Consider the following 223,943-nt stretch of genomic DNA (forward strand, 5'->3'; position numbering starts at 1 on the left):
GAGCCGCCGCTGGCGCGGTTACGCGAACCTTCGGTGCGATAAAAGCGCTCAAATAATCTGCCTAACTGCAGATCGCTGACTCCGGGCGCGCTATCGGCAAAATCGAGGGTAAGCATACTGCCCTCCGACATTGCGGAGATGTGCATGCCGCCGCCGCTATCGGTGTAGCGCAGACTGTTTTCCAGCAGATTATTGAACAGTTGCATCAGACGATCCGGGTCGCCAAAAACCACGGCGTGCTCCGGTAGCGTCATGTCGATAGTTAGATTGCGGCTGGCGTAACGTTCACGAAACGCTCCGGCTGCCACCTCCAGTAATGAAATGACATCCACCGGCCTTTTCTGGTAAGCCAGCGCGCCTTCATCTGACATGGACAACTGATGCAAATCGTCCACCAGCTTGGTTAAGGTGGCGACTTCCGCCTGTAAAGATGTCACCGACTCCGGTGTAAATTGCCGTACCCCATCCTGAATGGCCTCCAGTTCGCCGCGCAGTACCGCCAGTGGTGTACGCAACTCGTGGGAGATATCCGCCATAAAATCACGGCGCATCTGCTGATTTTTCTCCAGCGTACTGGCGAGCTGATTAAAGTCCTGCGCCAGCTTGCCCAACTCATCCTGACTGCCAGGGTTAACGCGGGTAGAGAAATCCCCGGCGGCCAGCTTATGCGTACCGTCAACCAACCGTTTGACCGGCGCGAGCAGGCCGCGGGCCAGTGGAAAAGTGGCCAGCGCGGCCAGCAGAGTCGAGAGTGCGACAATCATCCAGCTTGTGCGCCGCTGCTGACGGTCAAAGTTAATATCGGTATTGCGCGTCAGGCGCTCCACCGGCGAGGCGATTACCCAGCCGACAGGCTGACCATTAACCGTAATGGCTCGCCGTGTCCCGTCTGGCGGTACCGGGCTACGTGGTCCAACAAGCACTTCCGCTGATGCGTCAGTCACCCAAAATTGTGTCCGCCAGCCGTGTGGAGGCATACCATTGCCGGGTTCAGGCGGAGGGCCTGGCGGCGGCTCATGCTCATGATTATCACCATGTTCCGGCCCAGGCCCCCCAGGGCCCCCTTCACGCTCATTGTCACGCTCGAATGAACGCAGGATCTGGAAGATAAAGCGGTCGTTGTTGCGTAAAAAGCCCCAGTCTCCATGCTGGGCGTATTGCTCACTCAGGGCATCGCTGAGCAACTGCAGACGCTGTTCGTTGCCGCGTTTAATGTAGTCGATAAAACCCCGTTCGAAGCTGATGCGCACGGCCCAGTGCATACTGATAAGCAGCACGATACAGGTGGCGAAAATGGCCAGAAAGAGCTTAGCGGTGATACCGGGTCGCCAGATTTTCATGATTGACTCCTGTTGCGCCGGGAAATGACCACGTTCTGACTGACATCATTCGGGACTCGGGCAAAGATAAAGGCGGGCAGGGCGATAATGAACGCCATGCACAAGTAGGTATAAAGAAAGACGTGATGGGCAACGCCGCTGTCGGCGGACAGATTGTGCTGGCCGAACAGCCCCAGTAACAGCCCGGCGACGGTGACGCCGATACTCATCGAAAGCTGCATGATCATCGATAACAGGCTGTTGCCGCCGCTTGCCAGTTCATCGGGCAGGTCTTTCAGTGTCAGGGTGTTCATGGATGAAAAACGCATGGAGTTGATCATGCCCTGAGCGAACAGTACAAAGGGCAGCAGAGCGTACCAGCCCATCAGCGCCGTTCCCATAAACAGCAGACTGACGGCCGCCAGACCCAGCGTTGAACACACCAGCGCGCGACGGTAGCCAAAGCGGTTGACTAACTGAACGACAATCCGTTTCATTCCCATACTGCCGATGACCATCGGTATCATCATTAGCCCGGCATGAAACGGCGAAAAACCCAGACCAATCTGCAAAAAGACCGGCGTCATAAAGGGCAGCATGCCGCTGCCTATACGCCCGGCGAAACTGCCGCACAGGCCAAGGGAGAATGACGGCGTACGAAACAGGCGCAGATTAAACAGCGCTCCCGCATTGCCTTTGGCATGCAGCAGATAGATAACAATCGCCAGCACGCCGCCCGCCACCAGAAGGCCGAGTAGCAGCGGTGAAATTCCGAGCCCCTTTTGCCCGTCGAGGGCCAGCGTCAGCGTTGCCATCCCCGACGCCAACAGCAAAAAGCCAAAGAGATCAAAACGACGGGTTTGTAAGGTGTAGTTGGGCATTAACCACAGGGTGGCGATCGCCCCTACCACGCCAACGGGCAGGTTAATCAGGAAGATCCAGTGCCAGGAGGCATATTCCACCAGAATGCCACCTAACGCCGGGCCGAGCAGTGGCCCTACCTGACCGGGCAGGGTAACGAAGGTCATTGCCGCCATGTATTGATCGCGCGGGACAATTTTCATCACCGTCAGCCTGCCGACGGGCACCATCATCGCGCCGCCAACGCCCTGTAATATACGGGCCATCACCAGTTCATTAAGCGTGTTGGCCTGTGCGCAAAACAGCGAACCCAGGGTAAAGAGAACGATGGCGGTAAAGAAGATATTACGCACCCCGACGCGATCTGCCAGCCAGCCACTGGCAGGCAGCATGATGGCAACGGTCAGCACGTAGGAGACCACCACCATATGCATATGCAGCGGGCTTTCTCCCAGACTTCGCGCCATGGAGGGCAGGGCGGTGTTGACAATCGTGGTGTCCAGCGACTGCATAAAGAAGCCAAACGCCACAATCCACAATTGCCAACGCACATTTTTGGGTAGTTCTGTCACTCTGTTACAGGCTCTCTGCGTTTACGGGCAAATCGGCGTTGCAGGCGGTCAAAGAACAGGTACACCACCGGAGTGGTGTACAGTGTCAGCAATTGACTCATTACCAGACCGCCAACAATGGTTATCCCCAGCGGCTGGCGCAGTTCGGAACCGTCGCCACCCGAAATCACCAGCGGAAGCGCGCCAAACAGCGCCGCCAGTGTGGTCATCATTATGGGTCTGAAACGCAGCAGACAGGCCTGGAAAATCGCCTCTTCCGCGTTCAGATTTCCCTTCCGTTGGGCTTCAAGCGCAAAATCCACCATCATGATGGCATTCTTTTTCACTATACCAATCAATAGCATAATGCCTATTAACGCAATCAGACTGAATGGCGCGCCAAACAGCTCCAGCGCCAGTAGCGCCCCGACACCTGCTGAGGGCAGGGTCGAGAGGATCGTCAACGGATGTACGTAACTCTCATAGAGAATACCCAGCACGATATAGACCGTCGCGATCGCGGCGATAATCAGGATCACCTGCGAATTCATAGTTTGCTGAAAGACTTGCGCAGTTCCGGCGAAACTGCCGCGCACCGTCGAAGGCACCCCCAGTTGGGTCATGGCGCGGTCAATTGCGTCACTCGCTTCGGATAGCGACATCCCAGTGGGCAGGTTGAACGAAATCGTGGACGCCGCCGATAGCCCCTGATGGTTGACCGACAGTGGGGCGTTCGCCGGTTGCCAGCGGGCAAAATAGGAGAGCGGAATAGGTTTTCCTTCGCTATTAATGACAAACATCTTATCCAGCGCGCTAATGTCCTGGGTATAGCGTCGATCGACTTCCATCACCACTTTGTACTGGTTAAGCGGCTGGTAGATGGTGGAAATTTGCCGCTGGCCGAAGGCGTTGTTCAGCAGGCTGTTGGCCTCTTGTACGTTGATCCCCAGGCGCGACATGCTTTCGCGATCATAAGTCAGGTTCATCTCCGCGCCGTTATCCTGTTGGTCGGAGTTCACGTCCGCCAGCTCCGGCAGCGAGGCGAGCGCTTTGCGGATTTTCGGCTCCCACTCACGCAGAGCGCTAAGATCGTCGGAGAGCAGCGTGTACTGATAACTGGCATTGGATTGTCGTCCACCCACGCGGATATCCTGAACCGCCACCAAAAACAGACTGGCCCCCGGCTCTTTGGCGAGCTTTCCTCGCAGACGGTCGATAACCTGTTGGGCAGTTTCATTGCGTACACTGCTTGCCTTAAGGGTAATAAACATCATGCCGCTGTTGACCCGCGAGCCGCCGGTAAAGCCCGTCACGTTATCCACGGCGGGATCGTCGCGGATGATTTTCATAAAGTCCTGCAACTTAATGCGCATCGCCTGGAACGAAATACTCTGATCCGCCTGAATACCGCCCATCAGGATGCCGGTGTCCTGCTCCGGGAAGAAGGTTTTTGGAATGCTGATATACATCCAGATATTCAGCGCGATGGTGCCAATCAGAACCAGCCCCACCAGCCGCGCGTGGTTCAACACCCATTTGAGTGATTTTGCATAGGCACGCTGTAGACCGAGAAGCAGGCGACCAATGCCCTTGTTGCGCGTGGCGGTCGGGGATTTGCGGCTACGCAGCAACCAACCGCACATCATCGGCGTCAGAGTGAGCGAGATAGCCAGTGAAATGCCGATGGCCACCGAAAGGGTGACGGCAAACTCCCGCAGCAGGCGCCCCGGCAGCCCTTCCATCAGCAAGAGCGGCAAGAACACCGCGACCAGCGAGATACTCATCGAGAGCACCGTAAAGCCGACTTCCCGCGTTCCCTGCAGTGCCGCCTGCAACGGTTTCATGCCCGCTTCCAGGTGACGGGAAATATTCTCCAGAACCACGATGGCGTCATCGACCACGAAACCGGTGGCGATGGTCAGTGCCATCAGCGAGAGGTTATTAAGGCTAAAACCGCACAGGTACATGGCGGCGAAAGTACCGATCAGCGACACCGGGACTGCCACTGCGGGGATCAGCGTCGCCCGTCCGGAACGCAGAAACAGGAAGACCACCAGGATAACCAGCGCGACCGAGATCACCAGCGACTGCTCCACTTCCGCGAGGGAGGCACGGATAGTCGGCGAGCGGTCCTGGGCAATCTGCAGGTCAATCGCCGCCGGAATGGTCTTTTGCAATTCCGGCAGGCGAGCGCGGATGCTGTCCACCGTCTGAATGATGTTGGCTTCCGGCAGTTTGCGGATCATCAGCAAAATGGCGGGTTTAGCGTTGGTCATCCCGGCGTTACGGATATCCTGAACCGAGTCGGTCACCGACGCGACATCACTCAGACGGACGGCTGCGCCATTTTTGTAATGGATGATCAGCGGCTGGTAAGCGGCGGCGGTTTTCAGCGCGTCATTGGTCTGCACCTGCCAGCGGTGGGTTGCGTCTTCAATCGCCCCTTGGGGGCGACGAACGTTGGCCTGGGTTATGGCGGTACGCACCGCATCCAGCGAGACACCCTGGTTAAACAGCGCCTGCGGGTTTAAGCCAACGCGCACGGCGGGCAGCGAACTACCACCGATATCGACATCTCCGACGCCGTCGATCTGCGAGATGGTTTGCGCCAGTTGCGTAGAGGCGAAATCATATAGCTCACCCTGCGAATAGGTATCAGAGGTGAGCGTCAGGATCATAATCGGTGCGGCAGACGGGTTGGCTTTGCGATAGGTCGGACGGCTCGGCATGCCGCTCGGCAACAGGTTTTGCGCCGCGTTCAGCGCTGCCTGGACATCACGCGCCGCGCCGTTGATATCGCGGTTAAAGTTAAACTCCAGAATGATACGCGTGCTGCCAAGCGAACTGGACGAAGTCATTTCGTTGACCCCGGCGATACGCCCGAGCGAACGCTCCAGCGGGGTCGCAACCGACGAGGCCATGGTTTCCGGCGAGGCTCCCGGCAGGGAGGCGCTGACCATGATGACCGGGAAATCCACCTGCGGCAGCGGGGCCACCGGCAACAGCCGGAAACCCAGAACCCCGCAGAGCGTAATGGCAACGGAGATCAGTATCGTCGCCACCGGGCGGTAAATGAAGAGGGCGAAAAACTTCATTTACGCCTCCTCTTCACGGCGCGGGAAGCGGCGACGCAGAGAGAGCGCGAGTCGGTCAAAGAGCAGATAGATAACCGGGGTGGTGAACAGCGTCAGCACCTGGCTCACCATCAAACCGCCCACCATGCCAATCCCCAACGGACGGCGCAGTTCCGCCCCAACACCGGTACTCAGCATCAGCGGCAAGGCGCCCAGCAACGCTGCCAGGGTGGTCATCAGGATCGGACGAAAACGCAACAGACAAGCCTGGAAGATGGCATCGCGTGGCGACATCCCCTCTTCACGTTCGGCGGCGAGGGCGAAGTCAATCATCATGATGGCGTTTTTCTTGACGATACCAATCAGCAAAATGATGCCGATGATGGCGATAACGTCCAGCTCGCTCCCGGCAATCATCAGCGCCAGCAGAGCGCCGACCCCTGCGGTTGGCAGGGTAGACAAAATGGTGACCGGGTGAATAAAGCTCTCATACAACACGCCCAGCACGATATACATCGCCACCACGGCGGCAACTACCAGCCAGACGGTGCTGCCGAGCGCGGCCTGGAACGCCAGAGTACTGCCCTGGAACTGGGTGGTGATGTCGGTCGGCAGGTTGAGCGTCTTCTCACTATCGATAATTGATTGCACTGCTTCGCCCAGGGAGTGACCTTCCGCCACGTTAAAGGAGATGGTGGTGGAGGGGAACTGATCCAGGTGGTTAATCGACAGCGGTGCGAAACGCTGCTCTATTTTGGCTATCGAGCTCAGTGGCACGGTACCGCCGCTGCTACTGGCAAGGCGGATATTATCCAGCGCCGCCAGCCCCGGCGTTTGCGCGGTGTTGTGTTCCAGCACCACGCGATACTGATTCGCCTGGGTATAGATCGTGGAAATAAGACGCTGACCGAAGGCGTTGTACAGGGCATTGTCCACATCGGACATGCTGATACCAAGGCGGCTGGCGCTGTCGCGATCCACATTGACATACGCCACCAGCCCCTGATCCTGCCAGTCACTGCTGACATCAGCGAGCTGTGGCAAAGCCTGCAATTTGTCCATCAACTGTGGCACCCATTCGCTCAGGGCCGTCAGGGAGTTTGCCTGCAGGGTAAACTGATATTGCGTGCGGCTGACCGTGGTATCGATGGTCAAATCCTGCGTTGGTTGCAGATAGAGCGCTGCGCCGGGGATTTTCGCCACCGACTGCTGTAAACGTTCAATCACCACCGGCACGCGATCATCACGTTCGCTGAGCGGTTTAAGGTTGATCTGTAGACGCGCGCTGTTGAGCGCCGGATTGGTGCCGTCCACACCGACAAAGGTGGTCAGGCTTTGCACTGCCGGATCCTTGAGCACGATATCCGAGACCTCGCGCTGGCGCTTCGCCATGCTGGCAAACGACGCCGACTGCGGTGCCTGTAACGTCCCCTGGATGATGCCGTTATCCTGCACCGGGAAGAAACCTTTCGGGATCACTATCCATAGCAAAACGGACAGTAGCAGGGTTGTTATAGCGACACTCAGCGTCAGCCACGGATGGTTGAGCACTTTGGCGAGCAGCCGACCGTAAGCGGCAATCACCCGTTCGAAAAAACGCTCCGACGCGCGGGAAAAACGGTTCTGTTTACGCAACGATTCCGCGCTCAACATGCGTGCGCACATCATCGGTGTCAGGGTTAACGAGACAATGGCCGAGATTAAAATCGCCACCGCCAGGGTAACGGCAAATTCGCGGAACAGTCGCCCGACGATATCGCCCATAAACAGCAGTGGGATCAGTACGGCAATCAGCGAGAAGGTCAGCGAGATGATGGTAAAGCCGATCTCGCCAGCCCCTTTAAGAGCGGCAGCCAGCGGCTTCTCGCCTTTTTCGATATAGCGCGAGATGTTCTCAATGACCACGATGGCGTCATCCACCACAAAACCGGTGGCGATGGTGAGCGCCATCAGCGTCAGGTTATTGATGGAGAAATCCAGGAATACCATGACCGCGAAGGTGCCTATCAGCGAGAGCGGCACGGCGACGCCCGGAATGATCGTGGCCGGGACATTACGCAGGAACAGATAGATGATCATGACCACCAGCGCGATAGCCAGCATCAGTTCGTACTGGGTATCGGAGACCGAGGCACGGATATTGGTGGTGCGGTCTGACAGTACTTTCACCTCAACCGATTTCGGCAGGCTGCTGGTCAGTTGCGGCAGCATGGCGCGGATACTGTCGGCGGTGTTGATGATGTTTGCGCCCGGCTGGCGCTGAACGTTCATGACAATCGCCTGCTGTTTGTTGGCCCACGCCCCAAGCCAGCTATTTTCCGCCCCCTGTTCAACGGTTGCGATATCGCCTAAGCGGATGGGGGCGCCATTCTGATACGTCACAATCAGTCGCCGGTACTCCTCGGCGGATTGCATCTGGTCATTCGCGGACAGGGTGACGGCGCGGGCCGGGCCGTCGAGGCTCCCTTTAGCGGAATTCACGTTCGCATTGCTGATCGCGGTGCGGACCGTTTCGCTGGTCAACCCAAGGGCCGCCACCGCCTGCGCATTGAGTTTGACACGCACGGCAGGGCGCTGCCCCCCGGCAAGCGTGACCAGGCCGACGCCTGAGACCTGCGAGATTTTCTGCGCCACGCGGGTTTCCACCATATCTTCAACCTGCGTCATCGGCATGGCGGAGGAGGTGACGGCCAGGGTCATGATCGGCGGATCCGCAGGGTTTACCTTGCTGTACACCGGTGGGTTTGGCAGGTCAGAGGGCAGCAGGCTGTTGGCGGCGTTCATTGCCGCCTGCACTTCCTGCTCGGCGACATCAAGCGGCAGCGTTAACTGGAACTGTAGCGTAATCACCGATGCGCCGCCGGAGCTTTGCGATGACATCTGCTTGAGGCCCGACATCTGACCAAACTGACGTTCCAGCGGGGCGGTAATCGCGGAGGTGACCACATCCGGGCTCGCACCGGGGTAGAGCGTCACAACCTGAATGGTGGGGTAGTCCACTTCCGGCAACGCGGAGACAGGCAGGAAGCGGTAGCCGATGATCCCGGCGAGCAAAATCGCCACCATTAAAAGGGTGGTGGCGACAGGGCGCATAATGAACAGGCGCGACGGGCCGCCGGTTCTGCCTGGCGGAAGCAACTGCATCAGGACTGCGCTCCTTTCGACGGACGTTCGCGTTTGGCGGGCATCTGATCAGCACTTTTGGCGTCGACCACTTCCACTGTCGCCCCTTCGGTCAGGCGATCGATCCCGTCCGTCACCACGCGATCACCGGCGGAAAGCCCGGCGGCGATCACCACTTTTTGACTGTCCTGAATACCCGGCGTCACCGTGTGTTTGCTGACCTGGTTTTTATCGTTGAGCACCCAGACGAAATTCCCTTCGTTACCCATCTGCAGGGCGGCAGTCGGGATGACAACCGCGTTCTCCTGGGTAGAGACGAGCATGCGCGCATTCACAAACTGGTTCGGGAAGAGGGTGTCATCCTGGTTATCAAAGCGGGCTTTCAGCTTGATAGTCCCTGTGGTGGCATCAATCTGGTTATCGAGGCTTAATAGCGTGCCGGTGGTAAGTTTCTGTTTGTTCGTACGGTCCCAGGCTTCGACACGTAGCGTTTGCCCGGCTTTTTGCGCCTTGATAACGGTGGCGATGTCGTTTTCCGGCAGGGTGAACACCAGATCAATGGGGTGCGTCTGGGTCAACACCACAATGCCGGTGGTATCGCTGCTGGAGATCTGGTTGCCGATATCCACCTGTTTGAGGCCGACGCGTCCGTCGATAGGGGCGACAATGCGGCTCCAGTCGAGCTGGAGTTGGGCGCTGGCGACAGACGCTTCATCGGCTTTGATGGTGCCCTGGGTTTCGCTGACTAACGCCTGCTGGGTATCCAGATCCTGACGAGAGACCAGATTGGTTTTAACCAGTTGTTGATAGCGGGCGAGATCGCGCTGGGCGTTGGCAAGGGTGGCTTTATCTTTGGCTAACTGACCCTGCGCCTGTGCCAGTGCGACTTTAAATGCGCTCGGGTCGATTTCCGCGAGGAGGTCGCCAGCTTTCACCTGCTGGCCTTCTTGAAAATGAATGGCCTGCAACTGCCCGGACACGCGGCTGCGGACTGTCACCGTGTTGGCGGCCGTTACCGTCCCAAGACCCGTAAGATATTGCGGTACTGCTTGTTGTGTTGCCGTTGCTGCCTGTACCGGCGGCAGCGCGCCGCCACGCATACCATGACGGCCACCGCCCGCTCCCGGACGCTGCGTCTGCCCGTTTGTTGCCCCTGCCGCAGGCGTTGTTTCCTTGTGGCTGAACCCATACCAAATAGCGGCAATGCCTGCAATGACCACCACTGCTGCTATCACCAGGCGGGAAGACTTTCTGCCTTTCATCTTTATTCGTATCTCATCCAGAAACATTGCCTGAAATAATACTAGTTTAGTGAGAGCAGGCGTCAGAAAAATGGAGAGAATATGAAGTACTGTCTGGAAACGTCTTCCTGAGAGTTTAATTTGCGTTAGGGCGTTTTTCCGATGAAAAAAACGGGGAAATAGTGCACCTGGCGTACATGTCGCCAGGTCGCCGATTATTGATAAGTGATGGTATATTCGAGTCTGCCGTTGGCGACACCGCCTTGTACCTTATTTTTGGTCTGAATGTAGCGGGCATAGAGCGGGATAGCGATCGTAGAAGAACCATCCTGTGGTAGCGGATAGATGATGGGGTTGTTGAGATCCACTTTGCCGCTTGTACTACGTGTGGTGGAAAGCTGAATGCCAACCCCTGTCGCTTTTTGTGGATGTTCGTCAATTTTCATAATGCCATTTGCCGCGTCTTCGATTCCGCTCAGAACCTTAAGCATCAACTCCGCTCTGTTTGGCGCAATAGAGTAGGTGGTGCTGGCCCCATTAAAAGTGGCGCCGCTGTCGCCTGCGCTGCTATTACCGTAAAACTGTGTACAGTTAATCAGAACAATGCTGGCGTCTTTCCATTCTGTTCCCGTACCGACCCCGGCAAAATTGCCTTTATAGTGCTTGCCCATTTGCACCGTCATATGTTGGCTTGCAAGTGAGATATCACAGGTAGGAACAGAAATATGGATATTCCCGGCGATCGTGAACTGATAGATATTGAGCAGGTTTCCCTCTTGTCCAAAGTTATAGCTGACGGTCGGCAGATTGTTTCCGGTGATGACGCCCGCGGCGATATTGTCGGCGATTTTAACCAAAGAAAATGAGGATATGGCATTCCAGCCATAACGATATCTGCATAAGTCCGTATTGCTACAATCCGTATTGTTCTGCGTTGAGGGAAAGTCCTGGCCGGATGCCGAAAATTTTATCCCAATTCCTGGAACACCCGTTTCGTAAATTTTACTGCTCAAAGTCGAGGCGGGTTTCGGGGTTGCCAGATAATCATAATCAAACAAAAATTGTCCACTGGTATCACACTTAATCATTAATTCCCTGATGTTTTGCAGGTTAATATTTTGCTGATAAATAGTTTGCCCGTTTTGAATGCCGGGGGGTACCGAGAGCGCCAGCGAGACGGGAACGGTGAATTTCTGCGTTCCGGACATCGTGCCGACGCCATAAAAATAACACGCCGCTATTGTATTTGAAGAAAAAAGAAACAGACTGACCACCATCATAAAAAAACACGGCCGTATTATCATTTCTTCTCCTTAAACGATGATATTTATGGTGATTAAATTCAGACATAACAGGCATGGTACTATTTTAAATATGAATATATGACCGGGTGAAATATGCACACGAATGGAAAGCTTATGGGATTATGCGCTACTATGGGGTCTCGGATAGATATTGTATCGGCAGAAAACGTGCCTTTGGTTGTAACAATCTCAGGAGCAGGTTGCAATCCGGAAAATGCGACAATGTGATATACTGTGTGAAAAGAGCAATAAAAACAATGCGGGACGTTTTTTTGCAATTTTATTTGTAGTGCCGGTAGCGATTCATGTACCCCTTTGGCGTGTGTTATTTCCCCACCTGTGCGGTTTTTATGAAAAAAAAGACCAGATTAGCCTCTTTAGAAAATAATTATTGGCGAGGGATGGGAAGAGAATGAAAAAAGATGAAATAAGGTGAAGGCAATAATTGTTTTTATGGAAATAATAAACAATTTTGGGGGATTGAAACGTAATATATCACCAATGGGAAAAGTTATTTAAATTCCGACACGGCGCGGGAAAATACGGGATACCGCGCCAGCATAATACTTATCTGCGTTACGCAAAAAGTTATGCTGCTGGCAGCGGTGCTACAACCCTTAACGAAATACCACCTGTGCCCAACGGGCCAGACCGGCAGTTACCGAGCCAAAATCATCGCCACCGGCAATCGGGATCCCCGGCAGCGCCTGTGACAGTGCGCGTTTGATAATCGGTGAGCGCGCGCTGCCCCCGGTGAGATAAATCACCTCCGGCGTCGTGTCGCTGTTGTCCAGCGCCAGTTGCACCTGCTCCAGAATACGCTGCAATGGTTGATTCAGAGCGGCTTCCAGTCCCGCCTGATCAATAGCGGTCGCCAGTTCGTTGCTGATAAACGGCAACTGCGCCAGGGTTTGCACCTGCCCGGAGAGGGCGATTTTGCTCTCTTCGGCACTGCGCACCAGGCGGTAACTTAAGCGCTGCTTCCACACCTTTTGCAGCAGGGCGACTTTGTCCGCCTCGCGGGCGTCGCGTACCAGGTCGTTGAGCAGGCGTCCGTTTGCCGCGCTGTAGAAATCGGTTTGCGCCGGAACGTCGTTAATTGCGACAGCGTTCCACCAGGGCAGGATCGGCAACGCGATGCCTTTTTCTGTCTGGCCGCCCATGCCAAGCAGCGGCATCAGGTTTTTAAACGCCAGCGCGATGTCCAGGTCGTTACCGCCGACACGGCAGCCACTATGCCCCAGCAGGCTGGTCTCACGATCCTGACGATTGTGCCACTGTGGCCCCATCAGCAATAACGAACAGTCGGTTGTCCCGCCGCCGATATCCACCACCAGCACGCGCTTTTCTTCGCGCAAAGTGGCTTCAAAATCCAGCCCGGCAGCCACCGGTTCGTACTGGAACACGACATCGCGAAAACCGGCGCGTTTTGCCGCACGTTCAAGGATGCCCTGAGCCTGCGCGTTGGCGTCATCACCCCCCAGCCCCTGGAAGTTAATCGGCCGGCCAATCACCGCCTGGTCAATCGTCTGCGGAAGCTGTGATTCTGCCTGCTGGCGAATGTGCAGCATCATGGCGCAGACCAAATCTTCAAACAGTGCGATTTGCTGCGGTTTTAGCCCGCTTGCGCCGAGGAACGATTTCGGTGATTTAACGAAGTAAACCTCTTGCGGATCTTCCACATAGTGACGCAGCGAGTTCAGGCCGAACTGGACGCTTGACGCCTGGACGTCGATATCTTCTTCGCGGTTATAGCTCACGGCACGGCGCAGCAGCGCCTGCGTTTCGCTCCCCGTTGCCGGGACATTGTGGTGACGATAGAGCCACTCACTCACCGCTTCGCGCGTGGGCGCGCAGAGCATCGACGGCAGCAGGGTGCTGTCGTTTTCCATTTTTAAGAGTTGTGGAGTGTCTTCCTGCATAACGGCGACCGAGCAGTTGGCGGTGCCGTAATCAAAACCTACAAACACGTGTTTATCCCCATGCCAGTGAAGAAGGGGGGCGACTTTAGCCGAATGCGCGCGGCAGGACAACTGGAATATCAAAGCAAAGCGCAAAATCATGAATGCGTATATGCTCTTAGCCACTAATGACAGGAGATGGTATGTACACACTGCGCTGGCAGCCGCCCTATGACTGGGCATGGATACTGGAATTTTTACGCTTGCGTACGGTTTCTGGCGTCGAAGTGATTACTCAGACGACGTACACCCGCTCGTTCGCTCTTGGCGAGCATCGCGGCGTGATAAGCGCCGAGCCGGATGAGGCCACTTCAACCCTTAAAGTTACGCTGAGCGATGGCCTGTTGCCGGTGGCAGATGTCTGTTTGCAGCGGCTGAGTCAGCTTTTTGATCTCGACTGTACGCCACAGATCATTACCGATGCGCTCGGGGATGTGGGGGCCGCGCGGCCAGGCCTGCGCCTTCCTGGCTGCATTGACCCGTTTGAACAGGCCGTCCGCGCAATTCTGGGCCAACTGGTGAGCGTGGCGATGGCGGCAAAGCTGACTTCCCGCGTGGCCGCCCTCTACGGCGACAGGCTGAATGAACACTTCGTTCTGTTCCCGCAACCCGCGCAACTGGCGCAGGCGGATCCGCTGGCGCTCAAAGCACTAGGCATGCCGGTAAAGCGCGCGGAATCGCTGATCTTTCTCGCGCAATCGGTGCTGGACGGGACGTTTCCCCTGACGATGCCGGATGACGTAGAACGCGGGATGAAAACGCTACAAACCTTTCCGGGAATTGGCCGCTGGACGGCGAACTATTTCGCCCTGCGCGGCTGGCAGGCAAAAGATGTTTTCCTGGCGGATGATTATCTGATTAAGCAGCGTTTTGCCGGAATGACGCCCGCACAGATTCGCCGCTATGCCGAGCGCTGGCAGCCGTGGCGTTCTTACGCGTTGCTGCACATCTGGTATACCGAGGGCTGGCAGCCACATCTCACCGTTAGTTAATGGCGAAGTAGCTGGTGTTGAGCATCATATCCAGCGGCTGAGGCTGTGAAATGGTGTCGCCGAAGATCAAATCAATGCCAATACCGGAAAGCGTATCCATCATCAGCGGCTGGTTTGTTGGCCCGGCAATGCTCTTCAGGCCCAGACGCTGGGCATGGCCCTGAACAATCGTGACCATCATTTCATCCATCAGGTTGCCATGAACATTTGTCACCAGCTCCTGGTCGAGCAAAAGGTAATCGGCGGTGTGCGGCGTAAGATGGTTGAAAATTTCCAGGTCCTGGCCAATGTGGCTCAGGATGATACGGCAGCCCGCATGGCGCAGCTTTTTCAGGTTATCGATAATCTCTTTGCCCTGACGCATAAGGGCGTCGGCGTTGATCATCAGATGCAGAAGGCGACCCGGCATCGGTCCATGTTCGAGCAGGTCCAGTATTTCATCTACCAGTTTGCTGTTGGAAAGCCCGGCAGCCGAGAGCGGTAAAGCGACACCCAGCCCTTTCGCTGCAACGGCGGTGGCGTGGTTACGGAAAAACTCATGGAATACGCGGCGGTCAAGGGCGCGGATCAGCTCCGGCTCATTTAACCCTGCGCGGAAGGCTCGCTCTTCCATGACTTCGCCTTCGCTGGTCCACAGGCGCAGAGAGAGCAACCAGAAGTTGCAGGTTTCCGGTACGCGTGGTGAGGCGACGCTGCGGGCAATCATCATCAGGTGATTGTCTTTGATCATCCGCCATTGTTCCTCCAGCGACATCATGCTGCGTTCCTGGAGCATCTGACCTTGCAGCGCTTCATAGACGGTCACCAGTCCGCGGCCATTATTTTTCGACGCATAGCAGGCAATGTCGGCCTGCGACATGACTTCCGAGGCCTGATGGTTGGTTTCATCAATAATGGTGATCCCCGCGCTGGCGCCTATACGGTGCATACGTCCTTCCCACATGAAGTGGTAGTCGTTAATCGACTGAATAATGCGCCCGGAAATATACCGCGCGCTTTCGACGTTGCAGTCCGGCAACAGCAGGCCAAACTCATCGCCACCCAGACGGGCCAGAATATCGGTGGAGCGCAGCATGCTCAGCATCAGTGAAGAGAGCTCACGCAACAGGGCGTCGCCAGCGGCATGCCCGGCGGTATCGTTCACTGCTTTAAAGCGATCGAGATCGATAAATACCAGCGCATGACGCTGATGTAACTCCTGCACGCTTTTCAACAGGCGCTTAAGATGCGTTTCGAAATTAACGCGGTTCGCCAGATGGGTCAGGGCGTCGTGAGAGGCGCTGTAGCTGAGCTGGCGTAACATCTTACGCGACTCGGTGACGTCCTGAATAACCAGGACGAAGCCGATATTTTGCCCGTCCAGGGTGCTCAGTGGCGTCACGCTGTAATGGATATCGTAAGTGCCCCCGGTACGGCAGTGAAGCACCACATCCTGTTCGATAGCAGAGCGCGACATATCGCCGCTATGGATGTTTTCCATCGACGGGCCGGTTTCACCAAAGGTGATTCGCAGCACGTTCAGCAACGGCTGCGACATCGCCTGCTCCTGCGACCAACCGCTCATTTTTTCGGCGACCGGGTTCATAAACGTGACGTTCATATCGACGTCAGTACAGAGCACGGCTTCACCGATGGAGTCCAGGGTAATATGCAGACGCTCTTTTTCCTGGAATAGCGCTTCGTTGAGTTGCTTCACCTCGGTCATGTCCATATTGACGCCGAGCAGACGTTCCACTTCGCCATTGCGGTTTAGCACCCGGTTGGCGAGAGTGCGGATATGGCGAATACCGTCTTTTACGGCAATACGAAACTCCAGTTTAAAGGCGATCCGCGACATCAAAGAGTCGCGGATAATGCGTTCGGTCTCTTCCCGGTCCTCAGGCAAAATACGTTCATACCAAAGCTGCCAGGTCGGTTTAATGTGCGACGGCACTTCATACAGTTCGAACATACGCTTGTCCCAACTGATGATATCCGGCTCCAGCTCCCACTCCCAGATACCTATCCCCCCGGCTTCGTTCGCCAGGGTGATACGTTCCATCAACCGTTTATTGACCCACTCAGTCTGTTTCAGATCGTTTATGTCTTCGACCTGGGCGATGAAATAACGCGGAGAGCCGTCCGCGTGACGCACCACCGACACCGCCAGCAGCGCCCAGACCAAATCGCCGCTGCGGGTGTAGTAGCGCTTTTCCAGCGAGTAGGTATTAATTTCACCGCGAACTAACAGATCCAACTGCTCCAGGTCTTTATTCAGGTCTTCCGGCCAGGTGAGTTGCTGAAATGTCATCAGTCGCAATTCTTCCTGGGTGTAGCCCAGAAAATTGCACAGGGCTTTGTTGGCCTGTAGCCACTGCCCCTGGAGGCCGACCAGCGCCATGCCGATGGCGGAGTATTCCATCGCATTACGGAAGCGCTCTTCGCTTTCACTTATATGTTTGCGTTCGGCCCGGAAGGCATACATCACCATTGTCATGACGTTAGCGGGCAGAAGAATCATTAAAAACGGCAGCCAGGGCGCGTTCAGCACTGCGCCGGATTTGGGTGGGAGAATGCCCACCAGCGGATGAGTTGCCATAATCAGCGACACCATCATCACGGTAATCAGGTAGATAAGAAACGCTTCCATACGCGGCAGGCGGATGGCGCTCCACATCAACAGCACGATCACGGCAGTAAACGGCCAGGGTAGCCAGGTCATTGCCAGCCAGCTCAGGCCGAGCGTAACGGCCAGGGTTGCCAGCGTTTCAAGAAGCAACTGCGGCTTGCGGTGGCGCAGCAGGTAGTGCGGTTTAAAGAGAACACCAATCGGCACCAGCGCCAGAGCGCCAATGGCCTCTGAGAGCACCCAGAGCATGAAAGTGCGCACGAGGTTGTCAGTGGGCACCAACAGACAAACTAAAATCCCCCCCAGCAGGGGAGGGATGAGCGCGCTACCGATAGCCAGCCGTATCCAGTCGCTTAGATTCTGTAGCGGGTTATACCAGGGCAGAAATTTGCGTAGTAGCATGGCCCCGGTCACCGCTTCGATAACGTTGATGACCGTATACCAGAGATTGACTGAACTTACCGAAAATAGCTGAATGGTGGCCGCCACACTGCCCAACGAACAGACGACGGCGATGCCCGGCCACATTTTTCCGGCGTGGCGATAAAACGCCACCATCATCAGGGCTGTGGGAAACCACAGCGGTGAGAGGTGAGTGCCGAAGCGGGTCAGTTGCAGCGAGAATAACGAAAAGATGAACGACAATAACCCCAAACTGAACAGACGCAGTATAAGGTTAGGGGTGGCCATCAAGACTCGCTGATTTTGTTTCATCATTACCGCTTAATCCGCAAACCCTATGTTGTCAGGAACGGCGTCCGGACGAGTTAAATATGAGTTCGGATTATGCTAGTACAAACAATTTACAATTCCTATGCCGTCTGCTCAGAATTTGACATCATAATGTTATTAATTACTTAGTTTCGGGAAAAAAGCCGACAAGCGCTGTTAATTTGAACGTTCTGATTTGCGAAAAGTCGCATTTTGCAAAATAAGCAGCGCGCTTTTTTCCCGAACGGCGTACAGGACGTATTCGACTGGTATCATGGACGCGAAATCCCTATAATTGCCGCGTTTGACGCTCAGGCGTCGTCCTTCCTTTACATCCAGGTTAATCAGGTCGCTAAATTTATGACTGATAAGTCACATCAGTGCGTCATTATCGGCATCGCCGGCGCATCGGCTTCAGGTAAAAGTCTTATTGCCAGCACGCTTTATCGTGAACTGCGTGAGCAGGTGGGTGATGAGCATATCGGCGTTATTCCGGAAGACAGTTACTATAAAGATCAAGGTCATCTGTCGATGGAAGAGCGTGTCAAAACCAACTATGACCATCCAAGCTCCATGGATCATAGTCTGCTGTTCCAGCATCTGCAGATGCTCAAAAGCGGCCAGGCCATTGAATTACCGGTCTATAGTTATGTAGAACATACCCGTACACCAGAAACTATTCACATCGAACCGAAAAAAGTCATCATTCTTGAAGGCATTCTGCTGCTGACCGACGCGCGCCTGCGTGATGAGATGAACTTTTCTATCTTCGTTGATACCCCGCTGGATATCTGCCTGATGCGCCGTATCAAGCGTGATGTGAACGAGCGTGGCCGTTCAATGGACTCGGTGATGGCACAATATCAGAAGACGGTTCGCCCGATGTTCCTGCAGTTTATTGAGCCTTCCAAGCAGTATGCCGATATCATCGTGCCGCGCGGAGGTAAAAACCGCATCGCGATTGATATTCTGAAAGCCAAAATCAGCCAGTTTTTTGAATAATACATGATAGGCTGTACCCTTTAGTTTACTTTGCTTTGCCCCTGAATTGTCAGGGGCGTCATGCACGAAAGGAGAAAGTGCCATGCGTCTTTGCGACCGAGATATTGAAGCCTGGCTGGATCAGGGGCGTCTGTCGATTACCCCGCGTCCCCCCGTTGAGCGCATTAATGGCGCGACTGTCGATGTCCGCCTGGGCAACAAATTTCGTACCTTCCGTGGGCACACTGCTGCGTTCATCGATTTGAGCGGGCCGAAAGACGAAGTGAGTGCGGCGCTCGATCGTGTAATGAGCGATGAAATCGTTCTCCCCGACGGGGAAGCCTTTTTCCTGCATCCTGGCGAACTGGCGCTGGCGGTGACCTTTGAATCGGTGACATTGCCGGCCGACCTGGTGGGCTGGCTGGATGGACGCTCTTCACTGGCGCGTCTGGGGCTGATGGTCCACGTCACCGCACACCGCATCGATCCCGGCTGGTCAGGCAGTATCGTGCTGGAGTTCTATAATTCTGGCAAACTGCCGCTGGCATTGCGCCCCGGTATGCTGATTGGTGCGCTGAGCTTTGAACCGCTCTCCGGCCCGGCCGACCGTCCGTATAACCGCCGCCAGGACGCGAAGTATCGCGACCAGCAGGGCGCGGTTGCCAGCCGCATCGACAAGGACTGAGTGATTTGTACCCACTGAGGCTGCCATGAGAAGAGTGTTAACCACGCTAATGATATTACTGGTCGTGCTGGTAGCCGGCCTTTCGGCGTTGGTCGTCATGGTCAACCCAAACGATTTTCGTGACTACATGGTGCGTCAGGTTGAAGCCCGTAGCGGCTACCAGTTGCAACTTGACGGCCCGCTGCGCTGGCATGTCTGGCCGCAACTGAGCATTCTCTCCGGGCGCGTTACCCTGACCGCCCCGGGAGCGGAAGCCCCTGTAGTGAAAGCGGACAATATGCGCCTGGATGTTGGGCTGCTGCCGCTGCTCTCTCATCAGCTTCAGGTGAAGCAGGTCATGCTCAAAGGGGCTGTCATTCAACTGACGCCGCAGACCTATGCGGCACCAGAACATGATGCGCCGGTTGCTCCTAAAGAGAACACGCTGCCGCAGGCTGCCGAAGATCGTGGCTGGTCGTGGGATATTGCCCGACTACAGGTTGCCGACAGCGTGCTGGTTTTCCAGCATGAAAATGACGAACAGATTACCGTGCGCGATATTCGCCTGCAGATGGAACAGGATGCTACGCACCAGGCGACGCTGGACTTTTCGGGGCGCGTGAATCGCGATCAGCGCGATCTCTCGTTATCCCTGAAAGCGCAAGTGGATGCCAGCGACTATCCGACCCACCTCACGGCGGCCATTAGCGATCTGAAATGGCAATTGCAGGGGGGCGATGTCCCGGCACAGGGTATTACGGGCGAGGGGAGCCTCTCCGCGCAGTGGCAGGGCGATCGTCAGCAAATTTCCATTAGCAATCTCCATCTTAGCGCCAACGACAGCGCATTTAGCGGCAAGGGCAGCGTCATTCTTTCTGCAAAACCGCAATGGCTGCTGGATTTACAGTTCGACACGCTGAATCTCGATAATCTGCTTGCGCCGAAAGAGACGGCTTCCACGGATGCTTCGACTGAACAACAGGGGCAGCAAGCGCAGGGGCGTATGCCGCGGCCGGTGATTGCCAATAGCGTACAGCAGGAATATACCAGCCTGCGTGATTTCACCGCGCAGGTATCGCTTACCGCCAATAATATTCGCTGGCGCGGAATGCGCTTTGATAACGTCACCGGTCAGTTCTCTAATAATGCCGGTTTGCTCAGCATCTCTACGCTGCAGGGCAAAATGGGCGATGGGGATATTTCTCTGCCCGGTATGCTGGATGTGCGCCGTGATAAGTCACGTGCCGTCTTCCAGCCGCGGCTGGATAACATCGAAATTGGCAATATCCTTAAAGCGTTCAATTACCCGATTGCCCTCACGGGTAAACTCTCTCTGGCGGGAGATTTTTCGGGGAGCCGGATTGATGCTGATGATTTCCGGCGTCACTGGCAGGGCGATGCCCATGTCGAGATAAAAGACAGCCAGATGGAAGGGCTGAACTTCCAACAACTGGTCCAGCAGGCAGTTGCCCGTAGCAGTGATGTACAGGCACAGGAAAATTACGATAACGTGACGCGTCTCGACACCTTCAGCACTGAGCTGTCGCTGGACTCGGGCGTCATGACGCTGGCGGATATGCAGGGGCGTTCACCGTTGCTGAGCCTGTCCGGCCAGGGTGAAATGGACCTGGTGAAGGAGCAGTGTGACACCCACTTTAACATTCGTGTACTCGACGGCTGGAAAGGCGACAGTAAACTGATTGATTACCTGAAATCTACCGACATTCCGCTGAACGTGTATGGTAAATGGCAGTCACTGAATTATAGCCTACAGGTCGATCAGATTTTACGTAAGCATTTGCAGGATGAAGCGAAACGCCGACTGAATGAGTGGGCGGATCGCAACAAAGACAGTCAGAACGGTAAAGACCTGAAAAAACTGCTCAATAAACTGTAACGCCGGGAGCCCCGGCGTCAGTCAGACCTGATAATCCAGTTCGTCGCCCGTATTCAGGGCGATGATCTGGACCTTCTGCACGCGGTGGCTTTCCACCTCCAGCGTTTTTACGACATAGTCGCCTACCTGAACTTCTTCTCCTGGCGTCGGGATCCGTTGCAGATACTCCATCAATAGCCCGGCGATCGTGTGATATTCCCGCTTTTCATCCAGCGGCAGCGGGACATATTGCACCAAATCTTCCAGCGGCATATGGCCATTCGCGGTCCAGCTACCGTCACTGTTTTTCTGAATGTCGTGGCGGGCATCGATCTCCTCTACTTCATTCGGTAGATTGCCGGCAATGGTCTCCATCACGTCGCTCAGGGTGACCACACCTTCAACCGAACCGAACTCATCGACCACAAACGCAAAATGGGTGCGGGCACTACGAAACTGCTCCAGCGCCTGCAGCAGTGGCAGGGTTTCCGGGAATACCAGCGGTTGGCGGATCAATACGCGCAGATCCAGCGGCTCACCGCGCAGGGACTGTTGCAGTAAATCAATAACATGCACCACGCCCAGCAAATCACTCTCTTCATTGCCACCGGTCACCACTATGCGCGTATGCTGGTTTTTCTCCAGCAGATCGCGAATCTCCGCTTCCGGGGCGTTCAAATCGATATGTTCAATATCATGACGGGAGGTCATGATGCTGCTAACGGTACGCTGATTGAGGTTAAGCACCCGACCAATCATCCGCCGCTCTTGCGGGTTAAAAAGCTGACTACTGTCATGGTCGACCAGCAGGGAAGAGGTTTCAGCATCAAGCTCCGCATCCTCTTTTTTGCCGCTCAGCAGACGCAGGACGGCTTCTGTCGTGCGCTGGCGTAAGGTCTGGTTGGCTGAGAGAAAACGGCGACGGTTGAAGATAGCAAGCTGATTAAGCGCTTCAATCATGACCGAGAAGCCTATCGCGGCATACAGATAGCCTTTCGGGATATGGAAACCAAAGCCTTCGGCGACAAGGCTAAAGCCAATCATCAGCAGGAAACTCAGACAAAGAATGACAATCGTCGGATGGCTGTTCACAAAACGCGTCAGCGCTTTGCTGGCAAGCAGCATCAGCGAGATGGCGACAATCACGGCGGCCATCATGACAGCCAGATGATCAACCATCCCGACTGCGGTAATCACCGAGTCGAGAGAGAAAACGGCATCCAGGACGACGATTTGCGCTACCACGGCCCAAAACTTCGCTCCGCGTCGTTGCGTGGGGTTATCGCTGTCTTTACCTTCCAGACGTTCGTTAAGTTCCACGGTGGCCTTAAAGAGCAGAAACAGGCCGCCGAACAGCATAATGAGATCGCGCGCGCTGAAACTGAGGTCGCGGAAGGAAAAAAGAGGATTGGTGAGCGTAACCAGCCAGGAGATAGACGCAAGCAGTAGCAGGCGCATGACCATCGCCAGTAGCAGCCCTGTAACACGGGCACGGTCGCGTTGCGCCGGTGGGAGTTTTTCCGCAAGTATCGCGATAAAAACCAGGTTATCAATGCCGAGCACGAGTTCGATCACAATCAGCGTAATCAGACCGGCCCAGATTGATGGATCGGCAATCCATTCCATCGTATGTGTAACACCTTATCAATTCTAACAATTGTCGTTATCTGATCATGGATAAAGCCAATCTAAATTGCAATGCTGGTATGCGATTTATCTTATTTCTGACCACGCTGGGAGAATATATTAAAAATCTATTTCCTTATTAGTAATGGGATTATTTACGCCAGTTGGTGAAAAGACCTTTTAGGATATTTCGCATGCGTAAATGCAGGTAAGGATTTTGTCAATATCAATAAAATCCTAAAAACCCAAATATTTGCTCTTAATATTATTCTTAAAAATATGTTTAGGGCGGGATGTTGCCTTGCCTGTAATTCGCTTAGCTGCAACAATTCCTCCAGCATGTTTCAAATATACCTGTGAAGTTATTTTTAATGCAGCTAAACAGCGTAAATCCTTATGACTGCCGTATTTAAGGCATCCAGGAATATTCTCTATCAGGTTCGGGGTACAAAAGGGTGTTTTCAATAACTTACTGTTTAATCAGTGGATTGGTAGCTGAAAGCCAAGGGCGGTAGCCTGCCTGACAGCATGTCAAAAAGTCTGGATTATTCTGTCAATAGCATGTGGTTGAATAAGCGATTTTTAGGACTGATACCAGTTATATTAAGTTTCGATTAACTGCATTCTGATTCCGTTATGACCAGTCGCTTATTTAAATACACAGGATAATTACTCTGCAAAAGTGATAATTAATCAATGATGAAATCCAAAACGAAATTGATACCATTATTGGTGTCCATGAGCTTGATGAGTGGCTGCACAGTTTTTCCCGGTAGCAATATGTCAACGTCGGGAAAAGATGTGATTAAACAACAAGACGCCGATTTTGATTTAGACCGCATGGTGAATGTCTATCCATTGACGCCACGTCTGGTTGAGCAATTACGTCCGCGACCGAATGTCGCCCAGCCGAATATGTCGCTGGATCAGGAAATCTCAAACTATCAATATCGTGTTGGCCCAGGGGATGTGCTTAGCGTTACCGTCTGGGACCACCCTGAACTGACCACGCCGGCAGGCCAGTACCGCAGTTCAAGCGACACCGGTAACTGGGTACAGCCCGATGGCACCATGTTCTATCCCTATATTGGCAAAGTTCATGTTGTGGGGAAAACCCTTGGCGAAATCCGCAGTGATATTACCGGCCGCTTAGCGACGTACATCGCTGACCCGCAGGTGGACGTTAATATCGCCGCTTTCCGTTCGCAGAAAGCCTATGTCTCCGGGCAGGTCAACAAATCAGGCCAGCAGGCCATCACCAACGTTCCGCTGACGGTTCTGGATGCGATTAACGCCGCGGGCGGACTGACCGATGCCGCCGACTGGCGCAATGTGGTGCTGACACATAACGGCAAAGAACAACGTATCTCCCTGCAGGCGCTGATGCAGAACGGCGATTTGAGCCAAAACCGTCTGCTCTATCCGGGCGACATCCTCTTCGTACCGCGTAATGACGATCTGAAAGTCTTCGTAATGGGTGAAGTTAAAAAACAGAGCACCCTCAAAATGGACTTCAGCGGTATGACGCTGACCGAAGCGCTGGGTCAGGCCGAAGGCATCGATCTGACAACTTCCAACGCCAGCGGCATCTTCGTTATTCGTCCGCTGAAAGGCGAGAACGGTCGCGGCGGCAAGATTGCCAACATCTATCAGCTTGATATGTCCGATGCGACATCGCTGGTGATGGCGACTGAATTCCGCCTCCAGCCGTATGACGTGGTGTATGTGACGACCGCACCGGTTGCTCGCTGGAACCGTCTCATCAATCAGTTGCTGCCAACCATCAGTGGCGTTCGCTACATGACGGATACGGCGCGCGACATTCACACCTGGTGATAGGCGATGTTTAACAAAATTCTGGTGGTGTGTGTGGGGAACATTTGCCGTTCCCCCACGGCGGAGCGGCTGTTGAAAAAGTATCAGCCCGCATTAACGGTGGAGTCAGCCGGTCTCGGGGCGCTGGTAGGTAAAAGCGCGGATGCGGAAGCAACGCGCGTGGCAGAGAAAAACAATCTGTCCCTTGAAGGGCATTGCGCCCGGCAGATTTCCGGAAAAATGTGCCGTGATTTCGACCTGATTCTGGTCATGGAAAAACGGCATATCGCCGCACTGTGCGAAATCGCCCCGGAAATGCGCGGCAAAGTGATGCTGTTTGGTCACTGGGACGATGAACGTGAAATTCCCGATCCGTATCGCAAAAGCCGCGACGCCTTTGAGGCTGTTTACACCTTACTTGACCAGTCTGCCCGCCAGTGGGCGCAGGCACTGAACGCTCAGCAGGGATAACAATGACAGAGAAAACACACCATTCCGCCGCGCCGTCGGTGGGAAATGATGAAATCGATGTAGGGCGATTAATCGGTACAGTCGTCGAGGCACGCTGGTGGGTGCTGGGGATCACCGGCTTATTTGCCGCGGCTGCTATCGTTTACTGCCTGTTTGCCACGCCCATCTACAGTGCGGATGCGCTGGTACAGATTGAGCAGAATGCCGGCAATTCGCTGGTGCAGGATATCGGTTCGGCGCTGACGAACAAGCCGCCCGCGTCAGAAGCGGAAATTCAGTTGATTCAATCCAGGTTGGTGCTGGGTAAAACCGTCGATGATTTAAACCTGGATATCGCCGTAACCAAAAACACCTTTCCGGTTTTTGGCGCGGGCTGGGACAGACTGATGGGTCGGCAAAATGACACGGTCAAAGTGACGACATTCACGCTCCCCAAAGGCATGAATGATCAGGTCTTTACCCTCAAGGTGCTGGGGCCGAAACAGTACTCCCTGACCAGCGACGGTGGTTTCAGCGCCCGTGGTGAAGTAGGGCAACCGTTAAGTAAGGACGGTGTGACCATGCTGGTAAGCGCCATTCAGGCGGCGAACGACAGCGAATTCACCGTAACCAAATTCTCGACACTCGGGATGATCAATAATCTGCAAAACAACCTGAGCGTGACCGAGAACGGCAAAGATACCGGGGTGCTCAGTCTTACCTACATCGGAGAAGATCGCGATCAGATCCGCGATATTCTGAACAGTATTACCCGCAACTACCTGCAACAGAACGTTGAGCGTAAATCCGAAGAGGCGGCGAAAAGCCTGGAGTTCCTCAATAAACAACTGCCGGAAGTGCGCGCCAAACTGGACGTGGCCGAAAACAAACTCAACACCTATCGTCAGCAGCAAGATTCTGTGGACCTGCCGCTGGAAGCGAAATCGGTGCTTGACTCGATGGTTAACATCGATGCGCAGCTTAATGAACTGACCTTTAAAGAGGCGGAGATTTCCAAGCTGTACACCAAAGCGCACCCGGCTTACCGCACATTGCTGGAAAAGCGCAAAGCGCTGGAAGATGAAAAGGCCAAACTCAACACCCGCGTGACGGCAATGCCAAAAACGCAGCAGGAGATTGTCCGTCTGACGCGTGATGTGGAATCCGGCCAGCAGGTGTATATGCAGTTGCTGAATAAACAGCAAGAGCTGCGTATTACCGAGGCCAGTACTGTGGGGGATGTGCGCATTGTCGATGCCGCCATTACTCAGCCGGGCGTACTGAAACCGAAAAAAGCGCTGATCATTCTTGGCAGTATCATCCTTGGGTTGATTCTCTCCGTTGTGGTGGTTCTGCTGCGTTCACTCTTTAATCGTGGTATCGAAAGCCCGCAGGCGCTGGAAGAGCAGGGGATCAGTGTTTACGCCAGCATCCCACTGTCGGAGTGGCAAAAAGCGCGCGATACGGTCAAAACCGTCAAGGGCAACAAGCGTTACAAACAGCGCCAGTTGCTGGCGGTGGGTAACCCGGCGGATCTGGCGATTGAAGCGGTACGCAGCCTGCGCACCAGCCTCCATTTCGCCATGATGCAGGCGCCCAATAACGTCCTGATGATGACCGGGGTCAGCCCGTCGATTGGTAAAACGTTTGTCTGCGCCAACCTGGCGGCGGTCATTAGCCAGACCAACAAACGTGTGCTGATGATCGACTGTGATATGCGTAAAGGCTATACCCATGAACTGCTCGGTACCGATAACGTTAACGGTCTGTCGGACATTCTGGTAGGCAAGGGCAATATTGAAAGCTGCGCCAAAAAGACCTCCATCGCCAACTTTGACCTGGTGCCGCGTGGGCAGATCCCGCCAAACCCGTCCGAACTCTTAATGAGCGAACGTTTCACGCAGTTGCTCGACTGGGCGAGTAAACATTATGACCTGGTGCTGATTGATACACCGCCAATCCTTGCGGTGACCGATGCTGCGATTGTGGGTCGCCATGCGGGCACCACGCTGATGGTCGCGCGTTACGCGGTGAACACGGTGAAAGAGGTCCAGACCAGCCTGAGCCGCTTTGAGCAAAACGGTATTCAGGTCAAAGGCGTCATCCTGAACTCCATTTTCCGCCGCGCTACTGGCTATCAGGATTACGGCTATTACGAATACGAATACAAATCTGATAGCAAATAATATTTTCCCCTCACCCTAACCCTCTCCCTCAAGGGAGAGGGCGGGGGCGATGGGAATATTGATCAATCGGGGAAGAAAATGACCACAGAACGTCCGTTAATCTCGATTTATATGCCAACGTGGAACCGCCAACAATTGGCGATCCGCGCCATCAAATCGGTGCTGCGTCAGGATTACACCCACTGGGAAATGATCATTGTTGACGACTGCTCGACGGCCTTTGAGCAACTCCAGAGTTATGTGGCCGAACTGAATGATCCACGCGTGACCTATACCCGTAACGCTTTTAATTCCGGCGCCTGTGCGGTACGCAACCAGGCGATCATGCAGGCGACAGGTCAGTTTATTACTGGCATTGATGATGATGATGAATGGACGCCGGACCGCCTGTCGGTCTTTCTGGAACATAAACACCATCTGGCAACGCGAGCTTTTCTCTATGCCAATGACTATGTCTGCCAGGGCGAAGTCTATTCACAACCGACCAGTTTACCGCTTTACCCAAAATCGCCGTTTTCCCGCAAGCTGTTCTACAAGCGCAACATTGTGGGCAACCAGGTGTTTAGCTGGTCATGGCGCTTCAAAGAGTGTCTGTTCGATACAAAACTGAAAGCGGCACAGGACTACGACATCTTTTTACGCATGGTGGAGCAGTACGGCGAACCGTGGAAAATCGAAAGAGCGACGCAAATTCTGCATATCAATCACGGTGAAATGCAGATTACTTCGTCGCCGAAAAAATTCTCCGGCTACTTCCATTTCTACCGGAAACACAAAGCCAAGTTTGACCGCGCCAGCAAGAAATATCAGCTCTTCACGCTGTACCAGATCCGCAACAAGCGTATGAACTGGCGCACGCTGCTGACCCTTTTCTCCGTGCGTAATGGCAAGCGTCTGGCTGATGGTCTGCGAGGGAAATAATGCGACTGGAAGATTTTCGCGCTAATCAATGGAGTTTGCGCCCATGCTGCATGGTCGCGGCCTATCGCGTCGCCCATTTTTGCTCGGTATGGCGTAAGAAAAATGTGATCAACAACCTGTGGGCTGCCCCCGTGCTGTTGATTTACCGCTTTATGACGGAGTGCCTGTTTGGCTATGAGATCCAGGCGGCTGCGACGATTGGCCGTCGTTTCACTATTCACCATGGTTATGCCGTCGTGATCAATAAGCACGTGGTCGCGGGTGATGATTTCACCATTCGCCATGGCGTGACCATCGGCAATCGTGGCGCAGACAATCTGGCCTGTCCGGTCATCGGCAACAACGTTGAACTCGGGGCCAATGTCGTCCTGCTGGGTGATATCACCATTGGCAATAACGTCGTGGTTGGCGCAGGCAGCGTCGTGCTTGACAGCGTGCCGGATAATGCGCTGGTGGTCGGTGAAAAAGCGCGGGTGAAGACAATAAAATGAATATATTACAATTTAACGTTCGCCTCGCCGAAGGCGGCGCGGCGGGTGTCGCGCTGGATTTACACCAGCGGGCATTGCAGCAAGGCATGCAATCGCGGTTCGTCTATGGTTACGGTAAAGGCGGCAAGAAAAGTGTCAGCCATGACCAGTATCCCAACGTGTTTAAACAGACTCCACGTCTGACATCGATAGCAAACCTGGCGCTGTTTCGCCTGTTTAACCGCGATATATTTGGCAAACTTAACAATCTCTATCGCAGCGTCAGCCGCACCAAAGGCCCTGTGGTGCTGCACTTTCACGTGATGCACAGCTACTGGCTGAACCTGAACGAAGTGGTGGCATTCTGCCAGAAACTGAAAGCGCATAAGCCTGACGTGACCTTTATATGGACGCTGCACGATCACTGGAGTGTCACCGGGCGCTGTGCGTTCACCGATGGCTGTGAAGGCTGGAAACAGGGATGCAAAAAATGCCCGACACTGGCGAACTATCCACCGGTAAAAGTGGATCGCGCGCATCAACTGGTGGGTGAGAAGCGCCGTTTATTTAACGAGATGATGGCACTCGGCTGCCAGTTTATATCCCCCAGCCAGCACGTGGCGGAGGCCTTCAACAGTCTGTACGGTGCGGGGCGTTGCCGCATTATCAATAATGGTATTGATGTGGCGACCGAAGCCATTCTGGCGGAGTTGTCTCCGGTTACCGTCACCCAGGGGCGCCCGAAAATCGCCGTGGTGGCGCACGACCTGCGCTATGACGGCAAGACCAATCAACAACTTGTCCGTGACGTGATGGCGCTGGGTGAACAGGTTGAGCTGCATACCTTTGGCAAGTTTTCTCCCTTTGAGGGACCGAACGTGGTGAACCACGGCTTTCTGACAGATAAACGTCAGTTAATGAGCGAACTCAACCAGATGGATGCGCTGCTCTTTACCTCGCGTGTGGATAACTACCCGCTCATTTTGTGTGAAGCGCTCTCCATTGGTGTGCCGGTGATTGCCACGCACAGCGATGCAGCGCGTGAGGTTCTGGAGAAGTCCGGCGGCAAGACCTTTAGCGACGCGGAGGTCGTGCCGCTGGTGCAGCGTCACAAAGCCGACATCGCGCAGGCCGTATTCGGCACATCGCTGGACGCGTTTCGGGCGCGTAGTCGCCGTGCATACAGTGGGCAACAGATGCTGGAGGAATATGTCTCATTCTATCAGGGTCTGTAGTTATCTCCTGCTGCCGCTGATTTACCTGCTGGTTAACGTGAAAATTTTCCAGCTTGGCGAAAGCTTTCCGATAACCATTGTGACGTTCTTACCGCTGTTACTGCTGCTCTATGTGGATAAACTCAACCTGAAAAAGTTGATGATTGCCCTGGGCACCGGTGCGGGATTAACGCTGTTTAACTACATTTTTGGCCAGTCGCTTAACGCCAGTAAGTATGTCACCTCAACGATGCTGTTTGTTTATATCGTGATCATCATCGGCATGGTGTGGAGCATTCGGTTCAAAACTGTTTCGCCGCATAACTACCGCAAAATACTCCGCTTCTTCTACGTGGTGGTTGCGTTGGTCGTGATGCTGGCAGCGGCGGAAATGGCGCAAATTATTCTCTCCGGCGGCAGCAGCCTGATGGAGATAATTTCGAAATATCTGATTTACAGTAACAGCTACGTACTGAATTTTATCAAATTTGGCGGTAAGCGAACCACGGCGCTCTATTTCGAACCGGCATTCTTCGCTCTGGCATTAATCTCAATTTGGCTCAGCATCAAACAGTTTGGTATCAAAACGCCGAAGACAGATGCTATGATTCTGACAGGGATAGTTCTTTCGGGATCGTTTTCAGGGGTAATGACATTTATCCTTTTTTATCTACTGGAATGGGCATTTCAGTATTTAAACAAGGAAGCGATACGCAAGAAATTACCGCTGGCCATTATTTCACTGGCGGTATTTGTTGTCGGGGTGGTGTTCGCCTTTCCTTATATTGCGGAACGTCTCGGTGATTTAGGAACAGAAGGCTCCTCCTCTTATTATCGCATTATCGGACCGCTGGCGATGGTGGGATATTCCCTGGCCAACATTGATGGTGTGGTAAGATTCGGCTCACTTTACGAATATGTCGCATCATTCGGAATCTTTAACGGTGCAGATGTCGGTAAAACCATAGACAATGGCTTGTATCTGTTAATTATCTATTTTTCATGGTTTGCCGTATTACTGACCGGTTGGTATTTGTTCAAAGTAGCAAGAATGACTGTCAATGCGTTTGGTAATAATCAGAATTTTCGTGTTCAGCTTTATCTGTTCGCTCCGATATCGTGGTTTTTTACGGGGTCGATTTTTAGTCCTGAATACGCATTTTTAATTGTTTGCCCGTTTATTTTCCGCAAGGCGTTAAATATTTCGAGCATATGACGAGGTGGGTCACATGTTACTAAGCGTTATTACCGTTGCGTTTCGTAATTATGAAGGCGTGATGAAAACCTGGGAATCGCTGGCCCATCTGGCACAGGCGCAGGATATCGCATTTGAGTGGATCGTTGTTGATGGCGGCTCTGCCGACGGTACCGCAGAGTTTCTGAAAAATCTTAACGGCCAGTACCACTTACGTTACGTCAGCGAGAAAGATAATGGCATCTATGATGCGATGAATAAAGGCATCAGCATGGCCAATGGCCGCTTCGCGCTGTTCCTCAACTCAGGTGATATTCTGCATCCGGAAAGCGTCGATGTTATTCGCCAGTTGGCAGAAAAACGTGACAATGCCATGTACATTGGTGATGCATTATTAGATTTCGGCGATGGTACAAAAATACGCCGTAGCGCGAAACGCGGTTGGTATATTTACCATAGTCTGCCCGCCAGCCATCAGGCCATATTCTTCCCGATGAGTGGCCTGAAAACCTACCCCTACGATTTACAATATAAAGTCTCTTCCGATTACGCGCTGGCAGCCAGAATGTTTAAGGCAGGCTTTCGCTTTAAACGCCTGCACGGTCTGGTATCCGAATTTTCAATGGGTGGCGTCTCTACGTCGAATAACCTTGAATTATGTCGGGATGCTCGCAACGTCCAACGAAAAATATTACACGTGCCGGGTTTCTGGGCGGAATTGTCGTACCTGTTACGTCTGCGTACGACTGGCAAAGCGAAAGCCTTATATAACAAAGCATAATGTGAATGCCCTGAATAATTTGAATCGCGGGAAGACGGGAAGTCAGAAAATTCCGATGAGCTTACATGTGTAAGTGATTCGGATGAACGCTGCAGTTAACGCACCGGCGGTTTGAAGAATAACGGGTACACGTATAAGGAAACACGATGCAAGACTTACAAGGATTCTCCGTGCCGAAAGGCTTCCGGGGCGGGAATGCTATTAAGGTTCAATTGTGGTGGGCGGTGCAGTCAACATTATTTGCCTGGTCGCCACAAATTATGTATCGCTGGCGTGCCTTTCTGTTGCGTTTATTCGGTGCAAAAATCGGAAAAAACGTAGTGATTCGTCCGTCGGTGAAAATAACGTATCCATGGAAATTAACGCTGGGTGATTATAGCTGGGTTGGCGATGACGCTGTGTTATATACCCTGGGCGATATCTCAATTGGCGCTAATTCTGTGATTTCGCAGAAATGTTATTTGTGTACCGGCAGTCACGATTTTATGAGCGCGCATTTTGATATTACCGCGTCGCCCATCGTGATTGGCGATAAATGCTGGCTGGCAACGGATGTCTTTGTTGCTCCCGGCGTGCGTATTGGTGACGGAACGGTTGTCGGTGCGCGCAGCAGTGTTTTTAAGACGCTTCCGGCAAACGCAGTTTGCCGTGGCAACCCCGCAGTGGTAACGCGCGAACGCGTAAAAACTGAATAACTTCTGATAAGTAATAGAGGAATAAAATATGTCTAAAGTCGCTCTCATCACCGGCGTTACCGGGCAAGATGGCTCTTATCTGGCAGAACTGCTTCTGGAAAAGGGTTATGAAGTTCATGGCATTAAGCGTCGTGCCTCTTCATTCAACACTGAGCGTGTGGACCATATTTATCAGGATCCGCACACCAGTAACCCGAAATTCCACCTTCACTACGGTGATCTGACGGATACCTCTAACCTGACCCGTATTCTGCAGGAAGTGCAGCCGGATGAGGTTTATAACCTTGGGGCGATGAGCCACGTAGCGGTCTCCTTTGAATCGCCGGAATATACCGCAGATGTGGATGCGATGGGGACATTGCGTCTGCTGGAAGCCATTCGCTTCCTGGGCCTTGAAAAGAAAACGCGCTTCTACCAGGCCTCTACCTCTGAGCTGTATGGCCTGGTCCAGGAGATCCCGCAGAAAGAGACCACGCCGTTCTACCCACGCTCTCCGTATGCGGTGGCAAAACTGTACGCCTACTGGATCACCGTTAACTACCGTGAATCCTATGGCATGTACGCCTGCAACGGCATTCTGTTTAACCACGAGTCTCCGCGCCGTGGTGAGACCTTCGTCACCCGCAAAATTACCCGTGCCATTGCCAACATCGCCCAGGGCCTCGAATCTTGCCTGTACCTTGGCAACATGGACTCCCTGCGTGACTGGGGTCATGCGAAAGATTACGTGAAAATGCAGTGGATGATGCTGCAACAGGACCATCCGGAAGACTTCGTTATCGCTACCGGCGTGCAGTATTCCGTGCGTCAGTTTGTGGAAATGGCGGCGGCGCAACTGGGTATCAAACTGCGCTTCGAAGGCAAAGGCGTGGAAGAGAAGGGGATTGTGGTTTCCGTCACCGGCCATGACGCGCCAGGCGTGAAACCGGGTGATGTGATTGTTGCCGTTGACCCGCGTTACTTCCGTCCGGCGGAAGTGGAAACCCTGCTCGGCGACCCGACCAAAGCACACGAAAAACTGGGCTGGAAACCGGAAACCACGCTGCAGGAGATGGTCTCTGAGATGGTAGCCAAAGATCTTGAAGCGGCGAAAAAACATTCGCTGTTAAAAGCTCACGGTTACGAGGTTGCCATCGCGCTGGAGTCCTGAGAATGACGAAACAACGTATCTTTGTCGCGGGTCACCGCGGCATGGTCGGATCGGCCATTGTAAGACTGCTGTCGCAGCGCGAAGACGTGGAGCTGGTGCTGCGTAGTCGTGACGAACTGAACCTGCTGGATTCCGCACAGGTGCAGGCGTTCTTTGCCAGCGAACGTATCGACCAGGTCTATCTGGCAGCGGCGAAAGTGGGTGGTATTGTCGCCAATAACACCTACCCGGCAGATTTTATCTACGAGAACATGATGATGGAGTGCAACATCATTCACGCGGCGCATGCGCATGACGTGAACAAGCTGTTGTTCCTCGGTTCATCCTGTATTTACCCGAAGCTTGCGCACCAGCCGATGGCTGAAAGTGAACTGTTGCAGGGGACGCTGGAGGCGACGAACGAACCGTATGCGATTGCCAAAATTGCCGGTATCAAACTGTGCGAGTCCTATAACCGCCAGTACAACCGCGATTATCGCTCGGTAATGCCGACCAACCTGTACGGGCCGAATGACAACTTCCACCCAAGCAACTCCCACGTGATCCCGGCGTTGCTCCGTCGCTTCCATGAAGCCACGCTCAGCAACGCGCCTGACGTGGTGGTATGGGGCAGCGGCACGCCGATGCGTGAGTTCCTCCATGTGGACGACATGGCGGCGGCCAGCATTCATGTGATGGAGCTGGACCGGGAAGTGTGGCAGGAGAATACCGAACCGATGCTGTCGCACATTAATGTCGGCACCGGTATGGACTGCACGATCCGTGAGCTGGCGCAAACGCTCGCCCAGGTCGTGGGCTACAAAGGCCGGGTGGTCTTTGATGCCACCAAGCCGGATGGTACGCCACGCAAACTGCTGGATGTGTCCCGCCTGCACGCGCTTGGCTGGTATCACGAGATCTCGCTGGAGCAGGGGCTGGCAAGCACCTACCAGTGGTTCCTCGAAAATCAGCAACGGTTCAGGGGGTAAGCATGTTTTTACGTCCGGAAGATTTTGCCACGGTCGTGCGTTCGACTCCGCTTATCTCCATCGATCTTATCGTGGAGAACGAAAGCGGCGAGTTTTTGCTCGGCAAGCGTACGAATCGTCCGGCGCAGGGTTACTGGTTTGTGCCGGGTGGACGGGTGCAAAAAGATGAACCTCTGGCGAGCGCGTTTGAACGTTTGACGCTGGCTGAACTGGGCGTACTCCTGCCGATGTCGGCAGGAGAGTTTTATGGCGTCTGGCAGCACTTCTATGACGATAACTTCTCCGGCAGCGATTTTTCTACCCACTACATCGTGCTCGGCTTTCGCTTACGGGTCGATGCCTCCACGCTGGCCCTGCCGACAGAACAGCACGATGACTATCGCTGGCTGACGCCCGATGTGCTGATAGCTGACCCGCTGGTACATGACAATAGCCGCGCCTACTTCAAAGAAGCGCGGGGAGTACCGGGCTTATGAAAATTCTTGTTTACGGCATCAACTATGCGCCGGAGTTAACCGGTATCGGTAAATACACCGGCGAGATGGTGGAATGGATGGCCCGGCAGGGGCATGACGTGCGTGTCATTACCGCACCGCCTTACTACCCGGAATGGCAGGTGGGTAGGGCGTATTCCGCCTGGCGTTATCGCCGGGAAAGCGGTGCCGCGACCGTCTGGCGCTGTCCTCTGTATGTGCCGAAACAGCCTTCGACATTGAAACGCCTGATTCACCTGACCAGCTTCGCCGTGAGCAGCTTTTTCCCGCTGATGGCACAGCGTCGCTGGAAGCCGGATCGCATCATCGGCGTGGTACCGACACTGTTTTGCACACCGGGTATGCGCCTGCTGGCAAAACTCACCGGCGCGCGCACGCTGCTGCACATTCAGGATTATGAAGTTGACGCCATGCTTGGCTTAGGGATGGCCGGGAAAGGCAAAACCGGCAAAGTGGCGAAACTGGCCGCCGCGTTTGAGCGCAGCGGTCTGCATAATGTCGACAATGTGTCCACCATCTCCCGCTCAATGATGAACAAAGCACGGGAAAAAGGGGTGGAGCCAGGGCGGATAATCTTCTTCCCGAACTGGTCAGAAGTGGCCCGCTTTCGCGACGTTGACGCGCAGGACGTTGCCCAACTGAGACAAGCGCTGGGATTGCCGGAAGATAAAAAAATCATTCTTTACTCCGGCAACATAGGTGAAAAGCAGGGGCTGGAAAATGTGATTGCGGCCGCGGCTAACCTTCGCGAGCAACCGTGGTTGTTTGTGATTGTGGGTCAGGGTGGCGGCAAAGTCAGACTGGAAAAACAGGCTCTGCAACAGGGGCTGGATAACGTGAAATTCTTTCCGTTGCAGTCTTACGAGGCGTTGCCTGCGCTGCTCAAGATGGCCGATTGCCATCTGGTGATTCAAAAACGTGGCGCGGCGGATGCCGTGCTGCCATCGAAACTGACCAATATCCTCGCCGTGGGCGGCAATGCCGTTATCACCGCCGAGGCGTCCACCGAATTGGGCCAACTGTGTCTGGCATCGCCGGGCATTGCCGTGTGCGTAGAGCCTGAATCCGTACCGGCGTTGACGGCGGGCATCGAACAGGCACTCTTGATGCCCAAAACCAACGCGGTGGCACGTGAATATGCCGAACGCACGCTCGAGAAAGAGAGCGTGTTAACCCAGTTTATGACTGATATCTCCCGACGCGATCCGGCGGTCAGTGCAGGGCAGGCCGCCCACGCGCAAGACGAACGTCTGAATTACGAAGGGAATGGGGATAAATCATGAGTCAAACACAACTGTATCCGGTAGTGATGGCCGGAGGCTCCGGCAGCCGCCTGTGGCCACTGTCCCGTGTCCTGTATCCAAAACAATTCCTCTGCCTGAAAGGCGATTTGACCATGCTGCAGACCACCGTTTGCCGTCTGGACGGGGTGGAGTGTGAAAGTCCGGTTGTTATCTGTAATGAACAACACCGCTTTATCGTTGCCGAGCAGTTGCGCCAGCTCAACAAGCTGACGGAAAACATCATCCTTGAACCGGCGGGGCGTAACACCGCACCGGCGATCGCGCTGGCCGCAATGGCGATCAAACGCCATAACCCGACCTCTGACCCGCTGATGCTGGTGCTGGCGGCGGATCATGTGATTCAGGATGAAGAAGCGTTCCGCACGTCGGTGCGCCAGGCGCTGGCCTATGCCGAAAGCGGCAAACTGGTGACCTTTGGCATCGTACCGGACCTGCCGGAAACCGGTTATGGCTACATTCGTCGTGGGGAAGTGACCCCAGGTAAAGGTGAAGGTCTGGCCTTCGACGTGGCGCAGTTTGTGGAAAAACCGAACCTCGATACGGCGCAGGGTTATGTGGCGAGCGGTGAATATTACTGGAACAGCGGCATGTTCCTGTTCAGCGCCGGGCGCTATCTGGAAGAGCTGAAAAAATATCGTCCCGATATTTACGAGGCCTGCGAACGCGCAATGAATGTAACGGACCCGGACCTGGACTTTATCCGTGTTGATGAAGCCGCGTTCCTGGCCTGCCCGGAAGAGTCTATCGACTACGCGGTAATGGAAAAAACCGCCGATGCGGTGGTGGTACCGATGGATGCCGGCTGGAGTGATGTGGGTTCCTGGTCCTCGTTATGGGAAATCAGTGCCCATACGCCCGAGGGAAACGTCCATCACGGCGACGTCATCAGTCATGATACGGAGAATAGCTTCGTCTATGCGGAGTCCGGTCTGGTCACCACCGTCGGCGTGAAAGATCTGGTGGTGGTGCAGACCAAGGATGCCGTGCTGATTGCGGACCGTAACCATGTGCAGGATGTGAAGAAAGTGGTCGAGCAGATCAAAGCGGATGGCCGCCATGAGCACCACATCCACCGCGAAGTCTACCGTCCCTGGGGGAAATATGACTCCATTGATGCGGGCGATCGCTATCAGGTGAAGCGCATCACCGTGAAACCTGGCGAAGGGCTTTCGGTCCAGATGCATCATCATCGGGCTGAACACTGGGTCGTGGTGGCTGGTACGGCGAAAGTCACCATTAATGACGAGATCAAACTGCTGGGTGAGAACGAGTCGGTCTATATTCCGCTCGGTGCACGTCACTGTCTTGAGAACCCAGGGAAAATACCGCTCGATTTAATTGAAGTACGGTCCGGTTCATATCTTGAAGAGGACGATATTGTGCGGTTTGAAGATCGCTACGGGCGCATCTGACACTGTCCGACACCTTTCGCGCAGCCGCTGATTTGCCGCAACGCGACGTCGGATAGCTATAACGATTGAATTCTTTTTGATTATTTCTCCACACCGGAGAGGGCTAACTGTTGCCTGAAAACGAGGTAATGATGGAAAAATTAACCTGTTTTAAAGCCTACGATATTCGCGGCAAGCTGGGTGAAGAGCTGAATGAAGACATTGCCTGGCGGATTGGCCGGGCCTATGGCGAGTATTTAAAACCGCAAACCATCGTGCTGGGCGGTGATGTCCGTTTAACGAGCGAAACATTAAAGCTGGCGCTGGCCAAAGGGCTACAAGACGCGGGTGTGGATGTTCTGGATATCGGCCTTTCGGGCACCGAAGAGATCTATTTTGCCACCTTCCATCTGGGCGTAGATGGCGGTATTGAAGTGACGGCCAGCCATAACCCGATGGACTACAACGGCATGAAGCTGGTCCGTAAAGGTGCCCGTCCAATCAGCGGTGATACGGGGCTGCGCGATGTTCAGCGCCTGGCAGAAGCGAATGACTTCCCGCCGGTGAATGCGCAAAAACGCGGCAGCTATCGGCAAATCAACCTGCGTGACGCCTATATTGATCACCTGCTCAGCTATGTCGACCTGGCGAATTTTAAACCGTTAAAGCTGGTGATCAATTCCGGTAACGGGGCGGCAGGGCCGGTCATTGATGCCCTCGAACAGCGCTTTAAGGCGAACAATGTTCCCGTGACCTTTATCAAGGTGCACAACACCCCTGATGGCAACTTCCCGAACGGTATCCCGAATCCACTGCTGCCGGAGTGCCGTGACGATACCCGCAACGCGGTTATTGAACATCATGCGGATTTAGGTATCGCGTTTGACGGCGATTTTGACCGCTGCTTCTTCTTTGACGGTAACGGCCAGTTCATCGAGGGCTATTACATCGTCGGTCTGCTGGCGCAGGCATTCCTGGAGAAAAATCCCGGCGCGAAGATTATCCACGACCCTCGCCTTTCCTGGAACACGGTGGACGTTGTCACGGCGGCAGGCGGTAAGCCGGTGATGTCGAAAACCGGACATGCGTTTATTAAAGAGCGGATGCGTGAAGAGGATGCGATCTACGGCGGTGAGATGAGCGCGCATCACTATTTCCGTGATTTTGCCTATTGCGATAGCGGCATGATCCCATGGCTTTTGGTGACGGAGCTGCTGTGTCTCAAGGGCAAAACGCTGGAAGCGCTGGTACGCGATCGCATGGCGGCTTTCCCGGCCAGCGGCGAGATCAACTTAAAGCTGGACCAGGCCGCGCCGGCAATCGCCCGCGTCGAAGCGCATTTCAGCGGTTCTGCGCTTAGCGTTGACCGTACCGATGGCATCAGCATGTCCTTCCCGGACTGGCGCTTTAATTTGCGCTCGTCCAATACCGAGCCGGTTGTGCGTCTGAACGTGGAATCGCGCAGCGACACCGCGCTGATGGAGGCGCGAACACAGGACATTCTGGCGTTGTTGAAACAGTAATCCCTGTTTTCCCCTCACTCTAACCCTTTTCTGCGAGAGGAGAGGGCTGGGGTGGGGGGAAACAAATGAATAGGTACAACGATGACAAATCTAAAAAAGCGCGACCGGGCCAAAACGAATGCATCGTTAATCTCAATCGTGCAGCGATTCTCAGACATCACCATCATGTTCGGTGGGCTGTACATTGTCTGTAGGTTCAATACGTTGCCATTCTTTTATCAGCACCTGCTGATGGCCCTCATTACCCTCGTGGTGTTCCAGATGATTGGCGGCATGACCGATTTTTATCGTTCATGGCGTGGTGTGCGTTTTATGACCGAGCTGGTTTTATTGTTGCAAAACTGGACCCTCAGTTTTGTCTTTAGCGCCGGTCTGGTGGCTTTTCGCAGCGAACTTAACAATACCTTTGCCCTCTATTTTGCCTGGTATTTGCTCAGCAGTTCAGGGCTGATTATCTGCCGTGGCATTATCCGTTTTGCCGCCGGTTGGCTGCGTAATCATGGCTATAACACCCGTCGCGTTGCGGTGGCGGGCGACCTTCCCGCCGGGCAGGAACTGCTGGAGAGTTTTCGTAATGAACCCTGGCTGGGTTTTGAAGTGATCGGTGTCTATCACGACGCGAAACCGGGTGGCGTGAGCAGTGACTGGGTGGGCAATTATGACCAACTGCTTGACGACGCTCGCGCCGGGAAAATCCACAACGTCTACATCGCCATGTCAATGAACGACGCTCAGTGCATCAAACATCTGGTGCGGCAACTGGCAGACACCACCTGCTCGGTGATCCTGATACCCGATGTTTTCACCTTCAACATTCTGCATTCGCGGATTGAAGAGGTGAATGGCGTGCCGGTGGTGCCGCTGTATGACACGCCGCTTTCGGGCGTCAACCGCATTCTCAAACGCCTCGAAGACATTGTACTGGCGTCGCTCATCCTGATGCTGATCTCACCGGTTCTGTTGGGGATCTCGCTGGCGGTGAAATTGACCTCCCCGGGCCCGGTTATCTTCCGTCAGACCCGTTATGGCATGGACGGTAAAGCCATCAAGGTGTGGAAATTCCGTTCCATGAAAGTCATGGAGAACGACAAGGTCGTAACCCAGGCCACGCAAAACGATCCGCGCGTGACCAGAGTTGGCAGCTTCCTGCGCCGGACGTCACTGGATGAGCTGCCGCAGTTTATCAATGTACTGACAGGCGGGATGTCTATCGTCGGACCACGCCCTCATGCGGTGGCGCATAACGAGCAGTACCGTCAGCTCATTGAAGGCTACATGCTGCGTCATAAAGTGAAACCGGGTATTACCGGCTGGGCGCAGATCAATGGCTGGCGCGGCGAGACGGATACGCTGGAAAAAATGGAAAAACGCGTTGAGTTCGACCTCGAGTACATCCGTGAATGGAGTCTTTGGTTCGATATCAAAATCGTTTTTCTGACCATCTTTAAAGGGTTTGTGAATAAAGCGGCGTATTAGGAACTTGTCCCATAAGGCTATTTTGCTGGCCATTTTGAACCAGGGCAGTGCTCAAAATCCTCACGTACTTCGTGTACGTTCCGGTTTTTCCGCGCTGTCCGTGTTCAAACTGCCTGCGCCAATAACGCCTTATGGGCCATGTTCAAAGGAAAAAAATCATGAGCTTACGTGAAAAAACCATCAGCGGGGCGAAATGGTCGGCCATGGCAACATTGACCATTATCGGGCTTGGGCTGGTACAGATGACCGTACTGGCGCGCATTATCGATAACCACCAGTTTGGCCTGCTCACTGTCTCGCTGGTGATTATCGCGCTCGCCGATACGCTATCGGATTTTGGTATTGCCAACTCCATCATCCAGCGTAAGGAGATAAGTCATCTCGAACTCACCACCCTGTACTGGCTGAATGTCGGGCTGGGGCTGGTGGTCTGTGTGGCTATCTTTTTACTCAGCGATCTGATTGCCGGGTTGCTGCATAACCCGGATCTGGCGCCGCTGATAAAAACCCTGTCGCTGGCCTTTGTGCTGATTCCGCATGGTCAGCAGTTCCGGGCGCTGATGCAAAAGGAGCTGGAGTTTAACAAGATCGGCAGCATAGAAACCGTCTCGGTGCTGGCTGGTTTTACCTTTACGGTGGTCAGCGCCTTTTTCTGGCCACTGGCAATGACCGCCATCCTCGGTTATCTGGTTAACAGCGCCGTGCGTACGCTGCTCTTCGGTTGGTTTGGCCGCAAGATTTACCGTCCGGGTCTGCATTTTTCGCTGCGTTCGGTCAGTTCCAACCTCAAGTTTGGCGCGTGGCTTACGGCGGACAGTGTTATTAACTACCTGAACACCAACCTCTCTACGCTGGTACTGGCGCGCATCCTTGGGGCCAGTGTCGCGGGCGGTTACAACCTGGCCTATAACGTGGCTGTCGTTCCACCAATGAAACTCAACCCCATCATTACGCGCGTCCTGTTCCCGGCTTTCGCCAAAATTCAGGATGACACGGAAAAGCTGCGGCTTAATTTTTACAAGCTGTTGTCGGTGGTGGGGATCATTAACTTTCCGATCCTGCTTGGGCTGCTGGTGGTGTCGAATAATTTCGTGCCGCTGGTGTTCGGCGAGAAGTGGAGCAGCATCATTCCTGTCCTGCAATTGTTATGCATTGTGGGGCTGCTGCGTGCGGTCGGCAATCCGATTGGTTCATTGTTAATGGCTAAAGCCCGCGTGGATATCAGCTTTAAATTCAATGTCTTCAAAACCTTTTTGTTTATTCCCGCCATCATTATCGGCGGTCACCTGGCAGGCGCCATTGGCGTCACGCTGGGCTTTCTGCTGGTGCAGATTATCAACACCGTCCTGAGCTATTTCGTGATGATCAAACCTGTTCTGGGATCCAGCTATCGCCAGTACATCCTGAGTCTGTGGCTGCCGTTCTACCTGTCGCTGCCGACGCTGGTGGTGAGTTATGGGCTGGGGCTGTCACTCGCCGGGCGTCTGCCGGTGTCGGCATTGCTTGCCGTTCAGGTGATGGCGGGCGCGCTGGCATTCGCGGCGATGATTGTGCTGTCACGCAATGCGCTGGTGGTGGAGATGAAGCGCCAGTTTTGCCGCAACGAAAAGATGAAAACGCTATTGCGTGCCGGTTGATATTCATTTTCCTCCTCACCCCGGTTCTCTTCCCGAACGGAGAGGGTTGGGGGGAGGGGAATTTTTTAAGAGGTCATTATGAAATTATTAATTCTTGGCAATCACACCTGCGGCAACCGTGGCGACAGCGCCATTTTGCGCGGGTTGCTGGATGCGATTGCACGCATCGAACCACAAGCGGAAGTGGACGTAATGAGCCGCTACCCGGTGAGTTCTTCCTGGCTGTTGAACCGTCCGGTCATGGGTGATCCACTCTACAGCCAGATGAAAGCACACAATACTGCCGCCGGGTTAATGGGGCGGGTGAAAAAGGTCCTGCGCCGTCGCTACCAGCACCAGGTACTGCTTTCTCGGGTGACCGATAGCGGCAAGTTGCGCAACATTGCTATTGCCCAGGGATTTACCGATTTCGTCCGCCTGCTTGCAGGTTATGACGCGATTATCCAGGTGGGTGGATCCTTTTTTGTCGATCTTTACGGCGTTCCGCAGTTCGAACATGCCCTCTGTACGTTTATGGCTAAAAAGCCGCTGTATATGATTGGCCACAGCGTCGGGCCCTTCCAGGATCCGCAGTTTAATCAACTGGCAAATTATGTCTTTGGTCATTGCGATGCGTTGATCCTGCGTGAGAGCGTCAGTCTGAATTTAATGAAGCAGAGTGAAATCACGACCGAGAAAGTGGAGCAGGGCGTTGATACCGCCTGGCTGGTGGAAGATGATGCGGCGTTTATCCCCAGCTATGCCGTCCGTCACTGGCTGGATGTGGCTGCAAAACAAAAAACTGTCGCTATTACGCTACGTGAACTCGCGCCGTTTGATAAGCGACTGGGTACGACCCAGCAAGCCTATGAAAAGGCCTTTGCCGACGTGGTGAACCGCATTCTGGATGCAGGCTGGCAGGTGATCGCGCTCTCGACCTGTACCGGTATCGACAGTTACAACAAAGATGACCGGATGGTGGCGCTCAATCTGCGTCAGCATATTAGCGACCCGTCCCGCTACCACGTGGTCATGGATGAACTTAACGACCTCGAAATGGGTAAAATCCTCGCCGCCTGTGACCTGACGGTGGGTACACGCCTGCACTCCGCCATTATTTCGATGAACTTCGGTACGCCGGCTATTGCCATTAATTACGAACACAAATCAGCCGGGATTATGCAACAGCTCGGTATGCCGGAGATGGCGGTGGATATTCGTCACTTGCTGGATGGCTCGCTGGCGGCGATGGCGGCGGACACTCTGGGGCAACTGCCTGCGCTCAATCAACGTCTGGCCACCGCCGTGGCGGCCGAACGAGAGAAAGGCGCGTTGATGGTGAAATCGGTGCTGGATCGCATTCGGGAGGTGAAATGAAAGTCAGCTTCTTCTTGCTGAAATTCCCGCTCGCCTCAGAAACCTTTGTTCTGAATCAGATTGTGGCGTTTATCAACATGGGTTATGAGGTGGAGATCGTCGCGCTGCATAAGGGCGATCTGCAAAATACCCATAGCGCCTGGGCGGAGTACCGTCTGGCGGAAAAAACCCACTGGTTACTGGACGAGCCGGAGGGCAAGCTGGCGAAACTGCGCTATCGTGGACAGGCGATATTACGCGGCGCAGGACGCGCGACCACCTGGAAAGCGCTCAATACGTCGCGCTACGGTGATGAAGCGCGAAATCTGATTCTGGCAGCCATCTGCGGTCTGACACCGCAGGTTTTTCGCGCCGATGTCTTTATTGCTCATTTTGGCCCGGCAGGGGTTACGGCGGCGAAACTGCGCGAATTGGGTCTGTTACAAGGCAAGATTGCCACTGTTTTCCATGGCATTGATATTTCGCATCGTGATGTGCTCAGCCACTATACGCCGGAATATCAGCAGCTCTTTCGCCGTGGCGACCTGATGTTACCTATTAGTGAACTGTGGGCGGACAGGTTACGCAGTATGGGCTGCCCGGAAGAAAAAATTGCCATCTCGCGCATGGGGGTAGATATCGCCCGTTTTACCCTGCGCCCGGTGAAAGCCCCCGGAACGCCGCTGCAGATGATCTCTGTTGCGCGGTTGACTGAGAAAAAAGGGCTGCATGTGGGTATTGAAGCCTGCCGTTTACTCAAAGAGCGTGGCGTGGCCTTTACCTGGACTATTTTGGGCATTGGCCCGTGGGAGCGGCGCTTGCGCACCCTGATTGAGCAATACCAACTGGATGATGTGATCCACATGCCGGGCTTTAAGCCCAGCCATGAGGTCAAAGCGATGCTGGATGAAGCCGATCTCTTTTTATTGCCGTCTGTAACCGGTGTGGATGGTGATATGGAAGGGATTCCCGTGGCCCTCATGGAGGCAATGGCCGTAGGCATTCCGGTGGTGTCAACGGTGCACAGTGGCATTCCTGAACTGATCAACGCTGGGGAGTCTGGCTGGCTGGTGCCGGAAAATGACGCCCGCACGCTGGCGGACAAGCTCGCCGAGTTCAGTGCAATGCAGCGTCAGGATCTGACGCCGGTGATTGCCCGTGCCCGCCAAAAAATCGAAACCGACTTCAACCAGCAACGTATCAATCAGCAACTTGCCACGCTGCTACAGGCGCTCTGAATCGAGGTCCTATGTCTGAGTTCGAAAAAAAGAATCGCTTTGCGTTTAACCGACGCAGTTTCCTGACTGCTGGCGCCGCTCTTGCGGCGCTGCCTTTTTTACCGGTTGCCACAGCGCGCGCCGAAACGGTGGATATCCGTCGCTATCAGACAACCGACTGGCCTGCGGCGTTGAAACAGGCCTTTAGTGAAGCGCAAACGGTTGAAATCCCGGAAGGTCTGGTGTGCGAAAACCTCAATACCGGGATCTTTATTCCGCCGGGGAAAACGCTGTTGGTGCGGGGGAGCATTAAAAGTAATGGCCGTGGGCGTCTGGTATTGCAGGATGGCTGTAAGGTCATCGGTGAGAAGGGGGGGAGTCTGTACAATCTGACGCTTGATGTTCGCGGTTCAGATTGTGTTATTCAAGGTTTGAATATGAGCGGCTATGGCCCGGTGGCGCAAATCTACATCGGTGGAAAAGAGCCGCAGGTGATGCGCAATCTGACCATCGACAATATTACGGTCACCAAAGCCAACTACGCCATCCTGCGTCAGGGCTTCCATAATCAGATTATTGGCGCCCGGATCACCAATAGCCGCTTTAGCTACTTGCAAGGTGACGCCATAGAGTGGAACGTCGCCATTAACGATCGCGATATCCTGATCTCTGACCATGTCATTGACCATATTGATTGCACAAACGGCAAAATCAACTGGGGCATCGGTATTGGGCTGGCGGGCAGTACCTACGATAACACCTACCCGGAAGACCAGGCGGTAAAGAATTTTGTTGTTGCCAACATCACTGGCAGCAATTGCCGACAACTGGTCCACGTTGAAAACGGCAAACACTTTATTATTCGTAACATTAAGGCAGAAAATATTACCCCGGACTTCAGCAAAAAAGCCGGGATAGATAACGCGACGGTGGCGATATATGGCTGTGACAATTTTGTCATTGATAACGTCTCGATGGTCAACAGTGCCGGGATGCTCATCGGCTACGGGGTCATCAAAGGCGATTATTTGTCCATTCCGCAAAATTTCAAACTGAACGATATTCACCTGGAGAATGCACAGAGTCAGTACAAGCTGCGTGGTATCCAGATTTCGTCCGGTAATGCCACCTCATTCGTGGCCATTACCAACCTCAACTTACAGCGGGCAACGCTGGAGTTCCATAACAAACCACAACACCTTTTCCTGCGAAATATCAATGTAATGCAAGATTCCTCTGTGGGGCCGGCACTCAAGCTTAACTTCGATTTACGTAAGGATGTGCGCGGGCGCTTTATGGCGCGGCAGGATACCTTGCTGTCACTGGCAAATATTAAAGCTGTGAATGAGAAAGGGCAGAGCTCCGTCGATATCGATCGCATCGATCATCAGGTTGTGAATGTACAAAATCTCAACTTCCGTTTGCCGGCGAAGCCGTAGCGGTAAGGAGATTGTCATACTTTGCGATGAATCCTGGAGACTTTATTTCACTGCCAGGATTACATCTACAGCAATTATACGACAATCGGCGTAACATATTTCGCGGCAACTCGTCCCGTGAACGCTGGCGAAAAGAAGTTGAAGGTCTATAATTTATCAATCATTTACAGGTGGAAGGCATAATGATTAATTTGAAAGCAGTTATTCCGGTAGCAGGTTTGGGGATGCATATGCTACCCGCCACCAAAGCTATTCCTAAAGAGATGCTACCTATCGTCGATAAGCCAATGATTCAATACATCGTCGACGAAGTTGTTGCTGCAGGGATCAAAGAAATCGTCCTGGTAACTCACTCTTCCAAAAACGCGGTCGAAAACCACTTCGATACCTCCTATGAGCTGGAAGCGTTACTTGAACAGCGCGTAAAACGTCAGCTTCTGGCTGAGGTGCAGTCTATTTGCCCTCCAGGTGTGACAATCATGAACGTCCGTCAGGCGCAACCGCTGGGCCTGGGGCACTCCATTCTCTGTGCGCGCCCAATCGTTGGCGACAATCCGTTCGTGGTGGTCCTGCCGGATATCATTCTGGACTCCGCTTCTGCCGACCCGCTGCGTTACAACCTGGCGGCAATGGTTGCCCGTTTCAATGAAACCGGCCGTAGCCAGGTGCTGGCAAAACGCATGAAGGGCGACTTGTCTGAATACTCTGTGATTCAGACCAAAGAACCGCTGGATAGCGAAGGTAAGGTGAGCCGTATCGTTGAGTTCATCGAAAAACCGGATCAGCCGCAAACGCTGGATTCAGACCTGATGGCTGTAGGCCGCTATGTGCTTTCCTCTGAAATCTGGGCAGAACTGGAGCGTACTGAGCCTGGCGCCTGGGGACGTATTCAGTTAACAGATGCTATCGCGGAACTGGCGAAGAAGCAGTCAGTGGATGCCATGCTGATGACCGGCGAGAGTTACGACTGTGGTAAAAAAATGGGCTACATGCAGGCGTTCGTCAACTACGGCCTGCGTAACCTCAAAGAAGGTCAAAAATTCCGCGAAAGTATTAAGAAACTTTTGACGCAATAACCAGTTAGAAAAAAATAGATAAGCATATACTTACACAAAGGGCAGATGAGAGTGGTTACCGAAGCTTTTGGCTTCGTCCAGTCTCACTGCTTTTTTTATACATATTCTATGAAATCAACGGATAATAAATCTCCACCTTGGTTAGATTTTACTTATCAGATTCAGATTTGCCTTGTTTCCATTGGCGTTTAAGCAGAAAATGGTTGTTTAACATTTTGTGCAGGTAACGGCATTCATTGCGCTACCCGATACACTTTTATGTTTATGGAAATTGTTGACAGTTATACACAGTACGCTGGTAGCTATTGAGCCAGGGGCGGTAGCGTGTCTAAACTAATGTGCCCGCCATGGTCTGCTCCTTGTATATCAATGTCATAGTTAAACTAGCAAAGTAAACGGAATATTCTCGTGAAAATATTGGTCACTGGTGGAGCAGGTTTTATCGGGTCTGCTGTCGTTCGTAATATCATTAATAATACTCAAGATTCTGTGGTTAATGTCGATAAATTAACCTACGCGGGCAACCTGGAATCTCTGACTGAGGTTGAAAACAGCGATCGCTATGCCTTCGAGCACGCCGATATCTGTGATGCCGAAGCGATGCAACGGATTTTTGCAGAACATCAACCGGATGCGGTTATGCACCTGGCCGCAGAAAGCCATGTTGACCGTTCTATTACCGGTCCCGCTGCGTTTATTGAGACGAACATTGTAGGAACCTACATTCTTCTTGAAGCTGCGCGCAAATACTGGGCGCAACTGGATGAACCCCGCAAAACCACGTTCCGCTTCCATCATATCTCAACGGACGAAGTCTACGGCGATTTGCCGCATCCTGACGAAGTTCCTGCTGGAACACTGCTGCCGCTGTTTACCGAGAAAACGCCTTATTCTCCTAGCAGCCCGTATTCCTCATCAAAAGCATCCAGCGATCACTTAGTTCGCGCCTGGCGCCGTACTTACGGTTTGCCGACCCTGGTGACGAATTGCTCAAATAACTATGGTCCGTACCATTTCCCTGAAAAACTTATTCCGCTGATCATTCTTAATGCTTTGGCTGGTAAGCCGCTGCCTGTTTATGGCAATGGTGAACAAATTCGCGATTGGTTATTTGTCGAAGATCATGCCCGCGCTTTATATAAAGTCGTGACAGAAGGCGTTGCTGGTGAGACTTACAATATCGGTGGTCACAATGAGCGTAAGAATATTGAAGTTGTGAACACCATCTGCACTATTCTGGACGAAATTATAACTGCCAAACCTAATAATATTGGTAGCTTTGCAGAATTAATCACTTATGTTACCGACCGTCCGGGGCACGACCTGCGTTACGCTATTGATGCGAGCAAAATTAAAGATGAACTGGGCTGGGTACCGCAGGAAACTTTTGAATCTGGCATCCGCAAAACGGTTGAATGGTATTTGACTAACAAGGATTGGTGGCAGCGTGTGATGGATGGGTCATATGCTGGTGAACGCCTGGGGCTTGCAGAATAAAATTATAAGGACGGAATGATGAAAGGTATTGTATTAGCTGGCGGTTCCGGAACTCGCCTTTATCCAATTACTCAGGGTGTGTCAAAACAGTTGTTGCCAGTGTATGACAAGCCGATGATTTTTTACCCAATCTCTGTACTGATGCTGGCTGGTATTCGTGACATTCTGATTATCACGACGCCGGAGGATATGGCATCGTTCCAGCGTTTATTAGGTGATGGTTCGCAGTTTGGTATCCGTCTTTCCTATGAAGTACAGCCATCGCCGGACGGCCTGGCGCAGGCGTTTATTATCGGCGAAGAATTTATTAATAACGAGCCATGTGCGCTGGTGCTGGGCGATAACATCTATTTTGGCCAAAGTTTCGGCAAGAAACTGGAAAGCGCAGCACAGTTGACCTCTGGGGCGATGGTATTCGGTTATCAGGTTCAGGATCCGGAACGTTTTGGTGTCGTTGAGTTTGATGAAAATTCTACTGCGTTATCCATTGAGGAAAAACCGCTTAAACCAAAATCTAACTGGGCAGTGACCGGCCTCTATTTTTACGACAAAAATGTCGTAGAAATGGCAAAACAGGTGAAACCTTCAGCACGCGGTGAGCTGGAGATTACTACACTGAACCAGATGTATCTGGATCGTGGTGAATTGCAGGTTGAATTGCTGGGGCGTGGGTTCGCCTGGCTTGATACCGGTACCCATGACAGCCTGGTTGAAGCATCGCAATTCATCCATACCATTGAGAAACGCCAGGGCATGAAAGTCGCTTGTCTTGAAGAAATTGCCTTCCGTAAAGGCTGGTTGAATAAAGAACAAGTTGCGGAACAGATTAAGAAGCTGTCAAAGACGGATTATGGCCGTTATTTGCAATTGTTGATTAGCGAAAAATAGTCGCTGAGCTGCGCGGACGAGAAGATCATGAAGATTTTATTAATTGGAAAAAATGGCCAGGTTGGCTGGGAACTGCAGCGTTCTTTGTCGACATTGGGTGAACTTGTCGCAGTTGATTTTTTTGATACTGAGTTATGTGGCGATCTGACGAAACCGGAAGGTATCGCACAAACTATCCGCGCAGTGCAGCCTGATGTTGTGGTGAATGCGGCGGCTCATACCGCAGTTGATAAGGCCGAAAGTGAAAAAGAGCTGGCTCAGCAGCTTAATGCATCAAGTGTTGAAGTCATCGCTAAAGAAACAGCGGCGTTGGGTGCGTTGTTGATACATTACTCCACTGATTATGTTTTTAATGGGCAAGGCGAGCACTATCGCTCCGAGGAAGAGCAACCGGAACCATTAAATGTTTATGGTGAGAGCAAACTGGCAGGTGAAATAGCGATTGCTACCCATAACTCCCGGCACCTTATTTTTCGCACGAGCTGGGTTTATGCGACTCGCGGTGCCAACTTTGCCAAAACGATGCTGCGTCTGGCAAAAGAGAAAGAACAACTCTCTATCATTAATGATCAGCACGGCGCACCAACAGGTGCTGAATTGTTAGCTGATTGTACAGCCATAGCTATCCGTGCTGCGATTCAGGATACTACCTTACATGGGACTTATCATCTTGTTGCCAGTGGTGAAACAACCTGGTACGAGTATGCCCAGCATGTTTTTGCATTAGCCCGCCAGAAAGGTGAGTCATTAATCATTAAAGATGTCAGTGGAGTGCCCACATCTTCTTACCCAACTCCTGCGAAACGTCCGTTAAATTCGCGTCTGTCAAATGAGAAATTTCAACGGGCATTTAATGTCGTTTTGCCAGACTGGAAGGTTGGAGTAGAGCGTGTCGTAACTGAGATTTTACAAAAATAATCAGGCGTTAAAAATGAATATTGTAAAAACAGATATACCAGAAGTAATTATATTTGAGCCAAAGGTATTTGGTGATTCTCGTGGTTTTTTCCTCGAAAGCTATAATAAAAAAATATTTGATGAAGCTGTAGGTCGTAGTGTTGAATTTGTTCAGGACAACCATTCTGAATCCCAGCGTGGGGTATTAAGAGGCTTACATTATCAGCTTGATCCCTGTGCTCAAGGAAAGCTTGTGCGTTGTGTTGCTGGTGAAGTTTTTGATGTTGCAGTAGATCTTCGCAAATCTTCCCCCACTTTTGGTAAATGGACTGGTGTCATTTTAAGCGCTGAAAATAAGCGACAACTCTGGATCCCAGAAGGTTTTGCCCATGGTTTTGTAACCTTAAGTGAAAGAGCCCAATTTGTTTATAAAGCGACTAATTATTATGCGCCACAGACTGAATGTTCCATTATATGGAATGATCCTACGCTTAATATTGAATGGCCAGAAGTGAAAGACATTCAATTGTCGCAGAAAGATTTAGCCGGTAAGTCATTTTCAGAAGCTTTTTATTATATTTAATAATTACAATTCATATAATATATAAAGTAAATTATTTAAATTTACCAATTAATACTTTGTCAGCCTTGATATTTTGACTTGATGTTTTTACGAGATAACGTTTAATGACATTTGCAAATGATGATGCTGCCATACTGATGGCTACCTACCAAGGTGAGCGATATATTAATGAGCAACTCATATCATTTGAAAAACAATCATATAAAAACTGGAAGTTGATTGTTTCTGATGATGGTTCGACTGATAATACGCTTTCTATTATTGATGAGTTTGCGACCAGAAATGTATCAAAAGTTACTGTTGTTGCTGGCCCCCAAAAAGGATTTGTCAGCAATTTTTTATCATTATTGCTAAGAGAAGATATTAAAGCTGACTATTATTCATTTTCTGACCAGGATGATATTTGGTATAAGGATAAACTTGAACGAGCTATTAAATGGCTAAAAAGTATCCCTTCTGATATTCCCGCATTGTATTGTTCGCGAACTCAACTTGTAGACGATACTGGTGAAAACTTAGGCCTTTCACCTCTTTTTACACGCCCACCTTCATTCCGCAATGCGCTGGTACAGAATATTGGTGGCGGGAATACGATGGTAATCAATCAAGCGGCAAGAGAAATTATTAGTCGTGCAGGGGTTGCGGATGTCGTCAGTCATGACTGGTGGATGTACATTTTAATATCAGGCGTTGGCGGTAAGATTTTTTACGATCCTGAACCCAGCTTGGGTTACAGGCAGCACGGGAAGAATCTTATCGGCTCGAACCTCGGATTTCGGGCTCGCCTATGTAGATTTAAAAAAATCATGCAGGGCCAATATCGCACATGGAATGCCGCACATATCCGTGAACTCGAAAAATGCGATTTCCTGTTGTCAGAGGAAAATCAGAAAAGAATAGCCTGGTTTAAAATTATTCATTCTGGGAATATGTTTCTGCGTGTTTTTTATTTTTTACGGCTTGGCGTGTATCGGCAAAGCGCAATAGATACGTTTGCCATCTTTATTTCAGCATTGCTGAAAAAGATTTAATCGCTGAGTCGAAGAGATTTACTCATGGTTTTGGAGTTATTATTAATAGGGTGTTTTAATGCAATCTTTCCCAATAAGCCCGCTTGAAATGCTGGCAACTATTTGGCGTAATAGATATTTAATCAAGACGACTACGATACGCGAAATTCAGGGGCGTTATCGGGGTTCTTCAATCGGAATCATTTGGTCGTTGATTAATCCTTTATTTATGCTGGCAGTTTATACATTTGTTTTTAGCCAGATATTTAATGCTCGATGGCATGGCGGTGGTACATCAAAAGGCGAGTTCGCATTGGTGCTATTTGCTGGTCTAATTGTGTTTAATTTGTTCTCTGAGTGCTTAAATAAAGCACCGCAACTGATACTATCAAACGTTAATTATGTCAAAAAAGTCGTATATCCACTTGAGATATTACCGGTAGTATCACTCGGTTCTGCGCTGTTTCATACAATGATCAGCCTTGCAGTATGGTTAGTCGCTTATTTCGTTTTCTTTGATGTTCCGCACCTGACTGTATTGTATTTTCCGCTTATTCTTTTACCGCTAATGATAATTACACTTGGTCTAAGTTGGATTCTTGCATCATTAGGGGTTTATTTACGAGATATTAATCAGTTTATTACCCTGTTTACGACTGCTTTAATGTTTTTAAGTCCTGTTTTCTATTCGGCTGAAATACTGCCGCCTGAGTTTCGTCAGTTGATGTATTTTAATCCCTTAACAACAGTGATTGAACAGACAAGAAATGTTTTATATTGGGGGAAACAACCCGATTTTGACATTCTTGCCGTCTACTGGATTGCTGCATTTATTATTGCCTGGATTGGTTTCGCCTGGTTCCAGAAAACGCGTAAGGGGTTTGCTGATGTGCTCTGATTTTGCTATTCAGGTAAAAAACCTGAGTAAATGCTATCAAATCTATGATCGTCCTTCTGATCGACTCAAGCAATCTATTTATACAGGATTGCGCCGGCTTGTGGGACAAAATGCTAAACCCTTATTCCGGGAGTTTTGGGCTCTTCGCGATATTACTTTTGATATTGTCAAAGGTGAATCCGTTGGTATCATCGGGCAAAACGGGTCTGGTAAGTCTACGTTACTACAATTAATTTGCGGTACGTTGAACGCGACCTCTGGCACTGTAAAGACAAATGGTCGCGTTGCTGCGCTACTGGAGCTTGGCTCTGGTTTTAATCCCGAATTTACTGGCCGTGAAAACGTCTATATGAATGGCGCGGTATTGGGTTTGTCAGAAGCAGAAATCAATGACCGATTTGATGAGATTCTGACATTTGCTGATATCGGTGAGTTCATTGACCAGCCTACCAAGACATATTCAAGTGGTATGCTTGTGCGTTTAGCATTTGCGGTTCAGGTATGCATTGAACCGGATATCCTCATTGTCGATGAAGCACTCGCTGTAGGTGATGCTTTATTTCAGAAGCGTTGCTTTGAGCGTATGGACAGGCTTCGCACGAATGGGACGACGTTGCTTTTTGTTTCGCATGACCAGGAGTCAGTGCGGACCATGACGAATAAAGCGATTTTCCTTGAGCACGGTGTCGTGAAATTTTCAGGCACCTCCGCAGATGCGTTGTTGGAATATCGTAAATCACTGCATGAGGTTGAATCAAAACGACTGAGTCAGGTGGCAGAACATCTCAAGGAAAAAGCACGGCAGGCACGGGTTGCTTCGCAAGAAAAAATTCAGCAGGCTGCGGAAGAAGAAAAGCTTGAGCCTGGCATTATACAAGACAATACAGCTGTTGCAGCTACCGCAGATGCAACCTCGCCCGCGTTTTCAGAGCGACTGAAAGCATATTCGTTTGGCGATCTGGATGCAGAAGTTCTTGATGTATCTCTCTTTAATGCTGATGGTGAACCGGCTTCCAATTTTGACCCTCGAGATAAAGTTACAGTTATTGTGCGCTGTAAAACACATTCGGCGCTTAATCATCTGAATGTAGGTTTACGCATCCGCAATAAAGAAGGCGTGAAAATGTATTCCTGGGGAACTTTAAATCAGGATATGGCTATACTTAGCGGTGCTGCAGAGGCTGGGGATATTTTTTGGCAACGAGAATTTGCTCAGGGTAGCGAGTTCAGTGTTAAATTCGAATTTATCTGTGGCATGGGACCTAATCTCTATGAAATCCAGGTATCTATCACGGAAGAGGGTAAGCCTTATTATGCAGAACAAAGGATGATTCATTGGATTGACGAAGCGGCCTTCTTTACTGTCAATACGCAACCTCAGTCATACCATTTTGGTGGTGTGGCGGATCTGCGTATGGTGAGCGGCTTGCTGTAACCAATAATCAAATATTTACAATAAGCTCTTTGATAAAACCAAAACCTGGAAATACAGGCTAACTAAATGAAGAATATTGAAAACGCTGACGTTATTGTACGCGAAATTTTGAACTCATGTGGTGGACAGAAGTTTCTTCATATTGGCGCAGGGAATGGCCAATTAGTACAGGAGCTGCTTTCCTCTGGGATGGATGCATATGGTATTGATGATTCGAGCGAAGCGGTAGCGTATGGCAATAGTTTCATGCCAGAACGTTTTACTCTTGGCGTTGCGTCGAAATTGCCTTATGCAGATCAGGCATTTGATACAACTATCGCGCTTTATAGTCTTGAATACATCAGCGCAGATGAGCTGATTCAGGCCGTTCGTGAAATTAAGCGCGTTACAAAACGTTCGGTTTATCTTCGCGTCACCACAGGCAATCAACAGGAAAATGATCCTCGCGCTACCGTGATTGGGCGTAATGAATGGGAGCGTATTTTCTTTGCCGAGGGGCTTCGTAAGCATCCTTCTTACTATCTGATCAATGATTATGAAGCATTAGGACGCGAAAGCGGAGAAGCAATTATCCTGCTGGAATGTATTTCAGAGACGGCTCTTGAGCGCTATCCGTTGGAAGCGTTAAAAGAAGAGCGCGACTTGCATATGGATATGACGCGCGAAGCTGGTGAACGCTCAGATGCTCATATCGCACGTTATCAGTGGGCTGCAACCTTCGTGCGTCCGGGTGATACCGTCCTTGATGCCGCATGTGGGCTGGGTTATGGCAGTTATCTATTGCAGTGTGGGACTATGGCTGGAAAAACCATCGGCATCGATGGCAGCAACTATGCAATAGATTATGCCAACCTTAATTTCGTGCCCAATGTCAGCAATCTCAGCTTTTCTGCGGGGATGCTTCCAGAAGCGCTTTATGATTTTGCCGATCATTCAGTCGATGTTGTGGTCTCGTTTGAAACCCTTGAACACATCTCAGATCCTGAAACCGTGCTCAAAGAGTTCCAGCGTATTCTGACGCCTGGTGGACGTATCATTGTTAGCGTGCCAAATGACTGGAGTGACGAAACCGGTGAAGATCCGAATCCATTCCACTTGCATGTGTATACGTTAGATAAATTGCGCGATCAGATAAAAGCGCAATTCCAGTTGGAAAATATCACTGTTCAGTCCGCTACACATTATAAAGAAAAAGCGGGAAGTAAGAATTGGGTTGCCGCGAAACGCGAGCTTTATAGTATTCCGACAGATGCCGATGAATCCACTGCACCTGCATCAGAATGGTGGCTGGCTGTTGGGATGAAATCGCCACTCAATGGTGAAGAGGTCGTTTATCACGACAAGCAGCATAAAACGTTTACTGACCCTGACTGGAATGTTACAGCTTTCTCGCGTGATTATAAAAATCCCTGGTTGATCCGTGCCATGGTTGATATCGGCTGGAGGCAAAGAAATAATGATGCACTCAAAGAGCTTGCCGAAGTTGTCTATGACAACAATCATGACAACAGCGCTGATACTGGTGCCGCCCTTTGCGTCAGGGCATACCAATTATTAAATGGCATTACCCCCTCGTCTATTGATGAACTCAAACAAATTTCTGAGCGCATTGATGAATACGTGCTTCTTAAACCGGTAACTCCACACGCGATCCGCTGGATGATTTCGCTTCACTTCGTGATGGCAAGATTGTGGTTAAAAGCCGGTCTGCATTCCCATGCGCGTACATCATTTGAGAAATGTGTCGCAATCGATCCGCTTGCATTTAGCCCCTTGTTAGCAAACAGGGTGGTTGAAGCTCATTTGTACCTTGGCGTCATTAAACTTAATTCTAACGATGAATCAGGTGCGCGCGAAGAATGGGCGGCAGGTATTGAACTTGCATATCGAGCGCTGAATGCAGACTGGAATCAGAGCCTGGGTGATTTACGGGACCCGGTAGAGTTTGGTTTACCTGAGTTATCGTCGATTCTCGATTATGCAAGTAATTGCGCTTATGCCCTGGTTAATCTGGATAGTTTTAAAGATAAACCCTGGTGGTGGTTGCAGTTGCGCAGAAGCCCGCATGCTCAGGCGGCGTCAGTGAGAGCGCTTAACGTCGCGCTTAGAGCGCAGATTGCTTCCTTGAATAAATATGCTGCATTACTGGAAGGTAATAATAAATCTGTAACATCTTTGCAGGAAGAAAATAGTCAGCTTCTGAATTCCCTTGAGGGAAATAACAAATCTCTTGAGGTTTTACAGCAAGAGAATCAGCGTTTATTGAATTCCCTTGAGGGGAATAACCAGGCACTGGTTTCCCTCCAGAGTGAAAATATCCGTTTACTCCGCTCACTGGAAGATAATAGTGCTGCTGTATCAGAACTGCAGGCTAAGAACGCCAGGCTTAACGAAACGCTTGAAGATAAAGATTTAGCCCACACGGTTTTAGAAAGCGAGAATAAAGTTCTTGCTAGCTCTCTTGAAGAGAATAGTCAGGCGCTGGATGCCCTCAAAGGCGAAAACAATTACTTATTGACATCGCTGGATGAGAATAGCCAGGCACTTGATGCATTGCGTGAAGAAAATAAAAAACTGATCGCTTCTCTTGATGAAAATAGTCAAGAGCTGGCTGCTTTACAGGATAGAAACTCCCAGCTTTGGAATTTTCTTGCCATTATTTCTGGGTGTGAGGTAACGGATTACCCTGCGATGGATAAGAAAATTGAGATTATCAAATCACTGTACCAACTCTTTAATAGTGATCATTTAACCGAACAGGCTGAAACTGCTGCCGATCTCAATTGTCTGCTGACACAAAATAACGTACTGATGCGCGAGCGTATTCTTGAATTCAGCAAAATGCCTGCTGAAAATGAAGAACTTAAGAAAGCTATTTCAGTGAAAGATACGACGATTCTGGCGCAAAATGCACTGATTACTAAGCAACAAGAAACAATGGCAGGGCTTGAGCACACAATACAACTTAAGGATCAAGCCATAGCGGAACAGTCAGCTAATATCAGTCAGCTAAATGCGATCATGCATACCCGTATTATGCGCCTGCGCAATGTAATGCTTTACCAGCCCTGGGGTACGCGTAAGGTTATGCATATGACTTACCTTGCTACATCCTTAATGACCCCGCTGGTATTGCGCCGCAAGGTATCTCCGCTAACGGGATGGCTGCGAAACCGTTTCTCACGTAGGCCTCAGCCGGTGGTGGCACCTGTTGAAGCCGCTGACGAGGGTAGTGCAACTCCAGTTATTGAAAGCACTGGCTATCTGGTCAAAATGCCTGTGACGAAGCCTGGAGCTCCGAAGATTGCCCATGTGATTGCCAACTTTATGACAGGTGGTTCCTCGCGGTTGGTTGTCGACCTTGTTGAATATTTGGGAAATGATTATGAGCAATTTGTTCTGACCAGCTATGCGCCAAACCCGCCAGCTTACGTCGGATTGCAGATTGACGAGCAGCGCGATTGCAACGATATCACCCCGTTTATTAACTACTTTAAATGGAAGCAACCTGATTTCGTTCACGTCCATTATTGGGGCGATGTTGATGAACCCTGGTATGCGCAGGCTATTGAAGCGGCTCGAGTGCTCAATATCCCGGTCATTGAGAACATTAATACTCCTATTGCACCTCATTTTTCTGAAGCGGTTAAACGTTATGTGTATGTAAGTGATTATGTACGCCATGTATTTGGGCGTCCGGATGATTCTCATGTGACGGTATATCCTGGTTCTGATTTCTCACATTTCATGCGCAGTGATGATGATCCTGTCCCAGCAGACTGTGTTGGAATGGTGTATCGTCTTGAGCGCGATAAATTGAATGAAGATGCGATTAAACCTTTTATTGCGATCGCACTAAAACGGCCGCAGACGAAAATTCTTATTGTCGGTGGTGGCAGTTTGTTGGCGCCGTTCCAGGAAGCAGTACAAGAAGCGGGCGTGGAAGCACAATTTGAGTTTACCGGCTATGTCGAGTATGACACTTTGCCTGATTACTATCGCCGTATGTCGCTCTTTATTGCTCCTGTGTGGAAAGAGAGTTTTGGACAAGTCAGTCCTTTTGCAATGAATATGCGCGTACCCGTCATTGGCTATGATGTTGGTGCAATAAGTGAAATAGTAAATTCTAAAGCAATGCTGGCCCCGGCGGGCGATGCTGAGAAATTAGCTGATATAGCCATTGAGTTACTTAATAATGATGAGCTACGTTCGAAGTTAGGTCGTGAACATCAAGAACGAGCGACAGGTCATTTCTCCGTGCAGGCGATGATTAGCGCTTATGCTGGTTTGTATGCTGAGATAACGGAAAAATAATACGGCGCAATATGAAAATTGTATTTTTTGTACATTGTTTTTTCCCCGACCATTTCTATGGTACTGAAACCTATACGTTAGGTTTAGCGAAACATTATCGTGATTGGGGTCATGATGTGGCTGTTGTTTCTGCTGTGTTTCAGGGTGAACCTAAACAACCTGAGTTAATTAATCGCTATACATGGGATGACATTCCGGTAATAGCAATTGATAAAAATGCCATCCCGCATTCACGTATTAAGGAAACATACTACCAGCCAGAAATGCAGGATGTACTGACTGAAGTTTTGCAAGAACTTAAACCTGATGTCGTTCATATCACGCATTTAATCAACCATACAGCCGTGTTGTTGGAAGTCACAGGCAAATTGCAAATTCCGACATATACAACATTTACTGATTTCTTTGGCTTTTGTTTCAATAACAAGCTAGAGGCAGCAAATGGAGATTTATGCGCCGGGCCATCTGCCTCACGTGCTAACTGTGTTGCATGCTACCTTAAAGAATCCGCGCAAAATGGCTATGCCAGTGGGTGGATGAAAAAAGCGGCAATGCCAACTGCTGCGACTATTATCGCAAAAGGGCTTGTAGGTACTCACAAAGCGGGTCTGTTGAAAAATGGTTATTTGCAGGGGCTGGCTGAAGATCTTATCCGCCGCCCGGAAACATTGTCCTACTTGTACAATACCTACTATAAGGGCGCTGTTGCCCCGACAGCTTTCCTGAAAAAAGCATACGAAAGTAATGGAATTTCGGTTCCTATGACTAAAATCTGGTTTGGCATTGATATTGACCGTTTGCCGAAGCCAGAGCGTAGCAGTGAGCATATTCCAGTTATCGGTTATATCGGACAAATTGCACCTCACAAAGGTACCGATTTACTTATTGAGGCGTTTAAACAGCTTCCTAAAGGAAGTGCTCAACTTAAAATATATGGCCCAACGAATCAGTCTCTGAGCTATATGGAAGAGTTACGAAAAATAAGTGAGGGTGTTGACGGTATCACTTTCATGGGGACTTTCGAACAATCGCGCACCGCGGAAATATTTCGTGATATCGATCTGTTTGTTATTCCATCACGCTGGTATGAAAACAGTCCGCTGGTACTTTTAAATTCATTGGCGACACATACTCCCGTTGTTGTTTCTGATGTTGAAGGTATGACCGAGTTTCTAACCGAAGGGGAAAATGGTTTCAGCTTTAAACGTGGTGATGCAGATGATCTGGCGAAAAAACTATCTTATATCATTCAGACCCCTGGGCTCTTAAGAAAGTTGTCTATGACGACAGAATATCTGCGTACAACAAAGGTTATGGCGGAAGAAACATTTAGCCTTTATCAGTAAACTAATTTCAAGCACCGGATAATTCATTGTCCGGTGATGTTTGATTAGACAAAATTATTGCGACTCGGAGGGAAAATGAAACTTGTGGTTTTTGGCGGTGGTGGCTTCATTGGTTCAGCGATTTGTGAGCGTTTATTAGCAGATGGCCATCAATTAAGAATTTTTGAGCGCCCACGGGTTCCACCTTATCGTCATTTTGCGGAAAATGAGCACGTTGAGTGGACCACTGGTGATTTTAGTAGTACACATGATTTACGTGATGCTATAGAAGGCATGGATGGTGTTGTGCATCTTGTTTCCACGACATTGCCCAAAAGTTCTAATGAAGATCCTGTTTATGATGTTGAAACAAACATCGTACCAAGTTTGCATTTGCTTAATGCTATGGTTGAGCACAAAGTAAAACGGATAGTTTTCATTTCATCTGGCGGAACGGTTTATGGTAACCCGCAATATATTCCTATTGATGAAAAGCATCCGACAGAACCCGTCGTTTCATATGGCATTACGAAACTGGCAATTGAAAAATATTTACACATGTTTAGCAAATTGCACGGCATCAAAGCTGTAACACTGCGCGTGGCAAATCCCTATGGAGAACGGCAACGCGTTGAAACAGCACAGGGCGCTATTGGTATTTTTATGCATAATATCTTAAAAGACAAACCAATCGAAATTTGGGGTGATGGTAGTGTCCAGCGCGATTATATTCATGTGAGCGATGTAGCTGATGCCTTTGCCAAAGCCATTACTTATGATGGTGATAAGGAATGTTTCAATATAAGCTCAGGTAAAGGTATTAGCCTGAATGAGTTGGTCGAAATGATGAAAAGTATTATCGAACAACCTGTTCAGGTTAATTATAAACCTGGTCGTTCGTTTGATATTGATATTAGTGTGTTGTGTAACCAACTTGCCCAAAAGGAATTGAACTGGCAACCTCAAGTGACAATGCAAGAAGGCCTGACGCGTACTGCTGCATGGATGAAAGAGACGTTGCAAAAATAAATTGCATGTCAGTGATTGAGTGAAACTCTATGCGAATACTGCTTACGGTCCATCAGTTCTTCCCTGATTTCAAAGCTGGAACTGAGGTTTTGACACTTTCAGTGGCGAAAGAGCTGATTGCTATAGGGCATGAAGTACATATTTTTACAGGGCATCCAGGGGCTGCAGATCTTTGCGATGCTGAACGTTTTGAGCAATATAAATACGAAGGAATAACGGTCTCTCGTTTTCATCATGCATATGTACCTATGCATGGACAAACGTCAATGATTGAAGTCGGGTATTGCAACCTATTAGCACAGCATTATTTTAATGAAGTTGTTACGGCCTTCCATCCGGATTGTGTGCATCACTTTCATTTGAATCGACTGGGAATTGGTCTAATCGATTCTCTTTATAAGAAGGGAATACCTCAATTTTATACACCCACCGATTTTTGGATGATTTGTCCAACAGCCCAACTAATGTTGGGTGAAGGGCGTTATTGTGACGGACCAGATGCGGATGCTGGTAATTGTATTAAGCATTTCACCCGTGACAGATTAAAAGGACTTGCGGGTGAATTAATTGATAAAGTTCCAGACGCTGTTTTTGCTAAAGTTGCAAGTGTGACGAAGAATTGCCAGCTCATCGAGTATCCGATGAGTAATGAAGTTCGTTCCCTGAATAAAAGATTAAGTAATACAGTAGGAGCATTAAATAAACTTAATGGCATTATTTCACCTAATCATTTTATGACGAATTTATTTGTCAAATATGGTGTGAACAGTAAGCTTATTTCTAATTGTCAATTTGGTGTTGATGTTGCAACAGTCGATTCTATCCAGCGACCAACTGTGAAAAACCATAAGTTGCAACTTGGTTTTATTGGAACATTGGCACCTCATAAAGGATGTCATGTTCTTATTAAGGCATTGCAGGATTTATCGCCAGCATCTGTCAATTTAAAAATTTATGGCAGTAATATAGATTTTCCTGATTATTTTGAAGAATTGAAACAGCTTGCGCAGGGAAATTCCCATATTGAGTTTTGTGGTACTTTCCCTAACGCCGATATTGGCAAGGTTATTACCCAGTTCGATGCATTAGTGGTGCCTTCAATTTGGTATGAAAACACACCGTTAGTCATATATTCTGCACATGCATGCCGCTGTCCAGTAATTGCATCTAACCTGCCCGGTATATCGGAAGTAATTAGAAACGAAGAAAATGGCCTTCTTTTCGAAGCAGGCAGTAGTAGAGAGTTAAATGCAATACTCAGAGGGCTTTTGGACCATCCCGAAAAGTTATACCGACTTGGGGAAAAATGTAAATCACCACTGAGTGTCGCAAAATATACATCAAAACTCATTTCTATTTGGTCAGAAAATTAAGCATGATTTTAGTTTCATGTTCTTATTATATTGAAATAGGTGAATAATGTCTTCTATGGAAACAGTTCAGCACAAACCACGTATCGATGGACCTGATATTTTACGTGGGATTTCTGCATTATCTGTTATTGTTGTACATCTGATTGGTAATTCAGGATTGAAGTTTCCTCATTATATTGAAAAAATTGGTGGGCATTTTACTGCGTGCGTGACTTTTTTCTTTGCCATAAGTGCATTCTCGATTGCATATTCATATGGAGATAATATTTTTTCGAGAGAGAAATTTCTTTCTATCTGAAACGTATATTTAGATTGGCCCCGCTATTTTATTTGGCCTTTTTTATTGAGGCGTTAATTGTATATATATTGTATGATCATTCTCCTAACCCATTTGCTGCATTTTTGTCCATGAGTTTTTTGTTTAGTCTGGTACCAACAATGCAAGATAGTCTTGTTTGGGCTGGATGGTCATTAGGTATTGAATGGTTATTCTACTTAATTTACCCATTATTAATTTGTTTTATTCGGACTAAATCTATTGCTATCCTGGCGTGGGTGTTGCTTGTTATGTTTCAGTTGAAATGTTGAAAATTGACGCGCCATATACCAGTTTATATATGAATATTCTTAATCATATGCCATTTTTTATTAGTGGCATTCTTGCCTATTTACTCATGCCGGAAATGAATAAGATTCGACAGAGGCTGGGTAATAATACTAATTTAGTATCACTGCTTGTTCTTGGCGGTGTCAGTGTCTATCTACTTCATTATTTTTATTCTGATAACAATAATATAAATCTGTATATAACCTATTCATTAGCTTGGCTGATTTTGATTTCTATCTCTGTTGTCGGCTTTCCGCATTTTTTAAATAACGTATTTACCCGTTTCTTGGGTAAGGCAAGCTATAGTATTTATCTTAACCATTCAATCGTTATTTTGTTTTTAAAACTGTCAGGTTTCTTTGGTTTTATTTCTGCAGAGTTCAAGTCTGGCGAAGCTTCTTTTTGCGTTGCTATGCTATCGGTGAGTGTACTAACATTAATTATGTCTTATTTCACTTATCATTATATTGAAATCCCTGGGATGGCTTTAGGTAAAAAAATTCTTACGTATAAATCAGTCAGGTTAAAACAACCCACTTGATTTGTGTTGATCCGGTTATCAAGTAACTATTATTAAGAGATTTGCAAATAAGAGCTCAAAAAGTAATTTTCGGAGTATTATTCTTTTGCTAATCTTACGTGAGTTCACACCTGACAGGAGTAAGTAATGTCTAAGCAACAAATCGGCGTTGTTGGTATGGCCGTGATGGGGCGCAATCTGGCGCTTAACATCGAAAGCCGTGGCTATACCGTTTCCGTTTTCAACCGCTCCCGCGATAAGACCGAAGAAGTGATTGCCGAGAATCCCGGCAAGAAACTGGTTCCTTATTACACCGTTAAAGAGTTTGTTGAATCCTTAGAAACTCCCCGTCGCATCCTGTTGATGGTGAAAGCGGGCGCTGGCACAGATGCTGCTATCGACTCCCTGAAACCGTACCTGGAAAAAGGCGATATCATCATTGATGGCGGTAATACCTTCTTCCAGGACACCATTCGTCGTAACCGCGAACTCTCTGCTGAGGGCTTTAACTTTATCGGTACGGGTGTTTCCGGTGGTGAAGAGGGCGCGCTGAAAGGCCCATCCATCATGCCTGGCGGTCAAAAAGATGCTTACGAACTGGTCGCGCCGATCCTGACCAAAATTGCAGCCGTTGCTGAAGATGGCGAGCCTTGTGTGACCTATATTGGAGCTGATGGTGCGGGCCATTACGTTAAAATGGTTCACAACGGTATCGAATATGGCGACATGCAATTGATTGCAGAAGCCTATTCATTACTGAAAGGCGGGCTGAATCTGTCTAACGAAGAGCTGGCTACTACTTTCAGCGAGTGGAATAAAGGTGAGCTGAGCAGCTACCTGATCGACATCACCAAGGACATCTTCACCAAGAAAGATGAAGACGGTAACTATCTGGTCGATGTGATCCTGGACGAGGCGGCCAACAAAGGTACCGGTAAATGGACCAGCCAGAGTTCTCTGGATCTCGGCGAACCGCTTTCCCTGATCACTGAATCTGTATTCGCACGTTATATCTCTTCGCTGAAAGAGCAGCGCGTTGCCGCGTCTAAAGTTCTGAGCGGCCCACAGGCACAGCCCGCTGGCGACAAAGTACAGTTTATCGAGAAAGTCCGTCGCGCATTGTACCTCGGTAAAATTGTCTCTTATGCACAGGGCTTCTCTCAGTTGCGCGCCGCGTCTGATGAATATAACTGGGATTTGAACTACGGCGAAATCGCGAAAATTTTCCGCGCAGGCTGCATCATCCGTGCTCAGTTCCTGCAGAAAATTACCGATGCATACGCAGAAACGCCGGCAATTGCTAACCTGTTGCTGGCTCCGTACTTTAAGAAAATCGCTGATGAGTATCAGCAGGCGCTCCGAGATGTTGTAGCCTACGCGGTGCAAAATGGTATTCCGGTCCCGACCTTTGCCGCTGCGGTTGCCTATTACGATAGTTACCGTGCTGCGGTACTGCCAGCCAACCTGATTCAGGCTCAACGTGATTATTTTGGCGCGCATACTTATAAACGTACTGATAAAGAGGGCGTGTTCCATACGGAATGGCTTGATTAATTAGTCTGCCTTTATAATACCTATATATAAAAGGCCATCCAAACGGATGGCCTTACTTTGAAATAAATTTTACTTTAAAGTTATTTCTGCTTTTTTGAGTGTAAAAGGAATAACATAAATCTCACTTGATTAAAGGCATTAATGCAATCATGCGCAAAGATATAATAATTGTCGGCGGTGGTTTTTTTGGAATGTATCTTGCCGAGCAATTTTCTCTGCTAGGACACAGAGTCAAACTCTTTGAAAAAGAGAATAACTACATGTCCCGCGCGTCTTATAATAATCAGGCACGTGTGCATAATGGTTACCATTATCCCCGAAGTATATTAACCGCTTTACGCTCTCGCATCTCTTTTCCCCGCTTTGTTGAAGAATTTAGAGACTGCGTAGACTCGGATTTTGATAAATATTATTTAATTAGTGAAATGCTGGGCAAAGTGTCAGCGGGCCAGTTTCGTATGTTCTGTAAGCGTATAGGTGCCGATTGCGATGTGGCGCCTGCCAAAATACAGAATATGGTCAATCCACAATTGATCGATGCCTGTTTTACGGTCAAAGAATTTGCATTCGATGCATTCAAGCTGCGCGATATGATGTTGCAACGGCTGGAAAGCTCTACGGCTGAGTATCGCTGTGGTTACTCGGTTGATAAAGTCGAAAGCATTAATAACAGCATTACAGCATATGTACGAAACATAACCAATGGGGAAGTTGAAACCCATCATGCTGATCATGTCTTTAATTGCACCTATTCACATTTAAATTATTTACTTGATAACTCCGGAATTGAATTGATTCCGCTTAAGCATGAAATGACGGAAATGTGCCTGGTTGATGTACCCGACGAATTAAAAAAAACCGGGTTTACGATTATGTGCGGCCCATTTTTCTCCGTGATGCCTTTCCCTTCTGTCGGTCTGCATTCTTTCAGTCATGTACGCTATACACCGCATTACGAATGGCATGATAATCCGGGTGAGAAATACCGCGACTCGCATGTGAAATTCGATGAGGATAAGAAAAATAGCGCATGGCAGTATATGGTTAAGGATGCCTCCCGGTATATGCCTATTCTCAATGATTGCCGTTACGAACGCTCGCTCTGGGAAGTGAAAACGTTATTGCCACGCAGTGAAACGGATGACTCTCGTCCAATTCTTTTTCGACCTCATCATGGCATGAATGGATTTCACTGTATTATGGGTGGCAAGATAGATAACGTATATGATGCCGTTGAAGCTATTAAGAATATGAACGTTATTTAAGAATAAAAAGAGACTACACAAGTGAAAAGCGAATCTTTTGTTTCTGTTGTTTTAAAGACTCATGATCTCTCGGGTGAATTAACATCAAAGCTACGACAAATCCAGCAACTACTGGATGTAAATTATAGTGATTATGAAATCTTAATTGTCTCTAAAGGGCCCTATCGTGACGTACCGAGAAAGTCCGCAGTGGATCAAATTTTAGAAACTATTCCCAGTGTGCGCTTTATGCAGCTCTCCGGCGCAGCACATGATGATGTGGTTTGGGCTGCCGGGCTCGAAAATGCGATCGGCGATTTTGTTGTTCTTTATGATCACCTGACCGATCCCGTCGACGTTATTCATCGCGCCGTTGAGGAATGTAAGTCTGGTTATGATGTTGTCGTCGGTGTCTCTAATCAACCTCTGCCATGCGTCTATCGCTTTTTACGCAATACCGCATCCCACATTCTGAGTGCGATTGATTACCATATCCCTAAGAACTCTACCGGGCTGCGTTGCTTAAGTCGTCGTGCGGTAAATGCGGTGACGGATACTGGCCGTTTTCATCATCAGTTTTACCTCCGCATTCAAAAGACCGGCTACCCGATAAGCGAATTGGTTTATGAACCGATTAGCGAAAACCACGTTAAAAAATCGATTGTGTATGGTTTTCGTAATTTAGTGCGGCTGATGGTATTTAACTCTTCACGGCCACTGCGCTGGATGTCAGTTGTTGGGACCATCGGAAGTACAAGTGCATTGTTGTTTGCTATTTACAGTATTGTGGTCAATCTCATTAATGGCCACGTTGTTGAAGGGTGGACGACAACCATTCTTTTTATGTCGGTGCTCTTTATGCTCCAGTTCATCATGCTGGCGTTTTTCGGTGAATACCTCAGCCGATTGCTGGATGATCGGAGTGAGCAAGCGGCTTATTCCGTCGTATTTGAGAAAAATAGCGCGGTGATGGTGAATCAGGATCGCGTAAACGTTTTAAATGATGCCACTGCTGAAGAGTCTAATCTTGTGCAGACCGGACGCGACCGATAATTACAGGAGAGAACATGGCGAAGGCGTTAATTGGGTATACCGGGTTTGTTGGCACCACTTTGATGAAGCAAACCCAATTTGACGATTTTTATCGTTCGACGAATATTAATGATATTAAAGGTAAAAAATTCGATCTTGTTGTCTGTGCTGGCGCCCCCGCGCAGAAATGGATTGCCAATGCCGATCCACAAGGAGACCGTGAGAAAATTGACTCCCTGATCGCCTGCCTCGACAGTATTGAATGCGATAACTTTGTCTTAATCAGTACGGTTGACGTTTTTAAAACACCCGTGGGTGTTGATGAAAATACACCGATTGATGTGCAGGATCTGCACGCTTATGGTCTGAATCGCTATCGCCTTGAGCAGTTTGTCGCACAAAAATTTACGCGTCATGTGATCGTGAGATTACCTGGTCTGGTTGGTCCTGGATTGCGCAAGAATATCATTTTCGATTTTCTTAATGATAATAATGTCGCCAAAATCGAAAGCCGTAGCGTTTTCCAGTTTTACCCGATGGTTAATCTCTGGTTTGATATCAACAAAGCACTCGAGAACAATATCAATCTCGTTCACTTGACGGCTGAGCCTGTTTCTGTTGCAAAAATTGCGGGTGAAGGTTTTGGTTTTGACTTTAGCCGTCAACAGGCCGCATCGCCCGTTTCTTATGATATGCGCAGTGTATATGGCGCATTATTTGGCGGCACTGCGCATTACCAGTACTCCGCGAAGGAAACGCTACAAGCGGTCAGACATTACGCGCAGTCGGAACCTAAAAAAGCTCAGGAAGATAAGCAATGAGAATCTCCATCTCAAACCTTGCCTGGGATATTAGCGAAGATCTCGACGTATTGTCTCTGCTTAAAGAGTTTCAAGTTGATGCTATCGATATTGCTCCCGGTAAATATTTTCCAGAGCCAGCCAAAGCAACAACCGCAGATATCATGGCGGTAAAAAACTGGTGGAAAGAGCAGGGGGTTGACATCATCGGCATGCAGTCACTCTTGTTTGGTACTACAGGTTTAAATGTATTTGGTTCGCAAGCGGTCCAGGAAAAACTACTGGCGCATTTAGCTGATATTTGTCGTATCGGTTCTGTTCTGGGGGCTACTCGTCTGGTGTTTGGCTCGCCAAAAAATCGTGATTGCTCCGGTCTTAGTGCAACGGAAACCGAGCGTGTTGCCCAAACGTTTTTCCGTAAACTTGGTGATATTGCTGCCGATCAGGGTGTGATTGTCTGTCTGGAGCCAAATCCGGCGGTTTATGGCGCCAATTTTATGACAACAAGCAATGAGACCTGTGATGTTGTCACGGCCATTGCTCACCCGAACATTAAAATGCAGCTCGATACTGGGGCAGTCATTATTAACCAGGAAAATATCGAGACTGTATTGGCTCAGGCGAAGAATGTTATCGGGCATGTGCATATCAGTGAGGCGCAACTTGCGACGGTTGGCGATACGTTCAATGGACATGCCGCGCTGGCCGAAGTATTAAAAACGCAATTGGCAACTTTCCCGGCCACGATTGAAATGCTTGCAACGAAAGAGGAATCACATCTCGTTTCTATCCGTCGCGCTCTTTCTCATGTCACTTCCTTATATCGTTAAACAGGTACAACGACCTTGAAATGGTTAATACTTATTTTAGGCATCGCATGTAATGCCTCAGCCAGTGTCTTAATTAAAATGGCGATGATGCCACCGCGTAAATTTCCTTCCCTGGCAGACCCCCTTGCGTCGTTGACAAACTGGCCGTTCTGGTTAGGGTTGGCGCTCTATGGTGGCGCATTTGTCCTGTATGCCGCATCGCTTGCAGTGTTGCCTCTAAATATCGCACACCCAGTGCTCACTACCGGTGCGGTTGCTGCGGTAGCAATACTGTCGGTCGTTGTTTTTAACGAAACATTTCACTGGACGACTATTGTAGGTGTTGCCTTTGTTATCGTCGGTGTTGCATTGATCACTTCGAAAGCGGCTTAACAAGAATGGATTTTGCTATGAATAACAAAAAAAAATGGGAAGTTCCTGCATACAACGTCACATTATGGACGGAAAAAAAGCATGATGCTTGCGTAGTGATCCCGGTCATTAATGAAGGAAAGCGTATCGTCAGCCTGCTCACTAAGATGAATAATCTGAATATTAGCGGCATTGCAGATATCATTATTGTGGATGGCGGTAGTACAGATGGTTCGCTGGAAACAGAAAACTTATTAAAGTTAAACGTCAGCGGCCTGTTACTTAAAACCGGGCCAGGAAAGTTAAGTGCGCAATTGCGTTGTGGTTATGCGTTTGTTCTGGAAAAAGGCTATAAAAATATCATTACCATTGATGGTAATGACAAGGATGATCCTGCGCCTATTCCGGAGTTTATCGCCGCCTTAGAGCAGGGATATGATTTTGTACAGGCCTCGCGTTTTGTAAATGGTGGTGTAGCGGTTAATACGCCTAAATCACGCGACTTTGCGATAAAATTCATCCACGCGCCCGTATTGAGCATCGCATCTGGGTTCCATTGGACTGATACAACGCAAGGATTCCGCGCATACAGCAGCAAAATGTTGTTGGACGAGCGTGTTGCGCCATTCCGTGATGTATTTATGACGTATGAGTTATTGGCTTACCTGTCATATATTGCGCCGAAACTGGGTTTCCGTTGCATCGAACTGCCGACCTCACGTATCTACCCGGAAGGGGAAGTGCCGACAAAAATCAGCAGCTTTAAGGGTAATTTAGCTGTATTAAAAATTTTATTTAAATCCTGCCTGGGACATTATAATAAACGCTGAGAAGAACCGTTATGAACTCGTTTTTTTATAAGTTAAAAATCACATTACATAAACATCAAAGAGAACTGTTTATATTTTTCTCCTTGTTTATTTTAATATTTTCATCTGTCAGGTTGTATCCTGCTAGTTCCATAGGTAACGTGGAGCAATGGATAAATCTGACAAATTCAATGTTTGCGCGTAATCAGGATTTTTTGTTCAGTTATGGTCCCTTATATTGGCTCGTTGGTGGGGTTACAACGCCCTTTAACCAAATTACATATTGGGCTGCGGTTTTATTCTTAACAACTAATTTCGCCTTCTTTTGGACCATACTTGTTCTTATATGTATCGATTCTAAAAGATATTTTTCATTTGCAGCGGCATTCCTTATTTTTATCCTAACATTACAAGTTAATTGTGCGTTATTCCTTTGGCCATTGATGGTTTTAGCATACATTGAGTTTTACAGGAAACGTCAAATTACTTTGTCCTGGAAGATTTGCATTGCGCTTGGGGTTGTTGTTGGTATTGAATTTTATGTTCGCTTCTTTTTTGGTTTGATCAGTGCAGCTATTTTTACAACATACTTAATTAGCCATTTGCCATCCCGAAAAGCGCTCAACACACTGATTGCATTCTGTATTACTGTCCCTATAACATATGTTGTGATTGGATTTGCCATTTTTCATGATTCTGTTAGCATAGTAAGTTATTTAAAAATCAACATGCAACTTAATTTTGGTAATGCAGTTGATATGACGTTGGATGTTGAAAATACTTTTGCGACTTATGTCTGTGCATTTATTATTCTGGCGTGTTTCATCATTCAGTGCTTAACAGTTCGTCGATATCTTTTACTGACGTACATTGCGTTATGGGTCATTCTTTTTAAATTGGGATTTGGTCGAGCTGATCATTACAACACTTATTTTGTCGTTCCAATGATTATTTTGTCACTTGTGCTTGTTTGTGAGAAATTTCCGATTGGACGTCTTGTATATGGTATTTGTTTTGTATCATTGTTATTTATGGCAACACATGAAACGTTTCCTGGAGCTGCCACGATAAAGCCATTCTATACAGTTTTTAATTTTGACCAAGACTATAATGATAGAATGGCAAACACATATACTGAATACAAATTAGACGGACAGGTAACGAATCTTGTTAAGGATTCTACAATAGATGTTTATCCTTACAATAATGAGTATATGATTGCTAATAAATTTAATTATATTACTCGTCCGCTATTTCAGAATTACATGACACTTACGCCAGAGTTAGACGAAATGAATAAAACTTTCTTTGAGTCTAATAACAGGCCGGAGTTTGTATTATGGACTGGTGGGCTAACTTGTTATTCAAAAGATTGTAATATATTTGAAGGGTTTGACTATAAGTACTCTCTAAACGAAGATCCTCTTACTAGCACAAGTATTTTGAACAATTATGATATCGCTGCCATTAGCCATGGACGCGGGAATGTTCCGGTTGTGTTGATGAAGCAAAAAGCTGAGATTAATAAAGAGGAATATACATCTTTATCACAGCAAGAAATGCAATTTGGGACTTGGTACAAGGTACCGCAAGTAGATAATGCTATTGTCAAAGTGCAGCCGGGTTTTGAGTTTACCCTTTTAGGGCGGCTCAAAAATCTTCTCTTTAGAGGCGGTATCGTTAAGGTAAAATATAAGCTCGAAAGCGGCGATATAAAAGAGTTTCGACTGAATATACTTAATTCTGCTAGTGGAGTTTTGGCATCACCTTTTCTAACTGGTATTTCAGTAGAAGGTGTGCAAGGAGAATCAGTTAAAGCGATAATGTTTGAAACGGATGCGAAATTCTATCTCCATGAAAATTTCATAGCGAAGTTTATTCAGCTTAAAAATAATCAAATACATATTATACCGCGCGTAGTCAATTACAATAAGGCAGAGACGTTAGTTAATAATATTACCGTTAATCCGATCTTCTGTGATGGCAGTATAGATGTGATAAACAATAAAAAAGCTGAGAGCCAGACGCTGGATGATGCGTCGAGTCTTCAGGTTCAGGGCTGGCTTGCCGCGTCAAGCACGAAAGGTGAATTGTATGATAAAAGCTTGGTAATGCTGAAGCCTAAAGAAGGTAAGACATTATACTTTACGACCGATGTAAGCAATAGGCCTGATGTTGCAGATGCTTTCCATCATCCAGACCTTACTTCTGCGGGACTCTCGGCTCTTGTAGATATTAAAAAACTAAGCGGCAATTACTCAGTTAGCCTTGCAGGTATTCGCGGAAACAATTTGTATATGTGTAGTAATATTAACTTTGACGTGAACTTTCACAAATAGAAAATTACGGTCTGTTTTGACTAATCATCCGCAGATCTCTTCTGTGGTGGTAGTCAATAACAGACCGCCTCTGCAATAATGCTACTCATGGAAAATCCGAAAATGTTGCACATCCAGGCAGATAAAGATTTACCAGGAGTTGCTTTCATAAAACATCTTATACGCCCTTGTTTTACCAATTTTATTTAAATATCAATCATTGGATTTCTTTAAAAATACTGGCCCTGAAGGTTAAAAACTTAATCTTCTGCTCAGTCACAATGTTTCATTTTATTCTGTGCGCATTCTCTTTCCATTTCCTGTCTTGCCTCATTGATTTTACTCCTTTATCATTTAATATATGATGCCTTTTTTGAATATAATTTTTTCTTGTTATTAATTCCCGTGCTGGCGTTTCATATGACATGGAAAATACATATTCATTTTATTGTTTTGTCATTGAGATTTTTCTCGGGTTTATTTTTTTTTTTTTGCTAAAAATCGCAAGCAACTACTCTTATGTTTGAAAGGTTCAACCTTTTGATAACACAAATTGGTTACGTAAGCTTATCTGGACGATTAATCTGAATTTTTCTAATGTATTACAAATTGTTATGTGAGGATTTTCCTATTTTGTAGAGATTCTAAGTTAACTATTGTCCTGTAACTTAATGTTTTGTCTACTAAGCGTACAGTAATTAAATGTTCAATCACAAGCAGCAACAAGTTCTTGCTCTTGCTTGACGGCATTGATATTGCGACGGCAGAATTAACAGGTAAGGTTGGTTTTACTACCAACTCATATACTCAAACTACAAAAGATGCTTATCGAATGAAAATAACAATCTCCGGAACAGGTTACGTTGGCTTATCGAACGGTATTCTGATTGCGCAGCATCATGAAGTGGTCGCACTCGATATCGTGCAGGCTAAAGTCGATATGCTGAATCAGAAAAAATCGCCGATCGTTGATAAAGAAATTGAAGAGTATCTGGCGACAAAAAATCTGAATTTTCGCGCCACCACGGATAAGCAAGATGCCTATCGGGGCGCCGATTATGTCATTATTGCCACCCCGACTGATTACGATCCGAAAACCAACTACTTCAATACTTCCAGTGTTGAGTCGGTCATCCGCGATGTGCACGAAATCAACCCCGATGCGGTGATGATTATCAAGTCTACCATCCCTGTGGGGTTCACCCAGTCCATCAAAGATGAGCTCGGTATCGACAATGTCATCTTCTCGCCGGAGTTCTTGCGCGAAGGTAAGGCGCTTTACGACAACCTGCATCCGTCACGTATTGTCATTGGCGAACGTTCCGCACGCGCAGAGCGTTTTGCGGGGCTGCTGCAGGAAGGGGCTATCAAGAAAGATATCCCAACGCTGTTCACCGACTCCACCGAAGCCGAAGCCATCAAGCTGTTCGCCAATACCTATCTGGCAATGCGTGTGGCCTATTTCAACGAGCTGGACAGCTATGCCGAAGCGCTGGGGCTGAATACGCGCCAGATCATTGAAGGGGTTTGCCTTGACCCGCGTATTGGCAATCACTACAACAATCCGTCATTTGGCTATGGCGGTTACTGCCTGCCAAAAGATACCAAGCAATTGCTGGCGAACTACCAGTCGGTGCCGAATAACATTATTGCGGCTATCGTGGATGCGAACCGCACGCGCAAAGACTTCATTGCTGACTCCATTCTTTCCCGTAAACCGAAGGTGGTGGGTGTCTACCGTCTTATTATGAAGAGCGGTTCGGATAACTTCCGCGCATCCTCTATTCAGGGGATTATGAAACGTATCAAGGCGAAGGGTGTACAGGTCATCATTTATGAACCGGTAATGCAGGAAGACGAGTTCTTCCACTCTCGCGTTGTCCGCGACCTGGAAGCTTTCAAGAAAGAATCGGATGTGATTATTTCAAACCGTATGGCGCCGGAGCTGGCGGATGTTGAAGCCAAAGTCTATACCCGCGATCTGTTCGGTAACGACTAAGCACCGAAATGAAAACGGCCCGTCAGGGCCGTTTTTTTACGCCTTGTAATACGACTTGTACCACTCGACAAATTTCTTCACGCCTTCTTTAACCGATGTCTGCGGTTTAAAACCGATGGTGTCATACAACGGCTGCGTATCGGCGCTGGTTTCCAGCACATCGCCCGCCTGAATCGGCATCATATTCTTTTGCGCTTCAATACCCAGTGCTTCTTCAAGCGCTGTGATGTAATCCATCAACTCGACCGGCGAGCTATTGCCGATGTTGTAGATATGGTAGGGCGCTGAACTGGTGGCCGGGGAGCCACTTTCAACGGTCCAGGTCGGGTCAGCCTGCGGAATCACATCCTGCATGCGGATAATGGCTTCAACAATATCATCCACATAGGTAAAGTCGCGTTTCATCTTGCCGTAGTTATAGACATCGATGCTTTTGCCTTCGAGCATGGCTTTCGTGAATTTAAACAACGCCATGTCCGGGCGTCCCCACGGGCCATAAACCGTAAAGAAGCGCAGTCCCGTGGTCGGCAAACCATAAAGATGTGAATAGGTGTGCGACATCAGCTCATTGGCTTTTTTGGTTGCGGCGTAAAGCGATACTGGGTGATCAACGGAATCTTCCGTAGAGAAAGGCATCTTGCGGTTCAGACCGTAAACAGAACTGGAGGAGGCATACAGCAAATGCTGAACCTTATTGTGGCGGCAGCCTTCCAGCACGTTCAGATGACCAATCAGGTTAGCTTCGGCGTAAACATGTGGGTTTTCCAGTGAATAACGTACGCCCGCCTGAGCGGCAAGATGGATAACGCGGTCAAACTTCTCTTCGGCAAATAATTGTGCCATCCCTTCACGGTCAGCCAGGTCCAGTTTCACAAAGCGAAAGTTTTCGTTTGCCAGTAAGTTCAGGCGTGCTTCTTTCAGGCTGACTTCATAATAATCATTAAGGTTATCTATCCCTGTGACCTGATGGCCCGCCTGTAACAGACGTTCGCTGACGTGAAAGCCGATAAAGCCGGCTGCGCCGGTGACCAAAAATTTCATCTTCAACCTCAATGTCTGGTGATGCAAAACATGCAGCGCGGCAGGAGCAGCGCTGAACCATGAGGCGGATCATACCTGTTGAGAAGCAGAATGATAACTGTTAATTCAGTGGGGAAGAGGGGGAGTGCAGGCACTCCCCATAGCAATTACTGGTGACGCTTACGCAGATTTTCGATAACAGCGGTCAGATCCAGGTTCTGATCCTGCAACAAGACCAGCAGGTGATACATCAAGTCTGACGCTTCATTGGTCAGTTCTTCACGATCGTGAACGGTGGCCGCCAGTGCAGTCTCCACGCCTTCTTCACCCACCTTTTGTGCGATACGCTTGGTGCCGCTGGCATACAGCTTTGCGGTATATGAGCTGGCCGGGTCTGCCGTTTTGCGTTCGGCGAGCAGTTGTTCCAGTTGGTAGAGGAACAGCCACTGATGGGCATTGTCGCCAAAGCAACTGGACGTTCCCGTGTGGCAGGTTGGACCAATGGGATTCACCAGTACCAGCAGGGTATCGTTATCACAGTCCGGCGCAATGTTCACCACATTCAGAAAATGGCCAGAACTTTCGCCTTTGGTCCACAAACGTCCTTTGGTCCGCGAGAAGAAGGTGACTTTGCCACTTTCCAGCGTTTTCGCCAGCGCGTCCTTGTTCATATACCCCAGCATCAATACTTCGCCGGAGACCGCGTGTTGCACCACGGCGGGCAGCAGTCCGTCGGTTTTTTCCCAGTCCAGTTGGGCCAGTTGCAGCTCTGTTAACATACCCTTATCTCCACGCCCTGGCCTGCCAGGAACGTTTTTAACTCACCAATATTGATAATTTGCTTATGGAACACCGATGCCGCCAGCGCGCCGTCGACGTTGGCGTCGCGGAAGGCCTCAAGGAAGTGTTCCATTGTACCCGCGCCACCGGAAGCGATAAGCGGGACGTGGCAAACCTCGCGCACTTTTTTCAGTTGCTCAAGGTCATAACCGTTACGCACGCCGTCCTGGTTCATCATGTTAAGCACGATCTCGCCAGCTCCGCGTTTCTGCACTTCCTGCACCCAGTCCAGCGTCTCCCAGGTGGTCACGCGGGTGCGGCTTTCATCACCGGTATACTGATTGACGTGGTACTTACCGGTCGACGCATCAAACCAGGTATCGATACCCACCACAATACACTGCACGCCAAAACGATCGGCGAGGCGGGTGATAAGCTCCGGATCCGCCAGCGCCGGGGAGTTGATGGAAATCTTATCCGCGCCGAAAGAGAGAATTTTGTGCGCATCGTCAGCAGACTTGATCCCGCCCGCCACACAGAACGGAATGTCAATCACTTCCGCGACGCGAGAGACCCAGCTTTTATCGACCACGCGCCCGTCACTGGAGGCGGTGATATCGTAAAAAACCAGTTCGTCTGCGCCTTCTTCGGCGTAGCGTTTCGCCAGAGGCACGATGTCACCGATGATTTCGTGATTACGAAACTGGATACCTTTCACCACCTGACCATCGCGTACGTCGAGACAAGGAATTATCCGTTTTGCCAGCATTGGATGGCCTCCGTTACAGTAAATTTACCTTCCAGCAGCGCGCGACCCACGATCACGCCTTTCACGCCTGTTCCACGCAGCGCCGCAATATCATTGATATCGCCGATACCACCGGAAGACTGAAACGCAACCTGCGGATATCGCGCGCACACTTCTTCATACAGCGACACGTTCGAACCTGCCAGCGTACCATCGCGGGAGATATCGGTGCACAGCACATGCCTGAGGCCAACCGGGAGATAGATTTCTACCAGTTCTTCCAGCGAGACGCCGGAATCTTCCTGCCAGCCGCTTACCGCCACCTGTTTATTGCCTGCGGCATCAATGCGTACATCCAGCGCCAGGACCAGCGCATCGGCGCCAAAACGCTCGAACCACCCTTTAACGACCTCGGGTGATTTCACGGCTGTTGAACCAACGACCACCCGGGCGACACCAGCATCAAGCAGCGCGGCGACATCCTCTTCGGTACGTACACCGCCGCCGACCTGTACCGGCACATTCACCCCGGCAACCAGTGTTTTCAGCAATGGGATCTGGCGACGCGCCGGATCTTTCGCACCGGTTAAATCCACCAGATGCAGTACTTGCGCACCCTGGGCGGCGTAATCCTGCAGGCGCGGCAACGGGTCGGCGCCGTAGTCGCGCTGCTGACCATAATCCCCCTGGTGCAGGCGCACTACCGTTCCATCAATTAAATCTAAAGCCGGAATAATCATCACATCTCCAGAAAGTTTTTCAGCAGTTGTGCACCCGCGCGCCCTGAACGTTCCGGATGGAATTGCACGCCATAGAAATTGTCTTTTTGCACCGCAGCAGTAAACGGCGTGCCGTACTGACACTGGGCGATGGTATAAGGGTTAACCGGCATGGCGTAGCTATGAACAAAATAGAAGTACGCGCCGTCATCTATCCCCTGAAACAGGCGATTGCCTGCTTTCGGATAGACTTGGTTCCAGCCCATGTGCGGCAGTGGTAAACCAACATCTTCCATTTTCGGCACGTCCTGGTCGATGATACCCAGTAAATCCACGCCACTGTTCTCTTCGCTGAAACGTCCCAGTAACTGCATACCCAGGCAGATGCCCAGCACCGGCTGGGTGCAGGCTTTTACCAGTTCAATCAGGTCGCGTTCGCGCAATTGATCCATGGCGGCCTGCGCCGTGCCTACGCCGGGCAGAAACAGTTTGTCGGCGCGCAGCACCACGTCCGGATCGCGGCTCACCAGCGGCTCGTAGCCGTGACGCGAAATGGCCGATTTCACAGAGTTGAGGTTAGCGCAGCCGGTATCCAGGATAACGACATTCATCACAACACTCCTTTCGAGGAGGGAAGGGTATCGCCTTCGACGCGAATGGCCTGGCGCAGCGTACGACCAAAGACTTTGAACAGGCTCTCCACGCGGTGGTGATCGTTTTTCCCTTTGGTTTTCAAATGCAGCGTCACACCCATGGTGTAAGAAAGAGAACTAAAGAAGTGCTCAACCATCTCGGTGCTCAAATCGCCCACGCGCTGATAGGTAAACTCAGCTTTATATTCCAGGTGCGGACGCCCGGAAATATCCAGCGCGCAGCGTGCCAGACATTCGTCCATCGGCAGCACAAAACCGAAACGGTTGATACCACGCTTGTCGCCCAGCGCCAGTTTCAACGCTTCGCCTAACGCCAGGCCGGTATCTTCAACCGTATGGTGATCGTCAATGTAGAGATCGCCTTTGACGTCGATTTCCATGCGAAAGCCGCCGTGGGTGGCAATTTGATCGAGCATATGATCAAAGAAGCCCACGCCGGTGCGGATTTTGCTACCGCCTTCGCGATCCAGCCACACTTTGACGTCAATCTGCGTCTCTTTGGTTTTGCGCTCAACGTGGGCGTAACGATCGCGTTTGGTCAACTGCTCGCCAATAGCCGCCCAGTTCAGGGTTTCGCGGTTGTAACGCAGCCCGGCAATGCCCATATTGGCCGCCAGTTCAATATCCGTTGCGCGATCGCCAATGACGTAGCTGTTCGCTTTATCCAGCGCTTGCTCAACCAGCCAGCGCTCAACCATTTTTACTTTCGGTTTGCGGCAATCACACTCATCGCCCGGGAAGTGCGGGCAAATCAGCACCTCTTCAAACACCACACCCTGCGAGGTGAAAATTTGCATCATCAGGTTATGCGGGCCGTCAAAATCGGCCTGCGGGAAGCTGCTAGTGCCCAGACCGTCCTGATTGGTGATCATCACCAGTTTAAAACCGGCTTTTTGTAGTGCGAGCAGAACCGGAATCGCGTCCGGTTCAAAGGCCAGCTTGTCAAAACGATCGACCTGATAATCAGATGGCGGTTCGGAAATCAGGGTTCCATCACGGTCAATAAAAAGGTACTTCTGGCTCATACAGACTCCGCACGTAAAGCGTCGATGACGCGCTGGCTCTCTTCGCGGGTGCCGATAGTGATACGCAGGCAGCCGCTCAAGGTCGGTTGTTTATTTTGGTCACGCAGGATAATGCCCTGATCCCACAGTGATTTAAAGACAGCGCTGGAGGCTTTGAAGCGTACCAGAATGTAGTTGGTCTCTGAATCAAACACCGTCTCCACGCAGGGAATGTCACGAAGTGATGTTGACAGATATTCGCGCTCGGCCACGATCTGTGCGACACGCTCGCGCATCGCCACAATCCCTTCCGGGCTCAGAGCCTGGGCCGCGATATCGGCCACCGGTGTAGAGAGTGGATAGGGAGCGATCACTTTCATCAGCAGGTTGATCACCTCTTCATTTGCCAGGGTGAAGCCGCAACGCAGGCCTGCCAGCGCAAAGGCTTTGGACAGTGTGCGCAGTATCACCAGGTGCGGATACTCTTCAAGCCAGCCCGCCAGCGTCGCCTGAGGACAAAATTCAATATACGCTTCGTCGGCCACTACGAGCGCTTTGCCGCGCGTCATCTCCAGCACGGCGCGAATGTCCTGCGGATTGATGATTTGACCAGTGGGGTTGTTCGGGCTGCAGACATACAGCAGTTTGACGTTCTCAAGCTGGTCGGCAATGTTTTGCAGATCCAGTTGCCAGCCGTCCAGTGTCAGGGCCGTGCGGTACTCAACGCCAAAGGTTTCTGCGCTGACGCTGTACATACCGTAGGTCGGCGGGCAGAACAGAATGGCGTCTTTACCCGGTTCGCAGAATGCGCGGATTAGGAGTTCAATACCTTCATCAGCGCCGCGACTCACCAGCACTTGTTCCGGCTTAAGCCCGGCGTACTGCGCATACCCTTCAATAACTGCTTTTGGCTGACATTCCGGGTAGCGGTTCAGCGTTTGCTGAGTGAAATTAAATTCCACTGCCGTCGGAAATTCGTTGGCGTTCAACCAGACATCGCCCTTACCGCCAAGACGACGGGCAGACTGATACGGGGTCAGGGCACGTACGTTGGCGCGAGCCAGTTCCTCAATACTCATGCTTGCTCCTTAAGGGCGTTAACACGCAGGGTGACGGCATTTTTGTGGGCGGTGAGCAGTTCAGCGGCCGCCAGCGTTTCAATAGTAGAAGCGAGAGACGCGAAGCCTTCGCGCGATAATTCCTGGACGGTCATCCGTTTCTGGAAATCGGCCAGCCCCAGGCTGGAGCAGGTTGCGGTATAACCGTATGTTGGCAGGACATGGTTAGTGCCGGAGGCATAATCACCGGCGGACTCGGGTGACCAGTCGCCCAAAAAGACCGAGCCGGCGCTGGTGATATCATCCACCAGATCACGCGCGCTACGGGTCTGAATAATCAAATGCTCCGGACCATACTGGTTAGAGATTTGCACGCATTGTGCCAGGTCTTTGGCCACAATCAGGCGACTGGCGGAGAGCGCTTTACGCGCCGTTTCCGCGCGAGGCAGGTCGGCTAACTGACGTTCAACGGCGTCGGCAACGGCGCGGGCCATGTCGGCATCCGGCGTCAGCAGGATCACCTGCGAGTCCGGGCCGTGCTCCGCCTGCGACAACAGATCGGAGGCGACAAAATCAGGCGTGGCGCCGCTGTCGGCAATCACCAGCACTTCTGATGGGCCCGCTGGCATATCGATAGCAGCACCATCCAGACGCTGGCTTACCTGACGCTTGGCCTCGGTCACGAAGGCGTTGCCGGGTCCAAAGATTTTGTCGACTTTTGGCACTGATTCCGTGCCAAATGCCAGAGCCGCAATCGCTTGCGCGCCCCCCACTTTAAAGACTTCCTGTACACCGCAGAGTTGCGCCGCATAGAGAATTTCATCCGCAATAGGGGGAGGGGAGCAGAGCACCACTTTTTTGCAGCCTGCAATGCGTGCCGGAGTGGCCAGCATCAGTACGGTGGAAAACAGCGGCGCGGAACCGCCTGGGATATACAACCCGACGGAGGAGATAGGGCGGGTGACCTGCTGGCAACGCACGCCAGGCAGCGTTTCGACGTCCACCGTTTGCAGTTTCTGTGCGATGTGGAACGTGTCGATATTTTTAACCGCCACGGCCATCGCCTGTTTGATGTCGTCACCGAGACGGGCGCTGGCATCGGCAATTTCCTGCGCGGTCACTTTCAGCGTGGTAACGTCGGTTTTATCAAATTTCGCGCTGTAATCGCGCAGGGCGTTATCGCCATTACTTTTCACGTTGTCGAGGATCTCCACAACGGTACGGGTGATACTTTCTGAGGCAGAGATCGCCGGGCGCATCAGCAGCTCGCGTTGCTGTTCAGGGCTACAACTGTTCCAGTTGTTGATAGTGTTAAAGCTCATAATCATTTTCCTTTATAGGCAGGGTGACGCTTTCGCTTATCCGGCCTGGATGTCCAGGCCCGGCAGACATAGCGCCACCGGGCGAATCGTAAGGTGGATTACTCCATCATCTTCTCGATTGGCAGCACCAGAATAGAACTGGCGCCCAGCGCTTTCAGTTTTTCCATCGTTTCCCAGAACAGGGTTTCGCTGCTCACCATATGCATGGCGACACGTTGCTGATCGCCTGCCAGCGGCAGAATGGTCGGACGTTCGGCGCCCGGCAGCAGAGAAATTACTTCATCCAGACGCTCGGTTGGTGCGTGCATCATGATGTATTTGGATTCACGCGCCTGAATCACGCCCTGAATACGGGTCAGCAATTTATCGACCAGCTCTTGTTTGCCATCCAGCAGGTCGCCGTCACGTTGAATGAGGCAGGCTTTGGAGCGGTAAATCACTTCCACTTCGCGCAGACCATTCGCTTCCAGGGTGGCACCGGTGGAGACCAGATCACAGATGGCATCCGCCAGACCGGCACGTGGGGCCACTTCAACAGAACCGTTCAGCAGGCAGGACTTGAAGGCGACGCCTTTCTGGTCGAGATAGCGTTTGAGCAGGTGCGGATAAGAGGTGGCAATACGTTTGCCGTCGAGTGACGCCGGGCCTTTCCACTCTTCGTCGGCGTTGGTCGCCAGTGACAGGCGGCAACTCCCGAAATCAAGGCGGCGCAGGGTGAAATAACGCGGGTCTTCCCCCTGTGCGCGGCGGGTCAGCAGCTCTTCTTCCAGGACGTTTTCGCCCACAATACCCAGGTCGACCACGCCGTCCATGACCAGTCCCGGAATGTCGTCATCACGCACGCGCAGAATATCAATCGGCATATTTTCGGCCAGGGCAATCAGACGCTGTGTGTGCAGGTTGATTTTAATGCCGCAACGGGCCAGTAATTCGCGTGAGTCATCGCTCAGACGGCCTGATTTCTGAATAGCTATGCGTAAACGGGTATTGTCTAACATTCTGTTTTCCTCATTATCCTGCTGAATTTGGTCCAAAAAAAAGCCCCCGGAAGATAATCTTCCGGGGGCTTTCTCTTGCGTTCATGCACCACTGGAAGATCCAAACGTCTTCCAGCACACATCGCCTGAAAGACTAGTCAGGATGATGGTGATGATGGTGAAGTTTAAATTGAACGCCTGTCATAAAATTCTCGATGAATGTTTATTCATTTGATGTCGTTTAACCTAAACCACTTTCACCACCAAAGGCAAGGGCTTTTTTTAATCATTAAATCATTTCATATTGGCTCTATGAATTGTCAGTTTCGTCGGGCTGGCGTAGCCTTAAAATGGAATCTGCGAAATGTCGGGAGAGACACATGAAAAAGGTCGCTATTGTCGGATTAGGATGGTTGGGCATGCCGCTGGCGCTGTCATTAACGGCGCGCGGCTGGCAGGTCACCGGCAGCAAAACCACTCAGGATGGCGTGGAGGCGGCTCGTATGTGTGGCATTGAAAGCTACGTGCTGAAACTCGAACCGGAGCTGTTCTGCGAGCCAGACGATCTGGATGCATTAATGAATGTCGACGCGCTGGTTATCACTTTGCCCGCCAGACGCAGTGGTCCTGGCGAGGCTTTCTACCTGCAGGCGATGCAGGAGATTGTTGATAGCGCGCTGGCCTATCATATCCCGCGCATCATTTTTACCAGCTCCACCTCGGTGTACGGCGACACCAGCGGCACAGTAAAAGAAAACTCACCGCGTAATCCATCAACAGCGAGCGGACGAGTCCTGAAAGAGCTTGAGGACTGGCTGCATAATTTGCCGGGGACATCGGTGGATATTCTGCGTCTGGCAGGGCTGGTAGGGCCGGCTCGCCATCCGGGGCGTTTTTTTGCCGGGAAGACGGCGCCAGACGGGCAACAGGGGGTCAACCTGGTCCATCTGGAGGATGTTATTTCCGCCATCACGTTGCTGCTTCAGGCGCCGAAGGGCGGCCATATCTATAATTTATGTGCACCTGAGCACCCGGCGCGAGCGCAGTTTTACCCGGCCATGGCACGCAAGCTTGGCCTGCCTGAGCCACAATTCCTCGACTCTGCGCCCGGCGAAAAAGGGAAAGTGGTTGACGGTAACCGCATTTGCCACGAACTGGGATTTGAGTATGAATATCCGAATCCGATGACCATGCCACTGGACTGATTTTAAACAGTTTAATGCCATAAACGCGGGGGAAATCTGTCATTTCCCTGAAACAGTGCAGAAACATTTTAGCAAAAAGTGCTATTAATTTGCTCTGGTTCAAAGTGAATTATTTAAATTCAGTAAGTTAGGTGTTACCGTTTTGTGAGCGCCATCGCACAGGCTTGTCAAAACGCCTCACTTTGGTGCAAAATATGTCGCTGCAAAAAATTGAAACTAACCGACGTTAATAAGACGTCGGTTATTTTTTTGCACTTTAGAAACGTCATTCAATCCAAGAGGCCGGGCTTCGTACCGGATAGATATTTACTAAAAACCGACAGTCGTTGTCGCTGAGGAATATAAAGAAATGGGGCAATCTTTTGCTTACGCGCTGGCGTTCACCGTAAAAGGGGATAACTATGTCGCATAACGCTACTCCAAAGACCTCTCGCGTGGAATTACGTAAAACGCTTACGTTGATTCCGGTTGTTATGATGGGCCTTGCCTATATGCAGCCTATGACGCTGTTCGATACGTTTGGTATCGTCTCTGGCTTGACCGACGGCCATGTTGCAACGGCGTATGCCTTTGCGCTGGTGGCCATTCTCTTTACGGCGCTGAGCTACGGTAAACTGGTTCGCCGTTTCCCGTCTGCGGGCTCCGCATACACCTACGCCCAGAAATCCATTAGCCCGGCGGTTGGCTTTATGGTGGGTTGGTCTTCGCTGCTGGACTACCTGTTCATGCCGATGATCAACATTCTGCTGGCGAAAATCTATTTTGAAGCGCTGGTGCCTTCTATTCCATCGTGGATCTTTGTTGTCGCGCTGGTGGCCTTTATGACCATCTCTAATCTGCGCAGCATCAAGACCGTGGCCAACTTCAATACCCTGATTGTGATTCTGCAGATGGGCATTGTGGCCGTTATCGTTGGTCTGATCATTTACGGCGTCTCTCACGGTGAAGGCGCAGGTACGTTGACCAGCACGCGTCCGTTCTGGTCCGAAGGCGCACACGTGGTGCCAATGATTACCGGTGCGACTATCCTGTGCTTCTCGTTCCTCGGCTTCGACGGTATCTCTTCTCTGTCAGAAGAGACCAAAGATGCAGAGCGCGTGATTCCGAAGGCTATCTTCCTGACGGCGTTGATTGGCGGCCTGGTATTTATCGTTGCCTCTTACTTCCTGCAACTGTACTTCCCGGATATCTCTCGCTTTAAAGATCCGGATGCGTCTCAGCCGGAAATCATGCTGTATGTGGCGGGTAAAACCTTCCAGTGGGGCGTGCTGATTTTCTCCAGCGTGACCGTTCTGGCATCTGGTATGGCGGCACATGCGGGCGTTTCGCGTTTGATGTACGTGATGGGCCGTGATGGCGTCTTCCCGACCCGTTTCTTTGGTTATGTACACCCGAAATGGCGTACTCCGGCGTGGAACGTCCTGCTGGTTGGCGCGATTGCACTGCTGGCGATTAAATTCGACCTGGTGACGGCGACTGCGTTGATTAACTTCGGCGCACTGGTGGCGTTTACCTTCGTTAACCTGTCAGTGATTTCGCAGTTCTGGATCCGTGAAAAGCGTAACAAGACGCTGAAAGATCACTTCAACTATCTGGTACTGCCGGTCTGTGGCGCGCTGACCGTAGGCGCACTGTGGATTAACCTGGAGCAGAGCTCAATGATTCTGGGCCTGATCTGGGGGGGTATCGGCCTGGTTTATCTGGCCTGCGTGACGAAAAGTTTCCGCAACCCGGTGCCACAGTACGAAGATATCGCGCAGTAATGAATGACTGAATAAAAAAACCGGAGGCCATGGCCTCCGGTTTTTTTGCCTGCACTCTGGCGGCTACACAATCTCCTGGGCGTACTGCCAGAGCGATTTCAGCAGTGTCAGCTTCGCTTTATCGTCGGCGTACTGCTGGGATAGCATCTGTAGCTCATCGGCGTAGGCCTGCAAAAACTCAGGCGTAAACACCTGACGGCGATGCTCCAGCCAGCGCTGTTGTTCGTCATAATCGAGCGTTCCGGGGAAGTTACGCGCCCGGTAGTTAAACAGCAGTTTCTCGATTCGCTTATCGACAAAGGTGATATCCAGCGCCGGGAGGTTACGTGGCTCGGTCTCCAACAGAATGTTCATTGCCGCACGGTCTGCGTCGCTGAAAAAACCGTTATAAAGTTGTGTATCCACATTTTCTGAGGGCACAAACGGCTCGGCTTCGGCAAAGATAGCCAGTACTTTTTCGCGTACCTGCGGGTTATTGCGCAGAACGTTCAGGTTATCCAGGCACTGTTTGCGATCAATCCCCAGCCGTTCAGCATCCTCAGGACGCAGCGTTTTCGCCTGTGCCAGGATAGGGCATTTATTCAGATGTACCAGCTTTACCGGCACGGCAGCATTGTCACCTAACTCGGCTTTTGCGGTATACAAGCGCTCGCGCAACGCGTCAGCATCCAGTTCCAGCAACGACGACATATCGCCCGCGAGGTCCACCATGATCACGGCATTGCGGTTTTCCGGGTGCCAGGCCAGCGGAGCCACCCAACTGGTATTGCCGCGCCAGGCGCCAAACATGCCGGAAACATGGACCAGCGGCGTCATTTGCGGGACATCAATCAGGGCCGCCAGTTTATGCTTATTACGGTGGCTCAGCAGATAATCAAACAGCCTCGGCTGGTGGGTTTTCACCAGTTGCGCCATGGCGATAGTCGCGTAAACGTCGGCCATTGCATCGTGGGCATTGCTGTGTTCAATACCGTTCGCTTTTGTCAGATGCTCAAGGCGGAAACTCGGCAGCCCATCGTCATTCTCCGGCCAGTTGATGCCGTCCGGGCGCAGGGCATAGCAGGCACGCATCACATCCAACAAATCCCAGCGCGAGTTGTTGTTTTGCCAGCTCCAGGCATAGGGATCGTAAAAGTTGCGATAGAAGATATTCCGCGTCACTTCGTCATCGAAGCGGACATTGTTATAGCCGAGGACGCAGGTTTTGGGGACGGTGAACAGATCATGGATGCGGCGGGCAAAGTCAGCTTCATTAACGCCATTCGCTCTGGCGTGCTGTGGCGTAATGCCGGTAATCAGCACTGCCTCTGGCTGAGGCAAATAGTCATCTGCCGGTTTACAGTAAAAGACTTCCGGCTCGCCAATGATGTTGAAATCGGCGTCGGTACGAATCGCAGCAAACTGTGCGGGGCGATCCAGCGAGGGGCTGGTACCGAACGTTTCGTAGTCATGGAAAAGAAATGTGGGCGTTGCCGTTGAATCAGACACCTGAGCTCATCCTGTTGATCAATAACCTGCCTATGGTAAACCATTGCGTCGCATCTTCCGAAGGAAAACGCATTGCGGAGTGTCATTCGGAGCAAGATCCGGGACGTAAAAAAATGACTTTCGTCACATTTGTTTGCAATTTGTCCCAGTATCGACATATTAAGTTGCGTAAAAAGAACGGCTAATTTCACGTAAATGAGGATATTTCTTTGAAATGCCGTTTGTTTTTTGCCTTCTCCCTTTTGTCCGCGACAATCCATTGCGCGTTGGCAGATGATATGCCGATTTCTCCCCAACCGCCGGAAATTCAGGCGGGCTCATGGGTCTTAATGGATTACACCACCGGGCAGATCCTCACTGCAGGCAATGAACATCAGCAGCGTAATCCAGCCAGCCTGACCAAGCTGATGACTGGCTATGTTGTGGATCGCGCCATCGACAGCCACCGTATCAGCGCCAGCGATGTGGTGACGGTAGGTAAAGATGCCTGGGCGCGAGGAAATCCGGTCTTTGACGGCTCTTCATTAATGTTCCTGAAAGCCGGGGATCGCGTAACGGTGCGCGACCTGAGCCGCGGGCTGATTGTCGATTCCGGCAACGATGCCTGCGTCGCGCTGGCCGATTATGTAGCGGGAAGCCAGCCGCAGTTTGTCAGCATGATGAACGACTATGTGCAAAAGCTAAATTTGCGTGATACCCATTTTGAAACGGTACATGGCCTGGATGCGCCCGGCCAGCACAGTTCGGCATATGATCTGGCGGTGCTTTCCCGCGCCATTATCAGCGGTGAGCCGGATTTTTATCATATGTACAGTGAGAAAAGCCTGACCTGGAACGGTATCACCCAGCAGAACCGTAATGGGCTACTGTGGGATTCATCATTGAATGTTGATGGCCTGAAAACCGGGCATACCTCGGGCGCTGGTTTTAACCTGATAGCATCAAGCGTTGATGGGCAGCGTCGCCTGATTGCGGTTGTGATGGGGGCGGAAAGCCCGAAAGGTCGTGAAGACCAGGCGCGGAAGTTGCTGCACTGGGGCCAGCAAAATTTTGATACCGTGCAGATTCTGCAAAAAGATAAAAAAGTCGGCAGCGAGCGTATCTGGTATGGCGATAAGGAACAGATGACGGTCGGTACCGACCAGGACCTTTGGCTGGCGCTACCGAAAGCGGAACTCCCGAATATCAAAGCACGCTATGTTATAGACGCTAAAGATCTCGAAGCCCCGCTTGCCGCTCATCAGCGCGTGGGCGAAATCCAGCTTTACGACCGTGACAAAGTGGTGGCGCACTTGCCGCTGGTAACGCTTGACAATGTCGGTAAAGGTGGCTTGTTCTCGCGGTTGAGCGACTATCTGCACCACAAAGCCTGATGATGATGCGGACTGGCTGTGACGCGAGTCTGCTCACATAATTGAACTGTTGTGAGTGCCCGGTTTCGATGATTTCACTATACTGTACAAATACACAGTGAAAGGAGGGTAACATGGCATACACCGTAAGACAGGTTGATAAGCGCACTATCGCCGGGTTTCATCTGGTTGGCCCCTGGGATGTCACCGTCAAGAAAGGGTTCGAGCAGTTAGCGATGTGGGTTAACGGTAAACAAATTCAGACTCAGGAATGGATCACGGTTTACTATGACAATCCCGATGAAGTTCCCGCGGAAAAGTTGCGTGCTGATGTGGTTGTTTCGGTTCCGGCTGATTTCGTCATTCCTGAAAACAGTGAAGGGGTGATGCGTACTGAGATTCCGGCAGGCCTGAACGCAGTGGCACGTGCTCGCGTCTATAACGAAGAGTTTGAACAAGCGTGGGATGCTTTTTTTGATGAATTGATGGCAGACGAGCAGTATCAGATTGCTTTACGCCCCTGTTTTGAAGTCTATCTGAATTCAGCGCAGGAGGATGGCTACTGGGAAATCGATATGTACATTCCCGTAGAACCAAAATTGCTCTGATCGTAAACGTTTAAAGGGTTCACTGTTCAATCTGTACACGCGGATTTTAAGCAGTGACCCCTTTTTTTGTTCTAAACAGTGACCTTTGCCGCAGAAAGATCGCTACAATTGCGCCTTCGTTGTTTTTTGACTGGAGAGCGGGTGTGCGTCCCGACAAATCACTCAGTCCTTTTGAGATCCGTCTTTACCGACATTATCGCGTGGTTCACGGCGTACGTATTGCGCTGGCTTTTATCCTGACCTTTTTGTTGGTTCGTCTGCTCAATGTACCCGAGGGTACCTGGCCACTCATCACCCTGGTGGTGATCATGGGGCCGATTTCGTTCTGGGGAAATGTGGTTCCCAGAGCATTTGAGCGCATTGGTGGCACAATCTGTGGCTCTGCGTTGGGGCTTGTCGCACTTAAGCTTGAGCTGATCTCCCTTCCGCTGATGGTGATGTGGTGTGCGGGAGCCATGTTCCTCTGTGGCTGGCTGGCGCTGGGTAAAAAGCCCTATCAGGCATTGCTTATCGGTATCACGCTGTCGGTGGTGGTTGGCGCGCCGGCCGGGGATATGAATACGGCGTTGTGGCGAAGTGGCGACGTCATTTTTGGCTCGTTACTGGCAATGCTCTTCACCGGTATCTGGCCACAGCGAGCCTTCCTGCACTGGCGTATCCAAATGGCGAACTACGTTACCGCCTTTAACCGGGTCTATCAGGCCGGTTTTTCGCGTAACCTCGTTGAGCGCCCGCGGCTGGAAAGGCATCTGCAAAAAATACTCAATGATGTGGTGAAAATGCGCGGCCTGATTACACCCGCCAGTAAAGAGACGCATATCCAGAAGGCCATTTTTGAAGCGATTCAAACCGTAAGCCGCAATATGGTGTGTGTGCTGGAACTGCAAATGAACGCGCACTGGGCTTCCCGCGCCAGCCACTTCGTTATGCTCAATGCCAGTACGTTGCGTGAAACGCAGCAAATGACGCAGCAGACGCTGTTGACCATCGCCCATGCGCTCTATGAAGGAAATCCGCAACCGATTCTGGCCAATACGGAAAAACTTACTGACATTGTGACGGAATTGCGCGACCTGCTCCGCGATCATCAGGGCGATGCATTGGCGGAGAATTCGATTCACGGCTATGTGTGGCTGAGCATGGAACTGGCGCGGCAACTGGAGTTGATGTCACATTTAATGTGTCGGGCGCTGCGCAAATAAGCTTCACACAATTCGGAAAAACAGTCAGGCTGTTTCGATTCAGCCCAATTTGGGGTTATGATAGAGAAAAGGATAAAATCATTGTCATCAGCAACGGCTAAAAGTAAGGTCTTAGGCGGTTGCTTTAACGAATCCGAATCTCACATTAGCAGGGGTATCAAAATGGAAACAAGTAAGCCTTCATTCCAGGACGTTCTGGAGTTTGTTCGTCTGTTCCGCCGTAAGAATAAACTGCAGCGCGAAATCCAGGATGTTGAGAAAAAGATCCGTGATAACCAGAAACGTGTACTGCTGCTGGACAACCTGAGCGACTATATCAAGCCGGGTATGAGCGTTGAAGCTATCCAGGGCATTATCGCCAGCATGAAAAGCGATTACGAAGACCGCGTTGATGATTACATCATCAAAAACGCCGAGATTTCCAAAGAACGCCGTGAGATCTCCAAGAAACTGAAAACAATGGGTGAGCAGAAACCCGTTGAGCCAAAAGAAGAGTAATCACTCTTACGGTGAGAGGGCCTCTCTCACCGTTCTCTTACCCCGCCTTCCACCATGCACAACAGATGTTGTTGCGGCCAGTGCTGTTGCAATGCAGGTTTACTCAGTAACGCGCGCACTTTCGCCAGATCATGACGTTGTCTGTCCAGAAATAAGCCCACAACACTACCACTATGGGCGACATTCAGCCCGTACAAATCGCACTGTTCCACTATCCTCATCAGTGAATTAAAACCCGGTTTAGGTAGCAGCGTCTGGCTTGCCATGGCACTTTGCGATGCCGCCTCGCCCAGTAGTGCCGGATCGTTTGTCAGGCAGGCGCGCTGCACTTTACGCCAGGCACTGTCGAGAGCATCGGCGTTGGCCATCAGCGCGGCCCGTCGGGGCAGGCGATGATAATCTTCTGTGCGAAGCGTTAACGGGCTTTCCAGTAATAAGACATCAAGGGTGGGAACACGCTCACAGGAGATCCGTGTTTGTGCGCTGTTGTGATCAAATAACGTCAACGAGCGAAAAACGGTGCTGTCGGTGGGTTCCAGCGCGACGCAAAGCTGAGAGAGGGTGACGTCATCAAGCGTAAACCCAAGATGACGTGATGTGGCAACCGCTGTGGCTGCGATGTCCGCGGTACTACTCGCCATCCCTTTGGCGACGGGAATGGTTGAGCGGCAGTCAATGCGGATTTCATCACTTAATGCAGCAGGTAGCTGCCAGTGCGCCAGCACCTGTTTTACCATCGCTCGTACCAGGGGGCGTTCAGCAGGCACAGGCGTACCGGCTGTGACTTCAACCTCGCTATACCAGTTGACCGGGCAGGAAACCAGCTTTTCACTGCCCAGGATCCATCCCTGAATGATTTCGCCGCAGGATGCGGGACACTGTGCCAGCGCCAAGTTCAACCTCTCATTGTGGTGCGTAACGTCAGGATAGTGTCATGCCGATCCGCTGAAGGCCAGAATTTCGCGTAACGACACCACGCCGCCAATCACGATCAGCGCGGGGGCGTGAAACCCGGCGGCTTCGCTCTCTTGTGCCAGCGCAGACAGCGGTGCGCAGAGAACTTTCTGTTCCGGTGTGCTAGCACGCATCACCACGGCTGCAGGTGTATCGGCTGGTTTACCTGCACTCATCAAAGCGGCACAGATGATCTGTATCTGCGACATCCCCATCAGGATCACCAGCGTCCCCGGCAGGACCGCAAGTTTACCCCAGTCCTGGGGTTCTTTACCGTCCTGTAAATGGCCGGTCACAACATGAAAACTGGAGGCAAAATCGCGGTGCGTGACCGGGATACCCGCTGCTGCAAGCCCGCCAATCGCGGAGGTGATACCTGGTACCACCTCGCACTCGATACCACACTCCCGTAGTGCTTGCATCTCTTCGCTTCCGCGACCAAAAACAAAGGGATCACCGCCTTTTAAGCGCACAACCCTGAGGCCTCTGCTGGCGCAATCAATCAGGATTTGGTTGATTTGTGGCTGCGGGATAGGGTGGCGATTCGCCTCTTTGCCCACATCATGCAACTCACAACCCGCCGGGGCTTCCTGTAACAGGAGCGGATTTACCAGCCTGTCGAAAACAACGGCCTCGGCTTCACGCAGGCAGTTTAATCCTTTTACGGTCAGCAGACCCGGGTCGCCCGGGCCTGCGCCCACCAGCCAGACTTTACCTGTCATGCTTCTACCTCCGCATATTCCGGCAGCCCGATGCGCATTACGTCACGGGCAATCATCAGTTCTTCATTGGTATTGATCACGGCGACTTTCACCACAGAATGGTCAGTCTGGATAAACGTGGCATTGCGGTCGTTTTTCCCAGCATCAATGTCCAGCCCCAGGAAATGCAGGTTGCGACAGATGGCCGCTCTGGCTCGCGCGGAGTTTTCACCAATCCCGCCAGTAAATAACAGAACATCCAGCCCACCCAATTGCATTACATAGCTGCCGATAGTGGCGCGAATACGTTCGGCAAAAAGAGTGAGCGCCAGTGTTGCGCGCGTGTTGCCAGCATTCGATGCTTGTTCGACATCGCGAAAATCGTTCGATACGCCAGAGACCCCGAGCAGCCCCGATTCGTTATTTAGCAGAGCGTTAAGCTGTTGCGGCGACTTGTCTTCTTTTAACGCAACCCAGGGCAAAATAGAGGGGTCGATATCCCCGCTGCGGGTACCCATCATTACCCCCGACTGCGGTGTGAACCCCATAGAGGTGTTGACGGAGAGCCCACCTTTAATAGCACACAGGCTGCTGCCATTGCCTAAATGGCAGGAGATAACCCGCAATGCGCTTAATGGAACGCCCAGTTTTTCGGCTAATTGCTGGCTGACAAATTTATGGCTGGTGCCATGGAACCCGTAACGGCGAATCCCAAGTTCCGCGTAATAGCGCCAGGGCAGAGGGTAGATGAAAGCGCTTTGTTCCAGCGTCTGATGAAATGAAGTATCAAACACGGCAACCGCCGGGGCATGTGGCAGCGCCTGGCGAAAAATGCGAATGCCCGCTGCGTTGACCGGATTGTGTAATGGTGCCAGTTCCGCAAGGCGTTCGATTTCTGCCAGTGCGTCATGGGTAATCAACGCCGAGTCTTTAAAAGTTTCTCCACCGTGTGCGACACGATGCCCCACGCCGTCTATTGCCGATAAGGAGGAGATAATGTTATGTGAAAGCAATTTTTCCAGCAGTAATTCCGCCGCCTCTTTGTGGTCGGCAATGGCACGTGTCTCCTGCCATTTTTGTTCCCCCTGCTTGAGGGTGAAAATGGCATCGGAAAGCCCGATACGTTCGATCAGACCCTGACAGAGAAGCGTGCCTGCAGGCATAATAAGAAGCTGAAATTTAAGCGAAGAACTACCGGCGTTGATTGCCATTATTGTTCGGGACATGCGTGCTCCTGGGGTTGAAGAAAAGCGATGACCTCAGCGACACCCTGACCGGTTTGCGCGCTGGTGATAAAAAGGTGCGCTGCACCTGACTGCCGTAACCACTCGCCGATTTGCGTGATCTTGTGTTCTGCGACAAGGTCGGCTTTGGTGATGATGCCAATCGTCTGGCGATTCATCGGCAAGGTAAATCCGGGTGAAAATGGGCACCATTCGGCGTCGGCATTCAGTACCAGCGCCACCACATCGGCTTCGCAGGCACTGGTGAGTAAGGCGCTGTAGAGACATCGATTTTCGAGGTACTCCCCCGGCGTATCGATGGCCTCAGGTGACCAGACAATGGCCTGCGTTTTTTGATAGCGCATTGCCTCACCGCGCAAGCGTTGTGTTAGCGATGTCTTACCGCACTGGCTTGGGCCAATTAACATCATTCGTTTCATTGCATCAGGTCCTTGTGACCTGGCAGGTCGTAAAGTGCAGCATTTCGCCGAGTGAACGCGTCACCTGACGTAGTGCATACTCCACTGAGGAAACATCCCCCGTGAGGACCACGGCACCTGTGAAACGATCGATAAAACCGATCTCTACCGCCCCGGATTTGGTCGCGATATCGCAGGCGATGATTGAGGCTTCGCTGGGGGTAATCGTCAGAATGCCAATGGCAGAAGCCGTCTCGCTTAAGCCCAGCTTTTTGTAGAGATCTTTGCCTGGATTGGCGATCAAATGGGCCAGGGTGACCTGTTTACCGGGCACATACTCCTGAATCATGCGTTCAGTACTGCGTTGTGTCTCCATTAGCCCTCCACAATCTGTCGCCACATGGCTTCATGGGGACGCGGGATCACCGAGCGGTACACCAGCAGACCTTTTTCGCCAGCACTTTCACTGGCAACGGCGACGGCATTTTCCACATCCGAAATATCACCGGTCACGACCATGTAGCATTTGCCACCAATGCCGAACGCCATATGAACGCGTACCAGGGTGACATTCGACGCCTTCACTGCACGGTCGGCCGCGCTCACGCAGGCGGCTACACTCCAGGTTTCAACGATACCCACTGCCTGACGTTGCTCAACGGCATTGAGACCGCTAATCGCAGGCAGCACGCTGGCATGAATATTGGGAAGGACCAGGCTGTCGACCAGCATCTCCCCGGCCTGGCTGTCGCCCGTGGCAATAGCCTGCTGGACTGCGCCGACATCGCCTCCCACCATGACCAAAAATTTACCGGGGCAAAGCGTCTTACTGACCAGAAGCGTCACATTGGCGCTTTTGAGCATGGTATCACCCAGTTCCATGCCTTTGGCGATGCTGGTTAATTCAAGTATTCCAATAGCCTGTGACATGCTTATCCTCGTACAACCGTAATGGTTTTATCTGTGACCGACGCAATAACGCCATCGATACTGGCATGAAGGGGAACACCCAGCGCACCTTCGGGGATATTGGCAATGCGCTGCCCCCGGATGACGACGTCGCCTTCTTTTACGCAAGGAATCGCTGGCGCACCAATATGCTGGCGCAGCGGCAATTCGACCTGTGAAGGGGTAATGGCGTGCTCTTCCAGCGGCGCATCCTGATACCAGTCGCGCAGGCCAAGCCTGGCCACCAGGCGCTTGACAGGGATCAGGCGATAGCGCGCCATCTCATCAGCCTCGCGAAGCGGCCCCTCATAGCGTGCGCCGCTGGCGCGTAATTGAACTTTAAGGAGACGGTTTACCCGCATCGGTGAGATGCCTACCGGGCAGGCGACGCTTTCACAGACGTTGCATTCAGAACAGGTCAGGGCACTGAGCAGCGTTTGCGGCGTAGCGACGTCCTGATAATTGACGGCCCGCACCAGAAGGTGAGGCGAGAGTTCGTGGCCAATTAAATGCCGGGGGCAGAGATCTGTGCATAACCGACACTGCTCGCAGACGGTACGGGCGATGGTCAGCACGGTGCGGTCATCCTGCAGACGGCGCTGAATTAGCGAGTGTGATTTCGGAAGTACCAGCAGGCCACCCGTGGTTTTTGTCACCGGCACATCCAGTGATGGCAGCAGGCCGCCCATCATCGGGCCACCGTTAATAAAACCGGGGTCGTCTACCGTGGCGCCACCCGCCATTTCCAGCACTTTCCGTAACGACATACCCAGCGGGACCGTTACGGTCAGGGGATGACGTACCGCGCCGTTTACCGTCAGTGTTCTGCGGGTCACGGGATATTGCTGTTCCACCGCGCGTGCAATATTGAGAACGGTCTGCACGTTATTGACGACAACCCCCACGCTGACCGGCAGCGCGGCAGGCGGCACACGACGCCCTGTCGCCATCCAGATAGTGATAACTTCGTCTCCGGCGGGGTAGACGTCAGGTAGAATATGCAGACGAATCTGCGCAGGTAGAAGTGGGGTAAGTGCGGCAATAGCGGCGCGATATTTTTCTTTGAGCGCAATAATGCCCTCTGTCGCACCCGTTGCCGTCATGCCATAAAGCACGCCACGTACCAGTCGTGCCGCCTGTTGCGCCATCAACTGCTGATCGACTTTCAACATCGGTTCGCATTCGGCGGCATTAACCAGAAAAATCTCGACCTGTGCCTGCAGTTTTACATGGGTTGGAAACCCGGCGCCGCCAGCGCCAACGACGCCTGCTTCGCGTACGCGCTGGCGAATGGTCTCTGCCGTTGCCTGAGTCAATTCGCCCCAGGGGGACGGGAGAAGGGCCGCTTCACTCACAGCAATTCCTCCAGAATATGTCGAATGTCATTGCCATCGGCAGGGCGAGGCGTGGTTTTCAGCGTGACATCCGCCAGTGCAGCCTGAACCATGGCGGGGATCCGCTCACGGAATTTATCTTTGTCTGCTTTTAGCGCGACCGAGAGCGTCGGCATCTCACACTGCTGACGAAGCTGCTCAATCTGGCGAATCAGTGAATGAATGGCGACCAACTCATTCGCGCCTGTCGGGCAAAAATGGCAGGCTTTAGCCAGCCGGGCATAACGCTTCGCCGCACGTTTATCACTGGCATTAAAGCGAATGACCGCCCCCAGCAGCAGTGCATTAGCTAACCCATGCGGCAGGTGAAATTGCCCGCCCAACTGATGGGCAATGGCGTGATTAATACCTAACCCCGCCTGGCTGAACGCCATCCCAGCGAGGGTCGCAGCGTTGTGCATTTTGCCACGCGTCGCCAGGCAGTCGCCTTTACGTACCGCCGTTGGCAGGTACTGGAACACTAACTGTGCTGCTTTCTCTGCCAGCGCATCAGTAAAATCGCTGGCCCGAGGCGACACATAGGCTTCAAGGGCGTGGGTCAGCACATCCATGCCGGTATTCGCCGTAATAGCAGGCGGGACGCTAACGACAAGCGTCGGGTCCAGGATCGCGATATCGGGATAGAGCGCATTATCGAACAGCGGATATTTGATGCCTTTTTCGGGATCGCTTATCACGCAGGCGCTGGTCACCTCTGAGCCAGTGCCGCTGGTGGTCGGAATCGCGACACAGGTTTCGATATTGACGCCCTGTTGTTTGCTGAACCAGACGATCGCTTTCGCCGCATCCAGCGCGGAGCCGCCACCGAAACCAATAACCACCTGCGGCTGGAGTGAATGCATCTGTGTAATGCCTTCCACAACCGTGGCGATGGTCGGATCAGGTGTAATGTCGCTAAAGACGCTGATGCGGTTATCTGCCGGGATTGCCTTGCGCAGCAGTTCTATAAGCGGCGAGCTGGCAAGAAAACCGTCGCAGACAACCCATATGTGCTTGTTACGAAAGCGTTTAAGCACCTCAAGGCTTCCCGCTCCGCTGTAGAGTCGCGTTTGTAGCGAAAATCTCTTCATATCGGCCTCAATTAGCGAATGGAGAAACCGTTGGTCAGTACGCAACGACGCGAACGTGCAAAGGTTTTTGCTGATGTCGTGCCTTCGCCGGTAGGTGTGGCTATTGTGAATGTGGTAAAGCCTTCACCGCCCACGCCAATCCCCGCATAAGACGGTCCATTTTTCACAAAAATAGAGGTCTGCAGGCTGCGCGCGGCCAGGTTCAGGCGGGAGACATTTTGTGAATGCATCACCGCCGTGTGGTGCAAACCCTCCTCAACAACGAGGGCAAGGGCGAGGGCGGCATCAAAGTCGTTAACCCGAACGACAGGCAGTACGGGCATTAATTGCTCTGCGGTAACCAACGGATCGTTGCCTTGAACTTCGGCGATCAACAGGCGAGGCGCTTTAGGCGGCACACCCAGACCGGCCGCTTGCAGAATGTGTGAAGGGCTTTTACCGACCAGTTTTTTATTGGCCACCCCATCCTGGATACAGACGGCACGCAATTTATCGATATCCGCACCGGTAATGCGCAGCGCGCCAAATGCCTGCATCTGTTGCATCAGGCGGTCGGCAACACAGTCGACAACAATCAGACTCTTTTCTGCAATGCAGGGCAGGTTGTAATCGAAGGATGCGCCGTTGATGATGTCTTCCGCTGCTTTCACCAGATCGGCAGTTTCGTCGACGATACAGGGTGGGTTTCCGGCACCTGCGCCGATCACTTTCTTGCCACTTTTTAGGCCCATCAGCACAATGCCTGGGCCACCGGTAATCGCCAGCAGGGCGATTTTGGGATGCGCCATCATCTGCTGGGTGGCTTCGAATGTAGGTTCGGCAACGGTTACTACCAGGTTGCGAATACCCGTATGACGAAATGCAATATCTTCAATCATGCGGATCAGCTTGAGCGAAACCTTTTTCGCACCCGGATGCGGGCTGAAATAGATGGTATTGCCTGCCGCCAGCATGCTGATACTGTTGTTAATAATGGTTTCGGTCGGGTTCGTGCTCGGCGCAACGGAACCAATAACGCCAAACGGGGAATATTCGAATAACACCATGCCGCCGTCGCCGGTCAGCGCGGTGGTGGTGAGATCTTCTATACCCGGGGTGTTTTCCAACGCGGCTTTGTTTTTGAGAAACTTGTCTTCTTTGTTGCCCATACCGGTTTCTGTGGCGCTCTCTTCGGCCAGTTCGGCCAGACAGGGAGCCAGCTCATCGCGAATACCGCCAATAATGGCGCTGCGGGTTTTTAAGGGACACTGTTGATAGCGCAGGAAGGCCTGGTGTGCTGCGTCGATAGCTTCTGCTGGCGTGGCGAATACCCCTTTGGTGCAGCTCTCTTTTTTCTCTTGTGTCGGTGTGAGTTGTTCGCTCAGGATGGTGCGAATAAGGGTTTCAAGTTCGGTCGTATTCATTATTTTTTTCCCATGTTAATCGCCGCAAGTGCGGTCTGAGCAATGTCCATGTCTTGTTCAACGGAACCGCCGCTGATGCCAAGACCACCAATAATGTTGCCGTCACGCCAGATGGGGAAACCGCCTCCAAAAGTGACAACTTTGCCTTCCATGTGCGCCTCTAACCCATACAGCGCGCGTCCTGGTTGCACGGCGTCTGAAAGTTCGTGTGTGGCCGATCTCATCGCGACCGCCGTCCAGGCTTTTTTCGGTGCCAGGTCGCTACTGACTAGCAGCGCGTCTGGCATGCGCCAGGTCAGCACGCCGATGCCATGGGCGTCCACGACGCTTATCACCACCGGCACGTTAAGCTCGCCAGCGCGTGTCATCGCGGCTTTGGCCAGTTGATGAAGGTCATGAAATGAAAGTGACATAGAGGTGCCTTTCGCCGGTATGGCTTGTGCCGCAGCGCGATAACGCGCCGCGACTTCGTGAATGACTTTTTCCTGGTGCGCCAGATGGTCTTCAAGGCGGGCCAGCGCATACAAGCAGTCGGAAAGGCGGTTGATATAGCGCATCAGCACCTGACGGACGTTTACCTGTTCACTTAACTCCACCAGGCGACGCTCGGCTTTGCGGGCCAGTGTCCGGGCAACATGCAAACGGGCTGCTGCTTCGCAGCGGCCTGGCAGCACAAAGCTGTGGACGTTGTCGACCTGGGACATCGCGTTGTCTATTGCTTGCTCCAGCGCAGCAATATCTTCGGTACTGACATAGCGCTGTTTTGGCGAGGGTGTTTCGCTTTCACTCGCCAGTTCTGAGCTAAACCAGAAAATCTGCAGTTGCACCGCTTCCAGGAATGGCTTGCTGACGGAGGCTTGCACGGCGCAAGCACAGAGACTCAACTGAGAGTTGAGTTCATCCAGCGTGCCGTATGCTTCGACGCGCGGATGGGTTTTGCTGACGCGCTGGCCGCTAAAAAGAGCCGTCGTGCCAGCGTCGCCAGTGCGGGTATAAATGGCCATTATTCCTCCTTAGCGCGACAGGGTGTCGACAATGCCCACCACCGCCAAATCAATGGCTTCGTTCGGGCCGGAAAAAACATGTCTCGCACTGGAGCCACTGCTGAGCAGAACCAGTTCGCCGACACCTGCGCCAACGGAATCAACGGCTACTTCATCACCCTGTAATGGGTTGGCGGGAAGTTCGCCGTCTGCCGTAACCCGCCGGACCAGCAGCAGTTTTTTGCCCACCAGAGAAGCGGATTTTTGTGTCGAGACCACCGAGCCAGTTACCCTTGCGAGATGCATGCTTTACTCCTGCTTCACGAGTCGTATGTGTTGCGAAATCACTGCGTCACGGGCCAGTGCCGTGATAACCGTTTTACGTGAGATGGCAAGCCAGCACACATTGAGACCAGCGACATCGCAGTAGCTCAATACTTTTGCCTGATGGACTACCACCTTGACGCCTTGCTCATCCATGAAGGTCACAGGCAGTTTTGCCAGTGTTTTCAGGGGCAAGCAGGACAGCAGCCTGCTGTTAAACGTAATGCTCACGGACATGCCCAATGCCAGGGCTTCAAACAGGTGTGCAACGGCGGTGTTGTCCTGATCGCCGTCTGCCAGCGCCCCCAGAAAACAGAGATCGGTTTGTTGCACGCAGAGCGCGTCATGGTTCAGAAAAAGCTTCATCACAGAAGCATGACGCAGCTCTTCCTGACTGAGTCTGAGGGTGTTGCCCTGCCTGGCCTGCAGGCGGGCAACGATCAGCCCGACGATGTGCGCTAACTGTTCGCTGTTCATGCGCGTGGTACCAGGCGAGCGCGAGCGCCAGGTTCGTCTGCGCCACAGGCATTCGCTTCATCGGTATCGATATGCATTTCGAGAAGCAAACCCGGCGCCACGCGGATGGCGACATCATCAAAAATCACCCGGCGCCCGGTGCCTTCAATTGCAACGCAGACGTTGTCGCCATGGGAAACGCGCAGAACCAGGGCGTCCAGCGGCGACATATGAATGTGCCGTTGTGCGACGATGACGCCGTTGGGTAAGTCGATTTCCGCATACGGACTCACCAGCCTGATCCCTGGTGTACCCGCCAGATTGCCGGACATGCGCAGCGGGGCGGCGATACCCAACGTACGGGCATCCGTACGTGAAATCTCGACCTGGCTGGCGCCGCGTAGTGGGCCAAGCAGGCGCACATTTTTCAGTTGCCCCTTTGGTCCTGCCAGCGTGACAGTTTGCTCCGCCGCAAAATAACCGGGTTGCAGCAACGCTTTTTTAATCGTCACTGTCTGACCGGGGAATAACCGCTCGAAATCCTCAGGTGAAAGATGGATATGTCGGTTCGATATACCCAGAGGGATGGGACGCGCACGCATCTCATCCAGAACCTGAGTGACCACATTTTCGACTAACTGTTTATCCATGTTTATTCCCCTCGCTGACCGCTATGAATACACAGCGAGCGTGGTTCCCCTTTCTGGCGTGGACACGCCGGGTCAAGGCAAAGATTGCAGGTCACCAGTTGAATCGCCGCCGGTTCGGAAGTGGCGGATTTTTCTTCACGCGATGCCTGCATGTGCTCAATGCTCTGAACCGGTATTTCCGTCGTTGTTATCGACACAGGGGGCGTTTCAGGGATGGCAGTACGCGTTGGCGCAGAGGCCAGAATCCCCTCAGCAGGCCTTGCAATGACCTTTTGTGCCACCAGCCCGTTACGCGTTTGCGCAAAGTTGGCGCCAGTGATGATGGCCGACTGAACAGAGGCCACATCACCAGCGACTTTGATTACCGTCCAGCCAGAGCCATTGGTTTTTTCCATACCCAGCAGCGTGATGGAAGCGGCTTTCGCCATAACATCCGCGCAACTGATAGCCAGCGCCAGACCGCTAACTTCAAGTAATCCGAGTGATTGCTTCACGCTGTGCTCCTTTATCTGCCAGTCAGGCTGATTTCGGTAAAATGGCTTCGACGTCGCTGTGCGGACGCGGGATCACGTGACAAGATTTCACTTCACCCACCGCGCTGGCTGCCGCAGCGCCTGCGTCAACGGCGGCTTTCACTGCACCCACGTCACCGCGCACCATGACGGTGACCAGACCCGAACCAATTTTTTCGTAACCTACCAGTTGCACGTTGGCGGATTTCACCATGGCATCGGCGGCTTCGATTGCACCCACCAGACCTTTTGTTTCAACCAGTCCCAATGCGTTGTTCATACTGCGTTTCTCCTGTTTATGGATAAAAGTGGTTACCGGAACGGTATCCCCTTCACCAGTCTGGCGGCGTTATTACCTGCCTTGCGCCGGGACTGGAGGTCTTCATGAAGCATCAGCGTAAAAAGCGGCGCTGATGCGGGTAAATTTCGGTAATGGATAACCAGTTGCTGGTTATCGCAGGCGATGCCAACCAGCAGTGCTGACTGGTTAGCCGCCTGCCAGGCATGGGCGACGACATCAAGCCCGGAGGCCTGTTGCCAGCGCCAGGGAATACCTTCCTCTTCAATTCCCCACAGCACTTCCTGCCACTGCGGCTGGCACTCTGTGAGCGCGGTGATAACGATGACCGGACTGTCCTGCTTAACGTCCATTGGCATACTCCTTCTGCCAGGAGAGGATCAGACCCGTTGCCACCGCGTTGCGTGGACCTTCAACGCCCCGGATATTTCCCCGTCCGGCCACCAGTCGGTAGTGGGCAAGGGCATCGGTGACGAGTTGCGGTATCTCGAAGTCGAGTGAGGAGCCGCCAACCAGCACTACGAATGGAATATCGCGGATGTTTCCGGTTGGGCTTACCTGGCGCAGCGCGCGCAGGGCATTGGTGACAAACACGCGTTCTTTGGCGCTGCGGCGAATAATGCGTACTTTTTCCAGCACCATGTCTCCCGGCAGCGGTACCAGCCCATCGGGTTTCACAACACACACGCGGGCAAACACCGCAGGTGGAAGAGGTGTCGGGAAAAACTGCACGCTGCCGTCTTCATGGCGCAGGTGAAAAAGGCTTTCGACTTTCGCCAGCGGGTACTTTTTGATTTCCTCCGCAAGGTAGCGATCCTCGAGCCCCAGTTCGCGAGCGATGATCATCGTCACCATGTCTCCGGCTCCGGCCAGATGGGTGGCGGTAATTTGCCCCTGCGGCGTAATAATGGAGGCGTCGGTAGAACCGGCGCCAAGGTCAAGAATGGCCAGCGGCCTCGATGTGCCCGGCGTGGTGAGCGCACCAAAGATAGCGGCTTCTGCTTCTGCACCGCCCACCTGCACATCAACGTGTAGCTTTTGCTCAATTTCGCGGGCAATCATGGCCATCTGTAGGCGGTCTGACTTGACCATCGAGGCGATGCCAACGGCTTGTTCGAGCGAGAACTCACCCGCCAGCCCCCCGGTCACGTTGACCGGTACAGCGGTATCGACAGCGAGGAGATCCTGAATAAATACATCGCTGCTGGGTTTGTTGGTGAGCTCAGCCATGGTCTGGCGGACATGTTCCAGCATGCCGCCGATATTGGTGCCAGCCTCGCCGGTGACGTTATCCAGTGTTGGACATTCATTCACCGCTTTCATGATGGCATCGGCCCCGGCGGCAACGTCGACCTTGAGCGTTCTGCCTTTGGCGACTAACTCAATATTTCCTGCGGGGATTGAGCGGGCTTTGACATCACCGGACGGTGTTTTCACGACGACGGCGGAACGGTTTCCAATCAGCGCCCTGGCCACGGGCACGATGTTGCGTGTCTCATCGGCGCTCAGGGAAAAGACAGTAGCGATGCCGTAAGGGTTAGAGAGACTTTCGATAACCTTGCCCGGCATCGCCACCTCAACAGCGGCGAGCATCCCCATCGGAATGCGCTCGATATACAGCACTTCGTCAACGATGGGGACAGGGCGCTCGAGGCGGTTATTGACCAGTACGCCATCGTCGCGCTGTAAAATGATGCCGTTGATGTGATAGCCGACTTGCGTTGAGGCGTTAACCATGCGCGCAACATCGGAAAAATCGAATGCAGCGGAAACGACCAGAATATAAGGTTGATCCGCTGGACGCGTCAGAAGCTCTTCCGGTGTGATAGTGATACCAACTCCCAACCCGATACCGCCGGGTGTTTTCGGGTTATGGCCTATCATTGTTGATTCGGTAATGATGGTTTCCGTAATGGTTTCCATCGCTACATCACCGATCACCGGTGTCGCTTCGTTAATACGAATAAGCGAAATATCGCTGACAGAGATACCCACATTGGCGACAACTTTGTTCAGCGCTTCCTGAATGCCGAATACATTGCGCAGTGTGCCTTTAATACCCGTCGTTTCCGCAAGCGAACTGCTCACAATGTTCAGCGCGCCAGTCTCATCCATGGTGGCCAGTGCCACCTCGGTTGACGAGTTACCTATATCAATGCCAGCTATATAACGCATAAGTCATCCCTGTGATTAATCGTCGCCTTTAAGTTTCTTGCGTTCGACGTAAAGCACTGCCGCTTCACGTACAAATGCTGCGCAGATTTTTGCCTTGTAGTGGCTTTCCAGATCTTCTGCGATATCCAGCAACTCTTGCCTGGTTGAACGGTAGGGACGCAGCGCGTTGTAAATCTCCAGGATACGGTCATCCGGTACGGCGGTCAGTTCCGCCGCGCGCTCGAAATTCATAGCCAGCCGGTCGCGCCCTGCATCTTTGGCGATAGACGCCTGGATACGCAGGGTTTCCGGGGTGATACGCATATCCTGTGCGGTGATTTTCCCGTCCAGCACACTCTCCAGCGTTAACTCATCCAGGGTTTTATTGGTGGAAGTTTTCACCCACTCCGGATGTTTATTCGCCAGCGGGTAATCGCTAACTTTGGCCTGGTGCGTGGTGCCGCCTGATGGCGCGGTTGGCGCCGTTACCGGGGCTGCCCCCTGCAGGCTATTCATACGGCTCAGCACATCACGAACCATTGATTCAATTGCGTCAGAATTCATGGTGTTGTCCTTTTAAAGCGCAACGCGCAGCTCTTGCGGGTTTTTCCCGGTCACGACGTATTTGGTCTCTTTGATATGCAGAATGGCGGACTTGGCCTGATATTTCGGACGCGCCATCTGATCGTTCAGCGTCGGCACAGGCTGCGGCGATTCGCGTTTCGCGTATTGCGCGGCGTTTTTGCCAATCTGACGATAGGTTTCAAGCGTCAGCAAAGGTGCCTGCGGGAAAAGTTCCAGGTTAGAAAGCGGCGGTAACCCTTGTTGGTGAATGACCGTTGTGCCTTTTGACTGAATACCCACAGAGATGCCCGAGCCGCTAAGACGGTTACCTTCCACGGCGACGAACGCCACGTCAGACGATTTGAAACAGCGAATCACGCGTGCTTTCACGCCTTCTTCTTCAATACCGGCAATCACCTCGCGCAGGATGCTCTTGTGCGGTAAACCGACGATATTCACAGTTTGCGAAAGACCGAAAGCAGGACCAACGGCGATGATCACTTCATCCTGTTGGGTACCGGGTTTCGCTTCGCCAATTTCCGTCAGAAAGCCGCTCTCAGCCGTTGCAGCAGGTTTTGCGGTACCGCCAGGTTGGGCGCTAAACGAGACTTTTTTATCGCTGGTTTGCATCTCTGCCAGCACATCTTCGATGATCTGGCGCAGCAATTTTTCGTTGATTTCCATCATTCACCCCTTAGCCCAATTCGTTCGGATCGAGTGCGCCCGGGATATTTTTGATCTCTTCCCAGCGTTCACCTTGCAGGCGATAACCTGTTGCCGGACCGGCATAATCGTTTACATCGTTTACCGCTGAGAGCACCAGCCCGTCGCCGACGATGATGGCTGAGGTATGCAGGTAGTCACCGGTCAGTTTGGCTTTTTGAATGTTCAGCATGTCTTGCGCGACATCTTTAAAGCCGCCCTGGGCCAGGGCTTTCACCACTTCGAGACCGTTACGGTTCTTATTGATGATCTCCTGGGCAAATTTGATGTCTTCGACGATATTGCGCTCTGGCATATCTTTTGAGCCGTGGGCGTAGGTTGCCGCTTCCACTTCTTCATCAGTGATAGGGGGTAATCCCATTCCTGCGAAGACGGCCTGCAAAGCACGAGCCGCTTTGTTGCGAATGGCGATGACATCTTCTTCACGCACCGGACGTAAACCGCCGTCAACTTTCAGGTCACGCTGGATAACGTTGTAATCGTCAAAGTCTTCCGCATCTTCGTTGGAGCCTGCGAACATGTTGTCGTAGTTCGGCACAGCGGAATAACCGGAGGAGATAAAGTCCGTACCCGGTAAGAACTGCATTAGCAGGCGGGCGGTACGGCGCATATCCGAGTGGGTAAATGTCTGGTCATTACTGGATGCGCACTCCAGATCCAGGGCGGCACAAATCAGGTTTTCGGCAAGAATGGCGCGAATACCTGACGGCACGGCAGAAGGCACACCCACACAGCTTACCGAGCCGTTTTGCAGACCCTGAACACCGGCGGCTTTGGTGATGTAAATGCAGCGTGCTTCCAGATACAGCATGGATTTACCTTCGGCATAACCCATCTGAACTTCTGAGCCAGAGCCGGAGGTGAAGCGCATTTTCAGGCCACGCGAGGCATAGGAAGATGCCAGGAAACCTTTTGACCACGGAGTATCATCGCCGTCGGTAAACACAGGCTCAGTACCATAAACGGAGATGGTTTCCGCATAGCAGGTGTGGCCGAGCATCCCCAGTTTCAGTTCGGTTGCTTCTTCCAGTGAGCATTGGGTTAATACGCCAGGGCGACCAACCTGCGAACCGACCAACAGTGCGATGGCATTGAAGGGGGCATAACGAGCGACCGCGACGGTGGTTTCCTGTTCGTCGAATCCACGGAACGCACCTTCGGCGGCATCGGCGGCAATTTGCACCGGGTTGTCTTTAACGTTAGTGACGTGTGCCTGCTGTGATGGGGTACGACGTGCGCGCATTTTCTGCATCGACATCATCATTTCCACCACGTTCATGTGCGACACCACTTCGACGATTTTTGCCGGCGTCATTGCGGTAGTGAGCGGCACAATGTCGCTGCGCTTAACGTTAGGATCGCAGAGCATGTTGGCGAGCTTGACAGAGTCCATCGCCATCACTTCTTCAGCGCGATCCAGGTTGATACCGTAGCGGGCAATAAAGTGGTCAATCAGGTCAAATTTACTGGCGGGTTTACCGTCCAGTTCAGTAACCACGCCGTCGACAATGCGAATAGAGGGTTTGGGATCGTTCGGGCTTTCCATTGCGATAAAGCCTTCTTCAATCCACTCCTTCACAAAGCCGTCCTGGTTAACAGGGCGTTTCGCCAGCGCTTCAAATCGTTTCGATCTCATGAAACAGCCTCTCTGTTATCAGATATAGGACGGGCGGTCGTTTTTCGGCTCAGAGCCCATTGTGCCCAGTACGGTTTTACCGATTTCACGGGCAGAAATGACGGCCTGACGTACAGCGCCGGAGTCGCCGGAGATGACCAATATGGCTTCGTTGCTGTAGCTGGTGCCTTTTGCCGGGGAGCTATACGCCACCACTTCCACATTGGCAGATTTCAGTGCCGTATCGGCCATTAACACGCCGACGGAGGCTGGAGCGCCAACAATCACGCCGCAGGCACGGCCAACCGGCGCACCGAACGCTTTTTCCAGCGCGTAACTGGCGCGAGCGGTGTATTGCATTTCGATGTGGCCAGCTTCGTTGGCATAAACGTCACCGAAGGTACGGTCGAGTTCTTTCAGCGCAACCTCGATGGCGCGTTTGACGTCGGAGACATCATTACCGCCGAACAGGATCAGTGAGCCGTGGCCCGCACCGCCTTTGGTATCACGCGGTAATTCGATGCTGATCACTTCGGTGTTGGTTGCTTTGACGGCTTCATCTGCCGCCATGATGTGAGGACCTGCGCCAGTACGTGCGCCTAGTATGCCGATTGAGCGGTAGCGCTTTTCCAGCTTCATTGCATCAAGCAATGCGCTATCGACGTTCGCGATCACCAGACCAACGGTGTCGCCAATCGCCGTACCAACAAATTCCGTTAAACTGCAGCTTTTTTCTGCCATAGCCGTCTCTCGTTTGGGATGGGTTACAGTGGGGGAGGTCGCGGGTGTCGGTGAAGACACTTTGGCGATCACCTGAGCCATGATCTGTTCCACCAGGTCATTGCTACTCATTGGCTAATTCCCTTAGGTAAGATTTTTTCAACATCAGTGTGCGGACGCGGGATGACGTGTACGGCTTTCACTTCACCCACCTGAGCGGCTGCGGCAGCACCTGCATCCGTTGCTGCTTTCACGGCGCCAACATCGCCGCGAACAATGACTGTCACCAGGCCAGAACCTATTTTCTCGTAGCCCACTAACATGACATTGGCGGATTTCACCATTGCATCTGCGGCTTCAATTGCGGCCGTTAAGCCTTTGGTTTCCACCATTCCTAATGCTTCTTGTTGCATAAAGACCTCGATAAGGTTGTCCCGATTTTTGGACTATACAAATAAGCGAGGAAAAAGAATGGCTGTCTTTAAATTACATTCAGAACTTCCTGGTTAAATTAAGTGAAATAATTGCCTTGATAATTATTATATGTATGATTTTTAATAAAATTTTATTGGCGTTGGCATGGCAAAATATTGCTATGTCAATTTCACATTTACATTTTTGATAATGACTTTATAAAAGCGATGTGATATTTGCGCGGGCGAAATCATTCTGTGAGCAATGCTGTAAAACGACACACGGAAAATAACAATAATTTGTTATTTCAATAAGACGAATAATTGTGAGTGAAATAGGGCTCAGCCCCATATTCATTTAGTCTGAATGGCAAAATATTGTTATTGAGAGGCGATTTTTTTGGCGTTTTTACCCTGAGGTTGCCAACACTTTTCAATATCGCATTCCTATAGTGAGCGGCGTTGTACTCTGCTGCCAGCTTCAGGCGTGCTGGTGAGATCGTGACTCTACCTGGAAGGTGACACAAATGAATGATTCACTTAAGGCACAATGCATTGCCGAGTTTTTAGGCACAGGGCTGTTCTTGTTCTTCGGAATCGGCTGTCTGTGCGCCATGAAAGTTGCCGGGGCTACGCTGGGGCTATGGGAGATTTGCATTATCTGGGGGCTGGGCATTTCACTGGCCGTGTATCTGACCGCCGCAGTGTCCGGTGCGCACCTGAACCCAGCGATTACCATCGCCTTGTGGCTGTTTGCCTGCTTCCCTGCACGTAAGGTGGTGCCATACATTGTGGCGCAAGTTGCGGGGGCATTCGGTGGGGCCGCGGTCGCCTATTTGCTCTATCACAGCGTGTTCATTGAATATGAAACCGCTCATCATATCGTTAAAGGCAGTGTGGAAAGCCTGCAACTGGCATCGTTATTCAGCACTTATCCGGCTGCCGCGCTGAGTATCTGGGAAGCGGCCCTGGTTGAAATTATCATTACCTCAATCTTGATGTGTATGATTATGGCGCTGACCGATGACGGCAATGGTGTGCCACGTGGTCCTTTAGCACCGCTGTTGATTGGTGTGCTTGTGGCGGTGATTGGTGCGGCTACCGGGCCATTAACAGGATTTGCGATGAACCCGGCGCGTGATTTTGGCCCGAAATTGTTCACTTTCTTCGCGGGGTGGGGAAACATTGCGTTTACGGGGGGCCGCGATATTCCGTATTTCCTCGTACCGATTATTGCCCCCATTATTGGGGCTTGCGGAGGGGCAGCCTGCTACCGTTATTTGATTGGTAAAAACCTCCCTTGCAATGCCTGTAAGCTGGAAGAGAGCAAAAGCTGACGCCTCCTCGAAATAGCGTCTTGAAATTACTGTCCGGCAATTATTTATTTCGTGATCTGCTTTCACGAACGCACGAAATCGTCTCCCAGGGATGGGAGACTTTTGTTATCTTGAATTCAGCCTATGGTCATTCAGTGTTATTGGTTGCCATTTAATATGAATGATGTGTAAACAATATAGGTTTTTTTATAACAATAAATTAAAATTAACTGAGAGGTTTTATCATGATTTCTGCGAGTGCACTAAACTCCGAACTCATTAATAAAATCGCCCAGGATTTTGCACAAGCCACCGGTCTGGCCGTTGTTGTCGTTAATATCCACGGCGAAGAAATTTCCGAGCTTTTCAACTTCACCCAATTTTGTCAGCTGATGCGTCAGAACCCGCAACACAGCGCGCGGTGTCGTATGAGCGATCGTTGTGGCGGCTTCGAAGCCTCTAAATCCAACCAGCCCTGCATCTACCGTTGCCATGCCGGACTTACCGACTTTTCTATTCCTTTGGTCATTGCCGGGCACCTGGTCGGGTTTGTACTGTGCGGGCAGGTACGTTTGCGCGAAGGCGATAGTGTTGAACTCATTAATATCCTTAATATTGACGATCGCTGGCAGGCGGATCAGAAACTGATGGATGAGTTTCTGAACGTGCCAGAGATGGATTACTCGCGGGTCATTGCATCAGCCGACCTGCTTAAGCTGATAGTCGAAAATTGCCTTAAAAAACAGCTCAATTTCGTTGTCATCAAAGATCAGCAACAGGCTCAGGAGGCGGGGCGAACGAGTCGAAATCAAGGGCCGCATGACAGTAAGATGAAGAAGGCGTTGCGCTATATTGATGCCCATCTCTCTGATGAGTTGCGCCTGGAAGACGTGGCGGCGCATGTTTATCTTAGCCCGTACTATTTCAGTAAGCTGTTCAAAAAATATCAGGGAATTGGCTTTAATGCCTGGGTCAATCGCCAGCGTATGGCCAGTGCAAAAGAAATGTTGTGTCACAGTGACTGGAGTATCGCCAGCATCGCGCGCAATTTAGGATTTTCTCAAACAAGTTATTTTTGCAAAGTATTTCGCCAGACATATCAGGTGACGCCACAAGTTTTCCGCCTGCAGAATAATGCAAACTATGACGGTGATTAAATTTCCGATAACAATTTTTTGTTATTCCTAAAACCAATAAAATTGCCTGAAAGACCGTCAAAATAAGCGATTAGAGAAAAGGCCGGACAATAAATTGTTATAGCGCAACAAATTATTGCCGATGCAGGGATAAACTGAACCAGTTTTTATTTCCCTGATGCGATAGATTGCAGTCAGGAGCAAAATCACTTTTTCAGCAATATGCTGTATGAGTGAAACGAACAATGAAGCCAACAGGTTTGCCGCAAATTATCGCGGCTGGGAAGGGGGTGAGAATCCCCCGCAGCCCCCGCTGCTGTGATGCTGACGACCCCGTAATCACCACTGATCGCAAGATTGGGAAGGACGGGCGAGGACGACGCTAAGCCAGAAGACCGGCCTGATGGTTACTCTCAACAACTTCGGTGGGAAGTCGGTTGCTCAGACGCGTACAGTCATTGACTGGGACTACGCACAGCCTGACACAGCCTTTCCACCCTGAACGGGGCTTTAAGGTATGTCTGACGGGCGTCGCGCCTTTATCCTTGCCGGTACCGGAAGTGGCTGTGGTAAAACCACCGTCACCCTCGGCCTGCTGCGCGTTTTACAGCAGCGCGGTATGCGGGTACAGCCATTTAAAGTCGGCCCGGACTATCTCGATACCGCCTGGCATACCGCCGTAACGGGCGTGGAATCCCGCAATCTTGACAGCTTTATGTTGCCAGCCCCGACGCTGAACGCTTTGTTTAACCAGCAAATACAAGTCGCCGATATCGCCGTGATTGAAGGCGTCATGGGCCTTTATGATGGCTATGGCACTGACCCTGATTATTGCAGCAGCGCCGCACTGGCAAAACAGCTTGGCGTACCGGTCATCTTACTGGTCGACGGAAAAGCGGTATCGACCTCTATCGCCGCCACGGTGATGGGTTTTCAACATTTCGACCCGGCGCTCACTATTGCGGGTGTTATTGTTAACCGCGTCAACAGCGACAGCCATTACCAGTTACTCAAACACGCTATCGAGCACTATTGCGGCATTCCTGCGCTGGGCTATGTGCCTGTGACGGCCGGAGTGGCATTGCCGGAGCGGCATCTGGGGCTGGTCACCGCACGTGAATCTGTCATTGATTCCCAATCCTGGCGTGATTTTGCCGGGCGCATCGCGCAAACGCTGGATATCGATAAGCTGCTTTCCCTGAGCACGCTCCCGTCATTACCCGAGGGGCAATGGCCCGCTTTACCGGCGCGTGACGAAGGGGAGGGGATAACGCTCGCGCTGGCCGATGACGAGGCATTCAACTTTTATTACCCCGATAACATAGAACTGCTTCGCAATGCGGGTGTGAAGATTGTGCGCTTTAGCCCGCTGCACGACGCGACATTGCCCGAATGCCAGATGCTCTGGCTCGGCGGCGGATACCCGGAACTCTACGCCCGCGCCCTTTCTGCTAACAGGTCCATGCTTGACGCTATCCGTTCGGCGCACCGGCGTGGTGTGGCGATTTACGCCGAGTGCGGCGGCCTGATGTATCTCGGCTCTACGCTTCGCGATGCCGCAGGTGACATTCATTCTATGGTGGGGGTGATACCCGGTCACAGCGAGATGGGAAAACGCCTGACCCGCTTTGGCTATTGTGAAGCCACCGCCAGCCAGCCCATGCTGCTTGCCGATGCTGGCGAGACGCTGCGCGGCCATGAATTCCACTACTCCGATTTTACCCCTGAGCAGGATGCGGTCATGCAGTGCCGGAAAACCCGCGATGGCAGGATGTTGTCCCAGTGGCAGGGCGGCTGGCAGGTGGGCAACACCTACGCCAGCTATCTGCACATCCATTTTGCTCAACGCCCGACCATGTTGAGCCGTTGGATCGCCGCCGCAAGGAGCGCGTTATGACGATCCTTGCCTGGTTTGTCGCATGGCTTCTTGACCGCTGGCTGGGTGACCCTCCGCACTGGCCGCATCCGGTCCGCTGGATCGGCGCACTGATTACGCTGACACAGCGTGCCGTTCGCCGGGTCTGCCATTCCGATACCGCCTTGCGTATTGGTGGCGGGGTGATGTGGCTGGTGGTCGTGGGTGTGACCTGGAGTGTGGCATACGGCGTGATGGCCTGCGCGCAAGCCATCCATCCATGGCTCGGTTGGTGTGTGGAGGTGTGGATGATCTACACACTGCTGGCGGCGCGTTGCCTGGCAGATGCGGCACGGGAAGTAGAACACGCCTTGCGCCACGGCACTCTTGCCCAAAGCCGGGAGAAACTCTCCTGGATAGTCGGGCGCGACACCTCGCAGCTACAGCCACCGCAGATCACCCGCGCGGTCGTGGAAACCGTGGCAGAAAATACGGTGGATGGCGTTATTGCCCCGCTGTTCTTTTTATTGCTGGGCGGCGCGCCGCTGGCGATGGCCTACAAAGCGGTAAATACCCTCGATTCGATGGTGGGCTACAAACACGAAAAATATCGTGCTATTGGCATGGTGAGCGCGCGTCTGGATGACGTGGCTAACTTTATTCCGGCCCGCCTGAGCTGGCTACTGCTGAGCGTTGCCGCCTGGTTTTGCCGCCTGAATGCGGCACGGGCATTGCGTATCGGCTGGCGCGATCGCCGCAATCACAGCAGCCCCAACTGCGCCTGGCCGGAAGGCACCGTTGCGGGGGCGCTTGGCGTGCAGCTTGGCGGCCCAAATGACTACTTCGGCCAGCGCGTCGAAAAACCCTGGATTGGCGATGAGACTCGCGCCATCACCATTGACGATATTACGCAAACCATACGCCTGATGTGGGTAGCCTCCACCCTGGCACTGGCCGTATTTGCGCTTACGCATGTTACGCTCGCAGGAGCAGCAATCTGATGAAAACAATGGATTATTTGCAGCAACCCCAGGCCATTGAAGACAAAAGTTTTGTCATTATTGGCGATATCATTCGCGAAACGCGGCCTGATTACCGTTTTGCCAGCCCTCTGCACGAAGCCATCATCAAACGAGTGATCCACACCACCGCCGATTTCGACTGGCTCGACATTCTGTGGTTTTCCCCGGATGCCCTTGAAAGCCTCGGCAGCGCGATTCGCAGCGGCTGTACGCTTTATACCGACACCACCATGGCCCTTTCCGGGATAAACAAAACTTTGCTGGCAAAATTTGGCGGCGAGGTGAAGTGCTACATCAGCGACCCGCGCGTGGTGCGTAAAGCAAAAGAGGCGGGGATCACCCGCTCGATGGCGGCGGTGGATCTGGCGCTCAGCGAAGAGGGAGAAAAAATCTTCGTCTTCGGTAATGCCCCCACCGCGCTGTTCCGCTTACTGGAGCAAAACGCTCAGGTGCGTGGCGTGGTTGGCGTCCCGGTCGGGTTTGTCGGTGCGGCAGAATCGAAAGATGCGCTGGTGGAAAGCGGGCTGCCGGGCATTGCCGCGCTGGGGCGTAAAGGCGGCAGCAATGTGGCGGCGGCGATCGTTAACGCCTTTTTATATTTCATGCGGGAGGCGTAATGAGCGAAGAGACATTCGACGCCCCGGTGTGGCACAACGGCAAAGCGCTACGCAAAGGCTATACCACCGGTTCCTGCGCAACGGCGGCGGCAAAAGTCGCTGCGCTGATGGTCCTGCGCCAGCACATTATCCATCAGGTGTCGATTGTCACGCCCTCTGGCGTCACGCTGCGTCTTAACGTTGAATCGCCGCATATTGAAGGCCATCAAGGGATTGCCGCTATCCGTAAAGACGGCGGCGATGATGTAGATGCCACCCACGGCATGCTGATTTTTGCGCGTGTCACGCTGAATGATGGCGGCGAGATTGTGCTGTCCGGCGGCGAAGGCGTAGGCACCGTGACCCGCAAAGGGATTGGCCTGCCGGTTGGCAGCGCCGCCATTAACCGCACACCGCGCCAGACCATCGAAGCCGCTGTACGCGAAGTGATCGGTCCTTCGCGTGGCGCCGAAGTGGAAATTTTCGCGCCCGAAGGGGAAGAGCGGGCGCAAAAAACCTACAACAGCCGGCTGGGCATCCTTGGCGGTATCTCGATTATTGGCACCACGGGTATCGTCACGCCGATGTCCGAAGAGAGCTGGAAACGCTCGCTTTCTCTGGAGCTGGAAATCAAACGCGAAGCGGGGCTGGAGCGGGTTGTACTGGTGCCAGGCAATCACGGGGAGCGCTTTGTCCGCGAGCAAATGGGGCTTTCCAGCGACATCGTGGTCACCATGAGCAACTTCGTGGGTTACATGATTGAAGAGGCCGTTCGCCTCGGTTACCGGCAAATTGTGTTGATTGGCCATCCGGGCAAGCTGGTAAAAATTGCCGCCGGGATTTTCCACACCCACAGCCATATCGCCGATGCGCGCATGGAAACGCTGGTGGCGCATCTGGCGCTGCTTAGCGCACCCCATGAGTTGCTGCAAAAAGTCAGCGAGTGTGACACCACCGAAGCGGCGATGGAGTACATCGACGCGGCGGGATTCGGCCATCTGTACAACCATCTGGCGCAGCGTATCTGCCAGCGCGTCATGCAGAACCTGCGCTTTACTAAAAATCCCCCCCAGTGCGACGCCATTATGTTTTCGTTTGATAACCACATCCTCGGCACGAACCGCCCGTTCCAGGACATTGTGGAGGATTTGCAATGTTGACCGTCGCAGGCATGGGGCCTGCCTCACAGGCCTTAATGACCCCCATGGCGCTGGATGCCGTCGCGCAGGCGGATGTCCTGGTCGGCGGTAAACGCCATCTTGAGCAGTTCCCTGATTTTGCCGGCGAACGCCGTGCGCTGGATGCCGACATCCCCGGATTAATACGCTGGATTGCGCAGCGGATGCATCAGCGCGTCGTGGTGCTGGCATCCGGTGATCCGCTTTTTTACGGCATTGGCAAACGTCTGGTGGCCGAGTTCGGCATTGAACAGGTGCGCATTATTCCGGGCATCAGCGCTGTGCAGTATCTGTGCGCGAAGACCGGCATCGATATGAATGATATCTGGCTGACCAGCTCCCACGGGCGCGATGTGGATTTTGACGCCCTGGCCCGTTCCCCTAAAACCGCGATGGTGACCGATGCCCGCTGTGGCCCGCGGGAAATTGCCTCCGCCCTGGTGGCGCGCGGTGCGGGAGAGCGCTGGCTGGTGATTGGCGAAAATCTGGCGATGGACAACGAACGCATTCACTGGCTGCCCGCCCGTGATGTCCAGGCGCAGTATGAGATGAATGTCGTGGTGATCCTCAATGAAAGATGAACTGTTTTTGCGCGGTGAAAGTGTCCCGATGACCAAAGAAGTGGTCCGCGCGCTGGCGCTTTCGCGGCTGAACTTATCCGCTGCCCGCCATTTTATTGATATCGGCGCAGGCACAGGCAGCGTCTCGATTGAGGCTGCCGTCTGCCACCCGCAGTTGCAGGTGACCGCCATTGAGCGCAATCCTTCGGCGCTGGGGCTGCTGGAAGAGAACTGCCAGCACTTTGGCTGTCGCAATATCACCATTGTCCCGGGCGTGGCGCCGTTATTTGTCGAACAGCCCGCTGACGCGGTCTTTATGGGCGGCAGCGGTGGCAACCTGACCCAACTGATTGACTGGTCTTTGGCCCAATTGCTCCCCGGTGGCCGCCTGGTGATGACCTTTATTTTGCAGGAGAACCTTAGCAGCGCGCTGAGCCACCTCGCTACCTGCCAGGTCGCCGCGCTGGACTGCCAGCAAATTCAGGTTTCGCTTCTTCATGCGCTGGGCAGCGGCCACTACTTCAAACCGAATAATCCTGTTTTTATGATTTCCTGCGAGAAGGAAGAGTCTCATGGCTGAACAATTTGATACGCAAACCGTCTGGTTTGTCGGTGCTGGCCCCGGTGACCGCGAGCTTATCACCCTGAAAGGATACCGCCTGTTGCAGCAGGCACAGGTCGTTATTTACGCGGGCTCGCTCATTAATACCGAACTGCTCGAATACTGCCCGCCGGGCGCCGAGTGCCACGACAGCGCCGAACTGCACCTGGAGCAGATCATCGACCTGATGGAAGCCGGTGTGAAAGCGGGCAAAGTGGTGGTGCGCCTGCAAACCGGTGATGTCTCCCTTTATGGCTCCGTGCGTGAACAAGGAGAAGTGCTGACTGAGCGTGGTATTCAGTGGAAGGTCGTTCCCGGCGTGAGTGCTTTCCTCGGGGCGGCGGCAGAGCTGGGGGTGGAATACACCGTGCCAGAAGTGTCGCAGAGTTTGATCATCACTCGCCTCGAAGGACGTACCCCGGTCCCGCCACTGGAACAACTGGAATCCTTTGCCAGCCACCAGACCTCAATGGCGATTTATCTCTCCGTACAACGCATCAATCGCGTTGCTGAGCGTCTGATTGAAGGTGGCTATCCGGCAACCACGCCCGTGGCAGTCATTTATAAAGCCACCTGGCCGGAAAGCCAGACGGTGCGCGGGACCCTTGCGGACATTGCTGACAAGGTGCGCGATGCCGGTATTCGTAAAACCGCACTGATCCTCGTTGGCGCATTTCTTGGCGAGGAGTACCACTACTCACGTCTTTATGCGGCGGACTTTAGCCATGAATACCGTAAAGCCTGAATCCATTGCGCTGTTCTGCCTGACGCCGGGTGGTGTTGCCCTGGCGAACCGGCTGAAACTGGCGCTGCCCATGACCTGCTACACCAGTGAGAAATTGCTGGAAGAGGGGTTTGTACCTTTCGACGGCGGCTTTGCCCCGGCGTTGCGTGATGCTTTCACCCAACACTCGGCTCTGGTGTTTATCGGCGCGACGGGGATTGCCGTACGCGTGCTGGCCCCGTTGGTGAATGACAAATTCAGCGACCCGGCGGTGATTGTTATCGATGAGCGCGGACAGCACGTCATCAGCCTGCTTTCTGGCCATTTTGGTGGGGCAAATGCGCTGGCCCGCTATCTTGCGGGCGTGCTGGGCGCAGACCCGGTGATCACCACGGCAACGGATGTTAACGAACTGGCAGCGCTCGATACGCTGGCCTGTCAACTGGATGCGCGCATGGAGGATCTGCGTGCAGCAGTAAAGACAATCAACCACTGGCTGGTCAGCGGCGAACGTATTGGCCTGTGGTGTGAAGACGCCTTGCGCGAAGAAGTCGAACGCTGCGACACGCGCGGGTTTATTCCGGTGACATCTCTTGATGATCTGCCCGGGCTGACGGCGCTGATCTGTGTGACCGTGCACGCTGCACTGCCCGAACTCCCGGTGCCGGTCTACAAACTGGTTCCCCGCCGTGTGGTGGCAGGCATTGGTTGTCGTCGCGATACCCCGTTTGCGGTGGTGTCAGGGCTGCTTAAGCAACAGTTGCAGGTAAACGCTTTCGACCCGCTGGCACTGCGCGCGATAGGAAGCATCACATTGAAAGAGCATGAGAAAGCGCTCACGCAACTGGCAGAAAGCCTGCGTGTGCCGTTTGAAATTTTTACCGCTGATGCCCTGCGTCAGCATGAACATCGTTTCCCTGCCTCTGACTTTGTGCGTCAGACCACTGGCGTGGGAAGCGTATCCGGACCCGCAGCCTGGCTGATGAGTCGTGGGCAACTGGTTGGCGAGACTCTGCGTGAGCAGGGCGTCACTATTACTTTGGGAGTTTCACACTGATGTTAACCGTTATCGGGATTGGCCCTGGCTCACAGGCAATGATGACCATGGAGGCGATCGAAGCCTTGCAGGCTGCGGAAATCGTGGTGGGGTACAAGACCTACACCCATCTGGTGAAAGCGTTCACGGGCGACAAGCAGGTGATCAAAACCGGCATGTGCAAAGAGATTGAGCGTTGCCAGGCGGCGATTGAACTGGCGCAGGCCGGGCATAACGTGGCGCTTATCAGCAGCGGTGATGCCGGGATTTACGGCATGGCGGGGCTGGTTCTTGAGCTGGTCAGTAAACAGAAACTGGACGTGGAAGTGCGTCTGATCCCCGGAATGACCGCCAGTATTGCCGCGGCGGCGTTACTCGGCGCACCGCTGATGCATGACTTCTGCCATATCAGCCTGAGCGACTTACTGACCCCGTGGCCGGTCATTGAAAAACGGATTGTCGCCGCCGGGGAAGCTGACTTTGTTATCTGCTTCTACAACCCACGTAGCCGAGGCCGCGAAGGGCATCTTGCGCGCGCATTTGAACTGCTGGCGGCCAGCAAAAGCCCGCAAACCCCGGTGGGGATTGTGAAATCCGCCGGACGTAAAAAAGAAGAGAAGTGGCTAACCACCCTCGGCGAGATGGACTTTGAACCGGTCGACATGACCAGCCTGGTGATTGTCGGCAACAAGGCCACCTACGTAGCGGATGGCTTGATGATTACACCGCGAGGCTACGAGCTGTGAGGCCAGGCGACGTACTGGTGATCGGCGGGACCAGCGATGCGCGGGCCATTTGCCAGCAGCTCGACGCCGCCGGGGTGCGCTACACCCTGTCGGTGGCAACCCCCACCGGACAGCATCTGGCGGGCGATATTCGTGGCGAGGTGCGCAGTGGGCGGATGGATCCTGACGCCATGCTGCGCTGGCTTACCGATAACCAGACCCGCTGGGTGGTGGATGCGTCACACCCTTATGCCGAGGTGGTCAGCCAGAACATTGCCGGGGCCTGTCGGCAGGCACAAGTGCTGTTAAGCCGTTACCAGCGCCCGGAACAACTGCCGGAGCTGGAACATCCCCTGTTGTACAAGGTCGCCTCGATTGATGAAGCCTGTAAAGTCGCGCGCGGACTCGGGCAGCGCGTGTTGTTGACCACTGGCAGTAAAGACCTGGCGCTCTGGCGTGCGGGGCTTGGGGAGAAGACCCTGCTGGCACGGGTGCTGCCGGTTGCCGATGTGATGGCGCAGTGCGCCGAGAACGGTTTTGGTGTTGGCGAGATCTACGCCATGTGCGGGCCGTTTAGCGCAGAGTTCAACGCCGCCTTCTACCGACAATGCCGCGCTGACGTGATGATCACCAAAGCCTCCGGTGCGGAAGGCGGCTATCAGGAAAAAGTTCAGCCGTGTCTGGACGCGGGGATCCCCTGCATTGTTATTACACGCCCGCAGCCTGCGGTTTCGGGTGAGGAGCTACTGGAAAGCCTGGATGCGTTTTCGCAGCGACTGCTGCGCTGGCTTGCTACTCAGTGAGGAAAAGAACATGAAAAAAGCGCTTCTGGTGGTGAGTTTCGGCACCAGTTATCACGACACCTGTGAAAAGAACATTGTGGCCTGTGAACGGGAACTGGCCGCCAGTTGCCCCGATCGCACGCTGTTTCGGGCATTTACCTCAGGAATGATCATTCGCAAGCTCAAACGCCGCGACAACCTGCACATCGACACCCCCTTGCAGGCACTGCAAAAACTGGCCGACCTGGGCTATCAGGATGTGGCGATCCAGTCTTTGCACATCATTAACGGTGACGAATACGAAAAAATTGTCCGTGAGGTACAAACCCTGCGGCATCTGTTCAAACGCATGGTGATCGGCGCACCGCTGCTCAGCAGCCACGACGACTACATGCATCTGATGCAGGCGCTGGCCCGCCAGATGCCGGTACTGGCAGACGGTGAAAAAGTGGTGTTTATGGGCCACGGTGCCAGCCATCACGCCTTCGCCGCTTACGCCTGTCTTGATCATATGATGGCGGCACACCGTTTCCCGGCGCGTGTCGGTGCGGTGGAAAGTTACCCGGAGGTAGATGTGTTGATCGACAGTCTGCGCCGCGAAGGGATCAGCGCGGTACACCTGATGCCGCTAATGCTGGTAGCAGGCGATCATGCCATCAACGATATGGCCTCTGATGAAGAAGACTCGTGGAAAACGCAGTTTGAGCGGGTCGGGATTGCCGCAACACCGTGGTTGCAGGGGCTGGGCGAAAACCCGGCTATCCGCGCGATGTTTGTCGCGCACCTGCATCAGGCGCTAAGCCAGTCTCTGGAGGTGGCGGCATGAGCGGCAGACTCTATGCATTAGGGATTGGCCCCGGCGCCAGCGACCTTCTCACCGTTCGTGCTGCGCGCATTCTCGGCAAACTTGATGTGCTCTATGCCCCGGCAGGGCGCAAAGGAGGCGACAGTCTGGCGCTCTCCATTGTGCGGGAATATCTGGGCGAGCAGACGGAAATCCGCTGTACCCATTTCCCGATGAGCGCCGACAGTGCGGAAAAAGAGGCTGTCTGGGATGACGTGGCCGCCGCGCTTAGCGCAGAAACTCTGGCCGGAAAACAGGTGGGATTCATCACCCTGGGTGACGCCATGCTGTTCAGCACCTGGGTCTTCTTGTTGCAGCGTCTGGGGCGTCCTGACTGGCTGGAAATCGTGCCTGGGGTGACCTCTTTTGCCGCCATTGCCGCGCGCACGCAAACGCCGCTTGCCATGGAGCAGCAGTCGCTGGCGGTGGTCTCCTGTACCGCGCCGGAGGCGGAGATTAAACAGGCGCTGGCGAACCACGACAGCCTGGTGCTGATGAAAGTCTACGGCCGCTTCGCACGCGTCAAAGCGTTGCTGGCCGATGCCGGATTGCTTGACTGCGCAGTGATGATGGCCGAAGCAACCCTGCCGGGAGAGCAGTGCTGGCGGCAGCTCGCTGAGGTGAGCGACGAACAGCCACTGCCGTATTTTTCGACCATTCTGGTTAATAAACAGTGGGAGAGGCGATGAAACGGGAACAACAGCTTAAACGCCTGTCGTTAAGCGGGCTGGCAGCAGGTCTGTTACTGCTTGTCGTACCGGAGCAGGCATTTGCCATGCATATCATGGAGGGCTTTTTACCGCCGTTATGGGCGCTGGCCTGGTGGATGTTGTTTTTACCCTGCCTGTGGTACGGGCTGGTGCGTCTGCGCCGTATCGTGGCGGAAGACAGTAATCAGAAGGTGCTGCTGGCGCTTTGCGGCGCGTTTATCTTCGTGCTCTCGGCGCTGAAAATTCCATCCGTGACGGGCAGTTGCTCACACCCGACAGGGGTGGGCCTGGCGGTTATCCTCTTCGGGCCGGGCGTGGTGGCTGTCCTCGGCGCGATTGTGCTGCTGTTTCAGGCGCTGCTGCTGGCGCACGGCGGCCTGACAACGCTTGGGGCAAACGGCATGTCGATGGCGGTGATCGGGCCTGTCGTCGGTTATCTGGTCTGGCAGATGGCCTGTCGCGCGGGTATTCGCCGTGATGTTGGGGTCTTCTTATGTGCCATGCTCGCTGACCTGGTGACCTACTTTGTCACCTCTGTGCAGCTTGGCGTGGCCTTCCCGGATCCGCAGGCCGGAGCGAGCGGTTCCATCATCAAGTTTATGGGTATCTTCTGCCTGACGCAGATCCCTATCGCGATTGCCGAAGGGCTACTTACGGTAATGATCTACGACCAGCTCACTAAACGTCAGTTGATCACCGCACAAGGACATTAAGATGAAAAAAACACTGATTTTGCTTGCGATGGTTATCGCGCTGGTGATTCTGCCGTTCTTTATCAATCACGGCGGCGAGTACGGTGGCTCTGACGGCGAAGCGGAAAGCCAGATTCAGGCCGTTGCGCCACACTATAAACCCTGGTTCCAGCCGCTGTATGAACCCGCCAGCGGGGAAATTGAAAGCCTGCTCTTTACCCTGCAAGGATCGCTGGGCGCGGCGGTTATTTTCTACATTCTGGGTTACATGAAAGGCAGACAGCGTGCTGACGAACGGGCTTGACCGGCTGAGCTACCAGAGTCGCTGGTTTACTGTTGCCCCGGAACGCAAATTCTTTCTCTGGCTGGCGATGATGGTCCTGGCATTTTCGCTGCCACCGGTCGGGCAGGGAGCCTTGCTGGTTGTGCTGGCGGCGTTTACCTGCTGGCTACTGCGTATTTCGTTCTGGCGCTGGTTACGCTGGATGGCGATCCCCATCGGTTTTCTGCTGGTGGGGGTGGTGACAATATTGTTTAGCATCACCCAGCAGCCGCAGCACTTGTTGGTGGGCATTCCACTGGGAAGCTACTGGCTGGGCGTTTTGCCGGAAGGGCTGACGATGGCCAATACGACCTTCTGGCGCAGCCTGGCGGCACTTGCGGCCACCTTCTGGCTGGTGCTGAACCTGCCGTTTCCGCAGCTCATTGTGTTACTCAGAAAGGGGCGAGTGCCGCGTCTGCTGACCGAGCAAATCCTGCTGACCTGGCGGTTTATCTTTATCCTGCTGGAAGAGGCCGCGGCCATTCACCGGGCGCAAACCCTGCGCTTTGGTTACCGAACCTTGCCGCTGGGCTACCGCTCGCTGGCGATGCTGGTTGGGCTTTTATTTACCCGCGTGTTGCTGCGCTACAAAGAGATGGCAACCACGCTGGATATCAAACTCTATCAGGGTGATTTTCACCTGTAAGGAATGGCATGCTGGCGACCGAGGGGCTGTGGTTCAGTTATCAGGAAGAGCCCATTCTGAAAGGGTTAACGCTCGATTTTTCGCGCCAGCCGGTTACCGGGCTGGTGGGGGCGAACGGCTGCGGGAAATCGACGCTGTTTATGAACCTGAGCGGTATTTTACGTCCGCAACAAGGCGCAGTGTTGTGGCAGGGAAAACCGCTGGATTACAGCAAGCGCGGGCTGCTTGCGCTGCGCCAGCAGGTCGCTACTGTGTTTCAGGATCCCGATCAGCAGATTTTCTATACCGATATCGACAGCGACATCGCCTTTGCCCTGCGCAACATTGGCGTGGCGGAAGCGGAGATTGCCCGGCGCACCGATGATGCGCTGACGCTGGTGGATGCGCAATCTTTTCGCCATCAGCCGATTCAGTGCCTGAGCCACGGGCAGAAAAAGCGCGTCGCCATTGCCGGGGCGCTGGTCTTGCAGGCGAAGTATCTGCTGCTGGATGAACCCACCGCCGGGCTGGACCCCTCGGGGCGTACCCAGATGATCGCGATTATTCAGCGGATTGTGGCGCAGGGGAATCATGTGGTGATCTCCAGCCATGATATTGATTTGATTTATGAGATTTGCGATGCGGTGTATGTTCTACGCCGCGGCGAAAGGCTGGCGTACGGCACGCCGGGTGAGGTTTTTGCCCAAAAAGCACAGATCGAACAGGCGGGGTTAACGCAGCCCTGGCTGGTAAAACTGCATAGCGAACTGGGAATGCCGCTGTGTAAAAGTGAAGCCGAATTCTTTACCCGCATGCGGGAAACGTACATTAAGGAGGCGTCATGACGCTGGCGATTATGCTCCAGGGCACGGCATCAGACGTGGGTAAAAGCGTGCTGGTGGCGGGGCTGTGCCGCATCCTGTATCAGGACGGATTAAAGACCGCCCCCTTTAAATCGCAGAATATGGCGCTTAATTCGGGTATCACCCCGGACGGGCAAGAGATGGGGCGTGCGCAAATTTTCCAGGCGGAAGCGGCGGGGATCATCCCGGATGTGCGCATGAACCCGGTTCTGCTCAAACCCACCAGCGACCGTAAAGCGCAGGTGGTGCTGATGGGCAAAGTGGCGAGCGATATGGACGCCGTCAGCTATCACGACTACAAACCGCGTCTGCGCGAGCAGATTATCAGCGTCTACCAGAGCCTGAGTCGTGAATACGACGCCATTGTACTGGAAGGGGCGGGCAGCCCGGCCGAGATTAACCTGCGCGATCGCGATATCGTCAACATGGGCATGGCGGAGATGGCCGGTTGCCCGGTGGTGCTGGTAGCAGATATCGACAGGGGCGGCGTTTTCGCTGCGATTTATGGCACCCTTGCGCTGTTGCAGGAACATGAACGCTGGCGCGTAAAAGGGGTCATCATTAATAAATTCCGCGGCGACGTGGCCCTGCTCACCCCCGGCATTAAGCAGATTGAAGCCCTGACCGGGGTGCCGGTGCTGGGGGTGATGCCGTGGCTGGAGGTAGATTTAGAAGACGAAGACGGCGTGGCGCTGCAGCGTGGCAAATACCTGCGCACCGGCGAGCGGGCCATCGATATTGCCGTGGTGCAACTGCCGCACATCTCTAACTTCACCGATTTTAACGCCCTCGCCGCGCAACCGGACGTGCGTGTGCACTATGTTCGCTCGCCACAAGAGCTGCACAACACCGATTTGATTGTCCTCCCCGGCAGCAAAAACACGCTGGGGGATCTTGCCTGGCTACAGGAGAGCGGGCTGGCGCAGGCGGTTTTACAACAGCATCGCCAGGGCGTGCCCGTACTGGGGGTCTGTGGTGGTTACCAGATGCTCGGTGAAACCATTGTCGATGAGGTGGAATCTGGCCTGGGTACGCTGCCGGGGTTGGGGCTGCTCAATACCGTCACTCATTTTGCACAGAACAAAACCACAACTCTGGTGGCGGCCTCCGTGCAGGGCGAACTTCCCGGACTGCTGGCTGGCTGCGGGCATCTTCCCCTGCACGGCTATGAAATCCATGTGGGTGAAACCACGCTGCATGAGGGGTGTCGTCCGATGTTGTGGCTGGAAAAAGAGGGGCAACGCATCGCCGATGGTGCGGTCAGTGAAGACGGGCTGGTATTTGGCACCTATCTGCACGGGCTTTTTGACAGCAATGATTTTACCCGCGCGTTGATTAACGCGTTGCGGGCGCGCAAAGGCTTGCCGCCGCTGGATAGTACGGTGGATTATGCCCACTACAAAGCGCAGCAGTTTGACCTGCTGGCAGATGCCATGCGCGAGAATATCGACATCGACAGGATCTATCAGATTATGCATCAACATCAGGAACGCGCATGTTAACGCTGGTTACGGGTGGGGCGCGCAGCGGCAAAAGCCGCCACGCCGAATCGCTGGTCGCAAATGCGAAGGGGGTTCTCTACATCGCCACTTCGCAAATCTTTGATGAGGAGATGGCGTCCCGCATTCAGCACCATCGGGATAGTCGCCCGACGCACTGGCGCACCGAAGAGCGCTGGAAGGGGCTGGCCGATATCATTACCGCGGATAACTCCCCGGACGAGGCCATTTTACTGGAGTGCATCACCACCATGGTGACCAATCTGTTGTTCGCGCAGGGTGGCGACAGCGACCCGGACGGCTGGGACTATGCACTGCTTGAAGCACAGGTGCAGGAAGAGATCGAGCGGTTAATCGCCGCCTGTGAACGTTGCCCGGCGCAGGTGGTGCTGGTGACCAACGAAGTGGGAATGGGCATTGTGCCGGAAAACCGTCTGGCGAGGCATTTTCGCGATATCGCCGGGCGGGTGAATCAACGTCTGGCGCAGGCGGCGGATAACGTCTGGCTGGTGGTGTCGGGGATCGGAGTCAAAATCAAATGATCAGGTTGTTTTTTGCCACGCTGTCGTTTATCAGCCGTTTGCCGGTGCCAACCCGCCTGGTTCAGGGGCTGGAGGTGCAGGACTACGTGCGTGGTATCGTCACCTTTCCGTTTGTTGGCGTGGTACTTGGCGGTATCAGCGGTGGTGTGTTTATGCTGCTCCAGCCCTGGTGCGGCGCACCGCTGGCGGCCCTCTTTGCGGTTCTGGCGCTGGCGTTGCTGACCGGTGGCTTTCATCTCGATGGTTTAGCGGATACCTGCGATGGCGTTTTTTCAGCCCGCACGCGCGAGCGCATGCTGGAGATCATGCGCGACAGCCGTCTGGGTACCCACGGTGGGCTGGCGCTGGTGTTTGTGCTGGTGGCGAAAATCCTTGTTATCAGCGAACTCTCTTTGCGTGGGCTTGCTGTTCCGGCGGCGTTGGCCGCGGCCTGTGCCGCCGGGCGCGGTTGCGCGGTGGTGATGATGTATGGTCATCGCTACGCCCGCGAGGAGGGGCTGGGTAATTTGTTTATCGGCAAGGTCACTTTCACGCAGACCGTTATCACGCTGGCGCTTGCGCTGCTGGTGGCGGTGGGGCTGGAAGGGGCACACGGCCTGACGGCTGTGCTGATAACCGTGCTGGCGATTTTTCTGCTCGGCCTGATGCTTAAACGCACGCTGGGCGGGCAAACGGGCGACACCCTGGGTGCCGCCATTGAACTGGGTGAACTGGTCTTCCTTCTGGCGCTGCTTTGAGCGGCGCCTTACCACTACTGAGAATTCCTATGCAAACACTGACTTCGTTACTGGCAGCAATTCCCGCGCTCGATCAGGGTGCGATGGCGCAGGCGCAACAGCATATTGATGGGCTACTCAAGCCGCCCGGAAGTCTGGGGCGTCTGGAGTCGCTGGCGGTGCAGCTTGCCGGGATGCCGGGGTTAGGCGGCAAACCACAGTCCGGAAAGAAGGCCATTATCGTGATGTGCGCCGACCACGGCGTCTGGCACGAAGGGGTGGCGATTTCACCGCAAATTGTGACGGCTATTCAGGCGGCGAATATGACGCAGGGCACCACGGGCGTTTGCGTGCTGGCAGCGCAGGCCGGGGCGAAAGTGCATGTGCTGGATGTCGGTATCGACAGCGATCCGATTCCCGGCGTTATCAATATGAAAGTCGCGCGTGGCAGTAACAACATCGCCCAGGGGCCGGCAATGAGTACCGCACAAGCGCAGGAACTGCTGCTGGAAACCATTCGCTATACCCGCGAACAGGCGGTCGATGGCGTGCAGCTTTTTGGCGTGGGCGAGCTGGGTATGGCGAACACCACACCGGCAGCGGCGATTGTCAGCGTGCTGACCGGGGAAGCGCCGGAGTCGGTTGTGGGCATTGGCGCGAATTTGCCTGAGTCGCAGCTTGGACATAAAGCGCAGGTGGTGCGTCGCGCCATTGAGGTTAACCAGCCTGAGGCAAACAATGGGTTGGATGTGCTGGCGAAGGTCGGCGGCTTTGACCTGCTGGGGATGACGGGCGTGATGATCGGTGCCGCATCATGCGGCCTGCCGGTGGTGCTGGATGGGTTCTTATCCTATGCCTCGGCGCTGGCGGCGTGCCGTATCGAGCCGAAAGTGAAGGATTATCTGATCCCGTCGCATCTTTCGGCGGAGAAAGGCGCGCGTATCGCCCTGCAAAACCTCGGTCTGGAGCCGTATCTCAATATGGGGATGCGTCTGGGAGAGGGCAGCGGCGCGGCATTAGCCATGCAACTGGTGGATGCTGCCTGCGCCATGCACAATAAGATGGGAACGCTGGCTAACAGCAATATTGTGTTGCCCGAAACGAAGTAACAAACCGCTCGAACGATCCCCTCCCCTTAGGGGAGAGGGGATTTACCTTCCCGCCTGCATCACCTGCAACAACGTATCCAGCAGCCCAGGAAAACGGGCGTCCAGGTCTTCCCTGCGTAACGAAATCATATTCTCCCGCCCCTGCGGACGCTGCCAGACCACGCCGCTGTCGCGCAGCACGCGCCAGTGATGGGTCATGGTGGACTTTGCCACATCCTCCGGGCGCAATGCATTGCAACTCAACTCACTGCCATCGGCGAGCCGCTTGATCATCGCCAGACGCAAAGGGTTACCAAGGGCGAAAAGGACGTTTTCCAGCAATATTTGTTCGGTATCGGGGTGGTTCGCAATCATAGTTTTCCTGAGTCGGCGGTTGCTCTGCTCAGCATGAGCAGCAGCCCGTATCGGCGGCTGGCCGGTAATATACCCGATGCGTACAGGCACGGCTATGCGCCATGCATCAGGACCAACAATCTCAATGATAGCGCAAAATTTAAAGATAGTACTAGAATACTCGTACAATTGGACTATTATAGTTTGCGAAACCTAACCGGCCATATCGGCCATTTATTGTCAAACTGACTAAGGACGCATCATGCCCCGACCCATCCCCCTCGAACGTTATCGCAACATCGGTATCTCCGCGCACATCGATGCCGGTAAAACGACAACCACAGAACGCATCCTGTTTTACACCGGGATGAGCCACAAACTGGGTGAAGTACACGATGGCGCGGCAACAACCGACTGGATGGAACAGGAGCAAGAGCGCGGGATTACCATTACGTCCGCGGCGGTAAGCTGCTTCTGGCCAGGTATGGACAGAGGTTATGAGCCGCATCGCATCAATATCATCGACACCCCAGGGCACGTGGATTTCACCATTGAAGTGGAACGATCCATGCGTGTACTGGATGGCGCAGTGATGGTTTATGACTCCGTTGGCGGCGTACAACCGCAGTCGGAAACCGTCTGGCGGCAGGCCAACAAATACCATGTGCCGCGCCTGGCGTTCGTCAACAAAATGGACCGCCCCGGCGCGGATTTCTTCCGCGTGGTGCAGATGATGATTGACCGCCTGAAAGCGAACCCGGTGCCGATTGTTATCCCTATCGGTGCGGAAGAGCATTTCACCGGCGTGGTGGACCTTATTAAAATGCGCGCCATTGTCTGGGACGACGCCACACAAGGGATGACCTTTAGCTATGCGCCTGTGCCGGATGATTTACTGGCCACCGCTCAGGAATGGCGTGAAAAAATGGTCTCTGCGGCGGCCGAAGCCAGCGATGAGCTGATGGACAAATATCTGGAAACGGGCGATCTGGACGAAGCGGAAATCATCGCCGGGCTGCGTAAACGCACCGTGGCCGGGGAAATCCAGCCGATGCTGTGCGGTAGCGCCTTTAAAAACAAAGGTGTGCAGCGCATGCTCGACGCGGTGATTGAGCTGATGCCATCGCCGCTGGATATTCCGGCGATTCAGGGCGTGGACGAAAAAGGCCAGCCTGCGGAACGTCATCCGAATGATGATGAGCCGTTCTCGGCTCTGGCATTCAAACTGATGACCGACCCGTACGTGGGTCAACTGACCTTTATCCGTGTCTATTCCGGCGTGCTGAAAAAAGGCGACGCGGTATGGAACCCGGTGAAAGGTAAAAAAGAGCGTATTGGTCGTATCGTGCAGATGCATGCCAACGATCGCCATGAAGTCGACGAGCTGCGGGCGGGCGATATTGCCGCCTGTGTGGGGCTAAAAGATGTGACCACCGGCGACACCCTGAGCGATCCGGATGCGGTGATAACCCTGGAGCGCATGGAGTTTCCGGAGCCGGTGATTTCGCTGGCGATTGAGCCGAAAACCAAAGCGGACCAGGAAAAAATGGGTATCGCCTTACAGCGCCTGGCGTCTGAAGATCCGTCGTTCCGTCTGCATACTGACGAAGAGTCCGGGCAGACCATTATTTCCGGGATGGGTGAGTTACACCTGGAAATTATCGTCGACCGTATGAAACGTGAGTTTGGCGTGGAAGCGAATATCGGGCGTCCGCAGGTGACTTACCGCGAGACCCTGCGTAAAGCGGTGAAAGAGATTGAAGGGAAATTTGTGCGCCAGTCCGGCGGTAAAGGGCAGTACGGACATGTTGTGCTGAGCCTTGAACCGCTGGAGCCGGGCAGTGGCTTCGTGTTTGAAGATGCTACCAAAGGCGGCGTGGTGCCGCGCGAGTACATTCCGTCTGTGGAAAAAGGGCTGCGCGAAGCCATGAACAACGGCGTGCTGGCGGGTTATCCGGTGGTGGACGTAAAAGCGACCCTGACGTTTGGTTCGTATCACGACGTCGACTCCTCGGAAATGGCCTTCCGTATGGCGGCGATCTTCGGTTTTAAAGATGGCGCGCGCAAAGCGGACCCGGCGATCCTTGAGCCGATTATGCATGTGGAAGTGGAAACGCCGGAAGAGTACGCCGGGAATATCATGGGCGATCTCTCTTCCCGTCGCGGGATGGTGCAGGGCATGGAAGAGCGTTTCGGTAGCCAGATTATCCGCGCCGACGTGCCGCTGGCGGAGATGTTTGGTTACTCCACCACGCTGCGTTCAATGTCCCAGGGCCGGGCGACCTACAGCATGGAGTTCCACCATTACGCGGAAGCCCCGCGCAACGTGGCGGACGATATCATTGCCAGTCGCGCCAAAGCGTAACCTGTTGGCTGTAACTCAAAACCCCGCTCCGGCGGGGTTTTTTACGGGCGTTGTCCTCCTCACTCTGACCCCGGAGGTATCCCCGAATAGCGAAGCCATCCGGGATATCTGCGATTCACAACCTCCCCGAACTACACCCCACTTGCCACATACCCAACCCGGTAATTCTCGCAATCCGCCTGCGGTGCAGCACCAGGATCCGCCTGCAACCATTGCCAGCGGCTCACATCCCACGCGCAAAGTCGCCCCTCCAGCGCCAGGGCCGCCAGGTCACTGTGTGCAGCAATGGGCCGCTTTCTTATCGACAGCCAGGCGGTGTTGCGCACCTCATCAATATCGGGCAGACGCAGCGCCAGCCAGGTATCAATCTGCGGCCAGCCAAAATCCTCTGTCAGCTTCTTAAAGCCGGAGCTCTGTAAAAAACGCGCCATCGCTTCGGGATTTCTCCAGACATACAGCGGCGCATAGCGATTCTCAGCGCAATGCGCGTCCTCGCGCCGGGAAAAGAGATACGCCTTAACCAGCAGGCCAGGGAAGCCGTCCAGCTTCGCGCCGTTTTCCCGGATGCGTGTCTCAATCACCGCCATGTCGTAGTCGGCAGGCAGAGTAAAGCGGTATTGCATCACAATCATTACGCCTCCTCCGACAACAAACGACCCTGGCTGAAACTCCACTCATCGGCGGTATTAAACTGGATCATCACCATCACATCATTCGGGTGAATATTTAGCGCATTTTGTAGCCGTTGGCAGAGTACGCGGCAGAGATTTTGCTTCTGCTCAGGCGTGCGGGGTTTCCCCGCGAGAATATGAAACTGAATGAAATTATCGCTGCGCCCGCCGCTTTTATAGTGGCGGTCAAACACGCGCTGGTTGACCGGTAGCGCTTCAAAAACCTGAAAACGGTCACCGGACGGAACGGAAAATTCGTCCTCCAGCGTCTGTTGCAGGATGTCGGAAATCTGCGTTATCTGCGCGTCGCTATACCCCTGGCGCAAAGTGATGCGGGTGAAGGGCATACGCTTACTCCTCTTCCAGACAGCCGAGGGCAGATACTGCCGCAGGCCAGCCCGCGTAGAACGCCAGATGGGTAAAGGCTTCGGCTAACTCTTCGCGGCTCAGGCCATTTTGCTGTGCGAAATTGATATGCCAGGGAAGCTGCTGCACGCGGCCCAGCGCCGTCAGCGCACCCAGTGTGACCAGGCTGCGCTCGCGTGGAGAAAGCGCCTCCCGTTGCCAGATATCGTTGAACAGCACGTCCTGACTCAGTTCGGCCAGCTTCGGCGCAACGCGGGCCAGGGTTTCACGATCGAGGGACTTAGCCATGATTTTCTCTCTGTATTGACAGTAAAGCGATTCTGGCGCCATAGTTTCATCCTGAAAATCAAATTATCTGCAATCTACCATCCCGTATTTCAGGACGATAATGGACAAACTTCCCTTAACGCTCGACCTCGACGCGTTGCGCAGTTTTGTAACCGGCATTGAGTGCGGCAGCTTTGCGCTGGCGGCAAGCCGCCTGTGCCGCTCGACCTCGGCGGTAAGCGCACAGCTAAAAAAGCTGGAACAGCAGTGCGATGCCGAACTGGTGGTGAAGCAGGGCCGCCACCTGGCATTAACCCGCAACGGCGAGATCCTGATGGGCTACGCCCGTCGTCTGCTGGCGCTCAATGACGAGGCGCAGCGAGCATTGAAAGGCGAGCTGCTTCAGGGGGAGATCCGTATTGGTATGCAGGAAGATTTTGGCGAATCGCTGATGCCCGGCATTCTGGGCGAGTTCAGGCGCCACCATCCGGGGCTGCGGATCATCGCCCGGGTGGATCGCAATCAGGCGCTGCTCTCGGCGCTGGATGACAACGCACTGGATATGGCACTTCTGTGGCAATCGGAAAACAGCCCGCGCGAGGGGAAACTTCTCGGCCAGTGTCAGCTTGAGTGGATACAGCATCCGGAAACGGATATTAGCGCGTTGCTGGCACAGGGCGAGCCGTTGCCGCTGGTGATGTTTGAAAACCCGTGCCTGATGCGCTCCCGCGCCATCGCCTGCCTGGATCGGGCGGGTATTCCCTGGCGCGTGGTGTTTGTCAGCCACAGTCTGAGCGGTATCTGGGCGGCGGTGCAGGCGGGGCTCGGCGTCACGCTACGCACGCGTGTCGGGATGCCAGCTCATCTTCGCGTAGCGGGAAGTACGCTGCCATCGCCGGGCAATCTGGGGATTATGCTGGCGCACGGGCACGGGAATGTGGCAGATACCGGTGCGCGAGCGAAGCTGGGGGAACTGATGGAAGCGGCGTTGTTGAATGTGAAATAAGCGTTTTTTCCCGCAGGTTAGTCAATTAATTTGATGCATTATGTTAAACAAACGATATTTATTCTCATCGGGTAATGCGTAGAGTAGTGAGCATCAAAGGTAGTGAGGTTATTTGCTGCCGACATATCCCTGAGAATAAGGACCCACGTCATGAAGAAGATTGGATTTTTGTCATTTGGTCACTGGACACCGTCGCCGCAGTCGGGAACCCGTTCGGCCGCTGACGCGCTGCTGCAATCCATCGATCTGGCGGTTGCCGCCGAAGAACTCGGAGCCGATGGCGCTTATTTCAGGGTGCACCATTTTGCGCGTCAGTTAAGCTCGCCGTTCCCGCTGCTGGCGGCGATTGGGGCGAAAACCAGCAACATTGAAATTGGTACGGGCGTTATCGACATGCGCTACGAGAACCCGCTCTATATGGCAGAAGACGCGGGTGCGGCCGATTTGATCTCCGGTGGGCGTTTGCAACTGGGCATCAGCCGTGGCTCCCCGGAGCAGGTTATTGATGGCTGGCGCTACTTTGGCTACGTCCCGTCTGAGGGGGAAAACGAGTCAGATATGGCGCGTCGCCACACTGAAGTGCTGCTGGATGTGCTGCGCGGTGAAGGTTTCGCGAAACCCAATCCGCAGCCGATGTTCCCGAACCCGCCGGGCCTGCTGCGTCCTGAGCCTTTTTCCGACGGGCTGCGCGAGCGTATCTGGTGGGGCGCAGGCTCTAACGCCACCGCAGTATGGGCGGCGAAGCTGGGGATGAACCTGCAAAGCTCGACGTTGAAAGATGATGAAACCGGCGAACCATTCCACATTCAGCAGGCAAAACAGATCCGCGCCTATCGAGAAGCCTGGGCGGAAGCGGGGCACACCCGTACGCCACGCGTTTCGGTCAGCCGCAGTATTTTTGCTCTGATGAACGATCAGGACCGGATGTATTTCGGCTCAGGCCGTGATGACAGCGATAAAGTCGGTTTCCTCGACGAGAAAACCCGCGCGATTTTCGGGCGCAGCTTTGCCGCCGAGCCGGACAAGCTTGTTGAGCAGTTGAAACAGGATGAGGCGATTGCCGAAGCGGACACCTTATTGCTGACGGTGCCGAATCAACTGGGCGTGGAATACAACGTGCATGTGATTGAGTCCATTCTGAAACATGTTGCTCCGGCGATGGGCTGGCGCGATTAAAAAGCAATAACGCCTCGCACTGTTCAAACAGGCGAGGCGTTACATTCACATCGCTTACGGCTGCGTTTGCGGTTGTAGCTGATAAATCCATGCGCTGAGCTGCTCGCCATTTGTTGTGGTGACGTCAACCTCAACGCGATCGTAGCCATCTTCAAATTCATCCAGCATTGGCCAGTGCGCCTCAAGATTATCCGAGGTAAACAGGTAACCCTGAACCTGCGGCCCGTTTTTGTGTAACACAATCCCCGGAAAATCCGCTGCTGCACCCCAGCCGCGTTCATAAAACGTGCCCGTCACATAACCCGGCAGCCATTCACCACCAATGTTTTCCAGAATATAAGCATTAGAGTGACCCGGACGTAGTGTCCCGTAGACAAACAAGCGTTCCATTTTCCCTCGTTAGCTGACGCAATATTGCCCCTCAATGGGGGAAGAAATGTCTTCAAAATAAGAGGTTATCACGTGCGTCGCAACCCGTTCTTCATCGCGTTTTATTATTACTGTGCGGCGCGACGTATCACCAGAACTGCCACCACGGGTTATATTCAACAAAATACTGTTCGAGATGTTCAGTGATATGGCTTTGTTCTTCCGGGATAGCCTGTAATCTCACCTGCACGACCTTTCCTTTGATTTTGAAAAACAGCGACAGCCCACTTTCATACGCCAAAAAACTGGAACCAACAAACTTCCAGACTTCACCTTCAAAACGGGTGACTCCGTCGTAATCGACGAAGGTTTTCGCCACCTTATAATATTTACCGGCAACGAGGTGTGCGTAGGCTTGTTTGAACTGGCGGGTGTCCATGTGGTGGGTTCCTTTGCTTGACGTTGGCAATAATAGGCGAGAAGAGAGGAATGATCATTGGCGAGGTCGAATAATAGGTTGTATGCGCAAAATGTCTGGATGTTAGCTGGGAGCGAAGAATTGAGCAGAGCGTGCACCTCTGCCCCTTATTTATCGCCACCTTGCGCGGTGTCGGCGTGCAGATGCCAGGGACGGATATTGAAATATTTCAACCCTTGCCAAACTGCCTGACAATATCACCGCTCCGGGCAGCCATTTTATAACACGCCCAGTTGTTTCATCAGGGTCAGGTTATCTTCAAGATGCCAGTTCGCAATAATTTTATTGTTCCTGACCTGATAGATATCCGTCGCGATAAAATCAACCTGCTGGCCTTTACCTTTCAATTTGCCGAAGGTTCCCGTGAAATGCCCGCGAAAATGAAGGTGCGATACCACGCGATCGCCTGTAATGATCATCTGCTCAACCTCGCAACTCAGATCCGGGACGGCGGTACGGAAGGCACGTGAGGCCAGAAGCGCGCCTTCTGGTCCCTGTTTGCGCCCCTCGGGCGGTGTCTTATCGACAAAATTATCGGCCAATGCCTCACGGGCCAGGGCTTCATCGCCCGTATTCCAGAATGTTGCATAACGTCTCGCGACAGTTTCAAGCATCGCCACATGTGCGGAAGATAACTGGTTTTCCGCAATTACTTCATGGGGTTTTACCAGTTCAAGCGGTGCAGAAAACACAGCGCTGGCCACGGGAAGAAGCATAAGTGCCGTCAGTCGTGGAGGATAAAGCGTCAACTTTTTCATAAAAAGGTCCTTTTTGTTGCCTCAGAGAAACAGGTGACTCGGGCGCATTTCAGCCGCCTGTGGGTGTAACGTCAGGATGAGTTAATCAGTGCGCCGCCTTCGGTATCCGGTAGGGTTCCGGTGACAAACGGATTGTCCATAACAAACAGGTAGCCTTTTGCGATGTCCCTGGCCTGCATCCGCTTTCCGCTGTCCCGTCCTGCAAGGATTAGGCGCTCTCCCTGTTCAGCGAGAGCGCCAGCCACGGCAAAGCCAATGCCAGAAGCTCCGCCGATGATTACTGTTTTTTCACCATCCTGTTACGTCTCGTCAGTTTTATAAAATGGGTAATCGGTATAGCCTGCGCTGTTTCCACCAAAAAGCGTGGCGGGATCGCTTACGGTCGCTAATGGAAGGTTATTCCTGAGCCGATACGGCAGGTCAGGGTTGGCAATGAACGGACGGCCAAAGGCAAACAGGTCGGCCAGACCCGCCTTAAGGAGTTTGTCCACTTTGTTCTGGGTATAATTTCCAGCGACAATAAGGGTACCGCTAAAGGTGGCGCGTAAAGTTTCACGAAAATCAGCAGGTACTTGTGGGGCATCGTCCCAGTCAGCCTCTGCGAGGTGGATATAGGCGATACCTTTCTTTTCACACCATGCAGCCAGCGCGAGGATCGCTTCAGTCACCTGCGGGTCGTTCATTCCGCGCTGGGTGATGAATGGGGAAAGGCGTATGCCCGTGCGCGTATTGCCGATGGCGTCGCTGATGGCATCCAGCACCTCCTGCGCAAAACGGATCCGATTAGCCAGGCTGCCGCCGTACTCATCGGTACGTTTGTTCGATGTCCGGCGAAGAAACTGATCGATCAGGTAACCATTACCGCCATGTACCTCAACACCATCAAATCCGGCGTTAATGGCGTTTAATGCGGCCTGCCGATAATCAGCAATAATTTGCTGAATATCGGTATGCTCAAGTGCCCGCGGTTGCGGGCAGTCAACCATATGTCCTTTCCCCTGCGCATCAACAACCCATACCTGAGCATCGGGCGCGAGCGCAGACGGCGCGACAGGTTTGCCATACTCATGGAAACCCGCATATGACATGCGCCCAACGTGCCAGAGCTGGGAAAAGATAATCCCTCCGGCACGGTGAACGGCTTCTGTGCTCAATCGCCATCCTTCAACTTGTTCAGCGGAGTGCAGACCTGGTGTCCAGGAGTATCCCTGGCCCTGAGGTGAAATCTGCGTGGCTTCTGTAATGATCAAACCCGCGCTGGCGCGCTGCTGGTAATACGCCGCCATTAATGCGGAAGGAACATTTCCTGGCTGTAACGCCCGCGCCCGCGTCATTGGTGCCATTACGATCCGGTTCTTCAGGCTCAGAGCCTTTAAGTGGTAGCTGTCAAAAAGTGTCCGATTTTGCATTTTCCGTCCCCCGTAATGAATCTGTGAAAATACTTTACGTGGCGAGAGATATTTTGATAATGGCATTAAAATATGATTATCTTTTCAGGATTTCTGAATAATGGGAAAGCTCGAAGATATGGCACTGCTGGTTGCAGTGGTGGAGGCTGGCGGGCTTTCAGCCGCTGGTCGCCGTATGGGGCTCTCAGCGGCCACCATGACCGCCAGACTAAAGGCGATTGAAGAGCGTTATCAGACCCGGCTATTCCACCGTTCCACCCGCGCCATTACGATGACGCGTGCCGGTGAGGAGTTCTATCACGCTGCACTACGTGTGCTGGAGGAAATGAACCACGCGGAGTCGCTGCTTACCCAAAAAGAAGGGGTGCTCAGCGGTAATATCCGCATTTCGGCCCCCTCTGATTTTGGCCGACAGTACCTCAGCCCGGCGCTGCTCGATTTTTCCCGCCAGCATCCAGCAGTGAAATGCTCGGTGTACCTGGGCGAAAATGTCGAAGATCTGGTCGCCAACCGTCTGGATATGAGCATTCGCTTCGGAAACCTGCCAGACAGTAGCCTGGTCGTCAGAAATATCCGCCCGAATCATAGGGTACTGGTCGCCTCAGCCAATTATCTCCGGGCGGCAGGCACACCCAATATCATTGAGGACTTACACCGCCACCGATGCCTTGCTCTGGAGCTGCGTGGCATGATCATGAATGAATGGCGTTTTGAGCACGATGGTAAACAGAGCGCATTGCGTTTTACCCCAGCCATGGTGTGCGACGATGGTGCGCTACTCCGCCAGTGGGTATTGGCTGATGCGGGTATTGCCAGCAAATCATGGTGGGATGTAAAGCGTGATGTGGAGCAGGGCAGGCTGCAACTGCTGTTTGCGGAAAGTTTTATTGGCTTTAGCCGCTTTGATAAAAAAAATGTCGGCCTGCAATTTGTCTATCCGCAGCGACGGCTGCAGCCGCTGCCGGTTACCGCCTTCACTCAGTTCTTCATTGACTGGCTGGAAAATGAGTAGAAGTCTATGACCTGCTGCTCGTTTTTTGTACGCCGTTGCGTTAGTGATATGCGCCCGAAAAAATCTGGCCTTCACGCTATCGCTGATATCTCTCCGGCGCAGCCCGGATATGGAAACTGCGCCGCAATTTGATTATCTGATTCGTCAAAATCCTTTGAACCGTATAACCCGTTTTCTACTATCGGACATGTTTAACGCGCGCCGCAATACTGCGTGAACGACATGCTCGATGACGCGAGAGAAACGGCGAGATTGCCTTTTCTTATCGGCAACGCTGCTGTCTTTGAAAACAGCCGCAACGAGCACCCTATGGATTATCGGGCTTCGCAAGGGTAAGGACACCAGTCACCATGGATTTGACTAAAAATTGCACACATACAGCCTCTGGTGTTATATTAAAATATAATATTCGGAGGTGCCCTATGTATATCGCTCGCCTTAAAAAGGTTGGAGGATCCGTCATGCTGGCGGTTCCTCCCGCCGTATTGAAAACCCTGGGGCTGTCGACGGATAGCGAAGTGGGTATGACCATTGAGAATGGCTGCCTGATTATTGAACCCCAGAGACGGCCACATTACTCGCTTGAGGAATTGCTGGCGCAGTGTGATCCGCACGCCGAAATAAGCGAAGAGGATCGGCAATGGATTGATGCACCTGCGGTGGGTAAGGAGATCCTGTAAATGGACAGAGGAGAAATCTGGCTCGTTTCACTGGATCCGACCTCCGGGCATGAACAAAGCGGAAAACGTCCGGTGCTTATCGTATCGAAGGCATCATTCAATACTTTCACCCGTTTGCCCGTTGTTGTTCCGGTCACCAGCGGCGGAAACTTTGCCCGAGCGGCGGGTTTTGCCGTCTCACTGGACGGTGCGGGAACGAAAACCACAGGTGTGATTCGCTGCGATCAGCCCAGAACCATTGATATGGACGCCCGAAACGGCAAGCGTCTGGAACGTATACCCGATGCTGTCGTGAATGAAGTGCTGGCCCGACTGGAAGCCATTCTGAGTTGAGATTTTGCGCAAAGGCAGGGAAGTTTGGTGAGTGTTACATCATCGAAGCGAAATGCCCAAAGCCCGACTGCATATCGGGTGCAGAAGAAATATCAGGGACAGAAAAACAAAAAGCCTGCTCGAAAGCAGGCTTCTTAAATTTGGCTCCTCTGACTGGACTCGAACCAGTGACATACGGATTAACAGTCCGCCGTTCTACCGACTGAACTACAGAGGAATCGGTGTGGAGTCGTATCTTAGCGGCGAAAAAACTTTTGTCAAACCTGATTTCAGGCGGTTTTGTGCAACTGCCGCAAATCACGGCAGTTTGCTGTAATTAACAACAATTTTTTGGAAATGCTTTGCAGGATCACGAATTCTACCCCATCATTTGAAATGAAGTTTCATCTTTCTCACTAAGGTCAATTTTGAACGTCGTCGCCCCGATACGCCAGGCTATCATGCGCACGCCATGGTACGCCAAACGCAAGAGCTACAAGGTCCTGTTCTGGCGCGAAATCACGCCGCTCGCCATTCCCATCTTTCTCGAAAACACCTGCGTCCTGTTAATGGGGGTGCTCAGTACCTTCCTTGTCAGTTGGCTCGGTAAAGAAGCCATGGCAGGAGTGGGTCTGGCCGACAGCTTTAACATGGTCATCATGTCATTTTTCGCCGCGATTGACCTCGGGACTACCGTTGTCGTGGCATTCAGCCTCGGCAAGCTCGATAAAAAGCGGGCGAGGGCGGCAGCGCGGCAGTCGCTGGTGATCATGACCCTGTTCTCCATTATTCTGGCGGCGGTTATTCACTACTTCGGCGCGCAAATCATCGACTTTATCGCCGGGGCGGCCACGCCAGAGGTCAAAGCGCTGGCGCTGACCTATCTGGAACTCACCGTGCTGAGTTATCCGGCGGCGGCTATTGCGCTCATCGGTAGCGGCGCGCTGCGTGGGGCCGGGAATACCAAGATTCCGCTGTTGATAAACGGTGGGATGAACATCCTCAACATCATTATCAGTAGCATCCTGATTTACGGCGCGTTCTCCTGGCCGGGGCTGGGTTTTGCCGGTGCCGGGCTGGGGCTCACTATTGCCCGTTATATCGGCGCGATTGCCATTATTTGGGTGCTGATGATTGGCTTTAATCCGGCGCTGCGCATCCCACTGAAAAGCTATTTCAAGCCGCTGAACTTCGCCATTATCTGGGAAGTGATGGGGATTGGTATTCCGGCGAGTATCGAGTCGGTGCTGTTTAACGGCGGGAAATTGCTGACACAAATGTTTGTCGCCGGGATGGGGACCAACGTTATCGCCGGTAACTTTATTGCCTTCTCCGTCGCCGCGCTGATTAACCTGCCCGGTAACGCCCTGGGCTCGGCGTCGACCATTATTACCGGTAAGCGACTGGGCAAGGGGCAGCGCAGCCAGGCCGAACGACAGCTACGCCACGTGTTCTGGCTGTCGACAATAATACTGACGCTTATCGCATGGGGCACGGCGCCGTTCGCCGGGCTGCTGGCGTCGTTCTATACCCATGAAGAAGATGTAAAAGAGGTGGTCAAGATTCTTCTCTGGCTGAACGCCGCGTTTATGCCGATCTGGGCCGCTTCCTGGGTGCTGCCTGCGGGGCAGAAAGGGGCGCGCGATGCCCGTTTCGCCATGTGGGTGTCGATGCTCGGTATGTGGGGTTGTCGCGTGGTGGCGGGCTATACGCTCGGGATTATGCTCGGTATGGGCGTCGTCGGCGTGTGGCTCGGGATGGTGCTCGACTGGGCGGTGCGAGGAGCGCTCTTCTACTGGCGAATGGTGAGTGGCCGTTGGCTGTGGAAATACCCAAAAGTACCGCGAGATCACACGTAACCGCTTCATTTTCCCGCAGAGTGGAGAATAAATCGGCAAACGGACATTTTTGTGAAAACAGCCTTTGACAAGGGCAGGAGGCCTCGTTAATATGCGCCTCGTTCACACGATTCCTCTGTAGTTCAGTCGGTAGAACGGCGGACTGTTAATCCGTATGTCACTGGTTCGAGTCCAGTCAGAGGAGCCAAATTTGAAAACCCGCTTAAGGCAACTTAAGCGGGTTTTTGCTTTTCTGCACTAACCTTCCTGGCGTTACCTGTACCCCTATCGACCCACACCATGCTTTACTTTTTCACATGGCTGAGGATCTCATCCAGTGTTGCGTCATCAAACATCAGTTCTTCACGGCCCACTTTTGAGTAGGCACGTACTTGCTGCCCCGCATTCATGGCATTTAATTTACGTACAACATGAGTGACGGTTGCTTGATTTACTTTAATCGCAATTTCGCGATCGTGTTGCCGCAAGCTTTCATCCGTAAACACATGAATTTCTGTATTATTACTCATCATTCGTCCTCAAATTGTGCATTTTTTTGATCGACCAGATTTTGGCCAGTGTATCCAGTTTCGTCCACATGTCCGCGAAATCGACAGGATGGTTGCAAGTCTAGTTCACTATTTAGCGCAATAAAGTGGTACTTTTTTATCATTAAAAATACCCATTTATTGCACAATGTAAGGGTATAGTGTGGGCATCGTAAGTATCTTGTTGCGCTGGAGGATGAGGTGAATGCAAAGCTGATAGCAGATATGCGGAAAAATGCGCTTAGTGAGGTAACTAATTTTATTGCTCAGGAAATCTACAAGCTGGCGCTGTTCAGGCAGTATCCGCAAGAGTGTTCAGGCATTCTTAATGTGGATCGTGCAGTGCAAGAAACACTCCGATCCTACTATGAGAAAGGCTTTGATGCGTTAGTTGAAGATCTGGCATCACTGGTTCTGGACTTAATAATCTACGGTGTAGATGAAAGTGAGTTCCTCGAACAAACACACCGGCATATCGCAGAATTAAACCTGATCAAAATCAGGTTGCCATTAATGGCCGAACATGATGATCTTGTTCAAGACTCAGATAGTTACGATGAGTATGAAATAAATTTCAAAGCATCTCTCTATAAAACCGTTTGTGATTTTTTTACCGATTATTCCGGCTTTGAAGGTGAAATAGAACATCAATATCCGCCTCATGTATTAGCGTATCGATACAATTACGAAAATATATTAGATTATTATCATGGAATGACATTTTTACCAAGTCAGAAAGACAGGACAACAACGATAACATCTCCCCCCACCTACACACGAGCCCCTTCGACGAGAAGAGTCGTGCATCAAATAAAACCTATTACTGAAAATTTATCTATTCCTGATGACGCCTTGTTGAATCGCGTTGATAATATAAAAAAATTTAATATCACCGATCCTTATGAAGAAAATCTGCATGAGCTTCTGATGCTAAAAAGTATGTTTCCAGTCGAGTTGATAAAGTTCACATCGGAGGTCAGGTTTCGTATCAACACCTCCGAACCTTTAACGAATTTAGATCTCGATAAAGCAATGGCAACACTCAGGGCAGCAATTGCATACGCGCAGTCTGGGAATGAAAATTTCTGGAAATTCACGGCAACAAACAGATACGAACTCACTCGGGCATTTAACGTCCCAAAACTTGATGCCCCGGGAATAATTGAACTACAAGACTTGCATAAGGCTCTGCTCCCCGGTTTGAAAACATTATTCAACGCTAAAAATTATCTGCTGGGATTGATTATGGTGCAGGAGCATTTCATTCAATATACAGAGTCTGGCAAGGAAATTTATGTTTTTTGGAAGAGGGATTCTAATGAAAATTCTACATTAAAGCGAGCGAATCACATTTCTGCCAGACTGAGTCGAAAACATGGTCAAGCCGGATTTTCTCCTGACACGATCATGCTGGGAATGAAGTTAGTAAATAATGCGATTCAAGTACACCTTGACGACCTACAGTTTGAAAGAGTGCAATTCGATATTCGCCTTAATGCATTGCAGAGAGCAAAACTGAATAAAGAACCATCTGTAAATATAGAACGCCTGCATCCTGATGACAGAGACAAGGCCGAGAAAATAATATCCAGACATAACAAGCATGGTCGTCACGCGGCAGTTAAACAACGGCGTAATGGTAGTTTTGTGATTTCCTGGTAAGAAATAAAAAGTATAAAACTGATTTGATTTTTTTACTGGATGCCTTAGCCAAATACACCAAATTTGAAAACCCGCTTAAGGCAACTTAAGCGGGTTTTTGCTTTTCCTGCTTCCTCCACTTCGCGTTTATCTGCGCCGTTCCAGCAGCACGAAATAGACGATGGTCATCGCCAGCACAATTAACAGCAAAATCAGCGCGGCGGCGGCCCCTTCATTGAGCGACAGTCCCAGAAACGCCCGGCGATAGGCAAAGAAGCTCAGCACTTCGGTGGCATTCCCCGGCCCGCCACGGGTCAGGATATAGGGCAGGTCATAGGTGCGAAGTTCGTTAATTAACTGAATCACAATCGCAATTGCCGAAACCGGGCGTAGCATCGGCAGGGTGATATACCAGAACTGCTGCAAGCTATTTGCGCCGTCAATTTCGGCGGCCTCGTACGGGTCTTTAGGCAGCGACGCCAGCCCCGCAGCGAGGATCAGCACTACGAATGACATCTGCTGCCAGACATCAATAAACACCATGCTCCAGAACGCCAGCGTAGGGTTACCCAGCCAGTCGACGCCCGGCAGGCCAACGCTTTGCAGCATATGGTTGATAATGCCAAGGTTCGGTTGCAGCAACATACGCCAGATCAACGCCACGCTCACCGGCGACATTGCCATCGGAATGGTCAGTAACGCGAAATAGACCGGGCGGGTTTTCACCACCCGGTTGAGCATCAGGGCGATACCCAGCCCGACAATAAACTCACCGGTTACCGTCAATAATGAGTAACGGATAGTCAGCCAGGCAGAGTGCCAGAAGGTATCGCTGCTCAGCACGCTGATAAAATTGTCCAGCCCTGCAAAAGGGAAGATCTCCGCATGCATCAGCGTATAGGACGAAAAAGCCAGTACAACGGAATAGATAACAGGGAAGCCGAGCACAATCGCCAGAGCCAGCAACCCAGGCAGGGCGAATGCCCAGCCTGTTACCCGGAATCTGTCTATTGTTAAACGGTACTTCGGTTTCACGCTAAATTCCTCAGCTAAAGCCATCTGCCGGCCCCCTTTGTCTTATTTCACTAGCAACTTATCCAGTTGGTCAGATGCATTTTTCAGCGACTTGTCGACGGTATTTTCGCCACTCGCCAGCAGGGACAATTGTGTTCCCAGAACATCTTCATACTGAGCGGAATAGGAGAAGACCGGGAAGGACTTACCGGACGCCACAATATTCAGAGCGTCTTTATAGTAAGGATACTTTTTCAGTACCTCGGCGTTTTCATAGACATCGGAACGAACAGGCGCGTGCCCCTGCAATGCGCGTGCGGTAGTGACCTCTTTACTCTGCACCCACTGAATAAAGGTCCAGGCGGCCTGTTTCTCTTTATCTGAGACGTTTTTCGGAATACCCCAACCCCAGCCGCCGCTCTCCCCGTGACCACCAGGAACGGTTGTCAGCGCGAGTTTACCGGCTACGGCAGGGCAGGCGGTGGCGTTATCCAGTTGCGGCAGCATCCACCAGTAGGTCAACATACTGAACGCTTTGCCGCTGCACATCAGACGCACGGTATCGTCGAGCGTGGCAGAAAGCGCACCGGTTTGCGCGGCATTCTTGATGGCATCCGCATACAGCGTCATCGCTTTGTTCCCCGCCGGGCTGTTCAGTGCGGATTTGCCTTTGTCGTCTACGTAAGCGCCGCCGCTGGAGAACAGGTAATTCGAGAACTCCATGCTGTTCGGGTCACCGCGCTGCCCCTGCATAGCCGCCCCTGCCATATCACTGTTTTTCTTTATAAATTTGGCAAGCGTAACGTACTCTTCCAGGGTTTTTGGCTGCTCAAGCGGTTTTTTAAACTCGGCCTGATAGGCGCTCTTTATTTTCTCATCCTGCAACACATCCGTGCGGTAAATCAGACCCATGGAATAGTTGTACATCGGGATCAGCGTGGTTTTATTGGGCGTCACATTAATGAGCGACACGGTGGCCGGAATAAAGGCCGACATATCAAAGTTAGATTTTTTCACATCCGGCGTGAGATCAGTCAGCCAGCCGGCTTTACTGAATTCCCCCGCCCACAGAAAATCCACTTCCAGCAGGTTGTAATAGCTCTGCGACTGAATCAGTTGCGATACCAGCTTGTCATGCATATCGCCGTAACCGATTTTTTCGAACTGCACTTTAATGTGGTACTGCTTCTCAAAATCAGGCAGCATTTTTTCAATGATTTTCGTTTCCGGAACATCTTCCATCAACGCACGCAGCACAACATCTTCCGCCCGAACGGACGCCGAAAGGCTAAGGACTATCAGACCCGATAACAATGTGACTTTCTTACGATTCAACATAATTAACTCCTGGAGAAGGTGCCGGAGTGTTAACGGCGACAATTTTCTGTCTGGATGGCATGACTTTACTTAACACCGCCGAAGGTGAGTCCTTTGACGATGTAACGCTGAATAAAATGTGAGGCGACCATCAATGGCAGAACGGCCAGCACAATGCCTGCCGAAACCTTGCCAATCTGCACACCGTTCGAGGTCTGTAGCGCGGCAAGCGACACCGGGACCGTGGCGGTCTCTGGCCCGCTAAGCACCAGGGCAAAAAGAAACTCATTCCACGACAGGATGAAGCCCAGCACGGCGGAGGCCGCAAGACCCGGCAGTGAGACGGGCAGCACCACATGCCAGAACGCGCCCCAGGCGGTGGCGCCGTCGGTCATCGCGGCCCACTCCAGATCCACCGGGATCCCTTCGAAAAAGCCCATCAGGATCCAGGTCAGAAACGGCAGGTTTAACGCGGCATAGACCAGCGTCAGTCCGAACAGCGAGTTGGTCAGCCCAACGGTTCGCAGCATGGCAAAGGCGGGTAACACAAGCGCTACCGCTGGCAGCATCTGGGTCGCCAGCATAATAAAGCGCGCCGCTTTACCGCCCGTTTTAAAGCGGGCAAAGGCATAGCCGGTGGCGGCGGCAAACGGCAGGGCGAGGACAACCGACCCGGTGGCGACAATCAGGCTATTGGCGTAATGACGTAAAAAATCGTTGTTCTCAATCAGCGAGCGGAAATTTTCCCCGGAAAACTGCGGGAAAATATCGCTGCTGTAGGCCATCGATTCCGGCACCAGGCTGGTTCTCACAATCCACAGCACCGGCAGTAAAATTGAAAGACAGGCCAGCACCAGCCCGGTATGCAATCCAATTTTTCGTAGCATGTTCGCTCCTCACGCGCCTGGGGTGTCAGCGTTGTCCGGTGTTTTACGGCGCTCAACCACATCTCCGCTGCCGGGATGAAACAGATGCAGTGAGTTGGGATCCAGCCAGATGCTGAGCGTCTGGCCCACCTTCGGGTGCGTATGATGATCAAGGCGGATCACCACCGGCACTTTACCGAGCGTGCCGCTGACAATGTTTTCCGCGCCCAGCGCTTCCACCCCGCTGACGGCAATTTCCAGCGGGATCCAGTCTGGTCTGCGTGGGTGGGCGTGAAAATCTTCCGGTCGCACGCCGAGGGTCATCTGTTTTCCCGCCAGGCTTTGATAATCGGCGGCCATCCAGCCCGGCACCGGGAGCTGTGGGCCGTCGGACAGTTGCAGGCTGACATCCATGCCCGTCCGTTGCACAAGACAGGGAAGAAGGTTGATGGACGGAGAGGAGAGAAAACGGGCAACAAACGTATTTACCGGGTAGTTATAGACTTCCAGCGGAGTCCCGCACTGGATCAAATGGCCATCACGCATGATGCAAATGCGATCCGCCATCGTCATGGCCTCTACCTGGTCATGGGTGACGTAGACCATGGTTTTGCCCAGCCGACGATGAAGCTTGATCAGCTCACTACGCATTTCGCCGCGCAACTGAGCATCAAGGTTTGAAAGGGGTTCATCTAACAAAAAGGCCTGCGGTTCACGCACGATAGCGCGGCCCAGAGCGACGCGCTGGCGCTGCCCGCCGGAAAGCGCGGCCGGTTTACGGTGTAATAGTTTATCCAGCCCCAGCATTGCAGCGCTCTCGGCCACTTTACTGTTGATGACGTTGCCCGGCACGCCACGCATTTTCAGGCCGAAGGCCATGTTTTCGGCGACGGTCATGTGCGGGTAGAGCGCATAGCTCTGGAATACCACGGCGATATTGCGATCGCGCGGCGCCACATGACTCACGTCGCGCCCGTCGATTAACAATGTGCCATCGGTAATGCTTTCAAGTCCGGCAATCATGCGGAGTGTGGTGGACTTTCCGCAGCCGGAAGGGCCAAGGAAGATAACAAATTCACCATCCCGGATGTGCAAATTCACATTACGGACGCTGTGCTGATTGCCGTTGTAGGATTTCGACACGTTCCGTAATTCAATGGAGGCCATATTGGGTTACCTCTGTTACGTGTTGCCCGTCCTGGGACTGGTGACATCCATGTTCGGTTTTGTTCGAAATGAAGCAGCTTTGTTCACAACGGCGTGTTATCAGCCCGTATACACCCCGCCGGTCACGTTCACGCCCTGACCTGTCATAAAACGGGCGGCGTCGGAACTCAAAAAGGCCACTACTTCGGCGACATCTTCGGGCGTTTCCAGGCGGCCAAGCGGCGTCTGGCGAATGTAATCATCAATGACCTGTTCAGGCGTCATGCCGCGCAGTTGTGCTTCCCACTGTACTTCGCGGCTCTGCATGCCGGTTTTAACGAAACCCGGACAGACGGCATTCACGCGGATCCCGTCAGCGGCCAGTTCCCGTGCCAGCGCCTGAGTCCAGCCGAGGACGGCAAACTTGCTGGCGGAGTAGTGGGCCAGCAGCGGCGCGCCAACCTTGGCGGCAAGCGACGCTGTGTTCACGATAGTACCGGATTTACGCGCCACAAATTTTCGTGCGGCAATCTGATTAGTAAGAAAAATACCCCTGGTGTTGACGTCAAAATTAAAATCCCACTCATCATCTGTTATCGCCAGGGCTTTTTGCATCGTTGATACGCCCGCGTTGGCGATCAGCAGATCATAGTCCCCCAGCGTTTTGTCTACCCAGCCAAAGCCTTCTTCAACGGACGCACGTAAACGAACATCCAGATGAAACGCCACCGTGTTCGCGCCGAGTTCGGTGGCGGCTGCCCAGGCGGCTTCTTCGTTGATATCTCCAATAGCGACCCGCATGCCCTGGCGAATCAGATTACGGGCGATGGCATAGCCAATACCCGTAGCGCCGCCGGTAACAATCGCCACTTTACCTTGCAGGTCCGGATAGTGTCCGGACGTCAAATGTGATGTGTGCATGTTCTTTTCCCCTGTGTTGATGATTATTTTTTACACCAATATAACGAACACAACAAAACATATTTCTTATGATAAAAACAATTGCGATCACAAATTTTGTTTTGTATGTTTGTTTTTGTTAACTTCAATGTTCGGAGTCAGCCGATGATGCACAACGACGCTCTGCCTTTTCAGCCTGACGCTCCCGGATCCGGTGCGCGTTTACGCCGTTCGGCTGCGTCGCGTCAGAGTGAAGTGATGCAACTGCTGGTTCAGCAAGGTGCGGTGTCTGTACCGGATCTGGCCGCGAAGTTTGCCGTTTCCGAAATGACTATCCGTCGTGATCTGATGGAGATGGAGCAGAAGGGCAGTGTCTGCCGTACGCATGGTGGGGCGGTTTTACCGCAGAGCGCAAGCGCAGTGGTGATTGACAAGGTGGAACCGAGTTTCGAGTCCCGGCTGTTGCAAAACCATGAGGCTAAGTTGCGCATCGCGGCGGCGGCGGCAGAGCTCGGCAAGAAATTTCGCACGCTGGCTCTGGATGTCGGCAGCACGACGTATCTTGCCGCACGTTACCTCAGCCAGTGTTCACATTTGAAAATTTTCACGAACAGCCTTCGCGTGGCGCATGACATTGCCCCTGCGAAGGCGGAAATCTACCTCGCGGGCGGGCGGATGCGCCCGGATGAAATGTCGACCGGCGGCTCTGCGGCGCTACAGCAGTTTTCCAGCCTGTGGTTCGACATCACCTTTATTGGCGTCTCTGGTCTGACCGCCGAGGGAATTTATGACTACGCCTTTGAGGATGCGGAACTCAAACGTCTTTATCTCAACCGTTCCAGCCTGAAAGTGGTGCTGTGTGACGCCAGCAAGTTTCAACGAATGTCGCTGGTACACCTCGCCACGCTGAGGCAATTCGACATCCTGATCACCGAACAGGCGCCACCGCCAGCCCTGTCGGCGATGCTTGAGGCGGCAAATATTGATGTGATCATCGCGCCTGCGTTGCCGAAAGACGCGTGATCGCTTTTTACCATGACATATCAGCCAACACCGGAGAAAGTTATGATCTTTGAATTTTTGGGTAATAAGAAAAAAGCGGTTATCGCAATGGCCCATATTGGCGCGCTGCCAGGCGCGCCGCTGTACGACGCTAAAGGTGGACTCAATAAGCTCATCGACGATGTTCTCAGTGATGTAGAGAAACTACAGGCAGGTGGTGTGGATGCGATTATGTTCGGCAACGAAAATGACCGTCCTTATGTGTTTAAAGCGTCGCTGGAAGGCGTCTCGGCCATGTCGGCTGTGGTGCAGGCGGCGAAATCGGTACTGAAAGTGCCGTTCGGCGTGAATTACCTGTGGGATCCTAACGCCAGTGTCGCCATTGGTGCTGCCACCGGGGCGAGCTTCGTGCGTGAAATTTTCACCGGCGTGTTTGCTTCTGATATGGGGATCTGGGAGCCGGATTGTGCCAGCGCGTCTCGCCTGCGCCGCAACCTGGGCCGTGAAGATATGAAATTGCTCTTTAACATCAACGCCGAATTCGCCCATTCTCTGGATGCGCGCCCCATCGAACTGCGCGCGCGCAGCGCCATTTTCTCGTCACTGGCGGATGCCATTCTGGTGTCCGGGCCGATCACCGGTGAACCGGCTGAACATTCTAATCTGCGCAAAGTCTGCGAAGCGGTAGAGGGCGTTCCGGTTTTTGCCAACACTGGCACCAACATCGATAACGTCACCGACATTCTGAGCATTGCCAGCGGTGTGGTCATCGGCACACATTTTAAGGTCGACGGGCACACCTGGAATCAGGTCGACGGGGATCGGGTAAAACGCTTTATGGATGTGGTCGAAAAGCTGCGCTAAGCACAACCCCTGGAACGGGAGGATAAGATGCAGTATCTGTTAGGTATTGATATTGGTACGACCTCAACGATTGGCATCCTTATCGGCCTGCCCGATAAGGTACTCGGTACGGCCTCCCGACCGGTTACGCTTTCCGCCCCGCACAACGGCTGGACGGAGGAGTCGCCGGAGCAGTGGTGGGCGAATGTCGGCGAAATTTGCCAGCAACTGCTCACACAAAGCGGTATTGCGGCGAGTGAAATCTCTGGCATTGGCGTGACCGGGATGTTGCCTGCCGTGGTTTTGCTGGATGGCGAAGACCGCCTGCTGCGTCCGAGCATTCAACAGAGCGATGGTCGCAGCGGCGCACAAGTGCAGCAGATGCGCTGCGAAATGGACAGTCAGCAGTTTTTAGAGCGCGCCGGAAACGGTATTAACCAGCAACTGGTGGGAGCGAAAATCCGCTGGATTGAACACCATGAACCGGAAGTGTTTGAACGGATTGCGACGGTGTTCGGTTCCTATGATTTTATTAACTGGAAGCTCACGGGTGAGAAAATCATTGAGCAGAACTGGGCGCTGGAGGCGGGTTTTGTTGATATCAGCAGCAATACCCTGGATGACGAACTGATTGCCTTTGCCCATCTTCCCCGTTATGCGGTCCCCCGTCTGGTCCGTTCTCATGACATTATCGGCGCGGTTACCGCGCAGGCGGCGGCCTGGACCGGGCTCAGTGAAGGCACGCCGGTGATTGGCGGGGCGGCGGATTTGATTGCCTCCGCGCTCGGCGCGGGGGTGACCTCGCCTGGCGAAGTGCTGCTCAAATTCGGTGGCTCGGTGGATATTCTGACCGTAACGCAAACCGCTACCCCTGACCCGCGTCTGTATCTGGATTATCACCTTGTGCCGGGTTGCTATATGCCCAACGGCTGTATGTCGACCGGCGGTTCGGGGCTGAACTGGTTTGTGCAGAACTTCGCGGCACAGCATGAAGCGGCGGCACGTGAAAAGGGCATGAGTATCCATCAGTACCTGGACGCGATGGCGGAAAACCGCCCGGCGGGCAGTGACGGCCTGATTTTCCTGCCCTATTTTCTGGGGGAGAAAACCCCGTTACATGATCCAAATGCCCGGGGCATCCTCTTTGGCCTGACGCTCAGCCACGACGCGGGGCATATCTGGCGCGCGCTGCTCGAAGCCTACGCCTATGCCATCAAACACCATATCGACACGCTGGTGGATATCGGATATCCGGTAAAACGCTACATCGTCTCTGATGGCGGTTCGGCAAGCAAACTGTGGATGCAGATTGTCGCCGATGTGCTGGGCGAGCCGCTGACTCGCCTGGACGGCCACCCCGGTTCTTGCCTGGGGGCAGCCTGGACGGCGGCGATGGGTGTCGGGGTGTCGACAGACTGGAAGGGGGCCAGCGCCTGGGTCAACCTCAAAGATGTGATTACCCCACGGCCTGAACATGCTGATGTTTACCATGAGGGATATCCGCGTTTCCGCCAGCTCTATGAAGCCTGTCGTCCACTGACCCGCCAGGAGACACCATGAAATTTACTGCCATTGCCTGGGACGTTGACGGCACGCTGGTCGATAGCGAACCACTTCATCACCGGGCACTGCTGGCTGTCTGCCAGCGCTTCGGGCTGGATCTGAGCCATATTCCCGAGACGCGCTTTTACGGTGTGCACATTAACGATGTCTGGCTGGCCCTGCGCGCAGAGTTGCCCGCCGATTTGGACCAGGCCGTGTGGCTGGCGGCGATTGAAGACTACTACCATGACCACCGCCACGAACTGGTTGCTATTCCCGGCAGCCGCGAAACCATCCGCAAGCTGGCGGCGAAAGGGATCAAACAGGCCTGTGTGTCGAATTCGTGCCGACGGATAGTCGAAGCGAATCTTGAGGCGCTGGGTGTGCGTGAGTTTATTGATGTGGTGGTGACGCTGGATGATGTACACCATGGCAAACCGGCGCCCGAACCTTATCAACATGCGCTCGGGGCCTTTGGACTGCCTGCGGCGGCAGTACTGGCGGTTGAAGACAGCGCGACCGGGATGCGCTCGGCGCAGGCCGCGGGAATGCACGTCGCGTTTTATGGCGCGTCACCCACCTCTGAGCTGGGGGTAACAGAAATCACCTCACTGACGCGGATCCTCGACTGGTTTTGATTCGCACAGTTTCGCGCGGAAAAGGGATGTTCCGCGCAAAGAAATGAACACATTCGAACAAATTGGGTTTTAAATCACACCACTTCCCCTTAATATTGTGAGCTATATCGTTTAAGCCCCTCCTTAACCCGAAACAGAGTACCTATCGTTATGTCAGCGAAACCCGAGATTCAGGCCCGTTATCTTCCTCAGGAACGCAAAAAGCGGATCCTTAACATGCTGGTCGAGCAGGGGCGCGTGACAGTGGTGGATATCTCAGCGGAGCTGGCGGTCTCGGAGATGACAGTACGCCGCGATCTCGCCGAACTGGAAACCGAGGGGAAACTCAGCCGGGTACATGGCGGTGCGGTACTGACCGAAACGGTCAGCCAGCCGATTATGGACCCGCTTCCGGCGCATTTTGACGCACGTCTTTCCCTTCATCGGGAGAGCAAAATGCGCATTGCCCGCATGGCTGCTGAGGTGGCCGGGCGCTACCAGAGCGTGGCGCTTGATATCGGCACCACAACCCTGTTTATGGTCGACGAACTGGTGAAGCATGAGCGTCTGAAAATCTTCACCAACAGTGTGCGCATTGCCCATGCGCTGGGCCGCTATGCGCAGGCACCGGAAGTCTATCTGGCTGGGGGAATGATGCGTGATGACGAGATGGCGATTGTCGGGCCGTCTGCTATTGAGCAGTTCCAGCAGTTCTGGTTTGATATTGCGTTTATTGGCGCATCGGGCATTACCAGCCAGGGCATTTACGATAGCGCACTGGATGAGACGGAAATGAAACGGGTATTGATTCGTCGTTCCGGCTTTAAAGTGCTGCTCTGCGACTCTGCAAAATTCCAGCATATGTCGCTGGTGCAGGTGGCGCAGTGGCAGGATATCGATCTGCTGATAACAGATAGCGCACCGCCTGCGGTGCTGGCGACGGCCCTTGAACTGGCGAATGTGCAGGTGATGATTGCCCCCTGACCGTCAGGCCAGGCGTTGTATGACGGCGTCGGGTGAGGCTTCGTTCAGTAACGCCCGCACGCCCTCTATGGGCAGCGCTTTAGCGAAATACCAGCCCTGCGCGCGGGCGCGGGGAAACCATTGTGCAATGCAGGCCAGTTGTTCTGCGAACTCAATCCCTTCAAAGATTAACCGGTAAGGTCGTTCATACAGCACCCTGCACATGCTCAGGATTTTTTCTCCGTGTAGAGTATTTGCGCACAGTGCCTGAGTCAGGGATTTATCTATTTTGACATCGGTTACGGGAAGGCTGAGCAGCCTTTCGTGATTTGAACAACCTTTACCAAAATCATCCAGCGCCAGGTGGAAACCGTGTTGTCTGAACTGTGTCGCGTTAGTCATGAGCGCCTGGGTATCGTTGCAACTGACCTCGGTTATCTCCAGTACAATGGACGAGGCATTGAGCTGATGGCGCGCAAGTTCATTAAGCAGCGTTTTCTTAAATGAGATGGAATTCAGATCGCCAGGTGTGATGTTCAGGTTTAATAAGAGTCCGTGCCGGGCCAATAATGTCGCCATTTCGGCAATGGCTTTTTTAATAACATAGAGCGAAACGGTACTCATCAGGCCATTTTCAACGGCGAGCCCGATCAATGTTTCCGGGCAGACTCGTCCGAATCGCGAATCACGCCATCGCAATAACGCTTCAAACCCGACAATCTTTTTTGTGCAGGCAGAGTAAATAGGTTGGTAGTAAAGGTTGATATTATTGGCAAGTAAGGCATGCTTTAATCGGCAAAGCATCGTTAGCTCCATGATAAGCACTAATGCTTCTTTTTGTGATAACAAGCAATAAATTCATACAGTTCGCGTTTACTGTTCAGGTCGAATTTATTCATAATATTCTTTTTATGACTAATGGCCGTCTTGTAGGTGATACCGATACGATCGGCGATATCGTTCATGCCCATGCAGGCATTTAAACCATAGGCAATCTTCTCCTGGGTAAAGGAGAGGGCACGGTAGTTACAATTAATACAGGAGTAAGCGCATTTTCCCGCGCTTTTGGCGCGTTCTTTTGCTGCCGGATAGCTGTGAATAGCGCTGACAATGGCATCGTAAACCACGGAAGAACGCTCTTTACAGGCAAAAAACTGCGCGTCTTTAATGCAGTCAGGCAGGCTATGCTTGGGGGGAATATTGTCGCTGGCGACAAAAACAAAAATCTTAACTGACTTTTTTCTGTTAATTAAGTCTTTAAAACATAAATAATATTCACCGGCACAGACGGTCATGAAAATGAAATCGGCTTTGTGAATATTCTCAACGCTAAAATCTGAGGAAAGAGAAGGCGAAGAGACATTGCATTCTTTAATAGCGTCACGAATTAAACCGACGATGCCAGTAGAGAACAATGTATCATTATCAATATTTATTAAAAATTTCATTCCCTTGAAACCCCTGGGCATCCTGGTATTGGCTGGTTTATTCTATATAGCTGCGTAAAGCAAAATCAATAACTCTCTCATTGTCTTAAAGAAAATAAGAATTAATCAATTTGACTTAGGAAAAATCCTAATGGATATTACGATAGCGACTGGGTGTTAATGCAGAAACACAATACCATGCTATTAGTAAGGCTATGTCAAGAAAGGTATGTCATTGATGTATTTTATCCGCAATATTCAATGGTAGTGGTAAAGGGGGGGGCAAATAACCTTTGAATAAAAAGGGGAATAATGCTTAAAACGGTAAAACCTCGCCATCACATTAAAGCCTGCACATTAAATCTGTGCAGGCTTTATATTGTTTAACCCATATAAGTGCACACCGGGGCCGTCGCTGCATCCAGCCATGCTCTGGCATCACTGTCGACCAGCGGCGAAAGCGTGGCGCGAACCTGCTGGTGGTAGGTATCAAGCCACTGTTTTTCCTGCTCCGAGAGCCGCGACCACTCCACCTGGCTAAGATCCACTGGCACCAGCGTCAGCGATGAGAAGCGGCAGAATCCGGGCTGGCTTTCTACGACCTCCACCTGGTTTTCAATGCGAATGCCGTAGCGCTCGGCCAGGTAATAGCCCGGTTCGATGGTCATGATATTCCCGGCGACCAGCGGCCATGGGTTGACCTTTTTGGCTATGCGATGTGGCTGTTCGTGAATCAACAACTGATGTCCCACACCATGCCCGGTACCGTGGTCGAAATCGAGGCCTAATTCCCAGAGGGCGCGGCGGGCAAAGGCATCGATCTGGTGCCCCTGCGTGCCGCTCGGGAACTGCAGCGTCAGCATCGACAAAAAGCCTTTCAGTACGGCGGTATAGTGCAAACGCTGTTCATCAGACAGGGGGCCAAACGACAATGTGCGCGTGGTATCGGTTGTGCCATTGTGATACTGGCCGCCTGAGTCATTCAGGTAGAAATTGCTGCGGGTAATGGCGGCGTTGGTGGCTTCGCTGGCGTGATAGTGGCACATGGCAGCGTTGCTGGCAGAAGCGGAAATGGTACTAAAGCTCTGCTCAATGAAACCGGCCTGTTGCTGGCGGAAAGTAAGCTGTTTTGCCTGCGCTTCCAGTTCGGTCAGCGGGTTGCCTGCGGCTTCGCGTGCCGGAACTTCACGCGACAGCCATGCCAGGAAGTTAACCCACGCCGCGCCATCCTGACGGTGGCTGTCGCGATAACCTTCCAGCTCAACGGGGTTTTTATGCGCTTTGATAAGCGTAATGGGGTCCGCGTGCCAGACCACGTCGCCGCCATTGTGCTCGATAGCAAAACGCAGGGCGACCGGGGCGTAATCGGCGTCCAGCATCACTTTCTTGCCAGCGGCCGCTTGCTGACAGTGGGGCAGAAAATCGGTCCATGCGGAGATCCGCAGGGAAGATTTCAGGTCATCCGATAAGGCATGCGTTTTCGCCGCATCGATAAACCACTCCATCTCTCCGTCACGGCTGAGCAGGGCGAATGAGTGAGCGACCGGGTTCATCGCCACATCCGACCCCCGAATATTCAACAGCCAGGCGATATTATCCGGTTGGGTGATGGCCAGCAGATCGACACCTTCTTTTGCCAGAAGCTGTGCAACGCGTGTACGTTTCGCCTCGCTGGTTTCACCGCTGATTTCCGGCGGCATTTCGCGGATTGCTCCACAGGGGGCCGGCGGGCGGTCGTGCCAGATGGCATCAAACGGATCGTTATTCAGCGCCACCAGTTCACAGTGGGTCGCCTCCAGTGCGGTAAACTGGCTGTTGACCATCAGCAACGGCTCAAAGGCGATACGACTGCCAGCGGGCAGCGAGTCGTTAAGCCACTGCGCCAGCGGCTCATTGTGCAGATGGTGGATCTCAAATGCGTTGAGATCGACCTCCTGGCGAACCTGCACCTGGTAGCGTCCGTCGACAAATATCAACGCCCGGTCACGCAGGATCAGCGCCAGGCCCGCCGAGCCGCTAAAGCCGGTCAGCCAGGCCAGTTTGTTATCGTGCGGCGCGCAGTCTTCGCTCTGGTAGGCATCAGCGCGTGGCACAATCATGCCGTCGACATCCATGGCCGCCAGCTGTGTACGCAGTGCTGCCAGCGGTGTTGGGGTTTGCATAAGAATCCTTCCTTATTGTTAGCGGAACGGGGGTTCGTTAAAGGTGCGCAGTTTACGTGAATGTAACCGATCACCTTCTGCCCGCAGCAGGTCAATGGCGCGAATACCAATCTGCAAATGCTCGGAAATCGCCCCTTCATAAAAACGGTTGGCCTGACCCGGCAGTTTGATTTCGCCGTGCAGCGGTTTATCAGAGACACACAGTAATGTGCCGTACGGCACGCGAAAGCGGTAACCCTGGGCGGCAATGGTGGCGCTTTCCATGTCGATAGCCACCGCGCGACTCAGGTTAAAACGCAGCGCCGACGCGGAATAACGCAGCTCCCAGTTACGGTCATCGGTAGTGACCACGGTGCCGGTACGCAGGCGCTGTTTGACTTCTTCGCCGGGCATGCCGCTCACCTCTTTGGTGGCATCGTACAGCGCGCGCTGCACCTCGGCGATACTGGGAATGGGGATATCCGGGGGCAGTACGGCATCCAGCACGTGATCATCTCGCAGATAAGCATGCGCCAGCACATAGTCACCAATCGACTGGCTTTCACGCAGGCCGCCGCAGTGGCCAATCATCATCCATACATCCGGGCGCAACACCGCCAGATGGTCACAAATGGTTTTCGCGTTTGACGGGCCGACGCCAATGTTAATCAAGGTTATGCCCTGGCCGTCGGCGGTGATTAAATGCCAGGCCGGCATCTGGTGTTTTTTCCAGGCCAGATCGGAGATGGCCTCTTCCGGGGCATCGGTATCAGCAGTGACCCAGTGGCCGCCCGCACAGGAGAGGGCAACATAGGGGCTTTCCGGGTCCAGAATCTGGCTGCATCCCCAACGGACAAACTCATCTACGTAGCGGGTATAGTTGGTGAACAGCACGAACGGCTGGAAGTGTTCCACTGGGGTGCCGGTGTAGTGGCGCAGACGGGCCAGTGAGAAATCCACGCGGCGGGCATCGAAATGCGACAGCGGATAGAGCTCGGTAGGATGGAACAGACCGTCGGCGGTTTCATCGCCAATTTGCGCCAGTTCGGTGGTGGGGAAATGGCGGGTCAACCCGGCGCTCATTGAACGGTCCAGCGTCAGTTCCGAGCCGTCAATAACATAGGGATACGGGATTTCATGTGCTGATAGCCCTACTTCAATATGTGCGCCATAGTCCTGGCACAGCAGCGTGAGTTGTTCGTGTAAATAGCTGCGAAACAGGGTGGGGCGGGTGACGGTGGTAGTGTAACAGCCAGAGTGGGTGAAACGGGCGTAAGCGCGGGTTTTCGGTGGGTTGGTGGCGCTGCCATCCCAACTTACCGACAGCTCAGGGTAGACGAAAAGGCCGTTGGCGCGTGCTTCATGCGTGGGTAGCGTGCCATCTTCGATATAACGGCTGATGGCTGCACGCAGGTTCGACACTGACTGCTCATACAGGGCTTCCAGTTGATCCAGTGCCTGTTCCGGGGTCAGATGTGCACCCTTTTTATTCATCATTAACTCCTTGTTTCACAGGTGTACGGCTGTAGACGATAGTATGTCACAGCTTTATGAAACAATAACTCCGGATGATGGGTTTCGGAGGATGCCTGCCTTCAATGCCATTGCCGCGCATTGAGTGCGCAAATCTAATGATAATGGGGTGCTAACGGGACGTATGGTGCGAAGACGGCGCGACAGGGCGCGCCGGGGTAAACGTTAGCCGTTGATTTTCACCAGCGTACGGCCCTGAATCTTGTTACTCAGGAAATCGGCGGCAAACGCCGGAGCCTGCTCCAGGCCGATTTCAGTGGATGCCTGCTGGTAGTAGCTCTCCGGCAACAGACTGGCCAGACGCGCCCAGACCGCAGCGCGTTCAGCGGTCGGCACCATCACGGAGTCCACACCCTGCAGGCGGACGTTACGCAGAATAAACGGCATCACGGTGGTGGGAAGATCGAAGCCACCCGCCAGGCCGCAGGCGGCAACGCAGCCACGGTAGTTTGTCTGTGCCAGTACTTTTGCCAGTACTTTACTGCCGACGGTATCGACGGCACCGGCCCATAGCTGTTTTTCCAGCGGACGGGTCTCTTCGAAATCGCTGCGCGGCAGAATTTCATCGGCACCTAACTGGCGCAGGAAGTTGTGGGTGGATTCACGGCCAGAGACCGCGACAACGGTGTAACCCAGCGCTTTCAATAGCACAACGGCGGTACTGCCAACGCCGCCGCTGGCCCCGGTGACCAGCACTTTACCGCTTTCCGGTTTCACGCCAGCTTCAACCAGCGCATCCACGCAGAGCATGGCGGTAAAACCTGCGGTACCGATAATCATTGCGTTGCGGGCGCTGAGCGCGTCTGGCAGAGAAACCAGCCAGTCGCCTTTTACACACGCCTGTGCGGCCAGACCGCCCCAGTGGTTTTCGCCCACGCCCCAGCCGGTGAGGATCACCGACTGGCCGGGAGCAAAGCGCGGATCGCGGCTTTCGCTGACGCGACCGGAGAAATCGATACCCGGTACCATCGGGAACTGACGAATGATCTTCCCTTTACCGGTGATCGCCAGCGCGTCTTTGTAATTAAGGCTGGACCAGTCGATGTCGACCAGCACATCGCCATCGGCGAGGGCGGGCAGAGCGATATCTTTCACGGCTGCCAGGGTTTTGTTTTCAATCTGTTCCAGAACTAAAGCTTTCATGACTGAGTTTTCCTCGTCTGACTGTGGTTTTCGGCGCAGGGCCGTCCTGTGCAGGTGTTATTTTTGGGTAATGCTGTACAAAAAGAATTCCCAGTACTGATTCAGCGGGTCGGCAGACTGGAACAGTTTGGCGCGCATCACCGCGCCTTCCCAGCCGGACCAGAACACCCGCGCCAGTTTTTCCGGCGAAGCATCCTGCGGGATAACGCCTTGCGCTTGCGCCTCGGTAAAGCAACGGGCGACGCGCGTTTCCCACTCTTCGAGGATCGCTTTTAATCGTTGGGGGAACGCTTCGGGTAAGAGGGGGGACTCCTGTAGCAGGTTGCCAACAAGACAACCGCGGCGGAACTGATATTTCGCCATCCCTTGGCCCGCATGAAGCACAAAAGCGGCCATCCGCTCAAGCGGCTGCAGGGTGCCATCAAGCAGGAATTTGTCTAATTTATGGGCAAAAAAGGAACCGTAGGCTGCAAGCACCGCCATGCCAAATTCCTGTTTGCTCTTAAAGCAGTGGTAAAACGATCCCTTCGGTACGGCGATATTTTTAATGACCGCATCGATACCCGCCGACAAATATCCCGTCTCCGTCAGCACCGCCAGACCTGAACGAATCAATTCCTGGCGGGTATCAGTAAACGCGCGTTCGACCTTTGGAGGCCTGCCACGCCGGGGTTTTTGCGCAACGACCGTTTCGTTACTCATAATTTAGACCGGTTGGTTTTAATTGTCGCCAGCCTACGCGCAATCGGAATGCTTAGCAAGCGAAGCGAGGGGAAGGGCGATATGGTGCATGAAGGAAGTCTGGAACCTTGCTTCCGGTTTTGGCTGCGATTAAGTGCGCTTCTCCTGATTTTCTTTCACATTGCAGATTATCACTTTGCGGCTATTGTGCTGTGCGCAGGAAGTAAAGCTGGAAATGAAAAACATTTCTACGCCGAGATGATTTCGCGAGCTGAGCAGGAATATGCAAACTATCTGAAAAAACCAGAGAAAGAGGAGTAAATATGGGCAAAACGCTGGAACAACTGCTTGCGGAAGAAAAACCAGAGGTTGTGGCGCAGGCTGAGTCGATGGCGACTGAGACTCTCCTGAACATTCACCTGGCCGAACTGCGTGAGAAAGTGCAAAAAACGCAGGTGGAAATGGCGCATGCACTGGGGATACGGCAGCCTACGGTGGCGGGAATGGAAAAACCGGGTCGCGATTTAAAACTGTCGACGCTTAAGCACTACGTTGAAGCCACTGGCGGTAAGCTTCGTCTTGATATCGAACTGCCTGATGGGTCGCATTACGCGTTCGTTGTATAACCCGTGAGCATTAGCGAGACAGGGACAAAAAAGACTATGATTAGGCTACGCCTGTCGCGTCTGAGGAAAGGAAATCATGCGTCGTATTAAACTGTTTTATGGCCTTTTTATTTTGCTCGCCGGTCAGAGCGTGCTGGCGGTGAGTTACCCGTTGCCGCCGGAGGGAAGCCGCCTGGTCGGCAGCGTGCAGATCGTCACCGTGCCGCAGGGTAATACGCTGCCGCTGGAGGCCTTCGCCGCGCAGTACGGCCAGGGGTTGAGCAATATGCTGGAGGCTAATCCCGGTGTTGATCCTTTCTTACCGAAAGCGGGTTCCGAACTGATTGTGCCGCAGCAGATCATTCTGCCCGACACGGTGCGTCAGGGCATCGTAGTGAATGTCGCTGAAATGCGCCTTTACTACTATCCCAAAGACAGCAATACCGTTGAGATCCTGCCTATTGGCATTGGTCAGGCCGGACGCGAAACGCCACGTAACTGGGTTACTGCTGTTGAACGTAAGCAGGAAGGTCCCACCTGGTCTCCCACGCCGAACACCCGCCGCGAATATGCCAAAGAGGGGAAAACCCTGCCTGCTATGGTGCCTGCCGGGCCGGATAATCCGATGGGGCTGTATGCTATTTATATCGGCAAGCTGTATGCCATCCACGGGACCAACGCCAATTTCGGTATCGGGCTGCGCGTCAGTCAGGGCTGCATTCGCTTGCGTAATGACGACATCAAATACCTCTTCGATAATGTGCCGGTGGGCACCCGTGTGCAGTTGATTGACCAGCCGGTGAAAGCGACCATAGAGCCAGATGGCAGCCGCTGGGTTGAAGTCCACGAACCGCTATCGCGCAATCGCGCCGAGTTTGAATCCACGAATAAAGTCCCGTTGCCTCTGACGCCGGCGCTACATGCTGTCATTAAAGGCGAGGGCGTGGATGCGTTGAGGGCGGCTGAGGTGCTTGAACGCCGCTCCGGGATGCCGGTGAACATCAGCGAGTCCGCGCACAGCGCTGGTTTGAGTAACGAACGGTTGTAAGCCACAGATAAAAAAGCCCGCATCTGGGCGGGCCTGGCAGCATAGGTACTCAGGAATGCCCAATAAACGCAAGCGTAATTGGGCAAACTTGCTTATGCGGTGGTATTCACGTGACGACCAATTGACGGATTTGCCGGCACCTGAGGTATCTGATTAATGATACCGGTTGCCGTTGCCTCCTGGTTATCCAGCGCTTTTCTCAGGACAATGGTGCTGACCTGGTTCTGGAGGTTATAAGCACTGAGACTGGTCGATAATGATGCGATTTGCAATGTATCCATTTCGATCATCCTATTGTTAACAAACAAAAAATCTAACAGTGCGAGGACAAAGCCTCACAGTATCATCGGCATCTTCCGGTAAAACCTTAGAAAAGAATAAGTGCCCACTGCGGATTTGTCGAATGAACAGCGTGCGCTGCGCTGAAAAGCAAAAACCCGCTTAAGTTGCCTTAAGCGGGTTTTCTAAATTTGGCTCCTCTGACTGGACTCGAACCAGTGACATACGGATTAACAGTCCGCCGTTCTACCGACTGAACTACAGAGGAATCGTGTGAACGGGGCGCATATTAACGATGCCTGATCGCCTTGTCAAAGGCTGCAATACCTTTCACGTTCTGTTTGTCGACTATTTCGACAATGCGCCTGCAAGATAGTCAGTCTGCCGCCTGTTTGCACCATCATGAGGCAGAGGAGTCTCTTATGGGGCATCGGGCAAACCACTGTTTCAGTAATCATATCCCCCCTGGTTATCAGAATCTCTTATTATCCAGCCTGTTAGCGATGGTCAGATGACTTATCTAAAACTGGCAAGCATATTGCAACTCCTCCGACAACATGACTGCCGGCGTTGGCACTGGTATTCCGAACAGGAGGCAAAATGAACTTAAGACGCCTGAAATACTTCGTAAAAATCGTCGATATCGGCAGCCTGACTCAGGCCGCTGAAGTACTGCATATCGCGCAGCCCGCGCTGAGCCAGCAGGTTGCTACGCTGGAAGGCGAACTGGATCAGCAGTTGCTGATTCGCACTAAGCGCGGCGTGACGCCGACCGAAGCGGGCAAGATCCTCTATGCCCATGCGCGGACTATCCTGCGTCAGTGCGAACAGGCACAACTGGCGGTGAACAACGTGGGGCAATGCCTGCGTGGACAGGTCTCCATCGGTCTTGCACCGGGCACGGCAGCCTCCTCTGTAACGATGCCGCTGTTGCAGGCGGTGCGCTCAGAGTTACCGGAAGTGACCGTGTATTTGCATGAAAATAGCGGTACGGTACTGAACGACAAGCTCCTGAGTGGTCAACTCGATATGGCTGTGCTGTATGAGCGCGCACCCGGTTCCGGCATCAACAGCTTACCGCTGCTGAAAGAAGATCTGTATCTGGTCGGCACGCGCGATTGCCCAGGACAAAGCGTTGATTTGACAGCCGTTGCAGAGATGAACCTGTTCCTGCCACGTGACTACAGCGCGGTGCGTTTGCGGGTTGACGAAGCGTTCTCATTGCGTCGCCTGACGGCAAAAATCATCGGCGAAATCGAATCGATCGCCACTCTCACGGCGGCGATTGCCAGTGGTATGGGCGTAACGGTGCTGCCGGAATCCGCCGCCCGTTCGTTGAGCAGTGCGGCGAACGGCTGGATGGCGCGTATTACCACGCCGTCGATGAATTTACCGCTCTCTCTGAACGTTTCTGCCCGCGGTACGCTCTCGCCGCAGGCACAGGCGGTAAAAGATATTCTTATGTCTCTGGTAAGCCGCCCGGCGATGGACAGCCAGGAGTTGCAGTTGGTAAGTTAAGCGTTATTCCATTATGGAATAACATGCTGGTTTTTATTATTTGTTCTGCCAGGCCTCAGACTTTAACAATAGCGTCATGTCTGATGGCCCTGGAGGGAAGGGTGAATTTCCAGCAACTGAAAATTATCCGGGAAGCGGCGCGCCGGGATTATAATCTGACCGAAGTCGCCAACATGCTCTATACATCGCAATCCGGGGTGAGTCGTCATATCCGCGAGCTTGAAGAAGAGCTGGGGATTGAGATTTTCATCCGTCGGGGCAAACGGCTGCTGGGGATGACCGAGCCGGGTAAAGCGCTGTTGGTAATAGCCGAACGTATTCTCAATGAGGCGAGCAATGTGCGCCGCCTCGCTGACCTTTTCACGAATGACACATCCGGCGTGCTGACGATTGCGACAACGCATACACAGGCCCGCTACAGCCTGCCTACGGTGATTAAATCGTTTCGCGCGTTGTTCCCCGAAGTTCGTCTTGAGCTGATTCAGGGGACGCCGCAGGAGATTGAGACGCTGTTGCACAATGGTGGCGCGGATATTGGCATCGCCAGTGAGCGACTCAGCAACGACAGCACTCTCGCTGCTTTCCCCTGGTTCCGCTGGCATCACAGCCTGCTGGTTCCTAAAGATCATCCCTTATTGCAAACCTCTCCTCTTACGCTTGAGGAGATCAGCCGTTGGCCGCTTATCACCTATCGACAGGGGATCACCGGACGTTCGCGTATTGATGAAGCGTTTGGTCGCAAGGGGCTGCTGCCGGATATTGTGCTCAGCGCGCAGGATTCGGATGTCATCAAAACCTACGTTGAATTGGGGCTGGGGGTTGGGCTGGTGGCCGAGCAGTCGAGCGGGGAAAACGAAGAGGGCAAGCTGGTGCGGCTGGATACGCGTCATCTGTTCGATGCCAATACCGTCTGGCTTGGGCTTAAACGCGGTCAACTGCAGCGCAATTATGTCTGGCGCTTTATTGAGCTCTGTAATGCAGGGCTGTCGGTTGAGGATATCAAACGTCAGGTGATGGAGCCGGACGAAGAGGTGATTGATTACCAGATTTGAAAACAGCGTCCCCCGCATACGGATGCAGTCGGGGGATACGCGCGTTGCAGTTTACTCCGCAAATTTCAGCAGCGCATCGCCATCAAGACGATAGCGTACCCACTCGCTTTGCGGCAGTGCGCCGATGCTCAGGTAGAAATCAATTGCGGGTTTGTTCCAGTCGAGCACGCTCCATTCCAGACGACCACATTTACGCTGTACCGCGCACTGCGCAATGTATTTCAGTAAGGCTTTGCCTGCCCCTGCGCCGCGATAGTCCGGGGAAATGTACAAATCTTCCATATAGATACCGTTGCGTCCGAGCCAGGTAGAGTAGCTGGTGAAGAAGACCGCATAACCCGCCACGTTACCGTCGATCTCGCAGATTAACGCTTCGGTTTTACTGTCGGCACCAAACAGAGTGGCCTTAATTTCGTCCGGGGTGGTCACCACTTCTTCCGGGGCTTTTTCGTACACCGCCAGTTCATAAATCATGTCATAAATTGCATTTGCGTCCGTTGGGCGTGCCTGGCGAATCGTGATGCTCATTTCTCTTCCTGTCTGTTATGCGTGGGTTCAAATTGCTGGCGTTAAGCATAAGGGGTATTGTTAAAAGAATTAAGTGCAATGAAATCACTGGTTGATGAATATTATGCATCATGCTTTACGACGTCTTGATCTAAACCTTTTGCCCGTTTTTGACGCTATCTATCGGCATCGTTCCGTCAGAGCGGCCGCCGAGGAGCTGGCGATGAGTACGTCTGCCCTCAGTCATGCGCTGTCACGGCTGCGCGTCACATTGAACGATCCACTGTTCTTTCGCGAAGGTCACCGGATGTGTCCCAGCGTGTATGCGACCCAGCTCGCACCCGCTATCGCTCCGGCGTTGAAGTCCCTTAATCAGGAACTGACACCACAACCTGCGTTTGAGGCGGTCAGCAGTACCGATTGTTTTCAGATTGCTATTACGGATTTCACCGCATTTTGTATCTTTCCGGCCTTAATGAATCGGTTACAGGAGACTGCGCCAGGACTGCGTTTTGAGTTGCGTTATTTACCGCATAGCCCGGCGTTGACGGAATTGCTTGCCGGCGAGATTGATCTGGCGCTGGGGTTCAGTGCGCCGGATGATGTGGCGCATCCAGAACTGGATGAGATTGTCTGGTTTGAAGATGAGTATGTCGTCATCAGTAACAGCCAGCGCACGCGGCTCACGCTCGAAGATTATCTTGCGGCCAGGCATCTGGTGGTCACCCCCTGGAACGAGAAGCAGGGTATTTTGGATCTGCAACTGGAACGGATGGGGCATACGCGGCAGGTGACGATAAAAACCCCCTCGATGCTCAGCGCGCCGTTCATTATTGAGCAGAGCGACCTGCTGCTCGCTATTCCGCGTTTTGCCGCCGGGAAGATGAAGCTGGCGGCGCAATTAGCGCTTTTTGAACTCCCCTTTGCCGTGCCGCCGTTTGAGGTAAAAATTTATTCGCATAAGCGCAGTGGTAAGCGTGCGGCAACAGACTGGCTGAAAGGCCAATTGCAGGCGCTGGCAGAGAAGGGGATGTGAGGCCATAAAAGCAAAAACCCGCTTAAGTTGCCTTAAGCGGGTTTTCAAATTTGGCTCCTCTGACTGGGATCGCCTTAGCCATTAACTGGCTGATTGGTAAGCTAAACCTAAAAATGGGGTTGTCAAAACCACCAGAATGACCACCTTTTCGTAACCCATGTTTATATATTTCATCATGTCTTTATAAATCAGTTTGCATGAGGTCTCATTCAGCATAATACCATACGGCCTTAAGATATTTTCCGTTTGTATTTTTATAAATAACAATCAACCAAGAATTTGAGAATTGATTGTCAATAACAATTTTTTTATCATAAACTTCACTTACATTAACTGAGGTGTAAACAAAATTGTTATTTTTCTTATATTTTATTGGACGATTAATTTTATTTCCCAAGTTATCAATGTATGTGAGGGTTATTGTGGCTAATTCATATCCATCAACTCTAAATGGGAATTCTATATTATTTTTATCTGGTATCGGTCTTCTTAATATTGAACTGGATCTGGGATATATCCTATCAGTCCAATCCCAGTCAACACGGCCTTTTTTCAGACATAGGTTATTACTGGAAATACTATCACAATCGTAAATATTACTTGCTTTAATTTTATTGCCTTTGATTTTATATGAATACATTTTATTTCTGAAATCATAAAGGTCCTCTCTGGGTTTTTCATAACATGTCTCAAGAATTTTAATTTGTTGCTCTAGTATATGATAAATCTTTTCATTTGATGTGTGACTATTTTCTAATTCTTGCTTGAGGTGGTAATATTCCAAATATTTTGGTTCTTTTTCACAGACTTCTTCTCCTGACACATCGATAGAGAAAAATAGTAAAAGTAATAAAATATAATATCTCATGAGTATTACCTCACTACAACCAATTTACCTACGTATGTCCCATCCATTCCCGGCGTTCTGTGAGAAATAAGATAGTTATAAACAATATTCCATTTCTCCACATCATAGACAGTTACACGCCCTCGCGAAACACTTCCGGCGCATCGTCGCCCTGTACCTTTATCTCCAGACCCGGCATCAGCAGCGAGCTGGTGCTCTCTCCTTTCAGGATGGCCCGCCCGTTCAGGTAACGCTCATGGCGGATACGCGCATAGAACGCGCCGCTTTCCGGTGTGTCTTTATCACCCATTTTTAGGAAGTTGTCAGCGTAATGGTAGGCTTCCCCGTAGGTGGTACTGTCCCCGCCCGTGACGTCAAGCTGGCCGGTGGTCATCTCTGCCGTCGCGTCGCGGTAGTTGTAGTCCCGCGTGGTGACGCTTTTCTCCACCACGCTGTATGCCGTGTTCAGCCCCCACACCGCTTCCGTTCCGCTGTCACTCATCCCCGAAGGATTACGCAACGGCAGCGTCAGCCCGCGCTCATAGCCGCTCTGGTCGTCGTAAAACTCGATAACCTCGATTTTCAGCCGAGCATCGGTGCTGAACCGGAACCAGATACCCACTTCCGACAGCAGCCGCGAGATAAACGTCAGGTCGTCCTCGCCGTACTGCATCACCTGCTCGCGCGACGGGTATTCGCTTTTGAGGGTGAACACGAAGTCCTGACCGCGCATCCCGTGCCGCTCGCGCAGTATCTTCTCCACAATCTGCGGCACCGTCTGGTTCTGGTAAATCGCATTCTGTCGGCTGCGGGACAGCAGCGCCAGATGCGGTTCCAGCCGCACTTCATACCGGGCCTCATCGCGTGACGACGAAAGCAGCTTAAAGCCGGTGATCACCCCGTACAGGGTGCGCAGCGGCGTCTGTACCGGCATTCCCTGCATCGGCGGCGCCGTCAGGCTGAATGACCCGTCCTGCATCAGCACCGACTCCGGCACTATCGCCTTATCACTGCTGGTAAACTGAATGTCGTAGCGGAACGGCGTGCCCAGCTGTTCGCTGCCTTCAAAGGACAGCACGTCCTTTGCGCTGCTCAGGCCGCGAATTTTTAGCTTGTGGTGCGAGTGGTCGAAATTCAGTATGGGTACAGAATTCATTGCGACAGGTTCCCTGAAATAATTTATCCATTTCCCCTCAGACTATTCACTCAGGTAGAGGCAATATTATCTATATCTATATCTATATCTATATCTATATCTATATCTATATCTATATCTATATCTATAACTGTATTTGTTAATATCGCCTGATGCCAGAGAATGCTGCATAAGGATTTCATATAATAAAAGTACTGTTATTAATTGGAAGCCATTTTTCTTATAGGGATTGTGATAAAGATCTAATTTATGTATTTACTCTAAGGTAGGAGTGTTATTCGGCATTGCCAATAATTTCGGCAGAGAGGCTGGCTTTAATAGTTTTTGTGCATATGTCCCGAATGAGTAATAAATTGACGTGATGGGAAGTGAGAGTAGCGTATGTAAGAAACTTTGAAGAAAGGCAGGATGAACAATGTGCCGAAATAGTAAGAGGGAATAGTTCTTTTCATGGTTTTTGTATTCAAAATCAACAGATGTAATTTGTATATTCATTGCATGAGTAGTAATATGTTATTAGTATGATATCTCTCATTATCTTTATGTGATATAATGGATTTTTTATAATCGGAGGCTAGTATAGTGAATGGTGCTGATAACTTTATCTTTGAAACACTAAATTTACCTTCGCATTTTTTTTCGTTCATTTTTCCTGATACGTTCTCTGTCTCTTCTTTCCCATGAATGCTCTTTTTTAATTTGTGAAGAGGAAACAGCTTCTGGGCTGAACCATCGCTCAATGACAGACAGAAGGTTATCATTTTCCTCGACAGAAGAAATCAGTTGCTCTTTATATTTAGCAATGATATTTCCGGATAAAACGAAGCGCAATATAAATTTCAGTAAAGCCATTTTAGATGATTCTTTGCTCTCCTGATGAAGTAAGCGATGCATCCATGTAAAATCTTCTTCGGTGAACGATGAAAGTAATGTATTTGCTGAAATACTTCCTGTATCAATATCCTCTTTACTGACTTTTTTATTAAACCGTATTCTGTTTTAAAGATATACTCACATAGAGTTGGTATGCTATTTAGTGTTGAAAGAATTGTTGTTATATCATTTTGGCAAAGATAAGCGTCTCCTTTCATAAATAAACAACTAACCAGGCATGAAAGGATCATATCTTTCTCATCTGGCTGCACATGGTTCATAATTTGTTTTGGGCAAATCTTCACCAGAGCACGGCATAAATAACTAAAACGACTTTTTTGATAATACCTTTTAGTGTCAGGCCTGATATTGTCAACGATTAGTCGAGTTAGCATATTACGGAATGCTATAGATGAGTCAGATAATGGGGGATCTCTTCGGCTACATTATATAGTACCCATTTAAAGTCACTCGTAGCACTTTTAGGTTCTGGTTCTCTTTTCATTATCAATAAATTATATTTTCGCTGGCTCAGGCCGCCTTATGCCGCTGCGCATAAATGTACGGCAACGTACCCTTCGCGGCTCACGTCCAGAGAATCTGACCACCACTGCATCATGGCTTTGCGGGCGTCGAGGTGTTCAGCGCGATGGATATACGCCGCCCGAACGCTGTTGCGTTCCTGATGGCTCATCTGCCGCTCCACGGCATCCCGCGACCAGAGTTCAGATTCCACCAGTGCGCTACAGGCCATAGCCCGGAAACCATGCCCGCAGACGTCGGTTTTGGTATCGTAACCCATCAGACGCAGCGCCCGGTTGATGGTGTTTTCACTCATCGGCTTATACGGATTATGGTCGCCAGGGAACACCAGTTCCATATGGCCGGAAATTTCGTGTATCTGCTTCAGAATGGCAATTGACTGCCGGGAAAGCGGCACAATGTGCGGAGTACGCATTTTCGCGCCGCGACCAGAGAAACGGACCTTTTCTATGGTTTCGCGAGTGGCGGGGATGGTCCAGATTTTGTGTCTGAAATCAATCTCGCTCCAGCGGGCAAAGCGCAGTTCGCTGGAACGGATAAACAGATGCAGAGCCAGCGCTACCGCCAGTCTTGTTAACTGTCGTCCCTGTTGATAGTCACCGATACGTGCCAGCAGCTCGGGTAACCGCTCCAGCGCTGGGCCGGATAGTGATTTTTAACTGGCGGCGCGGTGACGCCTTCCAGATGCAGCGCCGGGTTGTTTTCGGTCAGTCCCTGCTGAACGGCGTAACGCATAAAGTTGCAGAGTTGCTGCCGGTACGGGACGCGACTTCCAGAAAGCCCTTATCCTCGATGACCTTAAGCAATGCCGTGAAATGCTGCGTTTTCAGCAGAGTGACAGGTATATGACCAATTGCCGGAAAGATATGATTTTTCATACTGGCGAGGATGCGCTCTGCATAGTCAGCCGACCATTTCTTGTTGGTTTTGTGCCATGCCACCGCAACGGCCTCAAAGCATTTTTCCGGTGACGCGGCGGCTTTTTCAGCGACACGCTGTTGCGCGGGATTGATATTCTGCGCCAGCAGTTTACGGATACCGCCAGCGCTGCTGGCGGGCTTCAGCGAGAGAAACCAGCGGATATGCGCCCAGACTGACGCGGGACTCTTTGCCATTGAAGCGATATTTGAGATACCAGATACGTGAACCGCCGGGATTGACCAGAAGATACAGGCCGTGCGAATCAGAAAATTTTACGGGTTTGGAAGGGGACTTTAAGTTGCGGATTTTTGAATGATTTAAAGACATTTGGGGGCACTCCAGAATCGAACCAACCTGACCCCAAATCTGACCACCAAAGTAACCGAATGCGGAGGGAAAACTGAATACGCATCGGGAAAGATTTTTACGCTAACTTATTGAATAATAATCAAATAAGTACTCATAAGGAAGCGTATGAATCGGAATTTGGCTCCTCTGACTGGACTCGAACCAGTGACATACGGATTAACAGTCCGCCGTTCTACCGACTGAACTACAGAGGAATCGTGTGAACGGGGCGCATACTACTTGCCACGTTCATATGTGTCAATACCTAATTTAACTTGCTGATTCAATTGGTGAATTAAAGTGCAAATTGCCTTTTTAGTGCACACGGCTTACGGGATCATTTGCTGAATAAGGCCGATCGCGCAGACGCGATAACGGATCCTGACCATAGAAATGACAGAAACGTTGCCATAACGCCGGGAAACGTGGGGCGAACAGTTCAGGTGCGCTGAAAAAATACTCCGACAGCACGGCAAAACACTCAGCAGGATCGGTTGCCGCATAGGCATCGATACTGGCCGCGCTTTCCCCTACCAGGTCGATTTCATCCTGAATATTATCCATCGCAGCGTGCAGATCGTGCTCCCAGCCAGCCACTTCGCGCATAGGGATAAGTGGAATACCGCTTGCCCTGTCGCCATTGCGGGCGTCCAGTTTGTGTGCGACTTCGTGGATGATCAAGTTGAATCCTGATGCATCGAACGAATCCTGGATGTCGAGCCAGTTCAGGACAATGGGGCCCTGCTGCCAGCTTTGCCCCGACTGGACGAGACGCTGGCTATGCACAAGGCCAATACCGTCTTCCCATTCATCGTCAACGACAAACGGAGCAGGGTAGATGAGTACTTCATGGAAACCATCCAGCCATTCAAGACCGAGTTCCAGTACCGGCAGGCAAAAGAGCAGACTGATACGCGCGCTCTTTAGCGCATCCAGTTCGAAACCTTGCAAGGCAACCAGCCGCTTTTGTTGCAAAAAACGGTCTGCAAGGTGAACCAGTTTCTCTTGTTCATCTAAAGAAAGGCTCGCTAACACGGGGATACTTAATGCTTCTTCCCATGGGAATTCCGCACCGTGAGAAGCTTCCTTTGTTTTCCAGGGCCACTTAATCATCGCTTTGCTCGCAAACTCGCCACTTGAACCAAATTAACGGGACAGGGTCTGTTAAAATGCCAAATTACCTGGCATCATGGCAACCATTGAAACGGAGAGATGCCGGAGCGGCTGAACGGACCGGTCTCGAAAACCGGAGTAGGGGCAACTCTACCGGGGGTTCAAATCCCCCTCTCTCCGCCACTATTCAAACAGTTACGCGCTTTGCTTTCAACGACTCTTGTCACAGATGTTTTTCTCATTACTCCCGTAAATTTTATCACTGCATGCGATATCATGCGGTCGGCCTGTGCTTTTGCCACAAAAAAGCCCGCTCGCGGCGGGCTTTGAAAGAAACGTATGCTTAGAACTGGTAAACAATACCCAGTGCGAACTGGTCGTTTTTATTGGTGCCTGTTTCACGAACGTAGCGCGTGTCATCCAGCAAGTTGAACTGGTACGCCGCGTAAACGTTCATGTTTTTGTTGAAGTAGTACCAGGTACCGAGTTCGATGTAGTTTACGCGCGCAGCGTCGCCGCCTTTAAAGCTACCGCGACGGCTCAGGTCATCGCCTTTAGAGTAGACATAACCGAGAGAAGGGCGCAAACCGAAATCAAACTGGTACTGGATAACGGCTTCGAAGTTCTGCGTTTTATTAGCGAACTGGCTGTCTTTCTCAACGGTCATGTTACGGGTTTCGCCGTACATCATCGCAGCGTAAACATTATTTGCATCGTATTTTGCCGCGATGGACCAGATTTCTGCGTTATCGCCTTTACGGTCGGCAGCTTGCTCGTCAGTACGGTCCGCTTTACCGTAGGTTGCGGCAAATCCAAATCCATCGAACTGATAAGAAGCAGACATGCTGTAGCCGTCGCCGTTTTGTTTTCTTACGATACGGTTGTCGTTTTTGCCTTGATATTGCAGCGCCAGATTCAGGCCTTCAACTTCACCGAAGAAATCAGTGACACGGTAAGTAGCAACGCCATTGGTACGGCCATTCATAAAGTTGTCGGCGGAAGCCCAGGAATCACCACCCCATTCAACCAGCATATCGGTGTATGCCGCGACATCATAAGCGACACCATAATTTCGGCCATAATCGAAAGAACCAAAGTTGCCAAATTTCAGACCAGCGAAGGCGAGACGTGTACTCTCATCCTGGCCGCCTTCAGGGTGGCTGGCATCCATATTGTATTCCCACTGACCAAAGCCGGTGAGTTCGCTGTTGATCTGGGTTTCACCCTTAATGCCGATACGGGCGTAAGAGGTATCTTCATTTTCGCTGTTGTGTTTATCGGTGTCAGACCAAATGCGTTCGCCGACCATTTTTCCATAGAAATCGACTTTATTACCGTTCTTGTTATAAATTTCCGCCGCATTTGCTGCGCCTGCAAATAATAACGCAGGCACTAAAATCGCCAGTACTTTTCTTTTCATAATCTATTCCCTTGAGATCATAATTTATATGAATATTTGCAATTTCATCCGAAATTACAAACTGAATACTATTCTATTAAGTTCATTAATTTTTACGTCAAATATGTAAGCAAATTATTTAAAATATTGCAAAATGTTTCTTTGGGTGGTGGTATTTTTTCTGTGAATTAAAAGTGGTTTGATGTATTCATTTCATTGATTTTATTGCATTTGCTATTTTTATGGATTAAGTGAAAATATAATTGAAGTGTATTTCATTTTGCTTTTTTGTGTTTAAGTGAATTGTATTTTATCGATGAATATAAAGGGCAAAAAAAAGCCCGGGGTATTCCCCCGGGCACATCTCTGAAAACAAGGATGATAGATAAAATAGAGCAACTCAATGCTGATAGCCGTCAAATACTATCATAGAAGTGAGATTAATATACTGACCTTTAGATGGATTTTATTGTGTACGTTACATAAGAGTGTGATTAATTATTTTTAAAATGAATCAAAGTGAACAAAAAAACTGCAAAAAAAGCAATTTTTCAATATAAATATAGGCTGTGATTGGTATTTGATACGGCATAAAGTCTTTTGAAACGGTTGTTCAGCCAGTGTAATACGATGATTTCGCATTTTTGGTGAAATGATATGCGTTGTTGCAGTGGTGATGATCGTGCAACGGGGCTCATATTGGGGTATTTCTGGGGCTGCCCCGCCCAAAAAGGAAGGACGCCTAAGCAATGAAATAAAATAGTGCTATGGTTACGGCTTTCCCTGGAAGGAGTGACAATGACCTTAACTGAATGGCAACAACGCTTTGACACGTGGGTCGCGCAACATTATACCCAGGCGGACGCCGCTCATGATGTCGCCCATTTTCGCCGGGTCTGGCGTACCGCACAGCACCTTATGGCAGGCCAGGAGGTGGATGGGCTGGTGATTCTGACGGCCTGCTACTTTCACGATATTGTGAGCCTGGCGAAAAATGATCCGCAGCGGTCACTAGCCTCACGCATGGCGGCGGAAAAAACGACAGCGATCCTGCGCGCAGATTTTCCACTCTTCCCGGAAGAGCGCTACCCTGCGGTACGCCACGCTATTGAGGCGCACAGCTATAGCGCCGGGATCGTGCCACAAACGCCTGAAGCGAAAATTGTCCAGGATGCCGACAGGCTTGAAGCCCTGGGTGCGATTGGGCTGGCGCGCGTTTTTGCGGTGGCCGGTTCGTTGGGAGTGGCGCTATTTGATAGCAACGATCCCTTTGCCGACGGGCGCGAGCTCAATGATAAACGTTATGCGCTTGACCATTTTCAGACCAAGCTGCTGACGTTGCCTGCCACCATGCAGACGGAAAAGGGGAGGGCGTTGGCGCAGCATAATGCCGATTATCTGGTGCAGTTTATGGCGAAAATCAGCGCCGAATTGCAGGGTGATTATCACGGGCTGGAAAACGATGTCTTACATCGTTTTGGTCATCACCAACCAGACTGATTGCGTGAGGGGGAGCGAATGGCAGATGTCCACGATAAGGCGACGCGCAGCAAAAACATGCGTGCCATTGCCACCCGTGACACAGCAATTGAAAAAAGGCTTGCTTCGCTGCTGGAAACACTGGGCCTGACGTATCGTGTCCAGGATGCCGCGTTACCGGGGCGCCCTGATTTTGTGCTGGATGAGTATCGCGCCGTCATTTTTACCCATGGCTGTTTCTGGCATCACCACGACTGCCATTTATTTAAAGTCCCCGCGACGCGAACTGAATTCTGGCTGGAAAAAATCGGCAAAAATGTCGTGCGTGATAAGCGCGATAGCGCACTATTGCATGAACAGGGGTGGCGGGTCTTAATTGTCTGGGAGTGTGCGTTACGCGGGCGGCTTAAATTAACGGACGATGCGCTGGGCGAGCGGCTTGAAGAGTGGATCTGCGGGGGCGGCGACACCGCGCAGATCGACACACGTGGCATTCATCAATGAACGCTACTTTTCCGCTTCACAAGGGGTCACGACAGGGCGGGCAGGGAAGAGGTATTTCCCCAGCGTCACCAGCACGACAGCCATAATAATAATCCCGAGCGCGAGCCACTCGATGCTGGAGAGATGCTCGCCGCCAAAACCGGTACCCAGCAAAACGGCCACAACCGGGTTAACGTAGGCATAGCTGGTGGCGATAGCCGGGCTGACATTGCGTATCAGATACATATAGGCATTGATGGCAATCACTGAACCGAAAATCGCCAGATAACCGACAGCCATAAAGCCCTGCACCGTTGGCAATGTGGTCATCCGCTCGCCGCTGAGCGCCGAGGTGACTAACAGTACGATGCCTGCCGCCAGCATTTCGATTGCACCAGCCATCATACCGGTGGGTAATTCAATGCGTGAACCGTATACGGAGCCAAATGCCCAGCTTAACGAGCCGATGAGGATCATCAGGGCGCCCCATGGGTTACCGCTCAGATTGCCGCCGCTATTCAGCAGGATGATACCTGCCAGACCAATAGCAATACCCATCCATTCCAATTTGCGGGTCTGGATACCATAAAAGTGGCTAAAGCAGAGTGTAAAGAGCGGAACGGTCGCTACAACGACGGCAGCGATGCCGGAAGGGACGTTCTGATGTTCTGCAACGGTAACAAAACCGTTACCAACGGCCAGCAGTAACACGCCAATCAGTGCCGCATTAAGCAGGGGACGTAAAGCGGGAAGTTTATGACCGGTAATGAGCAGGAATGCCATTAGCAAAATGCCGGCAGAAAGGAAGCGTACGCCAGCCATCATAAACGGTGGCCAACTTTCAACCCCGATGCGAATTACAAAGTACGTGGAACCCCAAATAATATACAGTGCGAAAAGTGCACTAATAAGCGGTAAAAGCTGCCTGAAACGCATACTCCCTCACAGCGAAATAAAAAGGAAGCATATAGTAAACGCCAAAACTATCGCCCTGGCGAGCGGTTAATTGTATTTTATCTGTTAAATTTTTGTTGTATTGCTCTGGAGGATTTTCGCTGCCGCCTTTTTACATCATACTAAGAGAATCAATCGGTAAAAAATCACAGACAATCAATAAGGAAGACCATTTTGGCAGGCAGTAGCTTATTAACTTTACTCGATGACATAGCCACATTGCTGGATGATATTTCGGTGATGGGTAAACTGGCGGCGAAAAAGACCGCAGGCGTACTGGGGGACGATCTCTCCCTCAATGCCCAGCAGGTTACGGGCGTACGCGCAAACCGCGAATTACCTGTCGTCTGGAGCGTGGCGAAAGGGTCACTGCTCAATAAAGTAATTCTGGTGCCGCTGGCGCTATTGATAAGCGCCTTTATACCCTGGGCTGTTACGCCGTTATTAATGATTGGCGGGGCGTTTCTGTGCTTTGAAGGTGTCGAGAAAGTCTTGCACAGCCTGGAGGCCCGTAAGCATAAAGAAACGGCGCAAGCGCGCGAGCAGCGGTTGAACGCGATAGCCGCACAAGATCCGCGCGAATTTGAACGTGATAAAGTGAAAGGCGCAATCCGCACCGATTTTATTCTGTCGGCGGAAATTGTCGCCATCACTCTGGGCATTGTGGCCGAAGCGCCGCTGTTAAATCAGGTGCTGATTCTGTCCGGAATTGCGGTACTGGTCACGATTGGGGTGTATGGCCTGGTGGGCATTATCGTCAAGCTGGATGATATGGGTTACTGGCTGGCAGAAAAACGGGCAGCTCTGGCGCAGGCGCTGGGTAAAAGCTTGTTATTTATTGCGCCATGGCTGATGAAAATATTGTCAGTCGTCGGGACGCTGGCCATGTTCCTGGTCGGCGGTGGCATTGTGGTTCATGGTATCGCGCCGTTACACCACGCCATTGAACATATGGCGCAAGGCAGTAATACCGTCGTTGCGGCGTTGCTCCCTGTGCTGGCTAATCTGGTATTGGGTTTTATCATCGGTGCGATAGTTCTGTCGGCGGTGAAACTTATTGCACGGTTGCGTGGTACGCATGCCTGAATTCTCAATTTTGCCACTACGCAAAAGGTTGAAACTTCGTCTAAGGTGAAATCGTTTCACCCTGATACAGGAGGCAAAGATGGTCTTTTTGGTCAGTGATGAAGTAAAAGCAAAAAATGGTGGGCCGCGCATGATTGTCACCGGTTATTCCAGTGGAATGGTGGAGTGCCGCTGGTATGACGGTCACGTCGTGAAACGTGAAGCCTTTCGGGAAGATGAATTGGTTCCCGGTGAAGGACAAAAGCTTTGCGAAGAGGCATAGCCATCTAAAACGCCCGGCATGTCCGGGCGTTTTTCTTCTTACAGTTTTTTTGCCATTGGCAATCGCATAACGCATCAGCGTTGCGTTTATTCAGGGAGTCTTTGTGGGGCAGGAAAAAGTCGTAAAAAGTCCTCCGCGACTTGCGTTTGTCAAAACCTGGTTTGTTCCCAGCCGGGTCGTGAATCTCTGTTTTGTTATTGTGCTGGTCTGTTCTACGGTACTGACGTGGCGTGAAGTCATTGTGATGAGAGGCGCCTATGTCGTTAGTCAGCGAAACACGCTGGATAACGTTGCCAACGTGCTGGACAGGCAGATGCAGGTAGGTATCGATCGTCTGCTTTTTTTCCGCAATGGTATGCAGTCTGCGGTTCAAACTCCGCTGGCTTTCGATGTTTTGCGTAACATCCAGGTGGAGTTCGAAAAAGAGCGGATACTTCCTTACTGGCAAATAGGGCTGGATAACCGTCGGACGCTGCCGTTATATGGCGTGTCGGACTATTTTGTTGACCAAAGTGCCTCGCTAAGCCGTGACAATCCGTTGTTGCACAATGAGCTGACCGCAGCGATGGAGCTCGGGTATCTGTTCCGTTTTTCCTCCAGTGCCACGATGTTTCCGCGCCGTGCGCTTTATGTCTCCCGGGCGGGTTTTTTTATCTCTACTCTGCCTGTCGGGAACAACAATGAAATCGTACAGCAGTACTACCAGCATCTGACCAGCCCCTGGTTTAGTGGGCAAAGTGAGCGCGAAAACAAACTGCGTGGGGTACGTTGGTTTAGCGACGAAGCACACACACCGAATATTGCCGATTCGCTGGTGACCGCCAGTGTACCCTTGGATTTTCAAAACTACTGGTATGGCGTGCTATCCATGAGTTTTCCTGTGTCGTCAATGAAGGCATTGCTGACCGAAGCGCGACAGAGTCAGGATAAAGGAGAATACCAGCTATATGATGCGCAGTTTACGTTGCTAACCACTACCGCAGACGACGGAACGACGGGCCAGCAATTTTCCTCTGATGAACATGCGCAACTGCGACGGGAGATGGCCAGAGATACAGCGGGCGGCTTGCGTTTGGGAACGCGGTTTGTAAGCTGGGAAAGAATGAAACATTTCGAAGGTAGTGTGTTGCGTATCCAGACCTTGCATGAGGGGTTGCGCAGTGATTTTGGCAGTATCAGCATCGCCCTGGCTTTATTGTGGCTGCTGTTTACCACCATCCTGCTGCTCTCCTGGGGGGTGATCCGCCGGATGGTCAGCAACATGTTTCAGCTCCAGCATACCTTGCAATGGCAGGCCTGGTATGACCCATTGACGCGACTGAATAATCGCGGCGCGTTGTTTGAACGCGCCCAGGCGCTGACAACTGAGTGTGCGGCGCAAAATCTCCCGCTCTCGGTGATTCAAATCGACCTCGACCATTTCAAACGGGTTAACGATCGATTCGGCCATCAGGCGGGAGATTTGGTCTTGTCGTATGCCGCGGGCTTAATTGGCAAATCGATTCGCGAGCAGGATGTGGCCGGACGCGTCGGGGGAGAAGAGTTTTGCGTCTTGCTCCCGGGGGCGACGCTTGTGGATGCAACCGCCGTTGCTGAAAAAATCCGCCAGCGTATCAGTAGCAAAGAAATTTTTGTCCAAAAGAGCAAAACCATTCGTGTTACCGCCTCACTTGGGGTGAGTAGCGCACAGGAAAGCGGCAACTATGATTTCGAGTATCTCCAGTCTGTTGCCGACAGTCGGTTGTATCACGCAAAAAATAATGGTCGTAATCAGGTTTGCGCCGAAGACGGCGTGACGCCGTTACCCAACACATAATCCATACCTTCACGCCACCCCGCTGCGCCTTCAAGGGCGCAGTGATATACCCGCTCAGGCGTATCGTGTTGTAAGCGGACCCCCTGGCGGTTCAGCCCTTTTACCACAATCGCGAAGTTGACGGTGTCCAACAGAGGGGCATCATTAGGACCATCGCCCAATCCTATAGTGACGTGGCTGCCTCCATCGTAATGGCGATACTGGCGCAGCAGCCAGTTTACGGCTTGATCTTTCCCGCTGCGTTCATCAAGGACATGCCAGAACCGGGCCCCCTGCACAAAACGTAAGCCGAGTTGAGCCAGTTCGGCGTCTAACGCCTGCATGTGTTCATCGCTATCCCGCCAGATTAAGGTCTCAGAGGCTTCCTGTAAGCGAGCCAGCGAGGCTTGTGCCGGGGTAAGACCGGTGACATCGGCCAGGACATGTTCATCCATTTCGTTAAAGGTCGTGAACTTATAGCCATCACGGCTACGTAATTCGATGAGCACTTTAGCAATCTCGTCGTGGGAGGAGCCGGTAATGATACGCGGATAGTTTTCGTGATCCTGCCAGCGTTCATCGAGCTGAATGACAGCACCGTTTTCGGCGATAAAGGGCAGGCCTTCCAGACCCACCATGCGTTGCACGGCAAGCATTTCGGCGGCAGTTTTACTGCTGCAAAGGATCAAGGGGATACGATGTTCACGCAGACGGGCAAGCCACTCAGCCGCGGGCTGCCAGTCGCCGGTGTGGCTATCCTGGAGTGTGCCGTCAACATCGGAAAACACCAGCAGTGGGTCGTCAAGTGTTGGCATGGTCTGCTCCTTGCAGTCAGGTAAGACAAATCTCATTTTTTAGTAAGGCCACTTAGCGAAAAGTCTGCAACCAAAGCAGGTAAGCGGCATGGCGCGGGGTTTATGGATGCGTCCGCGATGAAAATATTACGCAACTAAATTATTCAGCAAAGAAATATTACCTTGTCATGCAATAAGTTTGCGGATATGGTGCCAGTTACATCAGATTCCCTGGTGTAACGAATTTTCAAGTGCTTCTTGCGAGAGCAAGCTTTATCCCGGCCACCCCATGACCGGGATTTTTTCTTTCTAGCGATTCACTTCTGTCACGCTAAAGTCGTGAACATCAAGCTCGAACGCCTCCGCCAGTTCACGCCAGGTATGGTAATCCCGCCCATCGACGCTAACGCGCTGACCCTCGCCGTCATCAACACGATGGATTTCACTCTCACAAATCTCGTTTATTGCAGCCAGCAGGGCATCAACGTCGACACTGACGTCCCGCTTTGCGGTGTCGCTGTACTCTTTAACTGTACTCATCCGTTTCACCTCATTGTCAGGCCCACGGGTAAGTATAGTCGGTAGAAAAAATAGCCAGCCAAACGTCCGGGCGCTGTTAGTTATTGAGAATTGTTCTACACTGGCACAAATGAAACAGGAGGATGAATATGAAGGTAAACGATCGGGTTACGGTCAAGACGGACGGTGGTCCGCGCCGTCCGGGTGTTGTGCTGGCTATTGAAGAATTCAATGAAGGTACGATGTACCTGGTTTCACTTGATGATTACCCGCTCGGTATCTGGTTCTTTAATGAAAAAGGTCATCCGGACGGGGTTTTTGTTGAATTGCTTGATTAGTTTTTTCGCCCTCCGTTCAGGAGGGTGATCCCTCAATTTTTATCGCATATTCACAAAGATACCGCTGGTCACATTGTCGGTCAGACGCACGACGTGATAGATCACTTGCTTATTATGCGTTTTGATTTTCCTTTTTATATTACCTTTATGTGATGATACCGTTTTCGCTTTAATATTCATCTGATCGGATATTTGGATGGTATCCTGCCCCGACATCCACATTTTAAGCATGCTGGATTCCGTCCGGCTCAGTGATAGCGTGGGTAAATTAATGTGCCCAATACTTTTTTTCTCTTTACTAAGATAGTCGGCCAAAATATCGTCCAGGGACTCAGGCTTTATTGACTTGGAACTGATCAATAAATTCTTGCGAACTAACAAATATTCATCGAAGTGAATATTAGCTATTGCCATAAATACAATAAATAACGTTCGGGGGTGTTGAGTAATGATTTCTTTTATATGCTGACTGCTGACAGGATCGTGAATAAAGCAGTCCTCATTAATAAACACCACCGTGGGTTGTAATGCCACACATGCCGATTCGAGTTCATCAACAGTTGTTACGTCGTTGATTTCTCGTTTCTTTACCCCCCGGCTTGCCAGATACCCCGTTAGTCCCAACCGGGTATAACTGCATAAATCCATAATAATCGTTGACATGGCATACCCTCACTCAATGCGTAACGATAATTCACCCTCGCCAGAGGTCCCCGAACCACCAGGCAAAAAAGTAATAAACAATGAGCAGGACGACCTCAGGCGAAACCACTATCCCGTAAAGTTACGTATAATTTGCCAGGAATCATCTCAAAGTAAAGTAAATGTTGTGTTCTGTGAGAACCTTAAAAACAATTAACCCGCGCCAGGTATATCGTAGGGGGTGATTTCCTGAATTGATTTTAGGAATTTCCTTAGGAAGGCTATATAAAAAGTGTGGGTTGTTATTTCTTCGGCAGTTCACCGACTATATCGGCTAATAGATTGAAAACTTCACCAAATACTCGTTCGGTATAGGGTGCGATTAACGGCATCATGGCGACCATCAGCAAAATACCCACCGTCAATGTTATCGGGAAACCAATAACAAAAAGGGAGAATTGTGGAGACATACGGTTCAATAACCCCATCGCCAGGTTGATGGTCAGCAGCAGGGTAATGATGGGTAATGCCAGCATAACGCCATTGACGAAAATCATGCTCGCGGAGCGGGTAATGGCCATAAACGCGTCGCTGTTCACCGGGTCTCCGCCTATTGGCAGCGTATGAAAGGTGTCTACCAGCATTGAAATTAGCCACAGATGGCCATTGAGAACTAAAAACAGCAGCATCGCCAGCATGTCCATAAATCGGGCAAGGACAGGCATGTTGAGGTGGCTTGTAGGATCGACAAAGGTCGCGAACGACAGGCCCATCTGTAAGCCAATCAGTTCTCCGGCATAACGAATCGTCGCGAAGGCAAACTGCATCGTAAAACCAAGCGCGATGCCTATCAGAAGCTGTTGTATCGCCAGCCATAAGCCATTAGAGGAAAACATCGACGCGTCGACTGGCGGTAGAGTTGGGGCGACGATAAAGGTAATCACCAGACCCAGCCCCATTTTTACGCGCCGGGGGATAGAGCGCTCACTCAGGATAGGGGCCGTCATGATCAGCGCCATAATGCGCAACAAGGGCCAGAAATACATGCTGAGCCATTGAAGCCATTGATCGCTGGTGACATGAAACATGCGGGGCTTATCCAATCATATAAGGCAGGTTACTGTATAACGTGCGCATATAATCCAGCAGCAGATTGAGCATCCACGGCCCGGCAATGATGATAGTCACAAATACCGCAATGATTTTGGGAATGAACGAGAGCGTCATTTCGTTAATCTGCGTGGCGGCCTGCAGAATGCTGATAATCAGACCCGTTACCAGGGCTACCAGGAGCAACGGAGCGGCAAGCGCGAGGGCAACTTTCATCGCCTCGGTGCCAATCATCATGACCGATTCAGGTGTCATCTTTCACTCCTAACTGTAGAAACTCTGTGCCAGCGAACCGACCAGTAACTGCCAGCCATCCACCAGCACGAACAGCATTAGCTTGAACGGCAGGGCAATAGTGGCAGGTGGCACCATCATCATCCCCAGCGCCATCAGGACGCTGGCGATCACCAGATCGATAATCAAAAACGGAATGAATATCGTAAAACCAATCTGGAAGGCGGTTTTGAGTTCGCTGGTCACATAAGCCGGCAGCAGGATGCGCATGGAGACGGCTTCCGGCCCCTGAATTGGTGGGCTATTGGCTAAGCGGGCGAAGAGGGCGAGGTCGGCTTCGCGCGTCTGGCGCAGCATAAACTCACGCAGCGGTTGTGCACCGCGCTCCAGCGCCACATCGACGGAAATTTTGTTTTCGCTAAAAGGCTGATAGGCGTCGGCGTAAATCTTATCGATGACCGGCGACATAATAAAAAAGGTTAAAAACAACGCCAGCCCAAGCATAACCTGGTTCGGCGGCGCGGAAGGCGTACCCAGGGCATTACGCAGCAGACCAAACACGATGATGATACGGGTGAAGCTGGTCATCATCAGCAGTACGGCAGGCAGGAAGGTCAGCGACGTGATAAAGACCAGCGTCTGCACCGGCAGAGACCAGCTTTGTCCGCCGTTGGCCAGCGGTTGACTCACCAGACCCGGGAGTTGAGCAAATGCGGCAGGGGCAGCCAGCCATAATCCGGCCAGCGCGAAAGGTAACAAACGGCGCATCAGGTTCTCCCGGAACGCTTAAGCAAATTCTTCATCACGGACTGAAAGTCCGGGGTCTTCTCTTTCATGTCTTCGTTGTCGGCGGGCGCCGGAGGAAGCGTGTGCAGTAAATTAATCTGCGAAGGGGTAACGCCCAGCACCAGACGTGCATCTTCCACGTCCACAATGACCACGCGCTCGCGTGGCCCAACAGAGGTGCTGGCGCTGACTTTTAGACCGCGGCTACCCGCAGATTTCCCGGCGAATCCCAGACGCTTCGCCAGCCAGGCGACAATAAAAATTATCGCCAGAATCAACACCAGTGCGCCACTGACTTGCAGCAGTGGCGAACCCGGTACATTTGACGGCTGGCTAACCGTGGCCTGGGTTTTCATTCATTGGCCTCAGCGGCTCAGGCGACGCATGCGCTCAGATGGGGTAATGATATCGGTAATACGGACGCCGTATTTATCCGCAACGACCACAACTTCGCCTTGCGCAATAAGGTAACCGTTGATCAGGATATCCAGCGGCTCACCGGCCAGGCCATCAAGGGCAACCACAGAACCCTGCGTCAGACGCAGCAGTTCTTTAATGGTCATACGCGTACGGCCCAGCTCTACGGTCAGTTTGACCGGGATATCCATAATCAGATCGATATCCTGCAGGCTGCCACTGACGTCACCGCCGCCCAACTGTTGGAAGACAGCGTCAGCTGCACTTTTGTTGGTCGTGGTTTTTTGTTCGTTCAACGCGTCAGCCCACAGATCGTCCATTGCGCTACTGTTTTCATCGGACGGATTGTTCATATCACTCATTTGGGCTGTTCCTCATTCAGCGAATTCAAAATCGGGTTAATCAGATGCTCGACACGCAGGGCGTACTGACCATTTAGCGTGCCATACTGGCTGGTGAGTACAGGCACTCCGTCCACATGCGCAATGATGCGATCGGGTTTATCGATCGGCAGAACATCGCCGGGCTTAAGTTTAAGTATCTGCGACAGCCGCAGCGAAATATCAGCAAAGTTAGCAATCAGTTCCAGCTCGGAGTGCTGAACCTGGCGCACCAGGTTATCTCGCCAGTTCTGATCTTCCGAGCGGGAGTTTTCCAGCGGCGGGTTGACCAGCACTTCACGCAGCGGCTCTATCATGCTGAACGGCAAACAAATATTAAACTCACCCGTCAGGTTGCCAATTTCCACATGGAATGGCGTATTCACCACGATATCGTTAGGTGAGGTCGTAATATTGGTGAACTTAACCTGCATCTCCGAACGGACATACTCAACGTCCAACGGATGGATCGCTTTCCATGCATCGCTGTAGCCCTCAAGCGCCAGCTTCAACATGCGGTTAATGACACGCTGTTCAGTGTGCGTAAATTCGCGGCCTTCTACCTTCGTTGGGAACCGTCCATCACCACCAAATAAGTTATCTACGGCAATAAACACCAGGCTTGGGGAGAAGACAAATAATCCCGTGCCGCGCAGTGGCTTAAGGTGGATAAGGTTAAGGTTAGTCGGAACCGGTAAGTTACGCGCAAACTCGTGATAGGGCTGAATGCGGATCGCACCGACGGTAATGTCCGGGCTACGACGCAACAGGTTAAATAACCCCATACGGAACTGGCGCGCGAAACGTTCATTAATAATCTCCAGCGCCTGTAGACGTTCACGTACAACGCGGCGCTGGGTATTCGGGTCATAGGGACGAATATCGCTATCGCCACTTGCACCTGGCTTCGGAGCATCGCTCGTATCGCTGTCTCCGTTGAGCAGCGCGTCGATTTCGGCCTGAGAAAGAATGCTATCGCCCATGTCTTTACCGCAGAATGAAAGCTGTATAAAGAACGTCAGTGACTTCTTGTTTCGGTTGCCCTGCCACTAACGGTGTTGCGATTGCTTCTTTAATCGCTGTAGCCAGTTGTTGCTTACCGTCGTCAGTGGCGAGCTTTGTGGCATCCTGACGTGAAAACAGCAACAGCAAACGGCTACGCACTTCTGGTAAATATTCGCTCAGTCTGGCACGCGTGGCGTCATCTTTCAGACGCAGTGTGATGCCGATGTACAGCACACGATCCGCATCGCCCAGGTTTACCGTAAAGGTATCGAGTGCGAAAAATACAGGCGCCGGCGGCGGTGGCGGGGCTTCTGCCTCCGCTTTCGCTTCCGTAGACGGATGCTGTTGCATACGCCAGTAACTATAGCCAGCAGTCGCGCATGCAGCGAGGGTGATTAACACCAATAGCGGGATCCAGATTTTACGCTTACGTTTTTTTTTGTTGATAGCGGTGTCAGTCATCTGATACGTGCTTCCTGTTAGGTACTGCTCATAGTCTGATTATCCCGTGTCCTGTCCGCGTCAAAGCGCGGAAAAGACGGAGATAATCATGCTACCTCTGGCGTTTAGGCAAAGATATCGACCGCACCATTACCACGCGCCGCCGATTGCAGGCTTGCAGGCACGATCAGCGGCTCATCCTCTTCAGCCGCCAGATTGCTGCCGCCACCGGTACGTGAAGACTGTTGCTGCTGAGAAAAAGACTGTTGCTGCCCGGCAAAACTTTCGCTACTGATGCTGCTTTGCCCCAACTGGATGCCGTTTTCAGCCAGCGATGTCCTGAGCGTAGGCAGTGCCGCTTCCAGCGCCTGACGGACGTGGCTGTGCGGTGACACCATCTGAATTTGTGCCAGATTGTCATCGAGTTTCAGGGAGATCTGTACCTGGCCAAGATCTTCCGGGTGCAGATGCAACTCAGCGCTTTGCTGACCCTGGCGGGTAAACATGGTGACATGCTGGCTGAGCGTCTGTTGCCATTCGCTGCTGCCTAGCGGTGCGCTCAGAACCGCAGAAGAGATCGGCGCGCTGGCTTGTGCTGATGACGCATTACTGATAACCGGTGCGATACTGGCGGTTGTGTTGATGGTCATGGTGGCGTTATCGGCATCTTGCTTCGCGGCGGGCGCCAGTGCGCTGCCAAAAATGCCTGCCTGCTGCTGCGCGGTATCATCACCGGCAGAAGGGGTGGTCACATGCAGCGCGGTATTGGCGTTATCGCCTTTTTGTGCACTGGCTGCGAGGCTCGCCAGATCAACACCGCTACGTTTTGTCGCACCCAGTGCGCTGTTGGCTGCGGTAGAAACATCGGCGGTGGATTTCGTCGGCGCCAGTTGTGCGGTTTGCTGATGCGGTAGCATAGCCATCAGAGCGCTAAGCCCCGCCAGCTCTTCTTCGTTTAAATCACTGCTGTCATCGTCAGTGCCTGATTTAATGGCGGTGTCAGTGGCGGTATTCGTTTTTCCGAGCGCAGCAAGAACACTGCTTTTGGTTTCCGGCGTCAGGCCAGATAACAGCGTTTGTACCTGGGTTTTACTGTCGGTGGTCAGTGTATCGGTATCGGTTTGAGCTGTCTGACGGGCCAGTAAATCTGCCAGTTTCTGGGCAGGGCTCTGCGCATCGTCAGAAGACAATGCGCGCAGATTTTTCAGCGATTTACCGCTGGCGGCTTGCAGGTCAGCAAGGGTTAAGGTTGTCTTACCCTCAGTGTCAGTACCGGTTAGCGTTTTTCCGCCAAGGACGCCTGCCAGCAGGGCCAGAAAATCTTGCGCCGTATCGCCGCTGGTTTTACCGACACCCGTTTGCACACCGGAGGTTGCATCCACGTCTATCGAAAGCAATTTCTGCAAGTTGATCATTCATGTTTCCTCTGGGATGCGCGTTGTGCAAATTCATCCATTTTCTTTTGATCGAGGCGGTTTTCCGCCTGTAGTGCGGCAGCGTTTTGTCTTTCCTGCAAAGTTTGCCATGCCTGCAGTCGTTGTTTTTTCTCTCGCCAGCAATTCAGTGCGGTATCAACCTTTTCATTCCACTGCATCAGTTGCTGTCGATGCTGCTCGATGGCTTTTTCCAGCGTTTGAATAAACTGCTGATAGTTTTGCCAGCGCTGGGCTCCGATGCCCTGGCTCATATCGTTATTCAGGTTGTTGCGGTATTCGTGCTGATAATCCATCAGCATCTTTAGCTGCTCTTCCGCTTGCTGGCAACCGCGGCGCATTTCACCCAATCTCAGGGCTGCGTCGTCAACTTCTTTCTCTGCCAAATCCTTTAGCGTCGTTAATGCGCTATTTTGCGTCATATTCGTCGCTCTCCCACTGCGTTATGCGTTCGGGAAAATGAGTTCAAGGGCTTGTATTGAATCTTCCCACCCGGCACGTTCGAAAATGCCTTGTTGTAAAAAAGCCTCAAGCTGCGGCCACAATGCGATAGCTTTATCCAGCATCGGGTCGCTGCCTCGCGCATAGGCGCCAACGCTCACCAAATCACGGTTACGCTGGAAGCTCGACAACAACTGTTTGAAATTTCTTACTCTTGCGTAATGCTTTTCCGTAATCAGGGCCGTCATCGCGCGACTGATAGATGCTTCGATGTCGATGGCAGGGTAGTGCCCCGCCTCTGCCAGTCGGCGAGACAATACGATGTGTCCATCCAGGATGGCGCGCGCTGAGTCGGCAATAGGATCCTGCTGGTCATCCCCTTCGGTCAGGACGGTATAAAATGCGGTAATAGAACCACCGCCACTAATACCGTTGCCTGCGCGTTCCACCAGTGCCGGTAATTTGGCAAAGACGGAAGGCGGATAACCTTTGGTGGCTGGCGGTTCGCCGATAGCCAGCGCGATTTCACGCTGGGCCATCGCATAACGCGTCAGGGAATCCATAATCAGCAACACGTGCTGACCGCGATCGCGGAAATCTTCCGCAATGCGGGTGGCGTAGGCGGCACCCTGCATACGTAATAACGGCGAGACATCCGCAGGCGCGGCGATCACAACCGAACGTGCGCGGCCATCGGCGCCGAGGATATTCTCGATAAAATCTTTAACTTCACGACCACGCTCACCGATAAGCCCGACCACGATAACGTCAGCTTGGGTATAGCGGGCCATCATGCCTAACAAGACGCTTTTACCCACGCCGGAACCGGCAAACAGCCCCATACGCTGGCCGCGGCCAACCGTTAGCAGGGCGTTGATGGCACGCACGCCGGTATCCAGCACATGCTCGATAGCGGTACGTTGCAGCGGGTTAAACGGTTGGGTGATCAGCGCGCCGGTTTCACCGGTATCCGGTGCGGGCATGCCATCAAGTGGTTTGCCGCCGCCGTCCAGCACACGGCCGAGGAGGGCAGGGCCCAGTGGCAACTGTTTGCTGCTTTGCAAACCATCGCCAAGAATACTTTTCGCATACACGCGTGCGCCAGGCAGGATGCCTTCCACTTCTTCGAGCGGCATCAGGAACAGGCGCTGCCCGTTAAAGCCGACAACTTCGCTTTCGACTTCACGGGTTTCGCCGTTCTCCTGGCGTTCAATAACGCAGGTCGCACCCAGCGGCAGTTGCAGACCCGTCGCTTCCAGCACCAGACCGGTAGCGCGCGTCAAACGACCATAACGACGCACGGAGGGCAGTTGTGCCATTCGGGCTTCGAAATTGTCGAGCGAAGTCAGCCATCGGGTCAGACGTGCAGTCATCAGACGACTCCCGGTGCCGCAAGACGGCACAGTTCCTGCCAGCGCGTTGCCACGCTGGCGTCGAGATCGCCCTCATCCGCAGAGACTTTACAGCCACCGGGGTGCAGGGTCGGGTCACCGCGCAGCCGCCAGCCGTGCAGGCTGAGCGTTGCGCCAAGCATCTCTTCTACGCGCTGCAAATCATCAGGATGCACGCGCAGTTGCGGTTTACCGCTGAACAGGGGTTCCTGTTGCAGCAGCATCTGAATCTGTTTAATCAGCGCGCCATTGTCCACGCACGCGGCCTGGCCAATCACCTGACGCGCGGCTTCAAGCGCCATCTGCATCAGACGGGAGGCAATCACGCTGTCCAGCGCATCCAGGGTGTACTGAAATTCGCTAACCAGTTGTTGCATACGGGCATGGATAGGTGCCTGCTGCTGGCGTGCCTGGTTCATGCCATTTTCGTAGCCCTGAGAGAGGCCTTCCTGGTAGCCTTGCTCGTGGCCTTTTTGTCTGCCTTCCGCCAGACCTGCATTATAGCCTGCTTCATGCGCCTGCATTTGTATCTGCGCCAACTGCTGTTGACGCTTTTGCTCAGCAGATTGCTCGTCTTCGACCTCTACGCGCGGTTCATCGTTTGTAGACAGTGCCGCGATAAACTCAGGTACCGGTAGAGCAAGATCTTCTGGAGTCCAGATCTTCCACGGCAATTCATTAGACATAGGTATCCTCGCCGCTGCCAATTACCATCTCGCCGGTTTCGGCCAGACGACGAACAATAAGCAGGATGGCTTTCTGCTCGTTTTCCACCTGAGAGAGACGGACCGGGCCACGGTTGGCAAGGTCGTCGCGCAGGATATCTGCCGCACGCTGAGACATGTTGCGCAGGAACTTGTCGCGCAACGGTGCTTCGGAGCCTTTGAGCGCGATAAGCAGGGATTCGGAATCCACTTCCTGCAGCAGGCGCTGGATACTGCGGTCGTCCACATCCACGAGGTTTTCGAACAGGAACATCTCGTCGATAATTTTCTGTGCCAGCTCGCCGTCGAATTCGCGAACCGCAGTAATAACCGCTTCTTCCTGCTGCGTTTTCATCAGGTTGATGATCTCCGCCGCCGTTCTCACGCCGCCCATTTTGCTGCGTTTGAGGTTCTGGCCGTCGAGCAGGTTGTTGAGTACCTCGGTCAGTTCCGCCAGTGCGGCTGGCTGTACGCCGCCGAACGTGGCGATACGCAGCATCACGTCATGGCGCAGACGCTCATCAAACAGGGCAAGAATATCGGCAGCCTGGCCACGTTTGAGGTGGACGAGGATGGTGGCGATAATCTGCGGGTGCTCGTCGCGAATAAGGTCGGCGGCACTCTGCGGCTCCATAAAGTTGAGCGTTTCGATACCGCTGGTGGTATCGCGGGTTTCGAGAATATCCTCCAGCAGGCTGGCAGCACGCTCTTCGCCAAGCGCTTTCACCAGTACCGTACGCAGGTAGTCGTTGGCGTTGATGTTCAGCGCCGCAAATTGCTCTGCTTCGGTCTCAAATTCCTGCAGCACTTCCACCAGTTGCTTATTTGAAAACTGACGCATGCTGGCCATCGCAGTACTAAGGTGCTGCACTTCTCGCTGGGACAGGTGCTTGAACACTTCCGCTGCGCGGTCTTCTCCAATGGTCATCAGCAGAATGACGCTTTTATCGGTACCGTTAAGGCCGGTTGCATTATTGCTCATTTTCAGTACTCATCCACTGGCGAATGACCAGCGCCACAACGCGCGGATCGTTGTCTGACATTTCACGAATGCGTTGGCTCATCACCTCGGCACTCAGGCGCTGGTTATTACGACGCTGCTGGAGTTGCTCGTCTTTACTCAGACGAACTTCCACGGATTCTTCAATTTCAGCACGGGCACGCTGCGCTTCCTGTACCGCTTTCGCCTCTTCCTGACGGCGAACCAGTTGCGGGCGAACCGCTTTACGCCACAGCAGCCAGGCGACAATAAGCACCAGCAGCCAGCGACCTGCATTCAACATCTGATCGATGAAGCTCTGCTGTTGCCAGAACGGAAGCTGACCACCTACATCGTCGGTTGCGTTGAACGGTGAGTTCACCACGTTCAGGGTATCGCCACGTTTTTCGGTGTAGCCCATGGCTTCGCGGGTCAGGTCTTCGATTTGTTTAAGCTGGTCTGCGCTCAGCGCTTCGGTCTTGCCATCCGCCAGGGTGCGATAGTTCACCACGACGGCAACAGAGAGACGCTCAATATCGCCAACATTCATCTTGGTATGACGAATGGTGCGATCGACTTCGTAGTTTGCCGTTTCGTTACGGGTGGTGTTGCGCGGCACCGCGTTGCTGGTGGCAGAAGAGGCCGTCTGCTGACCCGTTTGATTTTGCTGTCCGTTCTGCTGGCCATTTTGTTGGTTCGCAGGCGGTGTGGTGATCGGTGCAGCATTAGCCGGGGCAGGCTGATTAGACAGCGCACCCGGTACGCCGCCCGGATAGTTTCCACCAATCTGCTCGCTTTCGTTGGTCTGGCGAGAACGCAGTACCGCCTGAGAGGCGTCGCCGTTTGGCTGGTATTGCTCTTCGGTCTGTTCTTTATTCGCAAAATCAATCTGCGCGGTTACCTGAGCATGGACGTTACCGTTACCCACGATTGGCGCGAGGATGGACTCAATACGACGCTGTACCCGGCCCTCAACGTCTGCGGCGTATTTCAACTGTGCATCGTTCAGGTCACGACCGGCGGTATTAGACTGGGTTAACAGACGACCGCTCTGATCAACCACGGTCACGTTACCCGGCGGCAGGCCGGCGACGGCGCTGGAAACCAGGTGAACAATCGCCGTGATTTGACCATCGTCCATGGCGCGACCCGGTGCAAGGTTGACCGTGATCGAGGCGGACGGTGATTTTTGTTCACGCACGAACAAAGACGGTTTTGGCATCGCGAGATGGACGCGTGCGGTTTTCACCGGACCGAGTGTTTCAATGGTACGAGCCAGTTCACCTTCCAGCGCACGCTGGTAGTTAACCTGCTCGCTGAACTGGCTGATGCCGAATTTTTCCTGGTCCAGTAATTCGAAACCGACAGCGCCGCCTTTCGGCAGACCCTGTTGCGCGAGGCGCAGACGCAGTTCATGGACTTTATCTGCCGGAACTTCAATAGCCCCACCGTTCTCAGAGAAACGGTAGGGGATGTTCATTTGGGTTAACTGAGTAACGATAGCCCCGCCGTCCTGATCGGAGAGGTTGCTGTAAAGCGTGCGGTAGTCCGGGCTTTTTGCCCACAGTACCATGGCGACAACGATAGCAACGGCTGCAGCCGCCGCCACCATTAATGGGATCTTGGGGTTCGCGCGTAAGCGGTTGAGCCACTCCAGAGATTTATTCTGTGGTGCAGAAGTTGCAGTCGCACTCATTGCGCACCTCGTAACTCAGGGTGGATGTTGTTATTTGAGTAGTGAAACAAAACAGACTCCCGGATCGGCAAACTCGACATTTGTCCATTAACATGGCTATGTCATTATTTGATGATTCAGAATTTTCTATGCCTCAAATAACCTGGTTTTTTATCGTTATTTACCGCCATTATCTTATTGACGAACTGGTAACCTTATCCGCGTATCAAACCATCCGGGGATAATCCATGGCAATTCAGGGTATAGAAAGCGTTGTCAGCCAACTGCAGGCAACGGCTAGTCTGGCGAAAAATCAAAGCGTTAATAACGCTGACAGCGTTCAGACGGTGAGTTTTGCCGGGCAATTACATGCCGCGCTGGACCGAATCAGCGATACGCAGACTGCAGCGCGTACACAGGCTGAAAAATTCACCCTTGGTGAACCGGGCGTGGCGTTGAATGACGTAATGACCGACCTACAGAAATCATCCATTTCCCTGCAGATGGGTGTCCAGGTGCGTAACAAACTTGTGACGGCCTATCAGGACATCATGAATATGCAGGTTTAGTGTGTTTGATGACTGCCCCGTGCGGGGCAGTCACTTTTTTATCACACCTCTTCCGCTGAGCCATTTCCTGGCCGCATTTCCCCTATTTTTGAATCATATAGCGAATCGTTGGCCCATCCTGCTGGATATCCAGCACCGTATAGCCATGGTTTCGCGCATCGACGGGAATGTTATTGATTGACTGCGGGCAGTCACTGACGACCTCCAGAATCTCGCCTTTTTTTAGCTGAGGCAGTGCTTCCAGCGTTGCTACCGCCGGGTAAGGGCAGGGTTCACCGGTCATATCCAGACGGTAATCGGGTACGATATTCATGCGGTCTCCTTAATTGTCGCCCGCGATACGCGGCGGAAAAACTGTTTTTCCCAGCCAATAACAAAGAGCAGGGCGAGAAGCAGCAGCGCGTACGTCACCAGCAGGCCTCCGAGCGGACCAAAAGTTTTCAGCAGGTTCACTTTATCCCAGCTTGTGGCGAGTGCAGGGGAGATGTCATCCCAGAAGTAAGCCAGCAGGGTTGAACCTATAACATTACCCAGACCGACCCACCAGTAGTGTACCTGGCCTTCAACGGCACGGTACATCCAGCCAGTTTCACAGCCACCCGCCAGCACAATGCCAAAACCAAACAGCAAGCCACCGAGCACGGCGTTCGGGCCTGCCCACATGATTTTGGCTTCCACACCCAGTTGTATGTAACTGTAAATACCGATCGCGCTGGCCGCCATGCCGAAAATAATGGCTTTCGCCATCAGCGTACGACCCGTTATCCACATATCGCGGAAGGCAGAAGTGAAGCAAATTTGCGCCCGTTCAATGAGCAAACCAAAGCCAACGCCGAACAGCATGGCCAGCCCCAGCTTCGGTTGGTTCATGGCGGTCAGCAGAGACCAGCCAATCATCCCGGCGAATATCAGCATACCCAGACGGAAGCGACGCCGTGCCTGATCCACGTTTTGGGTGAGTGGCGATGCCGCTGAGACTTTCTGCATTTTTACCGGAATGCGGAACAGGGGAAGGAGCGTAAAGCGGGCGCCCATCCACGAACCGATGGCTGTGGCGACGGCAAAAAACCAGGCGTGTAGCGAGAACTGTGGAATGCCGGTAAAGAAAGCTGCCAGATTACAGCCCATTGCCAGACGCGCGCCAAACCCGGCGATAATCCCGCCGACGATAGCCTGGGCAATGCGGATACGATGTTGCGGCAGGCGTAGCTTTACGTTGTTTGCCCATAAGGCTGCTGCGAAGCAACCGCCAAACATGCCGATAATCATCATGCCGTCTATTCGGGTCAGCGGCGTGCCATCAAGATGAATGAGTTTGAAATAACCCCACTCCTCCGTATGCACGCCCGCCAGTTGCAGGAGCTGCCCGCCCCAGCGGGTAAATTCTCCCGTAACGGCCCAGAAGGTCCCGGTAATGCCGAAATAGTAGGTGGACAGGATCCCGGCTGCGATAACCGCCGGAACGGGCGACCAGAATTTAATCAGGAAGGTCGTTTTAATGTGTTGCCATGACATGGTATTAGCCTCTGAACTCAGAAGGAGCCAACAAAACAGGAACCGGACGGTGCCCGGGACGCGCATATTACCTGTGTTTAATGAATGGAAACCTGTACTCAGTCAAAAATCGGGTCTGGTATGATGAAACCCTGGTGGCCGAGGACGTTTAGTGCCACACTCATTCTGTCGCGAAAAGCAGGAAAGATGATGAAAAAACAACTGATTATTGGCGCAATGCTGGCACTGAGCGGTTGCGTTCAGGTGGATGATTTTACCTCTGTGGTCAAGCACCCGGCCCCGGAAGGGCTGGCGGGTAACTGGCAGACGGTGGGACCGCAAAGCAGTCTGGTCAGTCCTGAGGCCATTGCCTCGCTGATCATTACGCCAGAAGGGGATACGCTGGATTGCCGTCAGTGGCAACGTGTGATTGCGGTACCGGGCAAGCTGATGCCCAGAGGAGATGACTGGTATAACGTGACGCAACAGCGCGATATCTATCGCCTTGAGCGTGACGGTAGTCAACTGGAGTATGACGGCATGACCTTGCGTCGGGTTGATAAGCCGACCGTCGAGTGCACGCAGGCGTTGGCAAAGAAAACGGTTATTGGCGTTAAACCCTGAACGAAGGCGCTGAGGGAGTCCTTTCGCTCAGCGCACTCATCACAGCACCTCTTCCAGTACCCAGACGCTGACACTCCCGCCATCACAGCAAAATGTGCCTTCACCGTTTTCATCGGTGGTGACGCTTTCCTGGCGGTATCCCAGATAATCACGCCACACTTTATTGCCGTAATTCGCACCGAGATTCAGCGTTTTCTCGCCGTCGTCACCGTTTGAGATAACGACCACACAGCCGGGATTGTCTTGCGTCCCGCTACGGCTAAAGGCGATACAGTTAGGGTGATCGAACCAGAGCGTCTGCATGCCATGGGCAAAGCGCTGGCGAGCGAGGATGAGCTGGTCCAGCTTTTCGATAACCGGCATATCGACAGGGTGTTTTTCACCATCGCCGCCGGTATCTTCGTAACTTGCGCCGAACAGATCCGGGTAAAACACGGACGGCACGCCGTTTTCCCGTAGCAGGATAAGGGCATAGGCCAGGGGCTTAAACCAGGCTTCTACCGGCGCCTCCAGCGCCTGAAGTGGCTGGGTGTCATGATTGGCGACCAGCGTCACAGCATGAAACGGGTCAGCTTCGACCAGGGTACCGTTAAAAATCTGGCTCATATCGTAGTCGCGCCCCTGTTTTGAGGCCTCATGGAAATTCATCTGCAGCGGTGCGTCAAATAACAGGGTTTTGCCATCGACCTGGTCGATATACTGCCGCAGTTTATCGACGTCGTGTGACCAGTATTCGGCGACGATAAATAACGGCTCAGGCGCCACATCCTGGACATGTTCTATCCATTCTTTGTAGAACCAGGCGGGAATATGTTTCACGGCATCAAGGCGGAAACCGTCACAGTGAGTCTGGTCCATCACCCAGCGCGCCCAGTATTTGATCTCTTCGGTCACCGCATGGTTACGAAAATCGATATTCGCCCCCATCAGATAATCGAAGTTACCCATCTCGTCATCCACCTGATCGTTCCAGCCTTCGCCGGTGTAATCATTGATGATTTTAAATACGCCGTCTTCTGCCGGATTTTCGATATGGTCGATGCCGCTAAAACATTTGAAATCCCAGATAAATTTCGAGTATTTGCCCTGGCGGGCAGGGAAGGTGTAGCGCGTCCAGGCTTCGCACTCCAGCACGGTGTCATCGATTTGTGTCCGATCTTGCTCGTTCACACGATTGACGCGAATGGCCTCTTTTTCATCGGCGCCCATTTTATGGTTCACCACCACATCCAGAAGAACAGCAATGCCGTGGCTATGCAGCGCGTCGATAGCGGCATGAAGCTGAGCCTTGTCGCCATATTTTGTGGCCACGGATCCTTTTTGATCAAATTCACCTAAATCAAAGAGATCATAGGTGTCATATCCCACAGAATAACCGCCGGAAGCGCCTTTATAGGCAGGCGGTAACCAGACCATGTTGATGCCAAGATCATTGAAGCTGGCAGCACGGGCCGCAATTTCGGGCCACAGTTTTCCGCCATCGGGGTAATACCAGTGAAAGGTCTGCAATAAAGTGGGGTTTTTCATCTTCCTTGCTCCAGAAGTCGCGTCATTGGACTTCTGGAGTATGGAAGAAAACCATAGGATTGGTGGTTACTGATTTAAATTATTTGGGAACAAGATTTTACCGGACAAATTGCCATAGGCTGAGGTCAGGGACTGTTGCTTACCCGTTTTATCAATCAGGTGGCGAAGCTCTTCCATGCGGTTATGCAACAGCACCTTGAGTTCAGCTTCGTTTGACAGCACCATACCCAGCAGCTCTTTAGCCTGCTGAGTTTGTACTTTATTGCCGGGTGAAATCGGGTTGCGAGCAATACTCTCTACAAGCTGTACGTAGTTGACTTCCTGTTCAATCAATTCATCCCATTTACCTGAATGGGCGAGATTTAGCATGGTGATGCTTAGAGCATGCAACGCATGCCAGTCGGTAAGAGATGGGATGAAGTTAGTCATCAACGCATGTCCTGATGAGTAGAAGCCGATGTGCTAATTTGTTTCCACGCATCGGCGATATTGTTCAGCAGTCCCTCTACCTCGATGATGCCTTCTACGTCGTTATGCAGGTTTGACTGTAACAAACGGCGCACCATATAGTCGTAAAGCGATGCCATATTTTGAGGGAGATCTCCCTCAACATCCATGTCCAGCCCTGCCTTGAGACCATTATCTATAATGCTGATAGCATGTGAAAGCGCCTGGCCTTTAGACACCAAATCCCCTTGTTCGAGGAACAGTCGTGCCCTGACAAGGGCACTGTGTGCCCCGTCAAAAAGCATGACAATAAGTTGATGTGGGCTTGCGCTCATTACCGCGCTTTCCAGCCCAACTTTTTGGTAAGAATTAGCACCACTTTGGCTATACATATCAAATCCTTAACTGCGGGAAGAACTAAACTGCTGCGTTAAGTAAGTTGCGGTACTGTTTAACTTACTCACCAGCGTGTCGAGCGCAGTGAACTGAGACTTGTAACGCGCCATGGTTGCTTCAATCGTTGCTTCCATATCGGTATAACGCTGATCCAGAGTCTTAATGGTCTTGTTAATACCGTCTTGCGCGTTCTGGATAACGCCCGTTTTACCTGTCGCGGTGCTCAGCATCGTCGTCAGGGTATTGTTCATTTTGGTCGCTAAACCGGTCTTAGTACCGTCACCAATAAAATAGGCCTGAACTGCTTCCGGGTTATCCGTTAACGCTTTTGATAACTTCGTCGAGTCCACGGTTAATGTGCCGGTTGAACCATCGGAACCGGTTACCGGGTTTTGGGTAATCCCAAGCTGAGCCAGAATTTTGTAATTCCCGCCCTGGCTTTGTACATCTGTCAGCAGCGAACGCAGTTGAGACTGAATCGAACGAACGTTCGAGTCGCCCAATAGCGCACCGTTACTGGAGGACTGGCTATCAGCACCTGCATCCACAGCAACATATTTCGTCACGCTGGCGATAGTGGATTGCAGCGAGTTATAGGCGGTAACCCAGTTATTAATCGCCGTGGTGTTGGCATCTGTTGCACGGCCAATACTTAACGTTTCATCTGCCGTACTTTTTGACTTGAGCGTCAGCGTCACGCCTGGCAATGCATCAGTAATGGTGTTGCTTGAACGTTCGATCGCAACATTATTGATGGACACCTTCGCATTCTGTGAGGCTGTCTGCACGGCAAGTGCACTACTTGTGCTGTCATGACCAATCTTCTGCTGCAGGGTATCATCGCCCGTTACAGTGACCGTCATGTCATAATCGGTACCGGTCGATTTTGAGGTCAGCATCAGGCGGTAGTCGCCGTCCGTTGCCTTCATTACGGTCGCGCTGACGTTGCCGCCCGCTTTGTTGATCGCATTAGCGATACCGGTTAATGACGTATCAGAATCTGCCAGTTTTACCGTCAGCGGCGTTTTTGTCCCCGCCTGGGTAATGGTAATGGTACGCGTGTTGTCAGTTGTCGTTCCGCCAAGCTGCGTAGTGTTGCTGGCAATACTGGATGACATCAGTACTTGCGCTTTCGCAACCTGAGTTACGTTAACAGTATAATTCCCGACGGTTGCATCACTGGTCGTGGCCGCAGAGAATGAGGTGTTCGTACTATTAACGGTTGTTGAGTTCCATGTAGCTGCTTTACCCAGCGCCGCTGTCGCGGTTTGAAGGCTGGTTAAGGCACTTTGCAACTTACCATACGCACTTAATTGAGCGGTATATGTGGTCTTCTGGTTGGTAATCGTTGTCAGCTTGGTGTTTTCAGCTGCTTCCAGGTTGTTGTACAACGTGGTTAGATCCAGACCGGAACCTACACCAAGGTTACTAATAGAAGCCATGTCTGTTTTCCTTTGCGTCTTGTGTGTAACTTGACTCTCTATCGGCAACCCGAGAAAAAAGTTTACACATCGTATGAAAAAATAATCGACAGAAAAGCGGGAGCAGTTGGTGGTAAATAAGAGGATTGTAGAAGACAAAAATCGCTATGAACAGGTGGTTTTTTAAGCAAAAAAGATGCTTTAAGAAATTTAAATCTTTTAAAAACAAATGGATAAAAGTTTTTATCGATTATTTCTAAAGTCCTTCGAAGATGCGCCGATACCCTTGTTGACGGTGAGAGACGCCGTAAGTGTTAGGCACCGACCCTAAATCAATTTTTGAAGGAAAGTAATTATGGCAGTTATCAATACTAACCTGTTGTCACTGACTACTCAGAACAACCTGAACAAATCTCAGTCTGCGCTGGGCACTGCTATTGAGCGTCTGTCCTCCGGTCTGCGTATCAACAGCGCTAAAGATGATGCCGCTGGTCAGGCAATCTCCAACCGTTTCACTGCAAACATCAAAGGCCTGACTCAGGCTTCTCGTAACGCGAACGACGGTATTTCTATCGCTCAGACTGCCGAAGGTTCTCTGAACGAAATCAACAACAACTTGCAGCGTATCCGTGAGCTGGCAGTTCAGGCTCAGAACGGTACCAACTCCGGTTCCGACATCGACTCCATCCAGTCTGAAGTTAACCAGCGTCTGGACGAGATCAACCGTGTTGCAAGCCAGAGCCAGTTCAACGGTATCAAAATCCTGGCTGGTTCTAACTCTGCAACCACTATCTCTATCCAGGTTGGCTCTAAAGATGGCGAGAAAATCGACATCACCATCTCTGGCAACAGCGGCTGGAACAAATACAGCGCAACTGGCACCACCGGTGTTACCACTGGTCTGGCTACTGGTGAAACTCGTAGCGTTCAGACTAAAGGCTTCGACGTTCTGGCAACCAACGTACTGTCTTCTATCGACGATGCACTGAAAGCTGTTGATACTCAGCGTTCTTCTCTGGGTGCGATTCAGAACCGTTTCGACTCTACTATCTCCAACCTGAACAACACCGTGACTAACCTGTCCGCAGCACAGTCCCGTATTCAGGATGCTGACTACGCGACCGAAGTGTCCAACATGAGCCGTGCACAGATTCTGCAACAGGCTGGTACTTCTGTACTGGCTCAGGCGAACCAGGTTCCGCAGTCTGTACTGTCCCTGCTGCGTTAATAATACGCTTCAACGTGACATTGAAAACCAACCCTTCGGGGTTGGTTTTTTTTTGCACTCACACCGGCTAATTTCATAAACAGAATGTCGATCCTCCGCCTTTTTGCTCTATGGTGAAAACACCACAATGTTACGATAATTTTTCTTTCGCGCGCTGGTGGTCATACTGAGGATAAAGGGAGAAGGAAGATGAATGTTGCCATAATGCAGCCCTATTTTTTTCCATGGATAGGGTACTTCCAACTTATCTATCAGTCAGATGTCTTCGTGCTCTACGACGATGCCAACTTTATTAAGCAGGGATATATCAATCGCAACAGCATTCTTGTTGATGGACAGGCGCAGAGATTTACGTTACCTGTACCCGCAGCTTCATCATTTAAGCGAATTGGTGAACTGACGTTCTCTTTGCAGGTTGAGAAAATCGCGCGGACCCTTGAGCAGAGTTATCGCAAAGCGCCTTTTTTTCCTGACGTCATGCCGCTGGTGGAAAGCGCATTATGGAATGAGGATCGCGATATTACCGCGTGTTGCCACGTCGCGATTAACGGCATATCGCGTTACCTTGGACTGGAGCAAAATATAGTCCGATCCTCCAGCCTGACTTATGATCGTAATGAAAATGCTGAGAACAAAGTGATCGGTATTTGCAAAGCGCTGGATGGCGACAGGTATGTAAACAGCACCGGGGGACGGCATCTGTATAATGCAAAAACATTTGCTGAAAACGGTATCAGGCTGCAATTTTTGCAGGCAAAAAATACCGCGTATTCACAAGGCGCGCACGATTTCGTGCCTTATCTGTCGATGATTGATGTTTTGATGCACTGTGAGCCTGAGCAGGTGAGGCAGGCGTTAAAGAATTTTAGCTACGTTGACTGAATTCAGAATGGCAAATAAAACATTCGGTGGTTACTTCCCGTTAGAATTACCGCCTGCCGGTGCACATTATTATCCACACGCCAGAACATACCGTTCTGCGCGCAGTGCCCTTTATCATTTTTTAACCTGCGTGCGGCCGCAACGCCTCTGGTTACCCAGACTGATATGCCAAAGTGTTATTGATGCCGTCGTTGCCGCAAAGGTAGAAATTGTCTGGTACAGACTTACAGACGATTATCTGCCATTGTTATCTTTGCCGTTTGAAAAAGCAGATTGCCTTCTGTATGTCGATTATTTGGGGCAGGGCGGGGAACAGAAAGAAAAACTTTCGCGAATGATCCCCGCGCAACGGATCATCTTCGATCACTCTCAGGCATTTTATCAGCAACACTATCCGGCACTGGCCAATCTCTATTCACCACGCAAATTTTTTGGCGTCGCCGATGGCGGATTTTTGCAGACGCAGATTGATTTACCGTTCCCTGAGACTCAGGATCGGGAATCGCTCCATCATTCTGCTCATCTTTTAGTGCAACATGAGCATGGCACCTCTGCCGGTTATGCTGATTTTCAGCAGGCGGAGTCGGCGCTGAATTCCATCACTGCCATGAAAATGTCAGCGTTGACGGAACGGATCTTGCGCTCGGTCGATTACGAACGTATCAAGGCGGTCCGTGAGCGGAATTATACTCTGCTGAGTGAATCCCTTGGCTCGCTCAATGCATTTCGCTTTTCAAAGGTTCCTGTCCCTGGACCCTTTTGTTATCCATTTTTCTACCCGGCGCGCCCATTACATCAGCCGCTCATTGCCCGTGGTGTGTTTGTTGCCACCTACTGGCGTGAAGTCCTTGAACGTGTTGAGCCAGATAGCGTCGAGGCGAATTTTGTCAATTACATGATCCCCTTGCCGTGCGACCAACGCTATAGCGAAGACGACATCCAGCAACTTAGCGAGATTGTCAGGTCTGTGGTTACGGATGAGGCTGAGGAGTAAAAATAATGAAAAAACTCAATGTGCTCGTTTTTCCCTGTGGATCGGAAAACGCAGGAGAGATCGCGCAATCACTTCGTTATTCGCTCCATATCAACCGGCTGATTGGCGCATCAAGCTGCGAGGATCACGGGCGTTTTCATTTCGCGGATTATATTGGTGATGTTCCCTATATCAATGCAGCGGAATTCGATGCTTATTTCAGAGACATGCTGGTGACCCACGACATTGACGTGATTTTTGCTACCCACGATACGGTATGCGAAAAATTGTCTGAGATGGGCGATTTATCCGGGTGTTATCTCGTTAATGGCGATCGGGAAACCACGCGAATTGCTCGCCGTAAGAGCCTGACATACCAACGTTTTGCTGGCGCAAACTGGGTTCCGCATGTCTACGCTATGGGCGAAACGCCAATAAGCTGGCCGGTTATCGTAAAACCCGACTGTGGGCAGGGGGGGAATGGCATTGCACTTGTGGAGAATGAGGAGCAACTCACGCAAACTCTTGCCCGCAGTGATATGCCCGTGGTGGTTGAATATCTGCCTGGCCGGGAACTGACGGTGGATTGTTTTACCAACCGGCGCGGCGAACTTGTCTGGACGGGGCCGCGTACACGTGAACGGGTGAGGGCAGGTATCACGATGCGCTCGCAAAGTGTCCCCCTGAATGATGAGATTGCCGCTATCGCCAGCGAAATCAATGCCGGGTTGACCTTACGAGGGCCCTGGTTTTTCCAGCTAAAACAAGACCGTAACCAATGCTGGAAATTACTTGAAGTGTCATGTCGCGTCGCCGGGACCATGGTTGCTCAACGCGCTCGGGGCGTTAACTTGCCGCTTATGGCGTTACATGATTTTATGGGGAGGGATGTGGTTCCGCTGGTGACGCCGCACGTGACGCTCATTGAACGATCGATCCGCACTCGCGCGGCAACGACGTTGTCATACCAACGCGTCTATGTCGATCTGGACGATACGCTAATTATTCGTCAGCAACCTAACCCTGTTGTCCTGGCTTTTTTATATCAAAGCCGCGCCCGTGGTAAATCATTGCATTTAATCACCCGCCACGAGAAAAAACCGCTTGAGACATTAAATCAGGCGGCGATTTCACCGCTGTTATTTGATGAAATCATTCATTTGCAAGACACAGCCAAAAAATCAACCCATATAAAAGGGCCCGCTATTTTCATTGATAACTATTTTCCAGAGCGGCTGGATGTTGCACAACTTGATGATGTGCTGGTATTGGATGTCGATGCCGTCGACTTTTATCTGGAGTAATGGAATTATATTTTCAGAAAATGCCTTATCTCATTGATTTTATATCATAATTTTTCTTCTGAATCTTGAGTGGCGCAGCGTATTGGTTGCGTCCCTTTGCCTCGCTTTTTGATAGATAGAATTACCCCTATTATTGACGTTTACTCTGCCAATGGACACCACAGCGCGCTGGTAGGATGAGGAAAATGGTTTCCAAACTGTAAAGGATAGCGCTGTGTTCTCTTTAGATTTACCGCAAAATTTCAATTTAGCGTCAGTCAGTTCCGCTATACCTAAGTCGAACACTGTTGCTCCTTATCTCAGCGCAACGCGTATTCAGGCTAGCGCCTGGTTATATGGTATTGACGGCGCTGCGCCAGACCGCGCACGTATCCTTGATATTGGTTGCGGCGATGCTTCGCATCTTATGCCCTTTGCTCTCGCCTATCCACAGGCCGAAATTATCGGTATCGACCTGTCACCGGAGAAAATTGATGCCGGGCAGTTGCAGTTCAAATTAGCGGGCATTAAGAACACACAACTGTTTTGTGCTGACCTTGAAAATTTGCTGGCAGGTCTTGGCGTTCAGTTTGATTACATCATTATCCACAATATTTTCTCGCTGCTGGATAGCCAGACACGTGAAGCGCTGTTCGCTTTTTGCCAACAGCATCTTACGGCTCAGGGTGTGGTCGCGACCGAGTGGCTTACCCAGCCTGGTGCGGGTGTCAGCCAGATTATTCAGGACGCAATTGCCCTGCATACGCGCGACGCCAACAGTGACGAACTGCGTTTAAGCAGCGCCCGTGCTGCATTAACCTGGCTTTCGTTGGGGATGAGCCAACACCCGGCTCGCGAAGCGCTGCAAGAGTTAATCCGTGAAGCCGAAGCGATGGATGATGAAACCTTCGCTTTGCGTTATTTACACGGCATGAACAATGCCAGCTATTTTGTTGATTTCCATGACAGCGTTACACGTTCCGGGCTGCGCTATGTTGGCGATCTCTTTCCCTGGAAGGAGTGTCCGGCGCATTACGGCGACAAAGTGGCGGAGCTTTCAGAGGCTGTCTGTCCTCACCACGATAAATTGCTGGTTCAGCAATATCTCGATTTCTCTGTGAACCGCCGTTCGCGCTTTAGCTTGCTCACAGCCGCTGAGCCATCACAGGTTATTTCCGCCCAGCCCGATCTTGCCCGTTTGCAGGATTTCCACTGGGCGGCGAGTTTCCGTCGCGAAATCGATGGCAACGGCAAGATTTATAATCGCCTGCGTTCTGAATCCGGCGCCTTTATTGCGACCGATGATGTAGTCACGTTGTCCGTGCTGGATGTGTTGGGGGAAGCCTGGCCGCTTAGCATGAGCTTTGAGCAACTGGCCTTCCATACACGTTCCCCGGAAGCCGATAAAGCAGAGCATGAAGAGAAGCTCCTGTTATCTTTGGGCGCATTGTTCATGCAGGGCGCAGCAGGATTATATTTCCAGCGCGTCCCTTCTGTTTACAATCAACAAAAAACACCGCGTTTGACCACCATCTTTGGCCAGGCTTTCCAGCAATTAAAATCGGGCTTTAACTTCTGGAACGAAGCCATCGAGCTGACCGCGCAGGAAGTGTCGGTGTTGGAAAAAGATAATCTGACCTTCGCTGACGTTAAGCTGGTAGACGGTTTGCGTCGCAAAGGGGTTTTGACGGGTAGCGTTGCCAGTTGGATTGCGCATTACCAGTCGTTAATCAAAGTTGCTACGCTGCCAGAAATGGCGGGTACGATCCTGCCGCTCATTCTTTTCTCCAGCGCGCCGCAGAATGGGGGCTTCGAAGGTGCAAGTCTGCGTGCGGATATTATCCCGCTTGATAAAAAGAACATGCAGCCAGTGGACCATAAAACTGTCGATCGCCTCGATTCGCTTATTCTCAACAGTGAGTTTGATAAAGCGAGAGAACTGGCGCTGGACGTGGTCAGTAAGATGGAAGCGAATCCGAATGCATGGCTGGAACTTTCACGCGTATACAGCCGCACTTCTGAATACGGTAAAGCGATTGGCGCCATTAACCGTACGCTGAGTATTACCGCTGTAAGCTGGGACATCTATTTCGAGCTGGCAGTGGCGCTGTGGCATTTGCAGCAAGACTGGCTGACCGGTCGCGTGGTGCGCGCCATCCTGCGTGCAGACCCGCGTAATGCACTTGCCTGGGATGCGCTGGGGCGCCTGTATTCTGATTATGAAGCCGTGGGCAGTGCTGAATATTGCTATAAAAAAGCGTTATCCATTACGCCAAATAATGCGGGCATGGTCTCTAACCTCGCCGTGTTAGTGGCAGAAAACCTGCGGGTAGAAGAGTCTATTAGCTTACTTCGCCAGGCCATTAAACTCATGCCTTCCGACCAGGGCAATCACAGCCGTTTGAATTTCGCACTGTCGCATAGCGCGAATATAGAGCCAGCCGCGCTGTTCGAGGAGCACCGCGTATATGGTCGGCTGACAGAGAAATGGGCTAAAGAACAGAAAACTCACTTTAAGTGGACAGGCAGTAAAGATCCGAAACGTCCACTGCGGATTGGGTTCGTGTCCGGTGATCTTTGCCATCACCCGGTCACCTGGTTCCTTAAACCCTATTGGGCGAATTTCAACCGTGAACAGTATGAATTGTACGTCTACAACACCTCGCCAATTTATGACGATGTGAGTGAGTATTTCGAGAAAACGTCAACGAAATGGCGCAATGTCTTCACGAAGAGTGCTCTGGAGCTTGCCCGCATCGTTCATGAAGATGCGGTGGATATTCTTATCGACCTCTCCGGCCATACCGGCTACAACCGCCTTGCGACCTTTGCGCTGAAACCGGCACCGGTGGCGCTTGGCTGGATTGGGTATCCCTGCACGTCCGGCCTCAACGCCATGGATTATCATATTTGCGGTACGGGGATGGCGAAGCCCGGAGAGCTTGACGATCAGTTCACTGAAAAACTGATCTTTATGCCAATGCCGGTTCAGTATGAGCCGCCAAAAAACGTGCCGGATGTGAATCCATTGCCAGCCCTTTCCAATGGCGTATTTACCTTCGGTAGCCTTAACCGCCCGAAAAAAATCAGCGACGGTGTGGTAAACACATGGGCCAAAATACTGACGGCTGCGCCGAATGCCAGAATGTTAATTGGTTACATGCCCTCAGAAGAGGTTTCCGCACGTCTGCGTGAGAAATTTGAGGCGCTGGGTGTCAAACCCGAACAGCTTATTTTCCGTGCTAAAACGCATTTTGCAGAATATATGCGCATGCACCTTGAGATCGATCTTATGCTTGATACTTTCCCGTACGACGGCGGCACGACCAGTAATAACGCCGTCTGGATGGGGGTACCGATGCTCACCCTGAGCGGAAGAACCATGGCCGGTCGTCAGGGTAATGAGATCATTAAAGCCTATCAGCTCGAACAATTCCTTGTGAAAGACGAGGAAGCCTATATTGAGCATGCTCTTGCATGGATAGACAAAAAAGAAGAGTTGAATGCCATCCGTCTAAACATGCGTGAACGTTTTGTGCAGCGGAAAAACGAGGTTGTCGATCCTTCGCGAACCTTTGAAAAATTGCTCCGTACCATCTGGCAGAATTATTGCGATGGTAAGAAGCCGCAAAGTTTTGTCCTCGATATCAGTGATATCGAGACGAGCCAGGAGTAAATCCATGCGCGAAAACATTTATGTAACCAGCCCGTTACTGCCGCCACTTGAGGAGTTTATTCCTTATCTTGAGCAGATCTGGCAAAGCAAACACCTGACTAACTCAGGTCCGTTTCATCAGCAATTTGAAGCGGCACTGGCTGAATATTTGGGCGTTGAGTACCTGTCGCTGTTTTCAAACGGTACGCTGGCACTGTTAACGGCCCTGCAGGCATTGAGAGTAAAAGGGGAGGTGATTACCACCCCCTATTCCTTCGTGGCAACGGCGCATACCATCCTCTGGAACTCGTTGAAACCGGTGTTCGTGGATATCGATCCCAAAACCTGCAATATGGATCCGCGCAAAATTGAAGCGGCGATTACCCCGGAAACGACGGCCATTCTGCCAGTCCACTGTTACGGTATTCCGTGTAATGTGGATGAGATTCAGCGCATCGCTGATATGTATGACCTGCGTGTTATCTATGATGCTGCCCATGCCTTTGGCGTAAAAGAAAATGGCAGTAGCATTCTGACGCATGGGGATCTATCCATCCTCAGTTTCCACGCGACGAAAGTTTTTAATACTGTCGAGGGTGGCGCCATTATTTGTCAGGATGCGAAGATGAAAAAGCGCATCGATGATCTGAAAAATTTTGGCTTCGCAAATGAGACTACGGTTGTGGCAACGGGGATAAACGGCAAAATGAACGAAGTTCAGGCCGCTTTTGGTATGCTCCAGTTGCAACATATCGATCAGGCTTTACTTAACCGTGAAGTCATCTATAAGCGCTACGTCGAAAAACTTGCGGGAATTAAAGGGTTACGGATCCTCGATAAACCGCAAAATATCGAGTGGAATTATGCTTATACACCGATCTTTATTGATCAAGATTTTGCATGCTCCCGCGATGAACTTTATGAAAGTCTCAAGCCGCATAATATTTTTACCCGACGTTACTTCTACCCGCTGATTTCTGAATTCCCGATGTACCGTGGATTACCCAGTGCGCAGCCTGGCCTGATGCCTGTGGCTGAAAAAGTATCTGCTTCGGTACTTTGTTTGCCGATTTATCCAACGCTGACGCTTGATGAAGTCGATATGATTACCGATCTTATTCGCGAGAAAAGTTTGGGACACTCGATCTCTCCTGACCACTGTGACCTTAAATTAGTATTGCCGGGGATATGATATGAAAAGAGTGATCACCTTCGGTACTTTTGACGTTTTTCATATTGGACATGTGAATATCCTTGAGCGAGCAGCTCAGCTTGGTGATTATCTTATTGTGGGTGTTTCCTCTGACGCGCTGAGCTATAAAAAGAAGCAGCGCTACCCGCTATATAGCCAGGATGACCGCGTTAAAATTATCAGTTCAATGCGCTGCGTGGATGAAGTATTCATTGAAGAATCGCTGGAAGATAAAGCCCGATATATCGAGATGAAAAACGCTGATTTGCTGGTGATGGGTGATGACTGGGAAGGGCGTTTTGACTGGGTTAAGCCATGGTGTGAGGTTGTTTACCTGCCGCGAACCCCGTCGATCTCGACGACTGAAATTATCGAGATTGCCCGTCTGCGCTAAGAGTAAAAAACCCATCTTTACGATGGGTTTTTTTATCTCTGTGCTTAACCAACCAGACTGTTTTTGTCAGCAATCCACTGTTGTAATAGTGATGACATCTCTTCAAACGCCTCCACGATTACCGTTTCACAACCTGGGTATAAGAAGTACTGAACATGCGGATGCGCACCTGCGGCTCTGCCTGCTCCAAGGCGTTCATAATCGATGGAAGCCTTGCCATTTTCGGTTTTCAGGTAATCCAGTAAGTTGAACTGGTTCGCACTATCCGCTTGCCACGCATACATCTTGTACTCGCCATTCACATACAGCAGATGGAAAAGTTCAGAGGTGATGGAGTAGCCTTTACGAAGCGGGGTATGGCGCGTTTCACCGGTCTGCGCGGCAAACAGGTTACGGCTATAACTGTATTTCCTGTCTCCCGAAAGCGCTGAGAAACTGGCAGGGTTATCTTCACCCGTCACCGGAATGTTCAACATATCAAAGACCGTTTTTTTCAAATCAATCATGCTAACCAGATGATTGATATCACGTGCTTTATAGTTGCTGTCATAGATAAATGCCGGTGTATGAACCAACGAAGTATAAGGTTCGATAGCGTGGGCAAACCCCCCGTTAAGGCCATGGTTCCAGAAATCGTCGCCATGATCGCCGAAGATCACCAGCGTGGTGTTTTCCATCTGTTTATGGTTCATCAGCAGACGCAGGATATCGCCAACGGTATTGTCCATACTTTCATAACCGCGTTGCCAGCGGATGAAACTATTTTCACTGGCGCCTTTATAGCCGTCCTGGTAGCACAGGTGACTACACAGATTCCAGATATAGAGCGCGAAGGGCTGAGAATGGTCAGCAATAATTGACTCGGCGTTATGCAACATCTCGCTGGACGTGTCGAACCATTTGAAGCGATCGCGTTCGCTCCAGATCATATCGAAACTGACCACGTTTTGTGGGAAACCCAGACCGGCGGTACGATAGCCAGCGTTATGCAGATCATCAAACATGGACGGCGACTTACGGTGCGGTACCAGTCCGATCTCAAAATTCACATTATGCTCAAGGATGTCGTCATCACCATGCAATAAGTCGCTGACGGCCATAAACGACGAGGTTGCGGATGAGATAAAGTTATTAAAGCGTAATGTATGTGGCGTCAGGCTGTTCAGGCATGGAAACCACTGGCGACGGCTATATATCGCCTGGTTAAGGCTTTCGAGGTGAATGAAAACGACATTTTTTTTCATGATTATTCCTTGAGAATAAGGTCTGTCATAATGACATCAAGGTATAAATACCTGTTGTTGAAAGCCTTCCGGATCGTTCATAAATGCCACTCTTTTGGATGACGTTTGTATGGTCGATGCACCGCAATATCTTATCATTGCGGCTTAAATGGTTGGCTCTGCCAAAAAAATCTCTGCGTTGCCGTTTTACGCGCTGACCTTTAGCGGTCGGAGTGCGCATAACGGTAACAGGCATTTTGTGATGTTCATAGATAAAAGGCGGATAAAGCGATAATCCGCCGTGAATACCTTTTTGAAAAGGAGGCTGACAAAAAATATCACCATATTTTTCATGAGCAAAATCACCAACCCGATATTCATAACCGCAGCGGTTGGTTCGAACCGGCAAACCCTTCCTGGCGCTTAATTGTATTTCTGGAGTCCGCTTGTCATTAATTGTCAGCGCACGACACTTATACTTTTTACCGTTTGGCTTAATAAATAGCTGCCAATATTCAGTCACTTCCACGACGTTATCATTAGCAGGCGAGAAAAGGTTATCCGGGGTATTAACCCGGTGGCGGAATTTATAATACAAATGTGAGTCACGGTGGCTATGATGGAGTGCTTTTTTTGTTGATTTTTCAGCCAGATACCACGCGACGGCGACTTGATTTACGCTATGCGCAGGAAAGAAAAACGGGATGTCGTATAATAGATTTAACGCCCGGTAGGCCTGTCGCCAGAGCGCTTTCACGGCGTCTGACAATATAGGCCCCCCATTATTATCCTGGGCATGGTTGTCACAACTGGAGCCTGCAAGAAATAGCTTTACCGCTTTTTGATAACGGAGCGATAGCAAAATCTCACGATCGATTTCTGTTCCAGCAGGTGAAATTAAAACATTGATCATGCGGCGCCCGGGCGGATGGGAGTGTACATTTACAGTATGAGATGAACTCTGATACACAACCCTGCAAATAACCCCCCATTTCACCCACTATTCATCCGATTAAAAGTGCTACAGAATCGGATAATCATGCCGATAACTCAAACTAACGCAGGGCTGTTTATCGTGAATTCACTCTATACCGCTGAAGGTGTAATGGATAAACACTCGCTGTGGCAGCGTTATGTACCTCTGGTGCGTCACGAAGCATTGCGCCTGCAGGTGCGTTTGCCGGCGAGTGTGGAACTGGACGATCTGCTACAGGCGGGCGGGATCGGGTTACTGAATGCAGTGGACCGATACGACGCTCTGCAAGGAACGGCATTTACCACTTACGCAGTGCAGCGCATTCGTGGGGCTATGCTGGATGAATTGCGCAGCCGTGATTGGGTACCGCGCAGTGTCCGGCGTAACGCTCGCGAAGTAGCACAGGCTATGGGGCAACTTGAGCAAGAGCTGGGACGTAATGCGACCGAAACAGAAGTTGCACAACGCCTCGGTGTTCCGGTTGAAGAATACCGTCAGATGCTGCTTGATACCAATAATAGCCAGCTTTTTTCCTATGACGAATGGCGAGAAGAGCATGGTGACAGTATCGAAGTGGTGACTGACGATCATCAACAGGAAAACCCGTTATTCCAGTTAATGGAAAGTAATTTGCGTCACCGTGTAATGGAAGCCATTGAATCCTTACCGGAGCGCGAACAACTGGTTCTGACGCTTTATTATCAGGAAGAGCTTAATCTCAAAGAGATTGGCGCTGTTCTTGACGTCGGAGAGTCTCGGGTTAGCCAATTGCATAGTCAGGCTATTAAGCGCTTACGTACAAAGCTGGGTAAGTTATAGGTTGGTGAGACTATCTGTACTGGATCGCCCCTGAAAAATGCCGCACAACGCATTGACAACCAGGAGTTATCATGACGGTGCAGCAACCTAAAAGACGGCCACTAAGCCGCTATTTAAAAGACTTTAAACACAGCCAAACGCATTGCGCACATTGTCACAAATTACTCGACCGCATCACCCTGGTGCGTCGAGGCGAAATTGTGAACAAAATTGCAATATCACGCCTGGATATGCTTCTGGATGAGGCAGCCTGGCAGCAGGAACAAAAAGAATGGGTGGCACTCTGCCGATTCTGCGGGGACCTGCATTGCAAAGAGCAAAGTGATTTCTTCGATATCATTGGATTTAAACAATTCCTGTTCGATCACACTGAAATGAGCCATGGCACGGTGCGTGAATACGTTGTTCGTCTTCGCCGCCTCGGAAATCATTTGAGTGAGCTTAATATCTCCCGTGACCTGCTTGACGAAGGGTATCCTGATGAGAATCTGGAGCCCTGGTTACCTACCACCAGTACCAATAATTACCGTATCGCGTTGCGTAAGTACGCACAATTTAAAGCACAAGCACGCTTTAACGTTGTGCAAAAGATCGCTGTCGGTGCTCGATCTGATATATATTAAAAATGAATAAAATGTGACGCACAGGTGCCTGAAAATGATTCAGGTACCGTGCGTTACGCTCTTCATTTTCTGGTCGGAGTCACTATGAAACTTGCACTTTTGGGTCGTCAGGCGCTGATGGGAGTTATGGCTGTCGCGCTGGTTGCGGGGATGAGCGTCAAAACGTTCGCCGCTGAAAATCTACTGAATAAAGTTAAAGAGCGTGGCACCTTGCTGGTTGGACTGGAAGGCACTTATCCGCCGTTCAGTTTCCAGGGGGATGATGGCAAGCTCACCGGGTTTGAAGTGGAGTTTGCCGATGCGCTGGCGAAACATTTGGGCGTGAAAGCGGACCTGAAACCCACCAAGTGGGATGGCATGCTGGCGTCGCTGGATTCAAAACGTATTGATGTGGTGATTAACCAGGTCACCATCTCTGACGAACGTAAGAAAAAATATGATTTCTCCACCCCCTACACCGTCTCCGGAATTCAGGCGCTGGTGAAAAAAGGCAATGAAGGAAGCATCAAATCCGCTGCCGATCTGAAAGGCAAAAAAGTGGGTGTGGGTCTGGGTACTAACTATGAAGAGTGGCTGCGTGCCAACGTGCAGGGCGTGGATATCCGCACCTACGATGATGACCCGACCAAATACCAGGATCTGCGCGTAGGCCGCATTGACGCCATTCTGGTGGACCGCCTGGCCGCCCTCGATTTGGTGAAAAAAACCAACAATACGCTGGCCGTTGCGGGTGATGCTTTCTCTCGTCAGGAATCCGGTATCGCATTGCGCAAAGGTAACGAAGACTTGCTGAAAGCCATTGATGCCGCGATTGCCGACATGCAGAAAGACGGCACGCTGAAAGCGCTATCGGAAAAATGGTTCGGCGCTGATGTAACGAAGTAATCTCTCCATAATAAAAAAGGCGCTACCTTCAGCGCCTTTTTTATTTACGCGCGGTATACGTGCATAATAAAAGCCATTCCTATCTCGCTACCGGAGGATCGATGTCCTTGCAAAATCTCACCCGTTTTCCCCGCCTGGAATTTATCGGCGCACCGACGCCGCTTGAATACCTGCCGCGCTTTTCTGATTTCGTCGGTCGTGACATCTTTATTAAGCGCGATGATGTTACCCCGATGGCGATGGGAGGTAACAAGCTGCGTAAGCTGGAGTTCCTCGCCGCTGACGCGCTGCGCGAAGGGGCTGACACACTGATTACCGCAGGGGCTATTCAGTCTAACCACGTGCGCCAGACGGCGGCGGTGGCGGCAAAGCTGGGGCTGCACTGCGTGGCGCTGCTGGAAAATCCTATTGGCACGACCGCGGAAAACTATCTGACCAACGGTAACCGCCTGTTGCTGGACCTGTTTAATACGCAAATCGAAATGTGCGACGCGCTGACCGATCCCAAACGCCAACTGGATGAGCTGGCAACACGTATTGAAGCGCAGGGTTTTCGCCCTTACGTGATTCCGGTTGGTGGCTCAAACGCATTAGGGGCGCTGGGTTATGTCGAAAGTGCGTTAGAAATTGCCCAACAGTGTGAAGGCGCCGTGGGGCTCTCTTCGGTCGTGGTGGCGTCGGGCAGCGCCGGAACGCATGCCGGGCTGGCGATTGGTCTGGAACAACTGCTCCCGGATGTCGAGTTAATCGGCGTGACGGTATCGCGCAGTGTGGCCGAGCAAAAACCCAAAGTAGTGACCCTGCAACAGGAAATCGCGCAACTGCTGGAGGTGAAGGCCAGCGCAGAGATTACCCTCTGGGATGACTATTTTGCGCCGGGATACGGTCAGCCGAATGACGAAGGCATGGAGGCGGTTAAACTGCTTGCGCGCCTGGAAGGTATTCTTCTCGATCCTGTCTATACCGGCAAGGCGATGGCAGGGCTGCTTGATGGGATTGAGCAAAAGCGTTTTAAAGATGACGGCCCGATTTTGTTTGTCCACACCGGTGGCGCTCCGGCGCTGTTTGCCTATCACCCACATGTTTAATTGCCGGGCAGAACAACCATAATGCAAGAAAGTCTACAACTGGTGATCGACTCTGCGCCGTACCTGCTTAAAGGGGCGGTATTTACGCTGCAACTGAGCATCGGCGGCATGTTCTTTGGCTTGCTGCTGGGGTTTGTGCTGGCGTTAATGCGCCTCTCCCCGCTGCTCCCTGTGCGCTGGCTGGCGCGCATCTATATCTCGATTTTTCGCGGTACGCCGCTCATCGCCCAGCTTTTTATGATCTACTACGGGCTGCCGCAATTTGGCATAGAGCTGGACCCGATCCCGGCGGCGATGATCGGTCTGTCGCTCAATACCGCCGCTTACGCCTCGGAAACCTTGCGTGCGGCTATCTCGTCTATCGATAAAGGGCAGTGGGAAGCCGCCGCCAGTATCGGGATGACACCCTGGCAAACGTTACGGCGCGCAATATTGCCACAGGCTGCGCGTGTGGCATTGCCGCCGCTCTCTAACAGCTTTATCAGCCTGGTGAAAGATACCTCGCTGGCGGCGACGATTCAGGTGCCGGAACTGTTCCGTCAGGCGCAACTGATCACCTCACGTACGCTGGAAGTGTTCACAATGTATCTGGCCGCTTCGCTCATTTACTGGGTTATGGCGACGGTACTCTCTGCGTTGCAGAACTATTTTGAAAACCAGTTGAACCGGCAGGAGCGCGATCCGAAATGAGTGCCATCGAAGTGAAAAACCTGGTGAAACAATTCCACGGTCAGACGGTGCTGCACGGCATCGATCTGGACGTGGCGCAAGGGGAAGTGGTGGCTATCATTGGGCCCAGCGGATCCGGTAAAACCACGCTATTGCGCAGTATCAATCTCCTGGAGCAGCCTGAAAGCGGTACGATTCGGGTGGGTGACATAACCATCGATACGGCAAAACCGATAGGACAACAGAAAAATTTGATTCGCCAGTTGCGCCAGCATGTAGGCTTTGTGTTCCAGAACTTCAATCTCTTCCCGCATCGTACGGTGCTGGAAAACATTATTGAAGGCCCGGTCATTGTGAAAGGCGAACCGAAAGAGGAAGCGACAGCACGGGCACGAGAGTTGCTGGCTAAAGTCGGGTTAAGTGGTAAAGAGACCAGCTATCCGCGGCGTTTATCCGGCGGACAACAGCAGCGTGTGGCGATTGCGCGCGCGCTGGCAATGCGCCCGGATGTCATTCTGTTCGATGAACCGACCTCGGCGTTGGATCCTGAACTGGTAGGGGAGGTGCTCAATACCATCAGGCAACTGGCGCAGGAAAAAAGGACGATGGTGATTGTCACCCATGAAATGAGCTTTGCGCGCGATGTGGCGGACCGGGCCATCTTTATGGACCAGGGACGCATTGTCGAACAGGGCGCTGCAAAGTCGCTATTCGCCAATCCGCAGCAGCCACGCACACAGCAGTTTCTGGAAAAATTCCTGATGCAGTAAGGATTCACCGATTCGGCAGCAACTCGCTTTCCGAATCGGTGATTAATGCTAACTTAAGCTAAATTTATTTATGTGCTTTTAATCATATGCATTGCCAATAAAGATATTTGACCACACTTTGCCGTCGCGTTTTCCCACAAAAAACAGTGTCTTCTGCCTTATCTGCTCGCCATAGCCTGCGAAAATTTTTACTGATTTTCGCTGATACCGATATTTCACACTTATAAAAAAGATTTATGTGTTAATTTAATGTATCCATAATAATGATTATTATTGTCAGGGGTGATATCGGTCAGTATGCAGGATAATGACTTTTTCTCGTGGCGCAGGGAGATGCTGCTACGTTTTCAGGAGATAACGGACAAGGAAGATGTATATTCAACATTAGAGCAGCAAACGCAGCTGCTTGAATTTGATTTTTTTGCACTGTGTGTCCGACATCCGGTGCCGTTTACGCGCCCGAAAATCAATGTACACACCACGTATCCGGATGCCTGGATGGCGCATTATCAGTCCGAAAATTATTTCGCTGTCGACCCGGTACTCAAACCAGAGAATTTCCTGCACGGGCATTTGCCGTGGAATGACAAATTATTTCACGAGACGCCGGAATTATGGAATGGTGCGCGGGATTTTGGATTACGCAAAGGGATTACGCAGTGTTTGATGCTGCCAAACCACGCAATGGGATTCTTGTCCGTGTCCCGCACAAGTATTCTCCATCATCCACAGCATGATGAAGAGATTGAGTTGCGCCTGCAAACGCTGATTCAGCAAAGCCTGATCACGCTTTCCCGGCTGGGTGACAATATGGTCATTGCGCCAGAAATGAAATTCAGTAAGCGCGAGAAAGAAATTCTGAAATGGACAGCGGAAGGGAAGACATCGGCCGAAATCGCTATGATTTTGTCCATATCTGAGAATACGGTGAATTTTCACCAGAAGAACATGCAGAAAAAATTCAACGCACCGAATAAAACGCAGATTGCCTGTTATGCGGCTGCGACGGGAATTATCTGACCTGAACCTTCGTTCTGCGTGCCAGACGTATACCGGCTGCCAGCTTTTGTAGGCTGCCAGCCGGATTCACTTACTGGCGATAAGCCTGTTTGATCTGCTTCACCGTGTTGGTGAACACCGCCGCCTGGGTTTCATCTTCCAGCGCTGCGATCTGTTTTTCCATTTTAAGGATGACGCGACCTGCATCGGCCTGTCCCATAGCCTGCAACATCAGCGTGATCATCATTTTCAGGCATGAGACTTCCTGAGCCAGTTCCTGGTTATTATCAGCAGTGGAAAAATCAGGTGTGCTCATTTATTTACCTCGTTAAGTTACCGTGCTTAGCGTGACGGTGAATGTCAAAGCGGCGGAGTATACCACAAGCCAGGGGAAAAATAGCAGTGGTTGTTTTTTGCACGTACCCGCTGTCTGGTTTATTAAATTAAACATTAGCCATATATTTAATTTTGAATAGTGTAGGCAAAATATATGTTTAATAGAGGTAGAATGACGGTTAATTATTGTTACAAAGTGCCGCTTTAAATTCCCCATCAGAATAAAACTGTGCGTTCAGGCAGCTTTCCGAAAAGTACTTTTAAACATGCAAACCTGATATGGCGCGGGGTGTGAAAGTTTCCACAAAATGTACAGGTTAATTTCCAAAAACGAGACCGAAATCGAATGAGTGGCATTTTTTAACTTTCATTAACGCAGCAAAAACCGTTAGTATGTGAAGAATTAGCTTGCAGCAGCGTCATCCCTTTTCTGGAGATATTCCATTGATCAACGTACTTCTTGTTGATGACCACGAACTGGTGCGCGCAGGGATACGACGCATTCTCGAAGATATTAAAGGCATAAAAATTTCTGGCGAAGTTTGTTGCGGCGAGGATGCCGTAAAATGGTGCCGGGCGCATTCCGTCGACGTTGTGTTGATGGACATGAACATGCCGGGCATCGGTGGCCTTGAAGCCACACGCAAGATTGCGCGCGCTAATATCGACACCAAAGTCATCATGCTTACCATTCACACAGAAAACCCGCTTCCGGCGAAAGTAATGCAAGCTGGCGCGTCAGGTTATCTCAGCAAAGGCGCTGCCCCGCAGGAAGTCGTCAATGCGATTCGCTCCGTTCATTCCGGGCAGCGATACATTGCGTCCGACATTGCTCAGCAGATGGCTCTCAGCCAGATTGAACCGGAAAAAACCGACTCACCGTTCGAGAGTTTGTCTGAACGCGAATTGCAGATTATGCTGATGATTACTAAAGGTCAGAAGGTCAATGAGATCTCTGAGCAACTGAATCTCAGCCCCAAAACGGTGAACAGCTATCGTTACCGCATGTTCAGTAAATTGAACATTCATGGTGACGTGGAGCTGACTCACCTGGCGATTCGCCATGGTCTGTGCAATGCGGAGACGTTAGCAAGTCAGTGAATGAAGTTTTCGATTCAAAAGCCTTTCTCAAGACAGTGACCAGCAAGCCGGGTGTCTACCGAATGTATGACACCGGCGGCACAGTTATCTATGTAGGCAAAGCAAAAGATCTTAAAAAGCGCCTCTCCAGTTATTTTCGCAGCAATCTCGCCTCGCGAAAGACAGAAGCGCTGGTTGCACAGATCCAGCAGATTGACGTCACGGTAACCCATACCGAGACGGAAGCGTTATTGCTGGAACACAACTACATCAAGCTTTATCAGCCGCGCTACAACGTGCTGTTGCGCGATGATAAATCCTATCCTTTTATTTTCCTGAGCGGCGATACCCACCCGCGCCTGGCGATGCATCGTGGTGCGAAGCACGCTAAAGGGGAGTACTTTGGCCCGTTTCCTAATGGTTACGCTGTGCGGGAAACCCTGGCGCTCTTGCAGAAAATATTCCCGGTCCGCCAGTGCGAAAATAGCGTCTATCGCAACCGCTCGCGTCCGTGTCTGCAATACCAGATTGGCCGCTGTCTTGGCCCCTGCGTGGCGGGGCTGGTGAGCGAAGAGGAGTACGCACAGCAGGTGGACTATGTGCGGCTGTTCCTTGCCGGTAAAGATGATCAGGTGCTCACGAAACTGATTGCCCGGATGGAAAAAGCCAGCCAGGCGCTGGAATTTGAAGAGGCGGCGCGTATTCGCGATCAAATTCAGGCCGTACGCCGGGTCACCGAAAAACAGTTTGTCTCCAATACCGGGGACGATCTGGATGTGATCGGCGTGGCGTTCGATGCTGGCATGGCCTGCGTGCATGTGCTCTTTATTCGTCAGGGCAAGGTGCTGGGTAGCCGGAGTTATTTCCCGAAAGTGCCGAATGGCACTGAACTTGGCGAGGTGGTGGAAACCTTTGTCGGGCAGTTCTACCTGCAGGGAAGCCAGATGCGCACGCTGCCAGGTGAGATCCTGCTTGATTTCAACCTCAATGACAAAACGCTGCTGGCGGATTCGTTGTCCGAGCTTGCCGGACGCAAAGTTAACGTGCAGACCAAACCGCGCGGCGATCGGGCGCGTTACCTGAAGCTGGCACGTACGAACGCCGCGACGGCGCTCAGTACGAAATTGTCGCAGCAGTCGACCGTCCACCAACGCCTGACCGCGCTGGCGACCTTGCTCAAATTGCCAGAAGTGAAGCGTATGGAGTGTTTCGATATTAGCCATACGATGGGCGAGCAGACGGTTGCGTCCTGTGTGGTGTTTGATGCCAACGGGCCGCTACGTGCGGAATACCGTCGATATAACATTACGGGTATCACGCCTGGTGATGATTACGCCGCCATGAATCAGGTGCTGCGTCGTCGTTACGGCAAAGCGATTGAAGAGAACAAAATTCCGGATGTTATTCTGATTGATGGCGGGAAAGGGCAGTTAGGGCAGGCCAAAACGGTGTTTGCCGAACTCGACGTCCCGTGGGATAAACATCATCCGTTGCTGTTGGGCGTAGCGAAAGGAACAGACCGTAAGGCAGGGCTTGAGACCTTGTTCTTTGAACCGGAAGGCGAAGGGTTTAACCTACCGCCAGATTCCCCTGCGTTACATGTGATTCAGCATATTCGCGACGAGTCACACGATCATGCCATCAGCGGCCACCGTAAAAAGCGGGCAAAGGTGAAGAATACCAGTACGCTGGAAACCATCGAAGGCGTTGGTCCAAAACGTCGCCAGATGCTGTTAAAATACATGGGTGGTCTGCAGGGTTTGCTGAATGCGAGCATTGAAGAAATTGCAAAAGTGCCGGGCATCTCGCAAGGTCTGGCAGAAAAGATCTACTACTCGTTGAAACATTAAGGGCTCTGTAGCAACATAGGGTCAAAATTTACTGACAACAGATAGTTACCGTCATTATGCGATTTAATATCCCTACGTTGCTTACCCTGTTTCGCGTCATTCTTATCCCGTTTTTTGTTTTGGCATTTTACCTGCCTTTTCAATGGGCTTCGTTCGCATGCGCGCTGATTTTTCTGGTTGCCGCCGTAACCGACTGGTTTGACGGCTTCCTTGCGCGTCGCTGGAACCAGAGCACGCGCTTTGGCGCATTCCTGGACCCGGTGGCGGACAAAGTGATGGTCGCAATCGCAATGGTGCTGGTAGCAGAGCATTACCATACCTGGTGGGTGACGTTGCCGGCGGCTACCATGATTGCCCGCGAGATCATTATTTCGGCCCTGCGTGAATGGATGGCAGAACTAGGGAAACGCAACAGTGTTGCCGTCTCCTGGATCGGTAAAGTGAAAACGACCGCGCAGATGACCGCACTGGTCTGGATGCTGTGGCGTCCAAACGAGTGGGTAGAGTGGGCGGGGATTGGTCTGTTCCTGGTCGCTGCGGTACTGACATTGTGGTCGATGTTGCAATATCTGAACGCGGCACGCGGAGATTTGCTTGAACAGTGATCGTTTCGCGTTAATTTTCAGCAAACGATCCGGGTTTTGAAAAATATCGTTGACTCAGTGCGTCAGGTAAGTAGAATGCATCGCATCAGACGGCAGCGTAGCTCGCCAGAAGATAACAAAATCAAGTGATTAGAACAAAACTTGATATTGCGGGAATAGCTCAGTTGGTAGAGCACGACCTTGCCAAGGTCGGGGTCGCGAGTTCGAGTCTCGTTTCCCGCTCCAGTTTACAAGCATCGGCATATTGCGGGTGCTGGTCGAAAGGCCTGAAGAATCTGGCGCGTTAGCAAAGCGGTTATGTAGCGGATTGCAAATCCGTCTAGTCCGGTTCGACTCCGGAACGCGCCTCCAATTTCTTCCCGAGCCCGGGTGGTGGAATCGGTAGACACAAGGGATTTAAAATCCCTCGGCGTTCGCGCTGTGCGGGTTCAAGTCCCGCCCCGGGTACCATGGGAAAGATAAGAATAATCAAAGCAATAAGCAGTGTCGTGAAACCACCTCCGGGTGGTTTTTTTGTTTTTATACTCTCCATTCCGAAGATGCGACCTAAGGTGGTTTTCCCCTGACCGCGTAGCCATTCACGTTTTCTGATCCCCGATAACAGTAACAGTTTTCACTTTTCTGTCGTCTATTGTTGCCTGAGGTGTGTCCTCTGGCCGCAGTTTGGCGGCCAGAGGAAAGCGTCCATAGCTGACGACATCAACTCACTAAAAATGGGCAACGATATGCTGCTGAGTTTTAGTTGCTTGCGAAGATTCAGAGGAGCCGCTGGAGTTCTGTGGATTCAGCATTCGCATTGCCATCAATTTCCGGAGAGTTAAGCGCTGGAAAGGGCGGCTTCCTCGCAGGCTCGTCATCTGTCCACCCGGCTGGCGCCGGTTGTCGACCCCGGTCGGGAGTTCTCATCTCCCCTGGTATGGGAGACTATAAAAGAAAAAAGCCCGTACTTTCGTACAGGCTCTTATCTGAAATGATGGCGGTGAGGGGGGGATTGACTCGCTTCGCTCGCCCTGCGGGCAGCTTCCTCGCAGGCTCGTCATCTGTCCACCCGGCTGACGCCGGTTGTCGACCCCCGGTCGGGGGTTCTCATCCCCCCTGGTATGGGAGATTATAAAAGAAAAAAGCCCGTACTTTCGTACAGGCTCTTATCTGAAATGATGGCGGTGAGGGGGGGATTGACTCGCTTCGCTCGCCCTGCGGGCAGCTTCCTCGCAGGCTCGTCATCTGTCCACCCGGCTGGCGCCGGTTGTCGACCCCCGGTCGGTGGTTCTCATCCCCCCTGGTATGGGAGGTTATAAAAGAAAAAAGCCCGTACTTTCGTACAGGCTCTCATCTGAAATGATGGCGGTGAGGGGGGGGGATTGACTCGCTTCGCTCGCCCTGCGGGCAGCTTCCTCGCAGGCTCGTCATCTGTCCACCCGGCTGGCGCCGGTTGTCGACCCCCGGTCGGTGGTTCTCATCCCCCCTGGTATGGGAGGTTATAAAAGAAAAAAGCCCGTACTTTCGTACAGGCTCTCATCTGAAATGATGGCGGTGAGGGGGGGATTCGAACCCCCGATACGTTGCCGTATACACACTTTCCAGGCGTGCTCCTTCAGCCACTCGGACACCTCACCACATTGTTTTGCTGCCACACCACTGGGGGGCAACGGGGCGCTACTATAGGGAGTTGCGCTAAAACGGTCAAGCATATTTTCGGTATTGATGATTGTTCGCTTAAGGTGTGAGCAACGGCAGGGAGATGATGGCTGGCAATGCGCAGATTCGCCTTGTGGTATCAGGCCCGATTGTCTAATTTCCCCCGGATGCGCTGGCGCTTATTCGGGCTACCGGCTAACAGTGCGCACGGAACCGATCACAGGTGTGAGGGGAAATAAAGGCAGATTGCTGGTATTTATACTTTCATGGAGTTCTCATCCCCCCTGGTATGGGAGACTATAAAAGAAAAAAGCCCGTACTTTCGTACAGGCTCTCATCTGAAATGATGGCGGTGAGGGGGGGATTGACTCGCTTCGCTCGCCCTGCGGGCAGCTTCCTCGCAGGCTCGTCATCTGTCCACCCGGCTGGCGCCGGTTGTCGCCCCCCGGTCGGGTGTTCTCATCCCCCCTGGTATGGGAGATTATAAAAGAAAAAAGCCCGTACTTTCGTACAGGCTCTCATCTGAAATGATGTACGGTCCGGAGACATGGCAGACAGGTGTTCGGAGACATGGTGAACACTTTTTAACACCCTTTACCCATGATGATCGACCTCTTTTTCAGGTCGATCATCCCCACTTTCGTGCTGTACCACCACACCTCATAACACCCGTCCTCTGCCGTTTCCCGCAGGCCCACATACTCGCCCCTGAATGCTTTCCCCGCGCTCAGGCTCACCCCTTTTATGCTCAGCTTCCCGCTCACATCCACCTTCCTCACCTGCACCCCTTCATCGTATTCCGGGGCCTGCACCGCCCCGTTGTACTGCCTTGATGACGGCTGATAGCGTGATGCCGGAACCGCCATGTCCAGCGCTTCGTGCGGACGCTCCAGGTTATAGACCGCGCGCCAGTCATCGAACACCTGCTGTAACTGGCTGCCGTCCGTGAACCACCGGCCCTGCAGCACTTCGGCCTTCAGGCTGCGGTGAAAACGTTCCAGCTTGCCCTGCGTCTGCGGATGGT

The 223,943-nt window shown here is 52.1% G+C and carries 215 protein-coding genes, 9 tRNA genes, 3 pseudogenes, 1 riboswitch and 1 other annotated feature (1 of these 229 running past the window's edge); of the genes and pseudogenes, 126 read left to right on the forward strand and 101 right to left on the reverse strand.

Annotated features, from left to right (window positions below; genetic code table 11):
• From baeS to yegD, 7 genes are all read right to left on the reverse strand, one after another.
• Positions 1–1,340 carry the 5' portion of a two-component system sensor histidine kinase BaeS gene (baeS, locus tag ABU190_RS02550; RefSeq protein WP_354690292.1) on the reverse strand. Its footprint begins 136 nt before the window's first position, so only the first 1,340 of its 1,476 coding nucleotides appear in the window; the start codon lies at positions 1,338–1,340; the stop codon falls past the left edge of the window.
• Positions 1,337–2,752 carry an MFS transporter gene (locus ABU190_RS02555; RefSeq protein WP_041851987.1) on the reverse strand — a complete coding sequence of 472 codons (1,416 nt, stop codon included), beginning with the start codon at positions 2,750–2,752 and terminating at the stop codon, positions 1,337–1,339. Before ABU190_RS02555 ends, baeS begins: the two co-directional genes overlap by 4 nt.
• Positions 2,749–5,826 (reverse strand): multidrug efflux RND transporter permease subunit MdtC, encoded by a 3,078-nt coding sequence (mdtC, locus tag ABU190_RS02560; protein ID WP_354690293.1) that lies wholly within the window; start codon positions 5,824–5,826, stop codon positions 2,749–2,751. Before mdtC ends, ABU190_RS02555 begins: the two co-directional genes overlap by 4 nt.
• Entirely contained in the window at positions 5,827–8,949 is a 3,123-nt protein-coding gene (locus ABU190_RS02565; RefSeq protein WP_354690294.1) for an MdtB/MuxB family multidrug efflux RND transporter permease subunit, read from the reverse strand.
• On the reverse strand, positions 8,949–10,190 hold the full coding sequence (locus tag ABU190_RS02570; RefSeq protein ID WP_354690295.1) for an MdtA/MuxA family multidrug efflux RND transporter periplasmic adaptor subunit: 1,242 nt from the start codon (positions 10,188–10,190) through the stop codon (positions 8,949–8,951). The genes ABU190_RS02565 and ABU190_RS02570 overlap by 1 nt, the downstream gene beginning before the upstream one ends.
• 194 nt (positions 10,191–10,384) lie before the next feature.
• A complete protein-coding gene (locus tag ABU190_RS02575) occupies positions 10,385–11,449 on the reverse strand; it encodes a fimbrial protein (RefSeq protein ID WP_354690296.1) in 1,065 nt (354 codons plus the stop codon).
• Positions 11,450–12,090: 641 nt separating this feature from the next.
• On the reverse strand, positions 12,091–13,443 hold the full coding sequence (yegD, locus tag ABU190_RS02580) for a molecular chaperone (protein ID WP_354690297.1): 1,353 nt from the start codon (positions 13,441–13,443) through the stop codon (positions 12,091–12,093).
• 134 nt (positions 13,444–13,577) lie between these two features.
• Between yegD and alkA the strand changes: the two genes are divergently transcribed.
• Complete coding sequence (gene alkA, locus ABU190_RS02585) at positions 13,578–14,426, forward strand: DNA-3-methyladenine glycosylase 2 (RefSeq protein ID WP_354690298.1); 849 nt, start codon at positions 13,578–13,580, stop codon at positions 14,424–14,426.
• Here alkA and ABU190_RS02590 read toward each other — a convergent pair.
• Positions 14,419–17,751, reverse strand: coding sequence for a diguanylate cyclase (locus ABU190_RS02590; protein ID WP_354690299.1), 3,333 nt, complete (start codon positions 17,749–17,751; stop codon positions 14,419–14,421). The genes alkA and ABU190_RS02590 overlap by 8 nt on opposite strands.
• Before the next feature lie 354 nt (positions 17,752–18,105).
• Here ABU190_RS02590 and udk point away from each other — a divergent pair, with 354 nt between their 5' ends.
• The 3 genes from udk (at position 18,106) to asmA (ending at position 21,287) form a co-directional block, all read left to right on the forward strand.
• Positions 18,106–18,747 (forward strand): uridine kinase, encoded by a 642-nt coding sequence (udk, locus tag ABU190_RS02595; RefSeq protein WP_041852052.1) that lies wholly within the window; start codon positions 18,106–18,108, stop codon positions 18,745–18,747.
• Between the two features lie 82 nt (positions 18,748–18,829).
• Entirely contained in the window at positions 18,830–19,411 is a 582-nt protein-coding gene (dcd, locus tag ABU190_RS02600) for a dCTP deaminase (protein ID WP_041851979.1), read from the forward strand.
• 25 nt (positions 19,412–19,436) lie between these two features.
• On the forward strand, positions 19,437–21,287 hold the full coding sequence (asmA, locus tag ABU190_RS02605; RefSeq protein ID WP_354690300.1) for an outer membrane assembly protein AsmA: 1,851 nt from the start codon (positions 19,437–19,439) through the stop codon (positions 21,285–21,287).
• Between the two features lie 21 nt (positions 21,288–21,308).
• Here asmA and ABU190_RS02610 read toward each other — a convergent pair whose 3' ends face one another.
• Positions 21,309–22,892, reverse strand: coding sequence for a TerC family protein (locus ABU190_RS02610; protein WP_354690301.1), 1,584 nt, complete (start codon positions 22,890–22,892; stop codon positions 21,309–21,311).
• A 696-nt stretch (positions 22,893–23,588) separates the two neighbouring features.
• On the opposite strand from ABU190_RS02610, the gene ABU190_RS02615 reads away from it, so the two are divergent.
• The 43 genes from ABU190_RS02615 to ugd all read left to right on the forward strand — a co-directional run bounded on the left by ABU190_RS02615 (position 23,589) and on the right by ugd (position 74,942).
• Positions 23,589–24,728, forward strand: a complete 1,140-nt coding sequence (locus ABU190_RS02615) for a polysaccharide export protein (RefSeq protein WP_271850996.1) — start codon at positions 23,589–23,591, stop codon at positions 24,726–24,728.
• A 6-nt stretch (positions 24,729–24,734) separates the two neighbouring features.
• Positions 24,735–25,178: a low molecular weight protein-tyrosine-phosphatase Wzb gene (gene wzb, locus ABU190_RS02620; RefSeq protein WP_041851975.1), complete on the forward strand. Its 444-nt coding sequence runs from the start codon at positions 24,735–24,737 to the stop codon at positions 25,176–25,178.
• A gap of 2 nt (positions 25,179–25,180) precedes the next feature.
• Positions 25,181–27,343 carry a tyrosine-protein kinase Wzc gene (gene wzc / locus ABU190_RS02625; RefSeq protein WP_354690302.1) on the forward strand — a complete coding sequence of 721 codons (2,163 nt, stop codon included), beginning with the start codon at positions 25,181–25,183 and terminating at the stop codon, positions 27,341–27,343.
• A gap of 78 nt (positions 27,344–27,421) precedes the next feature.
• Positions 27,422–28,264, forward strand: coding sequence for a colanic acid biosynthesis glycosyltransferase WcaA (wcaA, locus tag ABU190_RS02630; protein WP_354690303.1), 843 nt, complete (start codon positions 27,422–27,424; stop codon positions 28,262–28,264).
• A complete protein-coding gene (gene wcaB / locus ABU190_RS02635; RefSeq protein WP_354690304.1) occupies positions 28,264–28,755 on the forward strand; it encodes a colanic acid biosynthesis acetyltransferase WcaB in 492 nt (163 codons plus the stop codon). The genes wcaA and wcaB overlap by 1 nt, the downstream gene beginning before the upstream one ends.
• Positions 28,752–29,969: a colanic acid biosynthesis glycosyltransferase WcaC gene (wcaC, locus tag ABU190_RS02640; protein ID WP_354690305.1), complete on the forward strand. Its 1,218-nt coding sequence runs from the start codon at positions 28,752–28,754 to the stop codon at positions 29,967–29,969. The genes wcaB and wcaC overlap by 4 nt, the downstream gene beginning before the upstream one ends.
• Positions 29,944–31,164 carry a colanic acid polymerase WcaD gene (wcaD, locus tag ABU190_RS02645; protein WP_041851970.1) on the forward strand — a complete coding sequence of 407 codons (1,221 nt, stop codon included), beginning with the start codon at positions 29,944–29,946 and terminating at the stop codon, positions 31,162–31,164. The genes wcaC and wcaD overlap by 26 nt, the downstream gene beginning before the upstream one ends.
• 13 nt (positions 31,165–31,177) lie before the next feature.
• Complete coding sequence (wcaE, locus tag ABU190_RS02650; RefSeq protein ID WP_041851969.1) at positions 31,178–31,924, forward strand: colanic acid biosynthesis glycosyltransferase WcaE; 747 nt, start codon at positions 31,178–31,180, stop codon at positions 31,922–31,924.
• A gap of 146 nt (positions 31,925–32,070) precedes the next feature.
• The gene (gene wcaF / locus ABU190_RS02655) at positions 32,071–32,619 is read left to right on the forward strand and encodes a colanic acid biosynthesis acetyltransferase WcaF (protein WP_079496321.1); all 549 of its coding nucleotides are present in this window, start codon (positions 32,071–32,073) and stop codon (positions 32,617–32,619) included.
• Positions 32,620–32,647: 28 nt separating this feature from the next.
• Positions 32,648–33,769 (forward strand): GDP-mannose 4,6-dehydratase, encoded by a 1,122-nt coding sequence (gene gmd / locus ABU190_RS02660; RefSeq protein ID WP_041851967.1) that lies wholly within the window; start codon positions 32,648–32,650, stop codon positions 33,767–33,769.
• A gap of 2 nt (positions 33,770–33,771) precedes the next feature.
• Entirely contained in the window at positions 33,772–34,737 is a 966-nt protein-coding gene (locus tag ABU190_RS02665; RefSeq protein ID WP_354690306.1) for a GDP-L-fucose synthase, read from the forward strand.
• Positions 34,738–34,739: 2 nt separating this feature from the next.
• Positions 34,740–35,213, forward strand: coding sequence for a GDP-mannose mannosyl hydrolase (locus tag ABU190_RS02670; RefSeq protein WP_071195745.1), 474 nt, complete (start codon positions 34,740–34,742; stop codon positions 35,211–35,213).
• Positions 35,210–36,514 carry a colanic acid biosynthesis fucosyltransferase WcaI gene (gene wcaI / locus ABU190_RS02675; RefSeq protein ID WP_354690307.1) on the forward strand — a complete coding sequence of 435 codons (1,305 nt, stop codon included), beginning with the start codon at positions 35,210–35,212 and terminating at the stop codon, positions 36,512–36,514. The genes ABU190_RS02670 and wcaI overlap by 4 nt, the downstream gene beginning before the upstream one ends.
• Positions 36,511–37,947, forward strand: coding sequence for a mannose-1-phosphate guanyltransferase (cpsB, locus tag ABU190_RS02680; RefSeq protein ID WP_041851963.1), 1,437 nt, complete (start codon positions 36,511–36,513; stop codon positions 37,945–37,947). The genes wcaI and cpsB overlap by 4 nt, the downstream gene beginning before the upstream one ends.
• A gap of 131 nt (positions 37,948–38,078) precedes the next feature.
• Positions 38,079–39,449 carry a colanic acid biosynthesis phosphomannomutase CpsG gene (cpsG, locus tag ABU190_RS02685; protein ID WP_041852051.1) on the forward strand — a complete coding sequence of 457 codons (1,371 nt, stop codon included), beginning with the start codon at positions 38,079–38,081 and terminating at the stop codon, positions 39,447–39,449.
• 81 nt (positions 39,450–39,530) lie between these two features.
• Positions 39,531–40,925, forward strand: coding sequence for an undecaprenyl-phosphate glucose phosphotransferase (gene wcaJ, locus ABU190_RS02690; RefSeq protein WP_354690308.1), 1,395 nt, complete (start codon positions 39,531–39,533; stop codon positions 40,923–40,925).
• Positions 40,926–41,083: 158 nt separating this feature from the next.
• Positions 41,084–42,562 carry a colanic acid undecaprenyl disphosphate flippase WzxC gene (gene wzxC, locus ABU190_RS02695; RefSeq protein ID WP_071195747.1) on the forward strand — a complete coding sequence of 493 codons (1,479 nt, stop codon included), beginning with the start codon at positions 41,084–41,086 and terminating at the stop codon, positions 42,560–42,562.
• A gap of 78 nt (positions 42,563–42,640) precedes the next feature.
• Positions 42,641–43,918 (forward strand): colanic acid biosynthesis pyruvyl transferase WcaK, encoded by a 1,278-nt coding sequence (gene wcaK / locus ABU190_RS02700; RefSeq protein WP_041851960.1) that lies wholly within the window; start codon positions 42,641–42,643, stop codon positions 43,916–43,918.
• Positions 43,915–45,135, forward strand: a complete 1,221-nt coding sequence (gene wcaL / locus ABU190_RS02705; RefSeq protein ID WP_354690309.1) for a colanic acid biosynthesis glycosyltransferase WcaL — start codon at positions 43,915–43,917, stop codon at positions 45,133–45,135. The genes wcaK and wcaL overlap by 4 nt, the downstream gene beginning before the upstream one ends.
• 11 nt (positions 45,136–45,146) lie before the next feature.
• The gene (gene wcaM, locus ABU190_RS02710; protein WP_354690310.1) at positions 45,147–46,553 is read left to right on the forward strand and encodes a colanic acid biosynthesis protein WcaM; all 1,407 of its coding nucleotides are present in this window, start codon (positions 45,147–45,149) and stop codon (positions 46,551–46,553) included.
• A gap of 182 nt (positions 46,554–46,735) precedes the next feature.
• A complete protein-coding gene (galF, locus tag ABU190_RS02715) occupies positions 46,736–47,629 on the forward strand; it encodes a GalU regulator GalF (protein WP_041851958.1) in 894 nt (297 codons plus the stop codon).
• Between the two features lie 408 nt (positions 47,630–48,037).
• On the forward strand, positions 48,038–49,126 hold the full coding sequence (rfbB, locus tag ABU190_RS02720) for a dTDP-glucose 4,6-dehydratase (RefSeq protein WP_354690311.1): 1,089 nt from the start codon (positions 48,038–48,040) through the stop codon (positions 49,124–49,126).
• An 18-nt stretch (positions 49,127–49,144) separates the two neighbouring features.
• On the forward strand, positions 49,145–50,014 hold the full coding sequence (gene rfbA, locus ABU190_RS02725) for a glucose-1-phosphate thymidylyltransferase RfbA (protein WP_354690417.1): 870 nt from the start codon (positions 49,145–49,147) through the stop codon (positions 50,012–50,014).
• A gap of 3 nt (positions 50,015–50,017) precedes the next feature.
• A complete protein-coding gene (gene rfbD / locus ABU190_RS02730) occupies positions 50,018–50,932 on the forward strand; it encodes a dTDP-4-dehydrorhamnose reductase (RefSeq protein ID WP_354690418.1) in 915 nt (304 codons plus the stop codon).
• Between the two features lie 13 nt (positions 50,933–50,945).
• A complete protein-coding gene (rfbC, locus tag ABU190_RS02735) occupies positions 50,946–51,494 on the forward strand; it encodes a dTDP-4-dehydrorhamnose 3,5-epimerase (RefSeq protein WP_354690312.1) in 549 nt (182 codons plus the stop codon).
• Positions 51,495–51,598: 104 nt separating this feature from the next.
• Positions 51,599–52,525: a glycosyltransferase family 2 protein gene (locus ABU190_RS02740; RefSeq protein ID WP_354690313.1), complete on the forward strand. Its 927-nt coding sequence runs from the start codon at positions 51,599–51,601 to the stop codon at positions 52,523–52,525.
• 58 nt (positions 52,526–52,583) lie between these two features.
• A complete protein-coding gene (locus ABU190_RS02745) occupies positions 52,584–53,402 on the forward strand; it encodes an ABC transporter permease (protein WP_250352056.1) in 819 nt (272 codons plus the stop codon).
• Positions 53,392–54,837: an ABC transporter ATP-binding protein gene (locus tag ABU190_RS02750; protein ID WP_354690314.1), complete on the forward strand. Its 1,446-nt coding sequence runs from the start codon at positions 53,392–53,394 to the stop codon at positions 54,835–54,837. The genes ABU190_RS02745 and ABU190_RS02750 overlap by 11 nt, the downstream gene beginning before the upstream one ends.
• A gap of 66 nt (positions 54,838–54,903) precedes the next feature.
• The gene (locus ABU190_RS02755) at positions 54,904–59,151 is read left to right on the forward strand and encodes a methyltransferase domain-containing protein (RefSeq protein WP_354690315.1); all 4,248 of its coding nucleotides are present in this window, start codon (positions 54,904–54,906) and stop codon (positions 59,149–59,151) included.
• An 11-nt stretch (positions 59,152–59,162) separates the two neighbouring features.
• Positions 59,163–60,497, forward strand: a complete 1,335-nt coding sequence (locus ABU190_RS02760; RefSeq protein WP_354690316.1) for a glycosyltransferase family 4 protein — start codon at positions 59,163–59,165, stop codon at positions 60,495–60,497.
• A gap of 75 nt (positions 60,498–60,572) precedes the next feature.
• Positions 60,573–61,505 (forward strand): NAD-dependent epimerase/dehydratase family protein, encoded by a 933-nt coding sequence (locus ABU190_RS02765; protein WP_354690317.1) that lies wholly within the window; start codon positions 60,573–60,575, stop codon positions 61,503–61,505.
• Between the two features lie 29 nt (positions 61,506–61,534).
• Positions 61,535–62,878: a glycosyltransferase gene (locus ABU190_RS02770; RefSeq protein ID WP_354690318.1), complete on the forward strand. Its 1,344-nt coding sequence runs from the start codon at positions 61,535–61,537 to the stop codon at positions 62,876–62,878.
• Between the two features lie 46 nt (positions 62,879–62,924).
• Positions 62,925–63,176, forward strand: coding sequence for a hypothetical protein (locus ABU190_RS02775; protein ID WP_354690319.1), 252 nt, complete (start codon positions 62,925–62,927; stop codon positions 63,174–63,176).
• 319 nt (positions 63,177–63,495) lie between these two features.
• The gene (locus ABU190_RS02780; protein ID WP_354690320.1) at positions 63,496–64,026 is read left to right on the forward strand and encodes a hypothetical protein; all 531 of its coding nucleotides are present in this window, start codon (positions 63,496–63,498) and stop codon (positions 64,024–64,026) included.
• Positions 64,027–64,152: 126 nt separating this feature from the next.
• The gene (gndA, locus tag ABU190_RS02785; RefSeq protein ID WP_107223908.1) at positions 64,153–65,559 is read left to right on the forward strand and encodes an NADP-dependent phosphogluconate dehydrogenase; all 1,407 of its coding nucleotides are present in this window, start codon (positions 64,153–64,155) and stop codon (positions 65,557–65,559) included.
• A 149-nt stretch (positions 65,560–65,708) separates the two neighbouring features.
• Entirely contained in the window at positions 65,709–66,824 is a 1,116-nt protein-coding gene (locus ABU190_RS02790) for an FAD-dependent oxidoreductase (RefSeq protein ID WP_354690321.1), read from the forward strand.
• Between the two features lie 21 nt (positions 66,825–66,845).
• On the forward strand, positions 66,846–67,856 hold the full coding sequence (locus tag ABU190_RS02795; protein WP_354690322.1) for a glycosyl transferase family 2: 1,011 nt from the start codon (positions 66,846–66,848) through the stop codon (positions 67,854–67,856).
• A gap of 14 nt (positions 67,857–67,870) precedes the next feature.
• Entirely contained in the window at positions 67,871–68,656 is a 786-nt protein-coding gene (locus ABU190_RS02800) for a pyridine nucleotide transhydrogenase (RefSeq protein WP_354690323.1), read from the forward strand.
• On the forward strand, positions 68,653–69,465 hold the full coding sequence (locus ABU190_RS02805) for a TIM barrel protein (protein WP_354690324.1): 813 nt from the start codon (positions 68,653–68,655) through the stop codon (positions 69,463–69,465). Before ABU190_RS02800 ends, ABU190_RS02805 begins: the two co-directional genes overlap by 4 nt.
• A 15-nt stretch (positions 69,466–69,480) precedes the next feature.
• On the forward strand, positions 69,481–69,837 hold the full coding sequence (locus ABU190_RS02810; protein ID WP_343193383.1) for a multidrug transporter: 357 nt from the start codon (positions 69,481–69,483) through the stop codon (positions 69,835–69,837).
• A 17-nt stretch (positions 69,838–69,854) separates the two neighbouring features.
• Entirely contained in the window at positions 69,855–70,646 is a 792-nt protein-coding gene (locus ABU190_RS02815; RefSeq protein ID WP_354690325.1) for a glycosyltransferase family 2 protein, read from the forward strand.
• Positions 70,647–70,657: 11 nt separating this feature from the next.
• Positions 70,658–72,964, forward strand: coding sequence for a hypothetical protein (locus ABU190_RS02820; protein ID WP_354690326.1), 2,307 nt, complete (start codon positions 70,658–70,660; stop codon positions 72,962–72,964).
• A gap of 811 nt (positions 72,965–73,775) precedes the next feature.
• Complete coding sequence (ugd, locus tag ABU190_RS02825) at positions 73,776–74,942, forward strand: UDP-glucose 6-dehydrogenase (protein WP_354690327.1); 1,167 nt, start codon at positions 73,776–73,778, stop codon at positions 74,940–74,942.
• A 36-nt stretch (positions 74,943–74,978) separates the two neighbouring features.
• Here the strand turns inward: ugd and ABU190_RS02830 are convergent, their stop codons facing one another.
• From ABU190_RS02830 to hisL, 10 genes are all read right to left on the reverse strand, one after another.
• Complete coding sequence (locus tag ABU190_RS02830) at positions 74,979–75,983, reverse strand: NAD-dependent epimerase (RefSeq protein ID WP_107223904.1); 1,005 nt, start codon at positions 75,981–75,983, stop codon at positions 74,979–74,981.
• Between the two features lie 146 nt (positions 75,984–76,129).
• Positions 76,130–76,741, reverse strand: coding sequence for a bifunctional phosphoribosyl-AMP cyclohydrolase/phosphoribosyl-ATP diphosphatase HisIE (hisIE, locus tag ABU190_RS02835; protein ID WP_354690328.1), 612 nt, complete (start codon positions 76,739–76,741; stop codon positions 76,130–76,132).
• Complete coding sequence (gene hisF, locus ABU190_RS02840; protein ID WP_354690329.1) at positions 76,735–77,511, reverse strand: imidazole glycerol phosphate synthase subunit HisF; 777 nt, start codon at positions 77,509–77,511, stop codon at positions 76,735–76,737. The genes hisIE and hisF overlap by 7 nt, the downstream gene beginning before the upstream one ends.
• Complete coding sequence (gene hisA / locus ABU190_RS02845) at positions 77,493–78,230, reverse strand: 1-(5-phosphoribosyl)-5-[(5-phosphoribosylamino)methylideneamino]imidazole-4-carboxamide isomerase (RefSeq protein WP_354690330.1); 738 nt, start codon at positions 78,228–78,230, stop codon at positions 77,493–77,495. The genes hisF and hisA overlap by 19 nt, the downstream gene beginning before the upstream one ends.
• Entirely contained in the window at positions 78,230–78,820 is a 591-nt protein-coding gene (gene hisH, locus ABU190_RS02850; protein WP_041851939.1) for an imidazole glycerol phosphate synthase subunit HisH, read from the reverse strand. Before hisH ends, hisA begins: the two co-directional genes overlap by 1 nt.
• The gene (gene hisB / locus ABU190_RS02855; protein WP_041851938.1) at positions 78,820–79,887 is read right to left on the reverse strand and encodes a bifunctional histidinol-phosphatase/imidazoleglycerol-phosphate dehydratase HisB; all 1,068 of its coding nucleotides are present in this window, start codon (positions 79,885–79,887) and stop codon (positions 78,820–78,822) included. Before hisB ends, hisH begins: the two co-directional genes overlap by 1 nt.
• The gene (gene hisC, locus ABU190_RS02860) at positions 79,884–80,945 is read right to left on the reverse strand and encodes a histidinol-phosphate transaminase (protein ID WP_354690331.1); all 1,062 of its coding nucleotides are present in this window, start codon (positions 80,943–80,945) and stop codon (positions 79,884–79,886) included. Before hisC ends, hisB begins: the two co-directional genes overlap by 4 nt.
• Positions 80,942–82,246: a histidinol dehydrogenase gene (hisD, locus tag ABU190_RS02865; protein ID WP_354690332.1), complete on the reverse strand. Its 1,305-nt coding sequence runs from the start codon at positions 82,244–82,246 to the stop codon at positions 80,942–80,944. The genes hisC and hisD overlap by 4 nt, the downstream gene beginning before the upstream one ends.
• Before the next feature lie 98 nt (positions 82,247–82,344).
• The gene (hisG, locus tag ABU190_RS02870) at positions 82,345–83,244 is read right to left on the reverse strand and encodes an ATP phosphoribosyltransferase (RefSeq protein WP_041851935.1); all 900 of its coding nucleotides are present in this window, start codon (positions 83,242–83,244) and stop codon (positions 82,345–82,347) included.
• Positions 83,245–83,278: 34 nt separating this feature from the next.
• Positions 83,279–83,402 (reverse strand) — a sequence feature (His leader region).
• Positions 83,378–83,428 carry a his operon leader peptide gene (hisL, locus tag ABU190_RS02875; RefSeq protein WP_103245916.1) on the reverse strand — a complete coding sequence of 17 codons (51 nt, stop codon included), beginning with the start codon at positions 83,426–83,428 and terminating at the stop codon, positions 83,378–83,380. (Overlaps the previous feature by 25 nt.)
• Positions 83,429–83,603: 175 nt before the next feature.
• On the opposite strand from hisL, the gene ABU190_RS02880 reads away from it, so the two are divergent.
• From ABU190_RS02880 to ABU190_RS02890, 3 genes are all read left to right on the forward strand, one after another.
• The gene (locus ABU190_RS02880) at positions 83,604–84,428 is read left to right on the forward strand and encodes an SDR family oxidoreductase (RefSeq protein ID WP_071196263.1); all 825 of its coding nucleotides are present in this window, start codon (positions 83,604–83,606) and stop codon (positions 84,426–84,428) included.
• Positions 84,429–84,777: 349 nt separating this feature from the next.
• Entirely contained in the window at positions 84,778–84,840 is a 63-nt protein-coding gene (gene yoeI, locus ABU190_RS02885; protein WP_103245917.1) for a membrane protein YoeI, read from the forward strand.
• On the forward strand, positions 84,830–86,191 hold the full coding sequence (locus ABU190_RS02890; protein ID WP_071196264.1) for an APC family permease: 1,362 nt from the start codon (positions 84,830–84,832) through the stop codon (positions 86,189–86,191). The genes yoeI and ABU190_RS02890 overlap by 11 nt, the downstream gene beginning before the upstream one ends.
• 63 nt (positions 86,192–86,254) lie before the next feature.
• On the opposite strand, the gene sbcB is transcribed toward ABU190_RS02890, so the two are convergent.
• Positions 86,255–87,679 carry an exodeoxyribonuclease I gene (gene sbcB / locus ABU190_RS02895; protein ID WP_354690333.1) on the reverse strand — a complete coding sequence of 475 codons (1,425 nt, stop codon included), beginning with the start codon at positions 87,677–87,679 and terminating at the stop codon, positions 86,255–86,257.
• Positions 87,680–87,888: 209 nt separating this feature from the next.
• Between sbcB and dacD the strand changes: the two genes are divergently transcribed.
• The 4 genes from dacD (at position 87,889) to ABU190_RS02915 (ending at position 91,339) form a co-directional block, all read left to right on the forward strand.
• A complete protein-coding gene (dacD, locus tag ABU190_RS02900; RefSeq protein ID WP_354690334.1) occupies positions 87,889–89,052 on the forward strand; it encodes a serine-type D-Ala-D-Ala carboxypeptidase DacD in 1,164 nt (387 codons plus the stop codon).
• Positions 89,053–89,165: 113 nt separating this feature from the next.
• A complete protein-coding gene (sbmC, locus tag ABU190_RS02905; protein WP_354690335.1) occupies positions 89,166–89,639 on the forward strand; it encodes a DNA gyrase inhibitor SbmC in 474 nt (157 codons plus the stop codon).
• A 143-nt stretch (positions 89,640–89,782) separates the two neighbouring features.
• The gene (locus ABU190_RS02910; RefSeq protein WP_041851926.1) at positions 89,783–90,841 is read left to right on the forward strand and encodes an FUSC family protein; all 1,059 of its coding nucleotides are present in this window, start codon (positions 89,783–89,785) and stop codon (positions 90,839–90,841) included.
• 162 nt (positions 90,842–91,003) lie between these two features.
• The gene (locus ABU190_RS02915) at positions 91,004–91,339 is read left to right on the forward strand and encodes a DUF496 family protein (protein WP_041851925.1); all 336 of its coding nucleotides are present in this window, start codon (positions 91,004–91,006) and stop codon (positions 91,337–91,339) included.
• Between the two features lie 26 nt (positions 91,340–91,365).
• On the opposite strand, the gene ABU190_RS02920 is transcribed toward ABU190_RS02915, so the two are convergent.
• Genes ABU190_RS02920 through pduA form a run of 22 tightly spaced genes read right to left on the reverse strand, consistent with a single transcriptional unit; the run spans position 91,366 to position 108,863 of the window.
• On the reverse strand, positions 91,366–92,232 hold the full coding sequence (locus tag ABU190_RS02920; RefSeq protein ID WP_354690336.1) for an L-threonine kinase: 867 nt from the start codon (positions 92,230–92,232) through the stop codon (positions 91,366–91,368).
• Positions 92,233–92,271: 39 nt separating this feature from the next.
• Positions 92,272–93,015 carry a uroporphyrinogen-III C-methyltransferase gene (gene cobA, locus ABU190_RS02925; RefSeq protein WP_354690337.1) on the reverse strand — a complete coding sequence of 248 codons (744 nt, stop codon included), beginning with the start codon at positions 93,013–93,015 and terminating at the stop codon, positions 92,272–92,274.
• Positions 93,012–94,220: an acetate/propionate family kinase gene (locus tag ABU190_RS02930; protein WP_354690338.1), complete on the reverse strand. Its 1,209-nt coding sequence runs from the start codon at positions 94,218–94,220 to the stop codon at positions 93,012–93,014. Before ABU190_RS02930 ends, cobA begins: the two co-directional genes overlap by 4 nt.
• Positions 94,205–94,657, reverse strand: a complete 453-nt coding sequence (gene pduV, locus ABU190_RS02935; protein WP_354690339.1) for a propanediol utilization protein PduV — start codon at positions 94,655–94,657, stop codon at positions 94,205–94,207. Before pduV ends, ABU190_RS02930 begins: the two co-directional genes overlap by 16 nt.
• A 4-nt stretch (positions 94,658–94,661) precedes the next feature.
• Entirely contained in the window at positions 94,662–95,012 is a 351-nt protein-coding gene (gene pduU / locus ABU190_RS02940) for a propanediol utilization microcompartment protein PduU (protein WP_041851920.1), read from the reverse strand.
• On the reverse strand, positions 95,012–95,566 hold the full coding sequence (gene pduT / locus ABU190_RS02945; RefSeq protein ID WP_354690340.1) for a propanediol utilization microcompartment protein PduT: 555 nt from the start codon (positions 95,564–95,566) through the stop codon (positions 95,012–95,014). Before pduT ends, pduU begins: the two co-directional genes overlap by 1 nt.
• 2 nt (positions 95,567–95,568) lie before the next feature.
• Entirely contained in the window at positions 95,569–96,900 is a 1,332-nt protein-coding gene (locus ABU190_RS02950) for a 4Fe-4S dicluster domain-containing protein (protein ID WP_354690419.1), read from the reverse strand.
• Between the two features lie 35 nt (positions 96,901–96,935).
• Positions 96,936–98,048 carry a 1-propanol dehydrogenase PduQ gene (locus ABU190_RS02955; protein ID WP_041851918.1) on the reverse strand — a complete coding sequence of 371 codons (1,113 nt, stop codon included), beginning with the start codon at positions 98,046–98,048 and terminating at the stop codon, positions 96,936–96,938.
• A gap of 11 nt (positions 98,049–98,059) precedes the next feature.
• Complete coding sequence (gene pduP, locus ABU190_RS02960; protein ID WP_354690341.1) at positions 98,060–99,451, reverse strand: CoA-acylating propionaldehyde dehydrogenase PduP; 1,392 nt, start codon at positions 99,449–99,451, stop codon at positions 98,060–98,062.
• Positions 99,451–100,455 (reverse strand): two-domain cob(I)yrinic acid a,c-diamide adenosyltransferase PduO, encoded by a 1,005-nt coding sequence (gene pduO, locus ABU190_RS02965; protein ID WP_354690342.1) that lies wholly within the window; start codon positions 100,453–100,455, stop codon positions 99,451–99,453. Before pduO ends, pduP begins: the two co-directional genes overlap by 1 nt.
• A gap of 9 nt (positions 100,456–100,464) precedes the next feature.
• Complete coding sequence (locus ABU190_RS02970; protein WP_041851915.1) at positions 100,465–100,740, reverse strand: EutN/CcmL family microcompartment protein; 276 nt, start codon at positions 100,738–100,740, stop codon at positions 100,465–100,467.
• Positions 100,741–100,743: 3 nt separating this feature from the next.
• Positions 100,744–101,235, reverse strand: a complete 492-nt coding sequence (gene pduM, locus ABU190_RS02975; protein WP_354690343.1) for a PduM family microcompartment protein — start codon at positions 101,233–101,235, stop codon at positions 100,744–100,746.
• Complete coding sequence (locus tag ABU190_RS02980; RefSeq protein WP_354690344.1) at positions 101,232–101,864, reverse strand: phosphate propanoyltransferase; 633 nt, start codon at positions 101,862–101,864, stop codon at positions 101,232–101,234. Before ABU190_RS02980 ends, pduM begins: the two co-directional genes overlap by 4 nt.
• 2 nt (positions 101,865–101,866) lie before the next feature.
• Entirely contained in the window at positions 101,867–102,358 is a 492-nt protein-coding gene (locus ABU190_RS02985) for a BMC domain-containing protein (RefSeq protein ID WP_354690345.1), read from the reverse strand.
• Between the two features lie 22 nt (positions 102,359–102,380).
• Positions 102,381–102,656, reverse strand: a complete 276-nt coding sequence (gene pduJ / locus ABU190_RS02990; protein WP_041851911.1) for a propanediol utilization microcompartment protein PduJ — start codon at positions 102,654–102,656, stop codon at positions 102,381–102,383.
• A gap of 32 nt (positions 102,657–102,688) precedes the next feature.
• Positions 102,689–103,027, reverse strand: coding sequence for a glycerol dehydratase reactivase beta/small subunit family protein (locus tag ABU190_RS02995; protein ID WP_354690346.1), 339 nt, complete (start codon positions 103,025–103,027; stop codon positions 102,689–102,691).
• The gene (locus ABU190_RS03000; protein WP_296430541.1) at positions 103,017–104,849 is read right to left on the reverse strand and encodes a diol dehydratase reactivase subunit alpha; all 1,833 of its coding nucleotides are present in this window, start codon (positions 104,847–104,849) and stop codon (positions 103,017–103,019) included. Before ABU190_RS03000 ends, ABU190_RS02995 begins: the two co-directional genes overlap by 11 nt.
• A gap of 15 nt (positions 104,850–104,864) precedes the next feature.
• Positions 104,865–105,392: a propanediol dehydratase small subunit PduE gene (gene pduE, locus ABU190_RS03005; protein WP_108701002.1), complete on the reverse strand. Its 528-nt coding sequence runs from the start codon at positions 105,390–105,392 to the stop codon at positions 104,865–104,867.
• Between the two features lie 12 nt (positions 105,393–105,404).
• Positions 105,405–106,076: a propanediol/glycerol family dehydratase medium subunit gene (locus tag ABU190_RS03010; RefSeq protein ID WP_354690420.1), complete on the reverse strand. Its 672-nt coding sequence runs from the start codon at positions 106,074–106,076 to the stop codon at positions 105,405–105,407.
• Positions 106,077–106,086: 10 nt separating this feature from the next.
• A complete protein-coding gene (gene pduC, locus ABU190_RS03015) occupies positions 106,087–107,751 on the reverse strand; it encodes a propanediol dehydratase large subunit PduC (protein ID WP_041851906.1) in 1,665 nt (554 codons plus the stop codon).
• Between the two features lie 18 nt (positions 107,752–107,769).
• A complete protein-coding gene (pduB, locus tag ABU190_RS03020) occupies positions 107,770–108,582 on the reverse strand; it encodes a propanediol utilization microcompartment protein PduB (protein WP_071196325.1) in 813 nt (270 codons plus the stop codon).
• Positions 108,579–108,863: a propanediol utilization microcompartment protein PduA gene (pduA, locus tag ABU190_RS03025; protein ID WP_041851904.1), complete on the reverse strand. Its 285-nt coding sequence runs from the start codon at positions 108,861–108,863 to the stop codon at positions 108,579–108,581. Before pduA ends, pduB begins: the two co-directional genes overlap by 4 nt.
• Before the next feature lie 527 nt (positions 108,864–109,390).
• On the opposite strand from pduA, the gene pduF reads away from it, so the two are divergent.
• From pduF to cobT, 22 genes are all read left to right on the forward strand, one after another.
• Positions 109,391–110,200: a propanediol diffusion facilitator PduF gene (gene pduF / locus ABU190_RS03030; protein WP_354690347.1), complete on the forward strand. Its 810-nt coding sequence runs from the start codon at positions 109,391–109,393 to the stop codon at positions 110,198–110,200.
• A 224-nt stretch (positions 110,201–110,424) separates the two neighbouring features.
• On the forward strand, positions 110,425–111,336 hold the full coding sequence (gene pocR / locus ABU190_RS03035) for a regulatory protein PocR (protein ID WP_271850628.1): 912 nt from the start codon (positions 110,425–110,427) through the stop codon (positions 111,334–111,336).
• 219 nt (positions 111,337–111,555) lie between these two features.
• Positions 111,556–111,733: riboswitch (cobalamin riboswitch) on the forward strand.
• Between the two features lie 99 nt (positions 111,734–111,832).
• Complete coding sequence (locus tag ABU190_RS03040; RefSeq protein ID WP_354690348.1) at positions 111,833–113,212, forward strand: cobyrinate a,c-diamide synthase; 1,380 nt, start codon at positions 111,833–111,835, stop codon at positions 113,210–113,212.
• Positions 113,209–114,171, forward strand: coding sequence for an adenosylcobinamide-phosphate synthase CbiB (cbiB, locus tag ABU190_RS03045; RefSeq protein ID WP_354690349.1), 963 nt, complete (start codon positions 113,209–113,211; stop codon positions 114,169–114,171). The genes ABU190_RS03040 and cbiB overlap by 4 nt, the downstream gene beginning before the upstream one ends.
• Positions 114,172–114,179: 8 nt before the next feature.
• A complete protein-coding gene (locus ABU190_RS03050) occupies positions 114,180–114,809 on the forward strand; it encodes a cobalt-precorrin-8 methylmutase (protein ID WP_041852043.1) in 630 nt (209 codons plus the stop codon).
• Entirely contained in the window at positions 114,809–115,948 is a 1,140-nt protein-coding gene (cbiD, locus tag ABU190_RS03055; RefSeq protein WP_354690350.1) for a cobalt-precorrin-5B (C(1))-methyltransferase CbiD, read from the forward strand. The genes ABU190_RS03050 and cbiD overlap by 1 nt, the downstream gene beginning before the upstream one ends.
• Positions 115,942–116,547, forward strand: a complete 606-nt coding sequence (locus ABU190_RS03060; protein ID WP_354690351.1) for a cobalt-precorrin-7 (C(5))-methyltransferase — start codon at positions 115,942–115,944, stop codon at positions 116,545–116,547. The genes cbiD and ABU190_RS03060 overlap by 7 nt, the downstream gene beginning before the upstream one ends.
• Positions 116,537–117,106: a decarboxylating cobalt-precorrin-6B (C(15))-methyltransferase gene (locus ABU190_RS03065; RefSeq protein WP_354690352.1), complete on the forward strand. Its 570-nt coding sequence runs from the start codon at positions 116,537–116,539 to the stop codon at positions 117,104–117,106. Before ABU190_RS03060 ends, ABU190_RS03065 begins: the two co-directional genes overlap by 11 nt.
• Positions 117,099–117,872 (forward strand): cobalt-precorrin-4 methyltransferase, encoded by a 774-nt coding sequence (locus tag ABU190_RS03070; protein WP_107224085.1) that lies wholly within the window; start codon positions 117,099–117,101, stop codon positions 117,870–117,872. Before ABU190_RS03065 ends, ABU190_RS03070 begins: the two co-directional genes overlap by 8 nt.
• Positions 117,853–118,908 (forward strand): cobalt-precorrin 5A hydrolase, encoded by a 1,056-nt coding sequence (cbiG, locus tag ABU190_RS03075; RefSeq protein ID WP_354690353.1) that lies wholly within the window; start codon positions 117,853–117,855, stop codon positions 118,906–118,908. Before ABU190_RS03070 ends, cbiG begins: the two co-directional genes overlap by 20 nt.
• Positions 118,908–119,633 (forward strand): precorrin-3B C(17)-methyltransferase, encoded by a 726-nt coding sequence (locus ABU190_RS03080; protein WP_041851894.1) that lies wholly within the window; start codon positions 118,908–118,910, stop codon positions 119,631–119,633. The genes cbiG and ABU190_RS03080 overlap by 1 nt, the downstream gene beginning before the upstream one ends.
• Positions 119,630–120,415 carry a cobalt-precorrin-6A reductase gene (locus ABU190_RS03085; RefSeq protein WP_354690354.1) on the forward strand — a complete coding sequence of 262 codons (786 nt, stop codon included), beginning with the start codon at positions 119,630–119,632 and terminating at the stop codon, positions 120,413–120,415. Before ABU190_RS03080 ends, ABU190_RS03085 begins: the two co-directional genes overlap by 4 nt.
• 10 nt (positions 120,416–120,425) lie before the next feature.
• On the forward strand, positions 120,426–121,220 hold the full coding sequence (locus tag ABU190_RS03090; RefSeq protein WP_041851892.1) for a sirohydrochlorin cobaltochelatase: 795 nt from the start codon (positions 120,426–120,428) through the stop codon (positions 121,218–121,220).
• A complete protein-coding gene (locus ABU190_RS03095) occupies positions 121,217–121,927 on the forward strand; it encodes a cobalt-factor II C(20)-methyltransferase (protein WP_354690355.1) in 711 nt (236 codons plus the stop codon). The genes ABU190_RS03090 and ABU190_RS03095 overlap by 4 nt, the downstream gene beginning before the upstream one ends.
• Entirely contained in the window at positions 121,924–122,661 is a 738-nt protein-coding gene (gene cbiM / locus ABU190_RS03100) for a cobalt ECF transporter S component CbiM (RefSeq protein WP_041851890.1), read from the forward strand. Before ABU190_RS03095 ends, cbiM begins: the two co-directional genes overlap by 4 nt.
• A gap of 1 nt (position 122,662) precedes the next feature.
• Positions 122,663–122,944, forward strand: coding sequence for an energy-coupling factor ABC transporter substrate-binding protein (locus ABU190_RS03105; RefSeq protein WP_041851889.1), 282 nt, complete (start codon positions 122,663–122,665; stop codon positions 122,942–122,944).
• Entirely contained in the window at positions 122,928–123,608 is a 681-nt protein-coding gene (locus tag ABU190_RS03110; protein WP_354690421.1) for an energy-coupling factor ABC transporter transmembrane protein, read from the forward strand. Before ABU190_RS03105 ends, ABU190_RS03110 begins: the two co-directional genes overlap by 17 nt.
• A gap of 8 nt (positions 123,609–123,616) precedes the next feature.
• Positions 123,617–124,432, forward strand: coding sequence for an energy-coupling factor ABC transporter ATP-binding protein (locus ABU190_RS03115; RefSeq protein ID WP_354690356.1), 816 nt, complete (start codon positions 123,617–123,619; stop codon positions 124,430–124,432).
• Positions 124,429–125,952 (forward strand): cobyric acid synthase, encoded by a 1,524-nt coding sequence (locus tag ABU190_RS03120; protein WP_354690357.1) that lies wholly within the window; start codon positions 124,429–124,431, stop codon positions 125,950–125,952. The genes ABU190_RS03115 and ABU190_RS03120 overlap by 4 nt, the downstream gene beginning before the upstream one ends.
• Positions 125,946–126,491: a bifunctional adenosylcobinamide kinase/adenosylcobinamide-phosphate guanylyltransferase gene (gene cobU, locus ABU190_RS03125; protein ID WP_354690358.1), complete on the forward strand. Its 546-nt coding sequence runs from the start codon at positions 125,946–125,948 to the stop codon at positions 126,489–126,491. Before ABU190_RS03120 ends, cobU begins: the two co-directional genes overlap by 7 nt.
• Positions 126,488–127,228, forward strand: coding sequence for an adenosylcobinamide-GDP ribazoletransferase (gene cobS / locus ABU190_RS03130; protein WP_354690359.1), 741 nt, complete (start codon positions 126,488–126,490; stop codon positions 127,226–127,228). The genes cobU and cobS overlap by 4 nt, the downstream gene beginning before the upstream one ends.
• A 29-nt stretch (positions 127,229–127,257) precedes the next feature.
• Positions 127,258–128,316 (forward strand): nicotinate-nucleotide--dimethylbenzimidazole phosphoribosyltransferase, encoded by a 1,059-nt coding sequence (cobT, locus tag ABU190_RS03135; RefSeq protein ID WP_354690360.1) that lies wholly within the window; start codon positions 127,258–127,260, stop codon positions 128,314–128,316.
• Positions 128,317–128,358: 42 nt separating this feature from the next.
• On the opposite strand, the gene ABU190_RS03140 is transcribed toward cobT, so the two are convergent.
• Positions 128,359–128,670: a helix-turn-helix domain-containing protein gene (locus ABU190_RS03140; protein ID WP_041851883.1), complete on the reverse strand. Its 312-nt coding sequence runs from the start codon at positions 128,668–128,670 to the stop codon at positions 128,359–128,361.
• 241 nt (positions 128,671–128,911) lie between these two features.
• Between ABU190_RS03140 and fusA the strand changes: the two genes are divergently transcribed.
• The gene (gene fusA, locus ABU190_RS03145; RefSeq protein WP_041851882.1) at positions 128,912–131,014 is read left to right on the forward strand and encodes an elongation factor G; all 2,103 of its coding nucleotides are present in this window, start codon (positions 128,912–128,914) and stop codon (positions 131,012–131,014) included.
• Between the two features lie 131 nt (positions 131,015–131,145).
• Here the strand turns inward: fusA and ABU190_RS03150 are convergent, their stop codons facing one another.
• Genes ABU190_RS03150 through ABU190_RS03160 form a run of 3 tightly spaced genes read right to left on the reverse strand, consistent with a single transcriptional unit; the run spans position 131,146 to position 132,339 of the window.
• Positions 131,146–131,646: a DUF4865 family protein gene (locus tag ABU190_RS03150; protein WP_354690361.1), complete on the reverse strand. Its 501-nt coding sequence runs from the start codon at positions 131,644–131,646 to the stop codon at positions 131,146–131,148.
• On the reverse strand, positions 131,646–132,032 hold the full coding sequence (locus ABU190_RS03155; RefSeq protein WP_354690362.1) for a tautomerase family protein: 387 nt from the start codon (positions 132,030–132,032) through the stop codon (positions 131,646–131,648). The genes ABU190_RS03150 and ABU190_RS03155 overlap by 1 nt, the downstream gene beginning before the upstream one ends.
• Before the next feature lie 4 nt (positions 132,033–132,036).
• Positions 132,037–132,339, reverse strand: a complete 303-nt coding sequence (locus ABU190_RS03160) for a carboxymuconolactone decarboxylase family protein (RefSeq protein WP_354690363.1) — start codon at positions 132,337–132,339, stop codon at positions 132,037–132,039.
• 100 nt (positions 132,340–132,439) lie between these two features.
• Here ABU190_RS03160 and ABU190_RS03165 point away from each other — a divergent pair, with 100 nt between their 5' ends.
• The gene (locus tag ABU190_RS03165) at positions 132,440–133,324 is read left to right on the forward strand and encodes a LysR substrate-binding domain-containing protein (protein ID WP_354690364.1); all 885 of its coding nucleotides are present in this window, start codon (positions 132,440–132,442) and stop codon (positions 133,322–133,324) included.
• A gap of 150 nt (positions 133,325–133,474) precedes the next feature.
• Entirely contained in the window at positions 133,475–134,500 is a 1,026-nt protein-coding gene (locus ABU190_RS03170; RefSeq protein WP_169039134.1) for an LLM class flavin-dependent oxidoreductase, read from the forward strand.
• A 54-nt stretch (positions 134,501–134,554) separates the two neighbouring features.
• Here the strand turns inward: ABU190_RS03170 and ABU190_RS03175 are convergent, their stop codons facing one another.
• From ABU190_RS03175 to ABU190_RS03190, 4 genes are all read right to left on the reverse strand, one after another.
• Positions 134,555–134,890, reverse strand: a complete 336-nt coding sequence (locus ABU190_RS03175; RefSeq protein WP_354690365.1) for a gamma-glutamylcyclotransferase family protein — start codon at positions 134,888–134,890, stop codon at positions 134,555–134,557.
• Positions 134,891–135,017: 127 nt separating this feature from the next.
• Positions 135,018–135,308: a DUF3601 domain-containing protein gene (locus tag ABU190_RS03180; RefSeq protein WP_354690366.1), complete on the reverse strand. Its 291-nt coding sequence runs from the start codon at positions 135,306–135,308 to the stop codon at positions 135,018–135,020.
• Positions 135,309–135,565: 257 nt separating this feature from the next.
• Positions 135,566–136,105, reverse strand: a complete 540-nt coding sequence (locus ABU190_RS03185; RefSeq protein ID WP_354690367.1) for an ester cyclase — start codon at positions 136,103–136,105, stop codon at positions 135,566–135,568.
• Between the two features lie 299 nt (positions 136,106–136,404).
• Positions 136,405–137,514, reverse strand: a complete 1,110-nt coding sequence (locus ABU190_RS03190; RefSeq protein WP_354690368.1) for an alkene reductase — start codon at positions 137,512–137,514, stop codon at positions 136,405–136,407.
• A 100-nt stretch (positions 137,515–137,614) separates the two neighbouring features.
• On the opposite strand from ABU190_RS03190, the gene ABU190_RS03195 reads away from it, so the two are divergent.
• The 3 genes from ABU190_RS03195 to ABU190_RS03205 all read left to right on the forward strand — a co-directional run bounded on the left by ABU190_RS03195 (position 137,615) and on the right by ABU190_RS03205 (position 139,539).
• The gene (locus ABU190_RS03195) at positions 137,615–138,526 is read left to right on the forward strand and encodes a LysR family transcriptional regulator (RefSeq protein ID WP_354690369.1); all 912 of its coding nucleotides are present in this window, start codon (positions 137,615–137,617) and stop codon (positions 138,524–138,526) included.
• Between the two features lie 422 nt (positions 138,527–138,948).
• Positions 138,949–139,206 (forward strand): antitoxin, encoded by a 258-nt coding sequence (locus tag ABU190_RS03200; RefSeq protein ID WP_296430888.1) that lies wholly within the window; start codon positions 138,949–138,951, stop codon positions 139,204–139,206.
• Positions 139,207–139,539, forward strand: coding sequence for a type II toxin-antitoxin system PemK/MazF family toxin (locus ABU190_RS03205; RefSeq protein WP_354690370.1), 333 nt, complete (start codon positions 139,207–139,209; stop codon positions 139,537–139,539).
• Between the two features lie 141 nt (positions 139,540–139,680).
• Here the strand turns inward: ABU190_RS03205 and ABU190_RS03210 are convergent.
• A tRNA-Asn gene (locus tag ABU190_RS03210) sits at positions 139,681–139,756 on the reverse strand.
• A gap of 6 nt (positions 139,757–139,762) precedes the next feature.
• Between ABU190_RS03210 and ABU190_RS03215 the strand changes: the two genes are divergently transcribed.
• The 3 genes from ABU190_RS03215 to ABU190_RS03225 all read left to right on the forward strand — a co-directional run bounded on the left by ABU190_RS03215 (position 139,763) and on the right by ABU190_RS03225 (position 141,564).
• Complete coding sequence (locus ABU190_RS03215; RefSeq protein WP_222556193.1) at positions 139,763–139,855, forward strand: DUF5951 family protein; 93 nt, start codon at positions 139,763–139,765, stop codon at positions 139,853–139,855.
• Positions 139,856–139,943: 88 nt separating this feature from the next.
• Positions 139,944–141,377, forward strand: coding sequence for an EmmdR/YeeO family multidrug/toxin efflux MATE transporter (locus ABU190_RS03220; RefSeq protein WP_354690422.1), 1,434 nt, complete (start codon positions 139,944–139,946; stop codon positions 141,375–141,377).
• A gap of 111 nt (positions 141,378–141,488) precedes the next feature.
• Positions 141,489–141,564, forward strand: a tRNA-Asn gene (locus ABU190_RS03225).
• Positions 141,565–141,661: 97 nt separating this feature from the next.
• Here ABU190_RS03225 and ABU190_RS03230 read toward each other — a convergent pair.
• The gene (locus ABU190_RS03230) at positions 141,662–141,889 is read right to left on the reverse strand and encodes a hypothetical protein (RefSeq protein ID WP_125124240.1); all 228 of its coding nucleotides are present in this window, start codon (positions 141,887–141,889) and stop codon (positions 141,662–141,664) included.
• Positions 141,890–142,105: 216 nt separating this feature from the next.
• Here ABU190_RS03230 and ABU190_RS03235 point away from each other — a divergent pair, with 216 nt between their 5' ends.
• Positions 142,106–143,566, forward strand: coding sequence for a hypothetical protein (locus ABU190_RS03235; protein WP_354690371.1), 1,461 nt, complete (start codon positions 142,106–142,108; stop codon positions 143,564–143,566).
• 126 nt (positions 143,567–143,692) lie between these two features.
• On the opposite strand, the gene ABU190_RS03240 is transcribed toward ABU190_RS03235, so the two are convergent.
• The 5 genes from ABU190_RS03240 to ABU190_RS03260 all read right to left on the reverse strand — a co-directional run bounded on the left by ABU190_RS03240 (position 143,693) and on the right by ABU190_RS03260 (position 148,809).
• A complete protein-coding gene (locus tag ABU190_RS03240) occupies positions 143,693–144,604 on the reverse strand; it encodes a sugar ABC transporter permease (RefSeq protein WP_107224098.1) in 912 nt (303 codons plus the stop codon).
• Between the two features lie 18 nt (positions 144,605–144,622).
• Positions 144,623–145,897 (reverse strand): extracellular solute-binding protein, encoded by a 1,275-nt coding sequence (locus tag ABU190_RS03245; RefSeq protein WP_071196351.1) that lies wholly within the window; start codon positions 145,895–145,897, stop codon positions 144,623–144,625.
• A gap of 65 nt (positions 145,898–145,962) precedes the next feature.
• Positions 145,963–146,763, reverse strand: coding sequence for a carbohydrate ABC transporter permease (locus tag ABU190_RS03250; RefSeq protein ID WP_354690372.1), 801 nt, complete (start codon positions 146,761–146,763; stop codon positions 145,963–145,965).
• 9 nt (positions 146,764–146,772) lie between these two features.
• The gene (gene ugpC, locus ABU190_RS03255; RefSeq protein WP_052249324.1) at positions 146,773–147,909 is read right to left on the reverse strand and encodes a sn-glycerol-3-phosphate ABC transporter ATP-binding protein UgpC; all 1,137 of its coding nucleotides are present in this window, start codon (positions 147,907–147,909) and stop codon (positions 146,773–146,775) included.
• Between the two features lie 99 nt (positions 147,910–148,008).
• Positions 148,009–148,809, reverse strand: coding sequence for an SDR family NAD(P)-dependent oxidoreductase (locus ABU190_RS03260; RefSeq protein ID WP_052249323.1), 801 nt, complete (start codon positions 148,807–148,809; stop codon positions 148,009–148,011).
• 144 nt (positions 148,810–148,953) lie between these two features.
• Between ABU190_RS03260 and ABU190_RS03265 the strand changes: the two genes are divergently transcribed.
• The 5 genes from ABU190_RS03265 (at position 148,954) to ABU190_RS03285 (ending at position 153,776) form a co-directional block, all read left to right on the forward strand.
• Positions 148,954–149,811: a DeoR/GlpR family DNA-binding transcription regulator gene (locus ABU190_RS03265; RefSeq protein WP_354690373.1), complete on the forward strand. Its 858-nt coding sequence runs from the start codon at positions 148,954–148,956 to the stop codon at positions 149,809–149,811.
• A gap of 42 nt (positions 149,812–149,853) precedes the next feature.
• A complete protein-coding gene (locus tag ABU190_RS03270; RefSeq protein WP_108701022.1) occupies positions 149,854–150,654 on the forward strand; it encodes a BtpA/SgcQ family protein in 801 nt (266 codons plus the stop codon).
• A 27-nt stretch (positions 150,655–150,681) separates the two neighbouring features.
• Positions 150,682–152,193, forward strand: coding sequence for an FGGY-family carbohydrate kinase (locus ABU190_RS03275; protein WP_354690374.1), 1,512 nt, complete (start codon positions 150,682–150,684; stop codon positions 152,191–152,193).
• Positions 152,190–152,813, forward strand: coding sequence for an HAD family phosphatase (locus tag ABU190_RS03280; RefSeq protein WP_354690375.1), 624 nt, complete (start codon positions 152,190–152,192; stop codon positions 152,811–152,813). The genes ABU190_RS03275 and ABU190_RS03280 overlap by 4 nt, the downstream gene beginning before the upstream one ends.
• A 150-nt stretch (positions 152,814–152,963) precedes the next feature.
• Positions 152,964–153,776, forward strand: a complete 813-nt coding sequence (locus ABU190_RS03285; RefSeq protein ID WP_071196356.1) for a DeoR/GlpR family DNA-binding transcription regulator — start codon at positions 152,964–152,966, stop codon at positions 153,774–153,776.
• Positions 153,777–153,779: 3 nt separating this feature from the next.
• Here the strand turns inward: ABU190_RS03285 and ABU190_RS03290 are convergent, their stop codons facing one another.
• The 6 genes and pseudogenes from ABU190_RS03290 to ABU190_RS03315 form a co-directional block, all read right to left on the reverse strand.
• The gene (locus ABU190_RS03290; RefSeq protein WP_354690376.1) at positions 153,780–154,559 is read right to left on the reverse strand and encodes an EAL domain-containing protein; all 780 of its coding nucleotides are present in this window, start codon (positions 154,557–154,559) and stop codon (positions 153,780–153,782) included.
• Positions 154,560–154,579: 20 nt separating this feature from the next.
• Entirely contained in the window at positions 154,580–155,203 is a 624-nt protein-coding gene (locus tag ABU190_RS03295; protein WP_354690377.1) for a LuxR C-terminal-related transcriptional regulator, read from the reverse strand.
• Positions 155,204–155,565: 362 nt separating this feature from the next.
• Positions 155,566–157,344, reverse strand: a complete 1,779-nt coding sequence (locus tag ABU190_RS03300; protein ID WP_354690378.1) for an aminopeptidase P family protein — start codon at positions 157,342–157,344, stop codon at positions 155,566–155,568.
• Between the two features lie 18 nt (positions 157,345–157,362).
• Positions 157,363–158,817, reverse strand: a complete 1,455-nt coding sequence (locus ABU190_RS03305; protein ID WP_354690423.1) for an AMP nucleosidase — start codon at positions 158,815–158,817, stop codon at positions 157,363–157,365.
• 204 nt (positions 158,818–159,021) lie between these two features.
• Positions 159,022–159,951 carry an MDR family oxidoreductase gene (locus ABU190_RS03310; protein WP_354690424.1) on the reverse strand — a complete coding sequence of 310 codons (930 nt, stop codon included), beginning with the start codon at positions 159,949–159,951 and terminating at the stop codon, positions 159,022–159,024.
• Positions 159,881–160,701: pseudogene (locus ABU190_RS03315) on the reverse strand (TetR family transcriptional regulator C-terminal domain-containing protein). Before ABU190_RS03315 ends, ABU190_RS03310 begins: the two are co-directional and overlap by 71 nt.
• Positions 160,702–160,782: 81 nt before the next feature.
• Between ABU190_RS03315 and ABU190_RS03320 the strand changes: the two are divergent.
• From ABU190_RS03320 to ldtA, 3 genes are all read left to right on the forward strand, one after another.
• On the forward strand, positions 160,783–161,001 hold the full coding sequence (locus tag ABU190_RS03320; protein WP_354690379.1) for a hypothetical protein: 219 nt from the start codon (positions 160,783–160,785) through the stop codon (positions 160,999–161,001).
• Between the two features lie 2 nt (positions 161,002–161,003).
• Positions 161,004–161,306: a helix-turn-helix domain-containing protein gene (locus tag ABU190_RS03325; protein WP_354690380.1), complete on the forward strand. Its 303-nt coding sequence runs from the start codon at positions 161,004–161,006 to the stop codon at positions 161,304–161,306.
• 76 nt (positions 161,307–161,382) lie between these two features.
• Positions 161,383–162,333 carry a L,D-transpeptidase gene (gene ldtA / locus ABU190_RS03330; protein WP_354690381.1) on the forward strand — a complete coding sequence of 317 codons (951 nt, stop codon included), beginning with the start codon at positions 161,383–161,385 and terminating at the stop codon, positions 162,331–162,333.
• A gap of 92 nt (positions 162,334–162,425) precedes the next feature.
• Here ldtA and ABU190_RS03335 read toward each other — a convergent pair whose 3' ends face one another.
• A complete protein-coding gene (locus ABU190_RS03335) occupies positions 162,426–162,614 on the reverse strand; it encodes a YjfB family protein (RefSeq protein WP_041851854.1) in 189 nt (62 codons plus the stop codon).
• Positions 162,615–162,804: 190 nt separating this feature from the next.
• Positions 162,805–162,880: transfer RNA gene (locus ABU190_RS03340), tRNA-Asn, on the reverse strand.
• Between the two features lie 332 nt (positions 162,881–163,212).
• On the opposite strand from ABU190_RS03340, the gene nac reads away from it, so the two are divergent.
• Positions 163,213–164,130 (forward strand): nitrogen assimilation transcriptional regulator NAC, encoded by a 918-nt coding sequence (nac, locus tag ABU190_RS03345; protein WP_041851853.1) that lies wholly within the window; start codon positions 163,213–163,215, stop codon positions 164,128–164,130.
• A gap of 101 nt (positions 164,131–164,231) precedes the next feature.
• Positions 164,232–165,182 carry an HTH-type transcriptional regulator Cbl gene (gene cbl, locus ABU190_RS03350; RefSeq protein WP_041851852.1) on the forward strand — a complete coding sequence of 317 codons (951 nt, stop codon included), beginning with the start codon at positions 164,232–164,234 and terminating at the stop codon, positions 165,180–165,182.
• Positions 165,183–165,233: 51 nt separating this feature from the next.
• Here the strand turns inward: cbl and ABU190_RS03355 are convergent, their stop codons facing one another.
• The gene (locus tag ABU190_RS03355) at positions 165,234–165,710 is read right to left on the reverse strand and encodes a GNAT family N-acetyltransferase (protein WP_071196365.1); all 477 of its coding nucleotides are present in this window, start codon (positions 165,708–165,710) and stop codon (positions 165,234–165,236) included.
• 91 nt (positions 165,711–165,801) lie between these two features.
• Here ABU190_RS03355 and ABU190_RS03360 point away from each other — a divergent pair, with 91 nt between their 5' ends.
• Positions 165,802–166,725, forward strand: a complete 924-nt coding sequence (locus ABU190_RS03360) for a LysR family transcriptional regulator (RefSeq protein WP_354690382.1) — start codon at positions 165,802–165,804, stop codon at positions 166,723–166,725.
• 205 nt (positions 166,726–166,930) lie between these two features.
• Here the strand turns inward: ABU190_RS03360 and ABU190_RS03365 are convergent, their stop codons facing one another.
• The 6 genes and pseudogenes from ABU190_RS03365 to mtfA all read right to left on the reverse strand — a co-directional run bounded on the left by ABU190_RS03365 (position 166,931) and on the right by mtfA (position 172,526).
• On the reverse strand, positions 166,931–167,593 hold the full coding sequence (locus ABU190_RS03365) for a hypothetical protein (RefSeq protein ID WP_354690383.1): 663 nt from the start codon (positions 167,591–167,593) through the stop codon (positions 166,931–166,933).
• Positions 167,594–167,708: 115 nt separating this feature from the next.
• Positions 167,709–168,728: pseudogene (gene vgrG, locus ABU190_RS03370) on the reverse strand (type VI secretion system tip protein VgrG); the annotation flags it as partial.
• A 621-nt stretch (positions 168,729–169,349) separates the two neighbouring features.
• Complete coding sequence (locus ABU190_RS03375; RefSeq protein ID WP_354690384.1) at positions 169,350–169,622, reverse strand: hypothetical protein; 273 nt, start codon at positions 169,620–169,622, stop codon at positions 169,350–169,352.
• A gap of 510 nt (positions 169,623–170,132) precedes the next feature.
• A pseudogene (locus ABU190_RS03380) lies at positions 170,133–171,392 on the reverse strand (integrase arm-type DNA-binding domain-containing protein).
• A gap of 160 nt (positions 171,393–171,552) precedes the next feature.
• Positions 171,553–171,628: transfer RNA gene (locus ABU190_RS03385), tRNA-Asn, on the reverse strand.
• A gap of 100 nt (positions 171,629–171,728) precedes the next feature.
• A complete protein-coding gene (mtfA, locus tag ABU190_RS03390) occupies positions 171,729–172,526 on the reverse strand; it encodes a DgsA anti-repressor MtfA (RefSeq protein WP_354690385.1) in 798 nt (265 codons plus the stop codon).
• Between the two features lie 93 nt (positions 172,527–172,619).
• Between mtfA and ABU190_RS03395 the strand changes: the two genes are divergently transcribed.
• A tRNA-Ser gene (locus tag ABU190_RS03395) sits at positions 172,620–172,709 on the forward strand.
• Positions 172,710–172,869: 160 nt separating this feature from the next.
• Here the strand turns inward: ABU190_RS03395 and ABU190_RS03400 are convergent.
• Positions 172,870–173,946: a porin gene (locus ABU190_RS03400; RefSeq protein ID WP_354690386.1), complete on the reverse strand. Its 1,077-nt coding sequence runs from the start codon at positions 173,944–173,946 to the stop codon at positions 172,870–172,872.
• 777 nt (positions 173,947–174,723) lie between these two features.
• Here ABU190_RS03400 and ABU190_RS03405 point away from each other — a divergent pair.
• Together ABU190_RS03405 and ABU190_RS03410 are read left to right on the forward strand one after the other, a co-directional pair.
• Complete coding sequence (locus tag ABU190_RS03405) at positions 174,724–175,425, forward strand: phosphohydrolase (RefSeq protein ID WP_354690387.1); 702 nt, start codon at positions 174,724–174,726, stop codon at positions 175,423–175,425.
• 18 nt (positions 175,426–175,443) lie between these two features.
• Positions 175,444–175,908: a very short patch repair endonuclease gene (locus tag ABU190_RS03410; protein WP_193793812.1), complete on the forward strand. Its 465-nt coding sequence runs from the start codon at positions 175,444–175,446 to the stop codon at positions 175,906–175,908.
• A 3-nt stretch (positions 175,909–175,911) separates the two neighbouring features.
• Here ABU190_RS03410 and yedA read toward each other — a convergent pair whose 3' ends face one another.
• Positions 175,912–176,823 carry a drug/metabolite exporter YedA gene (gene yedA, locus ABU190_RS03415; protein ID WP_354690388.1) on the reverse strand — a complete coding sequence of 304 codons (912 nt, stop codon included), beginning with the start codon at positions 176,821–176,823 and terminating at the stop codon, positions 175,912–175,914.
• Positions 176,824–177,015: 192 nt separating this feature from the next.
• Here yedA and ABU190_RS03420 point away from each other — a divergent pair, with 192 nt between their 5' ends.
• From ABU190_RS03420 to dgcQ, 3 genes are all read left to right on the forward strand, one after another.
• Positions 177,016–177,927 (forward strand): DUF808 domain-containing protein, encoded by a 912-nt coding sequence (locus ABU190_RS03420; RefSeq protein WP_354690389.1) that lies wholly within the window; start codon positions 177,016–177,018, stop codon positions 177,925–177,927.
• Between the two features lie 79 nt (positions 177,928–178,006).
• Positions 178,007–178,189, forward strand: a complete 183-nt coding sequence (locus ABU190_RS03425) for a DUF2158 domain-containing protein (protein WP_041851843.1) — start codon at positions 178,007–178,009, stop codon at positions 178,187–178,189.
• A 103-nt stretch (positions 178,190–178,292) separates the two neighbouring features.
• On the forward strand, positions 178,293–180,005 hold the full coding sequence (dgcQ, locus tag ABU190_RS03430; RefSeq protein WP_354690390.1) for a cellulose biosynthesis regulator diguanylate cyclase DgcQ: 1,713 nt from the start codon (positions 178,293–178,295) through the stop codon (positions 180,003–180,005).
• On the opposite strand, the gene ABU190_RS03435 is transcribed toward dgcQ, so the two are convergent.
• Together ABU190_RS03435 and yodD are read right to left on the reverse strand one after the other, a co-directional pair.
• Entirely contained in the window at positions 179,960–180,799 is an 840-nt protein-coding gene (locus ABU190_RS03435) for a mannosyl-3-phosphoglycerate phosphatase-related protein (RefSeq protein WP_354690391.1), read from the reverse strand. The two genes, dgcQ and ABU190_RS03435, sit on opposite strands and share 46 nt — an antisense overlap.
• A 288-nt stretch (positions 180,800–181,087) precedes the next feature.
• Positions 181,088–181,318, reverse strand: a complete 231-nt coding sequence (gene yodD / locus ABU190_RS03440) for a YodD family peroxide/acid resistance protein (RefSeq protein WP_354690392.1) — start codon at positions 181,316–181,318, stop codon at positions 181,088–181,090.
• Between the two features lie 128 nt (positions 181,319–181,446).
• On the opposite strand from yodD, the gene dsrB reads away from it, so the two are divergent.
• Positions 181,447–181,635: a protein DsrB gene (dsrB, locus tag ABU190_RS03445; RefSeq protein WP_041851839.1), complete on the forward strand. Its 189-nt coding sequence runs from the start codon at positions 181,447–181,449 to the stop codon at positions 181,633–181,635.
• Positions 181,636–181,674: 39 nt separating this feature from the next.
• Here the strand turns inward: dsrB and rcsA are convergent, their stop codons facing one another.
• The 14 genes from rcsA to fliF all read right to left on the reverse strand — a co-directional run bounded on the left by rcsA (position 181,675) and on the right by fliF (position 193,294).
• Positions 181,675–182,298, reverse strand: a complete 624-nt coding sequence (gene rcsA, locus ABU190_RS03450; protein ID WP_041851838.1) for a transcriptional regulator RcsA — start codon at positions 182,296–182,298, stop codon at positions 181,675–181,677.
• A gap of 281 nt (positions 182,299–182,579) precedes the next feature.
• Positions 182,580–183,365 (reverse strand): flagellar biosynthetic protein FliR, encoded by a 786-nt coding sequence (gene fliR / locus ABU190_RS03455; protein ID WP_296431060.1) that lies wholly within the window; start codon positions 183,363–183,365, stop codon positions 182,580–182,582.
• A gap of 7 nt (positions 183,366–183,372) precedes the next feature.
• On the reverse strand, positions 183,373–183,642 hold the full coding sequence (gene fliQ / locus ABU190_RS03460; protein WP_041851836.1) for a flagellar biosynthesis protein FliQ: 270 nt from the start codon (positions 183,640–183,642) through the stop codon (positions 183,373–183,375).
• 9 nt (positions 183,643–183,651) lie between these two features.
• The gene (gene fliP, locus ABU190_RS03465; protein ID WP_041851835.1) at positions 183,652–184,389 is read right to left on the reverse strand and encodes a flagellar type III secretion system pore protein FliP; all 738 of its coding nucleotides are present in this window, start codon (positions 184,387–184,389) and stop codon (positions 183,652–183,654) included.
• Positions 184,389–184,763 carry a flagellar biosynthetic protein FliO gene (gene fliO / locus ABU190_RS03470; RefSeq protein ID WP_354690393.1) on the reverse strand — a complete coding sequence of 125 codons (375 nt, stop codon included), beginning with the start codon at positions 184,761–184,763 and terminating at the stop codon, positions 184,389–184,391. The genes fliP and fliO overlap by 1 nt, the downstream gene beginning before the upstream one ends.
• A gap of 9 nt (positions 184,764–184,772) precedes the next feature.
• On the reverse strand, positions 184,773–185,186 hold the full coding sequence (gene fliN / locus ABU190_RS03475; protein WP_354690394.1) for a flagellar motor switch protein FliN: 414 nt from the start codon (positions 185,184–185,186) through the stop codon (positions 184,773–184,775).
• Positions 185,183–186,187, reverse strand: a complete 1,005-nt coding sequence (fliM, locus tag ABU190_RS03480; protein ID WP_041851832.1) for a flagellar motor switch protein FliM — start codon at positions 186,185–186,187, stop codon at positions 185,183–185,185. Before fliM ends, fliN begins: the two co-directional genes overlap by 4 nt.
• 4 nt (positions 186,188–186,191) lie before the next feature.
• Positions 186,192–186,671 (reverse strand): flagellar basal body-associated protein FliL, encoded by a 480-nt coding sequence (fliL, locus tag ABU190_RS03485; protein WP_041851831.1) that lies wholly within the window; start codon positions 186,669–186,671, stop codon positions 186,192–186,194.
• 104 nt (positions 186,672–186,775) lie between these two features.
• Positions 186,776–188,065 (reverse strand): flagellar hook length control protein FliK, encoded by a 1,290-nt coding sequence (fliK, locus tag ABU190_RS03490; RefSeq protein WP_354690395.1) that lies wholly within the window; start codon positions 188,063–188,065, stop codon positions 186,776–186,778.
• Positions 188,062–188,505 (reverse strand): flagellar export protein FliJ, encoded by a 444-nt coding sequence (gene fliJ, locus ABU190_RS03495; protein ID WP_041851829.1) that lies wholly within the window; start codon positions 188,503–188,505, stop codon positions 188,062–188,064. The genes fliK and fliJ overlap by 4 nt, the downstream gene beginning before the upstream one ends.
• A 21-nt stretch (positions 188,506–188,526) precedes the next feature.
• Positions 188,527–189,897, reverse strand: coding sequence for a flagellar protein export ATPase FliI (fliI, locus tag ABU190_RS03500; protein WP_041851828.1), 1,371 nt, complete (start codon positions 189,895–189,897; stop codon positions 188,527–188,529).
• On the reverse strand, positions 189,897–190,601 hold the full coding sequence (fliH, locus tag ABU190_RS03505; protein WP_354690396.1) for a flagellar assembly protein FliH: 705 nt from the start codon (positions 190,599–190,601) through the stop codon (positions 189,897–189,899). Before fliH ends, fliI begins: the two co-directional genes overlap by 1 nt.
• The gene (gene fliG / locus ABU190_RS03510) at positions 190,594–191,601 is read right to left on the reverse strand and encodes a flagellar motor switch protein FliG (protein ID WP_296431104.1); all 1,008 of its coding nucleotides are present in this window, start codon (positions 191,599–191,601) and stop codon (positions 190,594–190,596) included. Before fliG ends, fliH begins: the two co-directional genes overlap by 8 nt.
• Positions 191,591–193,294, reverse strand: a complete 1,704-nt coding sequence (fliF, locus tag ABU190_RS03515; protein ID WP_354690397.1) for a flagellar basal-body MS-ring/collar protein FliF — start codon at positions 193,292–193,294, stop codon at positions 191,591–191,593. Before fliF ends, fliG begins: the two co-directional genes overlap by 11 nt.
• Positions 193,295–193,521: 227 nt before the next feature.
• On the opposite strand from fliF, the gene fliE reads away from it, so the two are divergent.
• Positions 193,522–193,842: a flagellar hook-basal body complex protein FliE gene (gene fliE, locus ABU190_RS03520; RefSeq protein ID WP_041851824.1), complete on the forward strand. Its 321-nt coding sequence runs from the start codon at positions 193,522–193,524 to the stop codon at positions 193,840–193,842.
• Between the two features lie 82 nt (positions 193,843–193,924).
• Here the strand turns inward: fliE and yedF are convergent, their stop codons facing one another.
• Complete coding sequence (gene yedF, locus ABU190_RS03525; RefSeq protein ID WP_041851823.1) at positions 193,925–194,155, reverse strand: sulfurtransferase-like selenium metabolism protein YedF; 231 nt, start codon at positions 194,153–194,155, stop codon at positions 193,925–193,927.
• Positions 194,152–195,357, reverse strand: a complete 1,206-nt coding sequence (yedE, locus tag ABU190_RS03530; protein ID WP_354690398.1) for a selenium metabolism membrane protein YedE/FdhT — start codon at positions 195,355–195,357, stop codon at positions 194,152–194,154. Before yedE ends, yedF begins: the two co-directional genes overlap by 4 nt.
• 189 nt (positions 195,358–195,546) lie before the next feature.
• Here yedE and yedD point away from each other — a divergent pair, with 189 nt between their 5' ends.
• On the forward strand, positions 195,547–195,960 hold the full coding sequence (gene yedD / locus ABU190_RS03535) for a lipoprotein YedD (protein WP_041851821.1): 414 nt from the start codon (positions 195,547–195,549) through the stop codon (positions 195,958–195,960).
• A 39-nt stretch (positions 195,961–195,999) separates the two neighbouring features.
• On the opposite strand, the gene amyA is transcribed toward yedD, so the two are convergent.
• From amyA to fliD, 4 genes are all read right to left on the reverse strand, one after another.
• Positions 196,000–197,487 carry an alpha-amylase gene (amyA, locus tag ABU190_RS03540; protein ID WP_354690399.1) on the reverse strand — a complete coding sequence of 496 codons (1,488 nt, stop codon included), beginning with the start codon at positions 197,485–197,487 and terminating at the stop codon, positions 196,000–196,002.
• 66 nt (positions 197,488–197,553) lie between these two features.
• Positions 197,554–197,916, reverse strand: coding sequence for a flagella biosynthesis regulatory protein FliT (gene fliT / locus ABU190_RS03545; RefSeq protein ID WP_041851819.1), 363 nt, complete (start codon positions 197,914–197,916; stop codon positions 197,554–197,556).
• Entirely contained in the window at positions 197,916–198,326 is a 411-nt protein-coding gene (gene fliS / locus ABU190_RS03550; RefSeq protein WP_041851818.1) for a flagellar export chaperone FliS, read from the reverse strand. The genes fliT and fliS overlap by 1 nt, the downstream gene beginning before the upstream one ends.
• A 9-nt stretch (positions 198,327–198,335) precedes the next feature.
• Positions 198,336–199,772, reverse strand: a complete 1,437-nt coding sequence (gene fliD, locus ABU190_RS03555) for a flagellar filament capping protein FliD (RefSeq protein WP_354690400.1) — start codon at positions 199,770–199,772, stop codon at positions 198,336–198,338.
• Positions 199,773–200,106: 334 nt separating this feature from the next.
• Between fliD and ABU190_RS03560 the strand changes: the two genes are divergently transcribed.
• The 7 genes from ABU190_RS03560 to ABU190_RS03590 all read left to right on the forward strand — a co-directional run bounded on the left by ABU190_RS03560 (position 200,107) and on the right by ABU190_RS03590 (position 209,358).
• A complete protein-coding gene (locus ABU190_RS03560) occupies positions 200,107–200,979 on the forward strand; it encodes a flagellin (RefSeq protein WP_041851816.1) in 873 nt (290 codons plus the stop codon).
• 189 nt (positions 200,980–201,168) lie between these two features.
• Complete coding sequence (locus tag ABU190_RS03565; protein ID WP_354690401.1) at positions 201,169–201,861, forward strand: WbqC family protein; 693 nt, start codon at positions 201,169–201,171, stop codon at positions 201,859–201,861.
• A gap of 7 nt (positions 201,862–201,868) precedes the next feature.
• A complete protein-coding gene (locus tag ABU190_RS03570) occupies positions 201,869–202,855 on the forward strand; it encodes a hypothetical protein (RefSeq protein ID WP_354690402.1) in 987 nt (328 codons plus the stop codon).
• A gap of 5 nt (positions 202,856–202,860) precedes the next feature.
• On the forward strand, positions 202,861–204,138 hold the full coding sequence (locus ABU190_RS03575) for an ATP-grasp domain-containing protein (protein WP_354690403.1): 1,278 nt from the start codon (positions 202,861–202,863) through the stop codon (positions 204,136–204,138).
• 214 nt (positions 204,139–204,352) lie between these two features.
• Positions 204,353–207,793 (forward strand): methyltransferase domain-containing protein, encoded by a 3,441-nt coding sequence (locus tag ABU190_RS03580; protein WP_354690404.1) that lies wholly within the window; start codon positions 204,353–204,355, stop codon positions 207,791–207,793.
• Positions 207,794–207,797: 4 nt separating this feature from the next.
• Positions 207,798–208,964 carry a DegT/DnrJ/EryC1/StrS family aminotransferase gene (locus ABU190_RS03585; protein WP_271849109.1) on the forward strand — a complete coding sequence of 389 codons (1,167 nt, stop codon included), beginning with the start codon at positions 207,798–207,800 and terminating at the stop codon, positions 208,962–208,964.
• Between the two features lies 1 nt (position 208,965).
• Positions 208,966–209,358, forward strand: a complete 393-nt coding sequence (locus ABU190_RS03590) for an adenylyltransferase/cytidyltransferase family protein (RefSeq protein ID WP_271849108.1) — start codon at positions 208,966–208,968, stop codon at positions 209,356–209,358.
• Between the two features lie 44 nt (positions 209,359–209,402).
• Here ABU190_RS03590 and ABU190_RS03595 read toward each other — a convergent pair whose 3' ends face one another.
• Together ABU190_RS03595 and ABU190_RS03600 are read right to left on the reverse strand one after the other, a co-directional pair.
• Positions 209,403–210,602 carry a sulfatase-like hydrolase/transferase gene (locus ABU190_RS03595; protein ID WP_354690405.1) on the reverse strand — a complete coding sequence of 400 codons (1,200 nt, stop codon included), beginning with the start codon at positions 210,600–210,602 and terminating at the stop codon, positions 209,403–209,405.
• Between the two features lie 25 nt (positions 210,603–210,627).
• Positions 210,628–211,494, reverse strand: coding sequence for a hypothetical protein (locus tag ABU190_RS03600; RefSeq protein WP_354690406.1), 867 nt, complete (start codon positions 211,492–211,494; stop codon positions 210,628–210,630).
• A gap of 162 nt (positions 211,495–211,656) precedes the next feature.
• On the opposite strand from ABU190_RS03600, the gene ABU190_RS03605 reads away from it, so the two are divergent.
• From ABU190_RS03605 to sdiA, 7 genes are all read left to right on the forward strand, one after another.
• Complete coding sequence (locus ABU190_RS03605; protein ID WP_041852034.1) at positions 211,657–212,376, forward strand: RNA polymerase sigma factor FliA; 720 nt, start codon at positions 211,657–211,659, stop codon at positions 212,374–212,376.
• 71 nt (positions 212,377–212,447) lie between these two features.
• On the forward strand, positions 212,448–212,999 hold the full coding sequence (fliZ, locus tag ABU190_RS03610; RefSeq protein ID WP_296431255.1) for a flagella biosynthesis regulatory protein FliZ: 552 nt from the start codon (positions 212,448–212,450) through the stop codon (positions 212,997–212,999).
• Between the two features lie 84 nt (positions 213,000–213,083).
• Positions 213,084–213,884, forward strand: a complete 801-nt coding sequence (gene tcyJ, locus ABU190_RS03615; protein ID WP_041851808.1) for a cystine ABC transporter substrate-binding protein — start codon at positions 213,084–213,086, stop codon at positions 213,882–213,884.
• Positions 213,885–213,985: 101 nt separating this feature from the next.
• Positions 213,986–214,972 (forward strand): D-cysteine desulfhydrase, encoded by a 987-nt coding sequence (gene dcyD, locus ABU190_RS03620; protein ID WP_354690407.1) that lies wholly within the window; start codon positions 213,986–213,988, stop codon positions 214,970–214,972.
• Positions 214,973–214,993: 21 nt separating this feature from the next.
• Positions 214,994–215,662: a cystine ABC transporter permease gene (tcyL, locus tag ABU190_RS03625; protein WP_041851806.1), complete on the forward strand. Its 669-nt coding sequence runs from the start codon at positions 214,994–214,996 to the stop codon at positions 215,660–215,662.
• A complete protein-coding gene (gene tcyN / locus ABU190_RS03630) occupies positions 215,659–216,411 on the forward strand; it encodes an L-cystine ABC transporter ATP-binding protein TcyN (RefSeq protein WP_079496411.1) in 753 nt (250 codons plus the stop codon). The genes tcyL and tcyN overlap by 4 nt, the downstream gene beginning before the upstream one ends.
• A 297-nt stretch (positions 216,412–216,708) precedes the next feature.
• Complete coding sequence (sdiA, locus tag ABU190_RS03635) at positions 216,709–217,431, forward strand: transcriptional regulator SdiA (RefSeq protein ID WP_354690408.1); 723 nt, start codon at positions 216,709–216,711, stop codon at positions 217,429–217,431.
• Between the two features lie 70 nt (positions 217,432–217,501).
• Here sdiA and ABU190_RS03640 read toward each other — a convergent pair whose 3' ends face one another.
• Positions 217,502–217,726, reverse strand: coding sequence for a DUF2594 family protein (locus ABU190_RS03640; protein ID WP_071196383.1), 225 nt, complete (start codon positions 217,724–217,726; stop codon positions 217,502–217,504).
• Between the two features lie 464 nt (positions 217,727–218,190).
• Here ABU190_RS03640 and uvrY point away from each other — a divergent pair, with 464 nt between their 5' ends.
• The 6 genes from uvrY to ABU190_RS03670 all read left to right on the forward strand — a co-directional run bounded on the left by uvrY (position 218,191) and on the right by ABU190_RS03670 (position 221,731).
• Entirely contained in the window at positions 218,191–218,847 is a 657-nt protein-coding gene (gene uvrY / locus ABU190_RS03645) for a UvrY/SirA/GacA family response regulator transcription factor (RefSeq protein ID WP_041851802.1), read from the forward strand.
• Positions 218,844–220,676, forward strand: coding sequence for an excinuclease ABC subunit UvrC (uvrC, locus tag ABU190_RS03650; protein WP_354690409.1), 1,833 nt, complete (start codon positions 218,844–218,846; stop codon positions 220,674–220,676). The genes uvrY and uvrC overlap by 4 nt, the downstream gene beginning before the upstream one ends.
• Before the next feature lie 56 nt (positions 220,677–220,732).
• Positions 220,733–221,281: a CDP-diacylglycerol--glycerol-3-phosphate 3-phosphatidyltransferase gene (gene pgsA / locus ABU190_RS03655; protein ID WP_041851800.1), complete on the forward strand. Its 549-nt coding sequence runs from the start codon at positions 220,733–220,735 to the stop codon at positions 221,279–221,281.
• A 149-nt stretch (positions 221,282–221,430) separates the two neighbouring features.
• A tRNA-Gly gene (locus ABU190_RS03660) sits at positions 221,431–221,506 on the forward strand.
• A gap of 52 nt (positions 221,507–221,558) precedes the next feature.
• Positions 221,559–221,632 (forward strand) — tRNA-Cys (locus ABU190_RS03665).
• Between the two features lie 12 nt (positions 221,633–221,644).
• Positions 221,645–221,731 (forward strand) — tRNA-Leu (locus tag ABU190_RS03670).
• Between the two features lie 1,078 nt (positions 221,732–222,809).
• Here ABU190_RS03670 and ABU190_RS03675 read toward each other — a convergent pair.
• Positions 222,810–222,897 (reverse strand) — tRNA-Ser (locus ABU190_RS03675).
• Positions 222,898–223,503: 606 nt separating this feature from the next.
• Positions 223,504–223,943 (reverse strand): integrase core domain-containing protein (locus ABU190_RS03680; RefSeq protein ID WP_354690410.1); only part of this gene is annotated, 440 nt, incomplete at its 5' end.

It is taken from the genome of Phytobacter sp. RSE-02 (genome assembly GCF_040578655.1).
Classification (GTDB): Bacteria; Pseudomonadota; Gammaproteobacteria; order Enterobacterales; family Enterobacteriaceae; genus Phytobacter; species Phytobacter diazotrophicus.

Excerpts from the sequence above, each read along its gene's own strand:
- mdtC (WP_354690293.1), bottom strand. The coding sequence starts at position 5,826 with ATGAAGTTTTTCGCCCTCTTCATTTACCGCCCGGTGGCGACGATACTG.
- ABU190_RS02565 (WP_354690294.1), bottom strand. The coding sequence starts at position 8,949 with ATGCAGTTGCTTCCGCCAGGCAGAACCGGCGGCCCGTCGCGCCTGTTC.
- ABU190_RS02570 (WP_354690295.1), bottom strand. The coding sequence starts at position 10,190 with ATGAAAGGCAGAAAGTCTTCCCGCCTGGTGATAGCAGCAGTGGTGGTC.
- ABU190_RS02575 (WP_354690296.1), bottom strand. The coding sequence starts at position 11,449 with ATGATGGTGGTCAGTCTGTTTCTTTTTTCTTCAAATACAATAGCGGCG.
- alkA (WP_354690298.1), top strand. The coding sequence starts at position 13,578 with ATGTACACACTGCGCTGGCAGCCGCCCTATGACTGGGCATGGATACTG.
- ABU190_RS02590 (WP_354690299.1), bottom strand. The coding sequence starts at position 17,751 with ATGATGAAACAAAATCAGCGAGTCTTGATGGCCACCCCTAACCTTATA.
- udk (WP_041852052.1), top strand. The coding sequence starts at position 18,106 with ATGACTGATAAGTCACATCAGTGCGTCATTATCGGCATCGCCGGCGCA.
- dcd (WP_041851979.1), top strand. The coding sequence starts at position 18,830 with ATGCGTCTTTGCGACCGAGATATTGAAGCCTGGCTGGATCAGGGGCGT.
- asmA (WP_354690300.1), top strand. The coding sequence starts at position 19,437 with ATGAGAAGAGTGTTAACCACGCTAATGATATTACTGGTCGTGCTGGTA.
- ABU190_RS02610 (WP_354690301.1), bottom strand. The coding sequence starts at position 22,892 with ATGGAATGGATTGCCGATCCATCAATCTGGGCCGGTCTGATTACGCTG.
- ABU190_RS02615 (WP_271850996.1), top strand. The coding sequence starts at position 23,589 with ATGATGAAATCCAAAACGAAATTGATACCATTATTGGTGTCCATGAGC.
- wzb (WP_041851975.1), top strand. The coding sequence starts at position 24,735 with ATGTTTAACAAAATTCTGGTGGTGTGTGTGGGGAACATTTGCCGTTCC.
- wzc (WP_354690302.1), top strand. The coding sequence starts at position 25,181 with ATGACAGAGAAAACACACCATTCCGCCGCGCCGTCGGTGGGAAATGAT.
- wcaA (WP_354690303.1), top strand. The coding sequence starts at position 27,422 with ATGACCACAGAACGTCCGTTAATCTCGATTTATATGCCAACGTGGAAC.
- wcaB (WP_354690304.1), top strand. The coding sequence starts at position 28,264 with ATGCGACTGGAAGATTTTCGCGCTAATCAATGGAGTTTGCGCCCATGC.
- wcaC (WP_354690305.1), top strand. The coding sequence starts at position 28,752 with ATGAATATATTACAATTTAACGTTCGCCTCGCCGAAGGCGGCGCGGCG.
- wcaD (WP_041851970.1), top strand. The coding sequence starts at position 29,944 with ATGTCTCATTCTATCAGGGTCTGTAGTTATCTCCTGCTGCCGCTGATT.
- wcaE (WP_041851969.1), top strand. The coding sequence starts at position 31,178 with ATGTTACTAAGCGTTATTACCGTTGCGTTTCGTAATTATGAAGGCGTG.
- wcaF (WP_079496321.1), top strand. The coding sequence starts at position 32,071 with ATGCAAGACTTACAAGGATTCTCCGTGCCGAAAGGCTTCCGGGGCGGG.
- gmd (WP_041851967.1), top strand. The coding sequence starts at position 32,648 with ATGTCTAAAGTCGCTCTCATCACCGGCGTTACCGGGCAAGATGGCTCT.
- ABU190_RS02665 (WP_354690306.1), top strand. The coding sequence starts at position 33,772 with ATGACGAAACAACGTATCTTTGTCGCGGGTCACCGCGGCATGGTCGGA.
- ABU190_RS02670 (WP_071195745.1), top strand. The coding sequence starts at position 34,740 with ATGTTTTTACGTCCGGAAGATTTTGCCACGGTCGTGCGTTCGACTCCG.
- wcaI (WP_354690307.1), top strand. The coding sequence starts at position 35,210 with ATGAAAATTCTTGTTTACGGCATCAACTATGCGCCGGAGTTAACCGGT.
- cpsB (WP_041851963.1), top strand. The coding sequence starts at position 36,511 with ATGAGTCAAACACAACTGTATCCGGTAGTGATGGCCGGAGGCTCCGGC.
- cpsG (WP_041852051.1), top strand. The coding sequence starts at position 38,079 with ATGGAAAAATTAACCTGTTTTAAAGCCTACGATATTCGCGGCAAGCTG.
- wcaJ (WP_354690308.1), top strand. The coding sequence starts at position 39,531 with ATGACAAATCTAAAAAAGCGCGACCGGGCCAAAACGAATGCATCGTTA.
- wzxC (WP_071195747.1), top strand. The coding sequence starts at position 41,084 with ATGAGCTTACGTGAAAAAACCATCAGCGGGGCGAAATGGTCGGCCATG.
- wcaK (WP_041851960.1), top strand. The coding sequence starts at position 42,641 with ATGAAATTATTAATTCTTGGCAATCACACCTGCGGCAACCGTGGCGAC.
- wcaL (WP_354690309.1), top strand. The coding sequence starts at position 43,915 with ATGAAAGTCAGCTTCTTCTTGCTGAAATTCCCGCTCGCCTCAGAAACC.
- wcaM (WP_354690310.1), top strand. The coding sequence starts at position 45,147 with ATGTCTGAGTTCGAAAAAAAGAATCGCTTTGCGTTTAACCGACGCAGT.
- galF (WP_041851958.1), top strand. The coding sequence starts at position 46,736 with ATGATTAATTTGAAAGCAGTTATTCCGGTAGCAGGTTTGGGGATGCAT.
- rfbA (WP_354690417.1), top strand. The coding sequence starts at position 49,145 with ATGAAAGGTATTGTATTAGCTGGCGGTTCCGGAACTCGCCTTTATCCA.
- rfbC (WP_354690312.1), top strand. The coding sequence starts at position 50,946 with ATGAATATTGTAAAAACAGATATACCAGAAGTAATTATATTTGAGCCA.
- ABU190_RS02740 (WP_354690313.1), top strand. The coding sequence starts at position 51,599 with ATGACATTTGCAAATGATGATGCTGCCATACTGATGGCTACCTACCAA.
- ABU190_RS02745 (WP_250352056.1), top strand. The coding sequence starts at position 52,584 with ATGCAATCTTTCCCAATAAGCCCGCTTGAAATGCTGGCAACTATTTGG.
- ABU190_RS02750 (WP_354690314.1), top strand. The coding sequence starts at position 53,392 with ATGTGCTCTGATTTTGCTATTCAGGTAAAAAACCTGAGTAAATGCTAT.
- ABU190_RS02755 (WP_354690315.1), top strand. The coding sequence starts at position 54,904 with ATGAAGAATATTGAAAACGCTGACGTTATTGTACGCGAAATTTTGAAC.
- ABU190_RS02760 (WP_354690316.1), top strand. The coding sequence starts at position 59,163 with ATGAAAATTGTATTTTTTGTACATTGTTTTTTCCCCGACCATTTCTAT.
- ABU190_RS02765 (WP_354690317.1), top strand. The coding sequence starts at position 60,573 with ATGAAACTTGTGGTTTTTGGCGGTGGTGGCTTCATTGGTTCAGCGATT.
- ABU190_RS02770 (WP_354690318.1), top strand. The coding sequence starts at position 61,535 with ATGCGAATACTGCTTACGGTCCATCAGTTCTTCCCTGATTTCAAAGCT.
- ABU190_RS02775 (WP_354690319.1), top strand. The coding sequence starts at position 62,925 with ATGTCTTCTATGGAAACAGTTCAGCACAAACCACGTATCGATGGACCT.
- ABU190_RS02780 (WP_354690320.1), top strand. The coding sequence starts at position 63,496 with ATGAATATTCTTAATCATATGCCATTTTTTATTAGTGGCATTCTTGCC.
- gndA (WP_107223908.1), top strand. The coding sequence starts at position 64,153 with ATGTCTAAGCAACAAATCGGCGTTGTTGGTATGGCCGTGATGGGGCGC.
- ABU190_RS02790 (WP_354690321.1), top strand. The coding sequence starts at position 65,709 with ATGCGCAAAGATATAATAATTGTCGGCGGTGGTTTTTTTGGAATGTAT.
- ABU190_RS02800 (WP_354690323.1), top strand. The coding sequence starts at position 67,871 with ATGGCGAAGGCGTTAATTGGGTATACCGGGTTTGTTGGCACCACTTTG.
- ABU190_RS02805 (WP_354690324.1), top strand. The coding sequence starts at position 68,653 with ATGAGAATCTCCATCTCAAACCTTGCCTGGGATATTAGCGAAGATCTC.
- ABU190_RS02815 (WP_354690325.1), top strand. The coding sequence starts at position 69,855 with ATGAATAACAAAAAAAAATGGGAAGTTCCTGCATACAACGTCACATTA.
- ABU190_RS02820 (WP_354690326.1), top strand. The coding sequence starts at position 70,658 with ATGAACTCGTTTTTTTATAAGTTAAAAATCACATTACATAAACATCAA.
- ugd (WP_354690327.1), top strand. The coding sequence starts at position 73,776 with ATGAAAATAACAATCTCCGGAACAGGTTACGTTGGCTTATCGAACGGT.
- ABU190_RS02830 (WP_107223904.1), bottom strand. The coding sequence starts at position 75,983 with ATGAAATTTTTGGTCACCGGCGCAGCCGGCTTTATCGGCTTTCACGTC.
- hisIE (WP_354690328.1), bottom strand. The coding sequence starts at position 76,741 with ATGTTAACAGAGCTGCAACTGGCCCAACTGGACTGGGAAAAAACCGAC.
- hisF (WP_354690329.1), bottom strand. The coding sequence starts at position 77,511 with ATGCTGGCAAAACGGATAATTCCTTGTCTCGACGTACGCGATGGTCAG.
- hisA (WP_354690330.1), bottom strand. The coding sequence starts at position 78,230 with ATGATTATTCCGGCTTTAGATTTAATTGATGGAACGGTAGTGCGCCTG.
- hisH (WP_041851939.1), bottom strand. The coding sequence starts at position 78,820 with ATGAATGTCGTTATCCTGGATACCGGCTGCGCTAACCTCAACTCTGTG.
- hisB (WP_041851938.1), bottom strand. The coding sequence starts at position 79,887 with ATGAGCCAGAAGTACCTTTTTATTGACCGTGATGGAACCCTGATTTCC.
- hisC (WP_354690331.1), bottom strand. The coding sequence starts at position 80,945 with ATGAGTATTGAGGAACTGGCTCGCGCCAACGTACGTGCCCTGACCCCG.
- hisD (WP_354690332.1), bottom strand. The coding sequence starts at position 82,246 with ATGAGCTTTAACACTATCAACAACTGGAACAGTTGTAGCCCTGAACAG.
- hisG (WP_041851935.1), bottom strand. The coding sequence starts at position 83,244 with ATGTTAGACAATACCCGTTTACGCATAGCTATTCAGAAATCAGGCCGT.
- ABU190_RS02880 (WP_071196263.1), top strand. The coding sequence starts at position 83,604 with ATGAAAAAGGTCGCTATTGTCGGATTAGGATGGTTGGGCATGCCGCTG.
- ABU190_RS02890 (WP_071196264.1), top strand. The coding sequence starts at position 84,830 with ATGTCGCATAACGCTACTCCAAAGACCTCTCGCGTGGAATTACGTAAA.
- sbmC (WP_354690335.1), top strand. The coding sequence starts at position 89,166 with ATGGCATACACCGTAAGACAGGTTGATAAGCGCACTATCGCCGGGTTT.
- ABU190_RS02915 (WP_041851925.1), top strand. The coding sequence starts at position 91,004 with ATGGAAACAAGTAAGCCTTCATTCCAGGACGTTCTGGAGTTTGTTCGT.
- cobA (WP_354690337.1), bottom strand. The coding sequence starts at position 93,015 with ATGACAGGTAAAGTCTGGCTGGTGGGCGCAGGCCCGGGCGACCCGGGT.
- ABU190_RS02930 (WP_354690338.1), bottom strand. The coding sequence starts at position 94,220 with ATGTCCCGAACAATAATGGCAATCAACGCCGGTAGTTCTTCGCTTAAA.
- pduV (WP_354690339.1), bottom strand. The coding sequence starts at position 94,657 with ATGAAACGAATGATGTTAATTGGCCCAAGCCAGTGCGGTAAGACATCG.
- pduU (WP_041851920.1), bottom strand. The coding sequence starts at position 95,012 with ATGGAGACACAACGCAGTACTGAACGCATGATTCAGGAGTATGTGCCC.
- pduT (WP_354690340.1), bottom strand. The coding sequence starts at position 95,566 with ATGTCACAGGCTATTGGAATACTTGAATTAACCAGCATCGCCAAAGGC.
- ABU190_RS02955 (WP_041851918.1), bottom strand. The coding sequence starts at position 98,048 with ATGAAGAGATTTTCGCTACAAACGCGACTCTACAGCGGAGCGGGAAGC.
- pduP (WP_354690341.1), bottom strand. The coding sequence starts at position 99,451 with ATGAATACGACCGAACTTGAAACCCTTATTCGCACCATCCTGAGCGAA.
- pduO (WP_354690342.1), bottom strand. The coding sequence starts at position 100,455 with ATGGCCATTTATACCCGCACTGGCGACGCTGGCACGACGGCTCTTTTT.
- ABU190_RS02970 (WP_041851915.1), bottom strand. The coding sequence starts at position 100,740 with ATGCATCTCGCAAGGGTAACTGGCTCGGTGGTCTCGACACAAAAATCC.
- pduM (WP_354690343.1), bottom strand. The coding sequence starts at position 101,235 with ATGAACAGCGAACAGTTAGCGCACATCGTCGGGCTGATCGTTGCCCGC.
- ABU190_RS02980 (WP_354690344.1), bottom strand. The coding sequence starts at position 101,864 with ATGGATAAACAGTTAGTCGAAAATGTGGTCACTCAGGTTCTGGATGAG.
- pduJ (WP_041851911.1), bottom strand. The coding sequence starts at position 102,656 with ATGAACAACGCATTGGGACTGGTTGAAACAAAAGGTCTGGTGGGTGCA.
- ABU190_RS02995 (WP_354690346.1), bottom strand. The coding sequence starts at position 103,027 with ATGGACGTTAAGCAGGACAGTCCGGTCATCGTTATCACCGCGCTCACA.
- ABU190_RS03000 (WP_296430541.1), bottom strand. The coding sequence starts at position 104,849 with ATGCGTTATATAGCTGGCATTGATATAGGTAACTCGTCAACCGAGGTG.
- pduE (WP_108701002.1), bottom strand. The coding sequence starts at position 105,392 with ATGAATTCTGACGCAATTGAATCAATGGTTCGTGATGTGCTGAGCCGT.
- ABU190_RS03010 (WP_354690420.1), bottom strand. The coding sequence starts at position 106,076 with ATGGAAATCAACGAAAAATTGCTGCGCCAGATCATCGAAGATGTGCTG.
- pduC (WP_041851906.1), bottom strand. The coding sequence starts at position 107,751 with ATGAGATCGAAACGATTTGAAGCGCTGGCGAAACGCCCTGTTAACCAG.
- pduB (WP_071196325.1), bottom strand. The coding sequence starts at position 108,582 with ATGAGTAGCAATGACCTGGTGGAACAGATCATGGCTCAGGTGATCGCC.
- pduA (WP_041851904.1), bottom strand. The coding sequence starts at position 108,863 with ATGCAACAAGAAGCATTAGGAATGGTGGAAACCAAAGGCTTAACGGCC.
- pduF (WP_354690347.1), top strand. The coding sequence starts at position 109,391 with ATGAATGATTCACTTAAGGCACAATGCATTGCCGAGTTTTTAGGCACA.
- pocR (WP_271850628.1), top strand. The coding sequence starts at position 110,425 with ATGATTTCTGCGAGTGCACTAAACTCCGAACTCATTAATAAAATCGCC.
- ABU190_RS03040 (WP_354690348.1), top strand. The coding sequence starts at position 111,833 with ATGTCTGACGGGCGTCGCGCCTTTATCCTTGCCGGTACCGGAAGTGGC.
- cbiB (WP_354690349.1), top strand. The coding sequence starts at position 113,209 with ATGACGATCCTTGCCTGGTTTGTCGCATGGCTTCTTGACCGCTGGCTG.
- ABU190_RS03050 (WP_041852043.1), top strand. The coding sequence starts at position 114,180 with ATGGATTATTTGCAGCAACCCCAGGCCATTGAAGACAAAAGTTTTGTC.
- cbiD (WP_354690350.1), top strand. The coding sequence starts at position 114,809 with ATGAGCGAAGAGACATTCGACGCCCCGGTGTGGCACAACGGCAAAGCG.
- ABU190_RS03060 (WP_354690351.1), top strand. The coding sequence starts at position 115,942 with ATGTTGACCGTCGCAGGCATGGGGCCTGCCTCACAGGCCTTAATGACC.
- ABU190_RS03065 (WP_354690352.1), top strand. The coding sequence starts at position 116,537 with ATGAAAGATGAACTGTTTTTGCGCGGTGAAAGTGTCCCGATGACCAAA.
- ABU190_RS03070 (WP_107224085.1), top strand. The coding sequence starts at position 117,099 with ATGGCTGAACAATTTGATACGCAAACCGTCTGGTTTGTCGGTGCTGGC.
- cbiG (WP_354690353.1), top strand. The coding sequence starts at position 117,853 with ATGAATACCGTAAAGCCTGAATCCATTGCGCTGTTCTGCCTGACGCCG.
- ABU190_RS03080 (WP_041851894.1), top strand. The coding sequence starts at position 118,908 with ATGTTAACCGTTATCGGGATTGGCCCTGGCTCACAGGCAATGATGACC.
- ABU190_RS03090 (WP_041851892.1), top strand. The coding sequence starts at position 120,426 with ATGAAAAAAGCGCTTCTGGTGGTGAGTTTCGGCACCAGTTATCACGAC.
- ABU190_RS03095 (WP_354690355.1), top strand. The coding sequence starts at position 121,217 with ATGAGCGGCAGACTCTATGCATTAGGGATTGGCCCCGGCGCCAGCGAC.
- cbiM (WP_041851890.1), top strand. The coding sequence starts at position 121,924 with ATGAAACGGGAACAACAGCTTAAACGCCTGTCGTTAAGCGGGCTGGCA.
- ABU190_RS03105 (WP_041851889.1), top strand. The coding sequence starts at position 122,663 with ATGAAAAAAACACTGATTTTGCTTGCGATGGTTATCGCGCTGGTGATT.
- ABU190_RS03115 (WP_354690356.1), top strand. The coding sequence starts at position 123,617 with ATGCTGGCGACCGAGGGGCTGTGGTTCAGTTATCAGGAAGAGCCCATT.
- ABU190_RS03120 (WP_354690357.1), top strand. The coding sequence starts at position 124,429 with ATGACGCTGGCGATTATGCTCCAGGGCACGGCATCAGACGTGGGTAAA.
- cobU (WP_354690358.1), top strand. The coding sequence starts at position 125,946 with ATGTTAACGCTGGTTACGGGTGGGGCGCGCAGCGGCAAAAGCCGCCAC.
- cobS (WP_354690359.1), top strand. The coding sequence starts at position 126,488 with ATGATCAGGTTGTTTTTTGCCACGCTGTCGTTTATCAGCCGTTTGCCG.
- cobT (WP_354690360.1), top strand. The coding sequence starts at position 127,258 with ATGCAAACACTGACTTCGTTACTGGCAGCAATTCCCGCGCTCGATCAG.
- ABU190_RS03140 (WP_041851883.1), bottom strand. The coding sequence starts at position 128,670 with ATGATTGCGAACCACCCCGATACCGAACAAATATTGCTGGAAAACGTC.
- fusA (WP_041851882.1), top strand. The coding sequence starts at position 128,912 with ATGCCCCGACCCATCCCCCTCGAACGTTATCGCAACATCGGTATCTCC.
- ABU190_RS03150 (WP_354690361.1), bottom strand. The coding sequence starts at position 131,646 with ATGATTGTGATGCAATACCGCTTTACTCTGCCTGCCGACTACGACATG.
- ABU190_RS03155 (WP_354690362.1), bottom strand. The coding sequence starts at position 132,032 with ATGCCCTTCACCCGCATCACTTTGCGCCAGGGGTATAGCGACGCGCAG.
- ABU190_RS03160 (WP_354690363.1), bottom strand. The coding sequence starts at position 132,339 with ATGGCTAAGTCCCTCGATCGTGAAACCCTGGCCCGCGTTGCGCCGAAG.
- ABU190_RS03165 (WP_354690364.1), top strand. The coding sequence starts at position 132,440 with ATGGACAAACTTCCCTTAACGCTCGACCTCGACGCGTTGCGCAGTTTT.
- ABU190_RS03170 (WP_169039134.1), top strand. The coding sequence starts at position 133,475 with ATGAAGAAGATTGGATTTTTGTCATTTGGTCACTGGACACCGTCGCCG.
- ABU190_RS03175 (WP_354690365.1), bottom strand. The coding sequence starts at position 134,890 with ATGGAACGCTTGTTTGTCTACGGGACACTACGTCCGGGTCACTCTAAT.
- ABU190_RS03180 (WP_354690366.1), bottom strand. The coding sequence starts at position 135,308 with ATGGACACCCGCCAGTTCAAACAAGCCTACGCACACCTCGTTGCCGGT.
- ABU190_RS03185 (WP_354690367.1), bottom strand. The coding sequence starts at position 136,105 with ATGAAAAAGTTGACGCTTTATCCTCCACGACTGACGGCACTTATGCTT.
- ABU190_RS03190 (WP_354690368.1), bottom strand. The coding sequence starts at position 137,514 with ATGCAAAATCGGACACTTTTTGACAGCTACCACTTAAAGGCTCTGAGC.
- ABU190_RS03195 (WP_354690369.1), top strand. The coding sequence starts at position 137,615 with ATGGGAAAGCTCGAAGATATGGCACTGCTGGTTGCAGTGGTGGAGGCT.
- ABU190_RS03200 (WP_296430888.1), top strand. The coding sequence starts at position 138,949 with ATGTATATCGCTCGCCTTAAAAAGGTTGGAGGATCCGTCATGCTGGCG.
- ABU190_RS03205 (WP_354690370.1), top strand. The coding sequence starts at position 139,207 with ATGGACAGAGGAGAAATCTGGCTCGTTTCACTGGATCCGACCTCCGGG.
- ABU190_RS03230 (WP_125124240.1), bottom strand. The coding sequence starts at position 141,889 with ATGATGAGTAATAATACAGAAATTCATGTGTTTACGGATGAAAGCTTG.
- ABU190_RS03240 (WP_107224098.1), bottom strand. The coding sequence starts at position 144,604 with ATGGCTTTAGCTGAGGAATTTAGCGTGAAACCGAAGTACCGTTTAACA.
- ABU190_RS03245 (WP_071196351.1), bottom strand. The coding sequence starts at position 145,897 with ATGTTGAATCGTAAGAAAGTCACATTGTTATCGGGTCTGATAGTCCTT.
- ABU190_RS03250 (WP_354690372.1), bottom strand. The coding sequence starts at position 146,763 with ATGCTACGAAAAATTGGATTGCATACCGGGCTGGTGCTGGCCTGTCTT.
- ugpC (WP_052249324.1), bottom strand. The coding sequence starts at position 147,909 with ATGGCCTCCATTGAATTACGGAACGTGTCGAAATCCTACAACGGCAAT.
- ABU190_RS03260 (WP_052249323.1), bottom strand. The coding sequence starts at position 148,809 with ATGCACACATCACATTTGACGTCCGGACACTATCCGGACCTGCAAGGT.
- ABU190_RS03265 (WP_354690373.1), top strand. The coding sequence starts at position 148,954 with ATGATGCACAACGACGCTCTGCCTTTTCAGCCTGACGCTCCCGGATCC.
- ABU190_RS03270 (WP_108701022.1), top strand. The coding sequence starts at position 149,854 with ATGATCTTTGAATTTTTGGGTAATAAGAAAAAAGCGGTTATCGCAATG.
- ABU190_RS03275 (WP_354690374.1), top strand. The coding sequence starts at position 150,682 with ATGCAGTATCTGTTAGGTATTGATATTGGTACGACCTCAACGATTGGC.
- ABU190_RS03280 (WP_354690375.1), top strand. The coding sequence starts at position 152,190 with ATGAAATTTACTGCCATTGCCTGGGACGTTGACGGCACGCTGGTCGAT.
- ABU190_RS03285 (WP_071196356.1), top strand. The coding sequence starts at position 152,964 with ATGTCAGCGAAACCCGAGATTCAGGCCCGTTATCTTCCTCAGGAACGC.
- ABU190_RS03290 (WP_354690376.1), bottom strand. The coding sequence starts at position 154,559 with ATGCTTTGCCGATTAAAGCATGCCTTACTTGCCAATAATATCAACCTT.
- ABU190_RS03295 (WP_354690377.1), bottom strand. The coding sequence starts at position 155,203 with ATGAAATTTTTAATAAATATTGATAATGATACATTGTTCTCTACTGGC.
- ABU190_RS03300 (WP_354690378.1), bottom strand. The coding sequence starts at position 157,344 with ATGCAAACCCCAACACCGCTGGCAGCACTGCGTACACAGCTGGCGGCC.
- ABU190_RS03305 (WP_354690423.1), bottom strand. The coding sequence starts at position 158,817 with ATGAATAAAAAGGGTGCACATCTGACCCCGGAACAGGCACTGGATCAA.
- ABU190_RS03320 (WP_354690379.1), top strand. The coding sequence starts at position 160,783 with ATGGTGCATGAAGGAAGTCTGGAACCTTGCTTCCGGTTTTGGCTGCGA.
- ABU190_RS03325 (WP_354690380.1), top strand. The coding sequence starts at position 161,004 with ATGGGCAAAACGCTGGAACAACTGCTTGCGGAAGAAAAACCAGAGGTT.
- ldtA (WP_354690381.1), top strand. The coding sequence starts at position 161,383 with ATGCGTCGTATTAAACTGTTTTATGGCCTTTTTATTTTGCTCGCCGGT.
- ABU190_RS03335 (WP_041851854.1), bottom strand. The coding sequence starts at position 162,614 with ATGGATACATTGCAAATCGCATCATTATCGACCAGTCTCAGTGCTTAT.
- nac (WP_041851853.1), top strand. The coding sequence starts at position 163,213 with ATGAACTTAAGACGCCTGAAATACTTCGTAAAAATCGTCGATATCGGC.
- ABU190_RS03355 (WP_071196365.1), bottom strand. The coding sequence starts at position 165,710 with ATGAGCATCACGATTCGCCAGGCACGCCCAACGGACGCAAATGCAATT.
- ABU190_RS03365 (WP_354690383.1), bottom strand. The coding sequence starts at position 167,593 with ATGAGATATTATATTTTATTACTTTTACTATTTTTCTCTATCGATGTG.
- ABU190_RS03375 (WP_354690384.1), bottom strand. The coding sequence starts at position 169,622 with ATGCATCGCTTACTTCATCAGGAGAGCAAAGAATCATCTAAAATGGCT.
- mtfA (WP_354690385.1), bottom strand. The coding sequence starts at position 172,526 with ATGATTAAGTGGCCCTGGAAAACAAAGGAAGCTTCTCACGGTGCGGAA.
- ABU190_RS03400 (WP_354690386.1), bottom strand. The coding sequence starts at position 173,946 with ATGAAAAGAAAAGTACTGGCGATTTTAGTGCCTGCGTTATTATTTGCA.
- ABU190_RS03405 (WP_354690387.1), top strand. The coding sequence starts at position 174,724 with ATGACCTTAACTGAATGGCAACAACGCTTTGACACGTGGGTCGCGCAA.
- ABU190_RS03410 (WP_193793812.1), top strand. The coding sequence starts at position 175,444 with ATGGCAGATGTCCACGATAAGGCGACGCGCAGCAAAAACATGCGTGCC.
- yedA (WP_354690388.1), bottom strand. The coding sequence starts at position 176,823 with ATGCGTTTCAGGCAGCTTTTACCGCTTATTAGTGCACTTTTCGCACTG.
- ABU190_RS03425 (WP_041851843.1), top strand. The coding sequence starts at position 178,007 with ATGGTCTTTTTGGTCAGTGATGAAGTAAAAGCAAAAAATGGTGGGCCG.
- ABU190_RS03435 (WP_354690391.1), bottom strand. The coding sequence starts at position 180,799 with ATGCCAACACTTGACGACCCACTGCTGGTGTTTTCCGATGTTGACGGC.
- yodD (WP_354690392.1), bottom strand. The coding sequence starts at position 181,318 with ATGAGTACAGTTAAAGAGTACAGCGACACCGCAAAGCGGGACGTCAGT.
- dsrB (WP_041851839.1), top strand. The coding sequence starts at position 181,447 with ATGAAGGTAAACGATCGGGTTACGGTCAAGACGGACGGTGGTCCGCGC.
- rcsA (WP_041851838.1), bottom strand. The coding sequence starts at position 182,298 with ATGTCAACGATTATTATGGATTTATGCAGTTATACCCGGTTGGGACTA.
- fliR (WP_296431060.1), bottom strand. The coding sequence starts at position 183,365 with ATGTTTCATGTCACCAGCGATCAATGGCTTCAATGGCTCAGCATGTAT.
- fliQ (WP_041851836.1), bottom strand. The coding sequence starts at position 183,642 with ATGACACCTGAATCGGTCATGATGATTGGCACCGAGGCGATGAAAGTT.
- fliP (WP_041851835.1), bottom strand. The coding sequence starts at position 184,389 with ATGCGCCGTTTGTTACCTTTCGCGCTGGCCGGATTATGGCTGGCTGCC.
- fliO (WP_354690393.1), bottom strand. The coding sequence starts at position 184,763 with ATGAAAACCCAGGCCACGGTTAGCCAGCCGTCAAATGTACCGGGTTCG.
- fliN (WP_354690394.1), bottom strand. The coding sequence starts at position 185,186 with ATGAGTGATATGAACAATCCGTCCGATGAAAACAGTAGCGCAATGGAC.
- fliM (WP_041851832.1), bottom strand. The coding sequence starts at position 186,187 with ATGGGCGATAGCATTCTTTCTCAGGCCGAAATCGACGCGCTGCTCAAC.
- fliL (WP_041851831.1), bottom strand. The coding sequence starts at position 186,671 with ATGACTGACACCGCTATCAACAAAAAAAAACGTAAGCGTAAAATCTGG.
- fliK (WP_354690395.1), bottom strand. The coding sequence starts at position 188,065 with ATGATCAACTTGCAGAAATTGCTTTCGATAGACGTGGATGCAACCTCC.
- fliJ (WP_041851829.1), bottom strand. The coding sequence starts at position 188,505 with ATGACGCAAAATAGCGCATTAACGACGCTAAAGGATTTGGCAGAGAAA.
- fliI (WP_041851828.1), bottom strand. The coding sequence starts at position 189,897 with ATGACTGCACGTCTGACCCGATGGCTGACTTCGCTCGACAATTTCGAA.
- fliH (WP_354690396.1), bottom strand. The coding sequence starts at position 190,601 with ATGTCTAATGAATTGCCGTGGAAGATCTGGACTCCAGAAGATCTTGCT.
- fliG (WP_296431104.1), bottom strand. The coding sequence starts at position 191,601 with ATGAGCAATAATGCAACCGGCCTTAACGGTACCGATAAAAGCGTCATT.
- fliF (WP_354690397.1), bottom strand. The coding sequence starts at position 193,294 with ATGAGTGCGACTGCAACTTCTGCACCACAGAATAAATCTCTGGAGTGG.
- fliE (WP_041851824.1), top strand. The coding sequence starts at position 193,522 with ATGGCAATTCAGGGTATAGAAAGCGTTGTCAGCCAACTGCAGGCAACG.
- yedF (WP_041851823.1), bottom strand. The coding sequence starts at position 194,155 with ATGAATATCGTACCCGATTACCGTCTGGATATGACCGGTGAACCCTGC.
- yedE (WP_354690398.1), bottom strand. The coding sequence starts at position 195,357 with ATGTCATGGCAACACATTAAAACGACCTTCCTGATTAAATTCTGGTCG.
- yedD (WP_041851821.1), top strand. The coding sequence starts at position 195,547 with ATGAAAAAACAACTGATTATTGGCGCAATGCTGGCACTGAGCGGTTGC.
- amyA (WP_354690399.1), bottom strand. The coding sequence starts at position 197,487 with ATGAAAAACCCCACTTTATTGCAGACCTTTCACTGGTATTACCCCGAT.
- fliT (WP_041851819.1), bottom strand. The coding sequence starts at position 197,916 with ATGACTAACTTCATCCCATCTCTTACCGACTGGCATGCGTTGCATGCT.
- fliS (WP_041851818.1), bottom strand. The coding sequence starts at position 198,326 with ATGTATAGCCAAAGTGGTGCTAATTCTTACCAAAAAGTTGGGCTGGAA.
- fliD (WP_354690400.1), bottom strand. The coding sequence starts at position 199,772 with ATGGCTTCTATTAGTAACCTTGGTGTAGGTTCCGGTCTGGATCTAACC.
- ABU190_RS03560 (WP_041851816.1), top strand. The coding sequence starts at position 200,107 with ATGGCAGTTATCAATACTAACCTGTTGTCACTGACTACTCAGAACAAC.
- ABU190_RS03565 (WP_354690401.1), top strand. The coding sequence starts at position 201,169 with ATGAATGTTGCCATAATGCAGCCCTATTTTTTTCCATGGATAGGGTAC.
- ABU190_RS03570 (WP_354690402.1), top strand. The coding sequence starts at position 201,869 with ATGGCAAATAAAACATTCGGTGGTTACTTCCCGTTAGAATTACCGCCT.
- ABU190_RS03575 (WP_354690403.1), top strand. The coding sequence starts at position 202,861 with ATGAAAAAACTCAATGTGCTCGTTTTTCCCTGTGGATCGGAAAACGCA.
- ABU190_RS03585 (WP_271849109.1), top strand. The coding sequence starts at position 207,798 with ATGCGCGAAAACATTTATGTAACCAGCCCGTTACTGCCGCCACTTGAG.
- ABU190_RS03590 (WP_271849108.1), top strand. The coding sequence starts at position 208,966 with ATGAAAAGAGTGATCACCTTCGGTACTTTTGACGTTTTTCATATTGGA.
- ABU190_RS03595 (WP_354690405.1), bottom strand. The coding sequence starts at position 210,602 with ATGAAAAAAAATGTCGTTTTCATTCACCTCGAAAGCCTTAACCAGGCG.
- ABU190_RS03600 (WP_354690406.1), bottom strand. The coding sequence starts at position 211,494 with ATGATCAATGTTTTAATTTCACCTGCTGGAACAGAAATCGATCGTGAG.
- fliZ (WP_296431255.1), top strand. The coding sequence starts at position 212,448 with ATGACGGTGCAGCAACCTAAAAGACGGCCACTAAGCCGCTATTTAAAA.
- tcyJ (WP_041851808.1), top strand. The coding sequence starts at position 213,084 with ATGAAACTTGCACTTTTGGGTCGTCAGGCGCTGATGGGAGTTATGGCT.
- dcyD (WP_354690407.1), top strand. The coding sequence starts at position 213,986 with ATGTCCTTGCAAAATCTCACCCGTTTTCCCCGCCTGGAATTTATCGGC.
- tcyL (WP_041851806.1), top strand. The coding sequence starts at position 214,994 with ATGCAAGAAAGTCTACAACTGGTGATCGACTCTGCGCCGTACCTGCTT.
- tcyN (WP_079496411.1), top strand. The coding sequence starts at position 215,659 with ATGAGTGCCATCGAAGTGAAAAACCTGGTGAAACAATTCCACGGTCAG.
- sdiA (WP_354690408.1), top strand. The coding sequence starts at position 216,709 with ATGCAGGATAATGACTTTTTCTCGTGGCGCAGGGAGATGCTGCTACGT.
- ABU190_RS03640 (WP_071196383.1), bottom strand. The coding sequence starts at position 217,726 with ATGAGCACACCTGATTTTTCCACTGCTGATAATAACCAGGAACTGGCT.
- pgsA (WP_041851800.1), top strand. The coding sequence starts at position 220,733 with ATGCGATTTAATATCCCTACGTTGCTTACCCTGTTTCGCGTCATTCTT.